203 protein-coding genes, 2 tRNA genes and 2 riboswitches (1 of these 207 only partly in view) are annotated in these 223,699 nt (G+C 66.6%); of the genes, 95 read left to right on the top strand and 110 right to left on the bottom strand.

All coding sequences use genetic code 11. The features are described 5' to 3' along the window. Nucleotides 1–191: 191 nt before the first annotated feature. A riboswitch (glycine riboswitch) is annotated at nucleotides 192–284 on the bottom strand. Nucleotides 285–453: 169 nt separating this feature from the next. After that, nucleotides 454–1,062, bottom strand: a complete 609-nt coding sequence (locus ACN0WF_RS08680; protein WP_417772406.1) for a hypothetical protein — start codon at nucleotides 1,060–1,062, stop codon at nucleotides 454–456. 186 nt (nucleotides 1,063–1,248) lie between these two features. Between ACN0WF_RS08680 and ispH the strand changes: the two genes are divergently transcribed. The 3 genes from ispH (at nucleotide 1,249) to rnhA (ending at nucleotide 3,844) form a co-directional block, all read left to right on the top strand. Next, a complete protein-coding gene (ispH, locus tag ACN0WF_RS08675; protein WP_417772405.1) occupies nucleotides 1,249–2,250 on the top strand; it encodes a 4-hydroxy-3-methylbut-2-enyl diphosphate reductase in 1,002 nt (333 codons plus the stop codon). A gap of 146 nt (nucleotides 2,251–2,396) precedes the next feature. Next, complete coding sequence (gene thrB / locus ACN0WF_RS08670; protein ID WP_417772404.1) at nucleotides 2,397–3,362, top strand: homoserine kinase; 966 nt, start codon at nucleotides 2,397–2,399, stop codon at nucleotides 3,360–3,362. After that, nucleotides 3,359–3,844, top strand: coding sequence for a ribonuclease HI (gene rnhA, locus ACN0WF_RS08665; RefSeq protein ID WP_417772403.1), 486 nt, complete (start codon nucleotides 3,359–3,361; stop codon nucleotides 3,842–3,844). Before thrB ends, rnhA begins: the two co-directional genes overlap by 4 nt. 64 nt (nucleotides 3,845–3,908) lie before the next feature. On the opposite strand, the gene ACN0WF_RS08660 is transcribed toward rnhA, so the two are convergent. The 5 genes from ACN0WF_RS08660 to ACN0WF_RS08640 all read right to left on the bottom strand — a co-directional run bounded on the left by ACN0WF_RS08660 (nucleotide 3,909) and on the right by ACN0WF_RS08640 (nucleotide 11,153). Beyond that, nucleotides 3,909–6,797: an EAL domain-containing protein gene (locus ACN0WF_RS08660; protein ID WP_417772562.1), complete on the bottom strand. Its 2,889-nt coding sequence runs from the start codon at nucleotides 6,795–6,797 to the stop codon at nucleotides 3,909–3,911. A gap of 49 nt (nucleotides 6,798–6,846) precedes the next feature. Next, complete coding sequence (locus tag ACN0WF_RS08655; RefSeq protein WP_417772402.1) at nucleotides 6,847–7,524, bottom strand: GNAT family N-acetyltransferase; 678 nt, start codon at nucleotides 7,522–7,524, stop codon at nucleotides 6,847–6,849. Nucleotides 7,525–7,543: 19 nt separating this feature from the next. Further along, a complete protein-coding gene (locus ACN0WF_RS08650; protein WP_417772401.1) occupies nucleotides 7,544–8,827 on the bottom strand; it encodes a M16 family metallopeptidase in 1,284 nt (427 codons plus the stop codon). Then, complete coding sequence (gene thrC / locus ACN0WF_RS08645) at nucleotides 8,827–10,236, bottom strand: threonine synthase (RefSeq protein WP_417772400.1); 1,410 nt, start codon at nucleotides 10,234–10,236, stop codon at nucleotides 8,827–8,829. The genes ACN0WF_RS08650 and thrC overlap by 1 nt, the downstream gene beginning before the upstream one ends. 317 nt (nucleotides 10,237–10,553) lie before the next feature. Next, entirely contained in the window at nucleotides 10,554–11,153 is a 600-nt protein-coding gene (locus ACN0WF_RS08640; RefSeq protein WP_417772399.1) for a YqgE/AlgH family protein, read from the bottom strand. Between the two features lie 288 nt (nucleotides 11,154–11,441). Here ACN0WF_RS08640 and ACN0WF_RS08635 point away from each other — a divergent pair, with 288 nt between their 5' ends. Both ACN0WF_RS08635 and ACN0WF_RS08630 read left to right on the top strand, forming a co-directional pair. After that, nucleotides 11,442–12,320, top strand: a complete 879-nt coding sequence (locus ACN0WF_RS08635; RefSeq protein ID WP_417772398.1) for a protein-disulfide reductase DsbD domain-containing protein — start codon at nucleotides 11,442–11,444, stop codon at nucleotides 12,318–12,320. A gap of 171 nt (nucleotides 12,321–12,491) precedes the next feature. Continuing rightward, nucleotides 12,492–12,974, top strand: coding sequence for a peroxiredoxin (locus tag ACN0WF_RS08630; protein ID WP_417772397.1), 483 nt, complete (start codon nucleotides 12,492–12,494; stop codon nucleotides 12,972–12,974). 90 nt (nucleotides 12,975–13,064) lie between these two features. Here ACN0WF_RS08630 and ACN0WF_RS08625 read toward each other — a convergent pair whose 3' ends face one another. The 9 genes from ACN0WF_RS08625 to coxB form a co-directional block, all read right to left on the bottom strand. Next, nucleotides 13,065–13,862, bottom strand: coding sequence for an SURF1 family protein (locus ACN0WF_RS08625; RefSeq protein WP_417772396.1), 798 nt, complete (start codon nucleotides 13,860–13,862; stop codon nucleotides 13,065–13,067). Then, nucleotides 13,855–14,268 carry a DUF983 domain-containing protein gene (locus ACN0WF_RS08620; protein ID WP_417772395.1) on the bottom strand — a complete coding sequence of 138 codons (414 nt, stop codon included), beginning with the start codon at nucleotides 14,266–14,268 and terminating at the stop codon, nucleotides 13,855–13,857. Before ACN0WF_RS08620 ends, ACN0WF_RS08625 begins: the two co-directional genes overlap by 8 nt. Before the next feature lie 46 nt (nucleotides 14,269–14,314). Continuing rightward, nucleotides 14,315–14,863, bottom strand: coding sequence for a L,D-transpeptidase family protein (locus ACN0WF_RS08615; protein ID WP_417772394.1), 549 nt, complete (start codon nucleotides 14,861–14,863; stop codon nucleotides 14,315–14,317). 58 nt (nucleotides 14,864–14,921) lie between these two features. After that, nucleotides 14,922–15,788, bottom strand: coding sequence for a cytochrome c oxidase subunit 3 (locus tag ACN0WF_RS08610; RefSeq protein ID WP_417772393.1), 867 nt, complete (start codon nucleotides 15,786–15,788; stop codon nucleotides 14,922–14,924). A 57-nt stretch (nucleotides 15,789–15,845) separates the two neighbouring features. Beyond that, nucleotides 15,846–16,496 carry a cytochrome c oxidase assembly protein gene (locus tag ACN0WF_RS08605; RefSeq protein WP_417772392.1) on the bottom strand — a complete coding sequence of 217 codons (651 nt, stop codon included), beginning with the start codon at nucleotides 16,494–16,496 and terminating at the stop codon, nucleotides 15,846–15,848. 12 nt (nucleotides 16,497–16,508) lie between these two features. Then, entirely contained in the window at nucleotides 16,509–16,667 is a 159-nt protein-coding gene (locus ACN0WF_RS08600; RefSeq protein ID WP_417772391.1) for a hypothetical protein, read from the bottom strand. After that, nucleotides 16,664–17,626, bottom strand: coding sequence for a heme o synthase (cyoE, locus tag ACN0WF_RS08595; RefSeq protein WP_417772390.1), 963 nt, complete (start codon nucleotides 17,624–17,626; stop codon nucleotides 16,664–16,666). Before cyoE ends, ACN0WF_RS08600 begins: the two co-directional genes overlap by 4 nt. A 247-nt stretch (nucleotides 17,627–17,873) precedes the next feature. Then, on the bottom strand, nucleotides 17,874–19,481 hold the full coding sequence (ctaD, locus tag ACN0WF_RS08590; RefSeq protein WP_417772389.1) for a cytochrome c oxidase subunit I: 1,608 nt from the start codon (nucleotides 19,479–19,481) through the stop codon (nucleotides 17,874–17,876). Between the two features lie 98 nt (nucleotides 19,482–19,579). Then, on the bottom strand, nucleotides 19,580–20,572 hold the full coding sequence (gene coxB / locus ACN0WF_RS08585) for a cytochrome c oxidase subunit II (RefSeq protein WP_417772388.1): 993 nt from the start codon (nucleotides 20,570–20,572) through the stop codon (nucleotides 19,580–19,582). A gap of 564 nt (nucleotides 20,573–21,136) precedes the next feature. Here coxB and ACN0WF_RS08580 point away from each other — a divergent pair. After that, on the top strand, nucleotides 21,137–21,628 hold the full coding sequence (locus tag ACN0WF_RS08580; protein WP_417772387.1) for an invasion associated locus B family protein: 492 nt from the start codon (nucleotides 21,137–21,139) through the stop codon (nucleotides 21,626–21,628). Nucleotides 21,629–21,773: 145 nt separating this feature from the next. Further along, on the top strand, nucleotides 21,774–23,198 hold the full coding sequence (gene tldD / locus ACN0WF_RS08575) for a metalloprotease TldD (RefSeq protein ID WP_417772386.1): 1,425 nt from the start codon (nucleotides 21,774–21,776) through the stop codon (nucleotides 23,196–23,198). Nucleotides 23,199–23,217: 19 nt separating this feature from the next. Here the strand turns inward: tldD and ACN0WF_RS08570 are convergent, their stop codons facing one another. Both ACN0WF_RS08570 and purD read right to left on the bottom strand, forming a co-directional pair. After that, on the bottom strand, nucleotides 23,218–24,168 hold the full coding sequence (locus ACN0WF_RS08570; protein ID WP_417772385.1) for an alpha/beta fold hydrolase: 951 nt from the start codon (nucleotides 24,166–24,168) through the stop codon (nucleotides 23,218–23,220). Between the two features lie 96 nt (nucleotides 24,169–24,264). After that, nucleotides 24,265–25,542 (bottom strand): phosphoribosylamine--glycine ligase, encoded by a 1,278-nt coding sequence (gene purD / locus ACN0WF_RS08565; protein ID WP_417772384.1) that lies wholly within the window; start codon nucleotides 25,540–25,542, stop codon nucleotides 24,265–24,267. 174 nt (nucleotides 25,543–25,716) lie between these two features. Between purD and ubiA the strand changes: the two genes are divergently transcribed. Further along, nucleotides 25,717–26,661: a 4-hydroxybenzoate octaprenyltransferase gene (gene ubiA / locus ACN0WF_RS08560; protein WP_417772383.1), complete on the top strand. Its 945-nt coding sequence runs from the start codon at nucleotides 25,717–25,719 to the stop codon at nucleotides 26,659–26,661. 84 nt (nucleotides 26,662–26,745) lie between these two features. Here the strand turns inward: ubiA and ACN0WF_RS08555 are convergent, their stop codons facing one another. Then, on the bottom strand, nucleotides 26,746–27,360 hold the full coding sequence (locus ACN0WF_RS08555) for a DUF6101 family protein (RefSeq protein ID WP_417772382.1): 615 nt from the start codon (nucleotides 27,358–27,360) through the stop codon (nucleotides 26,746–26,748). 236 nt (nucleotides 27,361–27,596) lie between these two features. Here ACN0WF_RS08555 and ACN0WF_RS08550 point away from each other — a divergent pair, with 236 nt between their 5' ends. The 6 genes from ACN0WF_RS08550 to lpxK are packed head-to-tail and all read left to right on the top strand — an operon-like array spanning nucleotide 27,597 to nucleotide 33,148. Beyond that, complete coding sequence (locus ACN0WF_RS08550; RefSeq protein WP_417772561.1) at nucleotides 27,597–28,940, top strand: TldD/PmbA family protein; 1,344 nt, start codon at nucleotides 27,597–27,599, stop codon at nucleotides 28,938–28,940. 7 nt (nucleotides 28,941–28,947) lie between these two features. After that, on the top strand, nucleotides 28,948–29,739 hold the full coding sequence (locus tag ACN0WF_RS08545; protein ID WP_417772381.1) for a 3'(2'),5'-bisphosphate nucleotidase CysQ: 792 nt from the start codon (nucleotides 28,948–28,950) through the stop codon (nucleotides 29,737–29,739). Between the two features lie 27 nt (nucleotides 29,740–29,766). After that, a complete protein-coding gene (locus ACN0WF_RS08540) occupies nucleotides 29,767–30,009 on the top strand; it encodes a DUF4170 domain-containing protein (protein WP_417772380.1) in 243 nt (80 codons plus the stop codon). 54 nt (nucleotides 30,010–30,063) lie between these two features. Continuing rightward, nucleotides 30,064–30,774, top strand: a complete 711-nt coding sequence (locus ACN0WF_RS08535; protein ID WP_417772379.1) for a lysophospholipid acyltransferase family protein — start codon at nucleotides 30,064–30,066, stop codon at nucleotides 30,772–30,774. Next, nucleotides 30,771–32,114 carry a 3-deoxy-D-manno-octulosonic acid transferase gene (locus ACN0WF_RS08530; protein WP_417772378.1) on the top strand — a complete coding sequence of 448 codons (1,344 nt, stop codon included), beginning with the start codon at nucleotides 30,771–30,773 and terminating at the stop codon, nucleotides 32,112–32,114. Before ACN0WF_RS08535 ends, ACN0WF_RS08530 begins: the two co-directional genes overlap by 4 nt. Further along, nucleotides 32,111–33,148, top strand: a complete 1,038-nt coding sequence (lpxK, locus tag ACN0WF_RS08525) for a tetraacyldisaccharide 4'-kinase (protein ID WP_417772377.1) — start codon at nucleotides 32,111–32,113, stop codon at nucleotides 33,146–33,148. The genes ACN0WF_RS08530 and lpxK overlap by 4 nt, the downstream gene beginning before the upstream one ends. A 31-nt stretch (nucleotides 33,149–33,179) precedes the next feature. Here the strand turns inward: lpxK and ACN0WF_RS08520 are convergent, their stop codons facing one another. Continuing rightward, nucleotides 33,180–33,401, bottom strand: a complete 222-nt coding sequence (locus ACN0WF_RS08520) for a DUF2093 domain-containing protein (RefSeq protein WP_417772560.1) — start codon at nucleotides 33,399–33,401, stop codon at nucleotides 33,180–33,182. A gap of 132 nt (nucleotides 33,402–33,533) precedes the next feature. Further along, the gene (locus ACN0WF_RS08515; protein ID WP_417772376.1) at nucleotides 33,534–35,318 is read right to left on the bottom strand and encodes a monovalent cation:proton antiporter-2 (CPA2) family protein; all 1,785 of its coding nucleotides are present in this window, start codon (nucleotides 35,316–35,318) and stop codon (nucleotides 33,534–33,536) included. Nucleotides 35,319–35,601: 283 nt separating this feature from the next. Between ACN0WF_RS08515 and ACN0WF_RS08510 the strand changes: the two genes are divergently transcribed. The 3 genes from ACN0WF_RS08510 to ACN0WF_RS08500 all read left to right on the top strand — a co-directional run bounded on the left by ACN0WF_RS08510 (nucleotide 35,602) and on the right by ACN0WF_RS08500 (nucleotide 38,103). Beyond that, nucleotides 35,602–36,300, top strand: coding sequence for a TylF/MycF/NovP-related O-methyltransferase (locus ACN0WF_RS08510; RefSeq protein ID WP_417772375.1), 699 nt, complete (start codon nucleotides 35,602–35,604; stop codon nucleotides 36,298–36,300). Between the two features lie 91 nt (nucleotides 36,301–36,391). Continuing rightward, complete coding sequence (locus tag ACN0WF_RS08505; RefSeq protein WP_417772374.1) at nucleotides 36,392–37,243, top strand: patatin-like phospholipase family protein; 852 nt, start codon at nucleotides 36,392–36,394, stop codon at nucleotides 37,241–37,243. 59 nt (nucleotides 37,244–37,302) lie between these two features. Beyond that, complete coding sequence (locus ACN0WF_RS08500; RefSeq protein ID WP_417772373.1) at nucleotides 37,303–38,103, top strand: MBL fold metallo-hydrolase; 801 nt, start codon at nucleotides 37,303–37,305, stop codon at nucleotides 38,101–38,103. Nucleotides 38,104–38,110: 7 nt separating this feature from the next. Here ACN0WF_RS08500 and ACN0WF_RS08495 read toward each other — a convergent pair whose 3' ends face one another. Continuing rightward, nucleotides 38,111–38,458, bottom strand: a complete 348-nt coding sequence (locus ACN0WF_RS08495; RefSeq protein ID WP_417772372.1) for an antibiotic biosynthesis monooxygenase family protein — start codon at nucleotides 38,456–38,458, stop codon at nucleotides 38,111–38,113. A gap of 38 nt (nucleotides 38,459–38,496) precedes the next feature. Then, entirely contained in the window at nucleotides 38,497–38,976 is a 480-nt protein-coding gene (locus tag ACN0WF_RS08490) for a nucleoside deaminase (RefSeq protein WP_417772371.1), read from the bottom strand. 198 nt (nucleotides 38,977–39,174) lie between these two features. Here ACN0WF_RS08490 and ACN0WF_RS08485 point away from each other — a divergent pair, with 198 nt between their 5' ends. Beyond that, nucleotides 39,175–41,193, top strand: coding sequence for a pseudouridine synthase (locus ACN0WF_RS08485; RefSeq protein ID WP_417772370.1), 2,019 nt, complete (start codon nucleotides 39,175–39,177; stop codon nucleotides 41,191–41,193). Further along, nucleotides 41,190–41,747 (top strand): 16S rRNA (guanine(966)-N(2))-methyltransferase RsmD, encoded by a 558-nt coding sequence (rsmD, locus tag ACN0WF_RS08480; protein ID WP_417772369.1) that lies wholly within the window; start codon nucleotides 41,190–41,192, stop codon nucleotides 41,745–41,747. The genes ACN0WF_RS08485 and rsmD overlap by 4 nt, the downstream gene beginning before the upstream one ends. On the opposite strand, the gene ACN0WF_RS08475 is transcribed toward rsmD, so the two are convergent. The 4 genes from ACN0WF_RS08475 to mutL all read right to left on the bottom strand — a co-directional run bounded on the left by ACN0WF_RS08475 (nucleotide 41,722) and on the right by mutL (nucleotide 45,317). Next, nucleotides 41,722–42,360, bottom strand: a complete 639-nt coding sequence (locus ACN0WF_RS08475; RefSeq protein WP_417772368.1) for a hypothetical protein — start codon at nucleotides 42,358–42,360, stop codon at nucleotides 41,722–41,724. The two genes, rsmD and ACN0WF_RS08475, sit on opposite strands and share 26 nt — an antisense overlap. Continuing rightward, complete coding sequence (locus tag ACN0WF_RS08470; protein WP_417772367.1) at nucleotides 42,357–42,956, bottom strand: hypothetical protein; 600 nt, start codon at nucleotides 42,954–42,956, stop codon at nucleotides 42,357–42,359. The genes ACN0WF_RS08475 and ACN0WF_RS08470 overlap by 4 nt, the downstream gene beginning before the upstream one ends. 36 nt (nucleotides 42,957–42,992) lie before the next feature. After that, nucleotides 42,993–43,337 (bottom strand): hypothetical protein, encoded by a 345-nt coding sequence (locus tag ACN0WF_RS08465; RefSeq protein ID WP_417772366.1) that lies wholly within the window; start codon nucleotides 43,335–43,337, stop codon nucleotides 42,993–42,995. A 96-nt stretch (nucleotides 43,338–43,433) separates the two neighbouring features. Beyond that, the gene (mutL, locus tag ACN0WF_RS08460; RefSeq protein ID WP_417772365.1) at nucleotides 43,434–45,317 is read right to left on the bottom strand and encodes a DNA mismatch repair endonuclease MutL; all 1,884 of its coding nucleotides are present in this window, start codon (nucleotides 45,315–45,317) and stop codon (nucleotides 43,434–43,436) included. A 190-nt stretch (nucleotides 45,318–45,507) separates the two neighbouring features. On the opposite strand from mutL, the gene ACN0WF_RS08455 reads away from it, so the two are divergent. Continuing rightward, complete coding sequence (locus ACN0WF_RS08455; protein ID WP_417772364.1) at nucleotides 45,508–46,938, top strand: Nramp family divalent metal transporter; 1,431 nt, start codon at nucleotides 45,508–45,510, stop codon at nucleotides 46,936–46,938. Between the two features lie 120 nt (nucleotides 46,939–47,058). After that, complete coding sequence (locus tag ACN0WF_RS08450) at nucleotides 47,059–47,931, top strand: TIGR01459 family HAD-type hydrolase (protein ID WP_417772363.1); 873 nt, start codon at nucleotides 47,059–47,061, stop codon at nucleotides 47,929–47,931. 159 nt (nucleotides 47,932–48,090) lie between these two features. Here the strand turns inward: ACN0WF_RS08450 and ACN0WF_RS08445 are convergent, their stop codons facing one another. Together ACN0WF_RS08445 and ACN0WF_RS08440 are read right to left on the bottom strand one after the other, a co-directional pair. Continuing rightward, entirely contained in the window at nucleotides 48,091–48,753 is a 663-nt protein-coding gene (locus ACN0WF_RS08445) for a protein phosphatase CheZ (RefSeq protein ID WP_417772362.1), read from the bottom strand. A 142-nt stretch (nucleotides 48,754–48,895) separates the two neighbouring features. Next, on the bottom strand, nucleotides 48,896–49,279 hold the full coding sequence (locus ACN0WF_RS08440; protein WP_067220588.1) for a response regulator: 384 nt from the start codon (nucleotides 49,277–49,279) through the stop codon (nucleotides 48,896–48,898). A gap of 238 nt (nucleotides 49,280–49,517) precedes the next feature. Between ACN0WF_RS08440 and ACN0WF_RS08435 the strand changes: the two genes are divergently transcribed. From ACN0WF_RS08435 to ACN0WF_RS08405, 7 genes are all read left to right on the top strand, one after another. Then, a complete protein-coding gene (locus tag ACN0WF_RS08435) occupies nucleotides 49,518–49,967 on the top strand; it encodes a MaoC family dehydratase (protein ID WP_417772361.1) in 450 nt (149 codons plus the stop codon). A gap of 182 nt (nucleotides 49,968–50,149) precedes the next feature. Further along, the gene (locus tag ACN0WF_RS08430) at nucleotides 50,150–51,151 is read left to right on the top strand and encodes a bifunctional riboflavin kinase/FAD synthetase (RefSeq protein ID WP_417772360.1); all 1,002 of its coding nucleotides are present in this window, start codon (nucleotides 50,150–50,152) and stop codon (nucleotides 51,149–51,151) included. Further along, nucleotides 51,148–52,101: a DMT family transporter gene (locus ACN0WF_RS08425; RefSeq protein ID WP_417772359.1), complete on the top strand. Its 954-nt coding sequence runs from the start codon at nucleotides 51,148–51,150 to the stop codon at nucleotides 52,099–52,101. Before ACN0WF_RS08430 ends, ACN0WF_RS08425 begins: the two co-directional genes overlap by 4 nt. A 31-nt stretch (nucleotides 52,102–52,132) precedes the next feature. Then, on the top strand, nucleotides 52,133–52,663 hold the full coding sequence (lspA, locus tag ACN0WF_RS08420) for a signal peptidase II (protein WP_417772358.1): 531 nt from the start codon (nucleotides 52,133–52,135) through the stop codon (nucleotides 52,661–52,663). Between the two features lie 195 nt (nucleotides 52,664–52,858). Then, a complete protein-coding gene (locus tag ACN0WF_RS08415) occupies nucleotides 52,859–53,587 on the top strand; it encodes a hypothetical protein (protein ID WP_417772357.1) in 729 nt (242 codons plus the stop codon). A 267-nt stretch (nucleotides 53,588–53,854) separates the two neighbouring features. Then, nucleotides 53,855–55,387, top strand: coding sequence for a M16 family metallopeptidase (locus ACN0WF_RS08410; protein ID WP_417772559.1), 1,533 nt, complete (start codon nucleotides 53,855–53,857; stop codon nucleotides 55,385–55,387). A 44-nt stretch (nucleotides 55,388–55,431) separates the two neighbouring features. Then, nucleotides 55,432–56,799, top strand: coding sequence for a M16 family metallopeptidase (locus ACN0WF_RS08405; protein WP_417772356.1), 1,368 nt, complete (start codon nucleotides 55,432–55,434; stop codon nucleotides 56,797–56,799). A 281-nt stretch (nucleotides 56,800–57,080) separates the two neighbouring features. Here ACN0WF_RS08405 and ACN0WF_RS08400 read toward each other — a convergent pair whose 3' ends face one another. Next, nucleotides 57,081–58,676, bottom strand: coding sequence for an EAL domain-containing protein (locus ACN0WF_RS08400; protein WP_417772355.1), 1,596 nt, complete (start codon nucleotides 58,674–58,676; stop codon nucleotides 57,081–57,083). Between the two features lie 241 nt (nucleotides 58,677–58,917). On the opposite strand from ACN0WF_RS08400, the gene ACN0WF_RS08395 reads away from it, so the two are divergent. The 3 genes from ACN0WF_RS08395 (at nucleotide 58,918) to ACN0WF_RS08385 (ending at nucleotide 61,644) form a co-directional block, all read left to right on the top strand. After that, nucleotides 58,918–59,115 carry a heavy-metal-associated domain-containing protein gene (locus ACN0WF_RS08395; protein WP_417772354.1) on the top strand — a complete coding sequence of 66 codons (198 nt, stop codon included), beginning with the start codon at nucleotides 58,918–58,920 and terminating at the stop codon, nucleotides 59,113–59,115. A 332-nt stretch (nucleotides 59,116–59,447) separates the two neighbouring features. Beyond that, nucleotides 59,448–60,965 (top strand): sigma 54-interacting transcriptional regulator, encoded by a 1,518-nt coding sequence (locus ACN0WF_RS08390; RefSeq protein ID WP_417772353.1) that lies wholly within the window; start codon nucleotides 59,448–59,450, stop codon nucleotides 60,963–60,965. Nucleotides 60,966–61,101: 136 nt separating this feature from the next. Then, nucleotides 61,102–61,644, top strand: coding sequence for a hypothetical protein (locus ACN0WF_RS08385; RefSeq protein ID WP_417772352.1), 543 nt, complete (start codon nucleotides 61,102–61,104; stop codon nucleotides 61,642–61,644). Nucleotides 61,645–61,663: 19 nt separating this feature from the next. Here the strand turns inward: ACN0WF_RS08385 and ACN0WF_RS08380 are convergent, their stop codons facing one another. Beyond that, nucleotides 61,664–63,328: a pilus assembly protein TadG-related protein gene (locus tag ACN0WF_RS08380; RefSeq protein ID WP_417772351.1), complete on the bottom strand. Its 1,665-nt coding sequence runs from the start codon at nucleotides 63,326–63,328 to the stop codon at nucleotides 61,664–61,666. A 288-nt stretch (nucleotides 63,329–63,616) separates the two neighbouring features. On the opposite strand from ACN0WF_RS08380, the gene groES reads away from it, so the two are divergent. The 3 genes from groES (at nucleotide 63,617) to ACN0WF_RS08365 (ending at nucleotide 66,019) form a co-directional block, all read left to right on the top strand. Further along, nucleotides 63,617–63,904 carry a co-chaperone GroES gene (groES, locus tag ACN0WF_RS08375; protein ID WP_417772350.1) on the top strand — a complete coding sequence of 96 codons (288 nt, stop codon included), beginning with the start codon at nucleotides 63,617–63,619 and terminating at the stop codon, nucleotides 63,902–63,904. A 169-nt stretch (nucleotides 63,905–64,073) separates the two neighbouring features. Next, a complete protein-coding gene (groL, locus tag ACN0WF_RS08370; RefSeq protein WP_417772349.1) occupies nucleotides 64,074–65,720 on the top strand; it encodes a chaperonin GroEL in 1,647 nt (548 codons plus the stop codon). Nucleotides 65,721–65,803: 83 nt separating this feature from the next. Then, nucleotides 65,804–66,019 carry a SlyX family protein gene (locus ACN0WF_RS08365; protein ID WP_417772348.1) on the top strand — a complete coding sequence of 72 codons (216 nt, stop codon included), beginning with the start codon at nucleotides 65,804–65,806 and terminating at the stop codon, nucleotides 66,017–66,019. Nucleotides 66,020–66,052: 33 nt separating this feature from the next. Here ACN0WF_RS08365 and ACN0WF_RS08360 read toward each other — a convergent pair whose 3' ends face one another. Continuing rightward, nucleotides 66,053–67,321 carry a GGDEF domain-containing protein gene (locus tag ACN0WF_RS08360; RefSeq protein ID WP_417772347.1) on the bottom strand — a complete coding sequence of 423 codons (1,269 nt, stop codon included), beginning with the start codon at nucleotides 67,319–67,321 and terminating at the stop codon, nucleotides 66,053–66,055. Between the two features lie 291 nt (nucleotides 67,322–67,612). Here ACN0WF_RS08360 and ACN0WF_RS08355 point away from each other — a divergent pair, with 291 nt between their 5' ends. After that, the gene (locus tag ACN0WF_RS08355) at nucleotides 67,613–69,025 is read left to right on the top strand and encodes an MFS transporter (RefSeq protein WP_417772346.1); all 1,413 of its coding nucleotides are present in this window, start codon (nucleotides 67,613–67,615) and stop codon (nucleotides 69,023–69,025) included. A 73-nt stretch (nucleotides 69,026–69,098) separates the two neighbouring features. Beyond that, nucleotides 69,099–69,232: riboswitch (SAM-I-IV-variant riboswitch) on the top strand. Between the two features lie 46 nt (nucleotides 69,233–69,278). Continuing rightward, nucleotides 69,279–69,641, top strand: a complete 363-nt coding sequence (locus tag ACN0WF_RS08350; protein WP_417772345.1) for a hypothetical protein — start codon at nucleotides 69,279–69,281, stop codon at nucleotides 69,639–69,641. A 4-nt stretch (nucleotides 69,642–69,645) separates the two neighbouring features. Here ACN0WF_RS08350 and yciA read toward each other — a convergent pair whose 3' ends face one another. Further along, nucleotides 69,646–70,056: an acyl-CoA thioester hydrolase YciA gene (gene yciA, locus ACN0WF_RS08345; protein WP_417772344.1), complete on the bottom strand. Its 411-nt coding sequence runs from the start codon at nucleotides 70,054–70,056 to the stop codon at nucleotides 69,646–69,648. 278 nt (nucleotides 70,057–70,334) lie between these two features. Between yciA and ACN0WF_RS08340 the strand changes: the two genes are divergently transcribed. Beyond that, nucleotides 70,335–71,795, top strand: coding sequence for an amidase (locus ACN0WF_RS08340; protein WP_417772343.1), 1,461 nt, complete (start codon nucleotides 70,335–70,337; stop codon nucleotides 71,793–71,795). Nucleotides 71,796–72,092: 297 nt separating this feature from the next. Here ACN0WF_RS08340 and ACN0WF_RS08335 read toward each other — a convergent pair whose 3' ends face one another. The 8 genes from ACN0WF_RS08335 to ACN0WF_RS08300 form a co-directional block, all read right to left on the bottom strand. Continuing rightward, nucleotides 72,093–72,962 carry an isocitrate lyase/PEP mutase family protein gene (locus ACN0WF_RS08335; RefSeq protein WP_417772342.1) on the bottom strand — a complete coding sequence of 290 codons (870 nt, stop codon included), beginning with the start codon at nucleotides 72,960–72,962 and terminating at the stop codon, nucleotides 72,093–72,095. Between the two features lie 67 nt (nucleotides 72,963–73,029). After that, on the bottom strand, nucleotides 73,030–74,304 hold the full coding sequence (locus ACN0WF_RS08330) for a TRAP transporter large permease (RefSeq protein ID WP_417772341.1): 1,275 nt from the start codon (nucleotides 74,302–74,304) through the stop codon (nucleotides 73,030–73,032). Nucleotides 74,305–74,309: 5 nt separating this feature from the next. Then, entirely contained in the window at nucleotides 74,310–74,834 is a 525-nt protein-coding gene (locus ACN0WF_RS08325) for a TRAP transporter small permease (RefSeq protein ID WP_417772340.1), read from the bottom strand. A 67-nt stretch (nucleotides 74,835–74,901) separates the two neighbouring features. Further along, complete coding sequence (dctP, locus tag ACN0WF_RS08320; RefSeq protein ID WP_417772339.1) at nucleotides 74,902–75,900, bottom strand: TRAP transporter substrate-binding protein DctP; 999 nt, start codon at nucleotides 75,898–75,900, stop codon at nucleotides 74,902–74,904. Between the two features lie 391 nt (nucleotides 75,901–76,291). Beyond that, a complete protein-coding gene (locus ACN0WF_RS08315; RefSeq protein WP_417772338.1) occupies nucleotides 76,292–76,978 on the bottom strand; it encodes a DNA-3-methyladenine glycosylase I in 687 nt (228 codons plus the stop codon). A gap of 186 nt (nucleotides 76,979–77,164) precedes the next feature. Continuing rightward, nucleotides 77,165–77,860, bottom strand: coding sequence for a LutC/YkgG family protein (locus tag ACN0WF_RS08310; protein WP_417772337.1), 696 nt, complete (start codon nucleotides 77,858–77,860; stop codon nucleotides 77,165–77,167). Continuing rightward, nucleotides 77,857–79,302 (bottom strand): LutB/LldF family L-lactate oxidation iron-sulfur protein, encoded by a 1,446-nt coding sequence (locus ACN0WF_RS08305; protein ID WP_417772336.1) that lies wholly within the window; start codon nucleotides 79,300–79,302, stop codon nucleotides 77,857–77,859. The genes ACN0WF_RS08310 and ACN0WF_RS08305 overlap by 4 nt, the downstream gene beginning before the upstream one ends. A gap of 33 nt (nucleotides 79,303–79,335) precedes the next feature. Continuing rightward, nucleotides 79,336–80,166 (bottom strand): (Fe-S)-binding protein, encoded by an 831-nt coding sequence (locus ACN0WF_RS08300; RefSeq protein WP_417772335.1) that lies wholly within the window; start codon nucleotides 80,164–80,166, stop codon nucleotides 79,336–79,338. A 706-nt stretch (nucleotides 80,167–80,872) separates the two neighbouring features. On the opposite strand from ACN0WF_RS08300, the gene ACN0WF_RS08295 reads away from it, so the two are divergent. Then, on the top strand, nucleotides 80,873–82,165 hold the full coding sequence (locus ACN0WF_RS08295) for a DUF3422 family protein (RefSeq protein WP_417772334.1): 1,293 nt from the start codon (nucleotides 80,873–80,875) through the stop codon (nucleotides 82,163–82,165). 80 nt (nucleotides 82,166–82,245) lie between these two features. Here the strand turns inward: ACN0WF_RS08295 and ACN0WF_RS08290 are convergent, their stop codons facing one another. Both ACN0WF_RS08290 and ACN0WF_RS08285 read right to left on the bottom strand, forming a co-directional pair. Then, a complete protein-coding gene (locus tag ACN0WF_RS08290) occupies nucleotides 82,246–82,647 on the bottom strand; it encodes a c-type cytochrome (RefSeq protein ID WP_417772333.1) in 402 nt (133 codons plus the stop codon). A gap of 141 nt (nucleotides 82,648–82,788) precedes the next feature. Next, nucleotides 82,789–83,739 (bottom strand): LysR family transcriptional regulator, encoded by a 951-nt coding sequence (locus ACN0WF_RS08285; protein WP_417772332.1) that lies wholly within the window; start codon nucleotides 83,737–83,739, stop codon nucleotides 82,789–82,791. A gap of 157 nt (nucleotides 83,740–83,896) precedes the next feature. Between ACN0WF_RS08285 and ACN0WF_RS08280 the strand changes: the two genes are divergently transcribed. The 3 genes from ACN0WF_RS08280 to glcF are packed head-to-tail and all read left to right on the top strand — an operon-like array spanning nucleotide 83,897 to nucleotide 88,007. Beyond that, nucleotides 83,897–85,393 (top strand): FAD-linked oxidase C-terminal domain-containing protein, encoded by a 1,497-nt coding sequence (locus ACN0WF_RS08280; protein ID WP_417772331.1) that lies wholly within the window; start codon nucleotides 83,897–83,899, stop codon nucleotides 85,391–85,393. A 35-nt stretch (nucleotides 85,394–85,428) separates the two neighbouring features. Then, nucleotides 85,429–86,646, top strand: coding sequence for an FAD-binding protein (locus ACN0WF_RS08275; RefSeq protein WP_417772330.1), 1,218 nt, complete (start codon nucleotides 85,429–85,431; stop codon nucleotides 86,644–86,646). A 2-nt stretch (nucleotides 86,647–86,648) separates the two neighbouring features. After that, entirely contained in the window at nucleotides 86,649–88,007 is a 1,359-nt protein-coding gene (gene glcF, locus ACN0WF_RS08270) for a glycolate oxidase subunit GlcF (protein WP_417772329.1), read from the top strand. 91 nt (nucleotides 88,008–88,098) lie between these two features. Here the strand turns inward: glcF and ACN0WF_RS08265 are convergent, their stop codons facing one another. Together ACN0WF_RS08265 and ACN0WF_RS08260 are read right to left on the bottom strand one after the other, a co-directional pair. Further along, on the bottom strand, nucleotides 88,099–88,839 hold the full coding sequence (locus ACN0WF_RS08265) for a L,D-transpeptidase (RefSeq protein ID WP_417772328.1): 741 nt from the start codon (nucleotides 88,837–88,839) through the stop codon (nucleotides 88,099–88,101). A 194-nt stretch (nucleotides 88,840–89,033) separates the two neighbouring features. Further along, nucleotides 89,034–89,741 carry a DUF2927 domain-containing protein gene (locus ACN0WF_RS08260; protein ID WP_417772558.1) on the bottom strand — a complete coding sequence of 236 codons (708 nt, stop codon included), beginning with the start codon at nucleotides 89,739–89,741 and terminating at the stop codon, nucleotides 89,034–89,036. 267 nt (nucleotides 89,742–90,008) lie between these two features. Between ACN0WF_RS08260 and ACN0WF_RS08255 the strand changes: the two genes are divergently transcribed. The 4 genes from ACN0WF_RS08255 (at nucleotide 90,009) to ACN0WF_RS08240 (ending at nucleotide 93,202) form a co-directional block, all read left to right on the top strand. Then, nucleotides 90,009–90,731 carry a protein phosphatase CheZ gene (locus tag ACN0WF_RS08255; protein WP_417772327.1) on the top strand — a complete coding sequence of 241 codons (723 nt, stop codon included), beginning with the start codon at nucleotides 90,009–90,011 and terminating at the stop codon, nucleotides 90,729–90,731. Between the two features lie 177 nt (nucleotides 90,732–90,908). Then, complete coding sequence (locus ACN0WF_RS08250; protein WP_417772326.1) at nucleotides 90,909–91,538, top strand: thioredoxin family protein; 630 nt, start codon at nucleotides 90,909–90,911, stop codon at nucleotides 91,536–91,538. A gap of 71 nt (nucleotides 91,539–91,609) precedes the next feature. Continuing rightward, nucleotides 91,610–92,197, top strand: coding sequence for a hypothetical protein (locus ACN0WF_RS08245; RefSeq protein ID WP_417772325.1), 588 nt, complete (start codon nucleotides 91,610–91,612; stop codon nucleotides 92,195–92,197). Nucleotides 92,198–92,260: 63 nt separating this feature from the next. Continuing rightward, the gene (locus ACN0WF_RS08240; protein WP_417772324.1) at nucleotides 92,261–93,202 is read left to right on the top strand and encodes a DMT family transporter; all 942 of its coding nucleotides are present in this window, start codon (nucleotides 92,261–92,263) and stop codon (nucleotides 93,200–93,202) included. 7 nt (nucleotides 93,203–93,209) lie between these two features. Here ACN0WF_RS08240 and ACN0WF_RS08235 read toward each other — a convergent pair whose 3' ends face one another. Continuing rightward, complete coding sequence (locus ACN0WF_RS08235; RefSeq protein WP_417772323.1) at nucleotides 93,210–94,094, bottom strand: LysR substrate-binding domain-containing protein; 885 nt, start codon at nucleotides 94,092–94,094, stop codon at nucleotides 93,210–93,212. Nucleotides 94,095–94,282: 188 nt separating this feature from the next. Here ACN0WF_RS08235 and ACN0WF_RS08230 point away from each other — a divergent pair, with 188 nt between their 5' ends. Then, nucleotides 94,283–94,591, top strand: a complete 309-nt coding sequence (locus ACN0WF_RS08230) for a DUF1127 domain-containing protein (protein WP_417772322.1) — start codon at nucleotides 94,283–94,285, stop codon at nucleotides 94,589–94,591. Between the two features lie 211 nt (nucleotides 94,592–94,802). On the opposite strand, the gene ACN0WF_RS08225 is transcribed toward ACN0WF_RS08230, so the two are convergent. The 3 genes from ACN0WF_RS08225 to ACN0WF_RS08215 form a co-directional block, all read right to left on the bottom strand. Continuing rightward, nucleotides 94,803–95,573 (bottom strand): DUF937 domain-containing protein, encoded by a 771-nt coding sequence (locus ACN0WF_RS08225; protein WP_417772321.1) that lies wholly within the window; start codon nucleotides 95,571–95,573, stop codon nucleotides 94,803–94,805. A gap of 156 nt (nucleotides 95,574–95,729) precedes the next feature. Beyond that, nucleotides 95,730–97,103, bottom strand: coding sequence for a glutamate--cysteine ligase (locus ACN0WF_RS08220; protein WP_417772320.1), 1,374 nt, complete (start codon nucleotides 97,101–97,103; stop codon nucleotides 95,730–95,732). A gap of 110 nt (nucleotides 97,104–97,213) precedes the next feature. Next, nucleotides 97,214–97,963 carry a 16S rRNA (uracil(1498)-N(3))-methyltransferase gene (locus ACN0WF_RS08215; RefSeq protein ID WP_417772319.1) on the bottom strand — a complete coding sequence of 250 codons (750 nt, stop codon included), beginning with the start codon at nucleotides 97,961–97,963 and terminating at the stop codon, nucleotides 97,214–97,216. A 164-nt stretch (nucleotides 97,964–98,127) separates the two neighbouring features. On the opposite strand from ACN0WF_RS08215, the gene xseA reads away from it, so the two are divergent. Then, nucleotides 98,128–99,588 carry an exodeoxyribonuclease VII large subunit gene (xseA, locus tag ACN0WF_RS08210; RefSeq protein ID WP_417772318.1) on the top strand — a complete coding sequence of 487 codons (1,461 nt, stop codon included), beginning with the start codon at nucleotides 98,128–98,130 and terminating at the stop codon, nucleotides 99,586–99,588. A 106-nt stretch (nucleotides 99,589–99,694) separates the two neighbouring features. On the opposite strand, the gene ACN0WF_RS08205 is transcribed toward xseA, so the two are convergent. The 5 genes from ACN0WF_RS08205 to ACN0WF_RS08185 form a co-directional block, all read right to left on the bottom strand. Then, complete coding sequence (locus ACN0WF_RS08205; protein WP_417772317.1) at nucleotides 99,695–101,062, bottom strand: TRAP transporter large permease; 1,368 nt, start codon at nucleotides 101,060–101,062, stop codon at nucleotides 99,695–99,697. Then, entirely contained in the window at nucleotides 101,059–101,715 is a 657-nt protein-coding gene (locus tag ACN0WF_RS08200) for a TRAP transporter small permease subunit (protein WP_417772316.1), read from the bottom strand. The genes ACN0WF_RS08205 and ACN0WF_RS08200 overlap by 4 nt, the downstream gene beginning before the upstream one ends. A gap of 187 nt (nucleotides 101,716–101,902) precedes the next feature. Then, nucleotides 101,903–102,913 carry a C4-dicarboxylate TRAP transporter substrate-binding protein gene (locus ACN0WF_RS08195; RefSeq protein WP_417772315.1) on the bottom strand — a complete coding sequence of 337 codons (1,011 nt, stop codon included), beginning with the start codon at nucleotides 102,911–102,913 and terminating at the stop codon, nucleotides 101,903–101,905. Nucleotides 102,914–103,267: 354 nt separating this feature from the next. Further along, the gene (locus ACN0WF_RS08190; protein WP_417772314.1) at nucleotides 103,268–104,656 is read right to left on the bottom strand and encodes a sigma-54-dependent transcriptional regulator; all 1,389 of its coding nucleotides are present in this window, start codon (nucleotides 104,654–104,656) and stop codon (nucleotides 103,268–103,270) included. Nucleotides 104,657–104,713: 57 nt separating this feature from the next. Next, the gene (locus ACN0WF_RS08185; RefSeq protein WP_417772313.1) at nucleotides 104,714–106,564 is read right to left on the bottom strand and encodes an ATP-binding protein; all 1,851 of its coding nucleotides are present in this window, start codon (nucleotides 106,562–106,564) and stop codon (nucleotides 104,714–104,716) included. A 162-nt stretch (nucleotides 106,565–106,726) separates the two neighbouring features. On the opposite strand from ACN0WF_RS08185, the gene ACN0WF_RS08180 reads away from it, so the two are divergent. The 3 genes from ACN0WF_RS08180 (at nucleotide 106,727) to ACN0WF_RS08170 (ending at nucleotide 111,852) form a co-directional block, all read left to right on the top strand. Next, complete coding sequence (locus ACN0WF_RS08180) at nucleotides 106,727–107,881, top strand: acyl-CoA dehydrogenase family protein (RefSeq protein WP_417772312.1); 1,155 nt, start codon at nucleotides 106,727–106,729, stop codon at nucleotides 107,879–107,881. A 187-nt stretch (nucleotides 107,882–108,068) separates the two neighbouring features. After that, the gene (locus ACN0WF_RS08175; protein ID WP_417772311.1) at nucleotides 108,069–108,896 is read left to right on the top strand and encodes a universal stress protein; all 828 of its coding nucleotides are present in this window, start codon (nucleotides 108,069–108,071) and stop codon (nucleotides 108,894–108,896) included. Nucleotides 108,897–109,125: 229 nt separating this feature from the next. Continuing rightward, nucleotides 109,126–111,852: a bifunctional acetate--CoA ligase family protein/GNAT family N-acetyltransferase gene (locus ACN0WF_RS08170; protein ID WP_417772310.1), complete on the top strand. Its 2,727-nt coding sequence runs from the start codon at nucleotides 109,126–109,128 to the stop codon at nucleotides 111,850–111,852. A gap of 70 nt (nucleotides 111,853–111,922) precedes the next feature. On the opposite strand, the gene ACN0WF_RS08165 is transcribed toward ACN0WF_RS08170, so the two are convergent. The 5 genes from ACN0WF_RS08165 to ACN0WF_RS08145 form a co-directional block, all read right to left on the bottom strand. Next, nucleotides 111,923–113,593, bottom strand: a complete 1,671-nt coding sequence (locus ACN0WF_RS08165; protein WP_417772309.1) for a thiamine pyrophosphate-binding protein — start codon at nucleotides 113,591–113,593, stop codon at nucleotides 111,923–111,925. 186 nt (nucleotides 113,594–113,779) lie between these two features. Continuing rightward, nucleotides 113,780–114,160: a hypothetical protein gene (locus tag ACN0WF_RS08160; RefSeq protein WP_417772308.1), complete on the bottom strand. Its 381-nt coding sequence runs from the start codon at nucleotides 114,158–114,160 to the stop codon at nucleotides 113,780–113,782. 257 nt (nucleotides 114,161–114,417) lie between these two features. After that, nucleotides 114,418–114,978, bottom strand: a complete 561-nt coding sequence (locus ACN0WF_RS08155; protein ID WP_417772307.1) for a GcrA family cell cycle regulator — start codon at nucleotides 114,976–114,978, stop codon at nucleotides 114,418–114,420. Nucleotides 114,979–115,232: 254 nt separating this feature from the next. Beyond that, nucleotides 115,233–115,655 (bottom strand): winged helix-turn-helix domain-containing protein, encoded by a 423-nt coding sequence (locus ACN0WF_RS08150; RefSeq protein ID WP_417772306.1) that lies wholly within the window; start codon nucleotides 115,653–115,655, stop codon nucleotides 115,233–115,235. Between the two features lie 171 nt (nucleotides 115,656–115,826). After that, complete coding sequence (locus ACN0WF_RS08145) at nucleotides 115,827–116,312, bottom strand: hypothetical protein (RefSeq protein WP_417772305.1); 486 nt, start codon at nucleotides 116,310–116,312, stop codon at nucleotides 115,827–115,829. Between the two features lie 345 nt (nucleotides 116,313–116,657). Here ACN0WF_RS08145 and ACN0WF_RS08140 point away from each other — a divergent pair, with 345 nt between their 5' ends. Beyond that, complete coding sequence (locus ACN0WF_RS08140) at nucleotides 116,658–117,884, top strand: glycosyltransferase (RefSeq protein WP_417772304.1); 1,227 nt, start codon at nucleotides 116,658–116,660, stop codon at nucleotides 117,882–117,884. A 128-nt stretch (nucleotides 117,885–118,012) separates the two neighbouring features. On the opposite strand, the gene ACN0WF_RS08135 is transcribed toward ACN0WF_RS08140, so the two are convergent. The 3 genes from ACN0WF_RS08135 to ACN0WF_RS08125 all read right to left on the bottom strand — a co-directional run bounded on the left by ACN0WF_RS08135 (nucleotide 118,013) and on the right by ACN0WF_RS08125 (nucleotide 119,567). Beyond that, nucleotides 118,013–118,089 (bottom strand) — tRNA-His (locus ACN0WF_RS08135). A 251-nt stretch (nucleotides 118,090–118,340) separates the two neighbouring features. Further along, complete coding sequence (locus tag ACN0WF_RS08130; RefSeq protein WP_417772303.1) at nucleotides 118,341–118,856, bottom strand: phasin; 516 nt, start codon at nucleotides 118,854–118,856, stop codon at nucleotides 118,341–118,343. Between the two features lie 321 nt (nucleotides 118,857–119,177). After that, nucleotides 119,178–119,567, bottom strand: coding sequence for a phasin family protein (locus tag ACN0WF_RS08125; RefSeq protein ID WP_417772302.1), 390 nt, complete (start codon nucleotides 119,565–119,567; stop codon nucleotides 119,178–119,180). Between the two features lie 370 nt (nucleotides 119,568–119,937). Here ACN0WF_RS08125 and ACN0WF_RS08120 point away from each other — a divergent pair, with 370 nt between their 5' ends. The 4 genes from ACN0WF_RS08120 to ACN0WF_RS08105 all read left to right on the top strand — a co-directional run bounded on the left by ACN0WF_RS08120 (nucleotide 119,938) and on the right by ACN0WF_RS08105 (nucleotide 128,491). Beyond that, nucleotides 119,938–124,299 carry an ATP-binding protein gene (locus ACN0WF_RS08120; protein WP_417772301.1) on the top strand — a complete coding sequence of 1,454 codons (4,362 nt, stop codon included), beginning with the start codon at nucleotides 119,938–119,940 and terminating at the stop codon, nucleotides 124,297–124,299. A 98-nt stretch (nucleotides 124,300–124,397) separates the two neighbouring features. Then, on the top strand, nucleotides 124,398–125,360 hold the full coding sequence (locus tag ACN0WF_RS08115; protein WP_417772300.1) for a threonine dehydratase: 963 nt from the start codon (nucleotides 124,398–124,400) through the stop codon (nucleotides 125,358–125,360). A gap of 235 nt (nucleotides 125,361–125,595) precedes the next feature. Then, complete coding sequence (locus ACN0WF_RS08110; RefSeq protein ID WP_417772557.1) at nucleotides 125,596–126,639, top strand: Fe(3+) ABC transporter substrate-binding protein; 1,044 nt, start codon at nucleotides 125,596–125,598, stop codon at nucleotides 126,637–126,639. 124 nt (nucleotides 126,640–126,763) lie between these two features. Then, nucleotides 126,764–128,491 (top strand): ABC transporter permease, encoded by a 1,728-nt coding sequence (locus ACN0WF_RS08105; protein WP_417772299.1) that lies wholly within the window; start codon nucleotides 126,764–126,766, stop codon nucleotides 128,489–128,491. Between the two features lie 43 nt (nucleotides 128,492–128,534). On the opposite strand, the gene ACN0WF_RS08100 is transcribed toward ACN0WF_RS08105, so the two are convergent. The 4 genes from ACN0WF_RS08100 to ACN0WF_RS08085 form a co-directional block, all read right to left on the bottom strand. Continuing rightward, nucleotides 128,535–129,827 carry an NAD(P)/FAD-dependent oxidoreductase gene (locus ACN0WF_RS08100; RefSeq protein WP_417772298.1) on the bottom strand — a complete coding sequence of 431 codons (1,293 nt, stop codon included), beginning with the start codon at nucleotides 129,825–129,827 and terminating at the stop codon, nucleotides 128,535–128,537. A 44-nt stretch (nucleotides 129,828–129,871) separates the two neighbouring features. Continuing rightward, nucleotides 129,872–131,269 carry an aspartate aminotransferase family protein gene (locus tag ACN0WF_RS08095; RefSeq protein ID WP_417772297.1) on the bottom strand — a complete coding sequence of 466 codons (1,398 nt, stop codon included), beginning with the start codon at nucleotides 131,267–131,269 and terminating at the stop codon, nucleotides 129,872–129,874. Between the two features lie 61 nt (nucleotides 131,270–131,330). Then, nucleotides 131,331–132,728, bottom strand: coding sequence for a glutamine synthetase family protein (locus tag ACN0WF_RS08090; RefSeq protein ID WP_417772296.1), 1,398 nt, complete (start codon nucleotides 132,726–132,728; stop codon nucleotides 131,331–131,333). A 128-nt stretch (nucleotides 132,729–132,856) separates the two neighbouring features. Continuing rightward, a complete protein-coding gene (locus ACN0WF_RS08085) occupies nucleotides 132,857–133,543 on the bottom strand; it encodes a GntR family transcriptional regulator (RefSeq protein WP_417772295.1) in 687 nt (228 codons plus the stop codon). 125 nt (nucleotides 133,544–133,668) lie between these two features. On the opposite strand from ACN0WF_RS08085, the gene ACN0WF_RS08080 reads away from it, so the two are divergent. The 5 genes from ACN0WF_RS08080 (at nucleotide 133,669) to ACN0WF_RS08060 (ending at nucleotide 139,496) form a co-directional block, all read left to right on the top strand. Continuing rightward, nucleotides 133,669–135,060, top strand: coding sequence for a glutamine synthetase family protein (locus ACN0WF_RS08080; protein ID WP_417772294.1), 1,392 nt, complete (start codon nucleotides 133,669–133,671; stop codon nucleotides 135,058–135,060). A gap of 163 nt (nucleotides 135,061–135,223) precedes the next feature. Further along, nucleotides 135,224–136,315 (top strand): polyamine ABC transporter substrate-binding protein, encoded by a 1,092-nt coding sequence (locus ACN0WF_RS08075; RefSeq protein WP_417772293.1) that lies wholly within the window; start codon nucleotides 135,224–135,226, stop codon nucleotides 136,313–136,315. 47 nt (nucleotides 136,316–136,362) lie between these two features. After that, nucleotides 136,363–137,541 (top strand): ABC transporter ATP-binding protein, encoded by a 1,179-nt coding sequence (locus ACN0WF_RS08070; protein ID WP_417772292.1) that lies wholly within the window; start codon nucleotides 136,363–136,365, stop codon nucleotides 137,539–137,541. Nucleotides 137,542–137,593: 52 nt separating this feature from the next. Then, nucleotides 137,594–138,616 (top strand): ABC transporter permease subunit, encoded by a 1,023-nt coding sequence (locus ACN0WF_RS08065; RefSeq protein ID WP_417772291.1) that lies wholly within the window; start codon nucleotides 137,594–137,596, stop codon nucleotides 138,614–138,616. A 58-nt stretch (nucleotides 138,617–138,674) separates the two neighbouring features. Continuing rightward, nucleotides 138,675–139,496 (top strand): ABC transporter permease, encoded by an 822-nt coding sequence (locus tag ACN0WF_RS08060; protein WP_417772290.1) that lies wholly within the window; start codon nucleotides 138,675–138,677, stop codon nucleotides 139,494–139,496. A 14-nt stretch (nucleotides 139,497–139,510) separates the two neighbouring features. On the opposite strand, the gene ACN0WF_RS08055 is transcribed toward ACN0WF_RS08060, so the two are convergent. Further along, nucleotides 139,511–141,268, bottom strand: coding sequence for a hypothetical protein (locus tag ACN0WF_RS08055; RefSeq protein ID WP_417772289.1), 1,758 nt, complete (start codon nucleotides 141,266–141,268; stop codon nucleotides 139,511–139,513). 254 nt (nucleotides 141,269–141,522) lie between these two features. Here ACN0WF_RS08055 and ACN0WF_RS08050 point away from each other — a divergent pair, with 254 nt between their 5' ends. From ACN0WF_RS08050 to ACN0WF_RS08040, 3 genes are all read left to right on the top strand, one after another. Then, nucleotides 141,523–142,218: a CoA transferase subunit A gene (locus ACN0WF_RS08050; protein WP_417772288.1), complete on the top strand. Its 696-nt coding sequence runs from the start codon at nucleotides 141,523–141,525 to the stop codon at nucleotides 142,216–142,218. 117 nt (nucleotides 142,219–142,335) lie between these two features. After that, nucleotides 142,336–142,971: a CoA transferase subunit B gene (locus tag ACN0WF_RS08045; protein WP_417772287.1), complete on the top strand. Its 636-nt coding sequence runs from the start codon at nucleotides 142,336–142,338 to the stop codon at nucleotides 142,969–142,971. Between the two features lie 188 nt (nucleotides 142,972–143,159). Next, nucleotides 143,160–144,410 (top strand): diguanylate cyclase domain-containing protein, encoded by a 1,251-nt coding sequence (locus tag ACN0WF_RS08040; protein WP_417772286.1) that lies wholly within the window; start codon nucleotides 143,160–143,162, stop codon nucleotides 144,408–144,410. A gap of 48 nt (nucleotides 144,411–144,458) precedes the next feature. Here ACN0WF_RS08040 and ACN0WF_RS08035 read toward each other — a convergent pair whose 3' ends face one another. From ACN0WF_RS08035 to cysG, 9 genes are all read right to left on the bottom strand, one after another. After that, entirely contained in the window at nucleotides 144,459–145,646 is a 1,188-nt protein-coding gene (locus tag ACN0WF_RS08035) for a lytic murein transglycosylase (RefSeq protein WP_417772556.1), read from the bottom strand. A gap of 180 nt (nucleotides 145,647–145,826) precedes the next feature. Beyond that, nucleotides 145,827–146,831 carry an NADP-dependent oxidoreductase gene (locus ACN0WF_RS08030; RefSeq protein ID WP_417772285.1) on the bottom strand — a complete coding sequence of 335 codons (1,005 nt, stop codon included), beginning with the start codon at nucleotides 146,829–146,831 and terminating at the stop codon, nucleotides 145,827–145,829. Nucleotides 146,832–146,863: 32 nt separating this feature from the next. Further along, complete coding sequence (locus tag ACN0WF_RS08025) at nucleotides 146,864–147,472, bottom strand: NUDIX domain-containing protein (RefSeq protein ID WP_417772284.1); 609 nt, start codon at nucleotides 147,470–147,472, stop codon at nucleotides 146,864–146,866. A 149-nt stretch (nucleotides 147,473–147,621) separates the two neighbouring features. After that, nucleotides 147,622–148,434 carry a ferredoxin--NADP reductase gene (locus ACN0WF_RS08020; RefSeq protein WP_417772283.1) on the bottom strand — a complete coding sequence of 271 codons (813 nt, stop codon included), beginning with the start codon at nucleotides 148,432–148,434 and terminating at the stop codon, nucleotides 147,622–147,624. 99 nt (nucleotides 148,435–148,533) lie between these two features. Beyond that, nucleotides 148,534–149,064 carry a DUF934 domain-containing protein gene (locus tag ACN0WF_RS08015; protein ID WP_417772282.1) on the bottom strand — a complete coding sequence of 177 codons (531 nt, stop codon included), beginning with the start codon at nucleotides 149,062–149,064 and terminating at the stop codon, nucleotides 148,534–148,536. 2 nt (nucleotides 149,065–149,066) lie between these two features. Then, nucleotides 149,067–149,813 carry a phosphoadenylyl-sulfate reductase gene (locus tag ACN0WF_RS08010; RefSeq protein ID WP_417772281.1) on the bottom strand — a complete coding sequence of 249 codons (747 nt, stop codon included), beginning with the start codon at nucleotides 149,811–149,813 and terminating at the stop codon, nucleotides 149,067–149,069. Continuing rightward, the gene (locus ACN0WF_RS08005) at nucleotides 149,800–151,461 is read right to left on the bottom strand and encodes a nitrite/sulfite reductase (RefSeq protein WP_417772280.1); all 1,662 of its coding nucleotides are present in this window, start codon (nucleotides 151,459–151,461) and stop codon (nucleotides 149,800–149,802) included. The genes ACN0WF_RS08010 and ACN0WF_RS08005 overlap by 14 nt, the downstream gene beginning before the upstream one ends. A gap of 81 nt (nucleotides 151,462–151,542) precedes the next feature. Beyond that, nucleotides 151,543–151,851, bottom strand: coding sequence for a DUF2849 domain-containing protein (locus ACN0WF_RS08000; protein WP_417772279.1), 309 nt, complete (start codon nucleotides 151,849–151,851; stop codon nucleotides 151,543–151,545). A 37-nt stretch (nucleotides 151,852–151,888) separates the two neighbouring features. Then, the gene (cysG, locus tag ACN0WF_RS07995) at nucleotides 151,889–153,340 is read right to left on the bottom strand and encodes a siroheme synthase CysG (RefSeq protein WP_417772278.1); all 1,452 of its coding nucleotides are present in this window, start codon (nucleotides 153,338–153,340) and stop codon (nucleotides 151,889–151,891) included. Between the two features lie 477 nt (nucleotides 153,341–153,817). On the opposite strand from cysG, the gene ACN0WF_RS07990 reads away from it, so the two are divergent. Then, the gene (locus tag ACN0WF_RS07990) at nucleotides 153,818–154,531 is read left to right on the top strand and encodes an HAD family hydrolase (protein WP_417772277.1); all 714 of its coding nucleotides are present in this window, start codon (nucleotides 153,818–153,820) and stop codon (nucleotides 154,529–154,531) included. A 50-nt stretch (nucleotides 154,532–154,581) separates the two neighbouring features. On the opposite strand, the gene ACN0WF_RS07985 is transcribed toward ACN0WF_RS07990, so the two are convergent. Next, entirely contained in the window at nucleotides 154,582–155,748 is a 1,167-nt protein-coding gene (locus ACN0WF_RS07985) for an acetyl-CoA acetyltransferase (protein WP_417772276.1), read from the bottom strand. Nucleotides 155,749–156,115: 367 nt separating this feature from the next. Then, a complete protein-coding gene (locus ACN0WF_RS07980) occupies nucleotides 156,116–157,396 on the bottom strand; it encodes a porin (RefSeq protein ID WP_417772275.1) in 1,281 nt (426 codons plus the stop codon). 551 nt (nucleotides 157,397–157,947) lie between these two features. Here ACN0WF_RS07980 and ACN0WF_RS07975 point away from each other — a divergent pair. From ACN0WF_RS07975 to ACN0WF_RS07965, 3 genes are all read left to right on the top strand, one after another. Continuing rightward, nucleotides 157,948–158,727, top strand: a complete 780-nt coding sequence (locus tag ACN0WF_RS07975) for a glycosyltransferase family 2 protein (protein WP_417772274.1) — start codon at nucleotides 157,948–157,950, stop codon at nucleotides 158,725–158,727. 91 nt (nucleotides 158,728–158,818) lie between these two features. Further along, on the top strand, nucleotides 158,819–159,592 hold the full coding sequence (locus ACN0WF_RS07970) for an FkbM family methyltransferase (RefSeq protein ID WP_417772273.1): 774 nt from the start codon (nucleotides 158,819–158,821) through the stop codon (nucleotides 159,590–159,592). Between the two features lie 60 nt (nucleotides 159,593–159,652). Beyond that, nucleotides 159,653–160,855: a TIGR03862 family flavoprotein gene (locus ACN0WF_RS07965; protein WP_417772272.1), complete on the top strand. Its 1,203-nt coding sequence runs from the start codon at nucleotides 159,653–159,655 to the stop codon at nucleotides 160,853–160,855. Between the two features lie 127 nt (nucleotides 160,856–160,982). Here ACN0WF_RS07965 and ACN0WF_RS07960 read toward each other — a convergent pair whose 3' ends face one another. Beyond that, the gene (locus ACN0WF_RS07960) at nucleotides 160,983–161,324 is read right to left on the bottom strand and encodes a BA14K family protein (protein ID WP_417772271.1); all 342 of its coding nucleotides are present in this window, start codon (nucleotides 161,322–161,324) and stop codon (nucleotides 160,983–160,985) included. A 457-nt stretch (nucleotides 161,325–161,781) separates the two neighbouring features. Here ACN0WF_RS07960 and ACN0WF_RS07955 point away from each other — a divergent pair, with 457 nt between their 5' ends. The 7 genes from ACN0WF_RS07955 to ACN0WF_RS07925 all read left to right on the top strand — a co-directional run bounded on the left by ACN0WF_RS07955 (nucleotide 161,782) and on the right by ACN0WF_RS07925 (nucleotide 167,933). Then, nucleotides 161,782–162,963 carry a substrate-binding domain-containing protein gene (locus tag ACN0WF_RS07955; RefSeq protein WP_417772270.1) on the top strand — a complete coding sequence of 394 codons (1,182 nt, stop codon included), beginning with the start codon at nucleotides 161,782–161,784 and terminating at the stop codon, nucleotides 162,961–162,963. 104 nt (nucleotides 162,964–163,067) lie between these two features. Then, complete coding sequence (locus ACN0WF_RS07950) at nucleotides 163,068–163,850, top strand: ABC transporter ATP-binding protein (protein WP_417772269.1); 783 nt, start codon at nucleotides 163,068–163,070, stop codon at nucleotides 163,848–163,850. Beyond that, complete coding sequence (locus tag ACN0WF_RS07945) at nucleotides 163,847–164,572, top strand: ABC transporter ATP-binding protein (protein WP_417772268.1); 726 nt, start codon at nucleotides 163,847–163,849, stop codon at nucleotides 164,570–164,572. The genes ACN0WF_RS07950 and ACN0WF_RS07945 overlap by 4 nt, the downstream gene beginning before the upstream one ends. After that, nucleotides 164,569–165,597: a branched-chain amino acid ABC transporter permease gene (locus tag ACN0WF_RS07940; RefSeq protein ID WP_417772267.1), complete on the top strand. Its 1,029-nt coding sequence runs from the start codon at nucleotides 164,569–164,571 to the stop codon at nucleotides 165,595–165,597. Before ACN0WF_RS07945 ends, ACN0WF_RS07940 begins: the two co-directional genes overlap by 4 nt. A gap of 9 nt (nucleotides 165,598–165,606) precedes the next feature. After that, nucleotides 165,607–166,665 (top strand): branched-chain amino acid ABC transporter permease, encoded by a 1,059-nt coding sequence (locus ACN0WF_RS07935; protein WP_417772266.1) that lies wholly within the window; start codon nucleotides 165,607–165,609, stop codon nucleotides 166,663–166,665. Further along, nucleotides 166,662–167,456 (top strand): alpha/beta fold hydrolase, encoded by a 795-nt coding sequence (locus ACN0WF_RS07930; RefSeq protein ID WP_417772265.1) that lies wholly within the window; start codon nucleotides 166,662–166,664, stop codon nucleotides 167,454–167,456. Before ACN0WF_RS07935 ends, ACN0WF_RS07930 begins: the two co-directional genes overlap by 4 nt. Before the next feature lie 264 nt (nucleotides 167,457–167,720). Beyond that, nucleotides 167,721–167,933, top strand: coding sequence for a cold-shock protein (locus tag ACN0WF_RS07925; RefSeq protein ID WP_417772264.1), 213 nt, complete (start codon nucleotides 167,721–167,723; stop codon nucleotides 167,931–167,933). 82 nt (nucleotides 167,934–168,015) lie between these two features. Here the strand turns inward: ACN0WF_RS07925 and ACN0WF_RS07920 are convergent, their stop codons facing one another. The 5 genes from ACN0WF_RS07920 to ACN0WF_RS07900 are packed head-to-tail and all read right to left on the bottom strand — an operon-like array spanning nucleotide 168,016 to nucleotide 171,896. Continuing rightward, nucleotides 168,016–168,381, bottom strand: a complete 366-nt coding sequence (locus ACN0WF_RS07920) for a phosphate acetyltransferase (protein WP_417772263.1) — start codon at nucleotides 168,379–168,381, stop codon at nucleotides 168,016–168,018. Next, nucleotides 168,378–168,779, bottom strand: coding sequence for a MaoC/PaaZ C-terminal domain-containing protein (locus ACN0WF_RS07915; RefSeq protein WP_417772262.1), 402 nt, complete (start codon nucleotides 168,777–168,779; stop codon nucleotides 168,378–168,380). The genes ACN0WF_RS07920 and ACN0WF_RS07915 overlap by 4 nt, the downstream gene beginning before the upstream one ends. Beyond that, complete coding sequence (locus ACN0WF_RS07910; protein WP_417772261.1) at nucleotides 168,776–170,332, bottom strand: AMP-binding protein; 1,557 nt, start codon at nucleotides 170,330–170,332, stop codon at nucleotides 168,776–168,778. The genes ACN0WF_RS07915 and ACN0WF_RS07910 overlap by 4 nt, the downstream gene beginning before the upstream one ends. Nucleotides 170,333–170,374: 42 nt before the next feature. Next, the gene (locus ACN0WF_RS07905; RefSeq protein WP_417772260.1) at nucleotides 170,375–171,184 is read right to left on the bottom strand and encodes an enoyl-CoA hydratase/isomerase family protein; all 810 of its coding nucleotides are present in this window, start codon (nucleotides 171,182–171,184) and stop codon (nucleotides 170,375–170,377) included. Further along, a complete protein-coding gene (locus ACN0WF_RS07900; RefSeq protein ID WP_417772259.1) occupies nucleotides 171,177–171,896 on the bottom strand; it encodes a TetR/AcrR family transcriptional regulator in 720 nt (239 codons plus the stop codon). Before ACN0WF_RS07900 ends, ACN0WF_RS07905 begins: the two co-directional genes overlap by 8 nt. 213 nt (nucleotides 171,897–172,109) lie before the next feature. Here ACN0WF_RS07900 and ACN0WF_RS07895 point away from each other — a divergent pair, with 213 nt between their 5' ends. Beyond that, nucleotides 172,110–172,577, top strand: coding sequence for an Rrf2 family transcriptional regulator (locus ACN0WF_RS07895; RefSeq protein WP_417772555.1), 468 nt, complete (start codon nucleotides 172,110–172,112; stop codon nucleotides 172,575–172,577). Between the two features lie 206 nt (nucleotides 172,578–172,783). Here the strand turns inward: ACN0WF_RS07895 and ACN0WF_RS07890 are convergent, their stop codons facing one another. From ACN0WF_RS07890 to kynU, 8 genes are all read right to left on the bottom strand, one after another. Further along, the gene (locus tag ACN0WF_RS07890; protein WP_417772258.1) at nucleotides 172,784–173,983 is read right to left on the bottom strand and encodes an ABC transporter substrate-binding protein; all 1,200 of its coding nucleotides are present in this window, start codon (nucleotides 173,981–173,983) and stop codon (nucleotides 172,784–172,786) included. 192 nt (nucleotides 173,984–174,175) lie between these two features. Then, nucleotides 174,176–175,147, bottom strand: coding sequence for a branched-chain amino acid ABC transporter permease (locus tag ACN0WF_RS07885; RefSeq protein WP_417772257.1), 972 nt, complete (start codon nucleotides 175,145–175,147; stop codon nucleotides 174,176–174,178). 13 nt (nucleotides 175,148–175,160) lie between these two features. Further along, complete coding sequence (locus ACN0WF_RS07880) at nucleotides 175,161–176,033, bottom strand: branched-chain amino acid ABC transporter permease (RefSeq protein WP_417772256.1); 873 nt, start codon at nucleotides 176,031–176,033, stop codon at nucleotides 175,161–175,163. A 3-nt stretch (nucleotides 176,034–176,036) separates the two neighbouring features. Further along, nucleotides 176,037–176,762, bottom strand: a complete 726-nt coding sequence (locus tag ACN0WF_RS07875; RefSeq protein WP_417772255.1) for an ABC transporter ATP-binding protein — start codon at nucleotides 176,760–176,762, stop codon at nucleotides 176,037–176,039. After that, entirely contained in the window at nucleotides 176,759–177,532 is a 774-nt protein-coding gene (locus tag ACN0WF_RS07870) for an ABC transporter ATP-binding protein (protein ID WP_417772554.1), read from the bottom strand. The genes ACN0WF_RS07875 and ACN0WF_RS07870 overlap by 4 nt, the downstream gene beginning before the upstream one ends. A 110-nt stretch (nucleotides 177,533–177,642) precedes the next feature. Continuing rightward, complete coding sequence (kynB, locus tag ACN0WF_RS07865) at nucleotides 177,643–178,269, bottom strand: arylformamidase (protein ID WP_417772254.1); 627 nt, start codon at nucleotides 178,267–178,269, stop codon at nucleotides 177,643–177,645. Nucleotides 178,270–178,293: 24 nt separating this feature from the next. Further along, entirely contained in the window at nucleotides 178,294–179,151 is an 858-nt protein-coding gene (gene kynA / locus ACN0WF_RS07860; protein WP_417772253.1) for a tryptophan 2,3-dioxygenase, read from the bottom strand. Further along, nucleotides 179,148–180,383, bottom strand: coding sequence for a kynureninase (gene kynU / locus ACN0WF_RS07855; protein WP_417772252.1), 1,236 nt, complete (start codon nucleotides 180,381–180,383; stop codon nucleotides 179,148–179,150). Before kynU ends, kynA begins: the two co-directional genes overlap by 4 nt. A gap of 193 nt (nucleotides 180,384–180,576) precedes the next feature. Between kynU and ACN0WF_RS07850 the strand changes: the two genes are divergently transcribed. After that, nucleotides 180,577–181,284 carry a GntR family transcriptional regulator gene (locus tag ACN0WF_RS07850; protein ID WP_417772251.1) on the top strand — a complete coding sequence of 236 codons (708 nt, stop codon included), beginning with the start codon at nucleotides 180,577–180,579 and terminating at the stop codon, nucleotides 181,282–181,284. 132 nt (nucleotides 181,285–181,416) lie between these two features. Then, nucleotides 181,417–182,799, top strand: a complete 1,383-nt coding sequence (locus tag ACN0WF_RS07845; RefSeq protein WP_417772250.1) for an L-serine ammonia-lyase — start codon at nucleotides 181,417–181,419, stop codon at nucleotides 182,797–182,799. A 105-nt stretch (nucleotides 182,800–182,904) separates the two neighbouring features. Here the strand turns inward: ACN0WF_RS07845 and ACN0WF_RS07840 are convergent, their stop codons facing one another. The 8 genes from ACN0WF_RS07840 to ACN0WF_RS07805 form a co-directional block, all read right to left on the bottom strand. Next, nucleotides 182,905–184,218, bottom strand: coding sequence for an HlyD family type I secretion periplasmic adaptor subunit (locus ACN0WF_RS07840; RefSeq protein ID WP_417772553.1), 1,314 nt, complete (start codon nucleotides 184,216–184,218; stop codon nucleotides 182,905–182,907). Next, entirely contained in the window at nucleotides 184,205–186,097 is a 1,893-nt protein-coding gene (locus tag ACN0WF_RS07835; RefSeq protein WP_417772552.1) for a type I secretion system permease/ATPase, read from the bottom strand. Before ACN0WF_RS07835 ends, ACN0WF_RS07840 begins: the two co-directional genes overlap by 14 nt. Nucleotides 186,098–186,111: 14 nt before the next feature. Then, on the bottom strand, nucleotides 186,112–186,807 hold the full coding sequence (locus ACN0WF_RS07830; protein ID WP_417772249.1) for a hemolysin: 696 nt from the start codon (nucleotides 186,805–186,807) through the stop codon (nucleotides 186,112–186,114). Between the two features lie 116 nt (nucleotides 186,808–186,923). Next, a complete protein-coding gene (locus tag ACN0WF_RS07825; RefSeq protein WP_417772248.1) occupies nucleotides 186,924–189,533 on the bottom strand; it encodes a TonB-dependent hemoglobin/transferrin/lactoferrin family receptor in 2,610 nt (869 codons plus the stop codon). Nucleotides 189,534–189,671: 138 nt separating this feature from the next. Continuing rightward, on the bottom strand, nucleotides 189,672–190,661 hold the full coding sequence (locus ACN0WF_RS07820) for a FecR family protein (protein WP_417772247.1): 990 nt from the start codon (nucleotides 190,659–190,661) through the stop codon (nucleotides 189,672–189,674). A gap of 152 nt (nucleotides 190,662–190,813) precedes the next feature. Further along, complete coding sequence (locus ACN0WF_RS07815) at nucleotides 190,814–191,320, bottom strand: sigma-70 family RNA polymerase sigma factor (protein WP_417772246.1); 507 nt, start codon at nucleotides 191,318–191,320, stop codon at nucleotides 190,814–190,816. A 196-nt stretch (nucleotides 191,321–191,516) separates the two neighbouring features. Then, nucleotides 191,517–192,626 (bottom strand): ATP-binding protein, encoded by a 1,110-nt coding sequence (locus ACN0WF_RS07810; RefSeq protein WP_417772245.1) that lies wholly within the window; start codon nucleotides 192,624–192,626, stop codon nucleotides 191,517–191,519. Then, complete coding sequence (locus ACN0WF_RS07805; protein ID WP_417772244.1) at nucleotides 192,604–193,287, bottom strand: response regulator; 684 nt, start codon at nucleotides 193,285–193,287, stop codon at nucleotides 192,604–192,606. Before ACN0WF_RS07805 ends, ACN0WF_RS07810 begins: the two co-directional genes overlap by 23 nt. A 162-nt stretch (nucleotides 193,288–193,449) precedes the next feature. On the opposite strand from ACN0WF_RS07805, the gene ACN0WF_RS07800 reads away from it, so the two are divergent. The 3 genes from ACN0WF_RS07800 to ACN0WF_RS07790 all read left to right on the top strand — a co-directional run bounded on the left by ACN0WF_RS07800 (nucleotide 193,450) and on the right by ACN0WF_RS07790 (nucleotide 198,384). After that, on the top strand, nucleotides 193,450–194,631 hold the full coding sequence (locus tag ACN0WF_RS07800; RefSeq protein WP_417772243.1) for an efflux RND transporter periplasmic adaptor subunit: 1,182 nt from the start codon (nucleotides 193,450–193,452) through the stop codon (nucleotides 194,629–194,631). 10 nt (nucleotides 194,632–194,641) lie between these two features. Next, nucleotides 194,642–197,758, top strand: a complete 3,117-nt coding sequence (locus tag ACN0WF_RS07795; protein WP_417772242.1) for a multidrug efflux RND transporter permease subunit — start codon at nucleotides 194,642–194,644, stop codon at nucleotides 197,756–197,758. A 92-nt stretch (nucleotides 197,759–197,850) separates the two neighbouring features. Beyond that, nucleotides 197,851–198,384, top strand: coding sequence for a GNAT family N-acetyltransferase (locus ACN0WF_RS07790; protein WP_417772241.1), 534 nt, complete (start codon nucleotides 197,851–197,853; stop codon nucleotides 198,382–198,384). Between the two features lie 189 nt (nucleotides 198,385–198,573). On the opposite strand, the gene ACN0WF_RS07785 is transcribed toward ACN0WF_RS07790, so the two are convergent. The 5 genes from ACN0WF_RS07785 to ACN0WF_RS07765 form a co-directional block, all read right to left on the bottom strand. Next, nucleotides 198,574–198,650: transfer RNA gene (locus ACN0WF_RS07785), tRNA-Arg, on the bottom strand. A gap of 182 nt (nucleotides 198,651–198,832) precedes the next feature. Further along, nucleotides 198,833–200,473: an ATP-binding protein gene (locus ACN0WF_RS07780; protein WP_417772240.1), complete on the bottom strand. Its 1,641-nt coding sequence runs from the start codon at nucleotides 200,471–200,473 to the stop codon at nucleotides 198,833–198,835. A gap of 66 nt (nucleotides 200,474–200,539) precedes the next feature. Then, nucleotides 200,540–201,970, bottom strand: a complete 1,431-nt coding sequence (locus ACN0WF_RS07775; protein WP_417772239.1) for a dihydrolipoyl dehydrogenase family protein — start codon at nucleotides 201,968–201,970, stop codon at nucleotides 200,540–200,542. A 40-nt stretch (nucleotides 201,971–202,010) separates the two neighbouring features. Continuing rightward, the gene (locus ACN0WF_RS07770) at nucleotides 202,011–202,811 is read right to left on the bottom strand and encodes a TVP38/TMEM64 family protein (RefSeq protein ID WP_417772238.1); all 801 of its coding nucleotides are present in this window, start codon (nucleotides 202,809–202,811) and stop codon (nucleotides 202,011–202,013) included. Next, nucleotides 202,801–203,658 carry a DUF547 domain-containing protein gene (locus ACN0WF_RS07765; protein WP_417772237.1) on the bottom strand — a complete coding sequence of 286 codons (858 nt, stop codon included), beginning with the start codon at nucleotides 203,656–203,658 and terminating at the stop codon, nucleotides 202,801–202,803. The genes ACN0WF_RS07770 and ACN0WF_RS07765 overlap by 11 nt, the downstream gene beginning before the upstream one ends. A 509-nt stretch (nucleotides 203,659–204,167) precedes the next feature. Here ACN0WF_RS07765 and rpmH point away from each other — a divergent pair. The 10 genes from rpmH (at nucleotide 204,168) to ACN0WF_RS07715 (ending at nucleotide 214,159) form a co-directional block, all read left to right on the top strand. Then, the gene (gene rpmH / locus ACN0WF_RS07760) at nucleotides 204,168–204,302 is read left to right on the top strand and encodes a 50S ribosomal protein L34 (RefSeq protein WP_067220180.1); all 135 of its coding nucleotides are present in this window, start codon (nucleotides 204,168–204,170) and stop codon (nucleotides 204,300–204,302) included. Between the two features lie 38 nt (nucleotides 204,303–204,340). Then, nucleotides 204,341–204,784, top strand: coding sequence for a ribonuclease P protein component (gene rnpA / locus ACN0WF_RS07755; protein ID WP_417772236.1), 444 nt, complete (start codon nucleotides 204,341–204,343; stop codon nucleotides 204,782–204,784). A 9-nt stretch (nucleotides 204,785–204,793) separates the two neighbouring features. Next, entirely contained in the window at nucleotides 204,794–206,611 is a 1,818-nt protein-coding gene (yidC, locus tag ACN0WF_RS07750; RefSeq protein WP_417772235.1) for a membrane protein insertase YidC, read from the top strand. 392 nt (nucleotides 206,612–207,003) lie between these two features. Further along, a complete protein-coding gene (locus ACN0WF_RS07745) occupies nucleotides 207,004–207,642 on the top strand; it encodes a CatB-related O-acetyltransferase (protein WP_417772234.1) in 639 nt (212 codons plus the stop codon). A gap of 69 nt (nucleotides 207,643–207,711) precedes the next feature. Then, nucleotides 207,712–208,368: a ribosome biogenesis GTP-binding protein YihA/YsxC gene (gene yihA, locus ACN0WF_RS07740; RefSeq protein WP_417772233.1), complete on the top strand. Its 657-nt coding sequence runs from the start codon at nucleotides 207,712–207,714 to the stop codon at nucleotides 208,366–208,368. A gap of 202 nt (nucleotides 208,369–208,570) precedes the next feature. Continuing rightward, a complete protein-coding gene (locus ACN0WF_RS07735) occupies nucleotides 208,571–210,793 on the top strand; it encodes a putative bifunctional diguanylate cyclase/phosphodiesterase (RefSeq protein WP_417772551.1) in 2,223 nt (740 codons plus the stop codon). Nucleotides 210,794–210,947: 154 nt separating this feature from the next. Then, entirely contained in the window at nucleotides 210,948–211,835 is an 888-nt protein-coding gene (argB, locus tag ACN0WF_RS07730) for an acetylglutamate kinase (protein WP_417772232.1), read from the top strand. After that, nucleotides 211,832–212,629, top strand: a complete 798-nt coding sequence (locus ACN0WF_RS07725; protein WP_417772231.1) for a pyrimidine 5'-nucleotidase — start codon at nucleotides 211,832–211,834, stop codon at nucleotides 212,627–212,629. Before argB ends, ACN0WF_RS07725 begins: the two co-directional genes overlap by 4 nt. Before the next feature lie 10 nt (nucleotides 212,630–212,639). Continuing rightward, nucleotides 212,640–213,530, top strand: coding sequence for a DUF817 domain-containing protein (locus ACN0WF_RS07720; RefSeq protein WP_417772230.1), 891 nt, complete (start codon nucleotides 212,640–212,642; stop codon nucleotides 213,528–213,530). Between the two features lie 113 nt (nucleotides 213,531–213,643). After that, nucleotides 213,644–214,159 (top strand): alkylphosphonate utilization protein, encoded by a 516-nt coding sequence (locus ACN0WF_RS07715; RefSeq protein ID WP_417772229.1) that lies wholly within the window; start codon nucleotides 213,644–213,646, stop codon nucleotides 214,157–214,159. A 12-nt stretch (nucleotides 214,160–214,171) separates the two neighbouring features. Here ACN0WF_RS07715 and ACN0WF_RS07710 read toward each other — a convergent pair whose 3' ends face one another. Further along, complete coding sequence (locus ACN0WF_RS07710) at nucleotides 214,172–215,077, bottom strand: EamA family transporter (protein ID WP_417772228.1); 906 nt, start codon at nucleotides 215,075–215,077, stop codon at nucleotides 214,172–214,174. Nucleotides 215,078–215,271: 194 nt separating this feature from the next. Between ACN0WF_RS07710 and dapD the strand changes: the two genes are divergently transcribed. Then, nucleotides 215,272–216,129: a 2,3,4,5-tetrahydropyridine-2,6-dicarboxylate N-succinyltransferase gene (dapD, locus tag ACN0WF_RS07705; protein ID WP_417772227.1), complete on the top strand. Its 858-nt coding sequence runs from the start codon at nucleotides 215,272–215,274 to the stop codon at nucleotides 216,127–216,129. 94 nt (nucleotides 216,130–216,223) lie between these two features. On the opposite strand, the gene ACN0WF_RS07700 is transcribed toward dapD, so the two are convergent. Then, nucleotides 216,224–216,895 (bottom strand): class I SAM-dependent methyltransferase, encoded by a 672-nt coding sequence (locus ACN0WF_RS07700; RefSeq protein ID WP_417772226.1) that lies wholly within the window; start codon nucleotides 216,893–216,895, stop codon nucleotides 216,224–216,226. Nucleotides 216,896–217,117: 222 nt separating this feature from the next. On the opposite strand from ACN0WF_RS07700, the gene ACN0WF_RS07695 reads away from it, so the two are divergent. From ACN0WF_RS07695 to ACN0WF_RS07685, 3 genes are all read left to right on the top strand, one after another. Then, a complete protein-coding gene (locus tag ACN0WF_RS07695; RefSeq protein WP_417772225.1) occupies nucleotides 217,118–217,546 on the top strand; it encodes a DUF805 domain-containing protein in 429 nt (142 codons plus the stop codon). A gap of 22 nt (nucleotides 217,547–217,568) precedes the next feature. Then, on the top strand, nucleotides 217,569–218,741 hold the full coding sequence (gene dapE, locus ACN0WF_RS07690; RefSeq protein WP_417772224.1) for a succinyl-diaminopimelate desuccinylase: 1,173 nt from the start codon (nucleotides 217,569–217,571) through the stop codon (nucleotides 218,739–218,741). A gap of 111 nt (nucleotides 218,742–218,852) precedes the next feature. After that, nucleotides 218,853–219,716, top strand: coding sequence for a DUF2189 domain-containing protein (locus ACN0WF_RS07685; protein WP_417772223.1), 864 nt, complete (start codon nucleotides 218,853–218,855; stop codon nucleotides 219,714–219,716). A 10-nt stretch (nucleotides 219,717–219,726) separates the two neighbouring features. Here ACN0WF_RS07685 and truA read toward each other — a convergent pair whose 3' ends face one another. The 4 genes from truA to def all read right to left on the bottom strand — a co-directional run bounded on the left by truA (nucleotide 219,727) and on the right by def (nucleotide 222,935). Continuing rightward, nucleotides 219,727–220,548 (bottom strand): tRNA pseudouridine(38-40) synthase TruA, encoded by an 822-nt coding sequence (gene truA / locus ACN0WF_RS07680; RefSeq protein WP_417772222.1) that lies wholly within the window; start codon nucleotides 220,546–220,548, stop codon nucleotides 219,727–219,729. A 110-nt stretch (nucleotides 220,549–220,658) separates the two neighbouring features. Then, nucleotides 220,659–221,186 carry a GNAT family N-acetyltransferase gene (locus tag ACN0WF_RS07675; protein ID WP_417772221.1) on the bottom strand — a complete coding sequence of 176 codons (528 nt, stop codon included), beginning with the start codon at nucleotides 221,184–221,186 and terminating at the stop codon, nucleotides 220,659–220,661. Between the two features lie 130 nt (nucleotides 221,187–221,316). Then, nucleotides 221,317–222,267 (bottom strand): methionyl-tRNA formyltransferase, encoded by a 951-nt coding sequence (gene fmt / locus ACN0WF_RS07670; RefSeq protein WP_417772220.1) that lies wholly within the window; start codon nucleotides 222,265–222,267, stop codon nucleotides 221,317–221,319. Between the two features lie 149 nt (nucleotides 222,268–222,416). Then, nucleotides 222,417–222,935, bottom strand: a complete 519-nt coding sequence (gene def, locus ACN0WF_RS07665) for a peptide deformylase (protein ID WP_417772219.1) — start codon at nucleotides 222,933–222,935, stop codon at nucleotides 222,417–222,419. A 103-nt stretch (nucleotides 222,936–223,038) separates the two neighbouring features. Here def and ACN0WF_RS07660 point away from each other — a divergent pair, with 103 nt between their 5' ends. After that, nucleotides 223,039–223,699 carry the 5' portion of a DNA recombination protein RmuC gene (locus ACN0WF_RS07660; RefSeq protein WP_417772218.1) on the top strand. Its footprint extends 557 nt past the window's final position, so 661 of the gene's 1,218 nt are visible here — the first part of the coding sequence; the start codon lies at nucleotides 223,039–223,041; the stop codon falls past the right edge of the window.

Raw genomic sequence — 223,699 nt, 5'->3', positions numbered from 1 at the left:
AACTCGAGGGTCGGTGACGCGAACGCGGGTTTTCACCCGGCCACGCACCCCCTCTGTCCTGACGACCTGAGAGATTTCCCGCCCGCGCGAAGGCCCGATGGCCGACGCCGATCCCGGCGGTTACTCCTTCGGTGAGACCGGTCGCGTCGAGGCCAAGGCCACGACCCGTCCGGGCTGCTTTCCAGAGCGTTGCTCGATCCGCGGTCCTTTTGCCTGAGAGTTTCCGGGGCGGTTGCTCCTTCGGCGCCGGCGCCCGTGGCGCCGACCTCTCCCGCGTATCGTCTTCACCGGACACACGGCTCCGGCTTCCCGAACCCTGCTCTCCGGCCTGCGGCGCACAACGTCAACGCCGCCAAAAAACTCCAACATCTCCCGGAGACTGCCCACCAGGAGCGTTCACCGGAGAATGTCGCATTGTCGACAGGCCATGTCGGACTGTCAACCGCGCGCCCGCTATTGCCGGCGTTTTCCGCTTTCGTCCAGAGCTATTTCCACCTTGATCGAACGATCCTGGGGAACGACGAAATTCTCCTCGACCAGCGCCCACTGCTCCGCCGGGGCACCGGCGCCGAGCGTCACCGGGACGCTGTAGACCTGAGGCTTGGGCTTGCGCCCCGTCTTCGAGTCGTCCTGCGTGTCGATCAGGGTCACGCGCAACGGCAGCAGGATCTCGCCGCCTTGCCAGGCCGGGCCCGGGGTGATGCGACCGGAAACGCCAAGGGTCATCTTGACGCCATCCGCCTCGCGCCGGCACTTGCGCGCCCACTTCTCCAGATTCGCCTGATAGATCAGCGCGCGCGGATCATTGTCGCTGCCGCGCTTGTACCGCATGACGATGTAGCGACCATCTTCCACCGAGACCGGCGGGCACGGCACATCGCGCTCGAAGATCGACGGATCGATCGAATCCACCGCCGACTTGTCGGCGGCGTTGCCCGAGATCACCGTCTTTGCGACATCGTTGCCCATGTCGCCGATGCCGCTGCCGCAGCCGGCGAGCGCCAGGGAAACCGTCAGCGCGGCAACCGCGCCCGGCAGGCGCATCCAGTCGGCGTGATCCATGCCCTTCAATCCCGATGCTTTTCGTTCCAGGTTCAGCGCCCGTCTATATCAGGGCCTCACCGGCTTGGCGAGCCATAGAGGCTTCCGCCCGGGGCGACGACCTTGACAGCGCCGGTCACGCTCCCTCTATTGCCCGCAAGGACGGGCGCCGGGGCTGAGCGGACGGCGACTTTGGAAGGACACCTCATGGCTTCGACCCTGGATGGCGAACCAAACGGCAAGGCAGGCGGACTGCCGCCGCTTTCCGTGCTCCTGTGTGCGCCGCGCGGCTTTTGCGCCGGCGTCGACCGGGCGGTGCAGATCGTCGAACTGGCGCTCGCCCGCTTCGGCGCGCCGGTCTACGTGCGCCACGAGATCGTCCACAACCGCTTCGTCGTCGACGGCTTGCGCAAGAAAGGCGCGGTCTTCATCGAGGAACTCGGTGAGATTCCGGCGGGCGAGGAAGACCGGCCGGTGGTGTTTTCCGCCCATGGCGTGCCGAAGTCGGTGCCGGCGGACGCGCAGGCGCGCAACATGTTCTATCTCGACGCCACCTGCCCGCTGGTTTCCAAGGTCCACAAGGAAGCCGAACTGCATCACCGGCGCGGCCGCGAGATCGTGCTGATCGGTCACGCAGGACACCCGGAGGTGATCGGCACGATGGGCCAGTTGCCCGATGGCGCCGTGCGCCTGGTGGAAACGGTGGAGGACGCCCGCGCCTTCACGCCCGCCGGCGACCGCCCGCTTGCCTGGATCACCCAGACGACGCTGTCCGTCGACGACACCCGGGCCATCGTCGCGGTGCTTGGCGAGCGCTTCCCCGACATCGTTGCCCCGCACAAGGACGACATCTGCTACGCCACGACGAACCGTCAGGAAGCGGTGAAGGAAATCGCTCCGCGCGTCGATGCCATGATCGTTGTCGGTGCGCCGAATTCGTCCAACTCGCAGCGTCTGCGCGAGGTCGCCGAACGGGCCGGCTGCCCGGTCTCGATTCTCGTCCAGCGCGCCACCGACATTCCCTGGGATGACCTGCCCGCCCTGTCGCGCCTCGGCATCACCGCCGGCGCCTCCGCCCCGGAAATTCTGGTGGAGGAGATCATCGCCGCCTTCGCCGAACGCCACGACGTGACCGTCGAGACCGTGCGCACGGCAGAGGAGACCATCGCCTTCAACCTGCCGCGCGCGCTGCGCGAGGCGGCGGAGTAAAGCGCCCGGCACGCCAACGGGCGGGCCGTCGGCATCTGTTTCATTGGCGTTGGCGGGGCTGCTTCCCGCCAGCGGCCGCAGCCCCCTCCCCCCCGTCCCAGGGCGCTCCCCGCCCAAACCGGAACCACAGGAAAGTCGACCGACCCATGGCCGTTTATACCGACGTCTCCGACGAGGAGCTGGTGACCTTCGTCTCGGGCTACGACATCGGCGAGGTGCTTGCCCTCAAGGGTATCGCGGAAGGCGTGGAGAATTCGAACTACCTGCTGCACACGCGCACGGGCCACTACATCCTGACGCTCTACGAGAAGCGCGTGGATCCGGGTGACCTGCCGTTCTTTCTGGGATTGATGCGCCATCTCGCGGCGCGCGGCCTCTCCTGCCCGCAACCCGTCGCAAACCGTGACGGCGAGACGCTCGGCCAGCTTGCCGGACGGCCGGCGGCGATCATCTCTTTCCTGGACGGCATGTGGGTGCGCCGGCCGCAGCGCGCCCATTGCGCCGCCCTCGGCACGACGCTGGCGGAGTTCCACCTGGCCGGGGCGGACTTCGCGATCCGCCGTCCGAACGCGCTGTCGGTCGAGAGCTGGCGACCTCTGCTGGAGCTGTCGCTCGATCAGGCCGACACCATCGGCGAGGGACTTGGCGAGGAGCTGGTCCGCGAGGTCGAATACATGGAGGCCAACTGGCCGGGCGAGCTGCCTTCGGGCGTCATCCACGCCGACCTCTTTCCCGACAATGTCTTCTTCATCGGCGAGAAACTCTCCGGGCTGATCGATTTCTATTTCGCCTGCAACGACGCGCTCGCCTACGACGTGGCGATCTGCCTCAATGCCTGGTGTTTCGAGCCGGACATGGCATTCAACGTCACCAAGGCGCGGGCGCTTCTCAATGGCTACCGCTCGGTACGCGGCTTCACCCAGGCGGAATTCGACAGCCTGCCGTTGCTGGCGCGCGGTGCGGCCCTGCGCTTCCTGCTGACCCGCCTGCACGACTGGCTGCGCGTTCCCGAGGGCGCACTCGTCACGCCAAAGGATCCACGCGAGTACCTGAAGAAGCTGCGCTTCCACCAAAGCGTGGAAACAGCGGCCGACTACGGGCTGACGGCATGAGCGGGGCGCGGGCGAAGGGCGCTTCCGCGGTCGCACCGGACGGACCGACGGTGACGATCCACACCGACGGCGCCTGCTCGGGAAATCCGGGGCCTGGCGGCTGGGGCGCCCTGCTGCGCTCGGGCGATCACGAGCGTGAGCTCTGTGGCGGCGAGGAGAAGACCACCAACAACCGCATGGAGCTGACGGCGGCCATCGAGGCGCTGAACGCGCTCAAGCGGCCCTGCCGGGTCGAGCTGCATACCGACAGCACATATGTGCGCGACGGCATCACCAAGTGGATGTTCAATTGGAAGCGCAACGACTGGCGCACCAGTGACAAGAAGCCGGTGAAGAACGCCGAGCTCTGGCAGGCGCTCGACACGGCGCGTACCCGTCACGATGTCACCTGGCACTGGGTCAAGGGCCACGCCGGGCACGACGAGAACGAACGCGCCGACGAACTTGCCCGCAGGGGCATGGCGCCCTTCAAGAAGAAGTAGGGCCCGACGAGCGGGCGGGAGGCGGCCAGGGCCGGTCGGCGAGCGCCGGCCGGCCTCTCTTGCGTCAGTTGCGCAGCGCGTCCATTTCCGCCTTGAGCAGCTTTGTCGCCTCGGCCGCCTCCATCGGCTGGCCGAACAGGAAGCCCTGCGCGTATTCGCAGCCGAGCTGGTGCAGCTCGAGCGAATCGGACTCGCTCTCCGCCCCTTCCGCCACCACCTGCATGCCGAGATCATGGCCGAGCGCGATGATCGAGCGCAGGATCACCGGCCGGGCGCTACGCCCGTTCGGACGCACGAAGGACTGGTCCACCTTGATCGTGTCGAAGCGGAAACGCTGCAGGTAGCTCAGCGAGGAATAGCCCGTGCCGAAGTCGTCGAGCGACAGGCCGGCGCCGAGATGACGCAGGCGTTCGAGCATGCGCGCCGAATACTCGGGATTGGCCATGACGACCGATTCCGTCAGTTCCAGCTTCAGCGTTCCCGGCGCAAGCGAGGACCGCGACAGCACCGACTTCACGTCGTTGATCAGGTCGTGGCGCAGGAGCTGGAGCGAGGAGATGTTGACGCTGACGAAGAGCGGCACCGGCAGGCGGAACGCGGTCTGCCACTCGGAAAGCTGCCGTGCGCCACGGTCAAGCACGAACAGGCCCAGTTCGTTGATGAGGCCGGACTGTTCGGCGATCGGAATGAACTCCGCCGGCGAGATCGGCCCGCGCTTGGGATGGTTCCAGCGCGCCAGAACCTCGAAGCCGGCGATGGAGCGGTCGCCCAGCCGCACGATGGGCTGGAAATGGACCGCGATGCCGTTGGTCTGCAGCGCCTTGCGCAAGTCAGCCTCAAGCTCGACACGGTTCGATCCGGCCGTCTGAAGGGTTGGGCGGAACACCTCGACGCGGTCACCGCCCATACGCTTGGCGTGGTTCATCGCCATGTCGGCCTCGCGCAGAAGCTCGGATGCGCCCGCGGTTCCGCTCTCGGAAATGGCGATGCCCACGGCGGCGGTCAGGAAAACCTCGCGCTCACCGAAGGTGATGGGCGAGCGCACGGCCCTGCGCACCGCATCGGCGAAGGCCGCGACACGGTCAGCCGACTGTTCGGAGAGAAGCAGCAGGGCGTAGGTGTCGCCGCCCAGGCGCGCGAGCGAATCCTGCGGCTTGAGCTGGCGCGAGACGCGCCGGGCGATGGTCAGCAGGATGCTGTCACCGGCCGACAGGCCAATGGAATCATTGATCTGCTTGAAGCGGTCGAGATCCAGAACGAGCACGGAAGGACGGCCAAGCCCCTCGGCCCGCGCGCGCGCCAACGCCGCATCCAGGCGGTCCATGAACAGTTCACGGTTCGGCAGGCCGGTCAGGTTGTCATGCACCGCGTCGTGCAGCAGACGTTCCTCGGTCACCTTCTGCTCGGTGATGTCGAGGAGCGTGCCAACGCAGCGGATCACCTCGCCATCCGACCCGACGATGGGGCGGGCACGCAGGCGGAACCAGCGGTAGTGGCCATCATCCGAACGCAGGCGGAACGCCTGGGAGATCCGGCCGCGACGCTGGTCGATGACCGCATCGAGCGTGGTGCGGAACGTGTCGCGGTCCTGCGGATGAATGACGTCAAGCCAGTCGCGCGCCGGCCCTTCGAGCACCCCCTGCTTGAGTCCAAGCAGGTCCTCCACCTCGTTGCCGGTCGAAATGCGGTCGCGGTCGATATCCCAGTCCCAGATGATATCGCCCGATCCGGTGAAGGCCAGCGCCCGGCGCTCCACGTCCGAAATCAGTCCCTGCGCGATCGCGCCGCCGGCGAAGGCATGCTGCATCACCGTGAAACCGATGAGCAGCACGACGAGCACGAGACCGCCAGCCAGCGCCGGCTGGACAATATCGTTGGCCAATACGCCCGTCACCGTCATCGCCGCGCCGACCAGCCAGGCAAGCAGCAGAACCCAGGTCGGCACCAGCATGATCGCCCGGTCATAGCCCTGCACGGCGAGCGTGGCGATCACCGCAAAGCCGAGCACGCCAATAACGCCGAGCGAGATGCGGGCGATGCCAGCCGCGACCGAAGGGTCCCACACCGCGACACCCAGCAGGCCCAGCACGAGAATCAGCGTCGCCAGCGCCAGATGGCTGTAGCGGATGTGCCAGCGATTGAGGTTCAGATAGGCGTAGAGGAAGATGATCAGGCTCGCCGCGAGCCCCACCTCGGCGCACGCCCTGTAGAGCTGCTCGTCACCCGGCGTGATCTGCAGGACCTTGTTCCAGAAACCGAAATCGATGGTCAGATAGGACAGGACCGACCATGCGAGCACGGCGGTCGCCGGGAACATGATGGTGCCCTTGACCACGAAGAGGATGGTCAGGAACAGCGCCAGCAGGCCGGAGATGCCAAGGATGATGCCCCGATAGAGCGTGTAGGCGTTGACGGTGTCCTTGTAGACGTCGGGTTCCCAGAGCCGAATCTGCGGCAGCGCGGGACTGCGCAGCTCGACGACATAGGTGACGACCGCGCCCGGATCGAGGGTGACGAGGAAGACGTCCGCTTCCTGGCTCGACTGACGCTCCGGGGCGATGCCCTGGCTTGGCGTGATCGAGGCGATCCGCGAGGACCCGAGGTCCGGCCAGATCAGCCGCGAGCCGACGAGCTGGAAGAAGGGGGCGACGATAAGCCGGTCGATCTGCTCGTCGCCCGGGTTCGACAGCGCGAAGACCGCCCAGCTCGAGTTGGCGTCATCGAGCGAATTCACCTCGATGCGCCGCACGATCCCATCCGCGCCCGGCGCGGTCGAGACCTGAAGGCTCGGTCCGGCATTGGGATAGAGATCGACGGCGCGCGTCAGATCGAGTGCGTCCGCGTTGGGGGGAACCTCAACAGCCTCGATTGCAAGCGTCGGCGAGGCGACGCCGAGACAGGCAAAAAAGGCAAGCGCGACAAGAATGAAGAAACGCAATCGGATTATCCGCACAGGTTCGGCTTTCACGTCGTCGCGGACACGTATCGGCATCCGCTGCATGTCACAAGGCTTCTTTCCGGGAGCTGCCGAGCCCGTCGCGCCGGTAGGATTCAAGCGCTGCAAGGAAGTCGGAGGCCCCTCCGCCAGCCTGTCCCGCGATCCGCGCGTAGAGCACATGATCCTGCCATTCCCCGGCGATGCGCAGGTAGCGGCGGGCGTAGCCTTCCCGCTCAAAACCGGCTTTTTCAAGGAGGCGACGCGAGGCCGCGTTGGTGGGCAGACACGCCGCCTCGACGCGATTCAGGCCAAGCTCGCCGAAGGCGAAAGGAACGAGCAGCGACACCGCCGCGCCCATATAGCCCTTGCCCGCGTAGGGGGCACCCATCCAGTAACCGAGCGTGCAGGCCATGGCAACGCCTCTGCGCACATTTGACAGGGTAGCGCCGCCAAGGAGGGCTCCGTCGCTCTCACGGAAGACGAAGAAGGGAAAGGCCCGCTCCTCGCGCAGCTCGCGCGCGTAGCGACGAAGCCTGCGCCGGAACGCGCCGCGCGTCAGTTCGTCCGACGCCCACAGGGGTTCCCAGGGCTGGAGAAAGTCGCGGCTTTCCGCACGTAAGGCCGCCCACGCGGGATAGTCCTGGGCCAGCGGCATGCGCAGGAAGACGGCGCCTTCCCGGCTCTGCGCGCCGCGCAGGACCCGCGTCGCGTCCGCCGCACCGAATGCCCGCAAGAACGCCATCGCGACCTCCGTCCGGGGTTCAGCCCGCAACCGCCCGACCCGGGTTTCGGCCAAGAACCGAGGTGACCGTGTCGAGATCGAGCACCGCCCCTTTCGGGCCGACGGTGGAAAGCGTCGGCGAGCCGGAGAAGACATCGGCCGCAACCCGCTTCAGGTCGGTGAGCGTCACCGCATCGACGCGGGCCTGGATTTCCTCGGGGGAAACGATCTCGCCATGGATCATCCACTGGCGGGCGATCTGGCCGGCGCGCGCGGCCGGGCTTTCCAGCGACATCATGATGCCAGCGCGGATCTGCGCCTTGGCGCGGTCGAGGTCGGACTGGTCGATCCGCTCGGACGCGGCTGCGACCTCCTCGAGAAGCACCGGGAACAACTCATCGATGTCATCCTCGCCGGTCGCCGCGTGAATGCCGAACAGGCCGGTATCCTGAAACGCCCAGTGGAACGCATAGATCGCGTAGCACAGGCCCCGGTTCTCGCGAATTTCCTGGAACAGGCGCGAGGACATGCCCCCGCCCATCACCGAGGCCAGCACCTGGATCGTGTAGTAGTCGGTCGCCTTGTAGGGCTTGCCCTCGAAGCCGAGGATGAGCTGCAGTTCCATCAGCTCGCGCTCGAGGCGGGTCTGACCGCCGGTGTAGCGCGCGCCCGCCGGCTTTTCCGCGCCACCGCCCGGCAGGCCGGCGAAATGCGTCTCGGCCAGCGCAACAAGCGCATCATGGTCCACCGCGCCGGCGGCCGAGAGCACCATGTTTCCGGCGGTGTAGTGTTCGGCGAGATAGGCCCGCAGGTCCTCCGGCGAAAAGCCCATCACCGTCTCGCGGGTGCCGAGGATCGGTCGCCCGATGGCCTGGCGCGCCCAGGCGGTTTCCTGGAACTGGTCGAAGACCTTGTCATCGGGCGTGTCGTGCGCGGCACCGATCTCCTGCAGGATCACATGCTTCTCGCGCAGCAGTTCATCAGGATCGAAGGCGGAGTTCTGCAGGATATCGGCGATGATCTCGACCGCGAGCGGCACATCCTCGGCCAGCACCCGGGCGTGGTAGTTCGTGTGCTCGACGCTGGTTGCGGCATTGAGCTCGCCGCCGACCGCCTCGATCTCCTCGGCGATCTGGCGTGCCGTTCGCGTCGCGGTGCCCTTGAACGCCATATGCTCGAGCAGGTGGGTGATGCCGTTCTGGTGAGGAAGCTCCGACCGGGAACCCGCTCCCACCCAGACGCCGAGCGCGGTGGAACGCAGGTAGGGGAATGTGTCGGTCACGACTGTCAGGCCATTCGCCAGCCGGCTCACGCGTACCTGCATCAGGACACCTCCAGTCCGGCAGCGCGGGCGCGCTCCAGAATATGATCCTCCACGGCCTTGCGGTCGGCCGAGACCTTCTCCAGCCGCTCGGGCGCGCTCATCATCGCGCGCAGCTCGGGCGGCAGCTCGGGCCGGATGCCGCAGGCGGCCTCCACCGCATCGGGGAACTTGGCCGGATGCGCTGTCGCCAGCACGACCATCGGCACGGGCGACTGCGGCAACTCCCCGGCCACATGAACGCCGGCCGCCGTGTGCGGATCGAGCAGGTAGCCGGTGCGCGCCAGCGTTTCGGCAATGGTGCGCGCCGTCTCCGCCTCTCCGCAGCGCCCGGCGTCGAAGCCGGCGCGGATCTCCGCAAGAGGGCCTTCGGCGAGGGTGAAGCCACCCGACTGGGCGAGGCGGTCCATCAGGCCACGCACCTCTCCCGCCTGGCGTCCATGCACCTCGAACAGCAGCCGCTCGAAGTTGGAGGAGAGTTGGATATCCATCGACGGCGAAGTGGTCTGCACCACGCCGCGCGTCTCGTAGGTTCCTGTTTCCAGCGTGCGGGCGAGAATGTCGTTGGCGTTGGTGGCGATCACCAGCCGCTCGATCGGCAGGCCCATGCGGGCCGCGACATGGGCGGCGAAGATGTCGCCGAAATTGCCCGTCGGCACGGTGAAGGACACCTTGCGATGCGGTGCGCCGAGCGCCGCGCCGGCGACAAAGTAATAGACCACCTGGGCGACGATGCGGGCCCAGTTGATCGAGTTGACGCCGGCAAGCTGCACCTCATCGCGAAAGGCGGCGTGGGTGAACATGCCCTTCACGATGGACTGGCAATCATCGAACGTGCCGGTGAGCGACAGGGCGTGGACGTTGCTGTCGGTCGGCGTCGTCATCTGCCGGCGCTGGACATCGGAGACCCGCCCGTCGGGGAACAGAATGAAGACGTCCGTGCGATCCCGCCCCCGGAAGGCCTCGATTGCCGCGCCGCCAGTGTCACCGGAGGTGGCGCCGACGATGGTGGCGCGCCGGCCGCGCTCGGCCAGGACATGGTCCATCATGCGGCCGAGAAGCTGCATGGCCACGTCCTTGAAGGCAAGCGTCGGGCCGTGAAAGAGCTCAAGCACGAAGCGGCCCGGTGCGATCTGCACCAGCGGTGTCACCGCCTCGTGACGAAAACCGGAGTAAGCTTCGGATATCATCGCCGCGAGGTCGTCGCGGGCGATCTCGCCGGCGACGAAGGGCGCGATCACCGCTTCGGCGACCTCGGCATAGGGACGACCCGCGAAGCCAGCGATCTCGTCTGCCGACAGGCGCGGCCATTCGGCGGGAACATAAAGCCCGCCATCGGCGGCAAGGCCGGTCAGGAGAACGTCGGCAAATCCGAGGACCGGTGCCTCACCCCTTGTACTCACGTATTTCACGACCGAGACGACCTCCAGATACCTCACCGGGGAACGACTGCCCCGCCGCTCATCATCTGCGCGCGCGGCAAATCCTGCGACCCGCGAACGCAAAGCCCGCGTGCGGGCGGCAACGGCCACCGCGCCCGGGACGGCCGGTTGTCACGGCCATGCGAACGGGTTTCACCCGGAAAACTTGGCCGGAGCGTCCTGAGAGCACCGTCAACCGACGGCATTCCGGCACGGACCGGCCGATCCATCCGCGCACCCTAGCCTCGCGTCCCGCCCCGGGCAAGGCGATTGCGCCGACCGGCCACACGCCACGGCCGGCCCGAAGATCAGGCGTGACCGGCCTCGCTCGACAGCATGGCCGGGTGGATCCCGATATTGGCCAACGCCCGGTCCCATTTGGTTTCGGTTGCCGGATCGAAGATGATCTCGCTGTCGGCCGGCCCGGTAATCCAGCCGTTTTCCTGGATCTCCGTCTCGAGTTGGCCGGCGCCCCAGCCCGCATATCCGAGCGCCAGCATTGCCCGGCTCGGCCCCTTGCCGTCGACGATGGCGCGCAGGATGTCGAGCGTCGCCGTCAGGCAGATGCCGTCGTGGATCGGCATGGTGGAATTCGCGGCAAGATAATCCTGGGAATGGAGCACGAAGCCGCGACCGGTCTCCACCGGACCGCCGCGATGAACCTCCATACGGTCGGCCGGCGCGGGCAGCACGATGTCGGCACCGGCATCGATGATCTCGAGCTGGCGCAGCAGATCCGGAAAGGTCAGGCTCGATGCCTTCTGGTTCAGCACGATGCCCATCGCGCCCTCGGGAGAATGCGCGCACAGATAGATGACCGTGTGGGCGAATCGGCTATCCGCCATCTGCGGCATGGCGATCAGGAACTGACCTGCCAGCGTCTGCGGATGTGTTTCATGTCGTTCCATGCCACCTCATCCCGTTCTGCTCGAAATCCCGTTCTGCTTGAAGCCCGCCCAATGGCGAACCGGCTTGCGGCAAGGAACTCGTGGCGTTTGCGCCGCCGTCTCGCCCGTCTCGTTTCACGGTGCGTCACAATCAGTGTACGCCGCCATTTCTTCCTTGTTAACAGGCCTGATGGGCCGGCCCGCCCGTCGCCGATCACGCGCATGTTCCCGCCCGACCGCTGGACCCTGCATGCGAATTGCGGCAAGTCTCGACATCAGCCGACACAAACTTGCAGGAGACGACACAGGATGCGCGTGATCACCGGCCTCTGTTTCATGACGCTTGTCGCCTGTCTGGCGCTTCCCGTGCACGGCGCACGGGCGGACGAGGCCGGCGCCAGCCCCTGGCAGAAAGTGGCCGGCGCGCGGGTTCGCCTTGTCGCCGTGCCGTCGGCGGTAGAGGGAGTGGACGACAACCGGCTCGACGCCGCCGTCGAATTCGAAATCGATCCGGGCTGGCACATCTACTGGCGCTTTCCCGGTGAGACCGGCATTCCGACGGAGGCAGACTTTTCCGCTTCCTCCGGCATCACCGAAGCGCACCTGCGCTTTCCCGCGCCGCAACGCCATTTCGACGGTGCCTTCACCTCCATTGTCTACGAGACGCACGCTCTCCTGCCGGTCGACCTGCGGCTGGAGAGCGAAGGTTCGCGAGCAGAACTGGTCGCGGACCTGCGCTTCGGCATCTGCAGCGACATCTGCGTTCCGGGCGAAGCCCGCCTCGCGCTCGCGCTTCCTCCCGAAAGCGCGCCTTCGGCCCGCCGCCCTGCGATCAACGCCGCGCGCGCCACGCTTGCAACCCCGCAGGGCGAGGCGGCCCCGCGCGTCGCGACGGTGACGGCCTCGCCCGCGGCGGACCCCGACGCCGCTCCCGAGATATTGATCGAGGTGCAACTGGCAGGCGTCGACGAGCCGATCGACCTTTTCGCCGAAGGCGTGGCAGGCTCCTACAACGGCGTGCCCGTGCTGGTGGAACGCACCGGCGCGCGCGCCCGCTTCTCGCTTTCCGGCGAAGGCTTCATCGATGCGGCCGATGGCAGCCGGCCGCTGCGGCTGACGCTGATCGACGGGGCAAGGACTGTCGAACATGACGTCGACCTCGCTCCGATTTTCGGGCGCCTGCGCTGAGGATCGCCGGCGATTGGCTCCGCTGCGACCGGCAGCGCCCCTCGACTGCGTTCCTCTTTCACCCTATGTGTCGGGCGTCGGCTTGCCTTTCCCGAGCACATTTTCGCTCGAGGCCAGGCATGCGCCCGGCCCGCGCCATGCGGTTCCCACTGACCGATACCGGAGTTTCCCATGACCATTAAGGTTGGCGACAAGCTTCCCGACGCGAAATTCAAGATCATGACCGCGGACGGCCCGGCCGAGCGCACCTCGGCGGACCTCTTCTCCGGCCGCACGGTTGTCCTCTTCGCCGTTCCCGGCGCCTTCACGCCGACCTGTCACCTGAACCACCTTCCGGGCTTCGTCGAGCACGCCGACACGATCCTTTCGAAGGGCGTGGACGAGATCGCCGTCGTTTCGGTCAATGACGTCTTCGTCATGGACGCCTGGGAGAAGGCAAGCGGCGCCGGCAAGATCGCCTTCCTGGCCGACGGCAGCGCCGAGTTCACCAAGGCCATCGGCCTCGAGCTGGACGCCTCCGGCTTCGGCATGGGCGTGCGCTCCAAGCGCTATGCGATGATCGTCAAGGATGGTGTCGTCACGGCGCTCAACGTCGAGGACACGCCCGGCACCGCCGAGGTTTCCGGCGCAGCGGCGATCCTTTCGGCTCTCTGAGCGGAAACGACGGGCAAGGCCCTGAAAACGGAAACGGGCGGGCGACAATCGCCCGGCCGTTTCCTTTTGACGCGCGCGCGTCGCGGTTGCTCAGCCCTTTCGGGGTGGCCGCGCCTCGCCGCGGGCATAGACGATGAAGATCACGATCAAGACCACCGCCAGCCCGTACCAGGTCACCGCATATTGCAGGTGGTTGTTGGTGAAGGAGACGATGGTCTCCCCCGCCTGTGGCAGACCGCCCTCGGGCGTGAAACGCGCCGGCAGATCGATGGTGAAGGGGGCAACGCGCGACGGATCGAGGCCGAGAGCGGCTGCCATCTCGTCACCCTCGCGCACAAAGAAGATGCGCTTTTGCGGGTCCGACCCGATAATGAACATGTTGCCGCGCTCGTCGCGCCGCAGCAGCCCGCTGATCGTCATCTCGCCCGCGGGCGCAGCACTCGCCGGCCGCGTTTCCAGCTGGCGCAGGCGGTCGGGCACGAAACCGCGGTTGACCATCACGATCTCGCCGCCGTCGAGCTCGAACGGCGCATAGACGAAATAGCCCGGCCCGTCGTAGGCGCCCTTGGCATCGCCAAGCGTGATGTAATAGTAGGCCTCGCCCTCCAGGAAGCGACCGTGTGTCTCGACGGGGCGATAGTCCCAGGCTTCCTCGGAAAGCCCTGCCCAGGCGGCTGGGTCGGGCAGCGGAACGGGCGTGCTGCCGGTGCGCGCCTCGACACGCTCGATCAGGTCCAGCTTCCATTGCAGGCGCATCACCTGCCAGGTGCCCAGGCCCAGGAGTGCGGCGAACACGACGACGGCGGCGATGGCAGGCGCAAGCAGACGGCGGCGCGGCGCGGCCGGCCGTTCTTCGGCGGAAGCGCTCGAGGTGGCGGGATCAGTCAAGGTCCTTGCCCTCCTCCCCGGCATCATCGATCTGTCCCTCGCGGGCGCTATGCTTGAACTGCTGCGCGATCATCACGCCCTTGAGCGGGCGCAGGATCAAAAGCGCCAGGATCACCGTCAGCGGCAGCCACAGGATGAGATGCACCCAGATAGGCGGTCGGTAGGCCAGTTCCGTGACCAGCACGAGAGCGACGACGACAAAGCCGACGAGCATCATGATGAACACCGCCGGGCCGTCGCCGCTGTCGGCGAACTCGAAACTCTGTCCGCAATTGCGGCAGGTCGGGCGCACGGTCAGGTAGCCGTCGAAAAGCTTGCCCTGGCCGCAGCGCGGGCAGCGGCCGGCAAGCCCGGTGCGCAGCGGGTCCTGCGGCGGATAGTGCGCGCTGTCTCTTGCGTCTGCCATGAATGTCGCTCCTTGGTGTCTTCCCTCGCCCGGCACGCGGGCCGGGTCAGGGACGGATCTCGATCGGCGTGCCGTTCGGCACCATCCGCCAGATCTCCTCGATCTGCGCATCGGTCACGGCGATGCAGCCGTCGGTCCAGTCGACGCGGAGATGCGCGCTCCCCAACCAGCCGAGCCCGTTTGGCAGGCCGTGGATCATGATCATGCCACCCGGATCATCCCCCCGCCGGGAGGCGGCCCTGCGGTCGCGGACATCGGGGTAGGAGACGTGAAGCGAAAGATGATAGGCGCTTTTCGGGTTGCGCCAATCGAGAACATAGGTCCCTTCGGGCGTGCGGCCATCGCCCTCGCGTTGCTTGTGCCCGACAGGCTGCCCGCCGAGAGCAACCTGATAGGTGCGACGCTCGACGCCCTCCCGATCGATCAGAGCCAGCCGACGCTCGCTCTTGAGAAGCAGGACCCTGGCGATTTCCGCCTCATGCGCGGCGGGCGTCGGCGGGGGGACCGCAGTCGAACCACCGGCCCAAGCAACTGCGGCGGCCAAGGCCGCCGCAACCAGTAGCAATGTCAGGATCGCGACAGGGGACACCCGCATGTCTGCGCTCGCATCTGCGACAAGGACGGCGGCCCGGCCATGAGCCGGGCCCGCGCCCTTACGAGTGGTAGGAAGACCCGGCACCCCAGATGTAGATCGAGACGAACAGGAAGAGCCAGACCACGTCGACGAAGTGCCAGTACCAGGCAGCAGCCTCGAAACCGAAGTGCTTCTGCGGGGTGAACTGGCCCGCGAGCGCGCGGATCAGGCAGACGATCAGGAAGATCGTGCCGACGATGACGTGGAAGCCGTGGAAGCCGGTCGCCATGTAGAACGTCGCGCCATAGATCGAGCCCGAGAAGGCAAAGGTCGCATGGCTGTACTCATAAGCCTGCACCATCGAGAAGAACAGGCCGAGGATGACGGTCAGCGTCAGGCCCCACTTCAGGCCTTCGCGGTCGTTGTGCAACAGCGCGTGGTGCGCCCAGGTCACCGTGGTGCCCGAGGTCAGCAGGATAAGCGTGTTGAACAGCGGCAGATGCCAGGGATCGAAGGTCTCGATGCCATGCGGCGGCCACACGCCACCGGTGACATCGAAGCGGGCGTACTGGTTGGCTTCGCCGACGAAGAGCGAGGCATCGAAGAACGCCCAGAACCAGGCCACGAAGAACATCACCTCGGAAGCGATGAACAGCAGCATGCCATAGCGCAGGTGAAGCTGGACCACCGGCGTGTGGTCGCCCGCGATCGACTCGCGGATGGTGTCGCGCCACCACATGAACATCACATAGAGCACGACCAGAAGGCCGACGGCGAAGATGCCCCAGCCGGCGAGATCGACGCCGAACAGCAGGAACGGCTTGTCGCCGACGTGCTTGAACAGGCCGATGGCGCCAATGGCCAGAAGAAACGCACCGACACCGCCGAGGAACGGCCACGGGCTCGGGTCGATGATGTGATAATCGTGGTTCTTGGCGTGCGCCATGGGTCTTCCCCCGATCTTTCTCTCTCTGAACGCCCCCAAGTGGCGGGCTACGTTATTCTACAAGTTGTTGTTTTTTGCGTCTTCCGCCTTGGTCGCCTTCGCGGCCACGGGCGTTTCCGGCTCCTTGGCCGGGAAGAACGTGTAGGAGAGCGTGATCTCCTTGATATGCTTCAACTCCGGATTCTCGTCCATCTCCGGATCGACGAAGAACACCACCGGCATTTCCGCTCTTTCGCCCTGCTTGAGCGGCTGCTCCGTGAAGCAGAAGCACTGGATCTTGTTGAAGTAGGCGCCCGCCTCGAAGGGCGTGACGTTGAACACGGACGTGCCCGTGTTGGCCTCCGCGCCAAGATTGGTCGCGTGATAGGAAATGGTCTTGGTCTCGCCCATGCGGATCGTCACCGAGCGCTGGTCGGGACCGAAGCGCCACGGCAGCGACGCATTGACGTTGCCGTCGAACCGCACGGTGATCTTGCGGCCGATCACCGTGCCGCTGTCGGCATCTGCGCGCTGCGTCGTGCCGCCATAGCCGGTGACCTGGCAGAAGAGCTGGTAGAGCGGCACGGCGGCATAGGCGGCGCCGACCATGGCGAGCACACCGCAGAAGGCGGCGACGCCGATGCGGCGGTTGACCCGCGCCATGCGCGCCGCGCGGACCTCTTGCGAGGTCTGTTCCGGCGTGACCGGGGTCTGGCTGTCCTGCGTCATGTGCGTCACCTCCTAGAGCGGGCGGTTCATGATCCCCGGCCCCATCTTGACCAGGGTGATGACGAAGAAGAGCACCGCCAGCACGCCAAGCGTGATGCCGATGGCTCTCGAGCGTGCGCGCTGACGCCGCTTCTGCTCTTCCGTCTGGCGAATGCCGTCGTTCTCGCTCATGCCGCCCCCGGAAACCAGAATGCAGGGAAGAGATCGCCGGCCAGCGTATCGGCGAACAGCAAGGCGAAGACGAGGAAGAGATAGACCAGCGAGAACTTGAAAAGCGCCACCGCCGCCTTGCGCGCGCCATCGCCCTCGCGCCTGAGGAAGACGGCAACGGCATAGGCGACGAAGATGGCGCCCAGGACCCCGGCGATCACGCCATAGGCCGGCGAGGCGAACCCGAGCAGCGCCGGCGCGACCCCAATGGGTGCAAGCAGGATCGAATAGACCAGGATGTGGGTGCGGGTCGTATCCTCGCCGGCGACGACGGGAAGCATCGGGATGCGCGCATCCTCATAGTCGCCGCGCTTGAACAGAGACAGCGCCCAGAAGTGCGGCGGCGTCCACATGAAGATGATGAGGAACAGGATCGAGCTGTGCAGGCTGACATCGCCCGTCACCGCCGCCCAGCCGATCATCGGCGGGAAGGCCCCCGCGGCGCCGCCGATAACGATGTTCTGCGGCGTCGAGCGCTTCAGCCACATCGTGTAGACGACGGCGTAGAAGAAGATCGTGAAGGCGAGCAGGCCGGCCGCCAGCCAGTTGACGGCAAGCCCCAGGATCGCAACCGAAAACGCCGAGAGCGTCAGGCCGAAGGCCAGTGCCTCGTTCGGCGCGATGCGACCGGCCGGGATTGGCCGCTTGCGGGTGCGCGACATCACCGCGTCGATGTCGGCGTCGTACCACATGTTGAGCGCGCCGGACGCGCCGGCACCGATGGCGATGCACAGGATCGCGACGAGGCCAAGCACCGGATGCAGCTCGCCCGGCGCGATCAGGATGCCGACCAGCGCGGTAAACACGACCAGCGACATGACCCGCGGCTTCAGCAGCGCGAGATAATCGCGGACCTCTCCCTCACCGCCAAAGGCGGCGACGTCGTCAAGCGGCCCGTCCCGAAGTTCAGCAAGCGACATGTTCTGCTCTTCGTCTCGTTCGCCCGCCATCCGGGGGCAGGCCCATCCCGTTTCCCGTCAGGCGCGAGCGCTTGCGCGGCCCTATGCCTCTCCCGGACGGGAGCCGGTCTCGAAGTCTCGTGCGCGGACATCGCGGTCCGGCTCCAGGCCGTCCCTTTGTCATCGCGCCGCCGCCGGGCCTTTCGGTCCGACGGAAAGACCGCGCCGCGGAGAGCCGCGGCGCGGGTATCGTTTTCAGCCGTGCCGCTTACTTGATGCGCGGCAGGACCTCGAACTGGTGGTAGGGCGGCGGGGAGGACAGGGTCCACTCCAGCGTCGTTGCACCCTCGCCCCACGGGTTGTTGCCGGCGACGCGCTTCTTGGAGAAAGCCTCGACGATGCCGAACAGGAACACCAGGACCGCGAAGGCCGAGATGTAGGACCCATAGGAGGAGACAGCGTTCCAGCCGGCGAGCGCGTCGGGATAATCGACGTAGCGGCGCGGCATGCCCTGCAGACCGAGGAAGTGCTGCGGGAAGAAGATCATGTTCACGCCGACGAAGGTGATCCAGAAGTGGGCCTTGCCGATGGTCTCGTTGTACATGTAGCCGAACATTTTCGGGAACCAGTAGTACCAGCCGCCGAAGATGCCGAAGACCGCGCCGAGCGACAGCACGTAGTGGAAGTGGGCCACCACGTAGTAGGTGTCGTGCAGCGAGCGGTCGAGACCGGCGTTGGCGAGCTGAACGCCCGTGACGCCACCGACCGTGAACAGGAAGATGAAACCGACCGCCCAGAGCATCGGCGTGCGGAAGGTGATCGAGCCGCCCCACATCGTGGCGATCCACGAGAAGATCTTCACGCCCGTGGGAACCGCGATGACCATCGTCGCGGCGACGAAATAGGCCTGCGTGTCCACGTCGAGACCGACCGTGTACATGTGGTGCGCCCACACGATAAAGCCGACAACGCCGATCGCGACCATGGCATAGGCCATGCCCAGGTATCCGAAGATCGGCTTGCGGGCGAAGGTCGAGATGATGTGGCTGACAATGCCGAAGGCCGGCAGAATCAGGATGTACACCTCGGGGTGACCGAAGAACCAGAACAGGTGCTGGAACAGGATCGGATCACCGCCACCGGCCGGATCGAAGAACGTGGTGCCGAAGTTGCGGTCCGTCAGCAGCATGGTGATGCCGCCGGCGAGCACCGGCAAGGACAGCAGCAGAAGGAACGCGGTGACGAGCACCGACCAGGCGAAGAGCGGCATCTTGTGCAGCGTCATGCCCGGAGCGCGCATGTTGAAGATCGTCGTGATGAAGTTGATCGCACCCAGGATCGACGACGCACCGGAGATGTGCAGCGCCAGGATGGCGAGATCCATCGCGGGACCCGGATGGCCCTCGGGACCGGCCGAGGAGAGCGGCGGATAGGCCGTCCAGCCGCCGCCGAATCCGAAGCCGCCCGTCGGACCCTCGACAAAGAGCGAGAGCAGGAGCAGCAGGAAGGCCGGCGGAAGCAGCCAGAAGGAGATGTTGTTCATCCGCGGGAACGCCATGTCCGGCGCGCCGATCATGATCGGCACGAAGTAGTTGGCGAAACCGCCGATCAGCGCAGGCATGACCATGAAGAAGATCATGATGAGGCCGTGCGAGGTCGTGAACACGTTGAAGGTGTGCGGGTTGGAGAAGATCTGCAGACCCGGCTCCTGCAGCTCCAGACGGATGCCGACGCTGAGCGCGCCGCCAATGATGCCCGCGATGATCGCGAAGATCAGATAGAGGACACCGATGTCCTTGTGGTTGGTCGAATAGACCCAGCGCGTCCATCCGGTCGGATGGTCATGGTCGCCTTGCGCATGCGCTGCATAGGCCATCTTCCAGCTCCCTCGTTTTGATTCCGGTTGACGGACGCCTTAGGTCCGCCGTGAGCCGCGGGCGGCGAACCGTCCGCGGCGGAAATTCGCGACCGCGATCAGCGCGCGGCGAGTTCCAGCGCCTTCGGCGTCTCGACGGCAGCGGTGCCGTTCGACGCCGCAATCGCGGCCATCAGTTCCTTGGTGGCGCCCTCGACGTCCGTCTTGGCGCCTTCTGCCCACTTGTCGTACTGCGCCTGCTCGACCACGCGGATGGCGATCGGCATGTAGGCGTGATCCTTGCCGCAGAGCTCGGAGCACTGGCCGTAGTAGATGCCCGTCTGGTCGGCGCGGAACCAGGTCTCGTTCAGACGGCCCGGGACCGCATCGACCTTCACGCCGAAGGCCGGCATGGCGAAGGAGTGGATCACGTCGGCGCCAGTCACCTGGACACGCACGACCTTGCCGATCGGCACGATCATCTCGTTGTCGACGGCCAGAAGGCGCGGATATTCGCTCTCCGGACGCTTGAAGTCGGCGGCGCGCGCCTTGCGCTCCTGCTCGTCACGAATCAGAAGGCTGTCGAAGACCACGTCTTCCATGCCCTCGTCAGTGTACTCGTAGCCCCAGTACCACTGATAGCCGGTCGCCTTGACGGTCATGTCATAGGCCGGCACCTCGAGCTCCTTGTAGAGAAGGCGGAACGAGGGGATCGAGATCACGACGAGGATCAGGATCGGCGCCAGCGTCCACACCACTTCGATCATCGTGTTGTGCGAGGTGCGCGAGGGCTTCGGGTTGCTCTTGGCGTTGAAGCGCAGGACGCACCACCCCAGGAGCGCCGTCACGAGCAGCACGATGACCGTGACGATGACAAGCGTGAAGTGGTTGAACCAGCGGACATCGCCCATCACCTCGGTGACGGCCGGCTGCATGTCGATCTTCCAGGGCTCCGGCTGCGCCGCGAGCGCGGTGCCCACGAAACCGCCAAGCGCTGTCATTGCGCCCGCCGCCACGCCCATCAGACGCTTGAACACCCGTGTCGGCTTGACCATCTGTGTCACGTCCGTGCTCCCTTCCTGCCCCCGCCCCTGCCGGAGCGTGCGGGTCATTTCTTCATCTTCGCGATCAGCACGCGGCCGACGCGTGCCCGGATCGCAAGTGCCCGTCGGGGCGACCTTGCGTGCCGCCGCCGTATCCTGTCCGCGCTCGCCGTGTCTGCATGGACGGGCCGAGCCAGCCTGCGGAACGTTCCTTGCGCGGAGTGTATCTTACCTCGCCATGGCATGAAGGGGCGTCAAAACGCCGCAGCCGCGCATGATCAAGATCAAAGCGGGGATGAAAAACCACATGCGGCCGCATTGCGCAATGCACTAGTTTCGCGAATGCCCAAATTCCGGCCAATTCAGGGCGTTGCGTGGCTCCCCCGACCGGCTCGCCGCATCTTTCCCACGTCCCGGACAGGCGCGATCGCCCATTGTCGGTCTTTCGCCTTGAAATCGGCCTGTCGAGGAACGAAAAAGCAGTGTCGCGTCCTTTTCGGGCGAATCATGCCGCCATGTCTCCCGCGCGGAGAGACGGTGCACGGGTCGGCCCTTCAGGCGACGTGACGCAACGACGAGCCGCGAGCCAACGGAGTTCCGCCTGTGCCTCTTGCTAGATCGCCGATGATGCGCATGGCCGCTGTAGCCGCCGTCATTCTCGCCCATGTTCTTGCCACGACGCCCGCCGCTTTCGCGCAAGGGGCGGTGCGTTCCGTCCATGGCGACTGGCAGATGCGCTGCGACACGCCCGCCGGCGCACAGCAGGAGCAATGCGCGCTGATCCAGAACGTGACCGCAGACGACCGCGAGAATGTCGGTCTGTCCGTGATCGTCCTGAAGACGGCCGACAAGAAATCCTACCTGCTGCGCGTGCTGGCCCCGCTCGGCGTGCTGCTGCCGATGGGCCTTGGCCTGCGGGTCGACGGCGTCGACGTCGGCAGCGCCGGCTTCGTGCGCTGCCTGCCGAACGGCTGCATCGTCGAGGTCGTGATGCAGGACGACCTGCTCGAGAAGATGCAGAAGGGCCAGGCCGCCACCTTCGTCATCTTCCAGACACCCGAAGAAGGCATCGGCATCCCGATCTCGCTGAAGGGCTTCTCCGAAGGCTTCGCCACACTGCCCTGAGTACGGATCGCGGCGCGGGACGCCCAGGCCGCATCCCCTCTGTTTTCCCGTCCGCGCCGGCCTCTTTGGCGGGGCGGGCAAGCTCATGTCCCGATGCCGCCGGCAAGCGCCCGCGCGCCTGCGGCCCACGCCGAGGAGGCTTTTCGTGACCCAGCCCGCCATCGATCTCATTGCCGGCGCCGATCTCGGCGAGGACGAGGCGCGCCGGATCCTCGCCAGCGCCCTTTCGGGTGCCGACGATGGAGAACTCTTCCTGGAGTACAGGGAGTCCGAAAGCCTCGTCTTCGACAACGGCCGGCTCAAGGGCGCGAACTACGACACCTCGCAGGGCTTCGGCCTGCGCGCCGTCGCCGGCGAGGCGGCCGGCTATGCCCATTCGGGCGAGATCTCGGTCGCCGCGCTGAAGCGCGCTGCCGACGCGGTCTCCGCCGTTACCGCCGGCCATTCAGGCACCTACAGCGAGCCACCGCAGGGGACCAACGGCAAGCTTTACTCCGATGCCAACCCGCTGCTCGCGCCGGGCTTTGCCGAAAAGGCACGCCTGCTCGAGGAAATCGACGCCTATGCGCGGGCACGCGATCCCAAGGTGCGCCAGGTCAGCGCCTCGCTCGCCACTTCCTGGCAGGTGGTGGACATTCTGCGCGCCGACGGTCACCGGGTGCGCGACGTGCGCCCGCTGGTGCGCTTCGGCGTCTCGGTCGTCGCCGGCGACGGCACCCGCCAGGAGGCCGGATCACACGGCTTCGGCGGTCGCGACATGGTGGATGCCTTCGTCACGCAAGAGAGCTGGAAACACGCCGTCGACGAGGCCCTGCGCCAGGCGCTGGTCAATCTCGAGGCGGTGCCGGCGCCGGCCGGCAGCTTCGACGTCGTGCTCGGACCCGGCTGGCCCGGCATTCTCCTGCACGAGGCCGTGGGCCATGGGCTTGAGGGCGATTTCAACCGCAAGAAGACCTCCGCCTTTGCCGGGCTGATGGGTCAGCAGGTCGCCTCGCGCGGCGTCACCATCGTCGATGACGGCACCATCGGCGGCCGGCGCGGCTCTCTCACCATCGACGACGAGGGCACGCCGACGGGCCGCACCGTGCTGATCGAGGACGGCATCCTCACCGGCTACATGCAGGACCGGCAGAACGCGCGGCTGATGGGCGTGCGCTCGACCGGAAACGGCCGACGCCAGTCCTTCGCCCATATTCCGATGCCGCGCATGACCAACACGATCATGCTCGCCGGCGACCGCGATCCGGGTGAGATCCTCGAAGGCGTCAGGGACGGCATCTACGCCGTCTCCTTCGGCGGCGGCCAGGTCGACATCACCAGCGGCAAGTTCGTCTTCTCCTGCACCGAGGCCTACAGGGTCGAGAATGGCAAGGTTGGCGCGCCGATCAAGGGGGCGATGCTGATCGGCAACGGACCGGACGCGCTCACCCGCATCTCGGCCGTGGGCAACGACCTGCAGCTCGATCCGGGCATCGGCACCTGCGGCAAGCAGGGTCAGGGCGTACCGGTGGGCGTCGGCCAGCCGACCCTGCGCATCGACAAGATGACCATCGGCGGCACCGCCGTCTGACCCGGGATGTGTCGGCGCCTCAGGCGCCGGCGTTCTCCAGCAGGAACGGCAGCAGCACCTCGAGCGTGCCTTGCGGGTTTTCCTCCACCAGGAAGTGGCCTGCCTCGACGCCAGCGGCGGAAACATTGTCGCACCAGTCCGACCAGGTATTCAGCGGAAGCGCCGTCTTGCCGGCAAGGCCAGCCGCGCCGAACAGCGCCAGCACCGGGCAGAAAATACGATGGCCGCTCTCCCGGTCGCTGGTATCCAGAACCATGTCGACGGTCGCCCCGGCGCGGTAGTCCTCGCAGGCCGCGTGCTGGCGTTCGGGCTGCGAGAACGAGGCGAGATAGTCCGCCCGCGCCGCCGGGTGGAAGGCGGACAAGTCCTTGGTCGCCGTCCAGCTCGCCAGCGTGTGATCGAGATAGAACTCCGGCGCGCCGGCAATCAGCCGTTCGGGCAGCGGTCTGGGCTGGGCGAGGAACGTCCAGTGATAGATCGCCATGGCGTAGCGCCAATCCATGTTGCGCCAGTAGTCGTAGGTCGGAAGGATATCGAGGACGGCAAGCCCTGTCAGGCGCTCGGGATGGTCGAGCGCCAGCCGGTAGCCGACGCGGCCGCCGCGGTCATGCCCGACCAGCGCGAAGCGCTCGTGACCGAGCGCCCGCATGACGGCAATCATGTCGCGCGCCATCACGCGCTTCGAATAGAGGTGATGACCCTCGTCGCCCGCCGGCGCGTCGGACTGGCCGTAACCGCGCAGATCCGCCGCGACGACCGTGAAATGCTCTGCGAGCCGGCCGGCGATGCCGTGCCACATGGCATGGGTCTGCGGATATCCGTGCAGCAGCAGAAGCGGCGGCCCCTCCCCGCCTATGCGGCAGAAAATCTCGACTCCCTCTCCAGGTAGCCGCCGCGCGGCAAACCCCGGAAAGAGATCGCGCGCGGCTTCCACCATCGCCATATCCCCCTTGCGGAGATCGCGACACATGACGCGCTTCCCTCTCCCGCAACAGGAGAATGTGGGAGCTGCCCTTTCAGTTCAAGGCAATAACCGAAGCTGAAGCTCTTCGCACCGCGCCGCGCGTCAGTGTCCGTCGCGCTCCAGCGCGCGCCAGGCGATATCCCGGCGGCAGAAGCCCTCGGGCCAATCGATGCGATCGATCGCGGCATAGGCGCGCGCGCGCGCTTCCGCGACAGTGGCGCCCATCGCCGTCACATTGAGCACGCGTCCGCCGTTGGCGAGAATGCGCGCGCCCTCGGCGCGGGTACCGGCGTGGAACACCTTGAGGTCGGGCGTTGCCTCGAGCGCATCGAGGCCGCGGATCTCGGTGCCTTTCTCGTAGACCCCCGGATAGCCCTTGGCCGCCAGCACGACGGTCAGCGCCACGGCGTCGTGCCAGTCGGCCTCCGTCTCGCCGAGGCGCCCTTCACAGGCGGCCACGAGCAGATCGACGATGTCGGAGCGCAGCCGCATCATCAGCACCTGGCACTCGGGGTCGCCGAAGCGGACGTTGTATTCGATGAGCTGGGGCCCGTCGGCGGTGATCATCAGTCCCGCGAAGAGCACGCCGACGAAAGGCGTTCCCTCGGCGGCGAGCGTGGCGATGGTCGGGCGCACGATTTCGGCGAGCGCCCGCTCGGTCATCTCCGGCGTCATCACCGGCGCGGGCGAATAGGCCCCCATGCCGCCGGTGTTCGGACCGGTGTCGCCCTCGCCGACGCGCTTGTGGTCCTGGGCAGAGGCGAGCGGCAACGCGTTGACGCCGTCGGAAAGCACGAAGAGGCTCGCCTCCTCGCCCTCCAGGAACGCCTCGACCACCACTTCCGCGCCGGCCGCGCCGAACTCGCCGTCAAAGCAGGCGTCGATGGCCGCCAGCGCCTCCTCCTCGGTCATGGCGATGATGACGCCCTTGCCGGCCGCCAGCCCGTCGGCCTTGACGACGATGGGCGCGCCTGCCTTGCGCACATGCGCGCGCGCCGCCTCGGCATCGGAGAAGCGGCCATAGGCGGCGGTGGGAATGCCGGCGCGCGCGCACAGGTCCTTGGTGAAACCCTTGGACCCTTCGAGGCGGGCGGCCGCCTGGCGCGGGCCGAAGGCCATGATGCCGGCCCGGGTCAGGCTGTCGACCAGACCGTCGACCAGCGGGGCCTCGGGGCCGACGACGACGAAGCCAATCTCGTGATCGCGGCAGAACGTCACGACGGCGGCGTGATCGGAGACATCGAGCGCAATGCAGGTCGCCTCCGCGGCGATGCCGGCATTGCCGGGCGCGACATAAAGCCGGTCGCACTTCGGCGAGCGCGCCATCGCCCAGGCAAGCGCATGTTCCCGCCCGCCGGATCCGATCAGAAGAATGTTCATCGCGCGCCTGTCCCGTCTGGTGCCACGTCCGCGTCCGGCCTGCGCCGGCGCGCGCGACCCGCCGGCCGCGCCCGGGTGGTACAGCGCGCGGGCGGGAGAGACAAGACCCGGCCTTTCATCGGACGGCCAAAGCCGCTATCACCCGGGAAACACGCAAGCGCATCGGTGGAAAGCATGAACGACGGCACGGTCAGGGGACGGGTCGCGGACGCGGTTCGCGGCCATTGGGTCGACACGATGGCGCCGGACTGGCTCAGGCCCTATGCCCGGCTCGCGCGCTGGGAGCGGCCGATCGGCTGGCGGCTGCTGCTGTGGCCGTGCTGGTGGTCCGCCGGACTTGCCGCCATCGCCGGCGGCCGGCCGGTGCCCGACATCTGGCACCTCGTGCTCTTCATGGTCGGAGCCATCGCCATGCGCGGGGCCGGCTGCACCTACAACGACCTCGTCGACCAGGACATCGACGACAAGGTGGCACGCACCCGTTCGCGCCCCCTGCCCTCCGGACAGGTCACGCCGTTCAGGGCCAAGATCTTCCTTGTCGCGCAGGCTCTGGTCGGGCTCGTCGTACTGCTGCAGTTCAACATGTTCACCGTGCTCCTGGGCATCGGCTCGCTGGCGGTCGTGGCCATCTATCCGTTCATGAAGCGGGTCACCAACTGGCCGCAGCTCTTCCTCGGCCTCGCCTTTTCGTGGGGCGCGCTGATGGGCTGGGCGGCAGCCTTCGGCAGCCTTGCCTGGCCCGCTTTCGCGCTCTATGCCGGCGGCATCCTGTGGACAATCGGCTACGACACGATCTACGCCCATCAGGACAAGGAGGATGACGCCATCGTCGGCGTTCATTCCACGGCGCGGCTCTTCGGCGACTGGACGAAACTCGCGCTGATCGCGCTCTACGGGGGGGCGACGCTGCTGTTCGGGCTGGCATTCTTCGGCGCGGACGCCGGGCCGGCGGCCTTCGCCGGACTCGTTCTCGGCCTCGGCCATCTCGCCCGGCAGATCATCGTGCTCGACATCGACGACAACGATCAGTGCCTGAAGCTCTTCCGCTCCAACGGCGGCTACGGCTGGATCCTCTTTGCCGGCCTCGTCGCCGACGCCCTCGTCCAGGCGCTTCTCTAGTCAGGCGCCTTTCTAGGTCAGGCACCTTCTCTGCCCTGGCGGCTTGGCCGGGGGTAGAGAGGCGGGGGGCCGGGGCCTCCCGCGTCAGGTCCGGGCGATGATCTCGCGTTCGCCGCGATGGACCGGCGCCGTGCCGATAGCCCGACCGGCCTTGCGGCGCACCAGGAAGCGCGGACGACGGGCCGTGAGGGCTGCAACGCGGCGGCGCGTGGGCAGCCAGCGACCACGGATCGTGCCTGTCTCTCCCGCCGGTGTCACCGGATCGTCGAGCCGGGTGATGTGGCCATCCGCCTCCACCAGCAGCAGCGGCAGCGAGAGCGCATCGGCCCAGGCGCGCCAGTCGGCGGCAAGCACCTCTAGGGCCTCGTCGCTGGCCAGTTCGATCGACAGGGCCGGATCACGGTGCATGAGACCGATACGGGCCTTGAAGGATCCGGGCGCATCGCCCGGCGAGACCTCGGCGAAGACGCCCAGAAAGGCGCTCATCGGCTGGGCGAGGGTCAGCGGCAGACCGGCGAGCCGGCGCTTGACGATGACCTGCCCCGGGTCGATGTAGACGTCGAAGGCAACAGCCTCCGCCGCCTCTCCGCAGCCCGTTCCCCGGGCGGCAAAGCGATGCGGCATCTGGGCCGGGTCGAGCCGCTTGGCGCGGCCCGACCCGTTCGACACGGCATCCTGTTGGGCTGTTTGACGCTTCAATTCGCTCTCCATCGGGCCGGTTATGATGGCCTCTGATGGAAAGAACTCTAGCAAGCCCGTGTCCCGATCGGCTTAACGATCACGGTTAAGTTTTTCTGTCTGCAACCAGGGTTAGGGATTGGTCACCGGACAAGGCAAACAAATCGTGACCAGCAGCCACGCCTTCCTTGCCGCACCGCGTTCGGGCCACTAGGTTTGCGCGCGACACCAGCCAGTCGGGAACCCGCTTCATGACGCTGACGCAACCCATCGACCAGACACTCCTCAGGGACGGCGCGGAGCGCCTCGTCGCCGCCGCGCGCAAGGCAGGCGCCGATGCCGCCGAGGTCGTCGCCGCAACCGGCATCGCGCTCGGCGCGGACGTGCGCGACGGCAAGGTGGAGGAGAGCGAACGCTCCGAAGGCGACGACGTGACGCTGCGGGTCTTCTGCGGCCAGCGCGTCGCCAGCGTCTCCTCCAACTCCTTCGCCAATCCCGAGCGTCTCGCCGAACGCGCTGTCGCCATGGCGCGCGCGGCCCCCGAGGATCCCTTCGCCGGCCTCGTCGAGGCAAGCGAGCTTGCCACCGACATCGCCGACCTCGACCTTCTCGATCCCGTCGCCGTCGCCGCCGACACGCTTGCCACCCGCGCCCGCGTAGCGGAATCAGCGGCGCTCAGTGTGCCCGGGGTCAGCAAGTCCGGCGGCGCCAGCGCCTCCTGGCGCATCGCCGGGCTGGTGCTGGTCACCAGCAATGGTTTTTCCGGCGGCTATCTCGTTTCCCGCCACGGCGTTTCGGTGACAGCCATCGCCGGAGAGGGAACGGCGATGGAACGCGATCACGACTATGACGGACGGACCTGGCTCGCCGATCTGGCGGACGCCACCGAAGTGGGCCGCAAGGCGGGCGCGCGCGCCGTTGCCCGCATGCGCCCGCGCAAACTCTCGACGCGCCGCTGCGACGTCATCTACGAGCCGCGCACCGCACGCACGCTGCTGGGGCATTTCGCCGGCGCCATCAACGGCGCCGCGATCGCCCGCGGAACCTCCTTCCTGAAGGACCGCATGGGCGAGGCGATCTTTCCCGCGGGCATCACCGTAACCGACGATCCGACCGTGCCGCGCGGTCCGGCGAGCCGCCCGTTCGACGGCGAGGGCCGGCCCGCCCGCCCGTTGACGCTGGTCAAGGGCGGTGTGCTCGAACAATGGCTGCTCGACACGCCTTCCGCCCGCGAGCTCGGTCTTGCATCGAACGGCCGGGCAGCGCGCGGCGGCTCCGGCACCAGCCCCTCGACCACGAACCTGACCCTCGCGCCGGGCACCCATTCCCAGGACGCGCTTCTTGCCGAGATGGGCACCGGCCTGCTGGTCACCGACCTGATCGGCCACGGGGTCAACGGCATCACCGGCGACTATTCGCGCGGCGCATCCGGTTTCTGGGTCGAGGACGGCGAAATCGCCTATCCTGTGAGCGAAATCACGCTCGCCGGAAACCTGATCGACATGTTCGCGGGTCTGGTGCCCGGCAGCGATCTCGACACCCGCTCGGCCTATGCCGTGCCGAGCCTGCTTGTGAGGAACATGGCCATTGCCGGTGAGTGATGCCCCGATGAGCGACGCCCCGACCAATCGCACCGATACGGACCTTCTCGCCGAAGCCGCGCGCGCGGCCGGCGAGATTGCGCTGTCGTTCTTCCGCAAGGACCCGCGCCGCTGGACGAAGGAGAATGATTCTCCCGTCTCGGAGGCGGACCTCGCGGTCGACCGACACCTCGGCGAGCTGCTGCGCGCGGCGCGGTCCGACTACGGCTGGCTGTCCGAGGAGACCGTCGACGACAATTCCCGCCTGAGCGCGCGGCGCAGCTTCGTCGTCGATCCCATCGACGGCACGCGCGGCTTCCTCTCCGGGTCCAGCGAATGGACGGTCGCGCTGGCCGTCGTCGAGGCCGGCCGGCCGGTGGCCGCCGTCGTTTACAGGCCCGTCGGTGGGGATCTCTATCGCGCCACGCTTGGCGAAGGCGCCACGCTCAACGGCGCGTCCGCGCGGATCTCCGCGCGCGGCAGCCTATCGGGTGCCCGCGTCGCCGGGCCGAAGTCGATCACCGGCAAGGCCGCGCTCGCGTCGGCAGGCCTGGAAGGCGTCGGCTACATCCCCTCGCTGGCGCTTCGCCTGGCGATGGTCGCGGCGGGGGATGTGGATCTCGCGCTCGCCCGGGAAAACGCCTGCGACTGGGATCTTGCGGCGGCCGATCTTTTGGTGCAGGAAGCGGGCGGACGGCTGGAGGACTTCAGCGGCACACCGCTGTCCTACAACCGTGCGAGCGTCCGACACCCCGCCCTCCTCGCGGGGCCGCCGGCACTGGTCGACCCCCTGCGGGCCATGCTGGCCGAGACCTTCTAGCGCGACAGGAACATCCGGAGACATCTCATGAGCGATGCAGTAACCGGCAAGCAGTTGCTTCACCTTGTGTTCGGCGGTGAACTTGAAACCCCGGACGGCGTGACCTTTCGCGATCTCGACGATCTCGACATCGTCGGCATCTACCCGAACTATGCGAGCGCCCTCAAGGTGTGGAAGCAGAAGGCCCAGCAGTCGGTGGACAATGCGCACATGCGCTACTTCATCGTCCACATGCACCGGCTGCTCGACCCGGAGACCGACGATAACTGATCCCAACGCGATGACCGCATCCATTCGTCGGGGCGGGTCCGCGCGGGGCGCATCATGCTGAAACGCGCCGGGCGTCACCCGCTCGTTCAAGGCATTCTCGGCAACGGGCTCGCCGCCTACCTTCAGGGGGTGCGCAAGACCAGCCGGTTCGTCCTCGATCCCCCCGACCTCTACGACCGCTTCGAAGCTGAAATTCCGGCCATCATCGCCATGTGGCACGGGCAGCATTTCCTGCTGCCCGTCGGCCGACCGCCGCATTTCGACATACGGGTGATGATTTCCCGCTCCGCCGATGGCGAGATCAACGCCATCGCGGCGCGCAAGCTCGGCATGGGCCTGGTGCGCGGGTCCGGTGGACAAACCGCCCGCCAGATAGCCAAGCGCGGAGGCGTGCGCGGCTTCATCGAGCTGATGCGGGCGCTGAAGCAGGGAGCGAGCATCGCGCTCACCGCCGACGTGCCGAAGGTTGGCGGCGTCGTGGGCAGCGGCATTGTCAAGCTCGCCAGCCATTCGGGGCGGCCGATCGTGCCGCTCGCCATGGCCAGCAGCCGCCACATTCACCTGCGAACCTGGGACAAGGCGACGATCAACCTGCCCTTCAGCACCATCGTGCTGTCGATGGGCAAGATCATCCACGTCGCGCCGGGTGCCGACGACGCCGCGATCGAGCGCGCGCGCGGCGAAGTCAAGGCCAGCCTCGAAGCGGTCACCCAGCGCGCCTATGCCATCGCCGCCGGCAAGATCCCAGCGGGGTCTCCGGCATGAGCGGACAGGCGACGGTCGACGGTTTGCTGTCGCGGTTCTGCGGCGAGGCGCTGCTTGCCGGTTACCGGCTGTTCGGCCGCATCGCCAATCCGGCGCTCGCGGTCGTGTGGGCGCGGCGCGCCCGGCGCGGCAAGGAGGATCCGGAGCGGCGCGGCGAGCGCTTCGGCCACGCCTCGCAGGCACGTCCCGAAGGCCGGCTGGTGTGGCTTCACGCGGCCAGCGTCGGAGAGATGAACGCCGCCGAGCCGCTTCTCGCCGCGCTCTTGTGCCAGGGCGCGAAGGTGCTCTTGACCACCGGCACGGTCACCTCCGCGCGCATTGCGGAAAGCCGCGTCCGTGCCGGCGTCATCCACCAGTTCGTCCCCTACGACACGCCGGGCAACATCGGCCGCTTCCTCGATCACTGGCATCCAGACCTGGCGATCACGCTGGAATCGGAAATCTGGCCGACGACGATCACCTCGCTGTCCGACCGCCACATCCCGCTTGTCATCGCCAGCGCCACCATGTCCGAGCGCTCCGAGAAAAGCTGGTCGCGGGTGCCGATGCTGGCGCGGCGGATCTTCTCGCGCATCGCTCTCTGCCTCGCCCAGACCGAAACCGACGCAAGCCGCCTCGCCGCCTTCGGCGCACGCCGCGTCGTCGTCGCAGGCAACCTCAAGTTCGACAGCCGCTCGCTGCCCGCCGACCCGGAGGCGCTGGCGGAGCTGCGCCGCGCCATCGGCGGGCGCCCCGTGTGGCTTGCCGCCAGTACCCACGAAGGAGAGGAAGCCATCGTCGGGCGGGTCCACACCCGGCTGAAGGCGCGTTTTCCCGGTCTTCTCACCCTGCTGGTGCCGCGCCACCCCGAGCGCGGCGCGGAAATCGCCGCACTGCTGCGCGGGCACGGGCTCGCTGTCACCCGGCGCGCCGAAGCCGAAACGATGGATACGCACACCGACATCTATCTCGCCGACACCATCGGCGAGATGGGCCTGTTCTACCGGCTCGCGCCGGTTGCCTTCATCGGCAAGTCTCTCGTCTCCGAGGGCGGGCAGAACCCGCTCGAGGCGGCTCGCCTCGACAGTGCCATCCTCACCGGCCCACATGTGTCCAATCTGGAGGACATCTACGCGCCGCTGATCGCCGCGGGCGGTGCGTATGTGGTCGAGGACGAGGAAGCGCTCTGGGCGGCCGTCGCCGGCCTGCTCGAAGATCCGGCGCTCGCCGCACGCCGGGCCGCGACGGCGGCACGCGTCGTCGACGCCGGCAGCGGCGCGCTCGCGCGCACGCTCGAGGCGCTAACGCCCCTTCTCGCGGCGCCGGCGGCCGGGGGCGGCACCGGACCGGGCACGACATGAGCGGGGGCCTGAGCGCGCCGGGCTTCTGGTGGCGGACACGCCCGAGCCTGCTTGCGCGCCTGCTTGCCCCCGTTTCCTGGATCTATGGCACGATTTCGGCACGGCGCATGCAGCGACCGCCGCAGGCGCGCCCTGCCCTGCCGGTTGTCTGCGTCGGCAACTTCGTCGCCGGCGGCAGCGGCAAGACGCCCATGGCGCTGGCGCTCCGCACCCTGCTTTCGGATGCCGGCTGGCATCCCGTGTTCCTGACCCGCGGCTACGGCGGAACGCTCGGCAACCGCGCCGGCGGGCCGGTCGCGGTCGATCTTGCCCGCCACACCGCTGCCGAAGTCGGCGACGAGGCGCTGCTTCTCGCCGAGGCCGGCCCGACGGTCGTCAGCGCGGACCGGGTGGCCGGCGCGCGGCACGCGGAGACGCTCGGAGACATCCTCATTATGGATGACGGCTTCCAGAATCCGGCGCTGGAAAAGACCCTGTCCCTCGTCCTCGTCGATGCAGAGACCGGCATCGGCAACGGCCTTTGCCATCCTGCCGGCCCCTTGCGCGCGCCACTGCGCGCGCAGCTGCCGCGTGCCGACGCGCTGGTCGTCGTCGGCGCGGGCACCGGCGCGCACGGCATTGTCGCGCGGGCGCACAGCCTTGGCATTCCGGTGTTCGAAGCCGCGATCCGGCCGGATCCGGCCTCAGGCCTGTCAGGACGGCGGGTGCTTGCCTTTGCCGGCATCGGGCGGCCGGAGAAGGTCTTCGCCTCGCTGCGCGCGGCCGGCGCGGAGGTCATCGCGACCCGCGCCTTCGGCGATCATCATGTCCTGAGCGACGGGGAAGCCGGCTCGCTGCTCGCCGAGGCGGAGGCCGGAGACCTGCTGCCCGTCACCACCACCAAGGACCGGGCGCGCCTGACGGGCGTGCCGACAGCAAGTGCACGCGCACGGCTGCGCGACCGGATCGCCGTCCTTGCCGTGGAGATGCACATGGGTCAGCCGGCGCGGTTCCGCGATTTCATTCTCGGGCGGGTCGGCCAGCCCCGTCCCTAGCCTGTCCGCCGGCCCCTTCGGCCCGGGCGGCTCACGCCTGGTTGCCGGTTTCCCGGTAGCGGGCGAGCGCGGCATGGGCGTCGGCATAGGCCTCCTGGCGCGAGACACTCCAGTACTTCAGCTCGTCCAGCGGGATCGACTGGCCGGTGACGGCGCAGCGCACGAAGGTGCCCGGCGACAGAAGCTGATAGTCGGCGTCGAGATAGCGCACGCGCGCCTCGCCTTCGGCGCGGGGAGTTTCCAGTCGGTTCATCATTTTTCTGCCTCTCGCGGTCCGTCTGGCGCCGCCTGGCGGAGCGCGTCGGCCGCTCATGCCGTGTCCTTGCAAGGTTGAGCCCCCTAAATAGCGGGCGCGTCCCGGATTGGCCACAGCCGATCTTGCAACTCAGCCCTCTTCCCGCTCCGGCTCCCCGCCGCGCCCGGGGGACCGGCGCGGCGTCATGCCCTCGTCGCCGGCCTTCGGCCCGTCGCGGAGCTGGAGCTCCATGCCCTGCCGGTCGCGCAGACGCAGATCCTCCTCGATTTCCTCCACCCGCTCCGGAGCGATGCCCAGTTCGCCAAGAGCGGCGCGGCCGAAGGTGACGCCAGATTCGAAGGTCTCGCGGATGTGGTAGTCGACGCCAAGCCGGATCAGGTCGAGCGCGTGGGCCCGGTCGGTCGCCCGGCAGAACAGCTTGGCCTTTGGGAAATTCTCCCGGACGATCTGGATCGCCTGCCCCATCACCCGGTCGTTCTCGATGCACAGCGCGATCAGCACGGCACCGTCGCCGCCGGCCGCCTTGAGCACATCTGCGCGGGTGGCGTCGCCGACGAAGACCTTGTAGCCGAGCTTCCTGGCGTAGGCGACGCGCTCCGGACGATTGTCGAGGGCGATGATCTCGATCTCCTCGGAGGTCAGCATCTGTGCCACCAGCATGCCGAAGCGGCCGAAGCCGACGACCATCACCGCCGGCCGCGTATCGGCGAAGACCTCGATGGCGTCGCTCTCGACGCCATGCTTCTGCAACCGGCGCGCCACCAGATCGTGCACCGCGCAGCCGAGCGGGGTCATCAGCATGGTGACGACGACGACGGCCAGAAGCAGCGTCTGCTCCTCGCCGCCGAGAATGCCGGCGGCACCCGCCGTGGTGAAGAGCACGAAGGCAAACTCGCCGCCCTGCGGCAGCGTGACGGCAATCTTCAGCGCATCCGAGTTGGACGATCCGAAGATCCGCGACAGCCCCCAGATCAGGCCGCCCTTGACCGACATCACCCCGACGACGCCGAGAAGCAGCAGCTCCCAGCGCCCGAGCACGACGGAAAGATCGAGAGACATGCCGACGGAGATGAAGAACAGTCCCATCAACAGCGAGCGGAAGGGCTCGATATCGGCCTCGAGCGTGTGGCGGAAGCTCGATTCCGCCAGCATCACGCCGGCGAGGAAGGCTCCGAGCGCCATCGACAGGCCCGCCGCATGCAGCACCCCGCCGCTGCCGAGCGCCACGAGAAGCGCCGCCGCGAGCATGACCTCGCGCGCCCGCACCGCCGACAGCAGCGTGAACAGCGGCGTCAGCAGATAGCGCCCGGCGAAGATCACGCCGCCCACCGCCGTGATGGTGATGCCGAGTTCGACAAACACCTCGCGTCCGGAGGACGGCCCCGTGTGGGGCGCCAGGATCGGGACCAGTGCCAGCAGCGGCACGATCGCCATGTCCTGCAGCAGCAGGATGCCGAAGGCGCGCTGGCCGTATGAGGTTGTGAGCTGGCCGCGCTCCTGCAGAATCTGCAGCGCGAAAGCGGTGGAGGACAGAGCCAGGCCGAAACCGGCGATGACGGAGACTTCCGGCGACTTCCCGGCCAGCAGCAAAAGCCCGGTCATCGCCGCGCCGCAGGCGAGCACCTGCGAGGTGCCGAGCCCGAAGATGTCGCCCTTCATTTTCCACAGACGCGCCGGCTCCAGCTCCAGGCCGATGACGAACAGCAGCAGCACCACGCCGAGTTCAGCGACGCCAAGCACATCCCCGGCGGAGGCGATGAAGTCGAACCCATAGGGGCCGAGCGCCATTCCGGCGGCCAGATAGCCGACCACGGAGCCAAGGCCGACGCGCTTCGCCAACGGCACGGCGACCACGGTCGCCGTCAGGAACAGCATGGATTCGGCAAAGAAGGGCGGCGCGACGTCGCTTGCCATGAGGGCCTTCCGTTTGTTCAGGCGTTGGACCGCGCCCGGCGCCCGATCTTGATGAATTGCTTGCGAATCCGGCGTGCGGTGCCGGATACCGCGCAGACTAGCACGACGCGCGGACGCAAACGCACCCCGCCATCCGTCATCCGCTCGGCCCGCTTGGCTCGCGCGACATGCACCACGGTGAAAACCCGCGCCGGCGCGCCGCATTGCCGGTTGAATGCGACCGGCCGCCGTGGTTCCCTCCAGCCGCGCCGCAAGCTGACGCATGAGGACGACAGGAGAGCCGATGTCCGACGAGCGATTTCCCCGCGACCTGAGAGGGCTCAGCGCCCGGGACGTCTGGGACTACGAGAACGGCTTCGCCTGGTTCTCCCATCCGAGCCGGCTCGCCAAGGCGCTCGCCCATTTCGAGATCTACAAGCAGATTGTGCCGCTGCCCGGCGATCTGCTCGAGTTCGGCGTCTTCAAGGCCGCCTCGCTGCTGCGCTTCGCCACCTTCCGCCACCTGCTCGAGGGCGATCACGCCCGGCGCATCGTCGGGTTCGACGCCTTTGGCGCCTTCCCCCGCGAGGCGCTGTCGCTTTCCGCCGACCGGGCATTCGTCGAGCGGTTCGAGGGGGCGGGCGGCGAGGGTCTCGCGCGCGAGGAGGTCGCCGGTCTCGTCGCCGCCAAGGGCTTTGCCAATGTGGAGCTCGTCGCCGGCAATGTCTTCGACACGCTGCCTGCCTTCCTGGAGGCCAACGCCGCCCAGCGCATCGCGCTTCTTCATCTCGACATGGACGTGATGGAGCCCACCGTCTTTGCGCTGGAAACGCTCTATCCGCGCGTCGTGCCCGGCGGCATCATCGTCGTCGACGACTACAACGCGGTCGCCGGCGCCAGCGACGCGCTCGACGCCTTCGCCGCCAAACATGACCTCGTCCCGCAAAAGGCCCCCTTCAACCGCACGCCGACGCTGCTGCGCAAGCCTGCCGGCCGCGCCTGAGCATCTCGAGGCTTGTCACAATGGCTCCGCTTTTTGTCCCTAAGGCCCATTGCCCGAGGCAGACGGAAGACGGAATGGCGGAGACGGTTTCATGACAGCACCGAGGATCGGCATCGCGCTCGGCGGCGGCGGCGCGCGCGGCATGGCGCATGTGCCCGTGCTGGAGGCCATGGACGACCTCGGCGTGCGGCCGGCCGCCATGTCCGGCACATCGATCGGTGCGATCTTCGCCGCCGGCTATGCGGGCGGGCTCTCCGGCGAGGCGCTGCGCGAGATTGCCACCACCACCTTCCGCGACCGCAACGCGGTGCTGGCGCGTCTCTGGAAGCTTCGGCCCCGCCGCTTCGGCGACTTCTTCGGCTCCCCCGGCCTCATGCAGTTCGACGCGCTGCGCGTTCTCGAGACCTTCGTTGGCGAGAGCATCCCCGACAGTTTCGAGGAACTGGAGATCCCGCTCAGCGTCATCGCCACCGACTTCTACGCCTGCTGCGCCGTCACGCTCGCGCAGGGCAGCCTGCCCAGCGCGGTCGCCGCCTCCATGGCGATCCCGGCGCTGTTCAAGCCCGTGAACTACGAGGACCGGGTGCTGGTCGACGGCGGCATCGTCAACCCGCTGCCGTTCGATGCGCTGCCCCCTGACCTCGACATCGTCGTCGCCAGCGACGTGGTCGGCTCGCCGATGCCGCGCAAGGGGCGAAGGATCCCGCGCGCCGGCGATGCGCTGTTCGGCTCGATCCAGGTTCTCATGCAGTCCATCACCGTGGAAAAGCTGAAGAACCGCGCGCCGGACATTCTCGTGAAACCCGACATTCCCGGCTATCGGGTGCTCGACTTCCTCAAGACCGAGGAGATCCTCGCGCGCGCCGAGCCCATGCGCGAGCAGGTCAAGCGCGAGCTCGCGGCAATGATCGAGCGGTTCGAAAAGGACGGCACAACAGCTTGAACCGCCAGCCTCCGGCGCTATCCTTCACCTTACGTTAGGACAGCCCGGAGCGTGACGCCATGCCAGCCCGACTTCCGCGCCGCGCCGCCATTGTCGTCGCGGCCGCGCTTACGATGCTTGCCGCCGGCCTGCCGGGAGCTCGGGCGTCCTGCCAGCTTCTTGCCAACGCGGACGACTTTCCGCTGCTGCGGGCGAGCCTTGCCACCGACGAGGTTGCGATCCGCTACATCGGCCACGCGACCTTCGAGATCGAAACGCCGAAGGGCGTGCGGATCGCAACCGATTACAACGCCGTCCACCGCCCGGCACGGCTGCCGCGCGTGGTCACCATGAATGGCGCGCATCGCACCCATTTCACCCCGGATCCCGAGCCGGAGATCGAGCACGTTCTGCTGGGCTGGAACCCGGCCGGCGGGCCGATGACCCACGACCTCACCGTCGAGGACGTGCGCATCCGCAATCTCCAGACCGCGACGCGCACCTGGGGCGGCGAGACGCGCCTGCTCGGCAATTCGATCTTCGTCTTCGAGGTGGCGGACCTGTGCATCGCCCATCTCGGCCATCTGCACCACCGGCTGACCGACGAGGACCTGGCGCGGCTGGGGACCATCGACATCGTCATGGCGCCGGTCGACAACGCCACGACCCTGCGGCTCGACAGCATGGTCGCGGTGCTTTCCTCGCTGAAGCCGCGCATCGTCATTCCGATGCACTCCCATACCCATGGCTCGCTCGAGAGCTTCCTGGCGCGCATGGCCGTCGAGGGCTACGAGGTGGCGCGCTCCGCCGGCCCGCTTTTCGTCGCCCGCCGCGCGGAGCTGCCGGAGCGGGCGCGCGTGCTGGTGCTGCCGGGCGGATAGGCGTCCTTCAGCCTTCCAGCCGGGCGCGGCTGTCCGCCGGCGCTTCGTCGCGCGCATCCATGCCGTAATCGCGGATCACCCCGGCAACCCGCAGGCGGTAGCCGGCGAAATGCGTGTTGCGACCGGCCGCCTGCGCCAGCCGGTGCTCCGCCGTCTTGCGCCACACGGCAACCGCCTCTTCGTCGCGCCAGAAGGACAGCGACAGGAGCTTGCCCGGCTCCGCCAGGCTTTCGAAGCGCTCGACGGACAGAAAGCCGTCGGCCTCGACCAGCAGCGGCTTCAGTTCGGCGGCGATGTCGAGATAAGCGCCCCTGTGGCCATCCTTCGGCCAGACCTCGAAAATCACGGCGATCATTGTCGTTTCCTCCCTTTTGCGGCCGCGCCGCCTCCGCTTCAGTCGCGCCTGTCGCGGAAGAAATCCCTGAGCAGGCCCGCCGCATCGGCCTCCGCCAATCCGGAATAGACCTCCGGCGCATGGTGGCAGGTCGGCTGGCCAAAAAGCCGCACGCCGTTTTCCACCGCACCGCCCTTCGGGTCGCCCGCTCCGAAATAGAGCCGGCGAATGCGGGCGAAGGAAATCGCCGCCGCGCACATCGGACAGGGCTCGAGCGTGACATAGAGGTCGCAATCCGGCAGGCGCTGACTGGCGAGCTTTTCGCAAGCGGCGCGGATCACCTGCACCTCCGCATGGGCAGTGGGGTCGCAAAGCTCGAGCGTGCGGTTGCCATCGGCGGCGAGCAGCACGCCGTCGCGCACCAGCACCGCGCCGATCGGCACCTCGCCGCGCGCCGCCGCGGCGCGCGCTTCGGCAAGCGCCAGATCCATGAAGCCGCCGGCGCTCGGACGCGCGGCGGACACCGGGGACTTGGTCATACGCAGATCTTTCCGCCTTGCGCCGCATCGCGTCAATCCGGGCCGGTTTCCGGCCCCTTGCGCCTGCGGCGGAGAGCCCCTTCGGGCGCAAGCGTGGTACGCGCGAAACCCGCCAGCCGCAACCCCCGCGCCGCGCCGTCTGCGGCTGGCGCAAAAGCGCGCTTCCCCGCACCTCGCCGCTCTGGTATGACGCGCGCCATGAACAAGGACAATCGCCCCAAGCGGCCTGGCGGCCGCCCCACATCTCCGCGCGGCCCCGGCGGGCCTCGCAAGCCCGGCGGCAAGGCCGATCACAGCAAGGCCCCGCGTGGCGCCCGGTTCGACAAGGGGCATGCCGCGAAGGGCCGCCCCGACAAGGCCCGACGCGCCGCCGCCGAGGAGGCGGGTGCGACAGAGGCCGCCGTCGAGGAGCGTGTCGCCAAGGTGATCGCGCGCGCCGGCCTGTGCTCGCGCCGCACCGCCGAGAGCTGGGTGGTCGAGGGCCGCGTCGCCGTCAACGGCATCGTGCTGAAGACCCCGGCCGTCACCGTGACGCCATCGGACCGGATCACCGTGGACGACGAGCCGCTGCCGGAGCGCGAGCGCACGCGCCTGTGGCTCTATCACAAGCCGCGCGGGCTGGTGACCACCAACCACGACCCCGAGGGCCGGCCGACCGTGTTCGAGCGGCTGCCGCGGGATCTGCCGCGCGTGCTGACCATCGGGCGGCTGGACATCAACACCGAGGGCCTGCTGCTCCTGACCAATGACGGCGGTCTGGCGCGCATTCTGGAACTGCCGGAGACCGGCTGGCTGCGTCGCTACCGGGTCCGCGCCTATGGCCGCATTGCCCAGACGGAGCTCGACAAGCTCGCCGACGGCGTCTCCGTCGACGGCATTCTCTATGGCGCGATCGAGGCAAGCCTCGACAAGGAGCAGGGCGACAACGTCTGGCTCACCATTGCGCTGCGCGAAGGCAAGAACCGCGAGATCAAGAAGGTGCTCGAACACCTGGGTCTTTCGGTCAACCGGCTGATCCGCGTTTCCTTCGGCCCGTTCCAGCTCGCCGAGCTGCCCGAGGGCGAAGTGCGCGAAATCCGCGGCCGGGTGCTGCGCGACCAGCTCGGCGAGCGTCTCGCCAAGGAGGCCAGCGCCGACTTCGAGGCGCCGCTGCTCGGCCCCGGCGCCGACAGCGACGAAAAGCCGGCCCGCGCGCCGGCCAAGGCGACCGCCCGTGCCGGCCGACCGGCCCCGCAGCAGGAAGGCCGCTATCTCAGCAAGCGCGAGGGCGAAGCCGAATTCGACGGGCGCGGACGCAAAAAGCGCGACGGCGACCGCGACGGCCGACGCAAGCCCGAGGCTGGCGACCGCAAGACCGGCAGCCGGGATGCGCCGGCCAAGGCCACCTATATCTCGCCGCGCTCTCGCTTCCGCTTCACCCCGGACCTGATGCCGCGCGGCGGTGGCGACCAACGCCCCGAACAGGGCGCCAGGCGTCGGGTTTGGGACGAGGACGGCTCGCTCATCGAGGAGAACGGGCCCGCTCCCGAGCGCGATACCCGCGGCAAGGGCGACGACCGCACCGGTCCCGGCAAGGATCGCGGACGCGACGGCGGTGATCGTGGCGGCCCCAACAGGGAGCGCGGACGCGACGGACCTCGCGAGGGCGGACGCGGGTTTGCGCCGCGCAGCGATGCGCAACGCGGCGGCTTTGGACGCGACCGCGATGGCGGTGATCGCAGCGGCCCCAACAGGGAGCGCGGACGCGACGGACCTCGTGAGGGCGGACGCGGGTTTGCTCCGCGCAGCGATGCGAAACGCGGCGGCTTTGGACGCGACCGCGATGGCGGGGATCGCGGCGGCCCCAACAGGGAGCGTGGACGCGACGGACCCCGTGACGGCGGACGCGGGTTTGCTCCGCGCGGCGATGCTCCGCGCGGCGGCGGCTTCGGGCGCGACCGCGATGGCGGTGATCGCGGCGGCCCCAACAGGGAGCGCGGACGTGATGGCCCTCGTGAGGGCGGACGCGGGTTTGCTCCGCGCGGCGGTCCGAACAAGGGCGGTCCTGGCAGCGGCGGTCCCGGCAGGGGTGGCCCTGGCGCGGGCGGTCCCGGTCGCGGCGGTCCGGGGCGCAATGGCCCCTCCCGCAGTGGTCCCTCGCGCAACGGCCCGTCCCGCAACGGTCCCGGAAAAGGCGGCCCCGGCCGTGGCGGTCCGGATCGCGGAGGCAAGCGTTGAGGATCGTTGCCGGCCGGTTTCGCGGCAAGGCGATCGAGGCTCCGCGTGGAGCCTCGACACGCCCGACCAGCGACCGGCTGCGCGAGACCCTGTTCAACGTGCTTGCTCACGGCTACCGCGACCTGCTTGAGGACGCGCGCGTGCTCGACCTCTTCGCCGGCAGCGGCGCTCTGGGCCTTGAGGCCCTGAGCCGGGGTGCCCGGCACTGCCTCTTCATCGAGGAGGCCGCCGGGGCGCGCGCGGCCATCCGCGCCAATGTGGAGGCGCTTGGGCTAACCGGAGCAACCAAGCTCTTTCGCCGCGATGCCACGAGCCTTGGCCCGGTCGGCACCATCGAGCCTTTCGATATGGTTTTCGCCGACCCGCCCTATCGCAAGGGCCTCGGCGAGGCGGCGCTTGCCTCGGCGCGCGCCGGCGGCTGGCTGAAGCCCGGCGCGCTGGCGCTTCTTGAGGAAGACGCCAAGGCCGAGATCGAGCTCCCTGACGGGTTCGAGGAACTCGACCGGCGCACGGTCGGCGACAGCCAGGTCATTTTCCTGAGGTCCTCGTCCTGAGGTTCTCAGGCCCGGCCTGGTTTGCGTCCACTTCCGCAGGCGGCGGAATGACCGGCTTTGTCCATTGATCGAACACGCTCTGGCAGAACAATCCCCAGGACTCGTGCCGGTCCACTCGCAGTTCGACCGTGTTGAAGTCGGGGTTTGAAAACAGCTCGCGGCAGAATTGCCAGTTCTCATTGCTCTGCCGCACGACGGACGCAACGTTGTACATCGAGAAAAAGCACAGGAGAAAAGACAGGGAAGACAGTGTGATCCTGCCGCCCTGATCCTGCTTTTGACCCATGTAGTAGATCATGTAGCCGCCGAACAATGTGAACACCGCCGGCACGAGATCGCCGACGACGCTGTCGCGGCTGGAGCCGCCAAGTTGGCCGGTAAACGCACCGATGAGCCCGGTGAGGGCGACAAACGGCAGGCAGGCGCAAAAGCCGGTCAGCCAGGCTCCGGGGAAGGACGTCTCCCGCCCTCGCCGCAGAGCCCGGAAGCCGGAAAAGACAAGAGCAATCGCCACGGAACTGGCGGCTGCCACCGCGACACTCAGCAAGATGGCCTTGTAGGCAACGAAAGTGCCCTCCAGAACCCAGCTGTCGAAGAGAGCGTCGGCGCTCACTGCGCCGCCCCTGCCGGCGAGGCCGGCATGGGCCGGTTGAACTGGCGATCAAACTTCAAAAAATCGGCGGCGTCGCCCGGCACGATGCCCAGGTTGTCAGGCGCGATACCCGCATTGTTCAAACCTGAAAGCAGATCCGCTTTCGGCGCGATGTTGGCCTCATCGATCAGCAGGCGCACGGAGTTCTTGTCCTGAATTCCCGCTGCCATCAGAGCGATCCAGTCGCCGTCGGCAATTCCCTGTTCGCTCTTGATGCTCCTCAGGGAACGCTCCAGATCCCGCAACGTAAAACCGTTTGGATTTCCGGCCTGTATGGTGCCGATCCGCAGCCGCGCCGGCTCGCTTGTGGAACACGGCGCAGGCGCGGCGGACCGCACGCTTGCGCCACGTGCAGCGGGCATCACCACAGCGGCGCGCCTTTGACACTGTTCAAGAAGTTGCATCGCAAGCAGTTCGTCCGGGTATTTGTCGGCAAGCGACTTTTCAAGTCTGCAAGTCTCCTCCCGGGATTGCGCGTCCGGCGAAAGAACAAGAAAAGCCAATGCGGCAAATGCAAGAAGAGCACCCCGAAAACCAATAAATCCGGAGCGTGGCATGGCCCGCCTCCTGTCGAAAAGAGATGTGAAATACTATCAGCCACGCAATCTTGGATTGCAACTCCCGAGCTCATCTCGCCGGGTCAGGCAGGCTGACTGCGAAGCATCGGGGAGCTGCGGAGGCTTTCGCCTGGGTCGACTGCGGCGAAGGATGGCGGAAAAGGCGGGCGGCGCGCGGTCCTCAACCCATGTGAAGAGCGCGTCGAGGCGCATCTTCCGGCGCCGGTGGCCGCGCAGCCAGCGCAAGGCATGCCGGCTGGTGCCGAGAATGAGCACGAAGCCGCCGGCAAGCAGCGGCACGCCGGTCGGGATCGGCGTCCAAACGGTCAGCAGTCCGAGCAGGATGAGGACGACCGCGGCCGCCCAGACGAGAACCCTCATTGCGGCGTGCCCCGACCGTCCCGCGTTCGATCCCGCAGTTGAACATGATTTGCGCGACAGGCGGGTGACGCCGGACCTTGCCCGGAAATGGCTGCGCTACTTGCGCCCGAACAGCCGCTCGATGTCGGAGAGTTTCAGTTCGATCCAGGTTGGCCGGCCGTGGTTGCACTGGCCGGAGTTGGGCGTCGCCTCCATCTCGCGCAGCAGCGCGTCCATTTCCTCGGGACGGAGCCTGCGCCCGGCGCGCACCGAGCCGTGACAGGCCATGGTGGCGGCGACATGGTCCAGCCGCTCGCGCACCCGCGTCGCCTCGTCCCATTCGGCGAGGTCGTCGGCGAGATCGCGCACCAGACCCCGAATGTCGATCTGGCCGAGCATCGCCGGCGTTTCCCTGATCGCGATAGCGCCCGGTCCGAAGGGCTCTAGCACGAGTCCGACGGACGACAGCTCCTCCGCCCGTTCGGCCAGGCGGGCAACATCTTCCTCCGGCAGCTCGACGATCTCCGGGATGAGCAGGCCCTGGGTCGCCACCGCGCGGGTGGCCAGGGCCTGCTTCAGCCGCTCGTAGACGAGCCGCTCGTGCGCGGCGTGCTGGTCGACGATGACAAGGCCGGTCTCGGTCTGGGCGATGACATAGGTCTCGTGGATCTGGGCCCGCGCCGCGCCGAGTGGCCGAGCCATGCGCTCGGCGCTCGCGTCCTGCGCATGGGCGCGCGCATCCGCCGAGGGCAGATCGACGGCGGCGAAGGCGCTTTCGCCCTCCTCCGCAAGCCCTGGCGAAATGCCCGCCACCGCGTCCCCCTCGCCGGTTTGCCCGGCAAGCGGGCGGTAGGGCGAGCTGCGCCAGTCACCCGCCGCAAAGCCGCGCGCCGAGGGCATGGAGGAAGCAGGATGGCCGCCACCGGTCGCCCCCGGTGCGCGCGTCTGCGCGCCGCCCGTGGCGAAGGCGGCCAGCGCCGAGGCGGCATTGTGCGAGGAGGAGAGATGGCCCGCCTCGTGAAACGCCCGCTTCAGCGCGCCGACGACAAGGCCGCGAACAAGCTGGCCATCACGGAAGCGCACGTCGGCCTTGGCCGGATGCACGTTGACGTCGACCTGGCGCGGATCGAGTTCGATAAACAGCGCCACGACCGCGTGCCGGTCGCGGGCGAGCACGTCGGCATAGGCCCCGCGCAGCGCCGACATCAGCAGCTTGTCGCGCACCGGCCTGCCATTGACGAAGAAGAACTGGGAGAGCGAGTTGGCCCGATGATACGTCGGCAGCCCGGCGAGACCATAGAGCCGCACACCTTCGCGCTCGGCGTCGATCTCGCAGGAATTCTCGACGAATTCCTCGCCGAGAACCTGGGCGATGCGCGCCGCAAGCGCCCTCTCGCCGCTCGCCGCCGCATAGCCCAGCGCCTGCCGGTCCGAGCCGGAAAGCTCGAAGCGGACGCTGGGATGGGCAAGCGCCAGCCGCTTGACCACATCGGTGATCGCGCCGGCTTCCGCCCGGTCGGACTTCAGGAACTTGAGCCGCGCCGGCGTCGCGTAGAAGAGGTCGCGCACTTCCACCCGCGTGCCCAGGGGACGGCTGGCCGGGCGGAGCTGCGACTTGGCCCCGCCTTCCACGTCGATGGCCCAGGCATGGGGCTCCTGCGCATGGCGGGAGGTCAGCGTCAACCGCGACACGGCGCCGATGGACGGCAGCGCCTCGCCGCGAAAGCCGAGGCTGCGGATGTCGAAGAGACCCTCCTCGGAGAGCTTTGAGGTGCAGTGCCGCTCGACCGCGAGCGCAAGGTCGGCGGCGGCCATGCCGGCGCCGTCATCCTCGACGCGCATCAGCGTCTTGCCGCCTGCCGCCGTCACCACCGACACGCGCCGCGCGCCGGCATCGATGGCGTTCTCGACGAGTTCCTTGATCACGCTCGCCGGACGCTCGATCACCTCGCCGGCAGCGATCTGGTTGATCGCGTGATCGCTCAACTGCCGGATTGCCATTCCGCTCGCCACTCCGAATCGTCGCCCTCGTCCTGCGACAACATCCCCCGTTTGCCCGCCCGACGCCACCGCCGCGCGCAGGAAGCGCACAACGGCATTTGACAGATGCGCCGCAGTGCAATAACGCTATTGCATATCATTCGCAAAAGCCAGCCGCACCGGCAAGCAAGCCCGCGAAGGCCAGATCCCCGTGAGCAATGGACCATCGGGAGAGCCGAACACCCCGGCCGCTCCCCGTTCCGCTACTTCCCGCCAGCCCGCCTCCCCGCCCACCACGGCCGATGAGAGCGGCTGGCGACGTTCCGGCAAGGGCGCGGCGCTTTCCGATGTTCACCGCAGCATCGCGGTGACCACCGCCAAGAGCCGCATGCGCCGCTTCGCCGCCTTTGTCGGCCCCGGCTATCTGGTCGCCGTCGGCTACATGGACCCGGGCAACTGGGCGACCTCCATCGCCGGCGGCTCGGCCTTCGGCTACCAGCTTCTCGTCGTCGCGCTGATCTCCAACATCATGGCGATCGTGCTGCAGTCGCTGTGCGCGCGACTGGCCATCGCCACCGGCCGCGATCTCGCGCAGGCCTGCCGCGACGCCTATCCCGGCTGGGTGGTGTGGCCGCTGTGGCTGCTTGCCGAGATCGCCATCATCGCGACCGACATCGCCGAGGTCGTCGGCACCGCCATCGGCCTCAACCTCATCTTCGGCCTGCCGCTGGAAATCGGCGTCATTGTCACCGCGCTCGACGTGTTCCTGATCCTCTATCTGCAGCGCCTCGGCTTCCGCTATCTGGAGGCGGTGGTGATCGCGCTGCTGGCGGTGATCAGTATCTGCTTCGCGGTCGAGATCGGGCTGGCGGATCCGGACTGGGGCGCTGTCATCCGCGGTTTCGCGCCAACGACCGACATCCTCTCCAACCCGGACATGCTCTATCTGGCGCTCGGCATTCTCGGCGCCACGGTGATGCCGCACAATCTCTACCTGCATTCGGCGGTGGTGCAGACGCGCGCCTGGGGGGCCGGGGAGCCGGAGCGTCGCGAGGCGCTGCGCTTCGCCACGCTGGACGCCACCATCGCCCTGATGCTGGCGCTCGCCATCAACGCCTCGATCCTGATCCTCGCGGCCGCCGTCTTTCACGCCAGCGGGCGCACCGACGTGACCGATATCAGCCAGGCGCAGACGCTGCTCGAGCCCCTGCTCGGTTCCGCCGCCGCGCCCATCCTCTTCGGCGTGGCGCTGCTGGCCAGCGGGCTCAACTCGACGGTAACGGCCACGCTCGCCGGACAGGCGGTGATGGAAGGGTTCATCAACATCAAGGTGAAGGCCTGGCTGCGACGGCTGGTGACGCGGGCCATCGCCATTCTGCCCGCCTCCGGCGTCATCCTGCTGTATGGCGAGGCCGAGACGGGACGGCTGCTCATCCTGACCCAGGTGGTGCTGAGCCTGCAGCTCTCCTTCGCCGTGGTGCCTCTGGTGCAGTTCACCTCCGACCGGCGCAAGATGGGCTTTCTGGTCGCCCCGCGCTGGCTGATAGGGAGCGCCTGGCTGATCGCGCTCATCATCATCGCGCTCAACGTCAAGCTCGTCGCCGACTTTATCCTGCCTGGCGGCTCCCCGCCCCTGCACTGACGAGCCGGCCGGCGGGCGGGTCTTTTGCTTTCAGGAAAGGGCGTCTATGGTCGCGGCCGACTGGCCGGCGGCATGCCGGCAGCCCGCCATGACCGGATTTCCAGCCCGAGAGAGCCTTCGATGCCGTCTTCCACCCCGCTTCTGGTTCCGGGCCTTTCGGCCCTCGCCCCGTCCTATGGCGCCGTCCTGTGCGACGTCTGGGGGGTGCTGCACAATGGTGTCGCCGCCTTCGGGCCGGCATGCGAGGCGCTGACGGCGTTTCGCCGCGAGACCGGTGGCCCGGTGGTGCTGATCACCAACGCCCCGCGCCCGAACGCGCCGGTGCGCCTGCAGCTTGCCGAACTGGGCGTACCGACCTCCGCCTTCGACGACATCGTCACGTCCGGTGACGTGACGCGCGGCGCCATCGAGGCGCTCGACGGCGCGCCGGTTTTGCACATCGGCCCGGAACGCGACCTGACGCTGTTCGAGGGCCTGAAGGCCCCGCTGTCCGGCGAGGACGGCGCAGAGGCGGTGGTGTGCACCGGCCTTGTCGACGACGAGCAGGAGACGCCAGAGACCTACCGGCCGCTGTTCGAGCGGCTGATCGCGCGCGACATTCCCTTCATCTGCGCCAATCCGGATATCGTCGTGGAGCGCGGCGACACGCTGATCTGGTGCGCCGGCGCACTCGCCAGGCTTTATGAGGACATGGGCGGCCGGGTCACCATCGTCGGCAAGCCGCATGCACCGATCTATGAGGCCGCCATTGCCCGGGCCGAGGCGGCGGCCGGGCGCAAGCTGGAACGCTCGGCGATCCTGGCCATCGGCGACGGGCTGCCGACCGACATTCGCGGTGCGGTCGCCAACCGGCTCGACGCGCTGTTCATCACCGACGGCATCCATGGCGCCGACTTCGGTCCCGCCGGCCAGCCCGACGAGGCGCTGGTGCGTGCACGGCTGAAAGAAGAAGGGCTCACCGCCCGCGCCGCCGTTCCGCGCCTCGCCTGGTAGGCCGCGCGCAACCACGACACGAACGAAAAAGAGGCCGGAACCTTTCGGCTCCGGCCTCCTTCAGGTCGCCGGCCACTCGCGGGGTCGCGGGCCAGGACGAAACGGCATCTCTTGTTGCAGATGCCGAACCATGGCGTGGCGGCTGTCGCCGCTGCGCCCTCAGTCGAAAAGCTTGTCGATCTCGTCCTGCGAGTCGCCCGACATCATGCTGTCGATGTCGTCCTGCGACACGCCCTCGCCATCGTGCTGGGGGCCGTGCAGGATCAGATCGCGCTTGCGCCGCTCCTCCGCCGTCTCCTCGCTCGGCGCATCGTCGTTCTCGGCGATGCGCAGGCGTTCGACGAAGGCGGAGACGCGACGGTCGATGGAATTCAGGGTGCTGACGACCTTTGAGATCCGCTGTCCGGTAATATCCTGGAACGCGCAGGCCTCGAAGATGGCGATCATCTTGTCGTTGACGAGATCCCGGTAGTCCTGCTCCGACAGGGCGTCGGCGCTCATGATCGTCTCGGCGGCGCCCATGATCGTATGGGTCGCCTGTTCCGTCGACTCGACGATCGCGTCGAGCTCGCGGCCGGCGTCCGGGATCTGGTTCGCCTTCATGTCATGCGGGCGCAGCTTGACGATCTCGTCCTTGAGGCGTCCGATCTCACCGGCGATCGCCGTCAGCTCGGCGGTGATCGTCGGCTGCACGCCGGCAAGAAACTCGCGCATCGACCCGGTCATCATGTCGGCCAGGTGAATCACGTCGTTCAGTGTGACGTCGCGGTCCCGGTTCTCCTCCAGAAACTGGATAAGACCGGCGACGTCCTCTTTCGTCATTGCACCCATGACTGCCCCGTTATCATTATTGTCCCGGCCCAAAACAGGCCGCAGGCACCCGTTGGCGTGCCGCGGGAACGGCCGCCATGCTGCCGGCCCGCAGGCCGGCATCACACGGAAAGAAATCAACGATTGCCGATCGTCAGTCGGAGAAGACCGCCTCGATCTTGCCCTTCAGCGTCTGTGCGTTGAACGGCTTCACGATGTAGTTGTTCACGCCAGCCTTCTTGGCCGCGATCACGTTCTCCGTCTTGGATTCCGCCGTTACCATGATGAACGGCGTCTTGCAGAGACCGGCATCGGCGCGGACCTGCTTGAGCAGTTCGTAGCCGGTCATCGGCTCCATGTTCCAGTCGGAAATCACAAGCCCGTAGCGGCGCTGCTTCATCTTCTCGAGCGCCTCGGTACCGTCGGCGGCATCGTCGATGTCCTCGAACCCGAGTTGCTTCAGCAGGTTACGAATGATGCGGATCATCGTCTTGTAATCGTCCACCACGAGGACCGGCATCTGAACATCGAGGGCCATTGTCTACTCCATACTGTCAATCTGCCCGACCCGTTATGAACGGGCGCTTGATGCTTCCTGTTTCCAGGAGGACGACACGTTTTCTTTGTGTCTCTGCCTCCCCACGCTGCCTTACTGTAGCCCGCGCCCCTGAAAACTCCGTTAATGCGCAGGTTCAGATGCAGTGAATGGATTGTTGCACTGCACACAGGAAGCCAATAGCCTCCGAGGCTCGCTCAAACTACGGAGGGAATGTCCTGTGCTGGCCTTGCGCACACTCTATTTCGAAGACCTGTCGGTGGGTGACAGCGAGACTCTGACGAAGCACGTAAGCTCTTCAGACGTTGTCGGTTTTGCCGAGGTCTCGGGGGATCGGAACCCCATCCATCTCTCGGAGCATTTCGCCGCCAACACCCCCTTCCGGACCCGTATCGCACACGGGCTCTACACCGCCAGTCTGATCTCCGCGCTGCTCGGCACACGGCTGCCCGGACCGGGCGCCATTTACCTTTCGCAAACCCTGAACTTTCGTGCCCCGGTGAGAATCGGCGATGACGTGGTCGTCACGGTGACGGTCGCGGAGCTCACGGAGCGGGGCCACCGCGCCCGTCTCGACTGCCTCTGCCGGGTCGGCGAAACCATCGTCCTGGAGGGCGAGGCGACCGTCAAGGTTCCGACCCGCGCCGAGGCCTCGGAGGAGCACGACTGAGTTTCATCGGTGCGGCCCGTCGCGCTTGACGTTTTCCGACCGAATGGGCAGGGTCCGCCGGCACCCGCCGCCATCCGGCCGCGGGACGGGTGCGCCGGCATCGCGCGAAGTCGCCATCCGGCGAATCCGGCCGGTTTCCTGCCCTGCCGGCGCCAGCCGGTGCCAGTACCGGTCCGCCGTCCATGTCAGAGCCTGCCCCGACCAGCTTCTCCCTCGTCACCGACTTCGACGCCTTTCCCGAGGCGTTGCGTGGCGGCGTCGTCGCGATCGGCAATTTCGACGGGGTTCACCGCGGCCACCGCGCGGTGCTCGACGCCGCCCTTGCGGTCGCCCACGGCAAGGGCCTGCCTGCCTACGCGCTCACCTTCGAGCCGCATCCCAGGTCCGTCTTCGCGCCGGATCGGCCCGTCTTTCGCCTGACGCCGGCCGACGCCAAGGCCCGGATCGCGCGGGCGTGCGGGCTCGACGGCATCGTCACCGCCCCCTTCACCCGCGCCTTCGCCTCCATTGAGGCGGAGGATTTCGTCGCCCGCATCCTCAAGGACAAGATGGGCATCGTCCACGCGGTGACCGGCTACGACTTCCATTTCGGCCGCGCTCGGCGCGGCACGCCGGATTTCCTCGTCGCCTCCGGCCAGGCCGAGGGCTTCGGCGTCACCATCGTGCGCGCGGAGACCGACGAGGGCGGCGAGGCCGTCTCCTCGAGCCGCATCCGCGCGGCCCTTGCCGAGGGCGACGTGGCGCTCGCCAACGCGCTTCTGGGCTATCGCTGGTTCTTCGAGGCCGACGTTACCCATGGCGACAAGCGCGGGCGCGACCTTGGCTATCCGACGGCGAATCTGGCCCTGCCTCCCGAGACCGGGCTGGCGCACGGGATCTACGCCGTGCGCGCCGAAATCGGAGGTGTCTGGCACGATGGCGTTGCAAGCTTCGGCCGCCGTCCGACCTTCGACAATGGCGCGCCGCTCTTCGAGGTGCATCTTCTCGACTTTTCCGGCGACCTCTACGACCAGCGCATGCGGGTCGTGGTCGCCGGCCACCTGCGCCCCGAACTGCGGTTCGACAGCGCCGAGGCGCTCGTCGCCCAGATGGACCGCGACAGCGCCGAGGCGCGCGCCCTGCTCGCCAGCCTGACGCCGCTCTCCGCACTCGACCTCTCCCTCAACGGCGGGCCGGGACAATGAGCGTCCAGGGGCCAGAGATCCCCGCGGCCACGGTGATGCGCGGCATCGTGCTGATGTCGGCGGCCATGCTGCTCGTTCCGCTGATGGATGTGACGGCAAAATACCTCACCGCCACGCTGCCGCCGCTGCAGATCACCCTTGGCCGCTTCGCCTTCCAGATGCTCTTCGCGCTGGCGACGGCGGCAATCGGGCCGGGCGTTGCCGTACTGAAGGCGCCGAACATCTGGCCGCACCTGCTGCGCGGCGTGTTCCTGTCGGGCGCCTCGGTGTGCTTCTTCACCGCCATCGCCATCATGCCGGTGGCCGATGCCATCGCCATCTTCTTCATCGAGCCGATGATCCTGACCGCACTCTCGGCCGTCGTGCTGCGCGAGCCGGTCGGACCGCGACGCTGGGCGGCGGTGGCCGTCGGCCTCGTCGGCGCGATCATCATCATCCGGCCGGGCTTCGCCACCTTCGGGGCAACGGCCCTGCTGCCGCTCGCCACGGCGCTGCTGTTCGCCCTCTACCTGATGATCACCCGCCAGTTGTCCGGCTCCGGCGGCATGCTCTGCGTGCAGTTCACCGCGGGCCTTGCCGGCACGGTGGTGCTCGGCGTCGCCTTCATCGCGGCCAACATCGCGGGTTACGCGCCGGCGATGGCGGTCACGCCACGGCTGCCCGACTGGGGACTGCTGGCCACCGTCGGGGCGCTTTCGTTCTTCGCCCACGGGCTGATCGTCAAGGCGTTCGCGGCCGCGCCCGCCTCCGTGCTGGCGCCCTTCAACTATCTCGAGATCATCAGCGCGACGCTGTTCGGCTATCTCGTCTTCGGCGATTTCCCCGACGGGCCGACCTGGATCGGCATCGCGCTTATCGTCGGCAGCGGCATCTACATCGCCCATCGCGAGAGCCGCCGCAGCCAGGAAGAGCTCGCCGCCCGGATCAACCGCACCGGTCCGCCCGACTGACCGCGCCCGGGATCGCGCCAACGAGGTTGTCATGACGTCTTCCGCCCCCCCCTCTCCCCTGCTGTGGGGCCGCAACAGCGGCCTCGTGCTGGCCGTCTCCCTTGTCGGCATGGCGATCGACCAGGCCTTCAAGCTGTGGATGCTCGACGGTTTCGACATCGCCGGACGCGGACGGGTCGTCCTCACCCCGTTCCTCGATCTGGTGATGGTCTGGAACTACGGCATTTCCTACGGGCTCTTCCAGCAGGACGGCGATCTCGGGCGCTGGCTGCTTGTCGGCGTCACCGCGCTCGTCACCGTGGTTTTCTGGGTCTGGGGCGCGCGCAGCGAGCGGCGGCTGCAGGCGCTGGGGCTCGCGCTCGTCATTTCCGGCGCGCTCGGCAACGGCATCGACCGGATAGCCTATGGCGCGGTGGCCGACTTCTTCCATTTCCACGTCGGGACGTTCTCCTGGTACGTCTTCAACCTGGCGGATGTCTGGATCGTTGCCGGTGCGGCGCTGCTCATGTATGACAGTTTCCGCGGCAGCCCTAATGATGCCGCAAATCGGCCCTCTGAGTAGCGCGCGGATGCCTGTTGGCAGCCCGCCGGCTGGCTTTTGCATGCTTTGCCACCCCCGGCCGAAGGGCGCTCCGGCGAGACCGGGCCCGCCAGCACGGGGCCGGCAAGCAGGGAGCTGGCAAGAACGGGGGCCGACAAGACAGGAAGCCTCGTTTTCGGGACTTCGGACCCAACCTTCGGACCAAGGATAGTCGCAGTGCCGCGTCGTTCACTTTCCCTGACCCGTTCCCTCCGGCCCGCCTCGCGGCGCGGAGCGCTTGCGGCAATCGCCGTGGCAACGCTCACGCTCGCCGGTTGCCAGTCGGGTTCCGACGGTTTCAGCGACGGCACGACCAATGACGAGGCGCCCGACGTTTCGATGGTGCGCTCGCTGATGGAAGGTCTGGGCGCGGTCGACGCCAAGACCAACAAGAAGATCGAATACACGCCCCGCGCGCCGCTGGCGATGCCGACCACGGTCGACAATCTGCCGCCGCCGGAGGAAAAGGAAGTCGTCGCCAACTGGCCCGAGGCCAATGACGCCGAACTCAAGAAGATCCAGGACGTCTACCGGGACAAAAACCCCGACCGTCTCGAGGATGCCGGCCGAAGCAACGCGGTACAGTCGCGCGGTATCAAGCAACTCGCCAACGGCGGCTCCGACCGCAACATCGCGGCCGAGATCAAGCAGGAAAACCGCCTAGAGAGCGGGCGCCTGAAGCCCAGCGAGCTGAACCAGCGCGTTGGCATCACCAAGCAGGACACCGCCGTTCTGGACGCCAACGGACAGCCCGTGCGCCGGTACCTGATCGAGCCGCCGACCGAATACTCCAAGCCCTCCGACGCCGCGCCGATGCGCGCGCCGGAGAAGATGGAGCAGGACAAGCCGCGCCTCTCCACCACGGAACAGCTCATGGACGGCAAGTCGGCGCGCACGCTCAAGTAGGCGCGCGCCCGCGAAGCCGAACGTGGACGGCGGGGCCTCGCCTGTCGCCGACCGCTTGCGCATGCCCGCATTCCGGCCGGATCGGCCGCCCGCCGCCCGGTCCAACCTTACGAAAAGTTCACGGGGCAAAGCAGCCCTTCCGGCCTATATCTCTCATCACCGCACCGCGCCGGCGAGCTTTGCCGGAGCCGTGCTCCCGTCCGGCGCCCCCGCGCCGCAAACCGGAGAGCGTTCGTGCCGAATACAGTCCCCTTCTCCCCTTCCGACATGTCGCAGGACAGCCGCGCGCCGGCCGCCCCGCCGAGACGCCGTCGCTTTCGCCTTGCGCGCGCGCTGGCCGTGGCCGCGCTGCCGCTGGCACTTGGCGGCGGGCTCCTCGCCGCACCGGCCGTGCGCGCCGAGACCGCGCAGGCCGCCGACGCGGCCGCCTTCGCCAACATCCGCATCGGCGGCGAGCTGTCGCATTTCACCCTCGACAACGGGCTCGAGGTTCTCGTCATCCCGGATCACCGCGCCCCGGTGGCCACCCATATGATCTGGTACAAGGTCGGTGCGGCGGATGAGCCCGCCGGCATGTCCGGCATCGCCCATTTCCTCGAGCACCTGATGTTCAAGGGCACCAAGGCGCATCCGGACGGAGCCTTCTCCAAGCGCGTGGCCGCAATCGGCGGCGAGGAAAACGCCTTCACCTCCGACGACTACACGGCCTATTTCCAGCGGGTCGCCAAGGAGCATCTCGCCGAGATGATGGCGCTCGAGGCAGACCGCATGGAGAACCTCGTTCTGACCGACGAGGTGGTGACGCCCGAGCGCGAGGTGGTGAAGGAAGAGCGGCGCATGCGCGTCGACAGCGACCCGTCCTCGCTGCTGGGCGAGACGCTCGACGCCATGCTCTACGTCAACCACCCCTATGGCACGCCGGTGATCGGCTGGCCGGACGAGATCACGGCGCTGTCGCGCGACGATGCGATCACTTTCTACAACCGCTTCTACACGCCGAACAACGCCGTGCTGGTGGTTGCAGGCGACGTCACCGCCGACGAGGTGCGCAAGCTTGCCGAGGAGACCTATGGCAAGGTTGCCCGCCGCGCGGAGCCCGGCGCGCGCATCCGGCCCGAGCCGCAGCAGCTTCGCGGCGCACTGCAGGTCAGCCTTGCCGACCCGCGCGTCAACCAGCCGAGCCTGCGCCAGGCGTGGCTGGTGCCAAGCTACACCTCGGCGATCCGCGCCGACGCGGAGAACGGTGCCCGCACCGCCGCGTCCCTCGATGTCCTCTCGGAAGTTCTTGGCGGCGGCAGCACCAGCCGGCTCTACAAGACGCTGGTGATCGACAAGGGCATCGCCTCCTCCGCCGGCGGCTGGTACCAGTCGAGCGCGCTCGACGAGACCCAGTTCGCCATCTACGCCGTGCCCGCCGACGGGGCGAAGATGGAGGATGTGGCCGCGGCCGCGGACGAGGCCATCGCCACGCTGGTGCGCGACGGCATCACCGAGGAGGAACTGGAGCGGGCCAAGACCTCGCTGCTGTCCAGCGCGCTCTATGCCCAGGACAGCCAGACGAGCATTGCCCGCATCTTCGGCGTGGCGCTCACCACCGGCTCGAGTGTCGAGGCGGTGCGCGACTGGCCGGCGCTGATCGGCTCGATCACCGCCGCCGACGTGCAGAAGGCCGCCGCCGACCATCTCGCCCATGAGCCCGTCACCGCCTATCTGCGCCGCGACCCGTCGGCCGGCGCCTCGGCGGCGTCCGCCGCCGGCGACGCATCGGGCGTCCCCGCGCCGACGACGGTGGCGCAATGAGCGCCCCTCGCCACGCCCCCGCATCCAATCCGGAGAGACCCCTCATGGGACGTATCGCAGCCGGCCGCCGGACGCTCCAGGCCTCATGGCGCGGCACCGCCGTCGCCGCTCTCGCCTTGCTGAGCGTCGTCGCCACGCCGTTTTCGGCAGAGGCGATGGACATCCAGACCGTTGAGACGCCGGGCGGACTCACCGCCTGGCTGGTCGAGGACCACACGGTTCCCATCGTTGCCGTCAACTTCGCCTTCGATGGCGGCTCGACGCAGGATCCCGACGGCAAGGAAGGGCTTGCCAACCTGCTGTCGGCAACGCTCGACGAAGGTGCCGGCGATCTCGATTCCCAGGCCTTCCAGACCAGGCTGCAGGACCTGTCGGTGCGCATCGGCTTCGATGCCGGCCGCGATTCCTTCTACGGTTCGCTGCGCACCCTGTCGCCCAACACGGACGAGGCCTTCGACCTGCTGCGCATGGCCGTCAACGAGCCGCGCTTCGACGAGGAGGCGGTCGGGCGGATGAAGCGCCAGATCGTTTCCGGCCTGCGCCGCCAGGCGACCGACCCGGATGCCATTGCCTCCTGGACCTCCGCCGAGCTCGCCTTCCCCGGCCATCCCTACGGCCGGCGCAGCGACGGCACGGAGGAGACCGTCACCCCGCTCGCGCCGCAGGACCTGAAGGACCTGCGCGCCCGGCTGTTTGCCCGCACGGGCCTGAAGATCGCCGTGGTCGGGGCCATAGACGCCAAACATCTGGCGACGCTGCTCGACACGGTGTTTGCCGGCCTTCCCGAGACCGGCGACCTCACGCCTGTCGCGGACGTGACGCCGAAGACGGACATCGAGAAGGCGGTTGCGCTCGACGTGCCGCAAACCTCGATCCGCGTCATCCTGCCGGGACTGAAGCGCGAGGATCCGGACTTCATCCCGGCCTTCGTCATGAACCACATTCTCGGCGGCGGCAGTTTCTCGTCCTGGCTCTATGAGGAAGTGCGCGAGAAGCGCGGCCTGGCCTATTCGGTCGGCTCCTATCTGATCGACTACGCCCATGCGGGGATGCTGATCGCAGCCACCGGCACCCGCTCCGAGCGGGCCGGCGAGACGCTGGAGATCATCGGTCAGGAGTTCGCGCGCATGGCGGCCAAGGGACCGAGCGCGGAAGAGCTGGCCAAGGCGAAGGCCTATCTGACCGGCTCCTACCCGCTGCGCTTCGACACCTCGGACAAGATCGCCAACCAGCTTCTCGGCCTGCAGATCGAGGGACTCGGCAAGGACTATATCGAAACGCGCAACAGCCTCATCGAGGCGGTGACGCTCGAGGACATCGCAAGGGTCCGCCAGCGGTTGCTTTCCGATGCCAAGCCGATCGTCGTCACCGTCGGCCAGACCGACGCAGCGGAGGCTGCGGCCGCGCAATAGCCCGACCAAGCGACGACAACGCAACGACAAGGGGAGGCCCGGGCGCCTCCCCTTTTTTATGCACACCCGCTATCGCCGAAAGGACCGAACGCGGCCACGCCCCTCTCCCCGTCTCTTCCTCTCCCCGTCTCTCGCCCCTGCCAACAAACACAGCTTCGGGCGCGGAGAGCGGGAGCGGCGCGCGCGCTGCATCTTCGCAGCGCCAACGAAGCCCGCAAGCGCTGCGCATCGCAACCATGCCATCGCGCCTCCGGGGTGCGGGGCGTTGTGTAGAAGGAAGGTTATTCCGCAGCGCGACGGGAGGCCGAACCGCGCGACACGGCGGCTGCGGAGCGGCCGGCGGGCTGGAGCACTTCCGGGCGTACCGGGCGCGGCGCGGAGAAGAGATAGCCCTGGCCGATGCGCACATCGAGGTCGAGAATATCGAGAACCTGCGACTCCGTCTCGATATGGTCGACAACGAGTTCCATCGCGTAACGGCGCAAGAGGTCGCCGAGATCGGCGGGATGGATATGGCTTGCCTGCATCCGCTCGGTGCCGAGCAACCGGCCGGCATGCAGCTTCAGGAAGCGGAAGCCACGGTCTGACAGGCCCTTGAAGTCCATCCGCAGGTCCTCGACCCGGTCGATGGAGAAGCGGTAGCCAAGTTCGAACAGCGCCGCGAGGCTCTCGTGTTCCAGAGCGCCCATCTCGGCGACATCGGCCTGGGTGAACTCGAAGGTGAGCATCCCCGAAAACGCCTCGTTGGCCCGGAGGAAGTCGAGGAAGCCGGGGAAGAAGCGCTCGTCCGCCAGCGTCTGGATCGACAGGTTGACGAAGAGGCCGGACTTGCGGTTGCGGCTCGACAGGCGGCGCAGCACCTGGATCGAGCGCAGCAGCATCAGGTTGTCGATCGCCGGCATCAACCGTGACCGCACGGCCTCGTCGATGAAGTCGACCGGCTCCAGCAGGTTGTCATCGGCATCGCGAATGCGGGTCAGCGCCTCGTACTCGCGCACCTGGCGCTGCGGCAAGGTAACGAGCGGCTGGAGATAGAGGTCGACGCGGTTGGCGTCGAGCGCCTCCTCGATCACCCGGCGCATCTGCGGATCGGAGGGACGCGCGCGCGGTGCTCCGGCGCCCGGACGCGGGCCCGGCGCATGTGCGACCGGCATGCGGTCTTCGGCGGCCGGTCGGCGCATGGCGGGATCCGGCTGCACCGGCGGGGCGGCGCGGGAGGGCTCGCGCGGCGGCTGCCGGTAGGCGGCCTCCTCATAGGCCGGCTCGGGCTGGTGCTGCGGCTGCGGGGGAGCGAAGTCGGACTGATAGGGAGCCTGGCCGTAGCCGCCGAAATCCTGAGGTTCGGGCTGGTGGCGGGCCGGCGCGGGCTGCCGCTGCTGCTGCGGAGGCGGCGGGCTGTTGTAGCCGAGCGCGCGCGGGGTGTCCTCGTAGCGGGCATAGCGCTCGGGCGGCGGAGGCGGCTCGAGCTGGCGGCTGTCCTGCTCGTCGATGCGCTCCTCCATGCCGGCCATGGCCTCTGCCATCTGCTTGATCAGGCTGCCGAGCACCTCGACCTCGGCGAAGAGCGGGTCGATCTCCTCGCGGGTGCGGCGCGGCAGGTTGGTCTCCATGCCGGACAGACGTCCCTCGAGATTGCCGATGTCCTCGTCGACCTCGAGCACGCGTTCCTCGAGCGCGGCCACCTTGCGGGTGACCTCGCCGCGTTCGCGTTGACGGGAGAAGACGAGATGCAGAACGACCATGGTGCACATGGACGCGAGCCCGAGCGAAAGCGCTTCGCCGAACGGCCGGGCGAACTGGAACATCATGATCGCCACCGCCGAGGCGGAGATCACCCCCATGCAGAGGACTATGAAGACGTTTGTCGCCCTTGCCATACCCATCCGGCCATACTCGAGGACTAGCCGAAGCCGAATCAACGATACCCTTTATAGGGCATGAATACGATGATTCTTGCCAATCTCCAGCCCCCGCCGGACCGTGGCGGCCTTTCGGGCACAACAAAGACCTGCTCGGCGGATCGCCTGTCGGCCTCCCCTTGACCTTCCAGCAGCTGGAAGCACCATATAACCGGTCGGAAGCCCGCCCGCATGGGGCGGCGAAGACGGAGATTGCGAGATGATCGAGCTGAAGGTCGAAGGCATGGCCTGCGAGGGCTGCGTCAAGTCCGTGACGAAGGCGGTGACCGCCGCCGATCCTGGCGCGACGGTCGAGATCGACCTGGCGAGCGGCGTGACCCGCGTATCGGGCAGCGCGCCGCGCCAACGCCTTGTCGAGGCGATCGAGGCGGCCGGCTACGACGTCGAGGCCGCCTGAGGTCCGTCTGAGGTCCGCCAGGCCAGGGCCGCGCGGCTCCGCACAGGTTAACGCCGGAACGCCATTCGTTAACTTCGCCGCCTCCCGGCAGGCGACGACACGCGCCGCGCCGGCCCTTCGGCGCGGCTTTTTTGCCGCCGCGATGCTCCCCAACCCCCGGTTTCCGTCGCGGCTTTGCCGATTTGCGGTGCAAATACGCCGGCAAACGGCGTCGGTCACCATTCGTTAACCACAATGGCAACACTTTGTTTACCATGTCGGAGGAAGATTCTCCCCGGCAAATCAAATCGATGCCGCTTCTGGCGGCACAGCAGCAAGGGGGACGCCACAGCATGGAATCCATGCCTGGCGATGAGGGACAGATCAGACTGGCCGTGCTGGATGGCGACGGGGCGACGCGCAAGCTCGCCGGCTCGATCGCCGATGCCATGGACCATGCCTGTGCCACGCCTGTGACCTACCACAGTTTCGAGCCCTTTTACGCGGCCAACACCCAGGTGCGACCGGACGTGATGATCGTCGACCTGGAGACGTTGGGACAGGACGGTTTCCTGTCGCGTCTCGCCGCCGCCCAGCCGCAGGCGATGCTGATGGCGGTCAGCGCGCGGGAATCCCTGACCCGCAGCCTCTCGGCGATGGAGGCCGGCGCCCATGACGTCATCGCCTTCCCGGCGAACCCCAGGGCGGTCGCAGAGAAGATCGACCGCTTCCTGATCCAGAACACCCGCGGCCAGCGCGATCCCGGCAGTCGCCGCATGCGCACGCCGAGACCACGCGACACCGCCCAGGCGGAGGCCGGAGACAGCGGGCGCTCAGCCCAGCAAGCGACGCCGCCCGCGGCGACCTTCACCTTCGAGCGTTTCGTCGGCGGGTCGGCCCGCATGCGCGAGGTCTACGACCAGATCCGCCGCATCGCGCCTTCCACCGCGCCCGTGTTCGTCACCGGAGAATCCGGTTCCGGCAAGGATCTTTGCGCCAGCGCCATCCACATGCGCTCGCAACGCAACAACGCCCCCTTCATCGCCCTCAATTGCGCTGCGGTTCCGGCCGAGACGATGGAAAGCGAGATCTTCGGCCATGCCCGCGATGCCTTTGCCGGGGCGCGCGAGGATCGTGCCGGCGCGGCTGAGCTTGCCGACGGCGGCACGCTGTTTCTCGACGAGGTCGGCGAACTCGATGTCTCGCTTCAGTCGAAGCTGCTGCGCTTTGTCCAGACCGGACTGATCCAGCGGCGCGGCGAGACCCGCCTGCGCTCGGTCGACGTGCGCATCGTCTGCGCCACAAACCGCGACCCGCAGAGCGAAATCGCCGCCGGACGCTTCCGCGAGGACCTGTTCTACCGGCTGCATGTGCTGCCGATCCGCATGCCGGCCCTGCGCGACCGGCGCGAGGACATCCTGCCGCTGGCCGAGAGCTTCCTCGCCCGCTACGCCACCGAGGAACAGCGCGGCTTCACCGAGATTGCGCCCTGCGCCGGTGAGCGGCTGCTCACCCACGACTGGCCGGGCAACGTCCGCCAGCTCGAGAACGCCATTCGCCAGGCCGTGGTGATGAACGACGGCACGCGGCTGTTGTCGCAGATGCTGCCCGCCTTCCTGTCGGGCGAGGGCCTGTCGGTCCGCCTCGAGACGCCACGCGGCGTGCAGCCGCGCCGTTTGATCGAGATCGAGCCGCTCTGGGCCCAGGAGAAGCGCATCATCGAGAGCGCCCTCGACGCCTTCGACGGCAACATCGCCAAGGCGGCGGCGGCGCTTGAGATCAGCCCATCGACCATTTACCGCAAGCGCCAGTCCTGGAGCGGGCGGGGAGATGAAACGGCGATGGCTGGCTTTACCGGTTTCGCCGGATAACCTTGTCGCACATCCCCGCCCGGTCTATACGGGCGCTGCGAAAACGCGGTTTCACCGCACGTCGCGGACCAGATCAGGGCGGGGGCTTAGGATGACGAGAACAGGGATTTGCGGCGGCAGGACCCCAGGCGGAGCCATGCGGCATCTTCTTGCAGGCGTGGCGCTGCTGACGGTGGGCGCAACCTGCGCGGCCGCCCAGGACACGGCCACGGTGCCGCCCGCCCTCGCCTCCGCCTATGAGCGGCTCGATGCGGCCTGGGCCGAAGCGCCGCTCGGCTTCACCGCCGCCACCTTCGTTTCCGGCGATGTCACGGGCTACGGCCAGTATACGCCGCGCGCCGACGCGGTCTTTGCCGCCGGCGAGCCTCTCGTCGTCTACGCGGAACCGGTGGGCTTCGGCCATGCGGCGACCGACGACGGTTTCCGCGTGGCGCTTGCCGCCGACTACGAGATCCTCAACCCCTCGGGTCAGGTGCTTGCCAGCCAGTCCGGCTTCGCCGAACTCGGGGCCCGGGCCCGCGTGAAGATCCGCGAGTTCCACACCACGCTGCGTTTTGCGTTCGAGGGATTGCGTCCGGGCGACTACCGCCTGGTGACCCGGCTGCGCGACACGGCCAGCGACAAGACCGGCAGCTTCGTCCTGCCCTTCACCGTGAAGGCCGCCGCACAGGCGAACTGACGCGGCGGCGGACTGCCCTCTATCGGCTCAGGCGCAGGCGGGTGATTTCGTTGGCGATGCGCTTGAACGCATCGACGAGATCGCCGTTCGACTGGGCATCGAAGGCCATGGCCGAGGTGGTTGCGCAATTGCGCAGCAGCGTGACCGTGTTCTGGTCGCGGATCTGGAAGGCGATCGTATAGATCTGCACTCCGTCCTTCTTGGCGTTCGAGCAGGTCAGCGCGACGCGCTCGTCCATCTTGTTTGGGATCGACCAGGACGTGTTCACACCAGGCCCGAGACGCTCCTCCGTGCCGTAGCCATAGGCTTCCGGCTGGGTGTTGTTGGGTGAATTCTGCTGGCCATAGGTGTTGTCGCCATCGGTCATGATGATGAGGATGCGGACATATTCCGTATCCTCCTCTTCCTTCTCCGGATCCCGGGCCGAGGTGAAGGGCGCCTGCGGCGTCAGCAGGCGCCAGCCCCACACAGCACCCTGATGGATGTTGGTGTTGCCGTCGGCGTTCATGCTGTTGATGGCGTTGAGCACCGAGGACTTGTTGTTGGTCAGGTCCGTCAGTTCCTGGGTGCGGCAATTGTAATTGGGGCCGCGGGTCCAGCTCGTGCCGTAGTTCCGCGTTTGCCTGCGATACTTGCACAACCGCTTCTGCGCGTATTCCCAGCGCTCCATGCCCTCGCGCCAGTAGACGTCGCGCACTCGGCTGTCGCAAGAGCCGTCGTCATCGTACAGATAGCTGTTGGAGAAATAGTCGTACCAGCCGGCATTGGAGTCGTCCGGCTCGTCGGGCGCGAATTGCGGGACATAGAGCGTCGCCGGGTTGGACGCGGTCGGCGCCGTGTCATCCACGTCATAGGGCATCGGCCGGGACTCCACGCAGCCGCGCCAACTGGTGTACTTGAGCTGCTTGTAGAGACTGAAGCGGCTTGGCTGTCCGTTGATCAGCGCGTCACGATCGAACTCGGCCGGATCCGGCGTGCCGTTCGGCCGGGTTTCGAAGTTCTTCCAGTGGATCGGCGACTTGCCTTCCCTGTCCATCCAGGTCGCGTCTTGGTTCGCGGGACCGATGTTGACGAAGGAGGTGAAGGGCACGAGCCCGATCTTGACCCGGTCCTTGCGGTCGCTCTCCTCGTTGATGGCGAACAGGGTCTTGGTCAGATCCGTCGCCGCGCTCTTCAGCGTCGACATCTTGCTGCCGCGCATGGAGCCGGAATTGTCGAGCACCATCGCCACGTCAAAGACCGCCTTGCCGACCACGGTCTGCGAGTTGACCTCGACATCGAGCGCCGACAGCCCGAGCAGGCCGCCGAACTTGGTCGGCACGCTCGTCTTGGCAGTGACGCTGACCGTTCCCTTCTCGACGGAGACGAGAAGCTCGGGGGCAATCCCGTCGGGATCCTTGTAGATGGAGTTGAAATAGGCTTCCGCCCGTTCGCGGATCTTGGCGTCGGACAGGCCGTTGCTGTCGTAGTTCGCCGCCAGCGCCGTCGCGTCCACCGCCTGCTGCAGGCCGATCTTGACGGTGTAGCCGCGCGAAAAGTCTACGCCCGCTCCGACAATCATGATCATCAGCCCCGCTGCGATGGCGAAGGGAATGACGATGTTGCCGCGCCTGTCGCGGACGAAGCCGGCAAGGCGCGCGCGGATTCCGCTCTGGCGGGGGGCGTCGGAAGGGGGTCTTTTCATGGCGCCGACGGTATCCCCGTCAGGTTTCGAATTCCTTGCACGGACCGTGCATTTCGAAGGCTTTCGAGGGCTTGGGAAAAACTCGACGCTGAGTCATTGACAGCCGCCGGGGCCCATCCTACATCAAGCTCGCTGTTAGCACTCTCATCAACAGAGTGCCAACGTGGTCCGCGGCTTCCGTCGTCGGATCCGCAATGCCGGCGGGGGACAGGCGCTCTCCTGACCCATGCATGGCGCGGAACGCGACGGAGGAAGTACCACGCTGGCCGGGAAAGGAAAGAGCACAACATGAAATTCCGCCCTTTGCATGATCGCGTCGTTGTCCGCCGCGTCGATTCCGAGGCCAAGACCGCCGGTGGCATCATCATTCCGGACACCGCCAAGGAGAAGCCGCAGGAAGGCGAAGTCGTCGCCGTCGGCCCCGGCGCGCGCAAGGAAAACGGCGACCTCGTCGCTCTCGACGTGAAGGCTGGCGATCGCGTCCTGTTCGGCAAGTGGTCCGGCACCGAGGTCAAGATCGACGGTGAAGACCTGCTGATCATGAAGGAAAGCGACATCATGGGCGTTGTCGGCTGATACCGACGCACCTTCCCTGATCTGCCCCATGCCGGGGCGCTTGCGGGGGCCGAAGACAGGCGGATGGCGAAAGCCGGTTCCGCCCCGGCCCTGAAAACGGGACGCCGAACCTCGTCGTCCGCCGCAAGTCGCGCCCCACGGGGCGATTTTCTGTCAAGGAGACCTGAAAATGGCTGCCAAAGAAGTCAAGTTTTCCACTGATGCCCGCGACCGCATGCTGCGCGGCGTCGACATTCTCGCCAATGCCGTCAAGGTGACGCTCGGCCCCAAGGGCCGCAACGTCGTCATCGACAAGGCCTTCGGCGCTCCGCGTATCACCAAGGACGGTGTGTCGGTCGCCAAGGAAATCGAGCTTGAGGACAAGTTCGAGAACATGGGCGCGCAGATGCTGCGCGAAGTCGCGTCGAAGACCAACGACATCGCTGGCGACGGCACGACCACCGCGACCGTTCTGGCCCAGTCGATCGTCCGCGAGGGCGCCAAGTCGGTTGCCGCCGGCATGAACCCGATGGACCTGAAGCGTGGCGTCGACCTTGCCGCGGCGGCTGCCGTGAAGGACCTCGAGGCCCGCTCCAAGAAGATCTCCACCTCGGCCGAAGTGGCTCAGGTCGGCACGATCTCCGCCAACGGCGACACCCAGATCGGCGCCGACATCGCGGAAGCGATGCAGCGCGTCGGCAACGAGGGCGTGATCACCGTCGAGGAGGCCAAGTCGCTCGAGACCGAGCTTGAGGTCGTCGAGGGCATGCAGTTCGACCGCGGCTACCTGTCGCCGTACTTCGTGACCAACGCCGAGAAGATGGTCGCCGATCTCGAGAAGCCGTACATCCTGCTTCACGAGAAGAAGCTCTCCAACCTCCAGGCCCTGCTGCCGATCCTCGAGGCCGTCGTTCAGTCCAGCCGTCCGCTGCTGATCATCTCCGAGGACGTCGAAGGCGAGGCGCTTGCCACGCTCGTGGTCAACAAGCTGCGTGGCGGCCTGAAGATCGCTGCCGTCAAGGCTCCGGGCTTCGGCGATCGCCGCAAGGCCATGCTCGAGGACATCGCCATCCTGACGGGTGGCACGGTGATCTCCGAGGACCTCGGCATCAAGCTCGAGAGCGTCACGCTCGACATGCTCGGCACCGCCGAGAAGGTCGCCATCACCAAGGAGACCACCACGATCGTCGACGGTGCCGGTGACAAGGCCGACATCGAAGGCCGCGTCGCGCAGATCAAGGCGCAGATCGAGGAGACCACCTCCGACTACGACCGCGAGAAGCTCCAGGAGCGTCTTGCCAAGCTCGCTGGCGGCGTTGCCGTGATCCGCGTCGGCGGTGCCACCGAGGTTGAGGTCAAGGAAAAGAAGGACCGCGTCGACGACGCTCTCAACGCGACCCGCGCGGCCGTCGAAGAAGGCATCGTCCCGGGCGGCGGCGTCGCTCTCCTGCGCGCCAAGAAGGCCGTCGAGGCCCTGACCTCCGACAATCCGGACATCATGGCCGGCATCAAGATCGTGCTGCGCGCGCTTGAGGCTCCGATCCGCCAGATCGCCCAGAACGCGGGCGTCGAGGGTTCGATCGTGGTCGGCAAGATCCTCGAGAACAACGACGAGACCTTCGGCTTCAACGCCCAGACGGAGAAGTTCGTCAACATGGTCGAGTGCGGCATCATCGATCCGACCAAGGTCGTGCGCACGGCTCTCCAGGACGCGGCTTCGATCGCCGGCCTGCTGATCACGACCGAAGCCATGGTCGCCGAGATCCCGAAGAAGGACGGCGGCGCTCCGGCAATGCCGGGCGGCGGCATGGGCGGCATGGGCGGCATGGACTTCTAAGAAGTCCTTCCGACCGATATCAAGTGAATGGGCGGCCTCGTGCCGCCCATTCCGTTTGTGCGGCACCATCAAAGGAGCGCATGATGAACGACAGCGATACACGGGGCCGGATCGATCGGCTCGAGGAGCAGATCGCCCACCAGGAAAAGAGCCTGGAGGACCTCAACGAGGTTGTTACCCGCCAGGCAGACCTGATCGACGCGTTGACGCTGCAGTTGCGCCGGCTGAGCGAGCATGTCGAGGAAATCGAGGATCTTTCGGCAAACCCCACCCCGGTGGCCCGCCCGCCTCACTACTGACACGGCCGGTCGCGGGTGAGCGAAACCGCGCGCTCAGGCTGGCGTCGATTGCGGCGGAAGCGACCCGGCCCGGGGAGCCACACCGGGAGCAGCGGGAGCCGGCCGCGTGCGATCCGACACCTCCGCGCAATAGACGTCGACCCGGTTGCGGCCGCCGTATTTGGCTGCGTAGAGCGCCTTGTCGGCCTTGGCGATCACTTTCGAGAGCTCACCGTCCTCCGCCTCGAATTCGGCGACACCGATGCTGACGGTCAGATCGACAAGGGCGCGCCCCTCGTCCCGTTCGATGCCGAAGGGCGTGCCGGCGACTTCCCGGCACAGGCGCTCGCCAAGCTGACGCGCCTCCCCCGCGTCCGTATCGTGGAGTATGGCGATGAACTCCTCGCCTCCCCAACGCCCCACCACGTCCTGCTGCCCACGGACCAATTCCTGGAAGCGTGTGGCGAACTCGGCCAGAACCGCGTCGCCGGCCTCGTGCCCGTAGCGGTCGTTGATGCTCTTGAAGTTGTCGAGATCCGCCAGAAGCACCACCATCGGACGGCGGTTTCTGCGGCCTGCCACGAACACCGGGCCGGTGCGTTCCTGCACGCTGCGCCGGTTCGCGAGCCCGGTCAGCGGATCCGTCGTCGCCATCTCGCGCAGCGCCGCCTGGGCGCGTTCCAGCGACATGGTCAAAAGTCCGACATAGAAGATCGTGCCGATCGCCTGATCGATGACGAAGATCGTGGCGAACTCATTGTCCGAATGCGCCTGGGCAGCTCCGGTGAGCAGGATCTCGACCAGCACGACAACAGCCACCATGCCGAACACGCCGGCATAGGTGGCAAGCGATGAGACGACGATGATGCGGGAGGGGAGCCAGGGTTCGCCGCGCCGCGCCACATAGGCACCCATCGCCCTCAGGCTGAAGAAGCTCAGAAGCAGCAGCGCCGGCAGGATGGCGATGTGGAAGGATCCGCTGGCAAGCCAGGCGCCAAGGTAGGCGGCTCCGGGCGCCAGCCCCGTCAAAAGCAGCCTGCGGATCGCATAGCTGCGCCCGAAGAAGCGCGCTCCACCGGCCGCGGCGAAGGCGATGCTGAATCCCAGGAACATGAAGGCCATCGCGGCCAACAGCGGTTCGCTCTCATAAAGCCCCCACCCGCCGTAGATGATAGAGATACCGGCGCAGCTTGCCACCATCCCGGCTGTCCAGTGACGGAACGCGGCCGTCGCCGGTCCGCGAAAGCAGGCAATCAGGAAAAGCAAGACAAAAGCCAGTCGGGCGGACAGGCTCGCGAACTGTAACGTAGAGATATCGAGCATCAGGTCCTTGCTGTATCTTTCCCTGGTCCCCGTTACGATCAAACCACCGCAGCATACCCTGCCTTCGAGGCCGCAGCACCATAATTCACTGTAATTTGTACCTAGGAATTTCACGCCGGCATATAATATTCGAAAAATTTTTCCGTAACTGTTTGATCTATCCGCCGATCATTTATCGGCATATCGGGCAGCGGTGTGGCGGTGGCCGGAGAATTTGCTAGGGTCGGTCCGGCGTGGTGCTTCGTCGCGAACCACGCCGGACCGAACCCACGCAAGGCACCGCATCCCACCATGGCTCACATCATCCCGATCGCGGCGCTTCTTGCCGGTTCCGCCCTGCTCCTGATGGCGGGAGGACTGCACGGCCTGCTGCTGCCGCTGCGCGGCTCGATCGAGGGTTTCAGCGACACCTCCCTCGGTCTGCTCGGTACAGGCTGGGCCATCGGCTATATCGCCGGCTGCGTGCTCACTCCGGTGACCGTATCGCGAGTCGGGCACATCCGCACCTTCGGCGTCCTGTGTTCGCTCGCCGGCATCGTGGTGCTGCTCAACCTGGTTTTCATGCACCCGCTTGCCTGGGTTCCGCTCCGGGCGATCTCCGGCTTCTGCTTTGCCGGCGGGGCGATGGTGGTGGAGAGCTGGCTCAACGAGCGGGCGACGCCGGACACGCGCGGGCGGATCTTCGGCTTCTACACGATGATCAATCTCGGGGCGACGACCGCCGGGCAGATGCTGCTGACCGTGGGCGACCCGCGGGGCTACCTGTTTTTCGTCATTGGCTCGATCATCTATTCGCTGGCACTGCTGCCGACGGCGCTTTCCACCGCCGTGCAGCCGGTTCCCCTGGCGCGCGTGCGTCTCGATGTGCGCGCACTCTGGCACCATTCGCCGATCGCCGTCGTCGGCGTCGTGCTGATCGGCATTTCCAACAGCGCCTTTGGCACGCTCGGCGCGGTCTACGGCCGCAACATCGGCCTGGCCATCTCCGACATCGCCACGATGATGTCGGTGGCGCTGCTTGCCGGCTCGCTGATCCAGATCCCCGTCGGCATGCTGTCGGACCGCATGGACCGGCGCGTCGTGCTCATCGGGCTCGCCTGCGCCGGCAGCGCCATCGGTGCCATGCTGAGCTTCGCCGCCAGCTTCCCACCCGTCGCCATCATTGCGCTGATCGGCGGTTTCGGCGGCATGGTCTATTCGATGTATCCGGTGATTGTCGCCCATGCCAACGACCACGCGCCGAACGGCGAGTTCCTGAAGACCAGCGGCGGCCTGCTGCTGCTCTACGGTGTCGGCTCGGTCGTCGGCCCGCTGTTCGCCGCCGTGATGATGGAAATGACCACGGCCGCCGGGCTTTTCATCGTGACCTCCGCCGCCCATGCGCTGATCATCGGTTTCGCCGCATGGCGCATCACCCAGCGCAAGGCGCTGTCGACGGACGACAAGGAAGACTTCGTCGCCATGGCCGCCGGCGGTCGCCTGACCACGCCGGAAGCCCTCGCGCTCGACCCGCGCACGGAGGAGGGCGAGATCGAGGAAAGCCAGCCCGACGCCGAGACCGACGAGCCTCAGGAAACGGAGTTCGAGGCCGGCCTCGACGACATGCCGCCGCAGGAAAGCGAGCCCGAAACGGAGGCCGACACAGCCCCTGACGAGGACCATGCCCCGACGACGGACGACACGAAGCCGCCGACCGGCGCGTGACACCCTGCCCCGGCTGGCGGCGCGGGCGGACGTACCCCGCACTTGCACCGCCTCGCCCGCCGTGGCATAGAAGCTCCATCATCAAGAGAAGGGCTGGCGCCCTCGCCAACCTGCCCGACCGGGCAAGGTGGTCTCCCTGACCGGGGTCCCTCGCGGGAACCTGAACTTGGGGATGGGGTCGCGAAAGCGACAACCAAACGGTCGAACCGAAACTGCGCCAGTCCTCCTCGGGAAACCGATGGAGGATTTTTTAATGTCGACACCGCTTGCACCGGAGCACGACGCTCCCCGCCCGCAACGTCCGCGGCCATGCGCGCTCAAGACAGATCCCGCCAGCTCCCTTGCGCCAGCTCCGACGCCGAGCTTCGCGGAACTGCGGGTGCTCGCCGCCGGCGCCGCACTCGGCGTGCGGGCGAACGCGAACCCCGGCCCCGGCCTTTCGCAGGTCGAACGCCGGCGGCGCATCGAGGCGCTTCTTGCGCTCTGGCAGACAGGCTGCCGCAGCGTGATCGACGAGGCTCTCTACACCGACCTCGCAGCCCGCCATCCCGAGCTTGCCGCCCTTGTGCGGACCCGCCTGCGCCGACGGGCGCGCGGTCCGCGCGCCCACGGCTGATCCGTCAGGCGTCGGCCGGCTCCTCGGGGGGAACAGGCACCGGGCGACCGTCGTCATCGACGGCGACGAAGGTGAAGACCGCGTCGGTGACCTTGACCCGGTCGCCCCGGCGCTGCCGGCGAACCCAGGCCTCGATCTCCGCCTTGAGCGAGGTGCGCCCGACCCCGACGATGCGGCAATAGACGCAAAGCACGTCGCCGACGTGGACCGGGCGGATGAAGGTCATCCGGTCGACGGAGATCGTCACGACCCGCCCGCCGGCGCGTTCTCCGCAGGCTATGCCGCCCGCCAGATCCATCTGCGACAGCACCCAGCCGCCAAAGATGTCGCCGGACGCGTTGGTGTCGGCGGGCATGGCCATGGTGCGCAGGGTGAGTTCGCCCTTCGGGCTTTCGCTTTCGTCTGTCTCGCTCACTGATCTTCTCTTCCGGTTGGGTCTGGCCGCCTTGTCTGGGAAGAGGCGAGCTTACAGGCGGGACGCGGCCTTGCCCACCCGGCGCCACGCCATGATCCCCCGCTACGGGTCGGCCTTGCGCGCCCGCGCCGGGCTTGGCAAGCCGCGATGTGCGTGGGAAAGTCGGCGTCCTTCCTGTCCGCGGCCGACGCCATGCCGGCGGCGCGCCCCTTCATCCAGCCCCCGCCTTTCCAGAACGTCCCGCCTTCCAGAACCATGCCGAGAGAAAACCAGCAGCCATGACGACCTCAGCCCTTCCGACTGATCTTCACGAGTTCAGCGCCCGCGCCCTGTCGCGCGCGATCCACCGGCGGGAGGTTTCCGCGCGCGAATTGATGCAGGCGACACTGACGCGCATTGCGCGGATCAATCCCGAGATCAACGCCGTCATCTCGCTTCGCGACGAGGACGCGCTTTTGAAGGAGGCGGACCAGGCCGACGCCGAACTGGCGCAGGGACGCTCGCGCGGCGTGCTGCACGGCTTTCCCCATGCGGTGAAGGATCTGGCCATGACCGCCGGCATTCCCACAACCATGGGCTCGCCGGTCTTTGCCAGGCAGATCCCGGCGGAGGATGCGACCCATGTGGCGCGGTTGCGCTCCGCCGGTGCGATCCTGATCGGCAAGACCAACACGCCGGAGTTCGGTCTCGGCTCGCATACCTACAACCCGCTGCACGGCGCGACGCTCAACCCCTACGACCGGACACGCTCGGCCGGCGGGTCGAGCGGCGGCGCGGCGGCCGCGCTCGCCGCCCGGCTGCTGCCGCTTGCCGACGGCTCGGACATGATGGGCTCGCTGCGCAATCCGGCAGGGTTCTGCAATGTCCTTGGTCTGCGGCCGAGCTACGGGCGCGTGCCCTCCGGCCCCGCCCCGGAACTCTTCATGGACAGCATGGCGACGGACGGGCCGATGGCGCGCTCGGTCGGCGATCTCGCCCTGCTGCTGTCGCTGCAGGCCGGTCATGATCCCTCAGCGCCCCAGTCACTGCCTGGCGACGGCACCGAGTTTGCCGCGCTGGTCGACCAGCCGGCGGCGGCAAGCCTCAAGGGGGTCAGGATCGGCTGGCTCGGCGACTTCGGCGGCCACCTCGCCATGGAAGACGGGGTGCTCGATCTCGACCGGCGGGCGCTCGACGTTTTCTCCGGCCTCGGCGCCGAGGTAGAGCACGCATCGCTCGGCTTCGATGCCGAGCGCATCTGGCAGGCCTGGACCGACCTCAGGAGCTGGCGCGTGGCCGGCAAGCTCGGTCCGATCCTCGATGCGCCCGCCACCCGCGATGCGCTGAAGCCGGAGGCGGTCTGGGAGGTGGAGCGTGGCCGGGCACTGTCGCTCGCGCGCATCGAGGAGGCGAGCCAGACCCGCAGCGCCTGGTACCGGGCGGCGATGCGCCTGTTCGAGCGCCACGACTTCCTGGCGGCCCCCGTCGCACAGGTCTTTCCCTTCGACGTGACCCTTGCCTGGCCGAAGGAGATCGCCGGCCGGACGATGGACACTTATCACCGCTGGATGGAATGCGTTGTCCCCGCGAGCCTGCTCGGCCTGCCGGCAATCTCGTTGCCCGCCGGCTTTGGTGGCGGCGGTCTTCCCGCCGGCCTTCAGCTCATCGGCCGGCCGCGCGACGATATCGGCCTGCTGAAGATCGCGTCGGCCTATGAGGCGGCGACGGACTGGCTCGGCCAGGCACCGGATCTCGGCTGACGAAAGGGCATTGGCAAGAAAAAGGAGGTCGCTCTCGGGGGAAGAGCGACCTCCGCTGCGGGCTGCTACCGTGTTGAACCTCCCGCACGAGAGAGGCGTGGGGTAGGCGGCGGGATCGGGTGGTGACGTCCGCAGCCGTGCCTCTCTCTGGCGCATTACGCGAGGGGAGGTCGGCTGGATCACAATCCGGTCGCGGCGATGGCGCTCCTGATACAATCCGGCTTGCGCGCAACACATGTTTTCGAAAATTACGCGCGATATTGCAGGAAATGCAGGCCCTGAAGCGGAAATGCCGCGTCAGTCGCGGCGGTCGGTGTAGCGCGCCTCTTCCTCGTAATAGGCGTCGAAGCCGACCGCCTTGCGCAGGTCGGCGAAGTCGAGAAGCAGGTCGTCGGGATGGCGCCCGTCCTTCATCACCGCCAGCGCCTGCTGCATCGCCCGCGTCACCGCCGAAAGCAGCGTCAGGGGATAGGCGGCGAGCCGGAAGCCGATGCGCGCCAGTTCGGCATGGGAGAGAAGCGGCGTCGCGCCGCCCTCGACAAGGTTTGCCATGTGCCAGGCCGGCACCTCCCGGCAGATCGTCTCCATCTCCTCCACGCTTTGCGGCGCCTCGACGAAGAGAATGTCGGCACCCGCTTCCCGGAACAGCCGCGCCCGTTCCAGCGCCTCGTCGAGCCCGTGACCGTGGCGCGCGTCGGTGCGCGCCAGGATGAGGATATCCTGCCCTTCCTCGCGCGCGTCGACCGCCGCCTTGACCCGGTTTACCGCCTCCGCGCGGTCGACGACGAGCTTGCCCTTGGTGTGGCCGCAACGCTTGGGCGCGACCTGATCCTCGATCATCACGCAGGCCAGCCCCGCCTGGGCATAGCCCTTCACCGTGCGCTTGACGTTGAGGGCATTGCCATAGCCCGTATCGCCATCGCCGATGACGAGCGCCGAGGTCGCGGCAGCGACATTACGGGCGGTGTCGACCATCTCCGCGTAGGAGATCAGGCCGGTGTCCGGCTGGCCGATGCGGGTCGCGGAGACCGCGAAACCGGACATGAAAGTGACGGGGAAACCGGCCTCTCCGATCAGCCGGGCGGAGAGGCCGTCGAAGCAGCAGGGCATCGGCGTGAAGGGCGTCGTCTGGAGATGGGCGCGAAGGCGCGCGGCGGGCGTGGTCATGGGTGGCACTCGTGCGGGCTGCGTCGTGGCGGGGTTCGCGCGGGCGACATTCGCGCCCGCGCGGGGTTCACATCCTGAAGGGAATATAGAGGACAAGATCGGTCCAGAAGAAGAGGATGACGACGCTCGCCAGCATGATCGCAAGGAAGGGCCAGACACCGGTCGAGACCTCCCCCATGGTCGCTTTCCCGACCGCCTGGATCACATAGAGATTGAGCCCGACGGGCGGCGTGATCAGCGCGCATTCCACCATGATGACGAAGAAAACGCCGAACCACACGGGGTCAATCCCCAGTCCGAGCAGCGCGCCGGAGAGCACCGGCACCATGATCAGCATCATCGACAGGGCCTCCAGGAAGAGCCCCATGACGAGCAGCACCAGCGCGACCACCAGAACGAACAGGCCGGCGGTGGATATGTGCTCGGACAGGAACAGCGAGATGTCCTGGGGGATGCGGTAGAGGGTGATCGCCTTGCCGAAGACCTTGGCGCCGGCAACGATGAGTAGGATGGCGACCGTCGTCGTCATCGCCTCCAGCACCGCGTCGCGCAGCTTTGGCCAGTCGAGGGTCCGCAGCACCACCCCGACAACGAACAGCGCCCCGAGGAAACCGATCGCCGCCGCCTCGGTCGGAGTGAAGGCACCAAGATAGATGCCGGAGATGACGAAGGCCGCAAGCAGCGCCGTCGGCAGGGCGCGCAGCGCCGTTTGCCAGCGCTCGCGCCAGCTTGCCCGCGGGCTCGGCTGATAGTCGGAGGCGAAGCTGGCATAGACCACCGACCACAGGATGAAGAGGCCCATGAGAAGCAGGCCCGGCCCGATGCCGGCGAGAAACAGCGCGATGATCGATTCCTCGGTGATCACGCCATAGACGATCATCGGGATCGACGGCGGGATGAGGATGCCGAGCGTGCCGCCGGCGGCAAGCAGCCCGAGGACGAAACGGCGGGGATAGCCCCGCGCCGTCATTTCCGGGATCGCCACCGTGCCGATGGTCGCCGCGGTGGCGACCGAGGACCCGGAGATTGCCGCGAAGATGCCGCACGACAGGATCGTGGCGATCGCCAGACCGCCCGGCCAGTGGCCGACCCAGGCCTGGACGGCGGCGAAGAGATCGCGTCCGACGCCGCCCTTCAGCAACACGTTCGACATCAGCAGGAAGAGCGGCACCGAGATCAGCACGAAATTGTCTGCCGAGGACAACAGGCCCTGCGGCACCATCAGCGGCGAGAAGCCGCCCAGGGTCAGCAACCCCAGCCCGAGCCCGGCAAGCGCGAAGGCGACCGGGATGCCGGCGAGCAGCAGGGAGAAGAGCGCGACGAGGATAAGCAGCGTCACCATGGCCGTCAGTGCCCCGGATGCCGGGGAGAAGGCAGGCCGCCCTCCCCGTCCTGGCGCGGCGGAGCAAGAGCAACGCGCGCGGCCTCGAGGAGCGCCTGCACGGCAAGCAGCAGGAAGCAGGCCGGCAGCGATGCCTGTCCCCACCAGGCGGGGAGATCGAGCATCGAGCCGGTCGTGCGCCCTCGTTCGAAGGAGTTCAGTGCGATGCCGCCGCCGTCCTTGACGACGACCAGCGCAAGGGCGGCAATGAAGAGCAGCGCGAAGACCTCCTGCCAGCGCCGCGCCTCAGGCGGCAAAAGGTCGGTCACCAGCGTGATTGAGATATGCTGACGGCGATGCACCAGCAGCGCCGCGCCGCCGAAGGTCGCCCAGACGAGAAACAGCCGCGACAGTTCCTCCGCCCAGATCGTCGGAGCGATGAAGACGTAGCGCATCACCACCTCGTAGCCCAGCATCAGGGCAATGGCGAAATAGGCCCATCCGGCCAGCGTCCCGACAAAGAGGGACACCCGGTCGATCGCACGCAGCATGGCGGATCCATCATCGAGAGGGGATACGCCGGCGGCAGACCGCCGCCGGCGCGGGATGCGGAGGGGATCAGTTCCGGAAGGCCCGGGCGGCGGCAAGCACCTTCTCGCCGAGCGCGCCGGCATCGGCCTTGTACTGGTCGTAAACCGGCTGGGCGTCGGCAAGCCAGGTCTCGACCTCCGCGTCGGAAAGCGCGTAGACCTTCATGCCGTTTGCTTCGGCCGCCTTGTAGGCTTCCTGCTCGATGGAGGACATGCGGTCGCGCACGTCCTTCTCGGCATAGCGCGCCGCCTCGGTGATCCAGGCCCGGTGCTGCTCGGGAAGCCCCTGCCAGAAGTCGTCGTTGACCACGACAATGAACTCGATGTCGGCGTTGTTGGTGACCGTGATCGTGTCCATCACCTCCCACAGGCGCCGGCTCTTGACGCCGGAAACACCGGTCATGCCGACGTCGACCGTGCCGCGCTGATAGGCGATATACTGCTCCGAGCCGGAGATCAGCGTCGGCGCGCCGCCCGCCGCCTTGATCCACTCGCCGAGCGTCTTGCCGAAGACACGGACCTTCTTGCCCTTGAGATCGGCGGGCGTGCGGATCGGCTCGCCGTTCGACAGCAACACCGAGCCGCCATAGGCCTGCCACCAGAGCACACGGCCTCCGGTCTCGAGGATCGCCTCGTCGAGCGGCCCGCGCACGGGGCTGTCGGGTGCCACGGCCTTGCGCACCAGTTCCTCGCTGTTGAGCAGGAAGGGCAGGTAGAAGAGATCGACGGCAGGAACGTCGCCGACATAGCGCGTCAGCGAGGCGACACCCATCTCGATGGCACCGGAGCCGACGGCCTCGGGCACCTCGTTGTCCTTGTAGAGCTGGGCGGAATCATAGATCTCAACGGCGATCTCGCCCTTCGAGATTTCCTCCACCTTCTCCTTGAAAACGCTGACGTTCTCACCGAGATGGCTCTTCAGTGGAAGCTGCAGCGTGATGCGCAGCGTGGTCGTCTCGGCCATGGCGGCGGAAACGGAAAAGGCGAGGCCGGCGGCAAGGCCGACCGCAAGACGAATAAGCTTCATGTTCTCCTCCCAGAGCGCGTGTCGCGCCTTCTTTCAGGGCGCTCTCCGCGTTGCATGCCGCGAGACCGCCGACTTTCCGGCCCCTCGCGCTCTTCCGCTTCCGGCCGGTGTCCTCCCTGCCGGTGTCATCGCGATCAGTGTTGTCCCGGTCAGCGTCGTCCCAGTCAGCGACATCACAGGCAGCGTCCTCATCGCTGCCCGTCTGTCGCACTGCCTGACCGTCGCGCCGCCGGACCCCGGTTTCTCTCCGGAACCTGGAAGCTGGCGACAACAGACCTGACGGACCGACTTCCGAAAACACGATGACGGTAGACGACTCCGCCAGCCTTACGCAACTCCTTCCCTGCATCTTCTACGGATGACCAAGATCATCTGCCGGAGTCCGGCGATTTCAACCAGCGGAAACCGATGGACGGGAGAGCGCGTTTCGCGCCTCCTCGACGGCCTCGCGCACGCAACACCCCTCGAGATGATCGTTAACCATGCCCATCGCCTGCATGAAGGCATAGACCGTTGTCGGACCGACAAAGCTCCAGCCGCGCTTCTTGAGATCCTTCGAAATCGCCCTGGAGGTCTCCGTCTGCCCGAGAACCGACAAGGTGGCATGGTCACAGCGCTCGGGACGGTCTTCCGGCGCGGGCTCGAACGACCAGAAATAGGCGGCAAGCGAGCCCTTCTCCGCCACCAGCTCCAGTGCCCGCTGCGCGTTGTTGATTGTCGAGACGATCTTGCCGCGATGGCGCACGATGCCGGCATCGGCAAGCAGCCGCTCGATGTCGGCATCGCCGAATTGCGCGACCTGCGCCAGGTCGAAACCGGCGAAGGCGGCGCGGAAATTCTCGCGTTTGCGCAGGATCGTCAGCCACGAGAGACCGGACTGGAAGCCCTCGAGGCAGATCTTTTCGAACAACCGGCAGTCATCCGTCACCGGCCGGCCCCACTCCTCATCGTGATAGCTCAGATAGTCCGGCTTGTTGCCGTGCCACCAGCAGCGCAGACGACCGTCCTCGCCCCGGATCAGACCGGCTGGAACCTGCTGCTCCTGGCGATCTCCCGCCGTTCCATTCGTCTCGCTCACGCCTTCGTCCTTTTCTCCAAGCCGCATTGCGCGCATGACTTTTCCCACCCCTCCCCGACAGCGTCGAGCGGAGGGGGAAGGTGTCGTTCCCTTTTTGTTCATGATACAGAGCCATCGTCGGCCGTGCAAGGCGATGACGCGGCGCGCTGGCGCCGCGTCTCCCCGACATGTGGCCTCCAGGCCGCCTCACGCGGTGCCGAAAGTCGCCTTATCCACCACGATGATGTGCAGAGCGCGCGGCCCGTGGGCCCCCAGGAGCAGGGTTTGCTCGATGTCGGCCGAGCGTGATGGGCCGGTGATCATGTTGACCGTGCGCGGCATGACGCCCTTGCCGAAGCGGGCGCGAACGCGGTCCCAAAGGCTCTCGTAGTCGCCAGCGACATCTTCGGCCGCAAGCACCACGATGTGATGCTCGGGAAGGAAGTTGAGCGTGGTCGGATTGTCGCGGCCGGAGGTCAGCATCAGCGTTCCGGTCTCCGCGACGCCTCCCAGCGCATGCGAGACGGTCGCGAGATCTGAGCCTTCCGCCCGCCCCTCGTCGACCTCGAGCTGCTTCTGTTCCGCCCAGGGCATGGTCGCCAGGAACGGATCGGCACCGTGGCGAATGCGGGCGGGCAGGTTCTTGTCCTTCAGATAATCGCTGACCGCCTTCGGCACGTCGGCGGGAGCGGCGACGCGCGCAACCGTCGCCTGGACCGCGCCGGCCATGTTGCAGAAGAGATCGACGAGGGCCGCACCCTCAAGCCTGCCTCGCGCGGGGATCAGTCCGCGCGGCGCGCGCTGGAGACGGTCGGCAACGGCGGCGCGCCGCGCCGGGTCATCGCCCTTTTGTCCCATGGAAGCGCGCATGCGCGCCAGGATGGATGCCTTGGCGTCGCTCATGCGGCCCTCCTTTTTCCGGCCGGGGCCGCGCCCCGCTCGCGCGCCCAGCGCGCCTGGAACGTCTCGCCCTCCGGGGCGGGAAAGTCACGGTGCCTGGTCCAGCCGCCGGCAAGCGGCAGGGAGGCGAAGCGGCCGCTCCCCTTGCCGAACCAGCCGAGAAGGCCGGCCGCGATCCGGGTTGCGCGCTGGTACAGCGCCGGACGGCGTGCAAGCCAGGCCCACAGCGCGAGACCGTAGCGGGCGGCCGCAGGATTGAGATTGCGCGAGAACTCCCGCTCGCGCCAGTGACGCATCATCTTGGGCAAGGGGATACGCATCGGGCAGACGCTCTCGCAGCGCCCGCAGAAGGTCGAGGCGTTGGGCAGGTGGCCCGACTGGTCGACGCCGATCAGCGAGGGGGTCAGCACCGCGCCCATGGGTCCGGGATAGACCCAGCCGTAAGCATGGCCACCGACCGCGTGATAGACGGGGCAATGGTTCATGCAGGCGCCGCAGCGGATACAGCGCAGCATCTCCTCGAACTCGGTGCCGAGCATCGACGAGCGACCGTTGTCGAGCAGGACGACGTGGTAGTCCTCCGGCCCGTCCGGGTCCTCCGCCCGGCGCGGGCCGGTGGAGACGGTGGTGTAGACCGACATGTCCTGGCCGGTGGCGGAGCGCGCCAGCACCCGCAGCAGCTGCGAGAGGTCCTCGAGCGTCGGCACGATCTTCTCGATCGAGGCGACGACCACATGGGTCTTCGGCAGGATCTGGGTGAGATCGCCATTGCCCTCGTTGGTGACGATGACGGAGCTGCCCGTCTCGGCGACGAGGAAATTGGCACCGGTGATGCCGATGTCCGCCTGGAAATACTTCTCGCGCAGGACCGAGCGCGCCTCGCTCAGCAGCGTGGTCGCCTCCTCGAGGTTGCGGCCCGGATCGAACTGGGTGTGGACACGGCGGAAGTCGGCCTCCACCTGATCCTTGTTGACGTGCACCGCCGGGGCAATGATGTGGCTCGGATGCTCGCCACGCAGCTGGATGATGTATTCGCCGAGATCGGTCTCGACCGGCGTCACCGAATGGCTTTCGAGAAAGGCGTTGAGGCCGATCTCCTCGGTGATCATCGACTTGCCCTTGGTGACCGTGCGCGCGCCCTTCTGCTTGCACAGATCGAGAATGATGCGGCGGGCCTCCTCCGCGTCTTGCGCGAAATGAACGTGGCCGCCGGCCGCCTCGACCTTCTCGGCGTAGGCCTCGAGATAGAGGTCGAGATGAGCAAGAACGTGGTTCTTGATATCGCGCGCGTTGTCGCGCAGCGCGTCGAACTCCGGCAGTGCCGCCGCCGCCTTCGCGCGCTTGCCGATGAAGCCGGAGCGCACGTTGCCGAGCGCGCGCTGCAGCGACTGGTCGTGCAGCGCCTCGCGGGCATTTTCCCTGAACTGCGGTGACGTGATCCGCATCGTTTCCCTCCCCGGTGAAATCCGGTCCGCGGCCTAGCGCCGACGCTCGCCGATCGCAGGCTGGTCGGTCATGCCCGCCAGAACTTCGGCGACATGGCGCACCTGGACGGCCTTGCCCTCGCGCTTGAGCTTGCCGGCCATGTTCATGAGACAGCCGAGATCGCCGGCCAGAAGCAACTCCGCCCCGCTGTCGGCGATGGTGCGCGTCTTCTCGCTGACGATCTTGTCGGAGATGTCGGGATACTTGACGCAGAAGGTGCCGCCGAAGCCGCAGCATACATCCGCATCCTGCATCTCGGTCAGCTCCAGCCCCTCGACGGAGGCAAGCAGCTTGCGCGGCTGCGCCTGGATGCCAAGCTCGCGCAGGCCCGAGCAACTGTCGTGATACGTGGCCTTGCCGGAAAACACTGCGTCGACCTGCGTCAGGCCCAGCACATCGGTAAGGAAGCTCACAAGCTCGAAAACGCGCGAGGAAAACGCCTCCGCCCGCTCCGTCGCGGCCGCATCGCCGTCGAAGAGCTCGGCATAATGCTTCTTCAGCATGCCGGCGCAGGATCCGGAAGGGGCGACGACATAGTCGTATCCCTGGAAGGCGCGAATCACCTGCTCGGCGATGGCACGCGCATCGGCCCGGTCGCCAGAGTTGAAGGCCGGCTGGCCGCAGCAGGTCTGGGCGACGGGAACCTCAACCGTGCAGCCGGCATCTTCCATCAGCTTGACGGCGGCAAAGCCGACGCTCGGGCGGAAGAGGTCGACGAGGCAGGTGACGAACAGACCGACCCGAAGCGGCGGTGTGTCCTGGCCTGGTGCGCCCTGCCCTGTCTCGGGCCGCGCGGATGCCCCCTGGGGCGCGGATTCGGTCATGATCCGATTACATCCTCCGTCGATCGCCGCGACGTTCGCCGCCGCTTGCTGTCTTCGTACGTCGTGTCGAGGCGCTGCTCCAGACGCAACGCCGAGACGATGCGCCGCCGCCGCGTGTCCCGCGGCATCGGCATCGGCCCGCAAAGCGCCGCGTGAACGGCGCGCTGCTGGTCGAAGATTTTCTCGCAAAATCCAGGATGGCGATAGAACGAAGCCCGATTGTAGAACACACCGTCGAGGAGGAACGGTAGCAGGAGCACGGCGTATGCAGCAAGACGATGTTGCGCGCAGTCTCGCCAATCACCTGAGGGAACTCGACATCCAGCTCTGCAAGGTGATCGCGACAGCCCGCGCGCCTCGCCTTCTGCGACCTGAAGGGCGAGGCAGGCTCCCGGCGTGACGATTCAGCGCATCCACAAGGACAGCACGCCTTTCGTACGCTTCCCCTGATCGGGCTGGCGCCGTGCATTCCCTTTCATGGCCCTCGTGCCGTGGCTTGCGGATGTTCTGTTGTCGAACGCGATGCACTAGGATCGCGCGGCGGAGCGGACGGGCTCTCGCGCATGAGGACAACACCGCGGGCGGGGCAGGCACCCCTGCCGGCGGCGTCGCGCCTTCCACGCCGCATGGCGTGGGAAGCGCGACGCACGGAGGGGGCACGATGACAGGCAACACGCAGAGTGGGACCGCAAGGACGGCCGGCGGCATGCCGTCCTTTGCGCCGCATCCCGCACGGGATCTGGTGCTCGGCGAGGTTCACGCCCGCCCCTTTCACCCGCTGAAGACCCCTCGGGTGTTCCTGCGCTACGGCTTTCAGGTGGACGATACGGCCGCCGAGGCCGACCGCGACTGGTTTTCCGGCCATTGCCGCGCCGCCGGACTTGCCGGCCCCGAGCCCGCCTCGCGTCATCACATGGTGGAAATCGGCGACACCGTGCTGCGCCGCGAGCGCCACGGTGAGTTCGTGACCTACACCTGGGACGGGCCTATGGACCCGGTCTCGGCTCCCGACGTGCCCCCGGCAGGCCATCCCTTCGGCACCAGTTTCCGCGCTCCCGGGCCGCTGCTCGTCGCCATGCGCTGCGACGTGCTGCCCGCCGGCAGCGAGGGCTACGAAACACGCTTCTCCGGCTTCGACCAGACCAGCCTTTCTGTCGCGGAAGCAGGCAATGGCGAGGCGACCATCGCCACCGACTTCCGTCAGGACCGGGACGGGCTGACGCGGATCCTTGTCGGCGCACGCGGACAGAGCGAGGTTCAGGCGGGCGCGCTGGTGCAGCGGCTGCTGGAGCTGGAGACCTATCGCAGCTTCGCCATGCTCGGCCTTGCCGAGGCGCACCGTCAGTCCGGCAGTGTCGCCGGCATCGAGCGCAAGCTGCTGGCGCTCACCGAGCGGATGCGCCAGAGCGAGGGGCTGGACGCCAATCGCGGACTGCTGAGCGAGTTGACCCGTCTGGCCGCCGACCTGGAGGCCGGCGCGGCGGCGAGCGCCTATCGGTTCGGGGCGAGCCGAGCCTACTACCAGATCGTGCGCCAGCGGCTGGAGGCGATCGGCGAAAGCCCCCGCGAGGGTCATTTCACGCTGGCCCAGTTCCTCTCCCGCCGGCTCGCGCCGGCGATGCGCACCTGCGAGACGCTCGAGGAGCGGCAGGCCAACCTGTCGCGCAAGCTCGCCCGCGCCGCGACCTTGCTGCGAACCCGCGTCGACGTGGAATTGCAGGAGCAGGCGCGCGGCCAGCTCGAGGCGATGAACCGCCGCGCGCGGCTGCAACTGCGCCTGCAACAGACGGTCGAGGGCCTGTCGGTGGCGGCGATCAGTTACTATGTGGTCGGACTGTTCGGGTATCTTGCAAAGGGCGCGAAGAAGGGGCCGCTCGGCGTATTCCTGCCATCCGCCGAGACGCTGACCGGCCTGGCCGTTCCGGCGGCTCTCGCCATCGTCTTCCTGACCGTGCGCCGCATCCGCCGGCATCACGATGACGGCCACGGCGAGGGCTGAAGGCTCCGCACGCAAAAAGGCCGGGCGAAACGCCCGGCCCCTGTCGACGACCGCGAGCCGCGAGAACCCGCGGCCGGTTGTCACTTTGCGGTGCCGTCCAGATTGAACTGCGACAGATAGGCGACGATATCGTCGCGATCGTCTTCCTTGCGCAGACCGGCGAAGGCCATCTTCGTGCCCTTCACAATCTTGCGCGGGGCCTCGAGGTAGCCATGCAGGGCCTCGGAATCCCAGACCTTGCCGCCTTCGCCGAACGCGGTCATCGCCTTGGAGTACTTGTAGTCCTCCAGCGAGGCGATCGGGCGGCCGACAACGCCATTCAGCTCTGGACCGACCTTGTTCTTGGCGCCTTCGCCAACCGCATGGCAGGCAGCACACTTCTTGAAAATCTTCTCGCCCTTGGCCGGGTCGCCGTCGGCCCATGCCTGAGCCGAGGTGAGCGCCACAAGGGCGGCACCAGCGAGCATCATCACGCGTTTCATTCGCATCTCTCCCGAAACATGCTTTCTGGAAGCGGGCAGCCACTGGCCGCCGCTGTCTTCACACCCGCGAACACTAGCACGATCCGCCGGCACGTCACCCCGACAGGGCACTTTGTCGCAACCTCGTCATCGCGAACAGGCTCAATCCGCAGGGTCATCCACCGTGGCCCCGGCCTCCAGCCAGTTGTCCAGCCCCTCGTCCCAATACGGCGAGAGACCGTAGAGCGTGGCCAGGAAGTCGATAAAGACGCGCACCTTCGCCGGCAGAAAGCGGCGGCTGGGGTAGACAGCGAAAAGCCCGACGTTCTTCGACGCGCGATACTGCGGCAGCACGATGGAAAGCTGGCCGGCGCGCAACTCCGGACCGATGTCCCATGTCGAGCGCAGTGCAACGCCCGCGCCCGAAAGCAGGGCCTCGCGCACCACCTCGCTGGAGTTGGTGCGGATCGGGCCGCCGGTCCTGACCAGCTCGATCCCCTGCGGCCCGGCGAGCCGCCACACTTCCTGCTGGGTGGTGGAGACGCAGACGTGATTGTCCTGGAGGTCGGCAATGGACAGCGGCGCCCCGGCCTTCTCGAGATAGGCGGGCGCGGCACAGAGCACCCGGTGGACCGGAGCCAGACGGCGCGCGACAAGGCTCGAATCCTCAAGCTCGGCAATGCGGATCGCCAGATCGTAGCCCTCGCCGACAATGTCGACCAGCGCATCGGACAGATCGAGGTTGCAGGCAAGCTCGGGATTGACGGCGAGAAACTTCGACAGATGCGGGGCGATGTGCATGCGACCGAAAGAGGTCGGCGCGCTCACCCGCAAGGTGCCGCGGGCCACCGCCGAGCGGCGCGAAACGAAAGCCTCCGCCTCCTCCACCGACGCGAGAATGGCCACCACGCGCTCATAGTAGCCCTGCCCCGCCTCGGTCAGGGTGAGCTGACGGGTCGTACGCTGGAGAAGGCGCGTGCCCAGCCTGTCCTCGAGCCGTCGCAAACGCTTGGAAACGACCGCCGGGGACAAGCCCATCTCGCGCCCCGCCGCCGACATGCTGCCGGCACCGACGACCCGGGCGAAGATCTCCATGTCGGGGAAGCTGCTCATTTTCAACATACCGTAGTTTATTCTTGTCCACTTTAGACTGTTTATCGCAGTCTCGCGTCCTGTCACACTCGCAGAATCAGAATCCGCGCATCGGCCTGCGCGCCGAAGGACGGCGCACGGCGGAGCGTGCCGAAGAAAACCACGGGAGGAGCCAGCCATGAGCGGCATCGCCATGCCGAAGCCCGACGCGGGCGTGCTCGAGCGACGCGCCGAGATCGTCAAGGCGCTGAAGGCGCTGGTGCCCGGCGAGGGCGTCATCGACGCGGATGTTGAAATGCGCCCCTATGAAACGGACGCGCTCACCGCCTACCGGCAATTGCCGCTGGTCGTGGTGCTGCCGGAGACCGTTGCGCAGGTCGCCGCCGTGCTGCGCTACTGCCACGAGAATGCGGTCAAGGTGGTGCCGCGCGGCGCCGGAACGTCGCTCTCCGGCGGAGCTCTTCCCGTCGGCGACGGCGTGTTGCTGTCGATGATGAAGTTCAACCGGGTCCTCGACATCGACGCGGCCAACCGGGCGGCGGTGGTCCAGCCCGGCGTCACCAATCTCGGCATCACCCGCGCGGTCGAGCATCTCGGCTTCTACTACGCCCCCGATCCCTCCTCGCAGATCGCCTGCTCCATCGGCGGCAACATCGCCGAGAACTCCGGCGGCGTGCACAGCCTGAAATACGGGCTGACCACCAACAATGTGCTGGGCCTGGAGATGGTTCTGGTCACCGGCGAGGTGATCCGGCTCGGCGGCAAGCATCTCGACAGCGAGGGCTACGACCTGCTGGCACTGATGACCGGATCCGAGGGCTTGCTCGGCGTCGTCACCGAGGTGACCGTGCGAATCCTGCAAAAGCCCGAGACGGCGCGCGCCGCGCTGATCGGCTTTCCCAGCAGCGAGGATGGCGGGCGCTGCGTCGCGGAAATCATCGGCGCCGGCATCATTCCCGGCGGCATGGAGATGATGGACGAACTCGCGATCAACGCGGCCGAGGACTTCGTCCATGCGGGCTATCCGCGCGAGGCCGGGGCGCTGCTCATCGTCGAACTCGACGGACCGGAAGCCGAGGTCGACCATCTGCTCGCCCGCGTCGAGGCGATCGCGGCCGCCAACAAGGCGACCTCGGTGCGGGTCTCGACGAGCGAGGAGGAACGGCTGAACTTCTGGGCCGGGCGCAAGGCCGCCTTCCCCGCGGTCGGGCGGATTTCTCCGGACTACCTGTGCATGGACGGCACCATCCCGCGCAAGGCGCTGCCGCAGGTGCTGACCCGTATGCGGGCGCTCGGCGAGAAGCACGGCCTGCGCTGCGCCAATGTCTTCCACGCCGGCGACGGCAACCTGCATCCGCTCATTCTCTACGATGCCAACAAACCGGGCGAACTGGAGGCGGCCGAAGCCTTCGGCGCCGATATCCTGCGGCTCTGCGTGGAATTCGGCGGCGTTCTGACGGGCGAGCACGGGGTCGGCATCGAGAAGCGCGACCTGATGCCGGAGATGTTCACCGAAGACGACCTGAAGCAGCAGCAACGGGTGAAATGCGCCTTCGACCCGAAACAGCTCCTCAACCCGGGCAAGGTGTTTCCGGTGCTGCACCGCTGCGCCGAACTCGGCCGGATGCATGTCCACAAGGGACAGCTCCCCTTCCCCGACATTCCGCGCTTTTGAGCGCCCCCGCAAGAAGCCAGGACGACACGACGACCATGTCCGACACGTTCAAGCCGCGCACGGCCGAGGAAACCCGCGACGCCGTCCAATGGGCGATGGCCGAGCACGAGCCCGTCGAGATCATCGGCAGCGGCTCCAAGCGGGCGCTCGGCAAGCCCGTGCAGGCGGGCCATGTGCTCGACCTCTCCGACCTTTCCGGCATCGAGCTCTACGAGCCGGCCGAGCTGATCCTCACCGCGCGCGCCGGCACGCCGATCGCGGAGATCGAGGCAGCGCTCGCCAGCGAGAACCAGGAACTCTCCTTCGATCCGCTCGACTACGGCCCACTGCTTGGCCAGCCAGCCGGACAGGGCACGCTTGGCGGCGTCATCGGCGCCAATCTCGCCGGCTCGAAGCGGCTGAAGTTCGGGGCCGCGCGCGACCATATTCTTGGCATGGACGCGGTTTCCGGCCGTGGCGAGATCTTCAAGTCCGGCGGACAGGTGGTGAAGAACGTGACGGGCTACGACCTGCCGCGCGCGCTCACCGGCTCCTGGGGCACGCTCGCGGTCGCGACCCGCATCACGCTGAAGGTGCATCCGCGCTGCGAGACCGAGGCGACGTTCCATCTCGCCGGCCTGTCCGACACGCAGGCCATCGCGGCGATGACCGATGCGATGGGATCCTCGGCGGAGGTCTCGGCGGCCGCGCATCTGCCGGAGGCGGCAAGCGCCGGGCTGCGCGCGCGGGGACATGACGTTGTTTCCGGCGCCGCGACGCTGTTGCGCCTCGAGGGCTTCGGTCCCTCGGTCGACTATCGCTTCGAGCTTCTGAACCGGCTTCTGGGCGCACGCGCACCCATCACGCGGATCGAGGCGGACGCGTCGCGGGCATTGTGGCGCTCGGTGCGCGATGCCGAGCCCTTCGCGGGAACGGACGATCTGGTCTGGAGGCTCTCGGTCGCACCGACGGCAGGTGCCGAGGCGGCCGCGCGTATCGCCGCGCGTGTCGCCGGCACGACGGCGTTCTACGACTGGTCCGGCGGTCTGGTCTGGCTCGCGGTTCCTGGCGCCGATGCAAAAGAGAACGAGGTCCGCGCGGCTGTCGCGGCCTGCGGCGGCGGCCATGCGACGCTGGTGCGCGCGCCCGCGCCCCTGCGCGCCGCGCTCCATGTGTTCCAGCCACAGGAACCGGCGCTCGCCGCACTCGCCGCGCGGGTGAAGACCCAGTTCGATCCGCACATGATCCTCAATCCGGGCCGGATGGGAAGCTGACCATGCAGACGACTTTCTCGATCCACCAGCTCGCCGATCCGCATGTGGCGGAATCCGAAAAGATCCTGCGCAAATGCGTGCACTGCGGTTTCTGCACCGCCACCTGCCCGACCTTCGCGCTTCTCGGCGACGAGCTCGACAGCCCGCGCGGGCGGATCTATCTGATCAAGGACATGCTGGAGAACGACCGTCCTGCGGACGCGCGCACGGTCAAGCATATCGATCGCTGCCTGTCCTGCCTGTCCTGCATGACGACCTGCCCCTCGGGCGTTCACTACATGCACCTTGTCGACCATGCCCGCGCGCATATCGACAAGACCTACAAGCGGCCACTGGCGGACCGCTTCACCCGCGCGCTGCTGGCCGCCGTGCTGCCTCACCCGGGCCGTTTCCGCCTGTCGCTGGTCGCCGCCTTCTTTGCCCGCCCGCTCGCGCCGGTTCTCAAAGCCCTCGGTGGCCCACTGAAGCCTCTCGGCGCGATGCTTGAGCTCGCGCCGTCGCGGGCGCCGGTGCGCTCGCGGATCTCCGGGCCAGGCAGTTTCGCGCCGCAGGCGGCCAAGCGCCAGGGCCGCGTCGCGCTGCTGACCGGCTGCGCCCAGCCGGTGCTCCAGCCCAGCATCAACGAGGCGACAATCGCGCTGCTCAACCGCGCCGGCGTCGAGGTGGTGCTGCCCAGGGGCGAGGGCTGCTGCGGCGCGCTTGTCCACCACATGGGCAAGGAGGAGAAGGCGCTTGCAGACGCACGGCGCAACGTCGACGCCTGGATGCGCGAGATCGATGGCGCGGGACTGGATGCGATCCTGATCACGGCGTCGGGCTGCGGCACCACGATCAAGGACTACGGCTTCATGCTACGCGGGGATCCGGCCTACGCGGACAAGGCCGCACGCGTTTCAGCTCTTGCCCTGGACGTGACCGAGTATCTGGCGAAGATCGACCTTGGCGCACCCGCCTTCCGTCCCGGCCTGACCGTCGCCTATCACTCCGCCTGCTCGATGCAGCATGGACAGAAGATCACCGCCCTGCCGAAGACCTTGCTCTCCGCCGCCGGATTCGAGGTGCGTGACCTTCCGGAGGGCCACCTGTGCTGCGGCTCGGCCGGCACCTACAACATTCTCCAGCCCGACCTGGCCCGGCGTCTGCGCGACCGCAAGGTTGCCAACATCGAGAAGCTCGCCCCCGATGTGGTGGCGGCCGGCAACATCGGCTGCATGACGCAGATCGGCGGCGGCACCGGCCTGCCGGTGGTCCACACGGCGGAACTGCTCAACTGGGTCTATGGCGGCGCAACGCCGGAGGCGCTTGAGGAAAGCGGGCTTGCCGCCCGCGCCGGCGAATGGCCGCTGGAGGCTGCCGAATAGCTGCAAGGCACCTGCCCGACACGCACAAAAGGCCCGCCGCGGTTTTACCACGGCGGGCCTTTTGCATTGGCGATACCTCAAGGCGACGGGCTCAGATGACCCTGACGGTTGCCCCCACCGGAACGCGGCTGTAGAGATCGATCACATCCTCGTTGCGCATGCGGATGCAGCCTGAGGATACGGCCCGTCCGATGGTCCAGGGCTCGTTCGACCCGTGGATGCGATAAAGGGTCGAGCCGAGATAGAGGGCGCGCGCGCCAAGCGGGTTCTTCGGCCCGCCGGGCATATGGGAAGGCAGGCCCGGCTGACGCTTGCGCATCTCCACCGGAGGACGCCAGTCCGGCCATTCGGCCTTGCGCGTCACCTTGTGGGTGCCGGCCCATTCGAAGCCGGGACGCCCGACGCCGACGCCGTAGCGGCGGGCGAAGCCACCCTTCTCGACCAGGTAGAGGTAACGGTTGTCGGTGTCGATCACGATCGTGCCGGGCTTCTCGCGCCCATCATAGGCAACGGTGGTGGGCAGGAATCGCGGATCGACCTGACGCGCCACCGCGCGCGCCGGCTTGCCCGGACGGGCAATGCGCGGCGATCCGTAGACCGCCGTGCGCGCGCGCCCCGGCAGCGGGCGGGCCTGCTGGGGCAGCGGCCTTGCGGCGACCGCCGGCCGCATCGCCTGATTGCGCGGGCGCAACTGGAGCACCCAGGGCTCGGTGAGATCGGGGGAGAGCAGGAGCGGCGGGGCGCCAACGCCGCGACTGCCGGCCTCTGCAGGGCCCAGCGCCGGCAACAGGCCAAGCGTGAGCGCCATCATGAACAATCGGGTCTTTCGCATCGACGTACTCGCAACCTTTCGCCGAACAGGAACGCGCCTTTCCGCCCTTGGTGAACGGAAGATGGCCGCACCCCCGACGGTAGGTCGGACGAAGGTTGCAAACCGTAAACCCTTTCGCGACGGGCGCGACTTTCCGTCCGCTTGGTTAGCAGCCGGTTGCGGGACGTGGTGAAGGTTCCGTAAACGCCGCCGGCTCAATTCACCAGCGGACGCACCTCGCGCACGATCGACGGCAGCATCGGCTTGACCTCTTCCGGCCGCATGCCGGGCTTGATGCGCGGATGATAGAGCATGTTGAGGATCAGCCGGTCGAAAGACGTGAAGCGGCTGTGACGGGAGCGGTCGTTGAAGACCGAATGGGACAATGAGGCGTCGTCGTTCATCGGACCCAGACCCTGCAGAAGCTCCTCGACCATACACCGGCGAAACAGGAAGTCGCCCTCGTCGGAAACGATCACCGCCGCCGACTGCGAAATGCCGCTGCGGTCGGAAACGACGCGCACCAGACAGCGCCCCGGCGCGTTCGCGCGCGGATCCTTGTAGATCGTCTTGCGCACGACGCCGGCATATTGGTCGCGGTCGACGACATAGACGTGGAAGTTGGCATCGTCAGGCGTCGGCACGACCTGCGCCGACAGCCCCTTTATGCTTTTGCCCATGTTCTCGATGAACCGATAAACCATCGGCTTGCGATTCTTGCGCGCGAGGTTGTGCACGTAGAAACGCACCGGACCGGGGTACTTCTTCACGAGATAGGGTTGCCAGCTCCACGAGCGGTACTCGAGGCCGAACACCGTCTTCATGAAGCCGTCGATCAATTCCTCGGTGGAAAAGGTATAGGGCTCCGCGCCCACCCGCGACGCAAGCGGACCCGACACCAAAAGGGCGGCAACGACCGCCATGGACAAGAGATATTTCGCTCGACGCACTTCGCTCGATGTCCCGGCGCTCGTGATGTCTTCGGCCGCCGTCTCCCCGGCCGCCCCGGGCTCGCCTCGGCGGGCACTACGGCCTGGCGAGCATACAGAACCGAGCCTTGCCGAGGGAAGCCAAATCGACAATACGGCAAATCTTCCCGCCGTCGGGGAAGAATTCCTTAAAACTCGCCAGCTATATAGGGATTACCAACACGCACCGGCACGGCCATCGACCCGGAGACGAATACGAACATGACGGCGACAAGACGGGCCTTTCGAGCCGAGAGTCTCTTGCAAAAATCGCAGGTCGCGGCTCCGACCGAATCCAGCGTGTCGTCAGCCCAGCATGACGAATTGATGGCCGAGATCGCGTCGATCAAATCCCTGATCCGCCCGGTCGAGGACATCAGCGAGCAGATGCTCTCCAACTTCCGCAAGGAGCTTGGCGAGGCATCCAAGCTCAAGGGCGAGCTTGATTCGATCTACGAGGCCATCGCCAAGACGAAGCACGAGATCGCGACACTGCACAGCACGACCAGTGCTGAAAGCCACGACATGACCCGCGTCACCAACGAGCTGGATGCGGTGGTCATGGGCACAGAAGGCGCGACGGAGACGATCCTGTCCTCGGCGGAGTACATTGACGAGACCGCGAACACGCTGAGCGCCCGGCTCAAGGGTCAGGACGCGGAGCTTGCCAACGACATCCAGGAAAAGGTCGTGCAGATCTTCGAGGCCTGCAACTTCCAGGATCTCACCGGTCAGCGCATCACCAAGGTCGTCGGCACCCTGCGCTTCATCGAGGAGCGCATCATCAAGATGATGGACATCTGGGGCGGCATCGAGAGCTTCCAGTCGATCGAACCGGAAAGCCGTCCCTCGCGCGAGGGCGACGCGGCGCTGCTCAACGGCCCGGCGCTCGACATCGACGAGGGTGTCGCCAGCCAGGACGACATCGACGCCCTGTTCGCCTGAACGCATCCCGCACTTCCCCGCTTCCTTGCAAACGCGCGCCAGGCGATCCGTCCGGCGCGCGTTTTGCGTTTGCCCGCCCCGCGCACGCGAGGCGCAGTCAAGACGTGCGCGCCCTGAAAGGGAATGATACATTCGCGCCAGGGAATGTGTTTAAGGGCCCTGCCCTGGGAGGACGGAATGATCACCCGCAGACGTTTCACGCAAGGAACCATGGCACTCGGCGCGGCTGCGGCCCTTGCTCCGGGCCTGGCCGGCCCGGCGCGGGCCGCAACGCTTGGCGATGACGGTCTCTACAAGCAGGACTGGTTCGTCGACAGCTTCCTGGACATGGGCGACGACCTCAGCGAAGCCCATGCCGTGGGCAAGCATTTCGTCGTCATGTTCGAGCAGGCGGGCTGCCCCTTCTGCCGCCAGACGCATGAGGTCAACCTGACCCGCGACGACTATGTGCCCTATCTGAAAGAGAATTTCAGCATCGTGCAGCTGGACCTCTTCGGCGCGCGCGAGGCGACGGACTTCGACGGCGAGGCGCTGGAGGAACGGGCTCTCGGCCGGCGATGGCTGGTCAATTTCACGCCCACCATCCTCTTCTTCCCCAATGATCCAGCCGCCGTGGCGGGCAAGACAGGGCACGAGGCGGAGATCGCTCGCATCCAGGGCTACCTGCCGCCTTTCTACTTCTATCATTTCTTCGAATGGGTCCGCTCCGGCAGCTATAAGGAGGAGGGCTTCCAGCGTTATTCCAACGCCCGGCTGGAGGAGATGCGCGCCCGCGGCCAGACCCGCGACACCTGGAGGCTTGGCTGAGCGGCTTGCCCCTTTGCAACCGCATCGCGCCGGACGGATCGATCCATGCAACCTCGGCCCGCGGAACCTTCATGGGCAATCGCGGCGGCCGGCTGCACGATCCGCGCACACGCGAGCTCGGCGGCGCGCGCTGGCGCTCCCGTGCCTGGATCTGCTGCCGGCTCAGCTTCCGAGACCGGCAACGACAAGTGATGGGCCGAAGCTACACGGAATTCTTCTTTCTCGACGAGGCGACCGCACTGGCGGCCGGCCACCGGCCCTGCTTCGAATGCCGGCGCGCGGACGCCCACGCCTTCCAGGCGTCCTGGGTGGCGGCGGGCCTCTCGCAAGGGACGCCGAGCGCACCTGACATGGACCGCCGGCTTGATGCGGAAAGGCGCAACGGACGGGAGAAGCGGACCTTCGCCGCGCCGCTCCAACGTCTCCCGGAAGGTGCCTTCTTCCGCCAGGCCGGCACCATCCTCGTCAAGCGGGCGGACCGCCTTCTGCAATGGGATTTCTCCGGCTACCGCGACGTGGCGGGCGCCGCTTCGATTGGCGAAGTCGAAGTGCTGACACCACCGGCAATCGTTGCAGTGCTTGCGGCGGGATATCGCCCCGCCTGGCACGCAAGCGCTGGAACCATCAGCGACGAACGGAAAACACGTCAAACATTCTGATTGGTTTGTCCCGAACCGATATCGTATCGTGAATGCAAGTCTGTCCCCCTTGCAAGGCTTTCTATGACATCGCTGTCCGCCACGCTTCCGCCCCGCGACGACTCCGGGCTCGGACCCGCCGACCTTGGCCTCTACGGGCTCACCGTGCTTGCCTGGGGGTTCTCCTGGTACGCAATCAAGCTGCAGGTCGGGGAGGTGCCGCCGGAGGTCTCCGTGTTCTGGAGATTCGTCCTTGCCTCGGGCGTGACGATGGCCTGGGCGCTGGCGCGCGGGGCGCGGCTGCGGTTTCCCGTGACAACACACCTGCGTTTCGCCGCCCTTGGCGCGCTCCTGTTCTCGACGAACTTCATGCTTTTCTACTATGGCGGGCGCACCGTGCCCTCGGGCCTTTTGTCGGTGATCTTCTCGCTGACGTCGATCTTCAACATCGTGCTCGGCTTCCTGATCTTCGGACAGACGATCAGCCGGCGGGTGCTTGTCGGCGCAGCGCTCGGCTTCGTCGGCGTGGCGCTGCTGTTCCGCCCCCAGGTCATGGGCGGCGGCGACTTCGACGCCTCCGCGCTGGTCGGGCTCGGCTTCTGCATCGCCGGCACGCTCTCCTTCTGCCTTGGCAACATGGTATCGGCGTCCAACCAGCGTTCCGGCATTCCGGTGGTCTCGGCCAGCGCCTGGGGCATGGTCTACGGCGCGGCGCTCATGGGCCTGGTCTCGCTGGCGCGCGGCGACAGTTTCGCGGTGCCTCTGACGGCTTCCTACCTCGGCGGGCTGGTCTATCTCGCGATCGTCGCCTCCGTCATCGCCTTCGCCTGCTATCTCACACTGCTCGGGCGGATCGGATCGGCGCGCGCCGGCTACGCCACGGTGATGTTTCCGATCGCGGCGCTGCTCGTCTCGACGGTAATGGAGGGGTTCACCTGGGGGCCGGACGCACTCGCCGGCCTCGGTTTCGTCCTGGCCGGCAATCTGCTCGTGCTGCGGCGCGGGCGGACGCGGCTTCCCGTCTGAGACAGACCTATTCGGCGGCCATCAGTTCCAGCGACACGTTGCCGATGGCGGCGCGGATATGGGCGCAGAGCGCATCATGGACCGGATCCGTCGAGGCGGCGGCGCGCAGGAGCGTGATGTCGCAGGGGGGCAGCGAGGGAAAGCCGTCGCTTTCGCCGAGAATGCGCATGCCGGAGCGCACGGCGCTTTCCGGCAGAACCGCTACGGCAAGCCCGGCCTGCACCGCACCGATGAGGGCCGCGGCGCTGGAGGAGGAATAGGACACGGTGTAGGGGCGGTTGACGCGGTCGAGAAGATCCATCGCCTGTCGCCGCCACGAGCAAGTGGTGGGGCCAAGCGCCAGACGCACGGTCTCCTTGAAGTGGATGCACATGTTGGCAGGAGCCACCCAGTGCAGCGGTTCACGGCGGATCACCTCGCCCTGCATCGGCACGCAGTCGCCGGAGGTGACGATCGCGATATCGAGTTCGCCGCGCTCGATCATCTGCCCGGTGATGATCGAGCCCTGGCACTGGACCATGATCTCGATTGCCGGGTTGAGACGGGCGAAGGCGGCCAGGACCTGGGGCAGAAGGCGCTCGGCGTAATCATCGGGAAGTCCGAGGCGGACGCTGCCGATGCTCTGCTCGCAGGCGAAGGCGGAGACGGTCTCGTCGTTCAGCCGGATCATGCGCCGCGCGAACTCGAGAAGGCGGTGTCCATCCTCCGAGAGGCGGGACTGGCGACCATCCTTGACGAAGATCTGGCGATCAAGCCGGTCCTCGAGACGCTTCATCTGCATGGAGACGGCCGACTGGGTCTTGTTCACCGCGTCAGCCGCCTTGGTAAAGCTGCCAAGCTCCGCGATTGCGAGAAATGTCCGAAGCTGGTCGATGTCGAGCGCATGCGCCATAGCGGCCTCCGCCTTGCAAACCCTGGGTAAATTTCAATACATCACCAATCGCGATGATTTTCCATAAAAAACATTCGTTAGTGTAATGGAAGCCCGGCAGCTAATTTTACTCAAGCAAGGCGAAGGAACGGCATCCCGCCCGACCGCCAGAAAATCGAGGCCCTAGGGCCGGAAAGGAGAGTGCCGTCATGGCCCCGTTCATCCATTCATCATCCGCGCGCCCCAACCGTCTTTCCATCGCGGCACTTGCCGTGGGAGGCCTGTCCGGGCTTGGCCAGGCGCTTTCCTCCTACTGGCGGCGCCGGCGCAACCGGATCCAGATCTCGGAGCTGATGTACTTCGAGGACCACATGCTCGCGGATCTCGGCATCACGCGTGGAGATGTCGCAGCCAGCCTGGCGACCAGCGACGCTGTCGATCCCAGCATCCAACTTGCCCTGCTGCGCAACGAGCGCAAGGCATCCGCACTCTCTGCCCGGCGCATTCGCCGCCCCTGATTTTCCCCGCATACGCGCGGGAGGCAGCTCCACGTCCGCCACGGCGTGGCTCCCGCGCAGTTGCCCTGTCGGCCCCTCGCCGACACACCTGGCCCGCCTCCTCGGAGGCGGGCTTTTTTTCGTTCTAGCGCCGGAGTGGGGATCCGCATCGTCGCACCTGCACCGAAGCGCAGGGAGGCGCGAGGGGGAAAGTCGGGAACGAGCCTTCGCGTCAGCGCGTGCCGGAGGGACCGTCGGCGCGGTCGAACAGGCCCTCGAACTGGCGAACCTGATGGTCCTGAATGTCGCGGCCAAGTGCAAGCCAGCTCTCCACCAGACTTGAACCGGCATCGCCTTCCACCGGCGTCTCACTGCCGCCGGCCACCGCGCCAAGCGTGCCCGCGTCCTCGGCCGGATTGTCCTCTTGCGGCCGCACATCAGAGGCGTCGCCGCCGCCGTCCGGTGCGGAGAAGAGGCCCATGTAGCCGTCCCAGAAGGAGCGCATCGCATCGGCATAGGGCGCGATCATCCGCATGGGATTGGGCACGGGCTTCGGCCGGCCGCGCGCATAGCCGGAGAGAAAGGCATCCAGAAGGTCGCGCGCCGGGCCGACGGTGAAGCGGCGGGCCACCTGCCCGAGCGCCAGCGTCGCGGCGACCGGCATCATCGTCTCGATGCCGGGTATCTCGAGCCCCGTCTGCTCGGCGACATATTCCGCGACGCGCCGGCGCATGTCCTCGGGGCCGAAGATGAAGGCGAGCGGCTCGCCGACGAAGCCACCGGGCGGCAGCGCCGAGACGCGCCCCGGTCCCGGCATCAGCGCCATCAGCGCCTCGAAACCGGACGGCGTCGAGCCGAAATGGCGGATGCCGGCAAGCGCGGCCGGCATCAACGCCTCCGCGGCCTTTCGGATCTCGGCCTCGCTCCAGCCGAACCGGCTCTTCATCGCCTCGTTGACGGAGGCGGGATCGAAAGCTCCGAAACTGGGGAAACTGTCTGACATGGCGCGCACTTTCCGGATCGGGACATCGCATCATCGACTTTTGCGCCGTCGCGGTCAAACGACGTTCTGCGGGCGCGCCGTCGACAAAAGGCAAACGGGCGCGGAGTTGCCTCCGCGCCCGCGCCATGCACCTGCCTGATCCGGCCGTGTCCCTGCCTAGTAGGCGTAGTCCTTGTAGATACGGGCAAGATCCCCGCCCCAGGCGCCCTGGTAGCGCTGCAGCAGGACGTCGGCCGGCGTCATGCCGCTTGCCAGCGTTTCCTCGACGGCGGCGAGATGGACGCGCTCGTCCTGTCCCCCGTCGCTCATCCGGGCGCGCCGCTTCAGTCCCTCGCGCGACAACGCCACCATGTCCTTCGCCAGCTCGAGCACGGTGCGGTTGCGGAAGCGCGTCTCCAGGCCGCCGCGCGGCACATCGTTGCGAAGCCCGTCGCGCTCCTCCTGGGTCCAGTCGGCCACCATATCGGCCGCCTGATCCAGAATGCCGTCGTCATAGAGAAGGCCGACCCACAGCGCGGGAAGCGCGCAGATGCGCCGCCACGGACCGCCATCCGCCCCACGCATCTCGAGATACTTCTTCAGCCGGACATCCGGGAAAAGGGTCGAAAGGTGGTTGTTCCAGTCGCCGATGTTCGGCAGGCCATCGGGCACGGTGTCCTTCAGCGCGCCGTTCATGAAAGCGCGGAAGGTGGTGCCGGTGACATCGTAGTAGGTCGTGCCGCGCTTGACGAAATACATCGGTACGTCGAGCGCCCACTCGACATAGCTCTCGAAGCCGAAGGCCGGGTCGAAGGCAATGGGCAGATTGCCGGACCGGTTGTTGTCCGTGTCCTTCCACACCTCGGCGCGGAAAGAGCGGAAGCCGTTCGGCTTGCCGTCGGTGAAGGGCGAATTGGCGAAGATCGCGGTCGCCACCGGCTGCAGGGCGATGCCGACCTGCATCTTCCGGCGCATGTCCGCTTCCGACGAGAAGTCGAGGTTCACCTGGATGGTCGAGGTGCGGAACATCATGTCGAGGCCGAGAGAGCCGACCTTGGGCATGTAGCGCGCCATGATCTGGTAGCGCGACTTCGGCATTACCGGCACGTCTTCCCGGCGCCAGGTCGGCGTCATGCCGAGCCCGAGGAAGCCGATGCCCAGCGGCTCGGCCACCTCGCGCACCTGGGCGAGATGGCAATTGGTCTCGCGGCAGGTCTGGTGGAGATTGTCGAGCGGCGCGCCCGACAGCTCGAACTGGCCGCCGGGCTCGATGGAGATCGCACCGCCGCCAATCGGATCGGCAAGGCCGATGATGAGGCCGTTATCCTCGATACGTTCCCAGCCGAGGAGCTTTTCCATGCCGGTCAGCACGGCCTCGATACCGCGCGGTCCCTCGTAGGGAATCGGCGAATTGTCGGAGAGGTTGAAGCCGAACTTCTCGTGCTCGGTGCCGATCCGGAAATCGCTTTCCGGCTTGCATCCGGCCTCGAGCGTCGCGGCCAGTTCGGCAACCCCGGTGATCGGGGTCGAATCTAGGGTGTCGCGGGCCATTCAGATTGGTTCCTTCGCGTGGTCGGCGGGCACCTTACTCAGCCCCCCCCGCCAAAACAAATGAGATTTTCCGTGATCGCGCGCGAACGTTCCCAACGCCGGCGGCGAGCTCATCGCCAGTCGCCGAGCCGCGCCTGGACCACCGCGAGCGCGGCCACCGCGGCGGTGTCCGCCCTGAGCACTCGCGGCCCCAGCGGCACCGGCGTGACGAAATCGAAAGATCGCAGTTCCGTCCGCTCCGCTTCCGAAAAACCGCCCTCCGGCCCGATCAGCACGGCAAGCGGCCCGCGCTCCAGGCGCTCAAGCGCGGCAAGCGGGTTCTGGCTCGCCTCGCCCTCGTCGCAAAACAGCAGCCGGCGGCTCTCCTCGTCCGCGCTCCAACTGGCGAGAAGCCTCGTCAGCGCAACGGGCTCGCGGATGGAGGGAACGGAAATGACCCCGCATTGCTCGCAAGCCTCGATGATATTGGCGCGCATGCGCTCCAGGTTCACCCGCGTCGACTGGGTGTGCTGCGTGAGCACCGGCACGAGGGTTCCCGCGCCCATCTCGACCGCCTTCTGGACCATATAGTCAAGCCGGGCGTGCTTGAGCGGTGCGAAGAGGTAGTGAAGATCGGGCGGCGGTGTCTGCGCGCGTGTCTGTTCCTGCGGAACAAGGCTCGCCTGCTTGCGCCCGGCAACGGCGATCCGCGCGATCCATTCGCCGTCACGCCCGTTGAAGACCAGCACCTGCTCGCCGTCCTTCAGGCGAAGCACGTTGAGAAGATAGTTGGCCTGCGCCCTGTCGGTGGCGACCGGCGTTTCGGCGCACAGGTCCGCCTCTAGGAAAAGGCGCTGCATGCGGAACTCGTAGCGCGGCATGATACCTCACTGGGACAGTCATCTCTTGCCAAGCGGCTTAGCGCCATGCGCCCTGCCCCGCAAGCCGTCGCCTGTCGACAAGGCCGGCAGCCCCCTTGACTGGAAGAGGCGGCTGGGCTCCCCTCGGCATCCGTTTCGAACCATGCAGGGAGAGGCAGTTCGCCTTGGCCGAGAGCAACAATGTCGCCGAATATACCGTCTCGGACATCTCCGGCGCGATCAAGCGCACCATGGAGGACACGTTCGGCTATGTGCGCGTGCGCGGCGAGCTTGGCCGCATCTCCCGTCCGGCGTCGGGACATATCTACCTGGACCTGAAGGATGCCCAGTCGGTGCTGGCCGGCGTCATCTGGCGCGGTCAGGCGGCGCGGCTGAAGATCCAGCCCGAACAGGGGCTGGAGGTGATCGCCACCGGCAAGATCACAACCTTCCCGGGGCAGTCGAAATACCAGATGGTGATCGACTCGATCGAGCCGGCCGGCGTCGGCGCGCTGATGGCGCTGCTCGAGGAACGGCGCAAGAAGCTTGCCGCCGAAGGGCTGTTTTCCGAGGACCGCAAGCGCCGCCTGCCTTATCTGCCGCGGGTGATCGGCGTCGTCACCTCGCCGACGGGCGCCGTCATCCGCGACATCCTGCATCGGCTTTCCGACCGGTTCCCGCTGCATGTGCTCGTCTGGCCGGTGCGCGTCCAGGGCGAGACCTCCGCGCGCGAGGTGGCGAACGGCATCGAGGGGTTCAACCGGCTTGCCTCGGGCGGCACGATCCCGCGCCCCGACCTCATCATCGTGGCGCGCGGCGGCGGTTCGCTGGAGGACCTTTGGGGGTTCAACGACGAGATCGTGGTGCGCGCGGCGGCGGCCTCCGCGATCCCGCTGATCTCGGCGGTCGGCCATGAAACCGACTGGACGCTGATCGATCATGCGGCAGACTTGCGCGCACCGACGCCGACAGGCGCGGCGGAAATCGCGGTTCCCGTGCGCGGCGAGCTGATCGCCTCTGTCGACGACCTCGCCCGTCGCCAGATTGCCGGGCTGCTGAGGCTGATCTCCGGCCGGCGTACCGAACTGCGGGCGGCGGCGGCCGCCCTGCCGTCGCCGCGCGATCTGCTGGCGCTTCCCCGTCAGCGGCTCGACACGTATGGCGAGCGGCTCTCTCCGGCGCTGCGCGCGTCCCTGCGCGACCGGCGTTCGCGCCAGCAGGCCGCCGCCGCCCGCCTGTCGCCGCATACGCTGAAACGGGCGGTGGCGATTGCCCGCGAACGGCTCGACGGATTGTCGGCACGGGCCGTGCGCGCCCATGCCCAGCGGCTGGCGGTCGAGCGTGCCCGGCTCGGATCCACTGCCAAGCTGCTGGAAAGCCTTTCCTACCGCAACGTGCTGTCGCGCGGCTACGCGCTGGTGCGCGACGCCGACGGGCAACCGCTGCGCTCGGCCTCCGGCATCGCCGACGGTGCGGTGCTGTCCATCGAGTTCGGTGACGAGACGCGCCGCAGCGTCGCGGCACTTGGCGAGGACGGGCTGCCGCCGGCTGCCGGCGCCTGGCGTCCGAAGGCAGCGGCGTCGCGCAGGGAGCCTGCGAAAACCTCCAGAAAACCCGGAGCATCCGAACAGGGCTCGCTCTTCTGATCCGAACAGGCTTGTGATCGGAAAAGGCTTGAGCCGTTGCAGCCGCTGGCTGAAACGCGAACGGGGCGCCAAGGCGCCCCGCAGCTGTTTTCCCGGGCTTCCCTCGTCACATGATCGAGGGCAGGAAGGTCACGATCGCCGGGAAGGCGACGAGGCCGGCGATGGTCAGGATGTCGGCAACGAAGAAGGGTACGCAGCCGCGGAAGACTTCCTGCACCGGAATGTCATCGCGCACGCCCGCGACAACGAAGCAGTTCAGCCCGATGGGCGGCGTGATCAGGCAGAGTTCCGCCATCTTCACCACCAGGATGCCGAACCAGATGGCACACATCTCGCCGGAGAGGCCGAAGGTGGAGTCCGCGGCCGAGACCATCTCGCCGCCGTTGAGCGCCATGACGGCCGGGTAGACCACCGGCAGGGTCAGGATCAGCATGCCGATGGCGTCCATGAACATGCCGAGCACCGCGTAGGCGCACAGGATCAGAACCAGTGTCAGCCAGGGCGAGACATGCAGGGAGACAACGAACTCCTCGAAGGCTTCGGGCAGGCCGGCAAAGCCCAGGAACCGCACATAGACCAACACGCCCCAGATGAGGGTGAAGATCATCACCGTGAGCTTGGCCGTCTCGTGCAGCGCCTGCCAGAGCTGCCTTGTTCGCATGCCGTTGAAGAAGGCAGAGATGAGCACGACAAAGGCGCCGAGCGCACCGGCTTCCGTCGGTGTGGCAAAGCCGAAGTAGAGCGAGCAGAAGATGATCAAGACGACGGCGATGATCGGCAGGGTTCCAGGCAGTGACTTGATCCGGTCACCCCAGCTGAAACCACGCACCGCCGGCGCATCGCCACGCCACATGGCAAGCGTGATGATGATGCCGATGTAGACCAGCGCGGAAAAGACGCCCGGCAGGAAACCGGCCAGCAGCAGCTTGGCCACCGACTGTTCGACCAGGATGGCGTAGATCACCAGGATCGCCGAGGGCGGGATCAGCGAGGCCAGCGTTCCGCCGGCTGCGACGACCGCCGAGGCCAGTCGCTTGGAGTAACCGACCGCAAGCATTTCCGGGATCGCGACACGGGCGAAGACGGCGGCGGTGGCGACCGAGGCTCCCGAAACCGCGGCAAAGCCGGCGGTGGCGAACACGGTGCCGACGGCCATGCCGCCAGGCAGCCATCCGAGCCAGCGCTTGGCCGCCTCGAACAGTTGTCGGGTGAAGCCGGCATAGAAGGCGAGAAAGCCGATCAGGATGAAGGTCGGCAGCACCGACAGCGAATAGGTCACGGATTTCGAGTGCGGAATGGTGCCGGCCATCTTGAGGGCGGTGACGACGCCGCGCTCGAAGCCCATACGCATGGAGAAGATGGCGATCAGGCCAACGGTGCCGACAAAGGCGGCGGCAAAGGCAACGCGCATGCCGAGCACGACAAGCACAAGCAGCAGGCCCGTCATGATCAGGCCGATTTCAAACGGGGTCATCGACGGTCTCCTTCGGCCTTTTCCGGCGTGGCGGCATCATCCGCCTCGTCGCCGAAGGCTTCCTCGATCTCATGCTTTGCTGCGGTCTCGACGTCGGCGATCACGGGAACCGCGATCGGCGCGGCGGAGGGATCGCGCACCAGCCGCCAGTAGCCCCAAAGCTGCAGCGTCAGGCGCAGCAGCAAGAGCGACAGCGCGACGGGAATGACAAGCTTCGACGGCCAGGTCGGCAGTGCGATGTCGATCGAGCTGTCGCCGAGTTCCCAGGAGCGGTAAAAATGGTACCAGGACCCGTAGATGAGCGCGGCGACGACCAGCCAGATGGCGAAGACACCGACCATCTCCGCGATCCACATGGACCGACCGGAGAGCTTGCCGAGAAACAACTCCATGCGGATGTGCCCGCCGACACGCTGGCAATAGGCGATGCCCATGAAGGCGAAGACGGCCATCGCCTGCTCGGTGATGTCGATGAAGCCCGGAACCGGCCAGTTGAAGAGATTTCGGCCGACGATCTGGACGACGGCAAGAAGCATCAGAACGAGAATGCTGGCGGCGGCGATCATATTGAACGCATTTTCCAACCCACTGAGCCATCCGTCGAAACGGATGTAGTTGGTGGGCCGGCCGCGCGATGCGGAAGGCGATGACATTGCGGACTCCAACCGGAAGACGGCGACGTTTCCAGGCTCGGTGAGGATTGCCGGAGGCACCCGGCGGGATGGCGGATCCGGGTTCCCGCAAGGTCCGGCGACACAAGCGCTGTGCCCGAAGCCCAAGGGAACGGAAAGGCGTCCGGCCGCGCGTGTCACGCGGGCCGGACGCGAGGATCCGTCAGGCTCAGTTGAGCTTGGACTGAACGAGTTCGAGCAGCTCCTGGCCCGGGATGCCCTTGGCGTCCATCTCCGAAACCCAAGTGTCCCAGATCGGCTTGCCGGCCTTGTCCTTGAAGGCAGCGATCTCGTCGGCCGGATAGGTGATCTGCTCGATGTTCATCTTCTCGAGCGTCGGATACCAGCGCTCGTAGACCTTGTCGTAGGTGGCAAGGTAGTGGTCGAGCGCCTCTGCGACGGAAGAATCCAGCGCCTCGCGGAAATTGTCGGGCAGGGCCGCATAAGCGTCCGTGTTGATCACAACCGGGCAGCTCACGGTGCCGGGATTGAGATTGGTGGTCCACCAGTTGCCAGCCTCGACCGTCTTGAACGCGAGGTGAGCGTGCGGAGCGAAGGAAGCAGCACGCACCGTGCCCGAATCCATCGCCTGATAGGTCTCGGAAGCCGTCACCGTGGTCGGCACGGCGCCGATGGTCTCCATTGCCTTGCCGATGCCACCAAGCGCGCGCACGCGCATGCCCTCAAAATCGCTCACCTTTGCCGGTGCATCGCCCTTGCCGACGAAATTGTACTGCGGCATCGGCGTCGGCATCAGCAGCTTGGCATTCCAGCGCGCCAGGTCCTTGGCCACCGCCGGATGGGCGTAGACGGCCTGCTCGACCTCGATCTGGCTCTTCAGGTCGGGAACGCCGAGGAACGGCAGCTCGATCACGGTGAGGGTCGGGTTCTTGTCTTCGTGGTAGGAGGCGCAGATCTGCGCCATCTCGAACGCGCCGAAGGAAATGCCGTCGAGGTTCTCGCGGGCCTTCGACAGCGCCTCGCCATAGGCGAGGTTGAGCGTGAATTCGCCATTGGTCTTCTGCGACACCAGTTCGGCGAGCTTCTCGACGTTTTCGGTGAAGGCGCGGCGCTTGCCCCAGAGGGACACGTTCCACTCAAGCGCGAAGGCCTCGCCGGCGAAGCCGACACCGAGGCACATGGCAGTGCCGAGCACGAGCATCTTGCGACGCAAGGTCATGAGAAATCCTCCCTGTCCGGCCACCGGTCGCAACGCCCCTTGCTGAAGGACGCTTCCCCGGGCGACGCCTTCCCTTCCCATAGGGAGACGCCAGGAACCGGGCCCGCGACCGGGCGGCCATCTGTTTGCCAGTCTCGCCGCCCCCTCCCGGGACAGCGAATGAAACCGTTAACGCAATCGGCGTGCCAGCAGCAAAGAGGTTGTAGCCCGCCCCCGCGCGCACCTGCATTTTCATGGCAAAACAAAGGCAGACGCATCTCTCGGCAATGGACGGCGCGCCCGGCGGTCGGCGAAAAATCGCCGATTACCTGAAGTTATCGGCAACATCTTGCCGACTTCAGCCCTTCGGAAGCCTCACGAGCGGGTCAGGCCGAGACGGGTCATTTTCTCGTTGAGAGTACGCCGAGGCACATCGAGCTCCTCCATCACCGCCGCAATGCGCCCGTCGTGGCGCTGCAGCGCGTCGGCGATGATGTGCCGTTCGTGGTCCTCCATGAGGTCACGCAGGCGGCCGCGCAACGCGCGGTCCTCAACAGGCCTCGGGCCGAGCACGAGGTCGCGCACCACGGGCCGGCCCATGGCGGCGGCAAGGCAATAGCGCTCGGCGGCGTTGCGCAGCTCGCGCACGTTTCCCGGCCAGTCGTACGCCGACAGGAAGGCGGCATCGTCGGAGGAAAGCGGTGGCCGCTCGACCCGGTATTCCGCGGCGAAGCGATTGGTGAAACTGTCGAACAGCAGCCGCGCGTCGCCACCGCGCGCGCGCAGCGGCGGAATGCGGATCTCGATGGCGTTGAGCCGGTAGAGAAGGTCCTGCCGCAGCGCCTTTTCGGCGACCGCATCGCGCGGATCGACATTGACGGCGCTGATGACGCGGATGTCGACGCGGGTCGGCCCGCGTCCGCCGATCCGGTCGACCTCGCGCTCCTGCAACACGCGCAGAAGCTTCGGCTGCAAGGCCATCGGCATCGCCGAAATCTCGTCGAGGAAGAGCACGCCACCGTCTGCCTGCTCGATGCGGCCGGCGCGCGCCCGCTCGGCACCGGTGAAGGCCCCCGCCTCATGGCCGAAGAGTTCCGCCTCGACCATGGTCTCGGGCAGGGCCGCGCAGTTGAGCGCGACAAAGGGGGCATCGGCGCGCGGCGACAGCTCCGCGAGCGCCCGGGCGATCACTTCCTTGCCCGTTCCGGTCTCCCCGACGATCATCACCGAGGCATCGGTAGCCGCATAGTGGCTGATCTCCGCGCGAAGCTTGCGCATCTCTGCACATTCGCCCAGGAGTCTGGCCTCCAGACCCGCCATATCCTCAAGCCGGCGCGACAACGCTCGGTTCTCCAGCACGAGCCGGCGGTGCTCCGCCGACCGGCGCACCACCGCGGCGAGCACATCGGGATCGAAGGGCTTCTCGATAAAGTCGGCGGCGCCGAACCGCATCGCCTCGACGGCCATCGACACGTCGCCATGGCCGGTCAGCAGGATCACCGGCAGATCGGCGTCGATCTCCTTGACCTTGCGCAGCAGCTCGACGCCGCTCAGGCCTGGCAGCAGGACGTCGGAAACGATGCAGCCGGGGAAGCCGGCGTCGATCCGCGCAAGCGCGGTCTCCGCATCCGACGCCTCGACCGGCTCGAAACCCGCCAGCCGCATCCACTGACGCAGCCCTGCCCGCATCGCCGGGTCGTCATCGATGACGAGAACCGGCGGACGGACGTCCGTTCCGGAAAAGTCGCTCCGCGGCACCGTCATCGCCCCCCTCCCCTGGCACGCACCATGATTGCCCCCTCCCCTGCCGGCACACCGGCTTCATGCCACCGGCTCCCCTGCCCCGGCACCCGCTCCGCGCGCCGCTTCCTCGTCCCGCGGCTCCGCATCGAGCGGCAGGCGAAGCACGAAACTCGCCCCACCGCCGGCGGCCGCTCCAACGCGCAGGGTTCCGCCGAGGTCTTCGACGATCCGCGCCGAAATCGCAAGGCCCAGCCCGAGCCCGCTCGCGGCCGGCTTGGTGGAGAAGAAGGGTTCGAAGATGCGTTCGCGCAGGTCCTCCGGCACGCCGCCGCCATTGTCGGTGATCTCGATCACCGCCGCACCGTCGCGGACGCCGGCCCAGGCCTCGACATGGGGCGTATCGGCGACCTGTCCCGCGTCGATGGCGTTGCGCATCAGATTGACCAGAACCTGCTCTACCCTGAGAGGCGCCGTCGTCGCCACCAGCGCCGCATCCGGCAGGAGCAGCCGCAGGCGGGCGCCGGTCTCCTCGACACGCGGACGCAGGAGCTTCGCACTCGTCTTCAGGCATTCTCTCAGGTCGACAGTCTCGATGCGCGACTCGCCCGGACGGGCGAAGCGCTTGAGCTCCTGCGTCAGGCTCGCCATGCGGTGGCGCAGCGCATCGATCTCGTCGAGGTTTTCCATCACCTCGCCCGTCTCGCCACGCTGCTGGTAGAGCCTTGCGCCGGAGACAAACATCCCGAGCGCCGCCAGCGGCTGGTTAAGCTCGTGGGCGACCGCCGCCGACATCTCGCCAACGGCGGCAAGCCGGCTGGCGCGCGCAAGATCGGCCTGCGCGTCGCGCAATTCCCGCTCCACCCGGCTGCGCTCGTCGACCTCCTCACGCAGCCGCCGGTTGAGCAGGCGCAGCGCTGCCGCGTCGCGCCGCAGGCCGGCCCGTTCGCGACCAAGCCGGATGCTGCGAAAGCCGAGAGCGCCGATGGCGTACAGCAGGATCAGCGTCAGCGACGCGGCCCAGACCACCGCCCGCGAGGCGCGCACCTCGGCGAGAGGCGTGAAATAGTGGATCGTCCAGTCGAGCAGGCCGACCTTCAGTCGGGCATGGCGATAAGCGGTGTCCGAGAGGGTCATCACCTCCGCGTCGACCGGCCCTGCCTGAAGCACGGGAAGGCGCACGTCGCCATACTGCCGGATGCTACGGATCGCGGCGAGGGATTCGCCCGTGAGAGGCGCGAGCGAGGCATAGCGCCAGTCGTCGCGCGTCCCGAGGAAGACCACATCCGAGCGGTCGGTCACGACCACCGTCTCTCCCGCCTCGCGCCACGTCCGCTCAAGCCCGCGCATGTCCACCTTGGCGACGACCACGCCAGTGCGGTCCGGCGTCGCGCGGGCGAAGAAGAAGCCGGGCTTGCCCGTGGTTACGCCGACCGCATAGAGCTGCCCCTCCATGCCGGCGAGCGCCTGCAGAAAATAGGGGCGAAAGCCGTAGTCGCGGCCGACAAAGGAGCCGACGCTGTCGAAGTTGCTCGCCGCGAGCGTCACCCCCTGCCGATCCATGACGTAGAGCGAGTCCGCGCCCACTGTCGCCGCCATGTCCTTGAGGAAGCGGTTTGTCGACATTGCCCGTTCCGGCGCCTCGAGCACCGCGACCGCGCGCGGGTCGCGGGCGAGCACATGCGGCAGATACCTGAATTTCTCGAGTTCGCGCAGGATGGTCTCGCGGTAGAGCGTCAGCCGCTCGCGGGCGCGCGCATCGCTCAGCCCGCGCGCCCGCTCCTCGGCAAGACCGGCTACGAAGAACGATGCGGCAACGATCAGCAGCGGCGGCAGCAACCAGGGAAGCCAGGACGCGCGACGACGCCAGCCCCGCGCCCACCGCCGCCAACCACCGTCTTCCGCAACGTCAGGCATATCCTCTGGGGACATCGCTTGTCCGATTTGCCCTGCGCCGGCCTCGCCAGCTTGGGAATTCCTTGTCATAACAGTATCTCGCGCCGGCTGCCCGGGACATCTGTCCGGCCGGTTGCCGAACCCGTCGGCATGATGTGCGCGACGGCTTCGGGCAGGGATTGCGTCAGGGAGGACGGAATGCAGTTTGCCCTCAGCGAGGAAGAGTATCTCATCCAGGACACGGCAAGGAAGCTTGCCACGGACCGTATCGCCCCGCTCGCCGAGCAGCTCGACGCCGGAGAGGGGCGGGAGGCGTTTCTGGCCAACCTGCGGCTTCTCGCCGAGAACGGCTTCATGGGCCTCAACATTTCGCCAGACCATGGTGGCACCGGCGCCGGCACGGTGGCCTTCGCGCTTGCCGTCGAGGAGATCGGGCGGGCCTGCGCCTCGACCGGCGTCACGGTCTCCGTCTCCAACATGGTCGCCGAGGTAATCCAGGCGGTGGGCAACGACGCCCAGCGCGCCCGCTACCTGCCGAAGCTGACCGGAGGCGAGTATCCGGCCGGCGCCTTCTGCCTGACGGAAGCCGGCGCGGGCTCCGATCCCGCCTCGATGCGCACCCGCGCCGTGGCCGACGGCGACGACTTCGTCCTTGACGGCACCAAGCTCTATATCTCCTCGGCCGAATACGCCGGCGTCTTCGTCGTCTGGGCCGTAACCGACCCGGATGCGGGAAAGGGCAAGGGCATCAGTTGTTTCCTGGTCGAGGCCGGCACTCCAGGTCTGACCGTCGGCAAAGCCGAAAAGAAGATGGGGCAGACGGGGTCCGCCACCAACGAAGTGATCTTCCAGGATTGCCGGGTGCCGAAGACCGCGCTCCTCGGCCGGCTGCACGACGGCTTCCGCATCGCCGTCGGCGAGCTTGCCGGCGGACGCATCGGCGTTGCCTCGCTGGCCCTAGGCATCGCCCGGGCGGCGATGGCGCAAGCGAAGGCCTATGTCGCGGAGCGCAAGCAGTTCGGCAAGGCGATCGCCGACATGCAGGGCATCCAGTGGATGATCGCCGACCGGGAAACGGAACTGGAGGCCGCGCGCCTGCTGATCCTGCAGGCCGCCGCCCTCAAGGATGCCGGCAAGCCGTTCTCCCGCGAGGCGTCCATGGCCAAGCTCTTCGCCACCGAATCCGCCCAGCGCGCCACCTATACCGCGCTCCAGCTTCACGGCGGCGCGGGCTACATTCGCGACTATCCACTGGAACGGCTTGCCCGCGATGCGCGGATCACGACAATCTATGAGGGCACTTCGGAGATCCAGCGCCTGATCATCGCCCGGGAGACAATGAAGAACGTCTGACCATACTGCCGCGCCGCTGCCGGCGCGGCGGAACAACCATCCGCACCGCGTCACCCTGCTACAGTCTTGCAGGAAATTGATTCCCATCAAGGATCGCAGGCCGGATCGGAGCTAGCTTTCGTCAACCGGCGGCCGATACCAGGGCTCATCGCCCAGCCACCGCCGTACGCAATGGAGGGATTACCCTATGGCTATCAAGGACATTCTCACGCTGGTCGATCTCGCGGGCAAGCAGCACGCGGCGCGCGCCGCGCTGGATCTGGCGACGCGATGCGACGCCCACGCCACCGGCCTGACAATCGCCTTCGAGCCTGTTGTGCCTGGCTTCGTCGCCGCGCCCATGCCGCCCGACTACATCGAGCTTGCCCGCAACCAGGCGCTCAAGGCGGCCCAGGAAGCCGGCAAGACCTTCAACGACATGGCGCGCAAGGCCGGCGTCACCGCCGAAGTCCGCACCGCGGAGATGATCACCGGCGGATCCTCGGAAACCGTGCTCGCACATTGCCGCCTCACCGACCTCGTCGTCATCGGACAGGAAAACCCGGACGAGCCGGAGCCGATGCGCGAGCTGATGATCGAATCCGTCCTGTTCGAGGGTGGCGTTCCGGTTCTCGTCGTTCCCTATATCGGCGGCACGCTGCCGCTCAAGAACGTCATGGTCGCCTGGGACGGAAGCCCGACGGCAAGCCGCGCCGTGCACGCGGCCCTGCCGATGCTGCAGATGGCCGACAAGGTTACCGTGGTCATGGTCGACACCGGCAAGCGCACCCATGGCGAGCCGGGCAGCGACATCGCGACCTATCTCGCCCGTCACGGCCTTGACGTGACGATCGACGTGGTGCCCCGGCCGAGCGGCGGCGTCGCCGATGCGATCCTCAACTACGTCTCCGACCAGAATGTCGACCTCGTCGTCATGGGCGGCTACGGCCATTCGCGCATGCGCGAGTTCCTGTTCGGCGGCGCGACGCGGGAGATCCTCGCCTCGATGACCGTTCCGGTCCTCATGGCGCACTGATCCAAGGACCAAACCGGGCCGGCGACAGGATCGCGGGCCCGGTTGCGATCATGCCGGCAGCCCCGCCTTCGCGGCGAGCGCCGCAGCCGGCATGGGGGCGCCGCCATTCGGGGGGATGGCGGCGCCTCACCTCTTGCGAAAGCCGGCCAGGGCAAATGACGGCTGGAAACTTCGACCGAACTGCCCCAGTCTTCGGGAGGACCTGACGCGGAAGGAAGGGAGATCCGCCGTGACGATCCGCAATCTCGAAAGCTTGTTCCGTCCCGCTTCCCTCGCCATCGCCGGCCCTAACCGGCTTGGCGAAGCCCCGCTCCGCCTGCTGCTCGAGCGCGTGTCGCAGAGCGGCTTTCGCGGCCGTGTCTCGTTGATCGGTCCACCCGCCGACCATGGCGGCGACCTTCCCGAAGGGATCTCCCAGGCCGCCGCTCTCGGCGATCTGCCAACGCCCCCGGACCTGCTTCTCCTGACCGGCCCGCCCCAGGACGCGGCCGGTATCATCGAACAGGCGGGCGCCGCGGGAACACGCGCAGCCATCGCGCTTTCGGCCGGTTACGACCGCTGGGATCCGGAACATGTGCAGGCCGCGCTCAACGCCGCGCGCCCAAACCTGCTGCGTCTGCTTGGACCGGGAAGCCTGGGCATCGCCGCGCCCGGATCAAAACTCGCCGCCCATCTCGGCACCTGCGAGGCGAAACCCGGCGACCTTGCCTTCATCGCCCGCTCGGGAACGGTCGTGAACGCAACGCTGTCGTGGGCGCAGGCCAATGGCACCGGCTTTTCCGGCATCGTCTCGCTCGGTCAGCGCACCGATATCGACGCTTCCGACCTGCTCGACTGGTTCGCGCTCGACTACAAGACCCGCGCGATCCTGGTGCATCTGGAAACCATCGCCAACCCCCGCAAGTTCCTGTCCGCGGCCCGCGCGGCGGCACGCTCCAAACCCGTCGTGGTGCTGCGCTCGGGCCTCAGCCGCGAACGCAATCATGACGGCGTGACCCATGCCGGGCGCATCGCCCGGCCGGACGCGGTGTTCGACGCGGCGCTCGCGCGCGCCGGCGTGCTGCGCGTCGACGACATCGACGAGATGTTCGAGGCGGCCGAGACCGTGAGCCGGATCAAGCCGATTTCCGGGCGGCGGCTCGGCATCGTCGCGACCGGCGGCAGCCTGGCGACACTGGCCGGCGACCAGTTGAAGCGGCAGGGCGGGCGGCTTGCCGTGCTCGGAGAGGACACCGCCAGGGAACTGGCGCCGCTGCAGCGGCCCGGCCTTGCCGGCACCAACCCCCTCACCCTCGACGAGCTGGCGCCGCCGGAGCGCTACGCCAAGGCTGCCGCGGCCATGCTGGCCGACCGCGCGGTCGACGCGGTGCTTGCGGTGGTCGCCCCCTCGCCCTTCGTCGACATCGCCGAGACGGCCAACGCACTCGCCAGCCTGCAAGCGCCAGGGCGCGCAGGCCATGCACGCCGCAAGCCGCTGCTGGTGGCCCTGACCGCCGGCGCTCCGCTGCCACGCGCGGCGCTCGATGCCGCGCGCATCCCCTGCCACGCCAGCGCCTCGGAGGCGGTGCGCGCCTTCACCCATCTCGCCCGCTACGCCGAGGCACGCGAGATGCTGATGGCCGCCCCGCCAAGCCTGCCCGCCGACTTCTCTCCCGATGTCGAGACGGCGCGCAAGGTCGTCCTGGCGGCGCTGGAACGCGGCGAAAGCTGGCTCCTGCAACATGAGGTGCGCGAGGTGCTTTCGGCCTATGGCATCACCCAGGTCGAAAGCCGCATGGCCGCGAGCCCCGAGGACGCCGCCGACATGGCCCGCGAAATGCTCGCCGATGCCGACCGGCTGGCGATGAAGATCATCTCGCCCGACCTTCCCTTCAAGTCCGATGTCGGCGGCGTGGTGCTCGACCTGTCCGACCCGCAGGAGGTGGAGCAAGCGGCGCGGACGCTTCTCACGCGCATCGGCGAAAGCCATCCACAAGCCCGCATCTCCGGCATCGTCCTGCAACCGATGGTGCGCCACGCTCACGCCAGCGAGATCTTCATTGGCCTTGCCGACGACACCACCTTCGGTCCTGTCATTGCTTTCGGACATGGCGGAACGGGCGTCGAGGTGATGGGGGACGTGGCCCTCGCCCTGCCGCCGCTCGATCTCAACCTCGCCCAGGAACTGATTTCGCGGACGCGGGTGAGCAAGCTGCTCGAGGGATTCCGCAACCGGCCCAGGGCCGACCTCCACGCCATCGCGCTCACCCTCGTGAAGGTGTCGCAGATCGCCGTCGACATTCCCGAGATCCGGGAAATGGACATCAACCCAATGGCGGTCGACGCGCATGGCGTGATCGCGCTCGACGCGCGGGTCGCCATCGCAAAGCCGGCCATCCACCCGGGCCGCAAGGGCACCTCGCGGCTGGCGATCCTGCCCTATCCGCAGGAGTGGGAGCGGCTGCTCACGCTGAAGGACGGCCGGTCAGTGCGGGTGGGACCCGTTCGTCCGGAGGACGAGGCGCGCTACCGCCGCTTCTTTGAGGAAAAGGTCTCGCCGGAGGACCTGCGCCTGCGCTTCTTCGCGCCGGTGAAGGAGTTCAGCCACGCCTTCATGGCCCGCCTCGTGCAGCTCGACTATGCCCGGGCCATGGCCTTTGCCGCGTCCGATCCCGACACCGGCGAGATCCTCGGCGTCGTTCGTCTCCACGCCGACCCGGACCACCAGACCGGCGAATATGCGATCATCGTGCAGTCCGGCCTGAAGGGCGTCGGCCTTGGCTGGGCGCTGATGCAGCTGATCATCGACTATGCCGCAGCCGACGGCATCGCCACCATCAAGGGCGAGGTGCTCAAGGAAAACACCACGATGCTTGCCATGTGCCAGGCGCTTGGCTTCTCCGTACGGCCCTCGTCGGACGATGAGGCGATCGCGGAAGTGACGCTGCCGGTCGGTGACGGCAAGATCGCCGGCTGAGACACGAAAAAGGGCGGAGACTTGCGTCCCCGCCCTTCGCATCCTTCATGCCCCTTGCGCGTCTGCCGCGTCAGCCGGCGCGGATCTGGCTCAGCGTGCGCACCGGTGTGATCGCTTCCGGATCGAGCTTCAGATGCAGAAGCGCCGGCTTGCCGGAGGCCTTGGCACGGGTGAACGCCGGTCCGAATTCGGCCGCCGTCTCCACCGTCTCCGCATGTGCTCCATAGGCGCGGGCAAAGGCGGCAAAGTCCGGATTGACCAGGTTCGTCGCCGAAACCCGCCCGGGAAACTCGCGCTCCTGATGCATGCGGATGGTGCCATACATGCCATTGTCGACGACGACGAGAATAATGGCCGCGCCCTCCTGGGCAGCGGTGCCGAACTCCTGCATGGTCATCTGCAGGCAGCCATCGCCGGCAAAGCAGACCACCTCGCGCTCGGGGAACTTCAGCTTGCCCGCAACCGCCGCCGGCAGGCCGTAGCCCATCGAGCCGCTCGTCGGTGCAAGCTGGGTGTTGAGCTTGCGGAACCGGTGGAAGCGATGCACCCAGGTGGCGTAGTTGCCTGCGCCATTGGTAAGGATCGCGTCCTCGCCGAGGTTCTCCTCCAGCCAGTCCATGACCTCGGCCATCTGCAGCGCGCCGGGCACCTGAGGGCGCGCGCCGGACCAGGCGAGATAGTCGGCGTGCGCGTCTCCGGCACGACCGTCCCAGGGGATCTCGTTCGGCGGCTGCAGCGCCTCGAGCGCGGCGCAAAAGCCGTTGGGCGAGGCGTTGATCGCAAGCTCCGGCAGGTAGACGCGGCCAAGTTCCTCAATCCCCGCATGGACATGCACGAGCGCCTGCTCGGGCGCCGGAATATCCAGCAGCGTGTAGGACTGACTCGGCATTTCCGACATGCGACCGCCGACGAGCAACAACAGATCGGCCTCGCGCACCCGTTCCGCGAGCTTCGGATTGATGCCGATACCGACGTCGCCCGCATAGTTGGGATGCAGGTTGTCGAAAAGCATCTGCCGGCGGAAGGAACAGGCAACGGGAAGCTGGAAGCGCTCGGCAAAGCGGGTAAACGCGGCCCGCGCCGCCTCGCTCCAGCGGCTGCCGCCGATGATCGCAAGCGGGCGCTCGGCAGCCCACAGCCGCTTCTGCAGATCGGCCATCTGCGCCAGCGAGGGATGGCTCTCGACGGGCTGGAAGCGGGCCAGCGCCATCACCTCGGCGGTTTCGGCGAGCATGTCTTCCGGCAGGGCCAGCACCACGGGGCCTGGGCGACCGGATGTTGCCGTATGCCAGGCGCGCGACAGCATCTCCGGGATGCGCGCGGGATCCTCGATCTCCGCCACCCACTTGGCGATGGAGCCGAAGACCTGTCCGTAGTCGACCTCCTGGAAGGCATCGCGGCCGCGCATGCCGGTCTCGATCTGCCCGACGAAGAGGATCATCGGCGTGGAGTCCTGCTGGGCGACATGAAGGCCCGCGGCCGCGTTGGTCGCGCCGGGCCCGCGGGTCACCATGCAGATGCCGGGTCGGCCGGTCATCTTGCCCCAGGCCTCGGCCATCATCGCCGCGCCGCCTTCCTGGCGGCAGACGGTGACGGGAATCCGTGCATCATGCAGCGCGTCGAGCACCGGCAGATAGCTCTCGCCCGGCACGCAGAAGACGCGCTCGGCGCCGAGCTGCTCCAGCGCCCGCACGATCAGCGCGCCGCCCGTGCCCGAAATCCGGCTGTTGTTGTTGGCCATGTCGTCGTTCCACCCCGATCCCGGAAGAATTGTCCATCTCGCGGTTTATATCGACCCGGCGGCACAGCCGCAAAGCCGGGAACATCCGCAACCAATTCCAGAATGGAATGACCCCTCTGGTGCGAAACGACAAAGGCCGCCGGCATGCCGGCGGCCTGTCCTGAAATCCGGTGCAAAGGCGGCCGCTCAGGCGTCCTGAACGGTCACCACCTGGAACGTCACCAGCTCGCCATCCTCATCCTTGATCGACACATATTCGCCGACGCGGAAGGGATGAGAGCCGAAGCGGTAACCGGCCTCGTCATCCTCGTCGCCGCCAAGATCGTAGTGGAAGGCCCAGGACCCGCCCGGCCGATGCAGAAGGTGGCCGATATCCTCCTCCTCATCCGCCCAAAACCGCCGCACGCGGCAACGCTCGCGCAACTGCTTCCACGCGGCGGCATCGATGTGTCCCTCGCCGTCGAGCGGAGCGACAAACTCGTAGCCGTGCCGGGCGGAGCCGTTGGGAAACTCCTTCGTCCGCGCAAGATTGAGGCGGATGATCTTCAGGCCGTTCTGGTCGCTCATGGGCGCAAACTCCCTTGTTCTTGCGTGCCGCCCCGATCGGACGGCACCTGTCGTTCCCGGCGATATCGTCTGCCGGGACAGTGCCTTTCACATTGAGGGAGGTCAAACCGGGAAAGCAAGGCCGAGCGCGCAGGAGCGCAAGCGCCGTGTCAGGCCAAAATAAAAAAAAGGCGGGGCCGGAATACCGGCCCCGCCTGGGCAAACGACGCCCTGCCTGGGAGGGGGGAAGCGGGCGTCGTCCGACCCGAGGGGAAATCTCAGCCGGCCAGCGCCCGCACCGGGAGTGCGGCAGGCACGGCGCTCTCGGCGCGCGGCGTGGCACGGCGGGTGCGGATGCCGCGATAAGCAAGCCGGTGGTGGAACTCGCAATAGGACTTTGCGCCATCAGCCCCGGCCGAGCAGAAGTGGAAATCATCATCCGAGGGATCGCCGATCGGCCACTTGCAGGTGCGGCTGGTGAGCGTCATCAGCGTGATCCTGTCCTCGCCGGCCGGAGAGGCGCAGGACGCCTCGAAATTGGCCTGTGCGAGCGCCACGTCGAATTCGTCACGGGCCGCATGGCGGGCGGTGTCCTCGCCGGTCACCGGGCGCTGCGCCGGCCGACCGCTAACGAAAGCAAGCGACGGCTGGCCGCGCTGGACACGCACCTTGGGGCGCTGGCTGGTGGCCGGCGAGCGCTTCGGCAGGCCCATCCGGTGCGCCTTGCCGATCACCGCATTACGGGTCACGCCGGCCATCACATAGGCGATCTGACTGGCGCTCAGGCCCTGCAGCCAGAGTTTCCTCAGCAGATCTTCGCGTTCCTGGGTCCAAGACATGCCCTGCCTCACTTCTTGTTTTCGTCGGCGGAAGACCCTGAAGAAGATACAGAGGTCCTCTTGGTGCCCAGCATCCTCATGCCGGACAGCCACCAACTCCGTTGCCATTGTGTGCGATCGAAATCGCCGATGGGGGACCCTGCGGCTATTGCCTGTTTGGGGCCGTGCTCTCCGATGACCGTGCATCGAATATGCAAATAACATAGTTAACAAATTGCTAATCGGTCAATTTATAACTGTTTTCAATCTGATTTTTACTTCTTTTTCTCAAGTATTATTGATGTAAGTGATTTTACAACAATATCCAATACATCACTTTGAAATCTCATATTTGCCTTATGCAAACTTTGCTCAGGGTGGGCAAACCCCTTTTCGGTAGATATCGTATAATAATATTTGACCCCATCCTTTTTTGCCAATATCACCCCATCATCACACAACTTCTCAACTTTCCTACGAACTGTTGAGTATGGAATATCCGTTTCCTCAGATATCGTATCGATATCCGCCTTTATCTTGTTCGAATTCGCAATTGATATTGTCGTTATAATCATCAGACTACCAAGATCATTTACTTCATATTCCTCCATAAAACGGAACATAAGGCTAAAGAACATTTCGTAAAGGCGAAGAATACGATGTGCCTCGGTGGTAAGCGCCTCATCCTGCGACGTCATGCCAGCGTCCCTCTGCCCTTGCTTTGTCATTTTGACGAATAACAGCCTCTTGCCAGATCACTTTCGCCCCAATTCCGCCCGACCTCACGATTCGCGATTACGTAAAGGCAATGTAGAACCGGCGAAGTTTCAGTTTTCCATAAATTTTAAATGAATTGGATTCACCTAACGTCAATCCCGGGAGATATCAAAAACCAGCCCCATGACCGCGCGCACCATGCCCACGCTCATGTCCAGCTCAGGATTCTGTGGATCGGGCATGTCGCCGGCAAAGAGAAAGACCACTGATTTCCCGCGCCGTTCCTTGGCGACGACGCCGTTTTCGATATAGGGGCGCAGCCGGCGCTCGACGGTGGAGCGGGAGGCGTCGAGCTTCTCGGCCAGCAGTTCGGCGTCCATCGGCGCGCCGCGCAGGTCCGCGATCGCGATGAGCACGAGCATCAGCACATCGGCGACTTCCCGCGCCTCAAAGCTGTCCTGCATGCGCAAGGTCAGGTCGTAATAGGTTTCCAGCAGGCGACGGGTGCGAAACCGGGTTCCCTGCGTCGCGTCGTCGCCGGCGGAAGCCGCCCTCTCTTCCTCGCCATCCGCCGCAGTGCGCGCTGTGGGAGAAGATCCGGCACCGCCGGCTGTTCCAGGTTTCGCCGGAACTGGCATCGTCCTGCCTCCTCGCTCTCGGCCGCGCCGCGACAACCGCATAGCCGTCGCCACCGACCTGGCCACCAAGCGTGCATCAGGACAGCCACTTGCGCAACGATACGCGGCAAGCTGTTCGCCCTATCGTGGAAAAGCCGCCTGGCGCAACTGCTCCGGCACAAGCCCGGCTTGCGACATCCAACCGGCCTCTGGCATCATGGAACTGGGAGCATTCCGTCGGCGGGACCATGCCAACTGCTTGACACGATGCCGGCGACACTCCTGGCCTGAGGCTTTGCCGGGCCAGCCCTCCCGCCCCTCAGCCCCTCTTTTCTCCCCTGCAAAGGCAGGCTCTTTGAGGCACGAATGCGCTTTCATCTTCCCTGGAATCTGGCGTTCTCCCGCATGGTGGGCGGACCGCACCCCCTCGTGGTTTCCTATGCGACCAATTGCAAGGATCACAGTTTCGACCATGTGGCAGCGATGGAGCAGTCCCCGCCCTCTGCCGTTCGTCGCGGCACACAGCGGGTCGCATCCTATCTTCGCTCACGAGCACGCGGGCTGCCGAGCCGCCAGTCGTGGCGACTGGCGCGCCAGGTGGATTTTGCCGAGATAGAGGCAATGGACCAGGCCCTTCCCGAGGATGCCATCCTGTTCGTCCACACGGCGCCACTCTACTTCGGCAAGCGGCCCTACATCTTTCACTTCGAGTCGTTCCAGACCCTGTTCACACCGCTGCTGTTCACGGGACAGACCCGCGGCGTCGACCTGAAGAAACACGGATACCACGCACATCTTCTGGCCGAACTCGGCTCCAGCCGCTGCCTCGCGATCTTTTCCCATATCGAGCACAGCACGGAAATCCTGCGCGAGGTGATGGGCGATTCCGTGGCGCGCAAGGTCCACTATGTTCCCCTCGCCTTTCAACTCGACAACACCGACTGGTTTCCGCAGAAGTACGAGACGCCCGGTGTCGAGATCCTTTTCACGAACTCCTTTCACAACAATCCGAGCTCGTTCTACCTGCGCGGTGGTCATTTCGTCCTACGCGCGGTCGAAAGCCTGCGCGCCCAGGGTGCCGACGTATCCCTGACGGTTCTTTCCTCCAAGCCGCCGGAGTTCGCCGACCGACCGTATTCGGAGACCTCGCAGGGCATCAGATGGATAGATCGCCGCGTTGACGATGGCGAACTGGACGCGCTCTACCGTCAGGCCAAGATCTTCGCCAGCCCTTCCGCTGGCTTGCATTCCTATGGCCTCGTGCGCGCCGTCGCGCATGGTTGCGTGCCGCTGGTTTCCGACGCGCTCGGCTATGACGAGTTTCTCGGGAAGGACAAGTTCACGGCCGGAAGGGTCGAGGGCGTGTTCGACACCGTCTACAGGCGCGAGGACGCCGGCTGGTACAGCGACGACTATTCCACCTTCAGGACGGCCGATGCGCAACTCGCCGCCGCGACACTCGGCGAGATCGAGCGGCTTCTGGCAACGGACCTCGGGCAGCTCGCCGCCTGCAACCGCGAGCGGATGGCCCGGGCATTCGCCCACGACGCACAACGCAGGCGGTTCAACCGGATGGTCGAAGACATGCGCTGAAAGCCGCGACAAGCGAGACCGCGCACGGCCCCGCGCGCGGCCACAACACCGCAAACGCGCATAAGCGGCGGATGCAGGAGCGCCCGCATTTCAATGAATTTCGACAGGGGAAATATCAGGGAGGCGAATGGTACAGACGGTTGGAGTTGAACCAACGACCTTCGGAGCCACAATCCGACGCTCTAACCAACTGAGCTACGTCTGCACGTCAATTCGGTGGCGGAAGCTAGTTTGAAAACGCGGGGAATGCAAGAGGTCCGCACCCGTGTTTTTCCGCCTCGTCCACAGCCATGGAGAGGCTGCGTTAGCGCCGCTGCGGCAGGGGATAGCGCAATCGGCACGCCGTATCAACACAGGTCTCGCGCGGAAGCGCCGATCTGGCCAATACGCCATGAAAAAGGGCCCGGCGTGCGAGCACGCCGGGCCCTTTCATAGCTCAAGAAGGCACCTGTGAAATCAGGCGACCTTGAAGTCCTTGGAGCTCTTCTCGACGGCGCCCTTGAACGTGCTGGACATCTCGCTGCCGAGCTTGGTGGCGAGTTCCTGCATGTCCTTGGCCTGCGACGAGAAAGCCTCGAACTGGCTGCGCATGAAGGAGGTCTGAAGCTCGATCGCCTGAGCAACCGTCTTCGCCTCGATGAGGTCCTTCATGAAGCTGAAGGTCGCGTCGCTGTTGGTGCGCGCGGCGTCGACAGCCTTGTGGTTCAGGTCGAGGACACCGCGACGCGACGTCTCGAAGCCGTCTTCCATGAGGTCGGTCGCGTCTTCGGCGATCGTCTTCATGCGGGAGTAAGCTTCACGGGCCTGCTCGATGCCCTTTTCGGCCATCTCGCGGGTGGCGGCGGGGATTTCCATCTTGGGCATCGAAAAAGCCTCGAAATTCGGGAATGCGACAACGGTATCGTCGATCGCCTTGGCAGTCTTGGCGCGCGCGGTCTTGGCAGCCGCGGTCTTGGCCTCTGTCTCGGTCATGCTTCCAGCTCCTTTTTTCCGGATCGGGTCCGGGCCTTGCGGCCCGCCCGGCGCTCCGGCTGGGAAAAGGTCTCGCGATCCGCAAGCAGGGACATGCTCCGATCGCCAACTACCCACCCTATATAGCCGCACTTATTGTGCATTGCAACATAAATCTCGCAACGCACCATATTCGAGACGAAACAAAGCTCATCACTCAGGCTTCAGGGAGCCGGAGCGAGGAAGCCGGGCAATGGCGCCCGGACGGCGCGAGACCGCCCGAAACGGCGGTTCCGGCAAAACCCGGCGCGGGCGGGATCGCCGCCGCGCCGGGATCGCGTCCTACTTGGTGCCGGCGTTGCGGGCTGCCGCCTGGGCCGTCTTGGTGGCCTTGTCGCCGAGATCGCGCACCTGCTCGCCGAGCGTCTCCATCTGCTTGCGCAGATAGTCGTTCTGCAGCGCCATCATTTCCTGCACGTCGCCGGCGCGGACCATCTTCTGCGCCAGTTCGAAGGCGGCAGTGATGTTCTCCTCGCTGTATTCCAGCGCCGCACGCCCGAGATTGTCGGCTCCGGCCCGCACGGTCTGGGCATGGTCCTCGGCAGTGCCGACGGCCTTGCGCGTGGCTGCCATGTATTCATCGAAGGCCTTGCGCGCCTGTTCGACGCTGCGGTCGGCGACCTCACGCATCTGCTCGGGAATTTCGAAACCAGGGGTCTTGCCCTTCGTCATGTCGTTTCTCCTTCTGCGCTCGGTCCTCGTTGACGTCGCAATACGCTCGCCGCCACCCGCGACTGCCGGTGCGGGAGCGAAACCCGGTGCCCGCACGCGGACACCCCTTGCAACAGGTAGCGATCCTAGATGAAATCGCCATGAATGGGAGTCCTTGCGCCTCGGTTTCCGGCCCCGTGGCCTCACGCGCGGTTAACCACGGCGGCAGAGAATAGCGCTCCAGCGCCTGCGCGGCGTGGACGACTCGAAGTTGAAGCGATATTTAACATTCTGTTTACCGCACCCGGCGTCTACCGGGATGCCGACCGCCATCCGGAACGCGGGCGGCGCTGGGGCAGAAAACGGGCTGAAAGGCGGAGGCGGCATGCCCATGAACAGCCAGTTGAGCACCTTCATGGCTTTGAGCGGCTTCGCGGCCGCGACCATCTATCTGACCGACAACCGTCCGGCCTGGATATGGGCCGACGACGGCAAGACCGTGCTCTGGGCAAATCCCGCCGGCGCGGCGTTTTTCGGCGTCAACTCGCTTGGAGAGCTGTCGGATCTGTCCGGCCTTGCCCGTGCGCCAGCCCGGCCGCACATCGCCCGCGTCGCCACCACGGGCCCGACCGACCGCGACACCACCGATCGGCTGCGCTTCTACCGCGGCCTCAGGGTCATGCTGCTGACCTGCGCCTGCCGCCGCCTCGTCCTTCCCGACGGGCGCAACGGCGCGCTGATCGTGGCAACCGACGCACCGGACCGCGCCGGGGCGCCGGCCTCGCCGGCGGATCTGGTCACGCTGCTCGCAGCCCAGGGGACCGCAGTGGTCGTCTATCGCCGCAACGGCGAGATCGCCGCACTGACCCCCGCCATCGCGACGACGCCCTCCTTCGAGGCGGTCAAAGATGCGCTTCACGCCGCCAAGCACGCGCCCGCGCACGCCCGCCTCGAGGTCGACGGCGAGGCGCATGACGCGCGCCTGCTGATGCTGGAGACCGGCGAGATCCTGCTCGCCATCGATACCGCACCGGACGACGCTGGCGTTTCCGATCCCGCGGAGACAGAAATCAGCGCTGCTTCGGCAATCCTCGAGGCGCCGGCGACCAGCGTTGCCGAGGCGCACGCGCCGGAGGCGGAAACCCTTGTCGCCGATACCGACGACGACAGGGCGGAGGTATCAGACGAAGACGTATCCGGCGAAGACGCGTCGGGCGAAGAAGACACCCCTTCCGTTTCCGTGACGGCGCCCGCTGCAGCTCCGGCCACAGCGCCCGCGACAGAGCCGGCTCCGGTCCGGCACGGCTGGCGCGCTGCCGGAAGCCTGTTTGCCTTTGCCAGCGCGACGCGCTTCCTGTCTCCAGGCAGCCCGGCCACGCCCGCGGCGAAACCGGCAGCCGACACCGGGATCGCCGATGCCGGCGACTACGTGGTTGACGAGAGGCCGCTTCCGGACAACGCCGCAAGCGATTTTGCCGAGCCGGACATGGCCAGCGTGTTTGTCGAGCACAGTCTCGAGGAGACCTTCGGCGAGGCCGAAGACGCTCCGATCGAGGACGACGGGGAACGGGATGACACTTCCGCCCCCCTCCTGCCGACGCACGAGCACGCTGCAGAGTGGACCGATACCGAAGCGGAAGCCGTGGAACCCGCGACCGCCGTTCTGGCGGAGGCCGACGCATCGCTTCGGGAAACAGAGGATGCGGGCGGCGAGGTGCCGGACGGCGACGCTTCGTCCGCCAGCGAGACGGCTCCTGTTGTCTCCGGGGCATCCCCCGAACCCGAGGCCAGTGCCGATATCGCCGGCTCCGGCTTCCTGTTCGAACGGCGCGAGCGCGCGGCCCGCTTCGCCTGGAAGATGGACATCGACCGGCGGTTCACCTTTCTCTCCCCGGAGTTCGAGGAAGCGCTCGGTCCGGAAGCCGGCGACATCGTTGGCCTGACGTGGGAAGAAGTCGCGGAGCGGTTCGCGCTGGACGACGACGGCCGCGTGGCCGCGGCCCTGCGCCGGCGCGACACCTGGAGCGGGCGCACCGTGCTCTGGCCGGTGAGTGGCCAGGCGCTGCGCGTTCCCGTCGACATGGCCGCCCTTCCCGCCTTTGACCGCAATCGCGTGTTCGAGGGGTTCCGCGGTTTCGGTGTCTGCCGCACGGCGGAAGCGGAAGCCGACCCCGAAGGGCTTGGCACGACGCTGTTGCCGCGCGAGGCCGCACAGATTTCGCCGGAGCCTGCCAAGACCGGTGAGACCGCCGAGGAGCCGGTGTCTGAGGCCGCGGCAGCCCCCCGCGAGGCGGAGCGCGACACCGACACTGGCGAGGCTGCCGGAACGCTTGCCGCCGTCGCCGCGACCGGCGTGGTGATCGCAAGCGCCCTCACCCCGTCCGAGGCGCAGGCCTTCGAGATCGAGGCGGATACAGAGCCGCGCGCAGAGGACATATCGTCGACGGACGAGATCGACGGCGATGTGGCGGAAGAAGCCCTTTCCGACGACGTTAAAACCGCTGATGCGGAGGCATCCGGCACCCTCCTTGAAGAAGCCGGCGACACCGAAGCCGCCATCCTCAAGACCGTGTTTGCCGAGAACGCACCGGACACGGAAAGCCGACCGGAGAATGATCTCTTCGCGCAGGCGAACGAAGCCGCACGGGAAGACGACGCCGCAAACGCGGATGATGCCGCCCCCGTGACTGACGTCGACGAGAGCGCCGCCGGCCAGCTGGCGGAGACGGTAACGCCGGAACATCTGTTGTCGGGCGAGGAGATCCTGCGGGTCGTCGCCGACGAAACCGACGACCGAACCGGCCTCGCTCCGGCACCGGCGTCCGAGGGCCCCGAAGACGCCGCCGCAGAACGGCCCGAGGGCGTCTCCCGGCACGAAGACACGGCCCTGGAGGGATCGCGTCTTTCGCGTCCGGAGCGCGAGGCCTTCCGCAAGATCGCGGAGGCGCTCGGCGCCCATACCGCCGATGAACCGGCCAGGATATCCGCGCCCGGACCCGCCATCTCCGACCTGCCTCCCGTCGCCAGCGAACCGCGCGACGACACGGCGTCGACGGACGAGCCGGTCGCAGATGCAAGCGAGACGGATCCGCTCCTCACGAACGACAATGGGCACGAGGACGAGGTCCTGCCGAGCGCATCGGACCCGAACGTCATCTCCCCCCTGCCGGAAGCTCCGGCGCGCCCGCGCATCTCCGCCGTCCCCACCGCACCGGTTCCCCCGGTCGAGACAACGGGCCGGGCCGAGACGCCGCGCGCGCCGCGAACGACGCTGCTCGACAAGCTGCCGGTCGGCGTGGCGATCGTGCACGGCGAGGACGTCGACTACGCCAATGCAACGCTGCTCGACCTTCTCGGCTACCCGAACATGACCGCGCTGAAGGAAGCCGGCGGCCTCGACGCGCTCTTCGCCGAGCCGGAGGACTGGCCAAGCTCGCTTCCCGGCGCGATGACCGAACGGACAATGCGCATCCGTCTCGCCGAGGGCGGCGGGAAGCCCGTCAAGGCGCGGTTGCACACGGTGCCGTGGCGCGACGGCACCGCGCTGATGATGTCGCTGCTCGACCGCCACGACCCGGTGCAGGAGGCCACCCTCGACCGGCTGCACGAGGCGCAGACCGCGCTGTCGCTGGCCGAAGAGCAGGCAGCGGAAATGGACGCGGTGCTGGAGACGGCGACCGACGGCGTGCTGATCCTCGACGAGAACGGCCTGATCGTGAAGGTCAACCGCTCGGCCGAGGCGCTGTTCAACGCCACGCGCGAGGAAATGGTCGGCGCGCCGCTGACGGACTATCTGGCCCAGGAAAGCCATCGCGACGCCGTCGACTATCTCGACGGGCTCGCCCGCAACGGCGTGGCGAGTGTGCTCAATGACGGGCGCGAGGTGATCGGGCAGCTCGGTTCGGGCGGCCTGATCCCGCTGTTCATGACCATCGGCCGCGTTGGCCATGGAGAGGGGGGCGCGCGCTTCTGCACGGTCCTGCGCGACATCACCCAGTGGAAGAAGGCCGAGGAAGAGCTCACCGACGCCAAGCGCCAGGCCGAGAACGCCAGCTCGAAGAAGTCGGACTTCCTGGCCAAGATCAGCCACGAGATCCGCACCCCGCTCAACGCCATCATCGGCTTCTCCGAGGTGATGATGGAGGAGCGCTTCGGTCCCGTCGGCAATGATCGCTACAAGGGCTACCTGCGCGACATTCACAATTCCGGCTCGCATATCATGAGCCTGATCAACGACCTGCTCGACCTGTCGAAGATCGAGGCGGGCAAGCTCGACCTGACGTTCGAGGCCGTCTCGGCCAATGACATCATCCGCGAGTGCGTCGCCTTGATGCAGCCGCAGGCCAACCGCGAGCGCGTGATCATCCGCGCCAGTCTGCCGACCTCTGTGCCGAACATCGTCGCCGACGGACGTTCGGTTCGCCAGATCGTGCTGAACCTCCTGTCCAACGCCATCAAGTTCAACCAGCCGGGCGGGCAGGTGATCGTTTCCTCGGCGCTGGAGGATTCCGGCGAGGTGATCCTGCGCGTGCGCGACACCGGCATGGGCATGAGCCATCAGGACCTTTCGGCCGCGATGGAGCCTTTCCGCCAGCTCCACACCGCCCGTCACGGCGGCGGCACCGGTCTCGGCCTGCCGCTGACCAAGGCGCTGGTCGAGGCGAACCGCGCAAGCTTCCGCATCGATTCAGAACTGAACCACGGCACGCTGATCGAGATCACCTTCCCGCCGCAACGGGTTCTGGCGGAATAAGGCAGGCCATTGACCGCAGGTAGAGGGCGGGACATTGTGTGGGCCCGCCGTCTTTCCGCGCGCTTCCGTGTGCGGCCACCCAAAATCCGGACATGCCGATGCTGAGCCTTGCCGCTATCGAGGACGCCGCCGAAATCGTCTACCGCGCCATGCGCCCCACCCCGCAATATGCGTGGCCGCTGCTGTCGGAGGCCACCGGCCGGACGGTCTGGACCAAGCACGAGAACCACACGCCAACGGGCGCCTTCAAGGTCCGCGGAGGGCTGGTGATGCTGCGCGAACTGGCCGGACGGCTGCCGGGCGGAGCGGGCGTCATTTCCGCGACCCGCGGCAACCACGGCCAGAGCCTTGCCTTTGCCGCCCGTCGCTACGGGTTGGCCTGCACGATCGTCGTGCCCGAGGGGAACTCGCCCGAGAAGAACGCCGCGATGCGGGCCTTCGGCGCAGAGCTGGTCGAGCATGGCGAGGATTTCGATGCAGCGAAAGCCCATGCGGCCGTGCTGGCCGACGAGCGCCGTCTCACCATGATCCCGAGCTTTCATGCCGATCTGGTGCGCGGCGTCGCCACTTACGGCATGGAATTCATGCGCGCCGTAGCTGACCTCGATGTGATCTACGTGCCCATCGGCCTGGGCTCCGGCATCTGCGGGCTGATCTCGGCGCGCAACGTCCTCGGACGCAGGACGAAAATCGTCGGCGTGGTGTCTGAGAACGCCGATGCCTACGCCCGCTCCTTCGAGAGCGGCCAGCTTGTCGACAGCGACAGCGCCGTGACCTTCGCCGACGGCATGGCTGTCCGCTGTCCGGACGAGGCGGCGCTTGCCGTCATCCGCGCCGGAGCAGAAGACATCATCCGGGTCGGCGACGACCAGATCGCCGAGGCCGTGCGCCTTCTCTACCGCTCGACCCACAATCTCGCCGAAGGAGCCGGTGCCGCCGCTCTTGCCGGCCTTGTGGCCGACCGGCGCCGGGGCGACACCGCCGGCATCGTCCTGTCGGGACAGAACATCGACACGGGATTGATGTCGGAAATTCTTGCGGGAAAGACACCTGGCGTCTGACAGCCACCGCCAGCCTCGACGCAAAGCCGGCGTAAGGTCCAACTACCACCTCCGCATCGCGGGCAATAGTTTGGAATCATTCCAGATTATTGATTTTACACGTGATTATTCTTGACAGTGACACTCTTGTTTTTATGATGCCGGCATCGACTCGCGCAACGAAAGTTGTGCTTGAGCGAGTGCCACCAACGTCAGGGCCTTGCCCCCTGGACGTGAGGAGACATCCATGACGAAAATGATTTCCGCAACGCGTGCCAGCGCTCTTGCCGGCCTGGTCCTTGCTTCCGCGACACTCGCGACACCTGCCTTCGCCGACGGCGAGGTCAACATCTACTCCTACCGCCAGCCTTTCCTCATCGAGCCCATCCTGAAGGCGTTCACCGAGGAAACCGGCATCAAGGCCAACGTGATCTTCGCGACCGACGGCCTGTCCGAGCGCATTCAGGCCGAGGGCGAGAACTCGCCGGCCGACGTGCTCCTGACCGTCGACATCGGGCGCCTCGATGCGGCCAAGCAGCTCGGCATCACCCAGCCGATCTCGTCCGAGGTGGTGAACGAGAACATTCCGGCCAAGTATCGCGACCCGGAAGGCCACTGGATTGGCCTCACGACGCGCGCCCGCGTCGTCTACGCCTCCAAGGAGCGCGTCGATCAGGACAAGATCACCTACGAGGAGCTTGCCGACCCGAAGTGGAAGGGGCGCATCTGCACGCGCAACGGCCAGCACGTCTACAACGTCGCTCTCATCGCCTCGATGATCGTCAATGACGGTCCGGAGAAGACCGAGCAGTGGCTGAAGGGTGTTCGCGACAACCTTGCCCGCAAGCCGTCCGGCAACGATCGCAGCCAGGTGCAGGGCATCTACTCCGGCGAATGCGATATCTCGCTCGGCAACACCTACTACATGGGTGCGATGCTGAAGAACGAGAAGGAGCCGGAGCAGAAGGAATGGGCCAACTCCGCCAAGATCCTGTTCCCGAACGCCGACGGTCGCGGCACGCATGTGAACATCTCCGGCGTGATGATGGCCAAGAATGCACCGAACAAGGCCGAGGCGGTGAAGCTCATCGAGTTCCTGACCTCCGACAAGGCGCAGCACGTCTATGCCGAGACCAATGACGAATACCCGGTGAAGCCGGGCGTGCCGGTCTCCGAGCTGGTCGCGTCCTGGGGCGAGATCCACCCCGACGACATGTCGCTGTCGGACATCGCCAAGCACCGCAAGGAGGCCAGCGAGCTGGTCGACAAGGTCGGCTTCAACGATGGACCCGCGAGCTGATCTCGAGAGTTCAGTTCCCCGCGACGCGGCGCCCGGTCATTGCACTGGGCGCCGTTTGCCGTTGGTTAAAGCCAACGTGCGAGCCTGAAGACAAACTTGCGTCGCACAGCATGGCCGAGGCCCGATGACTGACGTTCTCGATCATGGCGCCGCACCCCGTGCAGCGCGCGCACCCAAGACCTCCGCCACCGCGGCGGACCGGCTGTGGGTCACCGCCGGTATCGTCGTCGCGGCGCTGACGCTGCTTCCGATCCTCTCGCTTGTGGTGCTCGCCGCCCAGCCGACGGGCAATGTCTGGTCTCACCTGATCGATACCGTCCTGCCGCGCTCGCTGTGGACCACCGTTCTGCTGATGGCCGGCGTTGGCGCGATCACGCTGGTCGTCGGCGTCGGCACCGCCTGGCTCGTGACCATGTGCCGCTTTCCGGGGCGCGCGTTCTTCGACTGGGCGCTTCTGATCCCGCTGGCCGTCCCGACCTACATCATCGCCTACACCTACGTCGAAATCCTCGACTACACCGGACCGGTGCAGTCGGCGATCCGCGCTGTCTTCGGCTTCCATACGGCGCGCGACTACTGGTTTCCCGAAGTTCGCTCCCTGCCCGGGGCGATCTTCGTCATGGGCTTCGTCCTCTACCCGTATGTCTACCTGACGACGCGGGCCTCATTTCTCCTGCAGTCGGCCTGCGCCCTCGACGTATCGCGCACGCTCGGCGCCGGGCCGGTGCGCCTGTTCCTGCGTGTCGCGCTGCCGCTGGCGCGCCCGGCCATCGTCGTCGGCGTGTCGCTTGCGCTGATGGAATGCCTCAACGACATCGGCGCGGTCACCTTCTTCGGCGTCCACACCATGACCTTCTCGGTCTATGACACCTGGATCAACCGCTCGAGCCTTGCCGGCGCCGCGCAGCTTGCCTGCGCCATGCTGGCGCTCGTCTTCGCGCTGCTGTGGATCGAGCGGCACGCGCGGCGGCGGCAGCGCTTCCACATCACCTCGTCGCGCTATCTGGCCCTGCCGAGCTACGCGCTCGGCGGCGTCCGCGGACTTGCCGCGACACTTGCCTGCGCCGTGCCAATTCTCATCGGCTTTGTGTTTCCCGCCGCCCTGCTTGCCGATTATGCCAGCCGCCGGCTCGAGGATCTCGCGTCACCGCAACTCCTCGCCGCGGTCGGCAACACGCTGACCCTTTCGATTTCGGCGGCCCTGCTGACCGTCGTGATCGGTATCGTCCTCACCTTCGCCCAGCGCGTGCGAACCAACGCGCTGACCCGCCTATGCGGTCGCATCGCCTCCATCGGGTATGCGATCCCGGGAACGGTGCTGGCCGTCGGCATTCTCATTCCGCTGGCCCAATTCGACAATTTCATCGACGGCGTCGCCCGCTCGACCTTCGGCTTCTCCACCGGCCTGCTGCTCGTGGGGTCGGGAACGGCGCTCGTCTACGCCTACATGGTCCGCTTCCTGGCTGTCGCCTACGGACAGGTGGAGGGCGGGCTCGGCAAGGTGACGCCGCACCTCGACATGGCCGCGCGCACGCTCGGCCGCTCCTCCGGCAAGCTGCTGTTCGAGATCCATCTGCCGCTGATCCGCCCGGTGCTGATGACCGCGCTGCTGCTTGCCTTCGTCGACTGCATGAAGGAATTGCCGGCGACCATCCTGCTTAGGCCGTTCAATTTCGAAACGCTCGCGACAACCGTCTACAACGCTGCCTCACGCGAAGCCTTCGGCGAGGGGGCGCTGCCGGCGTTGCTAATCGTTTTGGTCGGCCTGGTTCCGGCGATCATGCTGGCACGCACCTCGGCACGCACCTTCCGCGACCGCAGCAGCACCCGCAAGACCGGCCAGGGCAGGTAACAGCCGCCTTTTCTCCCCCGCTCCCCACGCGATTGCCAGCCGCCTACCAGAGGCGGTCGCGCAGCGAAAACCAGCTCATGGCAAGCGCGAGGATCGGCCACCGGAACATTCGCCCGCCCGGGAAAGGCGGCGTCTTCAGCCTTGAGACGACGTCGAAACGATCCGTGTCGCCGAGGATCGCCTGTGCCACCACGTGGCCCGAGAACCCCGAAATCGCAACGCCGTGGCCAGAGAAGCCGGCGGCGACATAGACGCGCGGATGGGTGCGCCGGATCGCGGGAAGCCGTGTCTGGGTAACCGCCAGCGTGCCGCCCCAGACGTGGGAGGCCGGCACCATGGCAAGCTCCGGGTAGACCTTGGCCAGATGCGCGCGCACGAAGGATTCCAGATCCCGCGGACCGCCCCGGCGGTAGGTCTCGCCGCCGCCGAACAGGAGGCGCCTGTCGTTCGTCAGGCGCCAGTAGTAGACGACGAAGCGGCTGTCCGAGACCGCCTCGCGACCGGGGATGAGCGCATCCGCCTGCGTCTTTGTCAGCGGCTCGCTGGTCAGGATGTAATTGTTGATCGGCATGACGCGGGCCTCGCTTGCCGCATCGAGGCCGGCAAGATAGCCATTGCCAGCGAGAAGCACGGCCTCCGCCTCGACCCGCCCGCCCGAATCCGTCGTCAGAACCGCGCCGGAGGGACCGTGTTCGAGCCTGACGACCCGGCTTGTCTCATGGATCGCACCACCGGCCCTTTCCACGGCCTCAGCCAGACCCTCGGCGAGCTTGAGCGGATGCAGGTGACCACCGCCCATGTCGCGCACGCCGCCATGATAGACATCCGTGCCAATCGCCTCGGCAAGCGCCTCACGGCCAAGCGGGCGCAGCTTTTCGTAGCCGTAGTCACGGGACAGCTTTTCCGCGTAGTCCCATTCCTCGGTGACAAAACGCTTCTTGTGCGCCGCCTCGATCAAGCCCGGCATCCAGTCGCAATCGATGCCATGGCGCTCGGCGCGCGCGTGAAGCAGCGCCTTGGCTTCCTCGGCCAGATCCCAAAGGCGACGCGCCATCTCGGGGCCATACTGCGCCTCGAGATAGTGCTGGTCGCGCCGCTGGCCGCTGTGGAGTTGGCCGCCGTTGCGCCCCGTCGCGCCCCAGCCGACCCGCTCCGCTTCGAGAACCACGACCCGTCGCCCGGCTTCCGCCAGCGTCAGGGCGGCATTGAGCCCCGTGAACCCTGCCCCGACAATCGCCACGTCCGCCTTGAGCGTTCCCTCGAGCGCCGCGCGGGGCGGGCGCTGAGGGATCGTGGCGGCATAGTAGCTGGGCGCGTGGGCGGCTCGTGCAGGCATCGGGGCTCGGATCGAAACGGGGCTGAAGGCGCGGAAAAACAGTCTCAGGCGGCGACGCGCCCGTCCTTTTTCAGCGCCGACCAGGTCTCATCGAGGGTGCGTTCGGCCCGTGCGACCAGGTCGTCCGCCTCCTCGTGGGAGAGCACCAGCGGTGGCGAGATGATCAGACTGTCGCGCACCGCGCGCATGACCAGACCATTGTCGAAGGACGTGTCGCGGGCGAGCGCACCGACCTCGCCGACAGGCTCGAAAGCCCGCGACCGGTCGCCGCGCGCCGGCACCAGCTCGAGCGCACCGACCAGCCCCACCATGCGCGCTTCGCCAACCAGCGGATGCTCGCCGAGCTCCAACCACTTCTTCTGCAGATAGGGGCCGATGTCGTCGGCGACGCGCTCCACCAGCTTCTCGCGCTGGAGGATCTCGAGATTGGCGAGCGCGGCCGCGCAGCAGGCCGGGTGCCCGGAATAGGTATAGCCGTGATAGAATTCGCCGCCCTTTTCGATGAAGGCGTCGGCGATCCTGTCCGAAACGAGAACGCCGCCGATCGGCAGATAGCCCGAGGAAATGCCCTTGGCGATCGGCATCAGGTCCGGCTCGATGCCGTAATACTGCGAGCCGAACCAGGTGCCGAGCCGGCCGAAACCGCAGATCACCTCGTCGGCAACGAGAAGAATGTCGCGTTCCTTGCAGATACGCGCGACCTCCGGCCAGTAGCTGTCGGGCGGAATAATGACGCCGCCCGCCCCCTGGATCGGCTCGGCGATGAAGGCCGCGACCGTGTCCTCGCCAAGCTCGTCGATCTTGCGCTCAAGCTCGCGGGCCGCCCAGAGGCCGAACTCGTCGGGCGACATGTCTCCGCCCTCCCCGAACCAGTACGGCTGGGCGACGTGATGGACGCCGGGCACCGGCAGGTCGCCCTGCTCGTGCATGCCCTTCATGCCGCCGAGGCTCGTGCCGGCGAGCGTCGAGCCGTGGTAGCCGTTCCAGCGGCCGATGATCGCCTTTTTGCCGGGCTTGCCTTCCAGGTCCCAATAGGTGCGGACCATGCGGAAGACGGTGTCGTTGGCCTCGGACCCCGAGGAGGTGAAGAAGACGCGGTTGAAGCCGGCCGGAGCGAGTTCCGCGAGCTTCTCCGCCAGCGCGATCGCGGGCGGATGGCTCGTCTTGAAGAAGGTGTTGTAATATTCGAGTTCGCGCATCTGGCGGGTGACCGCATCGACGATCTCTTCACGGCCATGGCCGACCTGGCAGCACCAGAGCCCCGCCATCCCGTCGAGATAGCGCTTGCCGTCGCTGTCGGTGAGCCAGACGCCCTCGGCCGAGGTGATGATGCGTGCGCCCTCGCGGTTCAGCGCACCGGTGTCGGTGAAAGGGTGGATGTGATGAGCCGCGTCGCGCGCGCGCAGGTCGCTCGTCGGATATCGGTTCGAAGAAGCGGTCATGGTGCGTCTCCCGGTCGTTTCTTCATCATTGATTGGCATGGAGCGTGAGGGAAGGCGTGTGTCAGACGTTGAGCAGCAGGTATTCCCGCTCCCAGGGGCTGATCACGCGCATGAAGGTTTCGAACTCTTCCTGCTTCACAGCACGATAGGTGGCGACGAATTTCTCTCCGAAGACATCGATCAGATCGTCGCATTCGCCAAAGAGGTCGACCGCCTCGAGAAGCCCGCGCGGCAGAGCGTGCATGCGTTCGCTGAAGTCGCCCATGATGGGCTCGTCCGGCGTCAGCTTCTGCTTGATGCCGAGATAGCCACAAGCCAGCGAGGCGGCGATGGCGAGATAAGGATTGGCGTCGGAGGATGGCACCCGGTTCTCCAGCCGGCGCGCCGCCGGCTTGGAGTTGGGCACCCTCAGACCGACCGTCCGGTTGTCGTATCCCCAATGGACATTCACCGGCGCGGTCGTGCCACGGGTGAAGCGCCGGTAGGAATTGACGTAGGGCGCAAGGATGCAGGTCACGGCCGGCAGGAACGCCTGATGGCCGGCGATGAAGGCCAGGAACTCCTGGCTCGCCTCGCCGTCCTCGCGCGAGAAGATGTTGTTGCCCGTCTCCTTGTCCACCAGCGACTGGTGGATGTGCATGGATGAGCCCGGCTGGTTCGACATGGGCTTGGCCATGAAGGTGGCATACATGTCGTGGCGCAGCGCCGCCTCGCGGATGGTGCGCTTGAACAGGAACACCTGGTCGGCCAGTTCCAGCGGGTGACCGTGGCGCAGGTTGATCTCCATCTGCGCCGCGCCTTCCTCGTGGATCAGCGTGTCGATCTCCAGCCCCTGCGCGCCGGAGAGGTCATAGAAATCGTCGATCAGATCGTCGAACTCGTTGAGCGCGGAGATCGAATAGGACTGACGCCCCACCTCCGGACGGCCCGAGCGGCCGGTAGGCGGCTCCAGCGGATAGTCCGGATCGGTGTTCGGACGCACCAGGTAGAACTCCATCTCCGGCGCGACCAGGGGCTCCCAGCCCTCATCCTCATAGAGCGCCAGAACGCGCTTCAGCACGTTGCGCGGCGCCGTCTCCACCGGAATGCCCTCCCGCGTGTAGGCGTCGTGGATGAGCTGGGCGGTGGGATCCGTCTCCCAGGGCACCGTCGTCAGCGTCGAATAGTCGGCGCGAAAGAACAGGTCGCCATCGGTCGGGCTGTGCTGGAAGCGCTCGTCGTCTGGCGGATAGTCGCCCGAGATCGTCTGGGCGAAGATCGACGAGGGCATCGTCATCACCGGCCCCGAAAAGAACTTCTCCGTCGGCATCATCTTGCCGCGCGCCACGCCGGCGAGATCGGGCACGATGCACTCGATGTCCTCGATCCCGCGCTCCGAAAGCCAGATGCGGGCCTCGTCGAGGGTCGCGACGCCGCGACGGCTGTCGAGCTTGGGTGCGGATTTCTTTTTCTTGCTCACGTCATCCTGCCTTTCCGGCGCGGCGCGGGCCCGTGCAGTCCCGGACCGGCTTGCGGGCAATTCGCCCCCGGCCCATGCGGATCGCCCCGCAGTCTCGGCGCCAATTTGTGATCACATTACAGACGTTGTCAATCAGCGGCTCCGACGGCGCGCTCCAGCAACTCCATGCCACAACGGATGTCCCCTTCGACCGCCTGTGCCAGCGCCTCCCCGTCGCCGGCGGAGATGGCCTCGACGGCCTGCTTGTGGTGATCGACGAGAACCGCGGTGCCCACCCGACCATAGACCGTGCGCATGAACGGGCCGAACTGCATCCACAGGCTCTCGACCAGCGGCAGAAGAACCTCCGACCCGGCCGCCTCGTAAATGCGGAAATGGAACTCATGGTTCAACCGCATGTAGGTCTCGGCGTCGCCCGTCTCGAGGCTCTGGTCGATACGCCTGTCAATAAGGAGCAGAGCCTCGGCATCGACAGGCCCGAGACCCGGACTCGCAAGGCGTGCAAGCTCGGGTTCCAGCAGGAGACGCGCCTTGAGGATCTCCGCGAGCCGCGCCAGCGTCATGGTCGGCACCTGGATGCGGCCGTTCGCCCGGATCTCCAGCGCGTTACCCGCGGCGATGGTGCGCAGCGCCTCGCGCACAGGCATCGGACTGACACCGAGCTCCTGGGCAAGACCGCGCAGGGTGACCGTGCGCCCCGGCACGAAACGCCCGGTGAGCAACGCCTCGCGCAGGCTTCGCTCGACCTCGCTGCGCATCGGTCCGCGGGTGCGGCGCAAACCTTCCTCAACGCGCATTCGGGGCCTGGCGCCCATTCTTTTGGTCTCCGGCTTAGCTTGACAGTTCTCGCTACAAGTGATCACATTTTTAGATCAACGACAATCCCGGCGCCCCGGACCCTCGACAAGAGCGGCCCTTCCGCGTCGTCACGGAGGTATGAATGCGAGAGACCCAGCGCTCGGCCTGGACCCGCCCGCAAGGCAGCGAGCTTCTGGACGAGGAACTCGCCCGCTTCGAGGCGGAATACCCCGACCTGGACACGGTCGAGGTCATCCTGCCCGACAGCAACGGCGTGCTCAGGGGGAAGTGGCTTCCCGGAAGCGCCCTGCGCAAGGTCTTCGAGGGCGGCGTCGCCCTGCCCTTCTCGCTTTTCGGTCTCGATGTCTGGGGACGCGAGGTCGAGGAAACGGGCATGCACATCGAGACCGGCGACAAGGACGGCGTCTGCTGGCCGGTGCCCGGGACCCTGCGCTCCGTGCCATGGGCCGCCAGGCCGACGGCGCAGGTGCTCCTGTCCATGCATGACCGCGCCGGCATGCCCTTCCTCTGCGATCCGCGCCACGTGCTCCGCCGCATGACCGAGCGGCTGGCCGCCCACGGGCTGACGGCGACCGCCGCCTTCGAACTGGAGTTCTACCTCTTCGAGGACCAGGACGACGCCGACTGGTCGGGCGCCCCGACGCCGGTTTTCTCCACCCATCTCGGACCGGCGCGGCAGAACATGTATGCGCTGTCGGACCTCGAGGCGCTGATGCCGCTGGTGGACGAGTTGCGCCGCTCCGCCGATGCCCAGGACATTCCGGCCGACGCGGCCGTGTCGGAGGCCGCGCCCGGCCAGTTCGAGCTGAACCTGCACTACCGGCGCGACCCGCTGCGGGCAGCGGACGACGCGGTGCTGCTGCGCCGCCTCGTCGCCGGCGTCGCCCGCAAGCACAATCTCAAGGCCTCCTTCATGGCCAAGCCGTTCGTGGAATGGCCGGGCAGCGGCATGCACGTCCATGTCTCGCTGGAGGATGGAAACGGCAACATCTTCTCCGACGCAGCCCTTGGAGAGATCCGGCTCGGACACGCGATCAAGGGCCTGCTCGACAGCATGCAGGCGGCGCATCTGCTTTTCGTGTCGACGTTCAACGGCTTCCGGCGGATGCAGCCGGGCTCCTATGCGCCGACATCGATCTGCTGGGGGCACGACAACCGCTCCGTGGCGCTGCGCGTTCCCGCCGGCACGCCCGGCTCGGAGCGCATCGAGCACCGCATCGCCGGAGCCGACGCCAACCCCTATCTGGTGCTGACCGGCGTGCTCTCCGGCATGCTGCAGGGCATCCTCGGCAAGGAGGCCCCGCCGCCGCCGGTCGAGGGCAACGCCTACGAGAAGACCGCGCCGCACCTGACGCCCTGGATGGACGAGGCGATCGACGCCTTCGCCGCCTCCCAGCGGATGAAGGAGGCGGTCGGCGAGGACATGCACAAGGTGCTGGTCGACATCAAGCGTCACGAACTCTTTGCATTCGGGCGCGAGATTTCATCACTGGAACGGCAAACCTACCTCTGAGGCAAAACAGGGACGGGAGAACATCGACCGAGTCGCAACAGCGCTCTTGAGCACCAGGATCATCGCTTCTAGGCTGCTTGCACCATAACAAGGATCCAGACGCTCCGGCCGCGTGGCGACACTGCGGACGGAGTGGCCCACCGCCGAAACGGAGGCAGGACACATGAACAAGTTCCTCATGACGGGCATCGCCCTTGCCGCGCTCGCTGGCGCCACCGCCGCCAGTGCGCAAGAGCGAACGGTGCGCATCTACAACTGGTCCGACTACATCGACGATTCGATCCTCGCCGACTTCACCAAGGAGACCGGGATCAAGGTCGTCTACGACGTGTTCGACAGCAACGAGATGCTGGAGACCAAGCTGCTGGCCGGCGGCACCGGTTACGACGTCGTCGTTCCCACGGGCACCTTCCTCGGTCGCCAGATCCAGGCCGGCGTGTTCCAGAAGCTCGACAAATCCAAGCTGCCGAACCTGAAGAACATGTGGCCGGAGATCTCCTCGCGCATCGAGAAATTCGACCCGGGCAACGAACACGCGATCAACTACATGTGGGGCACGACCGGCATCGGCTACAATGTCGAGAAGATCAAGGAGCGCATGCCCGACGCGCCGCTCGATAGCTGGGACATGGTCTTCAAGCCCGAGATCATCTCGAAGTTCGCCGACTGCGGCATCCACTTCCTCGACACCGCCGACGAGATTTTCCCCGCCGCGCTCAACTATCTCGGGCTGGATCCGGACAGCGACAATCCCGAGGACTTCGCCAAGGCGGGCGAGCTCCTGATGACGATCCGTCCCTACATCCAGAAGTTCCACTCCTCCGAGTACATCAACGCGCTCGCCAACGGCGACATCTGCATGGCCATCGGCTGGTCGGGCGACATCCTGCAGGCCCGCGACCGCGCGTCGGAGGCCAACAACGGCGTCACCGTCGCCTATTCGATCCCCAAGGAAGGCGCGATGATGTGGTTCGACAACATGGCCATCCCCGCGGATGCGCCGCATGTCGAGGAGGCCCACGCGTTCCTCAACTACATCATGAAGCCGGAAGTCATCGCCAAGGCGACCGACTACGTCTTCTACGCCAATGGCAACAAGGCGAGCCAGGAGTTCATCAGCAAGGAAGTGCTTGACGATCCGGCGATCTACCCGAGCGAGGCGACGATCGACAAGCTCTTCAGCGTCACCACCAAGTCGCCCAAGGCGATGCGGTCGCGCACCCGCGAATGGACCAAGGTCAAGACCGGCAGCTGAGCCGCTCTTCGTTGACAGGGGGAGCCGGCTCACCACCGGTTCCCCGGATGCTTCAGCGGGTACAGGAGGGGGTAAGCTTGGCGAAGAAACCGGTCGGACCAGTTCGCCGCAGCTTTGCGCCATGGGATGATCCCGGCGCGCGGCCGTTTATCGAATTCCGAAACGTGACCAAGACCTTCGGCGATTTCACCGCCGTCGATGACCTCTCCCTCAAGATCTATGAGCGCGAGTTCTTCGCCTTGCTCGGCGGCTCCGGCTGCGGCAAGACGACGATGATGCGCATGCTCGCCGGCTTCGAGACCCCGAACGCGGGCCAGATCCTGCTCGACGGACAGGATCTTTCCGGCGTACCGCCCTATCGGCGGCCGGTGAACATGATGTTCCAGTCCTACGCGCTGTTCCCGCACATGAGCGTGGAGGCGAATGTCGCCTTTGGCCTCAAGCAGGAAGGCCTGCCCAAGGCGGACATCGCCAGCCGCGTCGCCGAGATGCTCAAGCTCGTCAAGCTGGAGGCCTTTGCCAAGCGCAAGCCGCACCAGCTTTCAGGCGGCCAGCGGCAGCGCGTGGCGCTCGCCCGCTCGCTCGCCAAGAAGCCGAAGGTGCTGCTCCTCGACGAGCCGCTCGGCGCGCTCGACCGGAAGCTGCGCGAGGACACCCAGTTCGAGCTGATGGACCTGCAGTACGAGCTCGGCATGACCTTCCTGATCGTGACCCACGACCAGGAGGAAGCCATGACGGTGGCCGACCGCATCGCCGTGATGGACCGGGGCAAGATTGTCCAGATCGCCACGCCCTCGGAGATCTACGAAGTTCCAAACTCGCGTTTCGTCGCCGACTTCATCGGCGACATCAACATGATCGAATGCAAGGTGATCGGCCGCGAGGGCGATGCGACGCGGCTGAAATCGATCCTCTTCGGGTGCGAGATCCTCGTCGCCCAGACAGTGGAGGCCACGGCCGGAGACACGGTCTGGTTCGCCATCCGTCCGGAGAAGGTCCGCATTTCCTTCGATGAACCCGAAAGCAAGGTTAACGCGCTGTTCGGCGAAGTCTGGGATATCGCCTACCTCGGCGATGTGTCGATCTTCCATACGCATATTTCCGACGAGGAAACCGTGCGCGCGACGGTGGCGAACCGCAGCCGCGTGGTCGAGCACCCTGTGGGATGGGACGACAAGGTGTGGCTGAGCTGGGACGCGGACGGCGGGATGGTGCTGACACGTTGAGCCCGGGCGGGCGCCGGCCGCGGCCGGCACTGGGACGGAAGGGGAGCCGAGCATGAGCGACAGGCACGACGCGACCGATCCGACGGCGGGCGAGACTTCCGGCGCGGGAGCCATGCGGGCACAAGACGCGGGCAACGTCGTGCCGGAGGCGGTGGCCGCGAAGGCTGCACGCAAGCGGCGCAGTCTCGGCGACATCGTGCTCATCGCCATTCCCTACGCGTGGCTTCTGCTCTTCTTCCTCGCGCCGTTCTTCATCGTCCTCAAGATCTCCTTTTCCGAGATCGCCGTGGCGATCCCTCCCTATATTCCGACCTTCGACCCGGCCGAGGGCCTTTCCGGTCTGGTCGAGATGTTCCGGGGCTTTTCCTTCGACAACTACATCTGGCTCACGGAAGACGACCTCTACTGGAAGTCCTACCTGTCGAGCGTCTCGATCGCGGCGATCTCGACCCTCATCACGCTTGCCGTCGGCTACCCGCTCGCCTACGGCATGGCGCGCGCGCCCAAGGCCTGGCGGGCAACCCTCTTGATGCTCGTCATCCTGCCGTTCTGGACAAGCTTCCTGATCCGCGTCTACGCCTGGATCGGCATCCTCAAGAACGAGGGCCTGCTCAACCAGCTGCTGCTGTGGCTCGGCGTCATCGACACGCCGCTGACGATGCTCAACACCAATATCGCGGTCTATATCGGCATCGTCTATTCCTACCTGCCGTTCCTGGTTCTTCCGCTCTACGCCAATCTGGAGAAGCTCGACGGGGCGCTGCTGGAAGCGGCCAGCGACCTGGGGTGCCCACCCTGGCGCGCCTTCTGGGCGATCACGGTGCCGCTGTCGCTGCCCGGCGTCATCGCCGGCTGTTTCCTGGTCTTCATCCCCGCGGTCGGAGAGTTCGTCATCCCCGACCTGCTTGGCGGCTCGGAAACGCTGATGATCGGCAAGACGCTGTGGGTGGAGTTCTTCACCAACCGCGACTGGCCGGTCTCGTCCGCCGTCGCCGTCGTGCTCCTGCTCATCCTGGTGGTACCGATCGTGCTCTTCCAGAACCAGCAGCAAAAAGCCGCGGAGAAGGGGCTGTGAGCGCGCGCGACCCGGCTTTTCCCGCCGCCCATGACATCCATACGGGAGGACTTGCGTGATGCGTCAGGGACCGAGCTGGTTCAACGTCACGTCGCTGGTGCTGGGGTTCTCCTTCCTCTACCTGCCGATCGTGCTGCTGGTCATCTATTCGTTCAACGATTCCCGCCTCGTCACGGTGTGGGGCGGGTTTTCCACCCGCTGGTACGGCGAACTCCTCAACAACCAGCAGCTTCTCGACGCGGCCTGGGTGACCCTTCGCATCGCCTTCGTGTCGGCAACGCTCGCCACCGTGCTTGGCACGGTCGCCGCTCTGGTGCTGTCACGCTCGGGGCGCTTTGTCGGGCGTTCGCTGTTTTCCGGGATGGTCTATGCGCCGCTCGTCATGCCCGAGGTGATCCTCGGCCTGTCGTTGCTGCTGCTGTTCGTCGCCGTTGACCAGTCGCGCGGCTTCTGGACGATCATGATCGCCCATACGACCTTCGCCATGTGCTACGTCGCCGTGGTGGTGCAATCGCGGCTTTCCGGCTTCGACCGATCCTTGGAGGAGGCCGCGCTCGACCTCGGCTCACCGCCTCTGCCGACTTTCTTTTCCATCACGCTGCCGATCATCCTGCCGGGCGTCATCGCCGGTTGGATGCTTGCCTTCACCCTGTCACTCGACGATCTGGTGATCGCCAGTTTCACGACCGGACCGGAAGCCACGACCCTGCCGATGAAGATCTATTCGCAAGTCCGCCTCGGTGTGACGCCGGAGATCAATGCGGTATGCACCATCCTCGTCGGCGTTGTGACGCTGATCGTGATCGCGGCATCGCTCTACACCCGCCGCCAGGAAACGCTGCGCCAGCAGGACATGCGTCGGGCCGAAGCGCAGGTCTGACGGCAGCGATAGCGTCAGCGCCCCGGGCGCTCGCTCATGTTGGTGAGATCGGGAACGACGAGCGGATGCGCGAGCGTGCCGCGCAGCAGCACCGGCAGGCTTGGCGCATCGCCTGCGGCCTTGCGCGCCCGCAGGCCTCCCCGCAAGGAAAGCGCTCCATTCTCCGGTGCAATGCGCCCGGTGGCCTCCAGCCGGTGGGCCTCCGTCTCGGCTTCCAGGGCCGTCACCTCGATGCGCTCCGGCGCGAACGAAAGGCTCGCCTCGACGCTGGCGAAGCGGCTCGGAGCTTGCGCGTCCGCGGCGTCCGTACGTCCGAGCAGGCCAGCGAAAACGGCTTCCGCCCCTCCGCTTCCAAAGGCGAGATCGCGCCCCGAGAGGCGCGCCTCCCCGCTGCCCCGCGACAGGAGCTCCGACAGGGTCCGTCCGGTCGACTTCCATGCCCCGCGCCCGCCAAGGACGCCTGCGGTCGGGCGCGGCAGGGGATCGGGCCAGGGCAAGGCGGCAACGGGGCGCGGGTCGGCGACCAGGGATACGGAAGCCATGTAGTCGCCAGCTTCACCGCCGGGCTTGAGGCGAGCCGCCAGATCGAACTGGCCGCCGTCGGGTTGCGTCTCGCCTAGGTCGAGCGACAGATCGCCCTCCCGCAACAGAATGGACGCGGCCGACGGCCCCGCGACAAGGGTGCCGGCGGCAAGCCGCCCGGTCGACAGCCGAAGATCGATGTCCATGGTCTGCAGAAGCCCGGCAAGCGGATCGCCCATGCGGGCTTCATCGCGCAGAAGCGCCGACACGTCGTCGACTTCCGCCAGATAGGCCGAGGCATCGAAGGTCTCGAACGCGAGCGTTCCCTCCAGCCGGGGACGCGACCGTCCAAGGTCCAGCGCCAGGCTTCCGTCGCCGACGTTGCCATCAAACTCGATGCGGGCTTGCGGCAGCGACAGCGCGGCAGACGAGATCTCGCCGGTGCCGCGCATCAGCAGCGCACCGAAAGCAGCTTCGCCGGGCATCGCCCAGTCGAAGCGCGCCCCGAGGCCACGCAGGTCGCTGGTCTGGAACTCGATCGTACCGCCGAACCATGTCTTGTTCACACGCCCGATTTCTCCATCGAGGCGAAGGGTGGCGAGTTGCGAGGCTAGAGAGAGCGAGAACGGACTTTTCCCCTCGCCCGCCAGCAGCGATCTGTCGCGCAACGCGACATTGATCTCGACGGTCTGGTCCGCGACACGCAGCGCACCGCGCAGGTTTGCCGAGGTTCCAGAGGCAGACAGGCGCAGCGACAAATCCCGGGCGATCACCTCCTCGCCGACGCCGCGCCGGGCCAGAACGAGGGTCGCGCGGTCGATGCGCAACGGATGGGCGAGAAGACGCGCGACGCTTGCGACAGTGCTTTCCGCCGAACTCACCGCCTCGTCGACGTCCGCCGGCAGGCTCGCAACGCTGATACGCGCGTCCTCGAGCGTCGCGGAGGAAATGCGAACCTCTCCAAGAAGCAAGGCCACGATGTCGAGATCGACCATCAACCGTGCATCGCGCACCGCCCAGCCTTCCCGGCTGTTTTCCAGGTTCACATCGACAAGTCTGATGCCGGGCGCGGGGCGCAGGAAAAATCCGGGCTCGGAGCCGATCTCAACGCGGGCGCCCAACCAGCGGGACAGCTCGGCCTCGACACGCACGCGGGCGCTCTCGCCGGTGACAAGCGCGGCAAGCAACGCGATTGCGGTGGCAAGGGCGATGACGAGCGCAAGCGCGGCCGTCAGCAGGCGTTTCCTCATTGAATCCCACCCGGGGCGAACGTTGGTCAGGCGACGACGGGAGGTCTGTCCACCACGTTTCGCTTCCCCTGTGTGCGGAATAGGCGCTCTCGCCGCCCCGTTCAAGGCGAAACGCTCCGCCAGGCGATGCATTCGCCGCGAGCGCTTGAGGAAAGCGGGTATCAGCGGTATCACGGGGAACCCGGACGACCGCCCCGGCCGGCATCCCAGCCGGACACGCGGGCATTGGGAGTCGCTCTTGCGAGGAGACACGCATGAATAAGATCTACCCCGACGCGGCCGCCGCGCTTTCGGGATTGACCTTCGACGGCATGACGGTGATGGCCGGTGGGTTCGGCCTTTGCGGCATCCCGGAGAACCTCATCGCAGCCCTGCGCGACAGCGGCGCGAAGGAGCTTACCGCCATTTCGAACAACGCCGGCGTCGACGATTTCGGCCTCGGTCTCCTGCTCCAGACGCGCCAGATCAAGAAGATGATCTCGTCCTACGTCGGCGAGAACGCCACTTTCGAGCGCCAGTATCTCAACGGCGAGCTCGAGCTGGAGTTCAATCCGCAGGGCACGCTCGCCGAACGCGTTCGCGCCGGCGGCGCCGGCATTCCCGGCTTCTACACCAAGACCGGCGTCGGCACGATGATCGCCGAAGGCAAGGAGCACAAGGATTTCAACGGCGAGACCTACATTCTCGAGACCGGCCTCGTCGCCGACATCTCGCTGGTCAAGGCCTGGAAGGCCGACAAGGAAGGCAACCTCGTCTACCGGAAGACCGCGCGCAACTTCAATCCGATGATGGCCACCGCCGGCAAGATGACCGTCGTCGAGGTCGAGGAACTGGTCGAGGTCGGCGAGCTGGATTCCAACAGCATCCATACGCCCGGCATCTACGTCGACCGTATCATCGTCGGCAAGCACGAGAAGCGTATCGAGAAGCGGACGACGCGCGCCGCCTGACTGCGGCCGCCACAGTCATGAGAGCATTCCACGGCCCTCTCGCGAGTGGCCGGATATCCCCGGACGGCGCCCTTGACGGATGCGCCGGAACGCTCGGGGAAGCAAGGAGACAACACAATGGCCTGGACACGCGATGACATGGCCCGTCGGGCGGCGAAGGAGCTGCAGGACGGCTTCTATGTCAACCTGGGCATCGGTATTCCGACTCTGGTGTCGAACTACATCCCGGATGGTGTCAGCGTTACGCTGCAGTCCGAGAACGGCATGCTGGGCATGGGCCCCTTCCCGACCGACGACGAGGTCGACCCGGACCTGATCAATGCCGGCAAGCAGACCATCACCGAACTGCCCCAGACGAGCTTCTTCTCGTCGGCCGACAGCTTCGCGATGATTCGCGGCGGACATATCGACATGGCCATTCTTGGCGCCATGGAAGTGTCGGAGAAGGGCGATCTCGCCAACTGGATGATCCCGGGCAAGATGGTCAAGGGCATGGGCGGCGCGATGGATCTCGTCGCCGGCGTCAAGCGTGTGGTGGTGATCATGGACCACACGTCGAAGTCGGGCGACTCGAAGCTGCTGCCGGAGTGCACGCTGCCTCTGACCGGCGTCAGCTGCGTGCATAGGATCATCACCAATCTCGGCGTCTTCGACGTGACCAAGGACGGTCTCGAGCTCGTTGAACTCGCCCCCGAGGTGACGGTCGAGGACGTCAAGGCCGCGACGAAGGCAAAGCTCAAGATCGCGGCCTGACGCGTCATTGCCGAGACCAATTGTCGCGCCCCTCGTCCATCCCGAGACGAGGGGCGCGCCTCCGACGTCGCGTCACGAACATGTTCCGCGAGACGCGCTTCAAAGTTTTCTCCACATCCGTATTTCCCGCCAGTTACTCCCCCCATCCCATTTCCCCACATGACTTTTACCGCCATCGGGAGGCTGCCATGACCCAGGTCCTACTTGTCGAAGACGCCGCGTTCTTCGAGCGCGTGATCCGGCGCCAGCTCAACGAGATTCACGGGCTTCAGGTGCTGTCGGCGGCCTCGCTCGCCGAAGCCCGCGAGCTGCTGGCCCGTCCCGACGTCGAACCGGTGGTCGCCCTTGTCGACCTGACGCTGCCGGATGCGCCCGATGGCGAGGTCGTCGACCTTGCGCTGGCGGCCAAGCTGCCGACCATCGTCTTTACCGGCCGGTTTGACGAAAAGCTGCGCCAGATGCTCCTGGGCAAGGGCGTCGTCGACTACATTCTCAAGGACAGCCCCGCCAGCCTCACCTACCTCACCTCGCTGGTGCAGAGGATCTGTGCCAATCACACCATCGACGCGCTCGTGGTCGACGACAGCCGGGTCGATGCGGAGGTGATCGTGCGCCGCCTCAAGCACTACCGGCTCCGCGTTCATTGCGCGTCCGACACGGCCAGTGCGCTGGCGCAGCTGGACAAGCTGGAGAACCTGCGCCTCGTGGTTCTCGACTATCTGATGCCGAACGTGGACGGCTTCGAGTTGCTCAGGGCGCTGCGCCGGCGCTACGGCATGCAGGAACTCGCCGTTGTCGGTCTTTCCGGCCAGGCGAGCGCGGAGGTGATCGCCCGCTTTCTCAAGTCGGGGGCAAACGACTTCCTGCCCAAGTCCTGCACGCCGGAAGAGTTCATGCTGCGCATCTCGCAGAACCTTGACATGCTCGACCGGCTGAAGAACCTGGATGAGCTGGCCCATCGCGACGCACTGACCGGGCTGTCGAACAGACGACACCTGTTCTCCGAGGGCAATGCGCTGTTCGAGCGCTGCCGGCGGGCCAACGAGGAGGTTGCCGTCGCCATTCTCGACATGGATACCTTCAAGCTCGTCAACGACCGTCACGGCCACGACCGTGGCGACGCACTGCTCGCGGCCTTCGGACAGATCATGCTCGAGGTCTGCCCGCAGCCCGCCTTCCCCGCCCGCCTCGGCGGCGATGAGTTCTGCGTCATCCTCCCCGGCATGACGCAGCCGCAGCGACAGCGAACCCTCGACAGGCTGAGTGAAGAACTCGCGCAGGTGACATCATCCGGCGCGCTTCGCGATATCGGACGCGTTACACTCAGCGCAGGCCTTTCCGGCGGGCAGGAGGCCAGCCTCAGCACGGCGTTGACCACCGCCGACAACCGCCTCTACGAGGCCAAGGACAACGGGCGCGACCGCATCGTTCTTTCCTGAGGGACGATGCGGCATTGCAGACGAGCGTGGGACGGGTCTCTCTCCGCCTCAGCGCCCGCCGAGCGCCTCGTAGACCCTGCGTCCCGGCCGGCCCGTCTGCGGCAACCCGTGGCGCGCCTCCGCCTTGCGAATGCCGTCTCGCGTCGCCTCGCCGACCCGCCCGTCCACCTCGCCAATGTCGTAGCCCGCTCGCAACAGCAGCTTCTGCAACTCGAGCCGTTGCGCCCTCGAAAGGCCGGGGTCATTCGTCGGCCAGGCCTTGTTGAAGGCTCCGCCGCCGCGCAGCCGGTCGGCCAGGTGCGAGATCGCCAGCGCGTAGCTTTCGGCAACATTATAGGAATAGATCACGTCGAAATTCTTGAAGACGAGAAACGCCGGTCCCTTGGTTCCAGCCGGAAGCAACAGCGCGGCGCTTGCCGCGCCGGTCAGTTCGCCGCCGTCGAGATGCCGGATGCCGCGCTTTCCCCAGTCGGAGACGGTCGCCCGACGCTTGCGCCCGGAAGGGCCGTGATAGCCTGCCGGAACAGAAACCTCGTAGCCCCAGGGCATCCCCGTGGTCCAACCGCCCTTCTTCAGGTAGTTGGCCGTCGAGGCGAGCGCGTCGGGCACGGAGTTGACCAGATCCCGGCGCTTGTCCCCATCGAAGTCGACGGCAAGACGACGGTAGGTCGAGGGCATGAACTGCGTCTGGCCGAAGGCGCCGGCCCAGGAGCCCTTCAGGTCCTTCAGCCGCACATCTCCGCGGTCGACGATCTTGAGCGACTCGATCAGTTCCGAACGGAAATACTTGGCCCGTCGCCCGAAGCAGGCAACGTTGGCGAGCGCATGGGGAACGTGAAAATCGCCGTGGAACTGACCGTAGTCGCTTTCCACGCCCCAGACGGCGGCAACGATATAGCGGTCCACGCCATAGGTCTTCTCGACGAGCGCCAGGGTCTTGGCGTGCTTTTGCATCATCTTCTTGCCGTCGGAGATGCGCTCGGCGTCGACGAGAAAGGCAAGATAGTCCCAGATCGGCGTCTTGTATTCCGGTTGGCTACCTGAAAAGCGCACCGCCTTTTCGTCGTAGTCGACCGAACCGAGCGCAGCCATCACGGTCGCCTCGCTGACGCCGGCCCTGACCGCGTCCTGGCGCAGACGCGCCAGGCAACTCTCGAAGGAGGCGCTTGCCGGCAGGGCCGCGCCAAGCGTCATGCCGGCGGCGAGCATGAGGCCAATCGCCCTGCGTCCGGCCATCGACAGCCCGGATTTCAGAACAGAAGATTTCGCACGCACCATCATCACCCCCCGCCGCTGGCCGGCGCGCCATCGCACCGGCCACATGCGTTGCACCGCACCCAGGCGATGCCATGATGGCCGTGCCACTTTGGCGCGATGATGGCGCGCCCGGCATGATCGCGACAGGACTTCGCGGGATCAGACCTTCAGGCTGAGTTTGCCGAAGTTGTCGCCGCTGAAGAGCAGGTTCAGCGTCTGCGGGAAAACGTCGAGCCCTCCCTCGCGCACGTCCTCGCGGAACTTCAGCCGCCCCTGCGACACCCATTGCGAGAGATCTGCGAGCGCTACAGGCAATTCATCGGCGAAGTCGAAGACGATGAAGCCCTGCATCTTCAGTCGCGACGTCAGCAGATAGCGCAGGTTTTTCGGGCCGTCGGGCACCGACGTCGCATTGTAGGCCGAGATCAGGCCGCACACCGCGATCCGGCCAAAGGTGTTCATGCGCGGCAGCACCGCATCGAGGATCTCGCCGCCGACACTCTCGAAATAGACGTCGATGCCGTCCGGGCAGGCCTTGTCCAGATCGGCGGCAAGATCGCCAGCCTTGTAGTCGACAGCCGCGTCGAAGCCATCTTCCTCGATCAGCGCACGGCATTTCCTCTCGCCTCCGGCGATACCGACCGCCCGGGCACCCTTGATGCGGGCGATCTGCCCGACGATCTGCCCGACGGCGCCCGATGCGGCTGAGACAACCACCGTGTCGCCTTCCTTCAGTGCGCCGACACGCAGAAGACCGAAATAGGCGGTCCACCCAGGCATGCCTAGACCGCCGATCCAGCTCTGGAGCGGTGCGATCGAGGTATCGGCGCGCTGCACGTTGCGGCCGTCGCAGATGGCATGGCTCTGCGCACCGAGGAGGCCGGCGACCGCATCGCCTTCCTTGAAGTCCGGATGGCGGGAGACCTCGACCCGGCCGACGGCGAAGGCGCGCATGACATCGCCAAGGCCAACGGGCGGCACATAGGACTTGCCCTCGTTGACCCAGCCGCGCATGGCCGGATCGAGAGACACATATTCGATGGCCACCCGAAACTCGCCCTCAGCGGGCTCCGGCATCGGCTCGTCGCGGATTTCGAAGATATCCGGAGAGATCAGCCCCGGCGCGGGGCGCTTGGCGAGACGGACAACGCGATTGACGGACATGGCATGGCCTTTCGGATTGGCAGGAAGCAAGATCAGCAAAAAAGCTCCGGCCGACGCAACCGCAATGCCTGAAGCAGCAGAACGGTCTTGGCATCGCTGCCCGCCGGCGTGGCCAGCTCGGCCTCGAGCTTGGCAAGCGGCACCTCGACGATTTCGATCTCCTCGCCCTCGTCGGCGATGCCGCCGCCGTCGGCATGCGTCACATCCGACTGGCCGTAGGGCGCGAGATAGAGCGACAGGCGCTCGGTGATGGCGCCGGGAGAGGTGAAGACGTCGGCAACATGCTCAAGCTCCGAGAGCCGCACGCCGACCTCCTCGAGCGCCTCGCGGCGCGCGGCTCCTGCCGCCTCCTCCCCTGCGTCGATGTGGCCGGCCGGCGCTTCCAGCAGAAAGCCGTCCTGATCACCACGGGCATAGAGCGGCACGCGAAGCTGGCGGGCGAGAAGTGCGACGCGCCGGTCCGGGTCATAGGGCAGCACCGCGACGACATCCGTGCGGTTCTGGAACTCGCGCGATAGGCGCAGGGTGCCGCCATCGGCCCGTTTCTGCTCCACGTCCAGTTCAACATACTCGCCGAAACCCTGGTAAAGGACCCGGCGCGCGACAACGCGCACACGGTCTGACCGGTTCGAAATAGTCATGAAGTCAGGTGCTCCTTGCAGAATGCGCGTCTCGCCCGCGTCCTCAATGGTCAACGACCGTGACAGGGAAAAGGCGAAACGCAAAACGCGGAAAGGCTTGGCCGCCTCCCCGCGTTCGTCTGGTCAGTCGGTGTCCCGAGGCAGGCAGCTCAGCCGACGAAGGCCCGCTCGATGACGAACTCGGCGGGCCGGTTGTTGGCACCCTCGGTCAGGCCGCGCTCCTCGAGCAGGGCCTTTGTGTCCTTGAGCATCGCCATGGACCCGCAGATCATGCCCCGGTCGATCGCCGGATCGAGCGGCGGCACGCCGAGCTTCTCGAACAACTCGCCCGTTTCGATCAGCGTCGTGATGCGCCCCATGTTCTCGTGCTGCTCGCGGGTGGTGGACGTGAAGAGCTTCAGCCGCTCGCCGGCGAACTCGCCGATCAGCGGATCGTCCTTGATCGCCGCGACCATCTCGCGCGAATAGGCGAGATCCGCCACATTGCGGCAGCTATGGGTGACAATCACTTCCTCGAATTTCTCGTAGGTCTCCGGGTCGCGGATCAGGCTCGCGAAGGGCGCGAAGCCGGTGCCGGTGGAGAACATGTAGACGCGCTTGCCCGGCAGCAGCGCATCATTGACCAGCGTGCCCGTCGGCTTCTTCTTCATCAGCACCTTGTCGCCCGGCTTGATCTTCTGCAGATGCTGGGTGAGCGGCCCGTCCTGCACCTTGATGGAGAAGAACTCCAGTTCCTCGTCCCAGGACGGCGAGGCGATGGAATACGCACGGAAAATCGGTTTCTCGCCAACCATCAGACCGATCATCACGAACTCGCCGGAGCGAAACCGAAAGCTTGCCGGTCGCGTGATACGGAACCGGAACAGTTCGTCCGTGTAGTGCTGAACCTCGGTCACGGTCTCGGCAGAGGCTCCGGCGGGAACGGCGTCCGTCAGGTCGCCTGCAAGATTGACCACATTCATGCTTCCATCCTCGATTCCAGGTCGCGCGCGCCTCCTTGCGACGCGCGCGCTCGGGCGGTGCCAGCGGCGGAAATCTACATCTCTCGCGCCGATCCGGCTTCAGTATTGCTGCTCATTCGCCGGGCGGCGCGCCCAGGCGCGCGCGCCCGCGGGCACTTCGTCGGACCCTCCGACCGGTTGCAGATATAGCGGCACCTCGGTGCTGTGACCAGATTGGAGGGCGCGTCTTGTCGGCTCATGAGTGATGGCGAAAGCATCGAAGCCGACACGGCGCATCAGGGGGATCTGGTCGAGAAGCACATCTCCGACGGCCCGGACCTCGCCGGAAAATCCCATCCGTTGGCGCAGGATGCGGGCACTGGAATACCCTCGTCCGTCGGAGAACGCCTTGAAATCAATGGCAACCATCTCAAGCCGCGCCAGATGCGGGGCAAGCCGGTTGATGTCCTCGCCCGCCCTGACGAGCACGGCGAGCCGCACGCCCTCGTCAAGGTCGCCGGCGTCCTCAAGGAGCCGCTCGAGCGTCAGGACGACGGCCCGTGTCGCCACCTCCGAAAGCGCGGTCTCCTCGTCGACGAACGTCCAGTCATCGGCCTCGAAGGCGCCGTTGCGATAAAGCGTCGCAGTCATGGTCAGATCCCCGCTCCCTGCTCGTTTTCAAGGGGAAGTGCGATGTGAATGCCGCATTCGGTCTTCTCGCGGCCGCGCCACCGGCCGGCGCGCGGGTCCTCGCCTTCGGCGACCGGGCTCGTGCAGGGCATGCAGCCGATCGAGGGATAGCCCTTCGCGACGAGGGGATGCGGCGGCAGGTCCTCGGCCGCGATATAGGCCCGCAGGTCCGAAGGATCCCAGTCGGCCAGCGGGTTCACCTTGATCCGCGCACCATCGCTCTCGAACACCGGAATATCGGAGCGCGTGCTTGCCTGAAACCGCTTGCGCCCGGAGATCCAGGCCGAAAAGCCCGAAAGCCCTCGCGCCAGTGGCAGCACCTTGCGGATGTTGCAGCAGGCATCCGTATCGCGCATCCACAGTGCGCCGCCGGGATCGAGCGTGGCGATGTCGTCCTGCGCGGGACCCAGCGTGCGCACGTCGCTCAGGCCGAAGCGCGCGACCAGCGCATCGCGGTAGCGCAACGTGTCCGGAAAGAGCTTGCGCGTGTCGATGAACAGCACCGGGATCGAGGGATCGACGCGCGAGACGAGATGCAGCAGCACCGCCGATTCCGCCCCGAAGGAAGACACCAGCGCCAGATCGTCGCCAAAGCGCGCCCGCGCCGCGGCGATGATGTCGAGCGCCGAGCCGCCACGGTGGATCCGTGCCAGGCGCGCCGCCTCGAGCGCCGGATCGTCCGGCGCGCGCATGGGTTCAGGCCGTGCCATAAAGCGCCTCCTTGAACGGGGCATCGCCGACGCGCCGGTAGGCGGCGAGGAAATCCTCGTCGTGGTCGCTGCGCAGGTCGATGTAGGTGTCGACGATCTTTTCCACCGCATCGACAACCTCGTCATAGGAGAAGCCGCGACCGACGATCTCGCCGATGGAGGTCTTCTCGTCGGCCGAGCCGCCGAGCGTGATCTGGTAGAATTCCTCACCCTTCTTCTCGACGCCGAGAATGCCGATGTGGCCGACGTGATGATGGCCGCAGGCGTTGATGCAGCCCGAGATCTTGATCTTCAGATCGCCGATCTCGCGTTGCCGACCCGCGGCGGCGAAGCGCTCGGAAATCCGCTCCGCGACCGGGATGGACCGCGCCGTGGCCAGCGCGCAGAAGTCCATTCCCGGGCAGGCGATGATGTCGGTGACGAGCCCGGCATTGGCCTCGCCCAGGTCATGCGCGCGAAGCTCCGCGAAGATCGCCGGAATATCCCGCTTGCGCACATGCGGCAGCACGAGGTTCTGCTCGTGGCTGACACGGATCTCGTCGTGGCCATAGGTCTCGGCCAGGCGGGCGACGACCTCCATCTGCTCCGCCGTCGCATCGCCCGGCGCCTTGCCGATGGGCTTCAGCGAGACGGTCACGCTGGCATAGCCCGGCGCACGGTGCGCATGGACGTTGCGCTCGGCGAAGACGGCAAGCTGCGGATCCGCGGCCACAGCCCTTTCGAAGTCAGCCGCTGCCGCTTCCGCCTCGCTCGCGAAGGGGGGGGCTGCGAAATAGGCGACGATGCGGTCGATCTCGTCCTGCGGCAGCGTCAGGATGCCGTTGCGCGTCTCCGCGAACTCGCGTTCGACGTCCGCTTTCAGCGTCTCCAGCCCGGTTTCGTGGACGAGGATCTTGATGCGGGCCTTGTACTTGTTGTCGCGCCGGCCATAGCGGTTGTAGACGCGCAGGATCGCCTCGCAATAGGCCAGAAGATCCGCTTCGGGAAGGAAGTCGCACACCTTGCGGCCGATCATCGGCGTGCGTCCGAGGCCGCCGCCGACGAAAACGGCGAAGCCCACCGAGCCGTCTTGCGCGCGCACCGCCTGAAGGCCGATGTCATGCACCTGCACCGCGGCGCGGTCATGCGGCGCGCCGGTGACCGCGATCTTGAACTTGCGCGGCAGGAAGGTGAATTCCGGGTGGAGCGAGGACCACTGGCGCAGGATCTCGGCATAGGGGCGCGGATCGACGATCTCGTCGGCGGCGGCGCCGGCGAAATGGTCTGCGGTGACATTGCGGATGCAATTGCCCGAGGTCTGGATGGCGTGCATCTCGACCTCGGCGAGCTCGGCCAGGATCGCCGGGATATCCTTCAGCCGCGGCCAGTTGAACTGGATGTTCTGGCGGGTGGTGAAGTGGCCATAGCCCCGGTCATAGGTCCGCGCCACATGGGCGAGCCGGCGCATCTGGCGTCCGTTCAGCGTTCCATAGGGAACAGCGACGCGCAGCATGTAGGCATGAAGCTGGAGGTAGACACCGTTCATCAGCCGCAGCGGCTTGAACTGCTCCTCGCTCAGGTCTCCGTCAAGCCGGCGGCGCACCTGGTCGGTGAACTGCTCGACACGCGCCGACACGAACTGGGCGTCGAATTCATCATAGCGGTACATCGTATCGTCTCCGTCTCGCCTGTCGCGGCAGGGGTCGGCGTCGTGGGTCGGGGGTCTGGGGTCTGGGGTCTGGTGCCAGGTTCAGGCGACCGAGCTGGTGCGGCGCGCCTGCTTGCCGAGGTCGCGGCGCGAGGTCGGGCCGGTGGAGCGGATGCGTTCACGCAAGCGCACGGGCGACAGGCTGCCGTCTTCCTTGCGCGCCAGATCGATGAGATAGGGCTCCACCACCTCGCGCTCCGCGACCGCGCGCGCGGCGAATGCCTCGGCATCCGCCTCCGCGTCCGTGGTCTCGAGCAGGCGGCAAAGGTCCAGCGTCTCGACCCAGCTCCCGGAGCGCCCGAGCCAGACGACCTCCCCGTCGATCAGGCGATTGGCGGTCATTGCTTTCATGCTTGGCTATCCTTCCTGGAATGGCTTGCCCGGCGTCTCAGGCGGCAGCGACCTGGCGCACGCGCGCGCCAGGCGCGACATCGATCGACCGCGCGCTCGAGAGATCCGCGTGGGAAACCACCTCGCCGATGACGATCAGAACCGGCCCGGCGATGTCGTCGCGGGTCTCGAGCCCGGCAAGCTCGCGCAAGGTGCCGGCATGGACGGTCTCTCCCTGCCGGGCGGCGTTCTCGACGATAGCGACGGGTGTTTCCCGCGACAGTCCCGCCTCGACAAGACGCCCTGCGACCCGCGCGGCCACGGAGCGCCCCATGTAGACGGCGACGGTCGCCCCCGTGAGCGCCAGTTCGCCCCACGCCGGCAGGGTGTCGCCGTCGCGGTCATGGCCTGTCGCGAAGACAAGGCTGGAGGCGACGCCGCGCAGTGTGAGCGGCAGGCGGATGCTGGCCGCCGCAGCCAGCGCCGCGGTAACGCCGGGCACGACATCATGAGAAATTCCGGCCGCGCGAAGGGCGGCGAGCTCTTCGCCAGCGCGGCCGAACACCATCGGATCGCCGGCCTTGAGCCGCACGACACGGCGGCCGGCCGAGGCCTCGCGCACGAGGATGGCATTGATCTCGTCCTGGGCGACCGAATGGGCACCCTTGCGCTTGCCCACGGAGATGCGCTCCGCGTCGCGCCGGCCCATGGCGACGACGGCGTCGGGCACGAGGGCATCGTGAACGATCACATCCGCTTCCTGCAGCAGGCGTTGCGCCCGCAGGGTCAGCAGATCTTCCGCGCCCGGGCCCGCGCCGACCAGCCAGACGAAACCGGCTTCATCGGCTTCCCCGTTCAGCAGGCGCTGAGCTTGCGCGCGCGCCACACCCGGGCGGCCGGCCTGCAGGTTGGCGGCGACCGCGCCGGAGAAAAAGCGCGCCCAGAACCGGCGCCGCGCCGCGCCGTCCCTCAGCACGCGGGCGACCGTATCGCGAAAGCTCTCGGCCAGACGGGCCAGATCACCGGTTTCCCGCGGCAGAAGCGCCTCGATGCGGGCGCGGATGTGGCGCGCGAGCACCGGACCGACGCCGGTTGAGGTGATGGCGATGGCAACTGGCGCGCGATTGACCAGCGCACCAACATAGAAGTCGCACAGGTCGGGACGGTCGACCGCATTGGCCGGAATGCCCAGGCGGCGCGCGGCGGCAACGACGGCCGTATCCGCATCCTCTTCTCCGCTGGCAGCGAAGACGAGCGCGGCCCCCTCGATCAGGTCAGGGGAAAACGCGCGCGCAACGATCCTCGCGGCGGCTTTTTCCGCCGCGGCGACAAGCGGCGCCTCCGGCGCGCGGGCAATCACCACAAGGCGAGCGCGCGTCTCCGACAGAAGCCGGACCTTCGCGGCCGCCTCGTCGCCTTCGCCGACGACCACGACCCGACGCCCCTCCACCTTGTGGAAGGTCGGGAAAACGGAAAGCTTGCGGTTGTTCGTATCATCAGCGCCAGACATGCCCAGATCTCCGACCTTGCGTGAGCAAGACCAGAGATAAGGCTTTGCCACGTCCAACGCCGGGCATGGCTTTTCAAAGCGACAGGAAAGGAGAGAAAATTCGTTCCGCAAACAGCCGACACCTGCCGCGTGCACGCACCGATGGACCGGCAGGCTTTCCCCCGCCCGGTCTGCGGATATCCCCGTCTGTGGCAATCACAATCGCCGCTCAGGTCAGGCGATGGCAAGGCAGCCGTGTAAAATTCATCCGCCTTCATCCTTCCCGCTCGAGTGTCACGACTGAAGTGCGACATCCGAATGTTGATTTTATTTCATACTTTTCTGACGCCTCGGCATTTCAGCCAAGCAAGATGAAAGTGAATGAAATCCCTTTCAGGCCTTGGTAGGCTTGCAACCGCTCTAACACCCTTGGTTGATTCCATAGTCTGAATTAACTCGATTCCCGCTCATTTGTCGTTTCCAGCCTGAGTATTTACCGTGGTAAAAGCTGTTTTCTTTGACGTTTTCGGGACAATCGTCGATTGGCGAAAAGGCCTCGGCGAGGGATTTCATCGCGCCTTCGCGCGGCATGGCACGCAGGTCACCTGCGGGCGCCTCGCCGATCTCTGGATGGCCGAATTGAGGGAGGCCTGCGCGTCTCGGCCCGACGTCCCCGACGCTTTCCGCCCGTTCAGGGAAATTGTGGAAGAGACACTGGAGCGGACGCTGCGCGGTCACGCCGGTGACGTCCCGATTCCGGACAAGGAGAAGGCGGTCCTTCAGCACGCGCTTGAGCGGCTGCCTGCCTGGCCCGACAGCATCCCGGGCCTGCGGTCGTTGCGGCGCGAATATGTTGTCGCGGCTTGCTGCGATGCCTCGATTGCCTCGACGACCTGGCTCGCCAAGAACGCCGGCCTTCCGTTCGACCTCGTCCTTGGTGCGGATATCGCAGGAGCACGCCTGCCGGACCCGCGCCTCTACACCGCCTCGGCGGCCGCGCTCGGGCTCGCGCCCGGCGAGGTTATGGTCGCCTCTTGCCACAATGGCGATCTGGAAATCGCACGCTCAGCCGGCTTCAAGACCGGGTTCTTCGCGCGCCCGAAGGAGACGGGCGGTCAGGCAAAAGCGGATCTCGCCCCAAGCGAGGCATGGGACGTGGTCGCCTTCGATCTTCTCGATCTTGCCCGGCATCTGGAATCGGCGATTTTCTGAGAGGCGAAGCCCGGGCGCGACGACAATCGCCGCCGCGCCGCCGCTTGTGCCTATTTCAGCGCCTGAAGCACCGAAACATAGTTGGCGACCGCCGCGCCACCCATGTTGAAGATACCGCCGAGTTCCGCGCCCTTGACCTGAATGTCGCCGGCGCGCTCCGTCAGCTGCATGGCGGAAAGGACGTGCATCGATACGCCGGTGGCGCCGATGGGATGCCCCTTCGACTTCAGCCCGCCGGACGGATTGACCGGCAGCTTGCCGCCCATTTCGGTCCATCCCTCGAGAATCGCCCGATGCCCCTCGCCCGGCGCGGTCAGGCCCATGGCCTCATACTCGATCAGCTCGGCGATGGTGAAACAGTCGTGGGTCTCCACGAAGGACAGGTCCTCCAGCGAGATGCCGGCGGACGAAAGCGCCTGCTTCCAGGCGTGCGTGCAGCCCTCGAAGGCGAGGATGTCGCGCTTCGACAGCGGCAGGAAGTCCTGCACGTGGGCATGCCCACGGAAGGCGACGGCCTTGTCGCGTCCAAGCGCGGTCGGAATGTCGGCAAGGACGAGCGCCGCCGCACCGTCCGACACCAGCGAACAATCCGTACGCTTCAGTGGCCCGGCGACATAGGGGTTCTTTTCGCTCTCGGTGCGACAGAAGTCGAAGCCGAGATCCTTGCGCATCTGGGCGTAGGGATTGGCGACACCGTTCTTGTGGTTCTTGGCAGCAATCGCGGCCAGTGCGTCCGACCGGTCGCCATACTTCTGGAAGTAGGCCTGCGCGATCTTGCCGAATACGCCCGCGAAGCCCGCCGGCGTGTCGCCCTCCTCGACAAGATAGGAAGCCTTGAGCAGGTTGCGCCCGATCTCGGGCCCCGGCGTCCTGGTCATCTGCTCGACGCCGACGACCAGCACCACCCGCGCCTCGCCGCTGGCGATTGCCCGCACGCCCTGATGCACGGCGGCCGAGCCGGTCGCGCAGGCGTTCTCGACACGGGTCGCCGGCTTGAAGCGCAGCGCCGGATCGGCCTGCAGCACCAACGAGGCGGTGAAATCCTGCGCCGTGAAGCCGGCGTTGTAGTGGCCGAGCACGATCTCGTCGATATCCGCCGGCTCGAAACCCGCATCCGCGATCGCGTCGCGCGCAACCGAGACGATCAGGCTCTCGACGGTTTCTTCCGGATGCTTGCCGAACGGCGTATGCGCCCAGCCTACAATCGCTGCTGTCATGATGTTTCTCCCTGTCTCGCCGGCGCGCCCCCACACAGCCGGCCAGTATCCAGCGACTGGCCTCACCACGGCTGGCCATCCGCTGATCCGCTGTCCGCCGGTGCGCGCAAGCCCCCGCGAGCCGCACGGACATCCAGCATGGACGAGGCGACGATTTCACTTTCGGGAGACCGGCGCAAGCGCGTTGTTTACGAGAACGTCAATTCATATGAAATAGTTCATTAAAATCAATTAGATGCGAAATATCTTGCAAGTCATGAAAGACAACTCGCCCCGGTGCACGATGCGTGTGCAAGGGCCGGCACAAAAGAAAAGACCCGGCGGTTTCCCGCCGGGTCTCTCCCATCAAATCCGGTAAAGGATCAGATTAGAACGTGCGCTGCACGCGGAACACGCCGACCAGGTCGTCCTGGTTCGCGAGAGTCGCACCCGACTTGAAGTTGCGGTTGCGGTACTCGAGCTCGATGCCGGTGGAGAGACCGGACACCGGACGCCACACCAGGTTACCCTGGACGGTGGTGTCGGCGAAGTCGTTGACGCTCAGAGCCTGGTCGATCTTGTTGTACGACGCGGTGAGCGACGTGGAAACAGCCGGGGTCCAGAAGTGGGTGAAGCCACCGCCGATGCCCCAAGCGGTCGACAGCTTCAGGCCGCCGGTCGTGCCGTTGTAGGAACCGTCGGTGAAGACGCCATCCCACGCAGAGCTGACGTAGCCGATCGCGCCCGAAGCGTAGGACGCCTGCAGCGAGAAGCTGTCGCCAGCAGCGATCATCGGAAGGTTGAACGTGGCGCCAGCGCCGATCGCCCAGCCCATCTTGCCCTTGCCGCCGAGACCGGCACCAACTGCGACACCAGTAACACCACCAGCAAGCGTGGTCGGAGCGACGGAAGCGCCATAGACGTGATGCAGAGCACCCATGATCTGGGCCGAACCCCAACCCTGGTCAACGCGCAGGTTGGCGACGAAGTCCGGAACCTTGTGGCCGCCGTAACCGGAGACATTGGCCGGGAAAGCCGTTGCCGAACCCGGGGTAGCAAGCTGCAGGCCGTTGTAGAAGATCTGGCCACGCTTCTCGTCGCCGTTCTCAACCGACAGCGAGGCCGAGAAGCCGTTGCCGAACTGAGCGGTGTAAGCGAACAGGTTCGTCTCGCCGTAGTCGGCGAAGCCCTGATCCAGGACCGCACCCCAGTTGTCACCGGTGTAGAACTGGAAGTAGGAAGCCGTACGACCGACGACGAAGCCGCCGAGCTGGATGAAGGCCTCGTCAAGGGTCAGACCCTCGGCGCCATTGTTGTCCGTCGTGATGTACGCGGCAACGTAGGTGCGGAGCAGGCCGTACTCGGTGTTGGTGCGGCTGTCGAAGTTCATGTAGCCACGAGCACGCATGGTCGTGGCGTTCTTACCACGGCTATCCCAAGCGGAAGTGCCCTTGTCGAGCATGTCGTTGAAGCGGAACTCGACGCGGACGCCGCCACCGATCTTCAGGCAGGTCTCGGTGCCCGGGATGTAGAAGAAGCCCGTGCCGAAAGCGTCGCAAACGCGGACGTAATCGATCGGCTCCGGAGCCACCGGGAGATCGGCGGCCTGAGCGCCCGTAGCCGCAAGGGCGGCAGCGGAAGCGCCGAGCAGGATGCTCTTGATGTTCATTTCCTGACCTCGTCGTTTTTCCCTGTGTGACCTGGCGGCCAAGGGAGTGATTAAGTGAGCAAGCTTCCCCGCGAGCTCATGTCTGGTTCTAAGCCACCGGGTCGGGAGGTCGCAACCGGCAAATGACCCGAAGCGGCACTGCGCGGACACAGTGTGTCTTTGTGGTGACACCTCGTTAAGGCTCCGTTAGCACTCTCTTTACCTTCTGTTAGGAAACGGGCTGTTTTCGGCGGTTTTTGCCGTTTCTGGCGTGAGACGGCCGGCGTTTGTGGCGGCCCGATCCCCCGCCTTCCCTGCGGGGACCGCCGGACGGAACCCGTTTCGCGTGCCCGCGCGCCGGATGGCGGGCACCGTGATTCCCCGCCATCCGGCGCGCGGGCGGCGCGCAGACAGAATCGCTGCCCGCCTTCCCAGCCGGCCGCGCGCGCAAAACCGGGTGCCACTTTGCCTCCCGATGCCGTAAACACCCCGAACGGCGCGCGGCACACACAGCAGTCGCGCCCGGGACCGCCCGCGCGACATCCGCGCGACACCGATGCGAGCGAGGATACATGAGCGAGAGACCGGCCATCTCCGTCTTTATAATAGCGCGCGACGAGGCAGACCGGATCGGGCGGGCGATCGACAGCGTCGCCCGCTTCGCCGACGAGGTGATCGTCATCGACAGCGGATCGAGCGACGGCACCCACGCGGTCGCCGAGGCCCATGGCGCGCGCGTTCTCGTCAACGCGTGGCCGGGCTATGGCGCACAGAAGCGATTCGGCGAGGACGCCTGCGCCAACGACTGGATCTTCAATCTCGACGCGGACGAGGCGGCCACGCCCGAACTGGCCTCGGAAATCGTCGCCCTGCGCGACGGTGACGGGCTTGCTGCGGCGGATTTCTGGCGGGTGCGAATCAAGGATGTGTTCGCTCATGAGGACGGCCCCGCGCCCTGGGCCTACGGCTACAATCAGATCCGCCTCTACGACCGCAGCAAGGGGCGCTTCTCCGCCTCCCCGGTGCACGACACCGTCCGTCCGCCCGACGGCGCGCGCATGGGACAGCTGAAGGCGGCGATGGCGCATCGCTCCATCCGCTCGATCGCCTTCCATGTCGAGAAGATGAACCGCTACTCGACCATGCAGGCAAACGACATGGCCGCGCGCGGCCGGCGGATGGCCAGATGGCGGCTCGTCACGGAGTTCCCGCTCGCCTTCGCCAAGGCCTATCTGCTGCGCCGCTATGCGCTCTACGGCTGGTGGGGCCTCGTGATCTCGACCAATTTCGCCTACACGCGCTTCCTGCGCCTTGCCAAGGCGTATGAGCGCGAGCTCAACGAGCGCGGCTGAGCGCCGATAAATGACACGCGCATCCGCAATCCGCTAAGAAGGCTATACGCGACCAAGCCTTCCCTCAACGACCAGCCAGGCCGACGACCCGATGCAGACAGTCACCATTCGCAGCACCACGTTCAACGTCACCGACGCGCGCCCGGGTTTCTGGAAGCAGGCCGTCGACGGCAACTGGGAAAAGCCGACCTACGACATCCTCGACGCCTGCGTGGACGAGAACACCATCTGCCTCGATTTCGGGGCCTGGGTCGGCCCGACGGTTCTTTATGAAGCCCCGCGCGCGCGGAAGGTCATCGCCTTCGAGCCGGATCCGGCGGCGGCCGACGAGCTGGAGGCCAACATCGCGCTCAATCCGGAGATCGCCGACAAGGTGACCGTGCTGCGCAAGGCGGTGTGGACGCAGGCGGGCGAGCAGACCATGTCGGCGAAGACCGCGCAGGGCGATTCCATGTCGAGCTTCGTGCACAAGGACGCGGACGTGACCTGGAGCGTCGAATGCATCGGCATCGAAGAGATCGCCGCGATGATCGGGCCCAACGACAAGCTCTTCATCAAGATGGACATCGAGGGCGCCGAATACGACGTGGCGCCCCTGCTGGCGCCGCTGCTCGACCGGCCGGAGATCGACGTCTTCATTTCCTTCCACCCCCGGTTCGCCGCCGGCGGTCATCCGCGCTTTCACAAGACCTTCGGCATGACGCGCCGGGTGTTCGCCCCCTTCAAGGGCTTCCACCTGACGCGCGTCGGCCGCAAGGCGCTGCATTCGGCGCTCGACGTCGCGGTGCTCTCGCGCCTCGGGCTCTGGCTCTTCGAGGCCAAGCGCGGCTTTCTCTTTTCCCGGCAAAAGCGGCATCTGCGCTGAGCAGCGCCTTTTCGCGCGCACCCCGACACGACGGCCCACCGGGCCGCAACAGGCACGATCATGACATCACCCTCCATCGCGATCATCGGCGCGGGACCGGCCGGGCTCATCGCCGCCGACCGGCTTTCGGAAAAGGGCGCGCGCGTCACGCTCTACGAGCGCATGCCCTCGGTCGCGCGCAAGCTGCTCATGGCCGGACGCGGCGGCCTCAACCTGACCAACAACGAGCCGGCGGAGGCCTTTCTGCCCCGCTACCGCGAGGCGGAGGCAAGGCTTGCTCCCGCGATCGCCGACTTCGGCCCCCAGGCGCTGCGCGACTGGTGCACGGGTCTCGGCATCGAGACCTTCGTGGGCTCGAGCGGGCGCATTTTTCCAAGCGCGCTGAAGGCCTCGCCGCTGGTGCGCGCGCTGCTTGCCCGGCTGAGCGCGCGCGGCGTGACCATCCGCACCCGCTGGCGCTTCACCGGTTTCGACGACGGATTGCGCTTCGAGACGCCGGACGGAGCGCTGATCCTGCCGGCGCCGGATGCCACATTGCTGGCGCTTGGCGGCGCGAGCTGGCCAAGGCTCGGCAGCGACGGCTCCTGGCACGAGATCCTGGCTGAGGCCGGCGTTGCGCTGACACCGCTGAGGCCGGCGAATTCGGGCTTCACAGTCGACTGGTCGGAGTTCTTCTCCAGCCGCTTCGCCGGCACGCCGCTGAAACGGATCGTCGCGTCCCATGGCGGCCACGCGGTCGCCGGCGAAGCCATGGTGACCCGCTCCGGGATCGAAGGCGGGGCGATCTATGCGCTGTCGGCTGACCTGCGGGAGGCGCTCGCGGCCGGCGATGCCACCAGCGTGACGCTCGACCTGCGTCCGGACATCGAACCGGGGGAACTGGAGCAACGGCTTTCGACGCCGCGCGGCAAGCGTTCGCTCTCCACGCATCTGCGCAAGAGCGCCGGGCTTGCGCCCGTCGCCATCTCCCTCCTGTCCGAATTCGGCGAGCGGCCACAGCAGCCCGCGGCACTTGCGGCGAAGATCAAGGCGCTCGACATCCCGCTCTCCGGCATTGCCGGGATGAGCCGGGCGATCTCGACCGCCGGTGGCGTGTCCTGGGAGGGGCTCGACGAGGCATTGATGCTCGCCTCCCTGCCCGGCGTCTTCGTCGCCGGCGAGATGATCGACTGGGAAGCGCCGACGGGCGGCTATCTGCTTCAGGCAAGTTTCGCCACCGGACTGCGGGCGGCGGAAGGCATCGCGCGGCGCCTCGGGCTCTGAGCGCGCTGCATCCCGCCGATGGGCCGGCACACCAACGGCCGGACCTGCGACGGCACGCAAAACAACGGGAAAGGGCCGGCATGTCGCCGGCCCTTTCCCGTTGTGCAGCAGACGTCGGTTCGGAGCTTCAGCGGCAGAACCTGGCACGGCCCGAGTAGGTACGGAAATAACCGCTCTGCGGGTCGAAGGAGCGATACTTCGCCGAGCAGTAGCGATACCAGGCCGGCGTCCAGGGCTCGGGGCGGTCATAATAGACCGGGGCCGGCTCGTAGCGCGGCGCCGGCTCGACATAGTAGCGCGGCTGCGACAGGGCGGATCCGACCAGCGCGCCGGCAGCAAAGCCGCCAGCCGCGGCCCAGCCGTTGCGATGGTTCCAGCCACCTGCCTCGGCACCGGTGTTGGCGGTGGCCAGGACGGCGCCAGCCGTCAGGGCAATGGCGAATCCAGTGATTGCGATCTTCTTGTACATGACGACATTCCCTCTGTTTTCCGTTCACTTTATTATTTCAATCTTCAGGATGAAACCTCGATCACCCATGAAACGAAAGTACACAAACAAAACTTCCGTTGATGTGATGGCCATCACGTCCAGTTCATTTCCCGTAATTGCTCAATTTTTACGAAAATCACGGCCGAAAGCCGCCCTGCTCCAGCGCTGCATATCGCCGCCGTCCATCGTCTCCGGGCCTTCTGCGTAGGCATCCCGATTGACATGAAACATGAATCATGCGTCATATAATTGTCGTGACAGTCGCGCAGGCTCGCGAACGCCAGACGTTCGCGAGCACCGCGCGGGTCGAGACGATGCGGCGGACGAGGAGGTCCGCAGGAGACCGGCGGCTTTTGCAGCCGCCCTGCCCTGCGGAACGTCAGGCCAATGCCATGGGCGCGACAGCCGCCATGGCGGATCGAAGGGAGGAGAGGGGATGAAACGCATTATCGCGGCGGCCGCGCTTATGGCGGCGGGCCTGTCATCGTCGGCCATGGCGGACGATATCAAGATCGCCCATGTCTACGGCAAGACAGGCGCACTGGAGGCCTATGCCAAGCAGTCGCACATCGGTCTGATGATGGGCCTCGAATATGCGACCGGCGGCACGATGGAGATCGACGGACGCAAGATCACCGTCATCGAGAAAGACACCCAGCTCAAGCCGGATATCGGCCGCGCGGCGCTTGCCGAGGCCTATGGCGATGACGAGGTGGACATCGCCGTCGGACCGGTTTCCTCGGGCGTGGCGCTCGCCATGCTGCCGGTGGCGGAGGAATACGGCAAGATCCTACTGGTGGAGCCGGCCGTGGCCGACTCGATCACCGGGGAGAACTGGAACCGCTACATCTTCCGCACCGGTCGCAACTCCTCGCAGGACGCGGTGGCCAACGCCGTGGCGCTGGGTGCCGAGGGCGTCACCATCGCGACGCTCGCACAGGACTATGCGTTCGGGCGGGACGGCGTCGCAGCCTTCCGCGAGGCGCTCGGCCCGACGGGCGCGAAGCTGGTCTTCGAGGAATACGCGCCCACCGACACCCAGGACTTCACCGCCAGCGCCCAGCGCATCTTCGATGCACTGAAGGACGAGAAGGGGCGCAAGTTCCTCTTCGTGATCTGGGCAGGAGGCAACAATCCGATCGGCAAGATCAAGGCGATGAACCCGGAGCGCCTCGGTATCGAGATCGCCACCGGCGGCAACATCCTCGCCGCGATGAAGGCCTACAAGGCGTTGCCGGGCATGGAAGGCGCCACCTACTACTACCATGACATCCCGAAGAACGCGGCCAACGACTGGCTCGTCACCGAGCACGAGAAGCGCCACGGCACGCCGCCGGACTTCTTCACCGCCGGAGGCATGTCGGCAGGCATCGCCATCGTCGAGGGCATCCGCAAGGCGGGTTCCACCGACACGGACGATATGATCGCCGCGATGGAGGGCATGTCCTTCGAAACGCCGAAGGGCACGATGACCTTCCGCGCCGAGGACCATCAGGCCCTTCAGTCCATGTATCACTTCAAGATCCGGGTCGATCCGGAGATCGAGTGGGGCATTCCCGAACTTGTGCGCGAGCTGAAGATCGGGGACATGGACATTCCCGTTCGCAACAAGCGCTAGCGCGCCCGGCGGACCCGGGCACCGGCGGGGAGAGAGATCCACGCCGGTGCCCGAGCCGCCCCTGCCCCGCCGCCCTCTCCCCATTCCTTCGCCGGAGGCCCGTGTTGACGCGCGAACCGCCCGTTCTCGCCACCGAGAACCTGACCATCCGCTTTGGCGGGCATGTGGCCGTCGACGGCGTTACCTGCGCCTTCGAGCGCGGCACGCTGACCGCCATCGTCGGCCCCAACGGCGCCGGCAAGACCACCTGTTTCAACCTGATCTCCGGCCAGCTTCCGGCAACCTCGGGCACGGTGCGCCTCAACGGCGAGGACGTGACCCGGCTCGGGGTCGCGGCGCGCTGCGACCGGGGGATCGGGCGGGCATTCCAGCTCACGAGCCTCTTCGCCAGCCTCAGCGTGCGCGAGAACGTGCGCCTCGTCGCCCAGTCGCGGGCGCGGCGCGGCTTCGACCTGTTCTCCCGCGCCGACAGCCACATCGAGCTTGTCGAGCGGGCGGAGCATGTGCTTGCCGAGGTGCGGCTGGCCGACAAGCGCGACATGACGGTTTCAGAGCTTGCCCATGGCGACCAGCGAAAGCTGGAGGTGGCGATGATGATCGCGCTCGCCCCGCAGGTGCTGATGTTCGACGAACCCACCGCGGGAATGAGCGTCGACGAGGTGCCGGTGATCCTAGATCTGATCCGGGGTCTCAAGGCGGATCGTGACCGCACGATCCTGCTGGTGGAGCACAAGATGGACGTCATCCGCAGCCTCGCCGACCGCATCGTGGTGCTGCACAACGGTGCGCTCGTCGCCGATGGCGAGCCGGGCGAGGTGATGCGTTCGGCCATCGTTCAGGAGGCCTATCTCGGGCGCGCCGCGCCAGCGACGGAGGCCAGCTCATGACCGACAGCCTCCTCACCCTTTCCGGCGTCCACACCCACATCGGCCCTTATCATATCCTGCAGGGCGTCGATCTGTGCGTGCCGCGCGGCGGCGTGACCGTGCTGCTGGGGCGCAATGGCGCGGGCAAGTCCACAACCTTGCGCACCATCATGGGACTGTGGTCGGCCAGCGACGGCGAGATTCGCTTCGACGGAACGCGCATCGAGGCGCGCGCGACGCCCGATATCGCGCTTGCCGGCATTGCCTATGTGCCGGAAAATATGGGCATCTTCTCCGACCTTACGGTCGGCGAGAACATGCGTCTCGCCGCCGTACACGGGCCGATGGACGCCGGACGCCTTGCCTGGATCAAGGACCTGTTCCCGCCCATCGGCACCTTCTGGGACAAGCCCGCGGGCACGCTTTCGGGCGGCCAGAAGCAGATGCTCTCCGTCGCCCGCGCCATCATCGAGCCGCGCCGGATGATCCTCATCGACGAGCCGAGCAAGGGGCTCGCCCCGGCCATCGTGCAGGCGATGACGGACGCACTGGCGGAGTTGAAACGCACCGACACGACAATCCTGCTGGTCGAACAGAACTTCGCCATGGCGGCGGCTCTGGGCGACACGGTCGCGGTGATGGACGACGGCCGCATTGTCCACGCCGGAACAATGGCGGAGTTGGCCGCCGACGCAACCCTGCAGGAGCGACTGATGGGACTGAGCCTGGAGGTACATCAATGAGCGAGACCGCCATCCGCCCCCGTCTCGTCGCCGCCTCGCCGCGCGAGCGGCTGGTTCGCGCGGCGCCGCTGCTGCTGGTGCCGGCGATGGCGCTCGCCGGTTTCATCGGCGTCGGCGCGCCCTCGACCTGGCTGACGCTCACCGTCGCCGGCCTTGCCATGGGCCTGATGATCTTCATCATGGCCTCGGGCCTGACCCTGGTCTTCGGCCTGATGGACGTGATCAACTTCGGCCATGGCGCTTTCGCCACCGTCGGCGCCTTCGTCGGCTTCACCGTGCTCGCCTGGCTTTCCGGCTGGAGCGCTTCCAGCGCCGTCGCGTTGAACCTGGCGGCCGTGTTCCTGGCGATTCTTGCCGCGATGGCGGTCACCGGCGGTCTCGGCCTGGCCTTCGAGCGCGTGATCGTGCGCCCGGTCTACGGCCATCACCTGAAGCAGATACTCGTCACCATGGGCGGGCTCATCGTCGCCCAGCAGATGATCCACGTGATCTGGGGGCCTGACGCGCTCCATGTCGCCCGCCCGGCCATCTTCCAGGGATCGGTGGTGATTGCCGACGCGGTGATCGAGAAATACCGGATCTTCGCCGTCGCCGTCGGTCTCGTCCTGTTCGTCGCTCTGCGGCATGTGCTGCAGGCGACGAAGGTCGGCCTGCTGGTGCGCGCCGGCGTCGAGAACGGCGAGATGGTCGAGGCGCTCGGCTATCGCATCCGGCGGTTGTTCCTGCTTGTGTTCATGGCCGGCTCGGCGCTGGCCGGGCTCGGCGGCGTCATGTGGGGTCTCTATCAGGAAACCATCACCGCCCACATGGGCTCGGAGATCATGGTGCTGATCTTCATCGTCGTCATTATCGGCGGCCTCGGCTCCATCGAGGGCTGCTTCATCGGCGCGCTGCTGGTCGGGCTCCTGTCCAATTACATGGCCTTCCTCGCGCCCAAGGTCGCGCTGGTCTCGACGATCGCGCTGATGGTCGCCGTGCTGATGTGGCGTCCGCAGGGCCTGTTCCCGGTGGTCAAGGCCAAGTAGGAGCCCCAGATGTTCGACACGATCCTCTCCGGCGACCGCCCGCGGAGCCGCTCGCTGGCGCTCCTGCTCGTGGCCATCCTGATTGCACTGGCGCTGGCCCCGTTCCTCTTTCCCGGCACCAAGTCGCTCGACACCGCCGCGCGCATCTGCATCTTCATCGTGCTGGTGGCAAGCTACGATCTGCTGCTCGGCTACACCGGCATCGTTTCCTTCGCCCATACGATGTTCTTCGGCATTGGCGCCTATGGGGTCGCCATCGCACTCTCCACGCTTGGCGCCTCCTTCACGGCAATCGCGCTCGGCACGCTCGGGGGGGCAGCACTCGCCGGCGTCCTGGCGCTAGCAATCGGCCTCTTCTCGCTGAGGGTGAAGGCGATCTTCTTCGCCATGGTGACGCTCGCCATCGCCAGCGCCTTCGCCGTCCTGACCTCGCAGCTGTCGTGGCTGACCGGCGGCGAGGACGGACTGACCTACCGGATTCCGAAGGTGCTGACGCCGGCCTTCAAGTTCGCGGACGCACGCATCCTCGACGTGCGCATGGACGGCCGATTGCTCGCCTACTACCTGATCTTCACCGTCGCCGCGCTGCTCTTCCTGGCCCTGCTGCGGATCGTCAACTCGCCCTTCGGGAGCACGCTCAAGGCGGTGCGGGACAATGCCTTCCGCGCCGAGGCGATCGGCTACCGTGTCGTCTGGTACCGCACCACGTCGACCGTGCTTTCCGCCGTTGTCGCGGCCCTCGCCGGCGCGCTGCTCGCGATCTGGCTGCGCTACACCGGGCCGGCGACCACGCTTTCCATGGAGATCATGATCGACATCCTGCTGATGGTGGTGATCGGCGGCATGGGGACGATGTATGGCGCGGTCATCGGGGCGACGCTGTTCATCCTGGCCCAGACCTATCTGCAAACGCTGATGGCCGGTGCCGAGCAGGCGACGCAGGCCGTGCCGCTGCTGCCCGTTCTGCTTGCCCCGGAGCGCTGGCTGCTGTGGCTCGGCGTGCTGTTTATCCTCTCGGTCTATTTCTTCCCGGACGGGATCGTCGGACGGCTCAGGAGCCGCAAATGACCGGTCTTCACGTCCGCCGCGACGGACGGTCGCGTCCTGGCGCCAGACCGCTCGTCCTGCTGCACGGCTGGTCCTGCCACGGCGGCTTCTTCGCGCCGCAGATGACCGCCTTCGCATCCCGGACGCTGGTTCTCGCCCCGGACCTTCCCGGCCATGGCGAGAGCGCGGCATTCCCCGCGCCGACCATCGAGGCGGCCGCCGACGCGCTCGCGGACCTGCTTGACAGGGAGGACCTCTCGGACGTGGTCCTTTCCGGCTGGTCGATGGGCGCGCTCGTCGCCTGGTCGCTGATCGCCCGTCACGGCACGGCGCGCATTGCCCGTCTCGTGGTGGAGGACATGTCGCCGAAGGTGATCAACACGCCCGACTGGCCCCACGGCAGCCTCAACGGGCTCGACGCGGCGCGCAACCTCGTGTTCCTGCGCGCCATCGGGAGCCAGTGGCCCCGCCTTGCCCCGGCAACCGCGCGGCGCTGCTTTGCCGCCGACGCCGACCCCGCGCTCGTCGCCTGGACGGAAGCGGAGATCCGAAAGGCGGATCCCTTGCGCCTCGCCGCCATGTGGCACTCGCTCACCGCCCAGGACTTCCGCCCGCTGATGCCCCGCCTCGACATTCCGGTGACGCTCGCCCACGGTGCGCGCAGCCAGCTGTATTCTGCGGAAACAGCCCTGTGGCAGGCTGGACAATTGCCAGAGGCGCGCGTTCTTTCCTTTGCCGCCTCCGGTCATGCACCGCATCTGGAGGAAAGTTTGGCCTTCAATGAAATGCTCGGCGAACAGGTTTTTCAATAAAGTCGGGAAATACTCGATTTTTCCTCACTTGAAGGTAGCGGCATTTCGGATTATATTGCGCGTGCTGGAACTTGTTCCGGCTAGGCGGGCTTGAAAATTCGAATCCCGGTTAAGAAAGTTTCGGTATACGGCGCATGCCCGGTTCGTTGAGCCGGTATTGTCGAGAAGAACTGCCTTTCCCGTTTCAGAATGCCACGCTCGCGCAAGCAAGTGCGCTTACTTGCGCTCTTTAATTTTTACAGACTACGGGACAGGAGTTTCCCCATGCGCCAGACCGGCACCCTCAAGTTCTTCAACCACGAGCGTGGTTTTGGCTTCCTTACGCCGTCCGAGGGCGGCAAGGACGTTTTCGTTCACATCACCGCTTTCGAGCGCTCCGGCATCGCGGTCCCGGCTGAAGGCACGGCGCTGACCTTCATCACCGAGGAAGACCGTCGCGGTCGTGGCCTGCAGGCCGCTCAGATCGAGCTCGGCTGAGCCCAGCGCTCACAGCAAGCACGGTTTCAAACGCCGCCGGCCCCGCCGGCGGGGTTTTTGTTTGTCGCAACGGCAGTTTCGTTCAACCGGCTACATCCTCCACATAGACCAGCGCCCTGCCCTGGCAGATCCGCTGCCCGGTCGTCGTCTCGCACACGGTCTCCAGATCGACGAGGTGCTTTTCCGGGCGCAGCCGCGTCACCGTCACCCGGGCGATCAGCGGCACGTCGAAGGCCGCCGCCTCCAGGAACGTCATTTCCTGCTTCAGGTAGTTGGTGCCGGACCCCGGCAGCCTGACGCCCAAAAGATAGGAAAAGAGCCCGCCGACGAGCGGCTCCGGCACCGCACCCGGAACCTCGGAAAGACCGGCGAGCGCGGCGAAATCGCGTGCGTCCCGCTCCGAGTAGCTGCGGATCGTCTCCGCGCTCTGGCCGAGTTCAAGCGTCATCGTCCGTCCTCCGCCAGCCCGCATTCCCCCGCAAGCACCACCGCATCGTCCGCGACCCGGCGGATCGACACGGCAAGCCGCCACGGCAACCGCGCATCGGGCGCAACGACAAGCTCCAGCTCCTCGCCCGCATAGGCGGGATTCGGGAACATCAGCGTCTGCGTCGCATGGCCCGCCTGCGGCCACCGGCGACGGATTGCCGCGTAGGCGCGCGCGTACAGCAGCATGCCGTGCGAGACCGTCCGCCCGAACCGCGTGCGCGCGGAGAACTCCGGGTCGACATGGATGGGATTGTCATCCCCCGAGAGCACGGCGAAGCGGTCGAATTCCTCCTGCGTCGGCGTCCAGCGCAGTGTCAGGGGCGCTTGCGGGACGGTGTCTGCCAGGGCTGCGCTCATGCGCCATCCTCCTTGCATTTGGCCAGATGTCGGGTTTTCAGGACGTGTTTCTGCACCTTGCCGGCGGCGGTGCGCGGCAGATCCGGGGCGACCTCGATGTGGCGCGGCAGCTTGTAGCCGGCAAGCCGCTCGCGGCACCAGGCGACGAGCGCGTCGCGGTCGATGCGGGCCGACGGACGCGGCACCAGATAGGCCGCGCCGACCTCGCCCCATCGCGCGTCGGGCACGCCGACAACGACGGCTTCCTGAATGTCGGGATGGGTCACGAGGACCCGCTCGACCTCGGCCGGATAGACGTTTTCCCCGCCGGAGATGTACATGTCCTTGATCCGGTCGACGATGGCGAAATAGCCGTCGGCGTCGCGCCGGGCGACATCGCCCGAGCGCAGCCAGCCGCCCGGCGCGAAGGCCGCCGCCGTCGCCTCCGCGTTGCCGTAGTAGCCGGGCGTCACGCCGGGACCGCGGATCTGGAGCTCGCCTTCGCCCTCGCCTGTCACCTCGCTGCCATCCGCCGCCACCAGCCGGACCTCGGCAAGGATCTGTGCCTTGCCGACCGAGCCGATCTTCTCGGCCGCGCGCTCGGGATCGGAGAGGAACACGGTCGGACCGGTCTCGGTCATGCCCATGCCGTTGCAGACGGTCACCCCCCGCTCGATGTAGCTGCGCAGCAGCGGAGCGGGCATCGGCGCGCCGCCGCAGCCCAGGCTCTTCACGGCGGAGAAGTCGGCACGGGCGAACCCCGGCTCCAGCGCCAGCGCCTGGTAGATCGCCGGAACGCCGAAGAACGCGGTGACACTGCCCTCGTCGATGAGGCGCAACACGGCGGCGGGGTCGAAGCGGCGCAGGATGGTCGAGCTTCCCCCGGCAAGAAACAGCGGCAGCGTGAAGAGGTTGATGCCGGCGGTGTGGAACAGCGGCAGGAAGTTCACGCTCGCATCCTGCCGCCCGATACCGCTGGCCTGGGTGTAGTTGACCGCGTTGGCCCAGGCCATGCCGGCGGTCTGGATGACCAGCTTCGGCGCACCGGTGGTGCCCGAGGTCGCAAGCAGATACCAGGGCGCGTCCGCTTCGATCCTCCCGCCCTGTGCAAGCGGCTGCGCGGATGCCGCGTCACACGCGTCGCGAAACCGGTCGCCCGTCTCCCGTGTATCCGCAGCCGCATCCGCATAGGCGAAGGCGGCAAGCCCGACGAGGCCGGCAAGCCCTTGCGCTGTCGCGCAGGTCGCCGCGTCGTGAAGGATGAAACGCGGCGCCGCCTCCGCGACCGTGGGCGCGAGTTCGGCCGGCGGCTGGCGCCAGTTGAGCGGCAACAGGATCGTTCCGCTCTTCTGCGCGGCAAGCAGCAGCACGAAAAACTCGGCGTGGTTCTGCGTCAGAACAGCCACCCGCTCGCCGCGCCCCGCACCGAGCGCTGCAAGCGCGCGCGCCATCCGGTTTGCCCACGTTTCCACCTCGGCGAAGCTGAGTGCAACGCCGGTCTCATGATCTACGAAGGCGGTCTTGTCCGGCGTCAGCTCCGCCCGGCGCGCCGCCATGTCGGTAACGAATTGCATGAAAGCCTTCTCCCGAAAGGCCGTTCGACCTGTATTTCCGCCCTAGGCACGCCGCGCCGAGGTGAACTCCGCCATGCGCGCCAGGGTCTCCGGCCTGCCGATCAGCGACAGAAACCCCTGCCGCTCGCGCTCCAGGGCCTCGGCGACACGGGCGCGACGGGCCGGCGTCCATACCGCCGCACGCGTGGCGCCAAGGCTGCCCGCGTCCATCTTCGACAGCTCGGCGACCAGCGCGCGGACTTCGCTGTCCAGCCGTTCGGCTGTGCAAACCCGGCTCGCCAGACCAAGCGCTTCGCACGCCTCCGCCGACAGCCGCGTGTTGAGATATTGCACCTCAAGCGCCCGCGCCGTTCCGATGCGCTCCGGCAGGAGCGCGGTCCAGCCTCCGTCGGGGGCAAACCCCATGACCCCGTAGTAGGGCTGGAGGAAAGCCTCCCGGCTCATGACCACCATGTCCGCGGCCAGCACGAAGCCCGCCGCTCCTCCGGTTGTCGCGCCATTGACGGCGGCAATCACCGGAGCGGGAAACGACAGCAGATCGAGGATCGCCTGGTTGAGCAGCCCGACGATCTCCTGCGCATAAGCGGCAAGGCCCTCCGGCGTGCGGGCATGGTCCTGGAACGCGGCGACATCTCCGCCAGCCGAAAAGGCACGGCCTTTCGCCGCAAGCACAAGGGCGCGCGGCGCGGCATCGCGCGCGGCCGCGATTGCCGCGCGCAGCTGGTGCAGAAGTTCCGGGATCAGCGCATTGCCCCGGCCCGGCCGGTCGAGAACGATCCGGGCGCTCCCGCCGGCAAGCTCGAGATGCGCCAGGGACGTCGCCCCACGCGCCCGCGTCGGCGCCTCAGCCATCGTCGCCCCCCGCAGGCCCACGCCCGCAACGCAGGCCGTTTTCCAGCAGGTCATGAGCCGAGGCGACAAGATCGTCGATCGCGGCCCCTCCCTCGAAGACCACCTGATATTCGCCCAGCGAGCGGGCAATGCCCATCAGCGTCCATGCGCGGATGGTGGCGTCACCCGGGCGCAGTTCCCCGGCGGCGGCGGCCTTTTCGAGGCCGGCGCGGTAGCCCTCGGCGAACGTTCGGAAATAGGCGCGATAGGCGGCGGGATCGACAAACTGCGCTTCCTGGACGATGCGATAGAGTTCCGGGTGCGTCGACACGAAGGTGAGGAACGCGCGCAATCCCTCGCGCTCGGCCGCGAGCCGGTCATCAAAGCCGGCGGTCGCCTCGTTGATCACATGACGCAACATCCGCCCCATGTCGGCGACAAGTTCCGAGAACACCTCGTCCTTGCTGGCGAAGTAGATGTAGAATGTCCCCTGGGCAACGCCGGCCTCGCGCGTTATCGCGCCGATCGATGCCTCGCTGTAACCCTGCCGGCCGATGACGGTCTCCGCCGCCGACAGGATTGCGCGCCGCGTTGCTTCGCCGCGCGCCGTCTTCGGGCGCGGGGCAGACGTGTCACCGCCAGCCTCCGGCGCATCCGCGCGCCCAGCCGCCGCCACGTCCGCCGGCTTTCGCCTTCCCGGACGCCCGGACGCCCCTCCCGTGCTCCCGATCACGACGCTTCCTCCTCCTAAACATGAATCATGATTCATCATTCATGTCATGCCGGAAAATTGCAAGCCGAAACCCGTCCTGCGCCGGATTGCCGAGGGTTCGACGCTACAACGGCGGCCGCCTCCCGCGTGAAAATTAAAACATGACAATAAGATGCATGTTTTTTTGCGAAACCCCCGTTGACGTAGCGCGCCCCGCGACGCATATCTATGAGCATGCGCCTCACTCAGCAAACCAACTATGCCGTCCGCACGCTCATTTACTGCGCGGCGAATCCCGATACCCCGAGCCGCGTCGCCGATGTCGCCGCGAGCTTCGAGATGTCGGAAGCGCACCTCTTCAAGATCCTGAAGGTGCTTGTCAGCAACAACTTCGTCCGGACGATCCGCGGGCGCAATGGCGGTCTGATGCTCGCCAAGCCGGCCAGCGAGATCACGGTGGGACAGGTTGTGCGCGCGGCCGAGGAGAGCTTTCTTCTCGCCGAGTGTTTCGATTCGGGCCGGCGTGACTGCCCGTTGATCACCTCCTGCGGCTTCAACGGGCTGCTGCACGAAGCTCTCGAAGCGTTCATGACGGTGCTTGATGCCCATACGATCGCCGAGCTTGCCGAGGACCGCCACGAAATCCGCTTCCTACTGAAGATGGACGAGGCGATGGAAATGGGCGCGGCCGCGGCCCAATAGGCCGCACGCCCAACTTGCACCGACCCGACCGGCGCCTTACCCGCGCCGGTTTTTTTGTGCGCGCGCGCGTTGACCGCGGGCTGAACGAAAAATGGCGGCCCCCGTTTCGGGGGGCCGCCGTCAGCTCTCGGCACTGCATTCCTCCACGCGAGGCGGAGGCAACCCCCGCGCCGTCCCCCACAGGAGGTCCGGCGCGGGAGCGGGCATCACTTCATCTCGGTGACGAGCTCGAAGCCCTTGTCGGTGACCTTGAACAGGGCATAGCTGCCCGGAACGTCGCCGTTTTCATCGAAGTTGTGATCGCCGGCCGCGCCCTTGTAGTCGATGGCCTTGCCCGCATCGATCAGCTCCTTGGCCTTGGCCCATTCGCCCGGCAGGATCGGCTCGCCTTCGCCGTTGCTGACCGCACGCAGAGCCTCGTGGACCTTCGCCTTGTCACCACCGGCCTTCTCGATGGCGAGCGCCATCAGGAAGGTTGCGTCATAAGAGGTGGTGACGAAGATGGCGTTGGGATCGCCACCGGCCTCGGTGAAGGCCTTGCTGAACATCTCCAGCGCATCGGACTTCTCGCCGACCGGCGAGGAGGCGAAGAAGGTCGTCAGGTTCTCCGCGCCGAGTTCCTTGATCGGAGCGTCGGACTTCATGCCGTCGGCGCCGACGAAGTTCTCGAAGAACCCGTTCTCCAGCGCCTGGCGCAGCATGGTCAGGCCGGAGCCGTCACCGTAGTCGAGGATGACGAGCGTGTCGGCACCGCCCGACGCAAGCTCGGCCAGGTTGGAGCGGTAAGAGGCCTTCTCGCCCTCGTGGGCGGCAAAGCCGGCGATCTCGCCGCCCTTGGCCTCGAACTCCTCCTTGAAGGAGTCGGCCAGTCCCTTGCCGTAGTCGTTGTTCAGATAGGCGACGGCGACCTTCTTGGTGCCGCGCTCGAGCAGCGTGCGCGCCAGCGCCCGGCCCTGGTAGTCGTCCGAGGACACGGTGCGGAACACGGTGTCATTGTCCTTCAGCGACGTGATCTCGGGCGAGGTGCCCGACGGCGAGATCGCCGTGATGCCGGCCGGGATGGTCACCGAGTTGGCGGCCGCCAGGACCGCGCCCGAGCAATACGGGCCGACGATGCCGACGACACCCTCGATGTTGACCGCCTTGGTCGCGGCGTCGGTGGCGTTCTGCGGGTTGCAGGCGCTGTCGCCGACCACGGCCACAAGCTTTTCGCCGTCAAGCACACCGCCGGCGTCATTGACCTGCTTGAGGGCAAGATTGGCCGCATCGATCATCGACGGAGCCATGGCCGCGATCGGGCCGGACACGCCGCCGAGAAGGCCGATCTTCACATCCGCCTGGGCAGGCGCGGCAAGCGCCGTCGCGCCGAGAAACGCGGCCGCGAGAGCAGCATGAAACTTGGTCATCACTCACCTCCACATATTGTCATTGTCCCCGCCCGCGCGCCCCGCGAAGGGGCCGCGCGCGGTCCGCGGAGCCGCCACAGAGTGTGTCGGCTTCCGAAGTTCCGAGGCCGGCGGCCCGGGTTCGCCCCTGTGGGCGCAAATCCCCAGGTCCGACCGGCCGTGCCGCAGTTTCAACCGAAACGTGCGAAGGCTTCAAGGCCGGTCTGGCTCATGCGCGGCGCCGGGCGGCTCAGCTCGCTTCCCGCTCGGCTCGGGCAGCAGCCCCTCGGGACGGAAGCGCAGCACGACCTGCAACATCAGTCCGATCAGGAACATGCGCAGATACTTGGCCTTCACCGCATAGTCGGCCGGCAACTGGTCGGTGACGATCTCCGACATCGACCAGATGATCCAGATCACCGCGACGCCCAGGATCGCGCCGCGGTTGTTCCCCGACCCGCCGAGGATCAGCATGATCCACACAAGGAAGGTGGCAACCATCGGATCGATCGCCTCGGGCGTGATCGTGCGGTTGAAATGGGCGAACAGCGCACCGCCGAGGCCCATCAGCGCCGAGCCGAAGATGAACGCCTCGAGCCGGCGGAAGGGCACGTCCTTGCCCATGGCGCGCGCGGCGTCCTCATTGTCGCGGATGGCCCGCATCATGCGCCCCCAGGGCGAGGCGATCTGCCGCTCGACGAGCAGGTAGGCGACCAGCAGGATGCCGCCGACCATGGCGAGATAGGCCACCTGCGACCAGAAGTAGGAGAGATCGGCAAAGGGGTTGGGGATCCCCGTGATGCCGCGCGCGCCGCCCGTCAGCCAGCCCTCGGACTTGATGACGAGGCGGATGATCTCGGCGACCCCGATGGTGGCGATCGCCAGATAGTCGGAGCGCAGCCGCAGACAGATCTTGCCGATCGGCCAGGCGATGAGGCTGGCGGCCACCATCGCGCCGATCCAGCCCACCGGCGCCGGCAGCCCGAAGCCGCCGATGCGGCTTGCGACCTCGGGCGAGGTCAGGATCGCCGATGTATAGGCGCCGACGGCAAAGAAGCCCGCGATGCCGGCGTTGAAGAGGCCGGTGAACCCCCACTGGATGTTGAGACCCAGCGACAGCAGCGCGTAGATGCAGATGAAGATCGCCATGTAGACGGCGTAGTTGAGGAGTCCGAACCATTCCATCGTCGTTCCCCCCTTAAAGGACCTTGCCCTTGAGCAACCCGGTCGGGCGCACAACGAGCATGATGAGCAGGATCGCGAAGGCGGTGGCCGCCTTGTATTCGGTCGGGAGAACCAGCGTCGACATTTCCTCGGCGATGCCGACGATGAGACCGCCGAGAACGGCGCCCTCGACCCGGCCGACACCGCCCAGGATCGCGGCTGCGAACATCGGCAGCAGCATGGTCCAGCCCATCATCGACTTCAGTTCGTAGTTGAGGCCGAGGAAGACGCCGGCGGCCGCGCACAGGCCGCCGACGATCACCCAGGTGAGGATCACGACCTTGCGGTTGTCGACGCCGGACAGGAGCGCCAGGTCCGGATTGTCGGACATGGCGCGCATGGCCTTGCCCCACTTGCTGTACTTGAGGAAGAGCTGCAGGCCCGCGACAAGCCCGATCATGGCCAGCACGGTGACGATCTCGCGGTCGCGGATGCGCAGGCCGAACCAGTTTTCAGGCCGGGTGATGCCGCGGGTGTAGGTCTCTGAATCGACCCCCCACACGACCTGCACCACCGAGCGCAGCATCAGCGCGACGCCGAGCGAGGCCATCACGGTGACGATCTTCGGCCGCTCGCGCAGATAGGCATAGAAGGTCTTGTCGATGAAAACGGCGACCGCCGCCGTCAGCGCCATGGTGACCGGCAGAGCCACATAGGGCGAGACGCCGGCGACGCTCACCATGCCCAGCGCCAGGAAGGCGCCAAGGGTGGCCAGATCGCCATGCGCCAGATGCGCATACCGCAGGATCGCGAACACCAGCGTGATGCCGACCGCGCCCAGCGCATAGATCGAGCCGACAACGATGCCGGGCACCAGGTAGAAATTGATGATCTCGAGCGCGCCCATCGCTCAACCTCCCAGGAACATGGCGGCGACGTCGCGGTCGGCCAGAAGCTCCGCCCCCGTGCCTTCGTGCCGGTTGGCGCCGGAGGCAAGCACGTAGCCGCGGTCGGCAAAGGCCAGCGCCTGCTTTGCGTGTTGCTCCACCAGGAGAATGGTGACGCCGGTCTCGCGCACGTCCCGGCAGATCTGGAAGATCTGCTCCATGTACTTGGGAGACAGGCCCGCCGTCGGTTCGTCGAGCAGGAGCAGCTTGGGCTCAAGCATCAGCGCCCGGCCCATGGCCACCATCTGCCGCTGTCCGCCCGAGAGATTGCCGGCCAGCGCGCGCCGGCGCTCCTTGAGATCGGGGAACAGGCCGTAGACCCGGTCATAGGCGGCCGACAGATCGCCGGAGCGCAGGAAGGCCCCCATTTCCAGGTTCTCGTGCACCGTCATCTCGCGGAAGACGTTGTTGACCTGGGGCACGTAGCACACGCCCGCCTCGACGATGCGGTTGGGCTCCATTTCGGTGATGTCGGTGCCGTCGACGCTGATCGTGCCGTCGCGCACGTTGAGCAGGCCGAAGATCGCCTTCATCGCGGTCGACTTGCCGGCCCCGTTCGGACCGACGATGACGACGATCTCAGCCCGCGCTGCGCGGATTGTCACGCCTTGCAGGATGTTGGCATCGCCATAGCCGCCGAAGACGCCGCGCATGTCGAGGATATCGCCCATATGGACAAAGCTGTTCATTCGCCAGCCTCCGCGACCGTCTCGCCGAGATAGGCCTCAAGCACCCGCGGATCGGATCGCACGGTCGCGAAGTCGCCCTCGATCAGCACCCGCCCCTCGGCCATGCAGATCACCGGATCGCAGAGTTTCTCGATCATTTCCATGTCGTGCTCGATCAGGATGAAGGTGTAGCCGCGCTCCTTGTTGAGGATCGCGATCTTCTCCTCCAGCTTGCGCAGCAGCGTGCGATTGACGCCGGCGGCGGGCTCGTCGAGGAGCACCAGCTTCGCATCGGTCATCATGGTGCGACCGAGTTCGAGAAGCTTCTTCTGGCCACCGGACAGATTGCCGGCCCGCTCGTTGGCGAGATGCGAGAGTTCCAGAAAAGCCAGCGTTTCCTCGGCGCGACGGCGCACCTCGGTCTCATCGCGCGCGACACGCCCCCACGCCAGCCAGTTGGCGAGCAGGCTCTCGCCGGCCTGTGACGGGGGAACCGTCATCAGGTTTTCCAGCGCGCTCAGGCGATGAAATTCATGGGGGATCTGGAAGGTGCGGACCAGACCGCGGTGGAAGCGCCGGTCGGTCGAGAGGCCGGTGACGTCCTCGCCCAGATAGCGGATGCGCCCCGCGCTCGGCGGAAAGGCTCCCGCGATCAGATTGAAGAGCGTCGTCTTGCCCGCGCCATTCGGTCCGATCAGGCCGGTGATGGCTCCCTCGTCGACGACAAGCGAGCAATGGTCGACGGCTCGGAACCCGCCATAATCCATGACGAGCCCGTCGACCTCGAGCATATGCGCGTGTGCGCTCATGATTTCCCTGTCTCCCCGCCTTTTTCCGTCCGTGCCTCTTTGATCGGGCATCGGTTCGGACAGCTTCCCTCGACATTTTGACGTCGCGGCTTTCAGACTCGGCGCAGGACCGCCCGCACCGGTGCCGCATCGAGCCCTTCTAGCTTCAATGGCGGCGCGATCAACTCATAATCCCCGAATTCGACGCCCTCGAGCGCCAGATTCTCCAGAATCCTCATGTCGTTCCGCAGGAACGCCATATGCGACGGCAGGTCCTTCGAGGTCTCGGGATCAACCGAAGGCACGTCGACGCCGACAAGGCGCACGCCGCGTTCGGCCAGCATTTCAACCGTTTCGGGAGCAAGCGCGCGAAAGCCGTGCGGCCAGCGATCGGGGTCAAGCCCGTCGGCCAGACGCAACAGGATGCGCGCCGGCGCGCCCTCCAGCGCCGGCAGCAGTGCCTCGGGCCGACACAGCGGCCCCTCGCCACGCGCATCGATCAGCCGGGCCGGGCCGATATAATCATCCAGCGAGAGCTCGTCGATCGAGGCCCCGTCGGCGGCGTAGTGAAGCGGCGCGTCGGCATGGGCGCCGCAATGGGTCGACAGCGACACCTCGGTGACATTGACCGGGCAGCCCGGAGCGATGGCGAAGGTGCTGGTCACCTTGTAGGGCGCATCGCCCGGAAACACCGCCGCGCCCGGGCGAAGCGGCGGCGTGATGTCGATCAGTCGCGACATTTCTCTCCCCTCCTCCCGCCAGCCTCACATGTCGGCGCGGATCTCCCAGAGCTCCGGGAACAGCACAACCTCGAGCATCCGCCGCAGATAGGGCACGCCCGACGTGCCGCCGGTCCCGCGCTTGAAGCCGATGACCCGCTCGACGGTGGTGACATGGTTGAAGCGCCAACGACGGAAATAATCCTCGAAATCGACCAGCTTCTCGGCAAGCTCGTAAAGCGGCCAGTGTGTCCTGGGATCGCGGTAGACCGCAAGCCAGGCCGCATGAACGCTCTCGTTCTTCACATAGGGCTGAGACACGTCGCGGTTCAGGTGGTCGGCGTCGATGGCAAAGCCGGAGCGCGCCAGCGTGCGGATCGCCTCGTCATAGATGCTGGTATCCTGGCGGATCTCCTCGAGCCAGGAATGCACGCCTTTGACATGGGCGTGCGGACGCATCATCGCCGCGTTCTTGTTGCCGGCCAGGAATTCGATCGCCCGGTACTGATACGACTGAAAGCCCGAGGACTGGCCGAGCGAGCTTCTGAAGTCGGTGTATTCCGAGGGCGTCATGGTGCGCAGCACCTGCCAGGCGCCGGTAAGCTGCTCGAAGATGCGTGCCATGCGGCTCAGCATCTTGAAGGCCGGCTGCACCTCGCCCGCGGCGATGCTCTTCTTGGCGGCGAGAAGCTCGTGGATCGCGAGCTTCATCCAGAGCTCCGACGTCTGGTGCTGGATGATGAACAGCAACTCGTCATGGGCGTCCGAAAGCGGCTGCTGCGCCGACAGGATCTTCGGCAAGGCCAGATAGTCGCCGTAGGACATGCGGCCGTCGAACGCCATTTCCGCACCGTCGTCGGCCGGATCGTAGGGAGACATCCCCGTCGTCCTTGCGTCGCTCATGTGACCTTCGCCTTCGCATGAAACTGCGGCTGGTCCCAGGCGCGCGTGTCCAGGATCTCCTGCAGGATCCCGCAGGCCCGAAGCACGTCGGCATGGGAGAGATACAACGGCGTGAAGCCGAAACGCGCCACGTCGGGGGCGCGGAAATCACCGATGACGCCGCGCGCGATCAGCGCCTGCATCAGCGCATAGCCGTGCTTGAAACGGAAGGAAACCTGCGAGCCGCGGGCCGCCGGATCGCGCGGACTTGCAAGCTCCAGATCCGGACAGCGGCGCTCGACCTCGCGGATGAAAAGCTCCGAGAGCGAGATCGACTTGGCCCTGAGCGCCGTCATGTCGACATCGTCGAAGACATCGAGGGCCGCGTCGAGCGCGCTCAGAGACAGGATCGGCGGGGTGCCGACCCGCATGCGGCCGATGCCCTCGTCGGGGCGGAAGTCGAGGTCGAAGGCAAACGGAGCGCCATGACCCATCCAGCCCGACAGCGCCGGAGCGACATGCGGCTGGTTACGGGCGGCGACATAGAGAAACGCCGGCGCGCCGGGGCCGCCATTAAGATACTTGTAACCGCAGCCGACGGCGAAATCCGCGCCAGCCGCGTCAAGTTCCACCGGCAGGGCGCCGGCGGAATGGGCCAGGTCCCAGATAGCCAGCGCGCCGGCGGCATGGGCCTTGTCGGTCAGCGCCTTCATGTCGTGCAGGCGACCGGTGCGGTAGTCGACCTGGGTCAGCATCATCACCGCGACGCTGTCATCGATGGCGTCGGCGACGGCTTCCGGCTCGACGATCCGCAGTTCATGCCCCTTGTCGAGCATGTTGCGCAGGCCTTGCGCCATGTAGAGATCTGTCGGAAAATTGCCGCTGTCCGACAGGATCACCTTGCGTTCGGGACGCAGCGAGAGCGCCGCCGCCAGCACCTTGAAGACATTGATCGAGGTGTTGTCGCAGGCGGTCACCGTACCGGGAGCGGCACCGACGAGGCGCGCGATGCGGTCGCCGACGCGCTGCGGCAGGTCGATCCAGTTGTGCTCGTTCCAGGCGCGGATCAGGCTTTCGCCCCATTCCGTCTCCACTGCGTGGCGCATGCGGGCCGGCACGGCGGACGGCAGCACGCCAAGCGAGTTGCCGTCGAGATAGATCACCCCGTCGGGCAAGGTGAACGCAGCGCGCTTGGCCGCGAGCGGATCGTCGCGATCAAGCGCGGCGCAATCGACTTCGGATTGACCTGTCATGGCCGGCTGCCCTTCCTCACGGACGCGCCAACGCGGGCACGCCCTGGGTCTCCAGGGGCCCGGCGTCCGGCGCCGGACCTGTCTCAAGCAGGCTAGCAAGTCGAATTGCCGCGCTCAACCCTATTATATATAATCTGGATGATTATATTTTATCGCCCGCGATGATCGCGACCAGCCGACACACGGATCCGCCATGGCAAAGACCGACGATGCCGTCGAACGGCTGAAATCAGATATCTTGCGCTGCGAGCTTGCGCCCGGCGCGCCGCTGGTGGTCGCCGGCCTCAGCGCCCGCTACGGGCTCGGCTGGACGCCTTTGCGCGAGGCCCTCTCCCGTCTGGAGGCGGAGCAGCTGGTGATTTCCGAGCGCAACAGGGGCTATCGCGTCGCCCCCGTCTCGGCCGCCTCGATCCGCGACCTCCAGGTTGCCCGCCAGGCGGTCGAGGAGGCCTTGCTGACCCGCTCGATCGCCTCCGGGGACGCCGACTGGGAAGACCGTCTCGTCGCCACCCACCATCGCCTGTCACTTGCCCCCGCGCTCGGCCCGAGCATCGGCGAGGCGGAGACCGCGCAATGGGAGAACGCGCACGACGCCTTCCACACCGCGCTTCTCGCCGCTGGCCAGTCTTCCTCGCTGATGCGCTTCCAGCAGCACCTCACCGAGCAGCTTCGCCGCCATCACCGGCACATGATCTTCGGTCCGGGCAGACAACGCGACCTCGACGAGCAGGCCCGCGCCGACTTCCAGGAGCTCCTTGCGCGAACCGTCGGTCTCCCCCATCACACCGCGATGATGGAGGCGACGCTCGCCCGCGACGCGCCCGCCGCCGTGGCGCTGCTGCGCGAGCACGTCGGCTTCTCGCTCGCCGTCTACGCGTTCCTGTGGCCCGAGGCCGGGTAGGCCGGGCGCAAGCCAACCAGCCAAAAACGACAGGAAGTTTTCACATTGCGTCCTTCCCGCCGGCTGCGCGTGACGCAAGCGGCAAAGCACGCCATGATCCGGGCCGGATCTGTCCGGGGAGGGAAAACATCCGTGTTCATCAGCGTGTTCGACATCTTCAAGATCGGCATCGGCCCGTCATCCTCGCACACGATGGGCCCCATGGTGGCGGCCGGGCGCTTTCTCGACGCGCTTCGCGCCGGCAAACTCCGACCGGCGCGTTTCGCCGTCTCGCTGCACGGATCCCTTGCCTTCACCGGGAAGGGCCATGCCAGCGACCGCGCGGTCTGCCTCGGTCTTCTCGGCCATGATCCGGCGACCATCGATCCCGACACGGTCGAGGCTGAGATGGAGCGGCTCGCGCGCGAAAAGTACGTCGACGTCGAGACGCTCGGCCCCGTCGCCTTCGATCCGGCGGTCGATCTCGTCTTCGACTACGGCCCTCCGCTTCCCGGACATGCCAACGGCATGATCTTCCGCGCACTCGACGAAAGCGGCGAAGCCTTGCTGGAAGCAACGCTCTATTCCATCGGCGGCGGCTTCGTCGTCGACGCGGCCGAGCTTTGCGCCCGCGACGACCTGATGCCCGACACGCGGGAGACGGGCGTCCCCTTCCCCTTCAGGACGGCGAAGGAAATGCTCGCCATGGGCGACACCTCCGACCTTTCGATCGCGGCAATGAAACGCGCCAACGAGGTCGCCCGCGAGCCGGGCGCGGATCTCGACGCCGGCCTCGACCGGATCTGGGAGGTGATGAACGCCTGCCTGCAACGCGGGCTCAGCCGCGAGGGCGTCCTGCCCGGCGGGCTCAAGGTGCGCCGCCGGGCGCGCGACATCCACCGCAAGCTCATGGACGAGACCGGCCGCAATCTTGCCTTCCAGCACACGGTGATGGACTGGCTGGGCGTCTACGCCATGGCCGTCAACGAGGAGAACGCCGCCGGCGGAACGCTGGTCACAGCCCCGACCAACGGCGCGGCGGGCGTCGTGCCGGCCGTCATCCGCTACTATCTCGACCACTGCCCGGACGGTTGCCGCGACGGCGTTCGCACCTTCCTGCTGGTCGCGGCCGCGGTTGGCGGCATCATCAAGGCCAACGCCTCGATCTCGGGAGCGGAGGTCGGTTGCCAGGGCGAGGTCGGCTCCGCCTCGGCGATGGCCGCCGCCGGTCTTTGCGCCGCGCTCGGCGGCACCAACACGCAGGTGGAGAACGCCGCCGAGATCGCTCTCGAGCACCACCTCGGCATGACCTGCGATCCCATCGGCGGACTGGTTCAGGTGCCGTGCATCGAGCGCAACGCCTTCGGCGCGGTCAAGGCCGTCACCGCCGCCTCGCTCGCCCTGCACGGCGACGGCGCCCATTTCGTGCCGCTCGACAGCTGTATCGAGACCATGCGCCAGACCGGCCTCGACATGACCGACAAGTACAAGGAGACCTCGAAGGGAGGGCTCGCGGTCAACGTGGTGGAGTGCTGAAGCGCCCCTCGCCGCGACAATTTCGCGAGTTCCAGACTCACTTCAGCGTAAATTTTCGCAAGAAATTGCAGGAAACGCCGGCGTTTGGACACCTTCCGGGCATGCCTAGTCCTCGCGGAAGGTTCGGGCGATCTGGTCGGAGAGCGGTTTCACCAGATAGGAAAGCGCCGTGCGCTCGCCGGTGCGGATGAACGCCTCCGCCGGCATGCCGGGCACCAGTTCCAGCGCGCCCAGCCTTGCCAGTTCCTCCGGCGGCACGGAGATTCTGACCAGATAGTAGGAAACTCCCGTGCGCTCCTCATGGGTCAGGTCGGCGGCAATCCGGGTGACCGCCCCCGAAAGCTCAGGCGTGGTGCGCTGATTGAAAGCCGACAGCCTGAGCACCGCCTTCTGTCCGATGCTGAGCTGATCGATATCGCTGGGCGCGATGCGCGCGTCGACCGCAAGCCGGTCGCGGTCCGGCACGATCAGCATGGCGACGTCGCCCGGCGAGATCACGGCGCCGGCGGCATGAACCGAGAGTTGGTGCACGACGCCGGCCTGTGGCGCGATCATGTCGATCCGGCGCAACTCGTCCTCCGCCGCGACCCGGCGTTCGACGAACTCGCCGATCTGCGCGTCGATCTCGCGCAGCTCCGCGCCCACCTCCGTCTTCAGGTCGCTGTCGATCTGGAGAATCTGCAGCCGTGCCTCCGATATGCGGCCGGCCGCCTGTGCCTGACCGGCGATGGCCTCGCCGCGCTCTCCGCCCAGCCTCGCCGCTTCCCGGTCGAGCGCGTTGAGACGCTGGACACTGACAAGGCCACGCTCCTTGAGCCCGCGCAGGCCGTCGAGCTCCTGTTCCAGAACGGCGAGCCCCCGGTCAAAGGCGGTTTCCTGAGCCCTCAGCCCCTCGATCTCCTTTTCGAACTGGCTGATCCGCTCGCCGAGCTGCCCCTTCTTGCCTTCACGCGACCGCCTGCGGAAGGAAAAGAGCCGCGCCTCGCTCGCAAGCGTGGCGGCAAGCCCGGTTTCCGTCCCGGACCTCTGCACGAGCGCCTTGTCGAAAGTCACCTCGTGGAGGTCATCCCGTTCCGCCTCGAGCCGCGCCTTGCGAGCGCGCAGCTCGTCGAGACGCTTGAGCACGATGGCCAGCCGCGCGCGGGTCTGCGTCGCGTCGAGGCGGATCAGCGTCTCGCCCGCTGCAACGCGCTGCCCCTCGCTCACCAGCATTTCGCCAACGACGCCCCCGGTCGGGTGCTGGACCTTTTTCACGTAGGAGTCGACGACGAAGGTGCCGCTGGCGACCACGGCGCCCGAAAGGCTGGTCGCCGCCGCCCAGCCGCCGACGCCGACAACGAGAACCAGGCACACCAAAAGCCCGGCCAGCAGATGGCGCGATATCGAGCGCGACAGGCCGGCGACATCATTGTCCTGCATCATCGTCCTGCTCCCTGGCACCCTGCTCCTTGTCCCCGCGGCTGGCGGCCTCATCGCCCGTGTCCGCCTCACCCGATGCACCGGAGACGACGCGGAAGGGCGCCAACGGCCGCCCCATGGGCCGGAATCCGGTCGCCACGGGCGCGCCAAATCCGCCCTTTTGCGCCACCGCCGGCGCGGCGTGCGACGGGCGGGCGACCTTTGCCAGCACCTCGTCGCGCGGACCGAAGGCCCGCGCCCGCCCTGCGTCCATCATCAGCACCAGATCGACGGCGCCGAGCGCGCCGGGGCGGTGAACGATGACGACCGCGATGCCGCCGCGCGCACGCACCCCCTCGATGGCCGCCGTCACCGCGGCCTCGCCTTCCGCGTCGAGATTTGCGTTCGGCTCGTCGAGCACGACGAGGAAGGGATCGCCGAAAAGCGCGCGGGCCAGGCCGATACGCTGGCGCTGACCGGCCGAAAGCGCCGATCCCGCCTCGCCGACCTGCGTCTCGTAGCCCTCGTCCAGTCTGAGGATCATGTCATGGGCCCCTGCAGCCCTTGCCGCCGCGACGATGGCCGCCGGCTCGGCATCGGGCACCAGGCGGGCGATGTTCTCCGCAATGGTGCCGTCGAAAAGATCGATGCCCTGCGGCAGATAGCCGATGTGACGACCGAGCGCTTCTCCATCCCAATGGGAGAGGCTCGCCCCGTCGAGCCTTACCTTGCCATTGGCGACGTCCCAGGCGCCGACAAGCGCCCGCGCCAGGCTCGACTTGCCGCTTCCGCTCGGCCCGACAATGCCCAGCGCACTGCCTGCGGAAACCGTAAAGCCGACACCGGCAACAGTGGGCTTGCGCGCACCGGGAGGCACGATCGTCACGGCCTCCGCCTTCAGTTCGCTCTCCGGCGCGGGCAGCGGCATGAGCTCCCTACCGGCCGGAACCAGAACCAGCAGATCCTTCAGGCGCGCCCAGCTCTGGGTCGCCATCAGGAACGGCTTCCAGCTGCCGATGGCAAGGTCCACGGGAGAAAGCGCACGCCCCATCATGATTGAACTGGCGATCATCACGCCGGGCGAAACCTCCTGCTGGATGGCGAGCCAGGCGCCGACGCCGAGGATTGCCGACTGCAGCATCATGCGGAAAGACCTGGAAGCGCCTCCCAGGCCGCCGGCGACATCGCCGGCCCGTCGGTTGGCTGCAAGATAGGCTGCATTCGCCTGCTGCCAGCGCCCGGCAAGACGGCCTGCCATGCCCATTGCCCAGACGGATTCGGCATTGCGCCGGGACGCCTCCATCAACGCGTTGCGGGTCATGCCATGGCGCATGGCATCGCGGGTCGGCCCGCGCGACAGCATGTCGGTGACGAGTGTCAGCGCCACCAGCACCAGCGCGCCGACAAGCGCCGTGACGCCGATCCAGACGTGAAACAGGAAGCAGATGCCAAGGTAGACAGGCATCCAGGGAAGATCGAAAAATGCCGTAGGCCCCTGCCCGGAGAGGAAGCCGCGCAGATTGTCGAGATCGCGCAAGGGCTGGAGCCCGTCGCCGGGAACGCGGCGGCGTAGCGGCAGGCGGATGATCGCCTCGTGCACGCGGTTCGACAATTGCCGGTCGACGCGCTCGCCGAGCCTGAGCAATACGCGCGCGCGCAGGATGTCGAGAACCGACTGGATCGCATAAAGTCCCGCCGCCAGCACGGCGAGGCCGATCAGCGTCGGAATGCTGCGACTGGCGAGCACCCGGTCATAGACCTGCAGCATGAACAGCGGCGCGGTCAGGGCGAGGAGATTTACAACCCCGCTGATGAGCGCTATGGACGCTATGCTTTGTCGGAGAGACGCAACCACCGTCGCAGCCAGAGGCTGCGACGGGGTCCGCTGTGGGGCTTGCAACACTACAGCGTGTCTCAGACGAAGATGAAGTCGGAAGCGTCAATGGTTCCGGTAAAGCCGACCAGCGAGATGGTGCTCGTCGTCGACCCGTCATTGTAGGAGATGACGTCGTTGACATTGTCGACGGCACCACCGTTGGCGGTGAAGTCGGCAAAGTCGCTGAAGCCCAGGCCGCTCAGGTCGATCAGGTCCTGGCCGTCCGCGAAGCCATCGATGCTGTCATCACCCCAGCCACCGTCGAAGACAAACGTGTCGACCCCGTCGAAGCCGTAGAACACCTCGTCGGCCGACGAACTGGTCTGCTCGGTGCCCTGCTCGCCCAGATAGTCGTAGAAGGTGTTCAGGTTGCCGGTGTTCGACATGTAGTAGATGGCGTAGTTGAACGAGCCGCTCGTGGTCGCGCCCGACAGGTCGAAGCTTACCGACGCATCGATCGTGTAACCCGAGCCGCTTCCGGCAAGATTGTTGCCGAAGACCAGGCTGTCGATGTCTCCGTTGAACCCGCCCGGAGCGCCATAGTCGAAGTCGCCATTGAGCAGGACGGCGGACTGGGACGTGCCGGCGTTGCCCGCGCCCCACTGGCTGTAGTCGTTGCTGGCGCCCGGTCCGGCGAAGAAGCCGTGGCTGTTGTAGGAATAGTTCGCAACCCAGGAGTTCTCCAGGTAGTCGAGCAGATCGGTCACGCCGTTGAGGTCGATCTTCACAGTCATGGTCGTTTCCTTGAGGCTGGCTCCGTGGCACCGGCGGGCACCGACGGAGCGTCTTCAGATGTCCGCCGTTCGGCGAACCGGGGGGCGCGGCACCTTGGGTGGCGCCGCGAAGCTCGTCAGAACTTGACGTTGAAAGAGGCCGAGATCGTGCGGCCTGGCGCAGGCAGGGAATCCGCGCCAAGCGCGGGCACATAAGCCACGTCGGTGAGGTTGTTGACCCCGAAGCGCAGCTTCGCGTTGTCGTTGAACTTGAGCGATCCGTAGAGGTCGAAGAGGGTGTAGTCGCTGGTCACGTACCCCGATGCCAGCGAACCGATGGCCGGGTTCGTGCCGCCGACATGGTTCATCCGCGCACCCAGCGTCAGACGCTTCTCGAGCAGGCGCACCCCCGCATCGAGCGTCACCTTGAACTCCGGCGGCACGAAGATCACCGAGGGCTCCACCGGCCGCGACACGCCCTCGTAGGTGTAGGTGTTGCCGAAGTCGGTGTTGAGCCAGGTGAAGGCACCGCCGAGATAGTAGAGCCCGGCATCATAGCCGGCCTCGATCTCGACACCGCTCATCCGCGTCGTGCCGTCGATGTTCACATAGGAGCTGTATTCCTTGTTGAACTCGGCCCGGCGCACCGTACCCATGGAGATGTAGTCCTGGATCTCGCGGTAGAAGGCCACCGCCTTCATGCGGAACCCGTCCTCCTGGGAGAACATGCCGTCGCGCGAGATGTTGACGCCGACCTCGTAGGTGTTGCCCCGCTCCGGCTTCAGATCCGGATTGGGCGCGTTGTCGACCGGCAGGGCGGGCGGCGGATGCCCGCCGGCGATCAGCGCTTCCATGACCGAGGGCGCCCGGTAGCTTTGCGAGAAGCGGGCGAAGGCCTGCAACCAGTCGAGGGGCTTGACCGCCACCATGGCATTGGGCAGCAACGCCCCGTCAGAGCGGTCCACCGAGACATCGGCGCCCGGGTGGACATTGGCCCAGGTGTATCCGTATCGGCGACAGGTGAAGCTGGTATCGCCAGGGTCGCAAGGCACCTGCGTGCGGACCGCGTTCCCGTAGATCGTCGTCGAGCCCCAGAGCTTCGAATGGTCGTAGCGCAGACCGCCCGACAGGGTCAGCCAGTCGTCATGCTCCAGAGTGACATTGGCGAAGCCGCTGACCATGGTGCGGCGACCGTTCGGATTGGCGCCGCTGAACCCGACCGACAGGTCGGCCCCGGAATCTCCGACAATGGGGTAGGCCGAGGCGAGATAATCGGCATCGGCCTGCGTGCTGCCGTCGTCGTGGAACATTTCCACGCCGTAGTTGACCGAAAGGGCCCCGAAAGCGATGTCGAAGCGGCTCGTGTTTTCAAGCGAGCCCCCCACCGTCGCCATCTTGTAGTCGACCGGGAAGAGAACGCTGGGATCGAGCACGTAGCCGCGCGTCTCGTCATTCGCCAGATGATTGTACCAAAGGCTCGCCTTCAGATCGACGAGGGCGCTCTCCGGGTTCCAGGCGAGATTCGCGACGATGGTGTTGTTGGTGATCTCCTCGGTATCCTCGTCGAAACCGTTGCCCGCGGAATAGGAGCCCTGACTCGATTCCGTCCGGTTGCGCATCCAGCTCAGGGTGAATTTCAGCGTGTCGCTGAGATCGGCCTCGCCCTTGAGGAAGGTGGTGACGACGTCCTGGCCGGTAAAGATGACGGTCTCGTCCACATAGGTGAAGTCGTCCATCAGCTTGACGGTGCCGTTCTTGCCGATGTCATAGGAGCCGACCTTCTTGTGGCTGACGCCGGCGATCACCGAGAACCGATCAGACACACGCGCCGCCGCCGTCACCGAACCGTCGAACGCGAAGGCGTTGGTTCCCGTTCCAACGCTCGCCTCGACACCCCAGGTGCGGCCCGCCTCGATGAGGTCGTCCGCCTCCAGCGTGCGGAAATTGACCGTGCCGCCAAGCGCGCCCGCGCCGCCGACGCCGGAGGTCGCCGCCTTTTCCACGTCCACCTCGCGGACGAAGGCGGTGTCGACATAGGTCCGCTGGCTCGCGCCATGGCCGCTGCGCTGGAAGTTCTGCCGCGCGCCGTCGATCATGGTGACGACACGGTTCTGATCCTGCAGGCCGCGAATGTTGACCGCGATGCCCGGGTTCTGACCTTCGGAGCGGTTCACATAGACACCGGCGACCGTGTCGAGCAGGTCGCGGGTATTGCGCACCGGGGCCTGCTCGATCATTTCGCGCGAGACCACGCTCACGCTGGCGGGATCCGAATAGACCCAGTCGGGCGTGCCCTGGTAGCCGTAGCCCGAAAGGCTGGAGATGACGATGGGGGCCAGCCGGGTCGCATCGCCGCCACCGACATCGACCGTCCCCGGCGCGGCCGGGTCATAGACGATGACCGTACGGGCACCGCCCGGACGCCAGGCAAGACCGCTGCGCGCGAGCAGCCGGCCGAGCGCCTGGCCGGCAGTCAGCGCGCCCGAGATCGCCGGCGCGTCGAGGCCACGGGCAGCGGCCGCGTCCACCGAGACCTGCAGGCCGGCCTGCTGGCCGAACACGGCAAGGGCGCGGGGCAGCGGCTGGGCGGGAATATCGAACCGCGCGACCCGCGCCTCGGCGAGGCCCTCCCCCGCCTGCTGGGCCTGTGCCGGCAATACGCCGGTCAGTCCGCATGTCGAAACCCCAAGAAGCAACGCGCCGACCATGCGACGCCGCGCTCCCGCCCCACTCACCACAAACTGCATTGCCGTCCATCGCTCTCGTTGGTGACCCCGAGCTTGGCAGGCACGGCCCGCGAAGCTCCTCTCACTCAAGAGACGAAGCCGGCGGGCTTTTTTTCAGAGAAAAATACTCATGTTTTAATTACGTTTAAAATCAACATCTTAAATGGATGACAGGATCACGAGCCAGGGACCGGCCTGCCTCAGGGTGGCGCCATGGGCAGCCGCGACCGCCTCCAGTGCGGCCACGGGATCCTCTGTCCTGAAGACACCGGTGACACGCTGGCGCGCAAGCCTCTCGCCGACGACCATGACGACGCCCGGATAGTAGCGGGCCAGGTCGTCGGCGACGCCGGCAACCGTTTCGTCGTTCACCGTGAGAAGCCCCTTGCGCCAGGAGGCGACGAGATCCGGCGAGCCTGTTCCACGCTCGACGTGTCCGGCAGCATCGATGCGCGTCCAGTCGCCGGGCAGGAGATCGACGCGGGAGCGTGGTTCCGCGCTCTGCGGAGCCACCGCGACCTGGCCACTGCCGACGGCAACGGCGACGCCGCCGGCGGCCAGGCCCACCTCGAAACCCGTTCCCAGCACGGTTGTCTCGACGCCCCCGGCATCGACGACGAAAGGCCGTTCGGGATTGCGCGTCACGTCGAAAAAGGCAACGCCCTGAAGAAGGCGCACGCGCCGCCGTTCCGGCTCGAACGCCACATCCAGCGCGCTGGCCGCGCCGAGAAAGACGGAGGTTCCATCCTCAAGACGGATCTGGCGCAATTCGGCCGTTCCGGTGATGTGGTCGGCCGACAGCCAGACAAGAACCGCGGGGAGCAGGAAAACCGCGAGGCAGGCGGCAAGAGCGCACACCGCTCCGCCGGCAAGCCCCCGGCGCATCCATCGCCGCACCGAAGCGCCGCGCGCGGCAGGCTGAGGCGCCTGCGAAGCGCCCCCGACCGGTGCCGCAACGTGACCGCTGTTGGTCGGTCTGTCCGTTCCGGCGAGACGCGCGTCCGCAGGCAGTTCCCCAAGCAGCTCCCAGACGCCGAGCGCTTCCGCATAGGCGTGCGCGTTCTCTTCGCAAAGCGCGCGCCAGACCTCGATACGATGCTGCAGTTCCCGGTTGTCCGGGTCGTCCTGCAAGGCGATGAGCCAGGTCATCGCCGCTTGCGCGCGGCCGTCCTTGTCGTCTCGCGGTTCGATCGCCGCCTCTCCCTTCTTGGCCGCAGCGCGGCACCCTCGCCCCGAGCCGTGATCCTTGCGCTGTCTAAACGATGGACGTTTGAACCGGCGGTTTTTTCAAGAATTACCGATCAGGATCGTTTCGCCAGACGTCTGCGGCAATGATCCAGCCCCTGAAACACAAGGGAATGGGCAAGCGATACGGAGATGTCCAGACGCACCGCGATCTCGCGCAGCTTCAGCCCCTCGAAGCGATGCAGTTCGAGGGCGAGCCGGGTGCGAGCCGGCAATTCGGAGAGGGCCTGCATGAGGAGATGGAGCTGTTCCTTGTGGGCAAGCTCATCCTCGATCGAGGGACGGTCCTCGGCCGCGTCCTCAACCCCGAAGTCCGGGTCGAACAGGCGGACCTCGCCGGCGTTGCGCCGGCGCCAGTCGAGAGCGAGATTGCGCACAATGCGCAACAGGTACCCGACCGGCTCGTCGATCCGACGATCCGAGGCCACCCCGCCCATGCGGATGAACGCCTCCTGGACAATATCCTCGCCACGGGACCTGTCGCCCACGATCGATGCCGCGTAGTCGACAAGCCGCCTGCGGTGGAGCCGATATGTCTCGAGGTTTCCCTTGGCGAAACCCAACAGCCGTGTCTCCGGTCGCTGGCCCGGCGCGCCCGGGCTGGGCCTGGACTTTCTCCAGGCCTTCAGGGGAGATGGCTTTCGGCTACTCGCAAAGGTTTTGGTACTGGAAAGCGGCACGTCATGCAATGGCGCGCAACGCAGAGGCAGGCCCGCCAGAAGCCCGGCGCAGGGCGGGCGGAGCCTTGCAGCGCTTGGGCTAGGCATCGCGCGCCGGATCGGGGCCCGTGGTCTTCATGAAGATCATTTCGAACAGAGCCCCACCTTCAGGAGCGGTCCGGTAGCGCAGGCGCCCGCCGTGCGCCTCCATGATGGCGCGCACGACGGAGAGACCGAGGCCGTTGCCGCCCAATTCCCGCGAGCGGGCCGGGTCGCCGCGCACAAAGGGATCGAAGACCCGGGTGGTCGTCTCTTGCGAGAGCCCGGGCCCCTCATCGGCAACGCCGAGCACGACCGTTTCGTCGCGCGCGGTCACGGTGATCGTGATCGCGCCTTTGATGGCATGACGCCGCGCGTTGGTGACGAGAGCCAGCAAGGCCTGGCGGATGCGTATCGCGTCCGCCAGAACCGTGAGGTCGGCCAGCTCGAGCTGCAAGCGGAAGCCGCCGGCACGCAGGTCGTGCGCCATCAGGTCCGCCATCTGCTCGATTTCCCGCGCGAGGCGGATCGGCTCAAGGCGCAGATCCAGATGGCCACTGTCGGCAAGCGTCACCGTGCGCAAATCCTCGACCAGTCGAGCCAACCCGTCGACTTGCAGAACCAGTCCCTGCAGCGAGCGCTCGTCCGGCTCGAACACGCCATCGATCATGCCTTGCAGGCGCCCCTTCAGTATGGTGAGCGGGGTGCGCAGTTCGTGCGCGATGGTGGCATTCCAAAGGGCCATGTCGGCGGCCATGTCCTGCAGGCGTTGCGCCATCGTGTTGAAGTCGTCGATCAGACCAGCGGTCTCGCCAAGGGCCCGGTCGCCGGAAGAGGCACGCGCGGTCAGATCGCCCGCGGTGATGCGTCGAGCGCTTCGGGCAAGCGTGTCCAGGGGCTCGAGGATCCGGCGCGCGAGGCGCACGGAGACCACCGCCGCGAGCGGCAGCGTGATGAGGATCAGCACGCCCACGATTGCAAAATCGACGGAGGTCAGCCCGCCCTCAGGCTCCGACATCGGGTAGAAGGCGACGATTGCCGTGTAGGCGAGATAGGTCCCGAAGAACACCAGCAATCCCGCCATTACGGTGATGGCTGACATGGCGACGAGAATTTGCCGGCTCAATCCGGTGCGCAGGCCCATCACGTCACGCCGAAAGCCGGTAGCCAACGCCCCGCACCCCCGGCAGCAGGCCGGCCGCTCCAGCCTGCTCAAGCTTCTTGCGCAGCTTGCTGATATGGCTGTCCACCGTCCGGTCAAGCGCATCTGAGCCCGGCAGGCAGGCGTCCACCAACTCGCTTCTGGTGAAGACCTTGGCAGGGTTCCGCGCCATGTGGGCAAGGATGCGGAATTCGGTGAGCGTCAGCGCAAGCGGAGCTGCCCTGGCGCCGGCCTCGAAGCTTGCCTGATAGGCGTCGAGGTCGATCGCGAGATCGCCGACCCGCAAGACGCCCGCCCCCGTCGCGAGCCCCGAGCGGCGAAGGACGGCCTTCGCACGGGCCACGACCTCGATCGGGTTGAAAGGCTTCACAACATAGTCGTCCGCCCCGATGCGAAGACCCTGAAGACGGTCGATGTCCTTGTCGAGGGCTGTGATCATGATGGCGGGCGTGTTTCCCCGGCGTCGCAGTTCCGCCAGGACCTCCCACCCGTCGAGGCGGGGCATCGTGACGTCGAGAAGGACAAGGTCCGGCTTCAACGCGAGGTGCAGGTCGAGCGCGGTGCGGCCATCTCGCGCCTGAACCGTTCGGAACCCCTCTCGCACGAGATAGGCGTCCAGAATCGCGGAGATCTCATCGTCGTCTTCAGCTATCAGAACGAGGGCTGTCATGTCGTTCTCCTTGAATGACGGATGCCACCTGACGCGGCCCGCGTCGAGCGCTCTCGCCCCTTCTCCATCAAGTCGCAACATTTCCTCCACACAGCATCAACACGGCGGATCGATAACGGCGAGGTCGCATGGAGCGACAGACCGTTTCGATGGATCGCCGCCATGATGCGCTTTCGCCACCCCCTGCCGCTTGCTCTCCTCGCCGCCGCCGCGATGGCTCTTGGCTCGTGCACCGGCGCAGAAAGCCCGAAGTCTGACGGCGACAAGGGGCAAACGGAAGCAAAAGCCGCCCCCGTCCGTGTCTCTGTCCAGAAGGTGCAGCCGCACCGGGTGGTCGTTTATGACGAGTTGCCGGGCCGCGTGTCGGCTCTGCGGACGGCCGAGATACGCCCTCAGGTCACCGGCATTGTACAGAAGGTGATTTTCACGGAAGGGTCGGAGGTGGCGGCGGAGCAGCCCCTGTTCCAGATCGATCCCGCGCCGTTCGCCGCCGATGTCGAAGCGACCTCCGCAGTGTTGGCACGAGCGGAGGCGGACCTCCTTAACGCCGCCTCCAAGCACGAACGGATCACGGCGCTCGCGGCCACCCGAACCGCGAGCGCTGCGGCGCTCGGCGATGCGACGGCTGAGCTGGCGCGGGCACGTGCAAGTGTCGCCGAGGCCAGGGCCAACCTGACACGCCGCAAACTCGAACTGGCCTACGCGACCGTCCGCAGTCCGATCGCAGGGCGCGTTGACCAGGCTCTCACCACCGAGGGAGGCCTCGCTTCCGTCGGAGCCTCGACCGCTCTCGCCGTCGTCCGACAAATCGACCGTGTCTATCTCGACGTCCGCCAGCCCTCGATACGTCGGGAACTGCTGGAGGAGATGCTCGAAAGCGGCCGGAGCGAGAATGCCGGCGGCCTTCCGGTCGACATTCTGACGATCACGGGAAAGCCCTACGACTTCCAGGGCAAGGTCCTCTTTTCCGACAGTACGGTGGATCCCGGCACGGGCAGCATCGCCATGCGCATCGAGGTGCCCAACCCCTCCCGCCATTTGCTGCCTGGCATGTATCTGCGCGCCAGGGTGCCCAGCGCCATCTATGCGAATGCGTTGACGGTGCCGCAGGAGGCCGTGCGCCGTGGTCCGTCGGGACGCGCGCAACTCACGATCCTCGGGAACGACAATACCGCCAGCAGCCGCGACGTCGAGCTGGGGGCGCTGGTCGACCGGCAGTATGTGATCCTGTCCGGCCTGAAGGCCGGTGAGACCGTGGTCGTGCGGGGGCAGGATCGCACCGAGGGAAGCGCTCCACTGGAGGTCGTCCCCTACCAGCCTGCCTCATCCAAGGCCGAAATCTGAGGAGCCCCCCATGCCTCAATTCTTCATCGAGCGCCCGGTCTTTGCCTGGGTCATCGCGATTTTCATCGTGCTGGCCGGCATCGCCTCGATCCCGCAGCTTCCGGTCTCCCGCTTTCCCGTGATCGCGCCGCCGAGCATCAGCATCGTCGCCACCTATACGGGCGCCAGTCCGCGGACAATCAACGACAGCGTCACGACGCCAATCGAGCGCGAGCTGACGGCGGTGAAGAACGTCCTCTACTTCGAGTCTTCTTCCGACTCGTCCGGCAATGCCAGCATCACGGTCACCTTCAAGCCCGGCACCGACCCGGAACTCGCCCAGATCGACGTCCAGAACCGCCTGAAAGCCATCGAGCAGCGCCTGCCCGAGCCCGTCCGCCGCGCGGGCCTCTCGGTGGAAGCTGTCACGTCAGGGTTCCTGATGATCGTGTCCTTGCGCTCCGAGTGGGGAAAGGCCGACCCGCTGGCGCTGGACGACTATCTCGTGCGCAACCTGGCGCTGGAGCTCAAGCAGGTGCCTGGCGTCGGCCGCGTCCAGTCCTTCGGCTCGGAGGCCGCCATGCGCGTGTGGATCGATCCTGCCCGGCTCGTCTCCTATTCGGTCTCGATGGCCGAGATCACGCAGGCGATCCAGTCCCAGAATGTCCAGGTGGCACCCGGGCGGCTCGGCGAAGCACCTGCCGTTCCCGGCCAGATGATCAGCGTTCCGCTCAGCCTCGACGGACAGTTGAAAACGCCCGAGGAATTCTCCGCCATCGTCCTGCGCTCCAACCCTGACGGCTCGAAGTTGACGCTTGGCGAGGTGGCCACGGTCGAGATCGGCGCTCAGACCATGGGCTTCTCGATCTTCGACGGCGGCAAGCCGGCCACCGCCGCAGCCATTCAGCTCGCGCCCGGCGCCAATGCCATCAGCACCTCGGAAGGCGTGCGTGCACGGCTCGCCGAACTCGCCCCGGCCATGCCCGAGGGCGTCGCCTACGCTGTCTCCTACGACACGGCACCCTTCGTAAAGCTGTCGATCTCGAAGGTCGTGCAGACACTCGCCGAGGCCATGGTTCTGGTGTTCCTGATCATGCTCCTGTTCCTCCAGAACGTCCGCTACACGCTGATCCCGGCGATCGTTGCACCGATCGCGCTCCTCGGCACCTTCGCCGTGATGTGGGCCATCGGCTACTCGATCAACGTGCTGACGATGTTCGGCATGGTGCTGGCAATCGGCATCATCGTCGACGATGCGATCGTCGTCGTTGAAAACGTCGAACGGCTCATGGCGAAAGAGGGCCTGTCGCCGCGCGAGGCCACGCGTCGAGCCATGCGGGAGATCACGGGTGCGGTCATCGGCATCACCCTGGTGCTGACGGCGGTGTTCCTGCCCATGGGTCTTGCCGGAGGCTCCGTCGGCGCAATCTACCGCCAGTTCACGGTCTCGCTCGCGGTCTCGATCCTGTTCTCGGCCTTCCTGGCACTCAGCCTGACGCCCGCGCTCTGCGCCACGATCCTGAAGCCGGTCGCCCCCCATCACGAGAGGAAGGGCTTCTTTGCCTGGTTCAACCGGGGCTTCGACAGGCTGACGGAGCGGTACACCGCGTGGGTCGGCTGGCTGGTGAAACGGGTCGGCCGCGTCATGCTGGTCTATGGCGCCCTCGTCGGCGCGCTGGTGCTGGGCTACGGCGCGCTGCCGACTGCTTTCGTGCCGGATGAAGACCAGGGCACGTTCATGACCTCCTTCACGTTACCGGCAGACGCCACCGCCGAGCGGACAAAGGCACTCGTCGAGCTCTTCGACCATCACGCCGCGACACGCCCTGACATCGCCAACAACCTGTCGATCATGGGCTTCGGCTTTTCCGGCTCAGGCCCGAACGCGGCTATGGCCTTCACCACGCTGCGCGACTGGGATGTACGGGGCGGCAGCACAGACGCCGAAATCGCGGCGGCTGAACGGGCGATGCAGAAGGCAACGGAAGGCGAGATCCTCATCATGAAGCCGCCGGCCATCGAGGAATTGGGGACGACGTCAGGCGTCGCGCTGCGCCTCATCGACCGCGCAGGGCGCGATGCGGCTGCGCTGCGGGATGCGTCGCGAAAGCTCATCGAGCTTGCGGGGCAGAGCAACCTTCTGCGGAACGTTCGTGTAGACGGCCTGCCCAACGGGCCTGGCGTGAACCTTCGCGTCGACCGGCAAAAGGCCGGTGCCCTGGGTGTCTCCTTTTCCGCAATCAGCGACCTGCTCGCCTCGACCATGAGCTCGACCTACGTCAACGACTTTCCGCGCGCGGGCAAACTTCAGCAGGTCATCTTGCAAGCGCAGGCGAAAGACCGCATGCAGGTCGAGGACGTCCTGAAGCTCCATGTGCGCAACGACAAGGGCGGTATGGTTCCCCTGTACGAGATGGTGACGCCGGAATGGTCCGTCAGCCCACTTCAGCTCAATCGCTATAACGGATACCCCTCGCTCAGCATCTCGGGAGACGCCGCACCGGGCGTGTCGAGCGGTGATGCGATGAACGAGATTGAACGGATTTCCTCCCAGCTTCCCGCCGGCTTCGCCGTCGAGTGGACGGGCCAGTCCTTCCAGGAGCGCCAGTCAGGCGCACAGGCGCCGCTTCTGGTTGCGCTATCCTTCGTCGTCGTTTTCCTGGTCCTGGCCGCCCTCTACGAGAGTTGGGCGATTCCGCTCTCGGTCATGCTCGTCGTGCCGCTCGGGGTCCTGGGTGCGGTCACCGCGGTACATCTGCAGGGCTTCGAGAACGACGTATTCTTCAAGGTCGGCTTGATCACTCTGATCGGCCTTTCGGCCAAGAACGCGGTGCTGATCGTGGAGTTCGCCCGCAAGCTGCGCGACGAGGGAAGCTCGCTTCGCGACGCAGCCATCGAGGCGGCCCGCCTGCGGCTTCGGCCCATTGTCATGACCTCGCTCGCCTTCACGCTCGGTATCGTGCCTCTGGTCCTGGCCAAGGGGCCGAGCTCCGAAACCCAGAACGCGCTCGGCACCGGCCTCTTCGGCGGCATGATCTCGGCCACCGTTTTGGCCGTCGTCTTCGTGCCGGTGTTCTTTGTCCTCGTCATGCGGCTTGCAGACCGCAGGGCGCGGGCCGAAGGCGGAGCGAACCCGGCGCGCGCATGATCCTAGCCACCGTTCCGCCGCGCGTGCCCGAACATCCAAGGCCAATCCGACCGGCCTTGCCGTCCCACTTTCCCTCGACCTGGAAACGCCCGATGACACCCTCGCAGAACAAGAGCCGCGTTGCTCTCGACATCGCACAGGAGACCGATCTGCCCCGCTTCCGAAAGGATCTCCAGGCCGCCTTCGCGATCGCCGTCGTCGAGAAGTACGGATCGGTTGGAGACGGAGCGATCCCCTCCGACGCGGACGTGACAGCCTCCTTCGAGGCGCCAAACGCCGTGGTGCACCGCATCCTCGAGGATGGACGATGGGTCGGCGGGGCCGTCGTTTCCATCGACGCCGGGACGCAGCACAATGCGCTCGAGTTGTTCTTCGTCCGAGCAGACGAGATCGGCCGGGGCATTGGCCGCAAGGCATGGGAGGCGATCGAACAGCGCTATCCCGACACGAAGGTCTGGACGACCCACACGCCGTATTTCGAGAAGCGCAACATCCACTTCTACGTCAACGTCTGCGGCTTCAGCATCGTCGAGTACTACACCGCGCGACACCCGGACCCGAACCATGCCCACGAGCCGGACCTGCCGGGCGACGACGGGATGTTCCGCTTCGAAAAGCGCGTCTGATTCGCAACCATCACCGGCCGCTCGCTGCGCGTGGCAGGCACGTTCCTGGCGAAATACATGCCGCGGACGCGACTTCCCGCGTCAAGGGCAGTGCCCGATCGCAAGCGCCCGCACACAGCAAAGTTTGCAGGCTCCCTGCAAACCTCGCCGATTTCAGAAATCGGGAGGATGTCAAACTATTGAGAAGAATGGCGCGCCCGAAAGGATTCGAACCTCTGACCCCCAGATTCGTAGTCTGGTGCTCTATCCAGCTGAGCTACGGGCGCTTCCATCTTCGGCCGTATCCGTCAAGCGAACCGGCCGGTTCACCGCCGGGCGACAAAGCCGCCTGACAGGGCGATACCTCTACAGCGGTCCCCCGAGGATTGCAAGCAAGGCCGTCGAGTTTTTTTCAAACTTCGCAAGAAGTGTCGCAAGTCTGTTGAAAACCTGTCTATGCCACTGATTTTCAGAAGAGATCGGCGGTGCTGCGACCACCGGCGAGGTCAGGATCCATGCTGTCCGGGCCCGTCGTTGCGCGCGGTCGCGCCGGGATCGTGATCTCGAAGGTCGCGCCCGGCCCGCCCTCTTCCAGGTGACGGATCGTGCCGCCGTGGGCGGCTACGAGTTCAGCGGCGATGGCAAGGCCCAGTCCGGTCCCTCCCGACTTGGCGACCGACTGGAACGGCTTGAACAGCCGCCCACGCAGCGCCGGCGGGATACCCGGCCCGGTGTCGCGAATGAAGATCGTCGCCCCATCGCGTCGGCATTCCGCCTCAACCGTCAGCCGCCGCACGGCCGCATCTCCATGTACCGCCATCTCGCCGCGTCCAGCCTGCATCGCCTGCACCGAATTGCGGCAAAGGTTCATGAGGACGCGGAAAAGCTGCTCCGGATCGGCGTCGATCTCCGCGCCTTCCGCGACGCGGCTGTCGAAGGCAATCTCACCCTCGGCGCTCAGGCCCAGCACCTCCCCGACATCACGGACGATCACGTCAAGATGTACGAGCCGGCGCTGCACCGGCGCCTCGCGGGCGCTGCCGTAGGCCAGGACCGAGCGGGTGTAGCCGACCGCCTGGTCGAGACGGGCGACGATCTTGGGCGCCAGCCGCTGCACGGTCGGGTCCGCGACCAGTTCGAGGCGCTCGGAGAAGAGCTGGGCCGAGGCCAGCAGGTTGCGCAGGTCGTGGTTGATCTTGGAAACGGCCAGGCCGAGGTTGGCGAGACGGCGGCGCTGCTCGAGCGTTTCGACCATCGTCCTTTGCATGTCCTCGAGCCGGCGCTCGGCGTCTCCCACCTCGTCGTTGCGGCCGGAGGGCACGATGATGGCGGAGGGATCCTCCGGTGCGGCCTGGAAGCGCGCCATCGCCCGCGTCAGCTGCCGAATCGGCCGCACGAACAGCCAGCGCAGCGACAGGTAGACCAGCGTCGCCGTGATCGCCGAGATGACCAGCGACAGCGCCAGGATGCGCACCGAGAAGGCCAGCATGGCGTCATGCAGGAGATACTGCGGCATGACGATGTCGACCCGCCCGCCGAGCCCCATCTGCGTCGGCCCGACAATGCGCATCAGCCCCTCGCTGCCGAAGAGCAAGGTTCGAAAGCTCTCGACGATGGAGGTCATCGGATCGGAGGCGCCCATATCGACCCGCATGGTGATGCCGGCGGGATCCTCGGGCCGGGATGACATGGCGATGAGCCGGCGACGCTCGCCGTCGTCCAGGGCGATGGCGACCGCGCCGGTCGTGCGCAACAGCTCAACCTGGACGCCGGGCGAAACCATGTCGGTCTCGACGAGGATGCTCGCCGCGACACCGGCGATGGTGAGCTTGTCGAGAAGCCAGGTGTTGCGGAAGTTCGCCATGGAGGGAACGAAGATCAGCACTTCGCTCAGCATCACGAAAAGGACTGTGAGAACAAGCAGCTTGCCGGACAGGCCGCTCCAGCGCGGCGTGCGGTCCGCCTCGGCATTGACGCGCGCGAGTGCCGCCTCCGCCTCGTCCTCCAAGGGGAAGGGATCGCCCGAGCGCGGGTCGGGGGGCCTGCCGTCTTCCAGGCTTGCCTGGGCAGGTGACATCGCGTCCCGGTCGGGCGCGCCGGTTTCTGTCATTCGAGGCGTCGTCACGCCGTCCTCGCTGTCTCGTCTCGCGTTCCCTAGCCGGCCCGCGCGGCAGCGCTATCCGAAAAGCGCGAGAAACCGCAACAGCCGCCGGACCCAGGGGTCCTTCGGGCTTTCAGCATAGTAGGATATTGCGGCGCGGCGAACAGCTTCCGAAAGCGAGGGATAGGGCAGGACGACGCCGGCCAGATCCCGCGCGCTCAGGCGACGCGCGACGACGATCGACAAAAGGTTGGTGATCTCGCCCGCGCCAGGGCCGACGACGTCGGCACCGAGAATGCGCCCGCGCCGACCCGCGACCAGGCGTAAAAGGCCTTCGGTGCGCCGTTCGGCCTGCGCGCGATCGTTTCCGGAAAAAGGCGCTTCGAGAACCCGGATCGATGCCGCACCGAAACGCTGGCGCGCCTCATCCGGCGTCAGCCCGACATGGCCGATCTCGGGCTCGGTGAAGGTAACGCGCGGAATGATGTCGCGGTTCTCCCGGGCTGGCAGCCGGAAGAGGATGGCGCGGATGACGAGGCCGGCGTGATAGCCGGCAACGTGGGTGAACTGCAGCCCGCCAGCCACGTCGCCGATGGCATAGACGCGCCGATTGGACGTCCGCAGGCTCTTGCCGACCTCGATGCCGCGCGCCGAGAAGCGGATGCCTGCCGCCTCCAGGGAGAGCCCGGCAACCGTCGGCTTTCGCCCAACGGCGACGAGAAGCTCGGTGCCGGAGATCTCGCGCCGCCCGTCCGACGTTTCCAGCTTCAGGCGAATGTCTCCGGCAGCGCCGGTCACGCCAACCACCTTCGCCTCCTCCAGGATCTCGATGCCTTCGCCGCGAAGCCGCTCGAGCACGATCGAGGCAAGCGCGGGATCTTCTTTCGCAAGCGCCCTGCCCGCTTCCACGACGGTGACGCGGGCCCCCAGCCGGGCATGGGCCTGAGCCATTTCCAGGCCGATGGGACCGCCGCCGATCACCAGAAGGCGCAGCGGGCAGACGGTGCGCTCGAACACCGTCTCGTTGGTGAGATAGGGCACTGTGTCGAGCCCCGGAATCGGCGGCACCGCAGGCGTGGAACCGGTGGCGACGACGAAGCGGCGGGCCCGTATGGTCGTGGACCCGGCCTGCAACGTCCGTGCATCGACAAAACGCGCCTCCGCCTTGATGACGGTGACGCCAAGCCCCTCGAAGCGCTCGACCGAATCATGCGGCGCGATGGCGGCGATCACCTTGTGGACGTGGTCGTGCACCGCCTGGAAGTCGACCGTCACCGGCTCCGCGTGGACGCCGAAGACGCGGGCATCGGCGGCATGGCGTGCGGACCGGGCAGCCGCGATCAGCGCCTTTGAGGGAACGCAGCCCTGGTTGAGGCAGTCGCCGCCCATGCGTCCCTTCTCGACAAGAACGACATCGACGCCGAAGGCGGCGGCGGCCGCCGCCACCGACAGGCCGCCCGAGCCGGCGCCGATGACGCAGATATCCGGTGTCAGCGTCAGAGACATGAAACCTCCCATTTGCCCTGCCTGCGCGAGGGCCTTGCGGTCAGAGGGACGGGCCCGGCCGGCGGTTGCGCAGCTTCCTGACGAGGACGGGAATGAGCGCGGCAACGGCAAGCGCGACGAAGGACAGGACCAGTTCGCGGGTCACCAGCGCGGAGACCTCGACAGTGCAGGTTCCAGCCGCCGCGCAGCCCGGATCAGCGGCTTCTTGCGCCGCGACGACGCTGTCGAGCCCCGAGCCGATGAAGGCATAGGCATAGGTTCCAGGCAGGATGCCGACGAAGGTCGCCACCACATAGGGCCGCAGCCGCATGTCGAAGAGGGCCGGCGCGATGTTGACGAGCCAGAAGGGAAAGACCGGCGCAAGCCGCAGGAACAAGAGGTAGTTGAAGGCATCCTCGCGAAAGCCCCGCGCCATGCGGTTGACCAGCGGGCCAGCGCGCTCACGCAGCGCCGATCCGATCGAGGTGCGCGCCGCCAGGAAGATGACGGCAGCGCCGGCGGTGGCCGCCAATGCCGTCAGGGAGCCCCCCATCACCCAGCCGAAGAGAAAACCGCCCATCACGGTGAGAAGCGAGGCGCCGGGAAAGGAGAGCGCGACAGCCGCGACGTACAGCCCGACGAAGGCCAGAGCCGCGAGCGCCAGATTGTTCGCGACGAAATCTGCAAGAAAGGCGCGTTGGCGGATCAGGCTCGACAGCGAAAGATACTCGTGCCAGCCGGCGAGATAGCCGGCGAGCATCGCAGCCGCAATGATGCAAAGTGGCAGCCATCGGCGCAGGCGGGCGAACCGGCGCGGGCCGGCCTCTTGCTCCGCGGCGGCGGTGTCGTCCTCATGCCGCATCGTTCAGCTCCCAGTCGTAGTGATAGCCGGCAATCGGCGGACCGGCAGCCAGGCCGGCGGCCAGCGCCTTTCCCGCATAGCGTCTCCAATGGGCGCGAAGATGCGACTCGCTGCCGAAATCGTCCGAGAACCAGTCGTATATGCGCGAGGCATGGATGCCGTCGCGCTCTACCCGCACGCCGCGCGGGTGATTGACGAAAGCCCGCGCCCCCGTCTCCAGCATCTCCTCCAGGAGGGGGCCCGAATAGGCCCGCCGGGCAAGGTCGGGGCAGCCGAGCGAGGCGCAGTTCACCGCATAGTGCACGCGTGGCTCGGAGAAGCGCTTGCGCAGGATGCCATGCTCGATGTCGTCGAGGGACAGGTCGCGGCCCTCCACCTTGACCAGCGCCCGCCGCCAGGGGCCGCGCGAGAAAAAGCCGCCGCCGAGGTCGATCTCGCGGATCGAAGCAACCGGGTAGTGCGCGAGCACCACCTGAAGCGTGACGGCGTTGTAGAGGTTGACCCAGAAGGCGAAAGCCTCCGCACGCGACAGCGCCGAGGCCCGGGTCACAGCCAGCGTTGCGATGTAGCGCTCCAGTTCGGCGCCCCCCTCGGCGCGGAACGCGGCATAGCGCACGCGGTTGAGGCCATCCGCGCCGCGCACGACATAGCGCTGGAGCAACTCGGAGAACGGATCATGCGACGGGGCAGCCATGGCGCGGCCGGCAGCCCCGCCAAGGAGCAGTGTGCCGCAGGCAAGCGCTCCAAGAACCGTGCGCCGCGTCTGCAGACGCGGGACCACATGCGCCCCCTGCCTGCTCGGCGAAGCCGCAGCGCCATCCGCGCCGTTCCGTCCTTGCGACCCCATGCAGTTCTCCTCGAGATTCGCACCCCCATTGGCCGCCCGAGCACCGGATTCGCACGTCCCACCCTGGCAACCGATGTCCTTCGTACCGTCAATGTGGGGCACGTGGCGTGCTCTTTCGGCCGCTTTCACCGGGAAGTGAAGGCGCTTGACTGCGCCGTCACCTTCGCGTGAGAGCGCGGGCGAGGCGCGCAACATCTCGAAGAAACGAGCATTTCAGCCATCCGGAAGCACTGCCCGGCGCGGACGGACGCACCCGTGGGGTGCAGCCGGGGCCAGTCGCCCCCCAAGGTCCGAAATCGCGCAGTCCGCCGCCGCTTGTCGTTGACTTCAACGTGACCGGCCCGTATAAGCCCGGCAATCGGGTCGGCTGACTATCTCGGCGCCCACGACTACCGCGTCTTTGCGGCTCCGCGTTCATTTTAGAGAACCGGACCGGAAATGTGCGGGACTCGACCACCAGACAATTCGGAAACCAGGGCCGCGCGCCCCTTGCGCGTGGAAAAGAGACAATGAAGCGCACATATCAGCCGAGCCGCCTCGTCCGCAAGCGCCGTCACGGCTTCCGCAGCCGCATGGCTACCAAGAACGGCCGTCAGGTCCTGGCTCGCCGCCGCGCCAAGGGCCGCAAGCGGCTGAGCGCGTAACAGGAGCCGACGGGCAAGACCGCGGAGGAATCGTTCTCGTGTCCCAGACACAGCCGACCGCAGTCTCGCCGTCCTCCACACTGCCGACGCTGAAGAAGCGCGCCGAGTTTCTGGCCATCGCCAAAGGTGGTCGGATGCCTCGGCGCGCCTTCGTGTTGCAGGCCGCTCCAACGCCCGGCCCCTCTCGCATCGGCTACACGGTCACAAAGAAGACCGGCAACGCCGTGGAGCGGAACCGGATCCGCCGCAGGCTCAGGGCCGCGGTGCGCGAGGTCGCCAATGCCGCGCGACAGGACGTGTCCTACGTCCTTGTCGGACGTCGCGGCGCGTTGTCGCAGGACTATGGCGACCTTGTACGCGACGTCATGCACGGGCTTGCCCGCGCGCCGCTTTCAGCGGACACTTCGCCGCGTCCGCACCGTGGCAAACCTGCCTCCCGCAAAGGCGCGGCCCAGCCGAAAAGCCCCAAACACCGAGGATGAACGCCGACTATGGCCGACAACCGTAATACGATCCTGGCAATTGTCCTGTCCCTGGTCGTTCTGCTGGGATGGCAGTATTTCATCGCCCAGCCGGAGATCGAGCGGCAGCGCCTGAGCGCCGAGCAGCAGGCGGCGACGCAGGCGACCCAGGATGGCGCAACGGCCCCCGCTCCCGGCGTGACCACGGCCACGGGCGCAGCGAGCGTTCCCGGAGGCGCGGCATCGTCCGCAGCCGCAGGCTCGCTCACCCGCGACGCCGCCCTCGCACAGGATCCGCGCATCGCCATAGAGACGCCCAGCGTCAAGGGGTCCATCAATCTTGTCGGCGGGCGGATCGACGATCTTCGCCTGAAGGACTACCGCGAGACGGTGGACCCGACGAGCCCGACCATCATCCTGTTCTCCCCGCGCAAGGCGCCGGACGCCTATTTCGCCGAGTTCGGCTTCGCGACCGCCGATGGCGCCACCGCCGCCGTCCCCGACGCGACAACTCAGTGGCAGGCGCCCGAGGGCGCGACGCTGACCCCGGAAACGCCGGTGACGCTGAGCTGGGACAACGGCCAGGGCCTCGTGTTCGAGCGCCAGATCGCGATCGACGAGAACTACATGTTCACGATCGATCAGAAGGTGATCAACAGCACCGGCGCGGCGATCCAGCTCTACCCCTACGGCCTGATCGACCGGTTCGGCACGCCGAAGACGGCGGGCTTCTACATCCTGCACGAAGGCCTGATCGGCGTACTCGGCGACGCCGGCCTGAAGGAAGTCGATTATTCCGACCTGAAGAAGGAAGGCCCGCAGCGTCCCGATGCCGTGACCGGCGGCTGGCTCGGCATCACCGACAAGTACTGGGCCTCGACGCTGATCCCGGCTGGCGACGCCAAGTTCCAGCCCGAGTTCGCCTATTCCACGGCCACCGACAGCTACCGGGCCAGCTATCTGGGCGATCCGATCTCCGTTCCCGCCGGCGGCTCGAACAAGACGACGTCGCATCTGTTCGCCGGCGCCAAGGAAACCAAGCAGCTCAACGCCTATAGCGAGGATCTCGGCATCAAGCAGTTTGACCTGCTGATCGACTGGGGCTGGTTCTACTTCTTCACCAAGCCGATGTTCTTCGTCATCGACTGGCTGTTCCACATGGTGGGCAACTTCGGTGTCGCGATCCTGCTGGTCACGATGATGGTGAAGCTGCTGTTCTTCCCGCTGGCCAACAAATCCTACGTCTCCATGAGCAAGATGAAGCTCGTGCAGCCGCAGATGACGGAACTCCGCGAACGCTATAAGGACGACCGGCAGAAGCAGCAGCAGGCGCTGATGGAGCTGTACAAGAAGGAGAAGATCAATCCGCTGGCGGGCTGTCTGCCGGTGGTGATCCAGATCCCGGTCTTCTTCTCGCTCTACAAGGTCCTGTTCGTCACCATCGAGATGCGGCACGCGCCGTTCTTCGGCTGGATCCAGGACCTTTCGGCGCCTGATCCGACGTCGATCTTCAACCTGTTCGGCCTGATCCCCTGGGATCCGCCGCATATGCTGATGCTCGGTATCTGGCCGCTGATCATGGGTGTGACCATGTTCGTGCAGATGAAGATGAACCCGGCTCCGCCGGATCCGACGCAGCAGATGATCTTCACCTGGATGCCGGTCCTCTTCACCTTCATGCTGGCCTCGTTCCCGGCCGGACTGGTGATCTACTGGGCCTGGAACAACTCGCTGTCGATCGCCCAGCAGTATGTGATCATGCGCCGACAGGGCGTGAAGGTCGAGCTGTGGGACAATCTCAGCGGCATGTTCAACCGACGAAAGCAGGCGGACGACAAGGCCGAATGAGCCCCCTCTTCCGACCGTGACACAAAAGCCTCGCACCTGACGGTGCGGGGCTTTTTTCATGGGCGAAGCCGCCGTTCGGGGTTGCGCGCACGCCGTCGCATCCCCATCCTTCCACGCAGTCGGCATCCAGCCGGAGGACCCTGCGGATGAACACTCCAGCCTGAGGATGGCAAGAGCGGGCGACCCTGCACCGGTCGCAACGTGATCGCGGTGCCCCGCACCAGGCCCAGCCATCCCGACTTGCCCGCCGCGACCGGCAGCGCAAGGCAAACCTCATCTCAAGACCAGGACGACACCGAACGCGCGGAGACGCCAACGCGCTCGCGAGGGTGCTTTCGCGCCCCGGCGGCACCCGGCTCTCCGGCGCGGAAAATCCAGCAAGGATCCGCCAGATGCATGGACCCGACCCCGCTACCCGCCACCCGATGGGTGGCGCACCCCATACCGTCTTCCTCAAGACGGTGATCACGCGTCCGACCATCGAGGTCGGCGATTACACCTATTATCACGACCCCGAACACGCCGCCGAGTTCGAGGAGAGGAATGTCCTCTATCACTTCGACTTCATCGGCGACCGGCTGAAGATCGGCCGGTTCTGCGCGCTGGCGACCGGCGTGTGCTTCATCATGAACGGGGCAAACCACGACCTGACCGGCGTTTCCACCTATCCGTTCAACATCTTCGCCAACGGATGGGAGACGGACTTCGACATAGCCGGGCTCGAGGCAGGCATGCGCGGCGACACGGTGGTCGGCAACGACGTGTGGATCGGCCGCGATGCGACGGTGCTGCCCGGCGTCACCATCGGCGACGGCGCGATCATCGGCGCGAAGAGCGTGGTCGCCTCCGATGTCCCGCCCTATGCGGTGGTGGCTGGAAACCCGGCCCGCGTTGTGCGATACCGCTTCGACGATGCGATGATCGCGACCCTGCTCGAAACGGCCTGGTGGACCTGGCCGGCGGAGCGGATCGCACGCAACCTCAACGCCATCCGTGGCAAGGATCCGGACGCGCTCAAGACGGCGACCTGATCTCCCCCGGCCTGTTCGGGCGCGCCCATCCGCGCGCCCGGGCGTCCATGACCCGAACGCAAGAGCACGATGAGCGACGCTGAAGATCCCTTCGCCCCGACCGAGGAAACCCTCGAACAGGGCCGCCTGCTGTTCCGACGCCCCTGGACCTTCCAGACCAGCGTCGCGCAGCTCGAGCAATTGCCGGTCGAGAACAAGCTCGAGATCGCCTTCGCCGGGCGGTCGAACGTTGGCAAGTCGAGCCTGATCAACGCGCTGACCGGCGTCAACGGGCTGGCGCGGACGTCCAATACGCCGGGACGGACGCAGATGCTGAACTTCTTCGACGCGCCCGAAAGCCCCGTTACCCTGGTCGACATGCCCGGCTATGGCTATGCCCAGGCTCCCAAGGCCATGGTCGACGCCTGGACCGAGCTTGTCTTTTCCTATCTCCAGGGGCGCACACGGCTGCGGCGGGTGTTCGCGCTCATCGACAGCCGCCACGGGATCATGGATGCCGACATCAAGGCGATGGATGTTCTCGACCGCGCGGCCGTCAACTATCAGATCGTCCTGACCAAAAGCGACAAGATCAAACCCGGCGCCTTGCAGCGGGTGGTCGAGGATACGATGACGCGGATCAGCAGGCGTCCGGCGGCCTATCCGGCCATTCTCAAAACGTCTTCCGAAAAATCGATCGGCATCGCCGAGGTCCGGGCGGAGATATACAATCTTTCCCTTTGGTGAGATCTAGAGAATTTATCAATTTTCATGTTCTTGAATGGACTATGGCGTCCAGAACGGCGCGACTGAGAAGATTCCATCGGTCGACGTCGTTCGCGACTCTGTGCAAGATTAACTTATCGTAAATGTCGTTGCGTTAATTATTGAGTTTAAACCGGGTGGGATTGCAATGCGCGAGAGCGGGCGAGATCGTGTACCTTTGCCAATGGCGAGCGCGCGGATATCCGCTGGCGCGGAAGGTTCGTCCCGGCCGCCGCACGCCGACCTGGCCGCCCTCTCCGTCATCGAACTGCACTCCGACGAGGCGCTGGACCAGATCGTCCGGCTCGCCGCGCGCACGACCAACTGCGAGCGCGCACTGATCACCCTGATCCAGGGCGACACCCTGCATGTCATCGCCGCCCATGGCAGCGTTCTGAAGCGCACGGAAACGGCCATGGCCGTGTGCGGCACAGCCTACCGGCTTTCCTCCCCCCTCATCGTCGCGGACCTGAGCCAAGACAAACGGTTCAAGGATCTGGACTACGTCCGCGCCGAAGGCGGCACGCGGTTCTACGCCGGATTTCCCGTTCGTGTCGCCGATGGCGGGGCAATCGGCACATTGTGCGTCTGCGATCCGCGTCCCCGACCGGATGGGCTGACCATCGAGGAAATGGACACGCTCAGCTCCCTCACGAGCCTTTGCGTGCGCGTGCTGGAAGGACATCAGCGCGATGCGCGCCTCGGCAGCTACCTCGAGATCGCCTCGGACTGGATCTGGGAACAGGACACCCGCCACCGTTTCACCTTCCTGTCGCGCAGCGCAATCGACGCAGGCATCAAGCCGGAGCTGATCCTCGGCAAGACCCGCTGGGATGCCATGACCGGCAATGGTGAAAGTGCCGCGTTCTGGGCCGCGCACAAGGCCGACCTTGACGCGCAACGTCCGTTCCGCGACCTGCGCTTCCGGTGGTTCGACCATGGTGTCGAGCGGGTCTATGCAATCAGCGGCCGCCCGGTCTTTGGAACAAGTGGTGTCTTCATCGGCTACCGCGGCTCGGCACGGGACGTGACGGCGGAGGAGCTGGCCCGCCGCCAGATCGAGCATCTGGCGCGGCACGACCCGCTCACCGGACTGGCGAACCGGGCCACCTTCGAGGATTTCGTCAACGCCGCTTTCGCCAAATGGCAGGAAAGCGGTGCCATGGCGACCATATTCCTGATCGATATCGACCATTTCAAGCTGGTCAACGACACCCATGGGCACTCGACGGGAGACGCGCTGTTGATCGCGGTTGCCGAACGGCTTGGCTCCTGTGTCGGGCCGGATGCGACCATCACCCGGCTTGGCGGCGACGAGTTCGCCATCCTTGAGCCGCGACTGGCGCGCGACGGCGCGGTTGCGGAATATGCTGCGGCGATTTCGCAGGCCATCGCCAATCCGTTCGACACCGGCCACGGGGTGGTCGAGTGCGGGTGCAGCATCGGCATCGCAATGCTACCCGACCACGGGGCGACCTTCAGCCAGATCATGGGCAACGCCGATCTCGCCCTGTACGAATCGAAGAGCAAGGGCCGGCGGCGCTTCACTGTGTTCGAAATGGAGCTTCGCCGCGAAGCAGACCATCGCAACACGCTGACGCGTGAGATCGGCGAGGCTGTCGACCACCATCAGTTCAAGCTCGTGTTCCAGCCGGTCGTTCGCATCAGCGACGAAACCATCGTCGGAGCCGAGGCACTCCTGCGGTGGGATCATCCGGTGAGAGGCCAGCTTCCCCCCGGCGCGTTCCTCTCGACGCTCGACAGCAGCCGGCATGCGGCGGACGTCGGATACTGGGTGCTGGAAGAGGCCTGCCGCGCCGCCGGCGCCTGGCAGGCCGCCTGCGGCGATCCCTTCCGGCTCTCCGTCAACCTGTTCTCCGGCCAGTTGCGCGATCCACGCCTGGTGAACCGGGTGCGCACCATCCTCGAACGAACAGGCTTCGACGGGCGCAACCTGGAGCTGGAGATCACCGAGGACATCCTCCTCGCACCGACCAAGGACCTGATCGGCCTGCTGAGGGAGCTGAAGCAGCTTGGTCTTGCGATCGTCCTCGACGATTTCGGTACCGGCTTCGGATCGCTCACGCACCTGCTGCAGTTTTCCATCGACCGAATCAAGATCGACCGCGAGTTCGTGCGCGGGCTTGGCGACATGGTCGACTACGATACGGTCACCCGCGCCTTGGTGAAGCTTGCCAGCGAACTGGGGCTCAGGGTGACGGCCGAAGGCATCGAGACCGACGAGCAGAAGCGCTTCCTGGCAGAGGTCGGCTGCGACGACCTGCAGGGCTTCCATTTTTCGCGGCCGGTTCATGCCGACCAGATGCCCGAGCTCATCGAGGCGTCGCGACGACGCCTCTGCGACAGGCTGGATTGCGACGCGCTGCGCCACGCCGGCGCCGCCTGACCCGATCCCCCCCTTGCCCCGTCCGCGCCGCAATTGAGCCTCATGCCGAAAGCGGCTATAGAGCCCGACGGTGGCGCTTTACACGATGCAATCGTCGCGACGGCGCCCCCCTGCACCGCCCATCCGCAGCCTCCACGCGAAGGTCCTTGCCGACATGACAGATACCACCACTCTCAATCCGGCCCAGGTGATCTCCAAGGCGCTGCCCTACATGCTGCGCTACGATGACCAGGTGGTCGTCGTGAAATACGGCGGGCACGCGATGGGCGATTCGGAGCTGGGTCACGCCTTTGCCCGCGACATCACCCTGCTGCGGCTTGCCGGCGTGCTGCCGGTGGTGGTCCATGGCGGCGGCCCGCAGATCGGCTCCATGCTCGACCGGCTCGGCATCCGCAGCGAGTTCCGCGACGGCCTGCGCGTCACCGACAAGCAGACCGTGGAGGTCGTCGAGATGGTGCTCGCCGGCTCCATCAACAAGGAAGTGGTGCATCTCATCAACTCCGAGGGCGGCAAGGCCATCGGTCTGTGCGGCAAGGACGGCAACCTCGTCACGGCCGAAAAGCTCCAGCGCACGGTTCGCGATCCGGGTTCGGAAATCGAGAAGGTTCTCGATCTCGGCTACGTTGGCGAGCCGAAATCGGTGAACCCGACGGTTCTGCGCCTCGTCATGAAGGAAGAGCTCATCCCGGTCGTGGCGCCGGTGGCCTCCGGCGAGGATGGCGAGACCTACAATATCAACGCCGACACCTTCGCCGGTGCCATCGCCGGATCGCTCGATGCCAAGCGCCTCCTTTTCCTGACCGATGTTCCGGGTGTTCTCGATGCCGACGGCAAGCTGATCAAGGACCTGACCGTCACGCAAGCGCGCGCGCTGATCGCCGACGGCACGATCTCCGGCGGCATGATCCCGAAGGTGGAGACCTGCATCGACGCGATCGAACGCGGCGTCGAGGGCGTCGTCATTCTCAATGGCAAGGTGCCCCACGCGGTGCTGCTCGAGTTGTTCACCGACCAGGGCGCGGGAACGCTTATCCGCCCATGAGCGAGGGAGAGAAGAGCCCCGACGGCGCCGTGCCAGGTGCGATCGGCGAACACGAGGGTACCCACGCGCATCAGCCGGACCTGCGCGCCTTCAAGGGCGTCGAAGCCTGGGTGTTCGACCTGGACAACACGCTCTATCCGTCCAGCACAGACCTGTTCTCGCAGATCGACGTGCGGATTTCCGACTATGTCGCACGCGAACTCGGCCTTTCGCAGGAGGATGCCCGCATCAAGCAGAAGGCGTTCTACCGCGACTACGGCACGACCTTGCGCGGGCTGATGATGGAGCACGGGATCAAGCCGGACGGCTTTCTCGAATACGTGCATGACATCGACTACACGCCGGTCGATCCGAATCCCGCGCTCGGCGCGGCCATCGCACGCCTGCCGGGGCGCAAGTTCATTTTCACCAACGGCGACCGCCCGCACGCGGAACGCACTGCCGAGCGGCTTGGCATTTCGGAACATTTCGACGACATCTTCGACATTGTCGCCGCCGGGTTGATGCCGAAGCCGAACCTTGACGCCTATAAGCTCTTCATCGAGCGGACCGGCGTGTCGCCGGCGCGTGCCGCGATGTTCGAGGATCTTTCCCGAAACCTTTCCGTGCCCCATCGGCTGGGCATGCGCACCACCCTTCTGGTGCCCGACGGCACCCGCGCTGTCTTCCGGGACGAGTGGGAGCTGGAAGGCCAGAACGCACCGCATGTCGACTTTGTCACCGACAACCTTGCCGGATTCCTGAACGCGGTTCTGGGGGCACTCGACATTCCCTCGCCGATCCGTCGTGACTGAGGTGTCGGCTTTGCAAGGACTTGCGACAAGGCTCGGGCGGCCGACGAACGCGGCCTCGCGCACCGAGCGCCTGCTGCACCGGGTCTTGCCACGCATCTACCGGATGCTGGGCAAGGGCGTTCTGGCGCGCGCGTCGGTCGAGTTTCTCGCCTTCGGCGTGAAGCAGGCCTATGCCTGCATCTACGGCGCCCTGCTGCTCGCGCTCATTCTCGGAACCCGCTTCCTCTACCCGGCGGACGCGGATCTGGCGCGGTACGATTTCCTCTTCCTCGCCGCCCTCGCCATCCAGGCGTGGCTGCTGCTGGCCCGCTTCGAGACGCTCGACGAGGCCAAGGTGATCCTCATCTTTCACGTTGTCGGCACGGCGATGGAAGTGTTCAAGACCTCCGCCGGCTCATGGATCTACCCGGAAGAGAGTTTTTTTCGCATCGGCGGCGTGCCGCTCTTTTCCGGCTTCATGTATGCGGCGGTCGGCAGCTATCTGGCGCGCGTCTCGCGCATCCTCGACTTCGGATACAGCCACTACCCGCCGCTTTGGACCAGTTGGCTGCTGGCGCTGGCGATCTACGTGAACTTCTTCACCCATCACTATACGCTCGACATAAGGCTCGGACTGTTCGCGGCCCTCTTCCTGCTCTACGGACGCACCTGGGTGCACTATTCGGTGTATCGCTACCGGCACAAGATGCCCCTCGTGCTCGGCTTTTTCCTCGTCGCAACCTTCATCTGGCTCGCCGAGAACATCGGCACCTTCGCCCGCGCCTGGAGCTATCCGCACCAGGCGGAAGGCTGGAGGCTGGTCTCCCTTGCCAAGCTGAACGCGTGGGTGTTGCTGATGGTCATTTCCTTCGTGCTCGTGACGCTCGTCAACCGGCCGAAGCGGGAAGCGCGCCATAAGTAATTACCCGTAGGTATTCCCCTGTATCTGCTATCGCGATCCGCGACATGGACAGGACCGGGACCCTGGCGTATGCCACGGCATCCCCTTTCAGGCCTTCACCGACAGGATCTCCCATGCCGCACTGCGCCCTTTGCAATTCCGACAACGCCACGGACTATGAAGTCGCGCCGCGCACCGAGACCGTGCCGGTTTGCGCCACCTGCCGCGCCGGGCTCGAGGAAGGACCGCAGGACGGCCCGCACTGGCAGTGCCTGAACGAGGCAATCTGGAGCACCGAACCGGCGGTGCAGGTGCTTGCGTGGCGCTTGCTCAACGCTCTTCCCGAGGCGCCATGGGCGCGCGATGTCCTCGACATCGCCTATCTCGAGCCCGACACGCAGAGCTGGGCGGAAGCCGGGTCTGATGACGCCCCGGCGCTCGTTCATCTCGACTGCAACGGCACCGTGCTCTCTTCCGGCGACACGGTGACGCTGATCAAGGATCTGCAGGTGAAGGGCGCGGGCTTCACCGCCAAGCGCGGCACGGCTGTCCGCAAGATCTCGCTGGTGGCCGACAACGCCGCCCACATCGAGGGACGCGTCGAGGGTCAGCGGATCGTCATCCTCTGCGAGTTCGTGAAGAAGGCCTGAGGGCGGGCCGCCTCAGCTTCCCAGAAGCAGCAGAACGATGCCGGTGGCGATCAGCGCGGTGCCGATTGCCTCGGCCGGATGCAGCTTCTCGCGAAAGATCCTCCAGGACACGATGAAGGTGAAGATCAGCTCGATCTGACCGAGAGCGCGCACATAGGCGACGCGCTCCAGCGTCATCGCCGTGAACCAGCCGGCGGAACCGGCAACGCCGATCAGGCCAACCCAAACGGCCCCGCGCCAGTTCTCGATGCTGGCGCGGAGCTGGCCACGCTCGCGCAGCAGCATCCAGACAACCATCGCAGCGGTCTGGAACACGGTGACGAAAGCCAGCGTGAAGGACGCCTGCATGAGAAAGCCCGGCCCGCCGAGCGACAGGGAGGCCGCGCGGTAGCAGACCGCCGACAGGCCGAACATGGCCGCAGAAGCCAGCCCGATCTGCGCCGGTCTTCCAGCAAGGGCGGTAACCAGCGAGCCGAGGCTCACCGGCTTGCCGGCCAGCGAAACGAAGATCACCCCGACGACGCCAACGGCGATGGCAAGGCCGGCAACCGGCGTCACCGTCTCCCCCAGAAGAACCAGACCGAAGATCGCTGCCTGCACCGGCTCGGTCTTGGAGTAGGCCGTTCCGGCGACGAAGTTGCGCAGAGAGAACAGGTAGACAAGCAGGAAGGTCGCCAGGATCTGGGCGATGCCGCCCGCCATGCCGAAGATTGCGAAGGAGACGTTGGGTTCCGGCAACGGGATGCCGCCCACGACATGCAGCCCCGCCAGATAGATCAGCGCGAAAGGAACGCCATAGCCGAAGCGCACGAAGGTCGCGCCGGTTGTTCCGAGCTTTCCGGCGAAATGACGCTGCAGGGCGGAGCGTGCATTCTGGCAGAATGCCGCGAAGATGGTGATGGGAATCCACATGTCCATGCCATTTCCCATACAGGATCGGCGTGGTGAGCGGAATCGCTTTCCGTGCAAGGGTGCTTCGCGCCAACACCCGAAACCGGCGGGCTCGCCCTCAGGCTGTCCCGGCCCGTCTTGACTTCACCGCAAGCTGCGGCTTAGGTCCGCCGCGAAGTCTCGAAGACCCATCCCTTCCCGTATCCTGGAGTTTCGCCGCGATGAACCACTCCCACACCGACCTTGCGCAGCTTGCCGCAGTGATCGACGCCGCGTACGAGGACGCGGCCGCAATCGGCACGCACACGACCGGCGAGGTCCGCGAGGCGGTCAACGCCGCGCTCGACCTGCTCGACAAGGGCCTTGCACGGGTCGCCGAGAAGCGGGACGGCGCGTGGGTTGTGAACATGTGGCTGAAGAAGGCGGTGCTGCTGTCCTTCAGGCTCAACCCGATGGAAATCATCAAGGGCGGCCCCGGCGACGCGGTCTGGTGGGACAAGGTTCCCTCCAAGTTCGACGGCTGGCGCGGCGTCGACTTCGAGGGCGCGGGCTTTCGCGCAGTCCCGGGTACCATCGTGCGCCGCTCCGCCCATATCGGCAAGGGCGTCGTCCTGATGCCGTCCTTCGTCAACCTCGGTGCCTTCGTCGACGAGGGCACGATGGTCGACACCTGGGCGACCGTCGGCTCCTGCGCGCAGATCGGCAAGAACGTGCATCTGTCGGGTGGCGTCGGCATCGGCGGCGTACTCGAGCCGCTGCAGGCCGGGCCGGTCATCATCGAGGACAACTGCTTCATCGGCGCCCGCTCGGAAGTGGTGGAGGGCTGCGTCGTGCGCGAGGGCGCCGTTCTGGGAATGGGCGTCTACCTCGGCCAGTCGACCAAGATCGTCGACCGAGCCACCGGCGAGGTCTTCTACGGCGAAGTGCCGCCCTATTCTGTGGTCGTGGCCGGCACCATGCCGGGCAAGCCGCTGCCGAACGGCGAGCCGGGCCCGAACCTCTATTGCGCCGTAATCGTCAAGCGCGTCGACGAAAAGACCCGTTCCAAGACCTCGATCAACGAGCTGCTGCGCGCCTGAGCCGGGTCGCGAGCACGGAAACGCAAAGGGGGCGCATCGCGCCCCCTTTTTATGTCCGGCTAACGGGTGCCCCTGCGAGGGATGCCTCAGCCCGTCACGGCTTCGTGTGGCGGATCGCGACCAGCGACTTCGGCAGCCCCAGGAAGCGCTCCGTCTCCACGGTCGAATCGGGGAAAAGGTGACGCATCTGGCGACGGTCGAGCATGCTTGCATCCTCCGCCGAGGTCATCGCCTCATCGAGCGTCGCGGCCTTGGGGTAGAAGCCGGTGCGCATCATCATGTGAATGCGATAGGCCACGGGTCGCGGCAGCCAGTGCAGCATCAGAAAGCGGGCATGCGGCTCGATCGGAAACCAGAAGTTCGGCGTCTGGATCAGATGGCTCGGCGCCAGACGGCGCGCCTCGCGGGCGAAGGCCGACTTGTTTGGCCAAAGGCCAACATGCTCGATCACCGAGTTGGAGAAGATCACGTCGAAGGAGTTGTCCGCGTATTGCGGCATGTCGCAGGCATTTCCCTCTAGCGTCTGGACCGGCAATCCGTCGTCGGGGCCGGATCCCTCGTCGAAGCTGAGGTTGACGCAGGTGACGGAGATGTTGGCGAAATCGATCTGATCGCGCCAGACCTGCCAGAAAACACGCGTGCCACCCATGTCGAGCACACGGCAATGCCCCTTGGCGGCAACATGATCGGCGATCATCTCGTTCAGCCGCGCGACCCGGCGCTTGCGAAAGACGTTGTTCGACGACACGGGCGAAAGGCTGAACACGGCGGCGGCTCCTGCAGAAATCCCTCCCCGCCCTCGACCGGAAGCGGTTTCGGGCACAGGGCACTCGCCCCTGCTCTAGCATCACACCGATAACCGCCGATTAACGCCCTCCCAATTTCGCGCGAAACCTGCCTCAGGCAGCAACAACGCGGTGCAACTCCTTGATTGTCGACGCGCAGCGGCCTAAGTCGGGGGGCAGGTTCCCTCCCGCACAAGGTTCCGATGTCCGCGCCCCGCCCACACCCCGGCCCCCTGGGATTTCTCTGGCTGTTCTTCAATCCCATCGGCCGCGTCTCCCGTGAGCCCTACTGGCTGGCGCTCGGTTTCCTGTGGTGCGTTTTCGCCATTCCCATGACGATCTGGCTGTCGGGCGCCGACATCTCCTCGCCGGAGGCGATGGAACTGGCTCTGGCGAACATCATCCGCAACCATCCGTCCATGCCGATCATGCTCTTCGCCTTCCAGTGGGTGGAACTGGCGCTCGTGATCAAGCGGCTTCAGGACAAGGGCCTCACGGGGCTGCTCGCCATTCTCGTCTTCGTGCCGCTGCTCAATGTCCTGCTGCTCTTCGCGCTCGGTTTCCTGCCGGGCGACCGGGGCCCCAATGCCTATGGCCCCGGCCCCAACAGCCGCTGGCAACGGCCAAAGTAACCTCCAGAAACAGACCCTCGCCATGACCGACAAGCTCTCCTCCGCCGCGGAAATCGCCCGCGATCTCCTGCGCTGCCCTTCCGTGACACCCGATGAGGGCGGCGCGCTCGCCTATCTCGAGGACCGCCTCGGCGCGGCCGGCTTCACGGTCGACCGGGTCACGTTCAGCGACGAGGATACGCCGGACGTGGAGAACCTTTTCGCGACCGTCGGTACCGGGGGAGCGCATTTCGTCTTCGCCGGCCATACGGATGTCGTCCCGGCCGGTGACGCTGCCGCCTGGCAGCACGACCCGTTCGCCGGAACGATCGAGAACGGCACACTCTACGGACGCGGCGCGGTCGACATGAAGGGCGGCATCGCCGCCTTTGCCGGTGCTGCGCTCGGCTTTCTCGCCGACCGAGGCCCCGGCTTCGGAGGCCGGATCTCCTTCCTGATCACTGGCGACGAGGAAGGACCGGCGGTCAACGGCACGGTCAAGCTCCTGGACTGGGCCCAAGCGGCCGGCCACCGCTTCGATGCCTGCATCGTCGGAGAGCCGACCAACCCGGACAGGCTCGGCGATGCCATCAAGGTTGGCCGGCGCGGCTCGCTGTCGGGCGTCGTCACGGTCACCGGCGTACAGGGGCACGTCGCCTATCCGCATCTGGCCAAGAACCCGATCGCCGATCTGCTGAAGCTCTCTACCGCGCTGGACCGGCTGGTCCTCGACACGGGCAACGAGCGCTTCCAGCCGTCCAATCTCGAGATCACCACCATCGACGTGGGCAATACGGCGACCAATGTGATCCCGCGCCAGGCGCAGGCGAAATTCAATGTCCGCTTCAACGATCACTGGACGGTCGACAGCCTCAAGGCCCACCTCGAGGCAGAGCTTGCCGGCCTCAACGACCTTTCCTGCGACTGGACGCTGGAGTTCGCGCGCGATTCCAGCGACAGCTTCCTCACGCACGACAGCGGGCTGATCGACGCCCTTTCCGATGCGGTCGAGGCGGAGACCGGACTGCGGCCGGAACTCTCTACCGGCGGGGGCACCTCCGATGCCCGCTTCATCAAGAACTACTGTCCGGTGGTGGAGTTCGGCCTTGTCGGACAGACGATGCACAAGGTCGACGAGCATGTGCCGGTGTCGGACCTCGACCGGCTGGCCGCGATCTACAGGCGCTTCCTCGACAGCTATTTCGCCTCCCGCTGAGGCTTTTCCCCGGCGGCGCTCATCTTCAGGGAATTGCGTAGCTTTTCTAAGGTGACGCCGCGCGCGCTTCTTGCTTCACTGATGTGAACAGACGTGCCAGGGAGGAGCCATATGAGCACGACGACACCACCGGAAGCGGTTGGGGAGCCGCTTGCCGACAGTCCGCGCCGGATCGATCCGACGCGGGTCAACCCGATCACCATCAACGTCATCGTCGACGCGCTCGGCGCGGGGATGCGCGACTTCCGCAGCGCGCCGTTCTACGGCCTGTTCTTCGGAGCGGTTTTCGCCCTCGGCGGCAACCTGGTTCTGCTGACCGCCTCGGCGTTTCACATGAGCTACCTGAGCTATCCCCTCGCCGCCGGCTTCAGCCTGATCGGACCGTTCATCGCCGTCGGGCTCTACGAGGTGAGCCGCCGGATCGAGGCGGGAACCCCGCTTTCATGGCCGGGCGTGCTCGGCGTGATCTGGGAGCAGCGCAGCCGCGAACTCGGATGGATGGCCTTCGTCGTGCTCTTCATCCAGATCATGTGGATGTATCAGGTCCGCCTGCTGCTTGCCCTGTTCCTGGGCTTCCAGTCCTTCGCGAGCTTCGGCGAGTTTGTCGAGGTGGTGCTGACGACGCCCGAGGGCCTCCTCTTCCTGATCATCGGCCATGTGGTCGGGGCGGTGTTGTCGGTGGTGCTTTTCTCGCTCACCGTCGTCTCCTTCCCGATGCTGCTCGACCGGGACATCGACTTCATCACCGCAATGATCACCAGCGTGCGCGCGGTGGTGACAAGCCCCGTGCCAATGATCGGCTGGGCGCTCGTCGTGACCGTGACGCTGATCGTGTCAATGCTGCCGTTCTTCGCCGGACTGCTGATCGCGCTGCCGATCCTCGGCCACACGACGTGGCACCTCTACCGCGCGCTGGTGCCGCCGGCCGACCCCGTTGCAGACACAGAAGCCGATGCGGGGACGGAGCCGGCGTGAGCGACATGGATCACCGGCTCGCGTCTTGCGCCTCTTCTTCCTGTCCGGCCTCGGCCAGATAGGCGGCCCGCGAAGCGATGTCCTCCCCGGCCGGACGGTAGTCGACGCGGGTCAGATAAAGCCCGTCGGGCGGGGAGACCGGACCGCAAGCCTCGCGGTCGCGCGCGGCGAGCGCCCTGGCCACATCGTCCGCTCCCCAGCGCCCTTCGCCGACGAGGCGAAGGGTGCCGACCATCGAGCGCACCTGGTTGTGCAGGAAGGAGCGCGACGCGCACTCGGCGATCACCGTCTCGCCCGAACGACGCACGCAGAAGGTCTCCAGTGTCTTCCACGGGCTTTTCGCCTGACACCGAGAATGGCGAAAGGTGGTGAAGTCGTGGTGCCCGACGAAGACCTGCGCGGCCGCGTGCATCGCCTCCGCGTCGAGCGGCTTCTTGACGTGCCAGGCAAGGCCGAGGTCATGGGTGAGCGGCGCAACGCGGTTGACGATCCGAAACCGATAGTGCCGGCGGATCGCGGAAAACCGCGCATCGAACCCCTCATGCATCTTCTCGCAGGCGAGAACCGCGACCGGGTCGGGCAGACAATGGAAATTGAGGGCACCGAGAACGGTTGCCTCAGGCCAGTCCTTCTCGAGATCGAGATGGGCGACCTGTCCCGTCGCATGGACGCCCGCGTCGGTTCGTCCCGCGCCGCCAATGGTGACCGTCTCGCCGGAAAAGGCCTTCACGGCCCGCTCGATCACGGCCTGCACGGACGGGCCGTTCGCCTGTCTCTGCCAACCAACGAACGGGCGGCCATCGTAGTCGAGCGTCAGCTTGTAGCGCGGCATGTCATCACCGGTTCAGGACAATCATCTGGCGGGGTCACGCGGGTCGGCCGTTCCGTTCCGGTTGCCGCATTGGCGCCCCCGCCCGGCGGTAGTGCCCGAGCCTGCCGACTTCAATCGAACGCCTCAAACGGGGTGGCGAAACTCACCTCGATGGGAAGTGCCGCACGGGCGGCCTCGGTAAGCGCCAGCGCCTGGAAGGCAGCCCCCGCATACGGCGCGGATACCTTGCGCGCAAGCTCCGAGTCGAACCCGAAACGCGGATAATAGGCCGGCGGACCGAGCACCAGAACGAGATCGACGCCTTCCCCACGCAATGTCTCGAGCCCGTCGCGCACCAGCGCCGAACCGATGCCCGAGCGCTGAAGGTCGGGCGTGACGGCAACCGGCGCCAGACAGGCGATGGTCAGGCGATGCGCCGGTCCCGCTCCCGTGACCCGCGAAAAGGCGACATAGCCGACGACACGACCGTCCGGCCCGACCGCCACCCGTTCATGCAGGAACGCACCGCAGGCCCGCAGCTCGTGAACGAGCCGGGCTTCGGCGTCCTGACCGAACGCCGCGCCGAGCAGGGTGGAGATCGCTTCCGCGTCCGCGGAAGAGGCCGTTCTGAGCGTCGGAGCAAGAGATGGATGGGTCATGGTCACGGGTTCCGGTTGGCTTGCGGCTACTGCGGGCAGGGTGGGACATCAGGCGTGCGTGCCTGACAGGCTGCATCCTATAGCAGGCGCCGACGGCTTGGCGATTGTGCAATGACGCCGCCGTCGCCTGTCAGGAAAGCCGGTCGCCGGTGGCGATCTGCGCGCCGCGCAGGAACTCAGCCGCAGCCATCGGCTTGCGCCCGGCCCGCTGGAGCTGCAGCAGCCTCACGGCTTCGCCCCCGCAAGCCACGACGAGTCCCGCCTCCGTGTCCGCCGCAACGACGTCTCCCGGTGCCGCACTGCCTCCGGCGTCTGCAAGCGCCGAGCGCAGCACCTTCACCCGCTCCGTGCGACCGCCAAGCTCGATCTCGCACCAAGCGCCTGGAAAGGGCGAAAGCCCCCGGATATGGTCGTGCACGTCCTGCGCCGGTCGGCTCCAATCGATCCGGGTTTCGGACTTCTCGAGCTTGCGGGCATAGGTGACACCCTCTTCCGCCTGCGGCGTGGCGACGAGGCCACCGCGCGGCAGGGCGGCGAGCGCACGCGTCATCAAGTCGCCGCCAAGCGCGGACAGGCGGTCGTGCAGTTCTCCTGCGGTCATGGTCTCGCCGATGGCAACCTTCTCGGCCATATAGACCGGGCCGGTGTCGAGTCCCGCCTCCATGCGCATGACCTCGACGCCCGTTTCCCTGTCGCCGGCCATGATCGCCCGGTTGATCGGGGCTGCCCCGCGCCAGCGGGGCAGCAACGACGCATGCAGGTTGAGGCAACCGTAAACAGGAACATCGAGCACCGCGCGCGGCAGGATGAGGCCATAGGCGACGACGACGGCGACATCCGGCTCGAGCGCGGCAAAAGCCGCGCGCTCTTCTTCCCCCTTGAAGGAGACGGGCGCACGCACCTCGATGCCGAGCGTTTCGGCGGCCTGATGCACCGGCGAACGCCGCTCCTCCATGCCGCGTCCAGCCTTGCGCGGCGGCTGGGTGTAGCAGGCGACCACGTCATGGCCCTGGCCGACGATTTCCATGAGCGTCGGCACGGAGAAATCCGGAGTGCCCATGAAGACGACGCGAAGGCTCATGCCCGTTTCCCTTGTTCTTTGCGCCCCCAGGCGGGGATACATGTGGACGGGTGGCAGAAGGGCGGCACCCACGCAGGCCCCGGGTCCATCATCGCCCGGGCGCTCTCGGCCGCAGCCGGCCCTTATCGCTACGGAAATGCCCGCAGCACTCAGGCCTTGTCGGTCAGCCGCGCCTGTTTCTGGAACTTCTTCACGACCCGCTCGCGCTTCAGCTTGGAGATATGGTCGATGAACAGCACGCCATCCAGGTGATCGATCTCGTGCTGGAGGCAGGTGGCGAGAAGACCGTCGGCCTCGATCTCGCGCTCGACGCCCTCGCGGTCGAGAAATTTCAGCGCGATCTTTTCGGGCCGTTCCACATCCTCGTAGTATTCGGGAATGGAGAGGCAGCCTTCCTGGTAGATCGAGCGCTCAGGCGATTCCCAGATCACCTGAGGGTTGATCACCACCATCGGCTCCGCCTCCTCGCCCTCGCGCGCCACGTCGAGCACCAGCATGCGCCTGGGCACGCCAATCTGGATCGCCGCAAGGCCGATCCCCGGCGCGTCGTACATGGTCTCGAGCATGTCGTCTGCCAGCTGGCGGATCGCATCGTCGACCTTGGCGACGGGTTCGCTGACCAGCCTAAGCTTGGCGTCGGGGAGGATGAGGATGTCGCGTTTCGTCATGCCGCTGAAATATGGGAAGTCCGGCCGTGCGTCAACGCGTGCGGCCACGGAAACCGTGCGCCGCACGTTCCCTCGTTTCGAGGGATGTTCTATATTTGTTTCCATGACAGCGATTCTGTTCTCGATCGGCAACCGTCCCGTGACCATGGCCGAGGCCATTGCCTGTGCTGCCATTGGCGCGCTGGTGTTGCTCGCGGTCGTGGTCGTGACCCTGCTGCGGCAGGCCGGCGTCAGGCGCCAGGCCGAGTGGCGGGCGGAAGATCGCGCGCATGAACTTGAGGAAAAGCTTGCAGCCATGGTGAAGGCCCAGTCCGAAATGACCGGACGGATGCAGACCATGGCGGAGGTTTTCGGCTCGCGGCAGGGCGACCTGATGCGCGCCGTCAACGACCGGCTCGACGGCATGAGCCACAAGCTCGGCCAGTCCATGGCGGAGACAACCCGGCGCACCCATGAGGGACTGAGACACCTGCACGAACGCCTCGCCGTGATCGACCGGGCGCAGGCGACGATCAGCTCCTTGTCCGGGCAGGTCGGCGAGCTGCAGTCTATCCTGGCCAACAAGCAGACGCGTGGCGCTTTCGGTCAGGGCCGGATGGAGGCACTGATCCAGGATGCGCTGCCACCAGCCGCCTTCACCTTTCAGGCAACGCTCTCGACGGGCGTGCGCCCCGACTGCCTGATCCATCTGCCCAATGGCTCACCCTCGCTCGCCGTCGATGCAAAGTTCCCGTTGGAGGCCTATACCGCGCTGAAGGATGCGC

The organism is Stappia sp. (genome assembly GCF_048268045.1).
Taxonomy (GTDB): domain Bacteria; phylum Pseudomonadota; class Alphaproteobacteria; order Rhizobiales; family Stappiaceae; genus Stappia.
This window is presented reverse-complemented; position numbering and strand designations above follow the sequence as displayed.

What these genes read in the sequence shown, in the direction of transcription:
- ACN0WF_RS08680 (WP_417772406.1), bottom strand. Translation starts at nt 1,062, where the DNA reads ATGGATCACGCCGACTGGATGCGCCTGCCGGGCGCGGTTGCCGCGCTG.
- ispH (WP_417772405.1), top strand. Translation starts at nt 1,249, where the DNA reads ATGGCTTCGACCCTGGATGGCGAACCAAACGGCAAGGCAGGCGGACTG.
- thrB (WP_417772404.1), top strand. Translation starts at nt 2,397, where the DNA reads ATGGCCGTTTATACCGACGTCTCCGACGAGGAGCTGGTGACCTTCGTC.
- rnhA (WP_417772403.1), top strand. Translation starts at nt 3,359, where the DNA reads ATGAGCGGGGCGCGGGCGAAGGGCGCTTCCGCGGTCGCACCGGACGGA.
- ACN0WF_RS08655 (WP_417772402.1), bottom strand. Translation starts at nt 7,524, where the DNA reads ATGGCGTTCTTGCGGGCATTCGGTGCGGCGGACGCGACGCGGGTCCTG.
- ACN0WF_RS08650 (WP_417772401.1), bottom strand. Translation starts at nt 8,827, where the DNA reads ATGCAGGTACGCGTGAGCCGGCTGGCGAATGGCCTGACAGTCGTGACC.
- ACN0WF_RS08640 (WP_417772399.1), bottom strand. Translation starts at nt 11,153, where the DNA reads ATGGAACGACATGAAACACATCCGCAGACGCTGGCAGGTCAGTTCCTG.
- ACN0WF_RS08635 (WP_417772398.1), top strand. Translation starts at nt 11,442, where the DNA reads ATGCGCGTGATCACCGGCCTCTGTTTCATGACGCTTGTCGCCTGTCTG.
- ACN0WF_RS08630 (WP_417772397.1), top strand. Translation starts at nt 12,492, where the DNA reads ATGACCATTAAGGTTGGCGACAAGCTTCCCGACGCGAAATTCAAGATC.
- ACN0WF_RS08620 (WP_417772395.1), bottom strand. Translation starts at nt 14,268, where the DNA reads ATGGCAGACGCAAGAGACAGCGCGCACTATCCGCCGCAGGACCCGCTG.
- ACN0WF_RS08615 (WP_417772394.1), bottom strand. Translation starts at nt 14,863, where the DNA reads ATGCGGGTGTCCCCTGTCGCGATCCTGACATTGCTACTGGTTGCGGCG.
- ACN0WF_RS08610 (WP_417772393.1), bottom strand. Translation starts at nt 15,788, where the DNA reads ATGGCGCACGCCAAGAACCACGATTATCACATCATCGACCCGAGCCCG.
- ACN0WF_RS08605 (WP_417772392.1), bottom strand. Translation starts at nt 16,496, where the DNA reads ATGACGCAGGACAGCCAGACCCCGGTCACGCCGGAACAGACCTCGCAA.
- ACN0WF_RS08600 (WP_417772391.1), bottom strand. Translation starts at nt 16,667, where the DNA reads ATGAGCGAGAACGACGGCATTCGCCAGACGGAAGAGCAGAAGCGGCGT.
- cyoE (WP_417772390.1), bottom strand. Translation starts at nt 17,626, where the DNA reads ATGTCGCTTGCTGAACTTCGGGACGGGCCGCTTGACGACGTCGCCGCC.
- ctaD (WP_417772389.1), bottom strand. Translation starts at nt 19,481, where the DNA reads ATGGCCTATGCAGCGCATGCGCAAGGCGACCATGACCATCCGACCGGA.
- coxB (WP_417772388.1), bottom strand. Translation starts at nt 20,572, where the DNA reads ATGACCCGCACGCTCCGGCAGGGGCGGGGGCAGGAAGGGAGCACGGAC.
- ACN0WF_RS08580 (WP_417772387.1), top strand. Translation starts at nt 21,137, where the DNA reads ATGGCCGCTGTAGCCGCCGTCATTCTCGCCCATGTTCTTGCCACGACG.
- ACN0WF_RS08570 (WP_417772385.1), bottom strand. Translation starts at nt 24,168, where the DNA reads ATGTGTCGCGATCTCCGCAAGGGGGATATGGCGATGGTGGAAGCCGCG.
- purD (WP_417772384.1), bottom strand. Translation starts at nt 25,542, where the DNA reads ATGAACATTCTTCTGATCGGATCCGGCGGGCGGGAACATGCGCTTGCC.
- ubiA (WP_417772383.1), top strand. Translation starts at nt 25,717, where the DNA reads ATGAACGACGGCACGGTCAGGGGACGGGTCGCGGACGCGGTTCGCGGC.
- ACN0WF_RS08545 (WP_417772381.1), top strand. Translation starts at nt 28,948, where the DNA reads ATGAGCGACGCCCCGACCAATCGCACCGATACGGACCTTCTCGCCGAA.
- ACN0WF_RS08540 (WP_417772380.1), top strand. Translation starts at nt 29,767, where the DNA reads ATGAGCGATGCAGTAACCGGCAAGCAGTTGCTTCACCTTGTGTTCGGC.
- ACN0WF_RS08535 (WP_417772379.1), top strand. Translation starts at nt 30,064, where the DNA reads ATGCTGAAACGCGCCGGGCGTCACCCGCTCGTTCAAGGCATTCTCGGC.
- ACN0WF_RS08530 (WP_417772378.1), top strand. Translation starts at nt 30,771, where the DNA reads ATGAGCGGACAGGCGACGGTCGACGGTTTGCTGTCGCGGTTCTGCGGC.
- lpxK (WP_417772377.1), top strand. Translation starts at nt 32,111, where the DNA reads ATGAGCGGGGGCCTGAGCGCGCCGGGCTTCTGGTGGCGGACACGCCCG.
- ACN0WF_RS08520 (WP_417772560.1), bottom strand. Translation starts at nt 33,401, where the DNA reads ATGAACCGACTGGAAACTCCCCGCGCCGAAGGCGAGGCGCGCGTGCGC.
- ACN0WF_RS08515 (WP_417772376.1), bottom strand. Translation starts at nt 35,318, where the DNA reads ATGGCAAGCGACGTCGCGCCGCCCTTCTTTGCCGAATCCATGCTGTTC.
- ACN0WF_RS08510 (WP_417772375.1), top strand. Translation starts at nt 35,602, where the DNA reads ATGTCCGACGAGCGATTTCCCCGCGACCTGAGAGGGCTCAGCGCCCGG.
- ACN0WF_RS08505 (WP_417772374.1), top strand. Translation starts at nt 36,392, where the DNA reads ATGACAGCACCGAGGATCGGCATCGCGCTCGGCGGCGGCGGCGCGCGC.
- ACN0WF_RS08500 (WP_417772373.1), top strand. Translation starts at nt 37,303, where the DNA reads ATGCCAGCCCGACTTCCGCGCCGCGCCGCCATTGTCGTCGCGGCCGCG.
- ACN0WF_RS08495 (WP_417772372.1), bottom strand. Translation starts at nt 38,458, where the DNA reads ATGATCGCCGTGATTTTCGAGGTCTGGCCGAAGGATGGCCACAGGGGC.
- ACN0WF_RS08490 (WP_417772371.1), bottom strand. Translation starts at nt 38,976, where the DNA reads ATGACCAAGTCCCCGGTGTCCGCCGCGCGTCCGAGCGCCGGCGGCTTC.
- ACN0WF_RS08485 (WP_417772370.1), top strand. Translation starts at nt 39,175, where the DNA reads ATGAACAAGGACAATCGCCCCAAGCGGCCTGGCGGCCGCCCCACATCT.
- ACN0WF_RS08470 (WP_417772367.1), bottom strand. Translation starts at nt 42,956, where the DNA reads ATGCCACGCTCCGGATTTATTGGTTTTCGGGGTGCTCTTCTTGCATTT.
- ACN0WF_RS08465 (WP_417772366.1), bottom strand. Translation starts at nt 43,337, where the DNA reads ATGAGGGTTCTCGTCTGGGCGGCCGCGGTCGTCCTCATCCTGCTCGGA.
- mutL (WP_417772365.1), bottom strand. Translation starts at nt 45,317, where the DNA reads ATGGCAATCCGGCAGTTGAGCGATCACGCGATCAACCAGATCGCTGCC.
- ACN0WF_RS08450 (WP_417772363.1), top strand. Translation starts at nt 47,059, where the DNA reads ATGCCGTCTTCCACCCCGCTTCTGGTTCCGGGCCTTTCGGCCCTCGCC.
- ACN0WF_RS08445 (WP_417772362.1), bottom strand. Translation starts at nt 48,753, where the DNA reads ATGACGAAAGAGGACGTCGCCGGTCTTATCCAGTTTCTGGAGGAGAAC.
- ACN0WF_RS08440 (WP_067220588.1), bottom strand. Translation starts at nt 49,279, where the DNA reads ATGGCCCTCGATGTTCAGATGCCGGTCCTCGTGGTGGACGATTACAAG.
- ACN0WF_RS08430 (WP_417772360.1), top strand. Translation starts at nt 50,150, where the DNA reads ATGTCAGAGCCTGCCCCGACCAGCTTCTCCCTCGTCACCGACTTCGAC.
- ACN0WF_RS08425 (WP_417772359.1), top strand. Translation starts at nt 51,148, where the DNA reads ATGAGCGTCCAGGGGCCAGAGATCCCCGCGGCCACGGTGATGCGCGGC.
- lspA (WP_417772358.1), top strand. Translation starts at nt 52,133, where the DNA reads ATGACGTCTTCCGCCCCCCCCTCTCCCCTGCTGTGGGGCCGCAACAGC.
- ACN0WF_RS08410 (WP_417772559.1), top strand. Translation starts at nt 53,855, where the DNA reads ATGTCGCAGGACAGCCGCGCGCCGGCCGCCCCGCCGAGACGCCGTCGC.
- ACN0WF_RS08405 (WP_417772356.1), top strand. Translation starts at nt 55,432, where the DNA reads ATGGGACGTATCGCAGCCGGCCGCCGGACGCTCCAGGCCTCATGGCGC.
- ACN0WF_RS08400 (WP_417772355.1), bottom strand. Translation starts at nt 58,676, where the DNA reads ATGGCAAGGGCGACAAACGTCTTCATAGTCCTCTGCATGGGGGTGATC.
- ACN0WF_RS08395 (WP_417772354.1), top strand. Translation starts at nt 58,918, where the DNA reads ATGATCGAGCTGAAGGTCGAAGGCATGGCCTGCGAGGGCTGCGTCAAG.
- ACN0WF_RS08390 (WP_417772353.1), top strand. Translation starts at nt 59,448, where the DNA reads ATGGAATCCATGCCTGGCGATGAGGGACAGATCAGACTGGCCGTGCTG.
- ACN0WF_RS08385 (WP_417772352.1), top strand. Translation starts at nt 61,102, where the DNA reads ATGCGGCATCTTCTTGCAGGCGTGGCGCTGCTGACGGTGGGCGCAACC.
- ACN0WF_RS08380 (WP_417772351.1), bottom strand. Translation starts at nt 63,328, where the DNA reads ATGAAAAGACCCCCTTCCGACGCCCCCCGCCAGAGCGGAATCCGCGCG.
- groES (WP_417772350.1), top strand. Translation starts at nt 63,617, where the DNA reads ATGAAATTCCGCCCTTTGCATGATCGCGTCGTTGTCCGCCGCGTCGAT.
- groL (WP_417772349.1), top strand. Translation starts at nt 64,074, where the DNA reads ATGGCTGCCAAAGAAGTCAAGTTTTCCACTGATGCCCGCGACCGCATG.
- ACN0WF_RS08365 (WP_417772348.1), top strand. Translation starts at nt 65,804, where the DNA reads ATGAACGACAGCGATACACGGGGCCGGATCGATCGGCTCGAGGAGCAG.
- ACN0WF_RS08360 (WP_417772347.1), bottom strand. Translation starts at nt 67,321, where the DNA reads ATGCTCGATATCTCTACGTTACAGTTCGCGAGCCTGTCCGCCCGACTG.
- ACN0WF_RS08355 (WP_417772346.1), top strand. Translation starts at nt 67,613, where the DNA reads ATGGCTCACATCATCCCGATCGCGGCGCTTCTTGCCGGTTCCGCCCTG.
- ACN0WF_RS08350 (WP_417772345.1), top strand. Translation starts at nt 69,279, where the DNA reads ATGTCGACACCGCTTGCACCGGAGCACGACGCTCCCCGCCCGCAACGT.
- ACN0WF_RS08340 (WP_417772343.1), top strand. Translation starts at nt 70,335, where the DNA reads ATGACGACCTCAGCCCTTCCGACTGATCTTCACGAGTTCAGCGCCCGC.
- ACN0WF_RS08335 (WP_417772342.1), bottom strand. Translation starts at nt 72,962, where the DNA reads ATGACCACGCCCGCCGCGCGCCTTCGCGCCCATCTCCAGACGACGCCC.
- ACN0WF_RS08330 (WP_417772341.1), bottom strand. Translation starts at nt 74,304, where the DNA reads ATGGTGACGCTGCTTATCCTCGTCGCGCTCTTCTCCCTGCTGCTCGCC.
- ACN0WF_RS08325 (WP_417772340.1), bottom strand. Translation starts at nt 74,834, where the DNA reads ATGCTGCGTGCGATCGACCGGGTGTCCCTCTTTGTCGGGACGCTGGCC.
- dctP (WP_417772339.1), bottom strand. Translation starts at nt 75,900, where the DNA reads ATGAAGCTTATTCGTCTTGCGGTCGGCCTTGCCGCCGGCCTCGCCTTT.
- ACN0WF_RS08310 (WP_417772337.1), bottom strand. Translation starts at nt 77,860, where the DNA reads ATGAGCGACGCCAAGGCATCCATCCTGGCGCGCATGCGCGCTTCCATG.
- ACN0WF_RS08305 (WP_417772336.1), bottom strand. Translation starts at nt 79,302, where the DNA reads ATGCGGATCACGTCACCGCAGTTCAGGGAAAATGCCCGCGAGGCGCTG.
- ACN0WF_RS08300 (WP_417772335.1), bottom strand. Translation starts at nt 80,166, where the DNA reads ATGACCGAATCCGCGCCCCAGGGGGCATCCGCGCGGCCCGAGACAGGG.
- ACN0WF_RS08295 (WP_417772334.1), top strand. Translation starts at nt 80,873, where the DNA reads ATGCCGTCCTTTGCGCCGCATCCCGCACGGGATCTGGTGCTCGGCGAG.
- ACN0WF_RS08290 (WP_417772333.1), bottom strand. Translation starts at nt 82,647, where the DNA reads ATGAAACGCGTGATGATGCTCGCTGGTGCCGCCCTTGTGGCGCTCACC.
- ACN0WF_RS08285 (WP_417772332.1), bottom strand. Translation starts at nt 83,739, where the DNA reads ATGAGCAGCTTCCCCGACATGGAGATCTTCGCCCGGGTCGTCGGTGCC.
- ACN0WF_RS08280 (WP_417772331.1), top strand. Translation starts at nt 83,897, where the DNA reads ATGAGCGGCATCGCCATGCCGAAGCCCGACGCGGGCGTGCTCGAGCGA.
- ACN0WF_RS08275 (WP_417772330.1), top strand. Translation starts at nt 85,429, where the DNA reads ATGTCCGACACGTTCAAGCCGCGCACGGCCGAGGAAACCCGCGACGCC.
- glcF (WP_417772329.1), top strand. Translation starts at nt 86,649, where the DNA reads ATGCAGACGACTTTCTCGATCCACCAGCTCGCCGATCCGCATGTGGCG.
- ACN0WF_RS08265 (WP_417772328.1), bottom strand. Translation starts at nt 88,839, where the DNA reads ATGCGAAAGACCCGATTGTTCATGATGGCGCTCACGCTTGGCCTGTTG.
- ACN0WF_RS08260 (WP_417772558.1), bottom strand. Translation starts at nt 89,741, where the DNA reads ATGGCGGTCGTTGCCGCCCTTTTGGTGTCGGGTCCGCTTGCGTCGCGG.
- ACN0WF_RS08255 (WP_417772327.1), top strand. Translation starts at nt 90,009, where the DNA reads ATGACGGCGACAAGACGGGCCTTTCGAGCCGAGAGTCTCTTGCAAAAA.
- ACN0WF_RS08250 (WP_417772326.1), top strand. Translation starts at nt 90,909, where the DNA reads ATGATCACCCGCAGACGTTTCACGCAAGGAACCATGGCACTCGGCGCG.
- ACN0WF_RS08245 (WP_417772325.1), top strand. Translation starts at nt 91,610, where the DNA reads ATGGGCAATCGCGGCGGCCGGCTGCACGATCCGCGCACACGCGAGCTC.
- ACN0WF_RS08240 (WP_417772324.1), top strand. Translation starts at nt 92,261, where the DNA reads ATGACATCGCTGTCCGCCACGCTTCCGCCCCGCGACGACTCCGGGCTC.
- ACN0WF_RS08235 (WP_417772323.1), bottom strand. Translation starts at nt 94,094, where the DNA reads ATGGCGCATGCGCTCGACATCGACCAGCTTCGGACATTTCTCGCAATC.
- ACN0WF_RS08230 (WP_417772322.1), top strand. Translation starts at nt 94,283, where the DNA reads ATGGCCCCGTTCATCCATTCATCATCCGCGCGCCCCAACCGTCTTTCC.
- ACN0WF_RS08225 (WP_417772321.1), bottom strand. Translation starts at nt 95,573, where the DNA reads ATGTCAGACAGTTTCCCCAGTTTCGGAGCTTTCGATCCCGCCTCCGTC.
- ACN0WF_RS08220 (WP_417772320.1), bottom strand. Translation starts at nt 97,103, where the DNA reads ATGGCCCGCGACACCCTAGATTCGACCCCGATCACCGGGGTTGCCGAA.
- ACN0WF_RS08215 (WP_417772319.1), bottom strand. Translation starts at nt 97,963, where the DNA reads ATGCCGCGCTACGAGTTCCGCATGCAGCGCCTTTTCCTAGAGGCGGAC.
- ACN0WF_RS08205 (WP_417772317.1), bottom strand. Translation starts at nt 101,062, where the DNA reads ATGACCCCGTTTGAAATCGGCCTGATCATGACGGGCCTGCTGCTTGTG.
- ACN0WF_RS08200 (WP_417772316.1), bottom strand. Translation starts at nt 101,715, where the DNA reads ATGTCATCGCCTTCCGCATCGCGCGGCCGGCCCACCAACTACATCCGT.
- ACN0WF_RS08195 (WP_417772315.1), bottom strand. Translation starts at nt 102,913, where the DNA reads ATGACCTTGCGTCGCAAGATGCTCGTGCTCGGCACTGCCATGTGCCTC.
- ACN0WF_RS08190 (WP_417772314.1), bottom strand. Translation starts at nt 104,656, where the DNA reads ATGACGGTGCCGCGGAGCGACTTTTCCGGAACGGACGTCCGTCCGCCG.
- ACN0WF_RS08185 (WP_417772313.1), bottom strand. Translation starts at nt 106,564, where the DNA reads ATGTCCCCAGAGGATATGCCTGACGTTGCGGAAGACGGTGGTTGGCGG.
- ACN0WF_RS08180 (WP_417772312.1), top strand. Translation starts at nt 106,727, where the DNA reads ATGCAGTTTGCCCTCAGCGAGGAAGAGTATCTCATCCAGGACACGGCA.
- ACN0WF_RS08175 (WP_417772311.1), top strand. Translation starts at nt 108,069, where the DNA reads ATGGCTATCAAGGACATTCTCACGCTGGTCGATCTCGCGGGCAAGCAG.
- ACN0WF_RS08165 (WP_417772309.1), bottom strand. Translation starts at nt 113,593, where the DNA reads ATGGCCAACAACAACAGCCGGATTTCGGGCACGGGCGGCGCGCTGATC.
- ACN0WF_RS08160 (WP_417772308.1), bottom strand. Translation starts at nt 114,160, where the DNA reads ATGAGCGACCAGAACGGCCTGAAGATCATCCGCCTCAATCTTGCGCGG.
- ACN0WF_RS08155 (WP_417772307.1), bottom strand. Translation starts at nt 114,978, where the DNA reads ATGTCTTGGACCCAGGAACGCGAAGATCTGCTGAGGAAACTCTGGCTG.
- ACN0WF_RS08150 (WP_417772306.1), bottom strand. Translation starts at nt 115,655, where the DNA reads ATGACGTCGCAGGATGAGGCGCTTACCACCGAGGCACATCGTATTCTT.
- ACN0WF_RS08145 (WP_417772305.1), bottom strand. Translation starts at nt 116,312, where the DNA reads ATGCCAGTTCCGGCGAAACCTGGAACAGCCGGCGGTGCCGGATCTTCT.
- ACN0WF_RS08140 (WP_417772304.1), top strand. Translation starts at nt 116,658, where the DNA reads ATGCGCTTTCATCTTCCCTGGAATCTGGCGTTCTCCCGCATGGTGGGC.
- ACN0WF_RS08130 (WP_417772303.1), bottom strand. Translation starts at nt 118,856, where the DNA reads ATGACCGAGACAGAGGCCAAGACCGCGGCTGCCAAGACCGCGCGCGCC.
- ACN0WF_RS08125 (WP_417772302.1), bottom strand. Translation starts at nt 119,567, where the DNA reads ATGACGAAGGGCAAGACCCCTGGTTTCGAAATTCCCGAGCAGATGCGT.
- ACN0WF_RS08120 (WP_417772301.1), top strand. Translation starts at nt 119,938, where the DNA reads ATGAACAGCCAGTTGAGCACCTTCATGGCTTTGAGCGGCTTCGCGGCC.
- ACN0WF_RS08115 (WP_417772300.1), top strand. Translation starts at nt 124,398, where the DNA reads ATGCTGAGCCTTGCCGCTATCGAGGACGCCGCCGAAATCGTCTACCGC.
- ACN0WF_RS08110 (WP_417772557.1), top strand. Translation starts at nt 125,596, where the DNA reads ATGATTTCCGCAACGCGTGCCAGCGCTCTTGCCGGCCTGGTCCTTGCT.
- ACN0WF_RS08105 (WP_417772299.1), top strand. Translation starts at nt 126,764, where the DNA reads ATGACTGACGTTCTCGATCATGGCGCCGCACCCCGTGCAGCGCGCGCA.
- ACN0WF_RS08100 (WP_417772298.1), bottom strand. Translation starts at nt 129,827, where the DNA reads ATGCCTGCACGAGCCGCCCACGCGCCCAGCTACTATGCCGCCACGATC.
- ACN0WF_RS08095 (WP_417772297.1), bottom strand. Translation starts at nt 131,269, where the DNA reads ATGACCGCTTCTTCGAACCGATATCCGACGAGCGACCTGCGCGCGCGC.
- ACN0WF_RS08085 (WP_417772295.1), bottom strand. Translation starts at nt 133,543, where the DNA reads ATGGGCGCCAGGCCCCGAATGCGCGTTGAGGAAGGTTTGCGCCGCACC.
- ACN0WF_RS08080 (WP_417772294.1), top strand. Translation starts at nt 133,669, where the DNA reads ATGCGAGAGACCCAGCGCTCGGCCTGGACCCGCCCGCAAGGCAGCGAG.
- ACN0WF_RS08075 (WP_417772293.1), top strand. Translation starts at nt 135,224, where the DNA reads ATGAACAAGTTCCTCATGACGGGCATCGCCCTTGCCGCGCTCGCTGGC.
- ACN0WF_RS08070 (WP_417772292.1), top strand. Translation starts at nt 136,363, where the DNA reads ATGCTTCAGCGGGTACAGGAGGGGGTAAGCTTGGCGAAGAAACCGGTC.
- ACN0WF_RS08065 (WP_417772291.1), top strand. Translation starts at nt 137,594, where the DNA reads ATGAGCGACAGGCACGACGCGACCGATCCGACGGCGGGCGAGACTTCC.
- ACN0WF_RS08060 (WP_417772290.1), top strand. Translation starts at nt 138,675, where the DNA reads ATGCGTCAGGGACCGAGCTGGTTCAACGTCACGTCGCTGGTGCTGGGG.
- ACN0WF_RS08055 (WP_417772289.1), bottom strand. Translation starts at nt 141,268, where the DNA reads ATGAGGAAACGCCTGCTGACGGCCGCGCTTGCGCTCGTCATCGCCCTT.
- ACN0WF_RS08050 (WP_417772288.1), top strand. Translation starts at nt 141,523, where the DNA reads ATGAATAAGATCTACCCCGACGCGGCCGCCGCGCTTTCGGGATTGACC.
- ACN0WF_RS08045 (WP_417772287.1), top strand. Translation starts at nt 142,336, where the DNA reads ATGGCCTGGACACGCGATGACATGGCCCGTCGGGCGGCGAAGGAGCTG.
- ACN0WF_RS08040 (WP_417772286.1), top strand. Translation starts at nt 143,160, where the DNA reads ATGACCCAGGTCCTACTTGTCGAAGACGCCGCGTTCTTCGAGCGCGTG.
- ACN0WF_RS08035 (WP_417772556.1), bottom strand. Translation starts at nt 145,646, where the DNA reads ATGGCCGGACGCAGGGCGATTGGCCTCATGCTCGCCGCCGGCATGACG.
- ACN0WF_RS08030 (WP_417772285.1), bottom strand. Translation starts at nt 146,831, where the DNA reads ATGTCCGTCAATCGCGTTGTCCGTCTCGCCAAGCGCCCCGCGCCGGGG.
- ACN0WF_RS08025 (WP_417772284.1), bottom strand. Translation starts at nt 147,472, where the DNA reads ATGACTATTTCGAACCGGTCAGACCGTGTGCGCGTTGTCGCGCGCCGG.
- ACN0WF_RS08020 (WP_417772283.1), bottom strand. Translation starts at nt 148,434, where the DNA reads ATGAATGTGGTCAATCTTGCAGGCGACCTGACGGACGCCGTTCCCGCC.
- ACN0WF_RS08015 (WP_417772282.1), bottom strand. Translation starts at nt 149,064, where the DNA reads ATGACTGCGACGCTTTATCGCAACGGCGCCTTCGAGGCCGATGACTGG.
- ACN0WF_RS08010 (WP_417772281.1), bottom strand. Translation starts at nt 149,813, where the DNA reads ATGGCACGGCCTGAACCCATGCGCGCGCCGGACGATCCGGCGCTCGAG.
- ACN0WF_RS08005 (WP_417772280.1), bottom strand. Translation starts at nt 151,461, where the DNA reads ATGTACCGCTATGATGAATTCGACGCCCAGTTCGTGTCGGCGCGTGTC.
- ACN0WF_RS08000 (WP_417772279.1), bottom strand. Translation starts at nt 151,851, where the DNA reads ATGAAAGCAATGACCGCCAATCGCCTGATCGACGGGGAGGTCGTCTGG.
- cysG (WP_417772278.1), bottom strand. Translation starts at nt 153,340, where the DNA reads ATGTCTGGCGCTGATGATACGAACAACCGCAAGCTTTCCGTTTTCCCG.
- ACN0WF_RS07985 (WP_417772276.1), bottom strand. Translation starts at nt 155,748, where the DNA reads ATGACAGCAGCGATTGTAGGCTGGGCGCATACGCCGTTCGGCAAGCAT.
- ACN0WF_RS07980 (WP_417772275.1), bottom strand. Translation starts at nt 157,396, where the DNA reads ATGAACATCAAGAGCATCCTGCTCGGCGCTTCCGCTGCCGCCCTTGCG.
- ACN0WF_RS07975 (WP_417772274.1), top strand. Translation starts at nt 157,948, where the DNA reads ATGAGCGAGAGACCGGCCATCTCCGTCTTTATAATAGCGCGCGACGAG.
- ACN0WF_RS07970 (WP_417772273.1), top strand. Translation starts at nt 158,819, where the DNA reads ATGCAGACAGTCACCATTCGCAGCACCACGTTCAACGTCACCGACGCG.
- ACN0WF_RS07965 (WP_417772272.1), top strand. Translation starts at nt 159,653, where the DNA reads ATGACATCACCCTCCATCGCGATCATCGGCGCGGGACCGGCCGGGCTC.
- ACN0WF_RS07960 (WP_417772271.1), bottom strand. Translation starts at nt 161,324, where the DNA reads ATGTACAAGAAGATCGCAATCACTGGATTCGCCATTGCCCTGACGGCT.
- ACN0WF_RS07955 (WP_417772270.1), top strand. Translation starts at nt 161,782, where the DNA reads ATGAAACGCATTATCGCGGCGGCCGCGCTTATGGCGGCGGGCCTGTCA.
- ACN0WF_RS07945 (WP_417772268.1), top strand. Translation starts at nt 163,847, where the DNA reads ATGACCGACAGCCTCCTCACCCTTTCCGGCGTCCACACCCACATCGGC.
- ACN0WF_RS07940 (WP_417772267.1), top strand. Translation starts at nt 164,569, where the DNA reads ATGAGCGAGACCGCCATCCGCCCCCGTCTCGTCGCCGCCTCGCCGCGC.
- ACN0WF_RS07935 (WP_417772266.1), top strand. Translation starts at nt 165,607, where the DNA reads ATGTTCGACACGATCCTCTCCGGCGACCGCCCGCGGAGCCGCTCGCTG.
- ACN0WF_RS07930 (WP_417772265.1), top strand. Translation starts at nt 166,662, where the DNA reads ATGACCGGTCTTCACGTCCGCCGCGACGGACGGTCGCGTCCTGGCGCC.
- ACN0WF_RS07925 (WP_417772264.1), top strand. Translation starts at nt 167,721, where the DNA reads ATGCGCCAGACCGGCACCCTCAAGTTCTTCAACCACGAGCGTGGTTTT.
- ACN0WF_RS07920 (WP_417772263.1), bottom strand. Translation starts at nt 168,381, where the DNA reads ATGACGCTTGAACTCGGCCAGAGCGCGGAGACGATCCGCAGCTACTCG.
- ACN0WF_RS07915 (WP_417772262.1), bottom strand. Translation starts at nt 168,779, where the DNA reads ATGAGCGCAGCCCTGGCAGACACCGTCCCGCAAGCGCCCCTGACACTG.
- ACN0WF_RS07910 (WP_417772261.1), bottom strand. Translation starts at nt 170,332, where the DNA reads ATGCAATTCGTTACCGACATGGCGGCGCGCCGGGCGGAGCTGACGCCG.
- ACN0WF_RS07905 (WP_417772260.1), bottom strand. Translation starts at nt 171,184, where the DNA reads ATGGCTGAGGCGCCGACGCGGGCGCGTGGGGCGACGTCCCTGGCGCAT.
- ACN0WF_RS07895 (WP_417772555.1), top strand. Translation starts at nt 172,110, where the DNA reads ATGCGCCTCACTCAGCAAACCAACTATGCCGTCCGCACGCTCATTTAC.
- ACN0WF_RS07890 (WP_417772258.1), bottom strand. Translation starts at nt 173,983, where the DNA reads ATGACCAAGTTTCATGCTGCTCTCGCGGCCGCGTTTCTCGGCGCGACG.
- ACN0WF_RS07885 (WP_417772257.1), bottom strand. Translation starts at nt 175,147, where the DNA reads ATGGAATGGTTCGGACTCCTCAACTACGCCGTCTACATGGCGATCTTC.
- ACN0WF_RS07880 (WP_417772256.1), bottom strand. Translation starts at nt 176,033, where the DNA reads ATGGGCGCGCTCGAGATCATCAATTTCTACCTGGTGCCCGGCATCGTT.
- ACN0WF_RS07875 (WP_417772255.1), bottom strand. Translation starts at nt 176,762, where the DNA reads ATGAACAGCTTTGTCCATATGGGCGATATCCTCGACATGCGCGGCGTC.
- ACN0WF_RS07870 (WP_417772554.1), bottom strand. Translation starts at nt 177,532, where the DNA reads ATGCTCGAGGTCGACGGGCTCGTCATGGATTATGGCGGGTTCCGAGCC.
- kynB (WP_417772254.1), bottom strand. Translation starts at nt 178,269, where the DNA reads ATGTCGCGACTGATCGACATCACGCCGCCGCTTCGCCCGGGCGCGGCG.
- kynA (WP_417772253.1), bottom strand. Translation starts at nt 179,151, where the DNA reads ATGAGCGACGCAAGGACGACGGGGATGTCTCCCTACGATCCGGCCGAC.
- kynU (WP_417772252.1), bottom strand. Translation starts at nt 180,383, where the DNA reads ATGACAGGTCAATCCGAAGTCGATTGCGCCGCGCTTGATCGCGACGAT.
- ACN0WF_RS07850 (WP_417772251.1), top strand. Translation starts at nt 180,577, where the DNA reads ATGGCAAAGACCGACGATGCCGTCGAACGGCTGAAATCAGATATCTTG.
- ACN0WF_RS07840 (WP_417772553.1), bottom strand. Translation starts at nt 184,218, where the DNA reads ATGCAGGACAATGATGTCGCCGGCCTGTCGCGCTCGATATCGCGCCAT.
- ACN0WF_RS07830 (WP_417772249.1), bottom strand. Translation starts at nt 186,807, where the DNA reads ATGACTGTGAAGATCGACCTCAACGGCGTGACCGATCTGCTCGACTAC.
- ACN0WF_RS07825 (WP_417772248.1), bottom strand. Translation starts at nt 189,533, where the DNA reads ATGCAGTTTGTGGTGAGTGGGGCGGGAGCGCGGCGTCGCATGGTCGGC.
- ACN0WF_RS07820 (WP_417772247.1), bottom strand. Translation starts at nt 190,661, where the DNA reads ATGACCTGGCTCATCGCCTTGCAGGACGACCCGGACAACCGGGAACTG.
- ACN0WF_RS07805 (WP_417772244.1), bottom strand. Translation starts at nt 193,287, where the DNA reads ATGACAGCCCTCGTTCTGATAGCTGAAGACGACGATGAGATCTCCGCG.
- ACN0WF_RS07800 (WP_417772243.1), top strand. Translation starts at nt 193,450, where the DNA reads ATGATGCGCTTTCGCCACCCCCTGCCGCTTGCTCTCCTCGCCGCCGCC.
- ACN0WF_RS07795 (WP_417772242.1), top strand. Translation starts at nt 194,642, where the DNA reads ATGCCTCAATTCTTCATCGAGCGCCCGGTCTTTGCCTGGGTCATCGCG.
- ACN0WF_RS07790 (WP_417772241.1), top strand. Translation starts at nt 197,851, where the DNA reads ATGACACCCTCGCAGAACAAGAGCCGCGTTGCTCTCGACATCGCACAG.
- ACN0WF_RS07780 (WP_417772240.1), bottom strand. Translation starts at nt 200,473, where the DNA reads ATGACAGAAACCGGCGCGCCCGACCGGGACGCGATGTCACCTGCCCAG.
- ACN0WF_RS07775 (WP_417772239.1), bottom strand. Translation starts at nt 201,970, where the DNA reads ATGTCTCTGACGCTGACACCGGATATCTGCGTCATCGGCGCCGGCTCG.
- ACN0WF_RS07770 (WP_417772238.1), bottom strand. Translation starts at nt 202,811, where the DNA reads ATGCGGCATGAGGACGACACCGCCGCCGCGGAGCAAGAGGCCGGCCCG.
- ACN0WF_RS07765 (WP_417772237.1), bottom strand. Translation starts at nt 203,658, where the DNA reads ATGGGGTCGCAAGGACGGAACGGCGCGGATGGCGCTGCGGCTTCGCCG.
- rpmH (WP_067220180.1), top strand. Translation starts at nt 204,168, where the DNA reads ATGAAGCGCACATATCAGCCGAGCCGCCTCGTCCGCAAGCGCCGTCAC.
- yidC (WP_417772235.1), top strand. Translation starts at nt 204,794, where the DNA reads ATGGCCGACAACCGTAATACGATCCTGGCAATTGTCCTGTCCCTGGTC.
- ACN0WF_RS07745 (WP_417772234.1), top strand. Translation starts at nt 207,004, where the DNA reads ATGCATGGACCCGACCCCGCTACCCGCCACCCGATGGGTGGCGCACCC.
- yihA (WP_417772233.1), top strand. Translation starts at nt 207,712, where the DNA reads ATGAGCGACGCTGAAGATCCCTTCGCCCCGACCGAGGAAACCCTCGAA.
- ACN0WF_RS07735 (WP_417772551.1), top strand. Translation starts at nt 208,571, where the DNA reads ATGGCGAGCGCGCGGATATCCGCTGGCGCGGAAGGTTCGTCCCGGCCG.
- argB (WP_417772232.1), top strand. Translation starts at nt 210,948, where the DNA reads ATGACAGATACCACCACTCTCAATCCGGCCCAGGTGATCTCCAAGGCG.
- ACN0WF_RS07725 (WP_417772231.1), top strand. Translation starts at nt 211,832, where the DNA reads ATGAGCGAGGGAGAGAAGAGCCCCGACGGCGCCGTGCCAGGTGCGATC.
- ACN0WF_RS07715 (WP_417772229.1), top strand. Translation starts at nt 213,644, where the DNA reads ATGCCGCACTGCGCCCTTTGCAATTCCGACAACGCCACGGACTATGAA.
- ACN0WF_RS07710 (WP_417772228.1), bottom strand. Translation starts at nt 215,077, where the DNA reads ATGGACATGTGGATTCCCATCACCATCTTCGCGGCATTCTGCCAGAAT.
- dapD (WP_417772227.1), top strand. Translation starts at nt 215,272, where the DNA reads ATGAACCACTCCCACACCGACCTTGCGCAGCTTGCCGCAGTGATCGAC.
- ACN0WF_RS07695 (WP_417772225.1), top strand. Translation starts at nt 217,118, where the DNA reads ATGTCCGCGCCCCGCCCACACCCCGGCCCCCTGGGATTTCTCTGGCTG.
- dapE (WP_417772224.1), top strand. Translation starts at nt 217,569, where the DNA reads ATGACCGACAAGCTCTCCTCCGCCGCGGAAATCGCCCGCGATCTCCTG.
- ACN0WF_RS07685 (WP_417772223.1), top strand. Translation starts at nt 218,853, where the DNA reads ATGAGCACGACGACACCACCGGAAGCGGTTGGGGAGCCGCTTGCCGAC.
- truA (WP_417772222.1), bottom strand. Translation starts at nt 220,548, where the DNA reads ATGCCGCGCTACAAGCTGACGCTCGACTACGATGGCCGCCCGTTCGTT.
- ACN0WF_RS07675 (WP_417772221.1), bottom strand. Translation starts at nt 221,186, where the DNA reads ATGACCCATCCATCTCTTGCTCCGACGCTCAGAACGGCCTCTTCCGCG.
- fmt (WP_417772220.1), bottom strand. Translation starts at nt 222,267, where the DNA reads ATGAGCCTTCGCGTCGTCTTCATGGGCACTCCGGATTTCTCCGTGCCG.
- def (WP_417772219.1), bottom strand. Translation starts at nt 222,935, where the DNA reads ATGACGAAACGCGACATCCTCATCCTCCCCGACGCCAAGCTTAGGCTG.